The organism is Microvirga pakistanensis (genome assembly GCF_004458765.1).
Taxonomy (GTDB): domain Bacteria; phylum Pseudomonadota; class Alphaproteobacteria; order Rhizobiales; family Beijerinckiaceae; genus Microvirga; species Microvirga pakistanensis.
Map to the genome: position 1 here is coordinate 218,110 of NZ_SPJX01000184.1, position 225,101 is coordinate 443,210.

Here is a 225,101-nt window from a genome sequence, read left to right on the forward strand (position 1 = left end):
ATGGTGCAGCTCGACATCCAGGGCAAGAAGGAGCTGCGGGAGTTCGAGCAGCGGGTGAAGGACTGGTCCATGGTCCGCGAATGCTGGACCCTGTCGGGCGACATCGACTTCATCATGAAATGCGTGGCCCCGAACCTGGGCGCCTTCCAGGGCCTCGTCTCCGAGCTCACGTCCCTGCCCAATGTCCGCAACGTCCGGACCGCGTTGACCCTCGACCTGATCAAGGACGAGCCGCTGGTGCCGATCGAGGACGTGGCTGAAGTGATGGAATAAACCCCTCCGGGCCGATCAGAGCCGGCGCCGCAGCCAGCGCACATAGTGCTGGGCCAGGGCGACCGCCCGGCCCGGTTCGTCCGGCTCGGTGCTTCTCCGCGCCACATCGAGCACCGCATGCTGCGGGTGGCGGGCCAGGATCTCGCCCCTCCGGCCGATCGCCAGGGCCTCGCCGTCCATGCCGTCGTGCCCGCCGCCTCCGCCACGGCCACGCCAGCCCGAGCTGCTGTCCGCGAAGGCGGTCAGGAACACGTCCGTGATGACCAGGACGAAGCGCGGTCCGCGCGGATTCATCCGGTCCGCGAAGGATCGGTGCAGCTCGTCGAGGGCCGCCTGCCCGACGAGATCGGCGAATGGACCCCATCCCTTTGCCTTCAGCGGTCTGACATCGACGGAAAACGACGAGAACGCTTGGGGAAAGGCCTGGGCCTGGGCCGGAATAGGCGCCAGCAGGCCCGCACCGGCAAGGCCGGCGCAGGCGAGGCGCGTCAGAAAAGAGCGGCGGGATGAAGGGAGCATGGTCTGATCTCTCATCGCCTGCCCCCCTCGTCGTATCAGACGCTGAACCGGACGCCCACGACTTCGTAGGACTTGCCGCCCCCGGGGGTCGACACCTCCACCGTATCGCCGATGGTCTTGCCCATCAGGGCGCGGGCGATGGGGGAGGCGATCGAGACGCGGCCGGAACGGACGTCCGCCTCGGGCTCGCCCACGATCTGGTAGGTCTTTTCTTCCTCGGTGTCCTCGTCCACCAGCTTCACGGTCGCACCGAACTTGATCCGGTCACCCGAGAGCTTGGAAACGTCGATGACTTCCGCACGGGAAATCAGGCTTTCCAGCTCCAGGATGCGGCCCTCGTTGAGGGACTGGGCTTCCTTGGCGGCATGGTATTCGGCGTTTTCCGACAGGTCGCCGAGCGCGCGCGCTTCCGCGATCGCCTGGATGATCCGCGGGCGCTCGACCTGTTGCCGGTGCTTGAGTTCTTCCTCGAGCGCCGCAAAACCCTTGATCGTCAGAGGGACCTTGTCCATCGTTTATCTCGTCCAAAAAGAGGTACGAGGCCGCTGTTTCCAGCGCCCTCGCAAGTCAACGAAAACTCCACTGAAGCTTCGCAGTTCCATGGTGCAGGCCCGAAGGCCTCAGGCGAAATAGTCCTGAAGCGCGCGAACCTCGAGATCGCCGCCGAGATAGGCCTTGATGCCCTCGGCTGCAGCGACCGCTCCTGCAAGAGTGGTGTAGTAAGGTATCTTATGCAAGAGGGCAGCCTGCCGAAGTGAGCGAGAATCTGACAAAGCGCCCGCACCTTCGGTGGTATTGAATACCAGCTGGATGTCGCCGTTCTTCATGGCGTCGACCACGTGGGGGCGGCCTTCCAGCACCTTGTTGATCCGCTTGGCCTTGACGCCCTGCTCCACGAGGTACTTCTGGGTGCCGGCGGTCGCCAGGACCTGGAACCCGGCCTCCTCCAGCATGCGGACGGCCGGAAGGATGCGGGGCTTGTCCGAGTCGCGCACCGACACGAACAGGGTTCCGGTCTTGGGCAGCTGGCTGCCCGCGCCGAGCTGGCTCTTGGCGAAGGCCACGCCGAAGCCGCGGTCGAGGCCGATGACCTCGCCCGTGGAACGCATTTCCGGCCCGAGCAGCACGTCCACGCCCGGGAAGCGGGCGAAGGGGAACACGGCCTCCTTCACGCCGATATGCGGCAGCTCCTTCGGGGACAGGGCGAACGTGGCCAGGGTCTCGCCGGCCATCACCCGGGCGGCGATCTTGGCGATGGGTTCGCCGATGACCTTGGCCACGAAGGGCACCGTGCGCGAGGCGCGGGGGTTGACCTCCAGCACGTAGATCGTGCCGTCCTTGATGGCGTATTGCACGTTCATCAGGCCGCCCACGTCGAGGGCGAGGGCGAGAGCCTTCGTCTGGCGCTCCAGCTCCGCGATGGTCTCCGTCGACAGCGAGCGGGGCGGCAGCGAGCAGGCGGAGTCGCCCGAGTGGATGCCGGCCTCCTCGATATGCTCCATGATGCCGGCGATGAACACGTCCTTGCCGTCGCTGAGGCAGTCCACGTCCACCTCGATGGCATCCGAGAGATAGCGGTCGAAGAGCAGCGGGTTCTTGCCCAGAACCGTGTTGATCTGGCCCGTCTTGTCGTTGGGGTAGCGGGCCTTGATGTCGGACGGGATCAGGCTGGGCAGGGTGCCGAGCAGGTAATCCTCGAACTGGGTCTCGTCCCGGATGATCGCCATCGCGCGGCCGCCGAGCACATAGGACGGGCGCACCACGAAGGGCAGGCCGAGATCGGCGGCGATCAGGCGGGCCTGCTCGACCGAATAGGCGATGCCGTTCTTGGGCTGCTTGAGATGCAGCTTGTCGAGAAGCCGCTTGAACCGGTCACGGTCCTCGGCGAGGTCGATGGCGTCCGGCGAGGTGCCGAGGATGCGCACATCCGCCTCTTCGAGCGCGCGGGCGAGCTTGAGCGGGGTCTGGCCGCCGAACTGCACGATCACGCCGTGGAGCGTGCCCTTGGAGCGCTCGGTCTCGATGATCTCCAGCACATCCTCCTGCGTCAGCGGCTCGAAATAGAGCCGGTCGGAGGTGTCGTAGTCGGTCGAGACCGTCTCCGGGTTGCAGTTGATCATGATGGTCTCGAAGCCCGCATCCTTGAGCGCGAAGCAGGCATGGCAGCAGCAATAATCGAACTCGATGCCTTGGCCGATGCGGTTCGGACCGCCCCCGAGGATGATCACCTTCCTGGCGTCCGAGGGATTGGCCTCGTCGGCGGGCCGGCCCGCGAACGGGGACGTATAGCTCGAATACATGTACGCCGTGGGCGAAGCGAATTCCGCCGCGCAGGTGTCGATGCGCTTGAAGACCGGGCGCACGCCCAGCGCGCGGCGCGCCTCGCGCACCTCCGCTTCCGTGGTGCCTGTCAGCACCGCGAGGCGGGCGTCCGAGAAGCCCAGGGCCTTGATCTGACGGAAGGCACCCGGCGTCTTCGGCAGGCCATGGGCCTTCACCTTGGCTTCCATGTCGACGATGGCCTGGAGCTGCTCCAGGAACCAGCGGTCGATCTTGCAGGAATCGTAGACCTCGTCGTGGCTGATGCCGAGGCGAAGCGCCTGCGCGACCTTCAGGATGCGGTCGGGCGTGGGCGTTCCGATGGCGGCCTTGATGGCGTTCTTGTCGTCGCCCTTGCCGAGGCCCTCGATCTCGATCTCGTCGAGGCCGGTGAGGCCGGTTTCCAGCGAGCGCAGGGCCTTCTGCAGGGATTCCGGGAAGGAGCGGCCGATCGCCATCGCCTCGCCCACGGACTTCATGGCCGTGGTGAGGGTCGGTTCGGCGCCGGGGAACTTCTCGAAGGCGAAGCGCGGGATCTTCGTGACCACGTAGTCGATGGTGGGCTCGAAGGAGGCGGGCGTCGCGCCGCCGGTGATGTCGTTGGCGATCTCGTCCAGGGTGTAGCCCACCGCGAGCTTCGCCGCGACCTTGGCGATGGGGAAGCCCGTGGCCTTGGAGGCGAGCGCCGAGGAGCGCGACACGCGCGGGTTCATCTCGATCACGATCATGCGCCCGTTCTCGGGGTTGATCGCGAACTGCACGTTCGAGCCGCCGGTCTCGACACCGATCTCGCGCAGGACCGCCAGCGAGGCGTCGCGCATGATCTGGTATTCCTTGTCCGTGAGCGTCAGCGCCGGCGCCACCGTGATCGAATCGCCCGTGTGTACGCCCATCGGATCGAAATTCTCGATGGAGCAGATGATGATGCAGTTGTCCGCCTTGTCGCGGACGACCTCCATCTCGTACTCCTTCCAGCCGAGCACGCTCTCCTCGATCAGCACCTCGTTGGTGGGGGAGGCGTCGAGGCCCCGCTCGACGATGTCGAGGAACTCCTCGCGGTTGTAGGCGATGCCGCCGCCGGTGCCGCCCATGGTGAAAGAGGGGCGGATGATGGCAGGCAGGCCCACTTCGGCGAGCGCCAGCAGGGCCTCGCCCATGGCGTGCTCCTGATAGCGCTTGCGCCGGTCGTTCTCGCCCGCGTCCCATTTCAGCTTGTAGGCGGCGATCACGCGCTTCTTGTCGCCCGGATGCATGTCGAGGGCCTCGAGCCGCGCGAGTTCGGCCAGGTAGGCGTCCCGGTCGGCCTTCTTGAGGGCCGAGGCATTGGCGAGGCGGGATTTCGGAGTGTCGAGGCCGATCTTGGTCATGGCCTCGCGGAAGAGCTGGCGGTCCTCGGCCTTGTCGATGGCCTCCGCCGTCGCGCCGATCATCTCGACGTTGAACCGGTCGAGCACGCCCATCTTCTTCAGCGACAGGGCGCAGTTGAGCGCCGTCTGGCCGCCCATGGTGGGCAGGATCGCGTCCGGGCGCTCCTTCTCGATGATCCTGGCCACGATCTCGGGCGTGATCGGCTCCACGTAGGTGGCGTGCGCGAGATCGGGATCGGTCATGATCGTCGCGGGATTCGAGTTCACCAGGATGATGCGGTAGCCTTCCTCCTTGAGGGCCTTGACCGCCTGAGTGCCCGAATAATCGAACTCCACGGCCTGGCCGATGATGATCGGACCGGCGCCGATGATGAGAATGGAGGAGATGTCTGTCCGCTTCGGCATAGGTCCACCCAGGCGTGTCCAGCCGCGCGGCCGCTGAATGCGGCGCTTCAAGCGCAGCCGGGATGTGTCAGATTGAAGGTTGAGAGAGGCTCTTACACGGACCCACCGCAAATTCAAAGGCCTTAGCGCATCATGCGGAAAAGTGGCTCCGGTTTTCCGCCTCAACGATGCGCCCGCTGGACAGGGAGTATCGGATTGAATCCCTAAATTGGCCTCCACGTTAGGGTCCGATGCTCGATGATTTGGCGACAGGTCCCCCATGCGGCATGATCGCCGGTCAGGGAACGGCAGGATCTTGAGGGAGATCGGGATGGCTGAGGACGCGCGCTGGGCGGTGATCACCGGGGCATCGAGCGGAATCGGTGCGGAACTGGCGCGGATTTTCGCCGCCCGAGGCTATTCCCTGGTCATCACGGCCCGGCGTCACGAGCGCCTGGAGGCCTTGGCCGGTGACATTCAGGAGACACACCGCATCCCTGTGGAAGTCATGGCCCTCGACCTCGAAGACCGGGAGGCGCCTCAGGACCTCGTCGAGATGCTCAGGGACCGCGGCATCCACGCGCATACCCTCGTGAACAATGCGGGATTCGGCCTGCGAGGGACCTTCGCCACGCTGCCCTTCGAGCGGCAGGTCGCCATGATCGACCTGAATGTCACGGCGCTCACGGCCCTTTGCCGCCTCATGCTGCCGGGCATGCTGGAGCGCGGGCGGGGCGGCATCCTGAACGTGGCCTCCACGGCCGCCTTCCAGGCCGGGCCTCACATGGCGGTCTATTACGCCACCAAGGCCTATGTGCTCTCCCTGTCCGAGGCCCTGCACGAGGAGGCCAAGCCCCGCGGCGTGACGGTCACGGCCCTTTGCCCGGGGCCGACGGAGAGCGAATTCTCCGCGACGGCGGATCTCGAGAACAGCAAGCTGTTCAACCGGAGCGTCATGTCGGCGGCCGAGGTGGCCCGGATCGGGATCGATGGCTACGAGGCGGGCAGGGCCATCGTGATCACGGGCGCCTCCAACCGGCTGGGGGCACTGGGAGCCAAGTTCCTCCCCCGCGCGGTGATCCGCAAAATTGCCGGAAGTCTTCAGCGAGGCGAGGTGACGAAGCGCGCGGGAGAGGCTAACGAACAGGCGTGAACACGCTTTCCTCCTTCCGTCGCCTGACCCGTCAATTCGCAGCCTTCTTCGGAGCAGGGCTTGCGGCGGCCGTGGCGCATTATGGCCTGCTCATCCTTCTCGTCGAGGCCGGCGGGAGCCACCCGGTTCCGGCGACGCTCGCCGGCTACGTGGCGGGCGGGTCGGTGTCATATGCGCTCAACCGCAGGCATACCTACCGGAGCAGCCGTCCGCACCGGGAGGCGACCTGGCGCTTTGCGGCGGTCGCCTTCGTCGGGTTCCTGCTGACGTGGCTCCTGATGCATATCCTGGTGGAGAGGCTCGGCGGCCCCTATCTGCCGGCGCAGGTGATGACCACGGGCGTGGTCATGATGTGGAGCTTCCTCGCACACAAGGCTTGGACCTTCGCTTAAGACCCAGCAGGATCGGCGACACGACAGACGAAAGTCATGCGGGCCTGATTGTGGCCGAGATTGCGCGGGGCGCGCTCCGACGTGAAACCGGCATCTTCGAGGATGTCGAACACCTCGTCCTCGCTGTATTGCGCCAGGCCGATCTCCTCGCGGATCTCGCGGTACTCGGAGAATGCCGTGCGGACGAGGCCCGCGAGCGCGGATTTCAGGAAGCCCCCGTGCCAGGCGAAGGACAGAAGGGCCTTGGCATCCGCAATCGGGCTTACGTCCGGCGGGATTACGTCGGCAATGACGAGCCGGCCTTCGCTCTTCAGCTTCGCGCGCCAGAGCTTCAGCAGCCCGCGCAGCTCGTCGAGGGTGAGATATTGCAGGAGCGAATTCACCACGACGAGATCGAGGGATGCGTCCGGGAGTTGGGCCACCTGCTCGGGGGCCAGGATCGCGATACGCCCTTGCCCGCGGAACTTCGCCTGCAGCCGTTCCCGGACGAGGGGCGCGGCATCGCTCAGGTAGAGCTTCGCGCATTGGGCTGCCACCTGATCGGCAAAGAGGGCCTCGCCGCAGCCATAGTCGAGCACGATGGCATCGCGCGAGGGGATGTGGCCGACGATGTCGTTCGCCACGAGCCTGTAGTGCAGAATCTTATGCCGCTCGCCGGAATAGATCGGCGTGTCCTGGTTCCAGTAATCGCGCCAGTTCATGTGCGGGATCGTCCTTTCGCGGCCAGTTCAGGCTTCGCCGGTGACGGTATGGAATCGTGGAGCCTGCTGCGAAGCTCCGCGATCTGCTGGTTCAGCGCGCGCAATTCTCCGGGGGGCAAACCCAGCATGCAACCCACATGCTCCGGGATATCCTTCGCACGCTCTCTCAAGCTGCGACCTGACTCGGTCAGCATGATCCTGACCTGGCGTTCATCCTCCCTGTCACGCATGCGGCGGATATGACCCATGGTTTCCAGCCGCTTCAGCAGGGGCGTCAGCGTGCCGGAATCGAGAAAAAGCCTGTCTCCGATGTCCTTCACGGTCAGCCCGTCCTGCTCCCACAGCACGATGAGCACCACGTATTGGGGGTAGGTCAGATCCAGCGGCTCCAGGAGCTGCCGGTAGGCCCGGCCGAAAGCGTGGGACATCGAATAGAACGCAAAGCAAAGCTGGTTGCTGAGCGCCAGGGGCGAACTCTTCTCGGTCATCCTGTTCTCCTCACGGCTTGCTTACTCAAAAAATAGATTGCGCACAATTTAAATCCCGTGTAGTCATGGATATAGATTGCACACAATTAAATTGTGCGATCCTTATCTGGTGCATCCCGGCAAAAGGAACTTCCAATGACCCCTCTCTACACAGCTCATGCAGCAGCCCACGGCGGACGCGAAGGCGTCGCCAGCACCTCCGATGGAAAGCTTGAAGTCCGCCTCTCCACACCGAAGGAGCTCGGTGGCGCGGGCGGCGAGGGGACCAATCCGGAGCAGCTGTTCGCGGCAGGCTACTCGGCCTGCTTCCTCGGCGCGCTGAAGTTCGTGGCGGCACAGGGCAAGATCGCGCTCCCGGCGGATGCTTCGGTCGAGGCGTCGGTCGGCATCGGCAAGCGGGACGATGGCGCAGGCTTCGGCCTCGTGGTGGCGTTGAAAGCCAACCTGCCCGGACTCCCGGCGGAGCAGGCTGCCGATCTCGTTCGCCGCGCGGACGTGGTGTGCCCATACTCGCACGCCATTCGCGGCAACGTTCATGTCACCCTGTCGGCTTAGCAAAAAGACCGAAGCGCCGTAGGGGCGACTAGCCGTAGGAACCATGAGGTCCACCGGTCGCGAGGCCGGTGGACTTCTCTGTCGTTTCCAGAGCCGGACATGCGAGCCGGCTACGACCTATTGAGCCACAGCTTCGTCAGCGGGCCGTTCGCTCCGTCGACGGGATCGGCATCGGGGAGCGGGACTTGAGCGATCCGCTGCTGCGAGGACGCCAGCGCTCCGGGATCGTCGCGGACGGTGTCGTAGTTCCGTCCGTCCGGATAGGCCCCCACCACGGCGAAGTCGTCACTCGCGTTGATCAGGGCATGGGCCACGCCTGCCGGGATGATGACCACGTCAGCTTCGGAAACCGCAACGAGCTCCCCGTCCTCTCCGCCGAACCGCACCGATGCGGTGCCTGAGACGATGCCCAGCACCTCGTGGGTATCCGGATGGTAGTGGTGATAGTCGTGGATGGTGTCCAGCCAGGCATTCGTCCAGCCGTTCTTGGCGAAGGTGGACTTGAAAGCCTTCGCCGGATCGTCCTGCGACGGCGAAATGGCCCCGCGCCGGACGATCAGCGGCAAGGGCGAATTCGGCACGATGCCGTTGCTCTGGAAGACGTATGTCTCCGTGCCGAGCGGGGCATTGTAGCCTCTCGGATCACCATATCCTTTTGCCTGAGCCATGCGGATCTCCCTTCTCGATGCGAGGGGGAACGCATGGCCCGGGAGAAAGATCGACCTGAGCCTTGTGTGAGTTCACATCCCGAGCAGCATCGCCGCGACGGCGCGGTCGATGGAGAGATAAAAAATGACGAGGACAACGATCGCCGCAATGCCGAATTCGACCGCCTGGCTCCGCAGGACGCGGAACTTGGCGAAGACGTTCTGGCCGAAGATCGAGACCAGCCACGCCGTTGTCAGGACCACGGGGAAGATGAAGAGATACGACCACGTGCTTTCGACCTGGCTCACATTGGCGGGGTCGATCAGCGGACGGATGTTGCGCACCCAGGGAGCATAGGCGGCCGCGTAAAGCGAGGTCAGCCAGGACAGTGTGACGGCGATACCGAGGTGAAAGGTGAAAAGGTTATGCCACCGGCTGAATTCGCCGGAATCGTAATCAAAATCCATCGGAGAAACCCCCAGAACATATAGCCAAGAATCATTGATTTTTATGGTTAACAATTGGTTAGCGCGATTTGGCGGCGGCGTGCAAGACTAGCCTTTGTCGCGCCTGTGGGCACATGGGAAACGGCGTCTTGCCCGCTCGGAACAGGCTCCAAAAGCAGTGCGCCGCCACTCGGGTGAGTGACGGCGCATCCGGACGAATGGATCGGGGCAGGCGCTTTACCGGGGCGCCTTGCCCTCGTCCATCAGCTTCACGAAGCGATCGAAGAGATAGTGGCTGTCCTGCGGGCCGGGGGAGGCTTCGGGGTGGTACTGCACCGAGAAGGCCGGACGGTCCGTCAGGGCGATGCCGCAATTCGAGCCGTCGAACAGCGAGACATGGGTTTCCGTCGCGTTCGCCGGGAGCGTTGCCGGATCCACCGCGAAGCCGTGGTTCATGGACGTGATCTCGACCTTGCCGGTGGTCTTGTCCTTCACCGGATGATTGGCTCCGTGGTGACCCTGGTGCATCTTCTGGGTCTTGGCGCCCACGGCCAGGCTCAGCATCTGATGGCCGAGGCAGATGCCGAAGGTCGGGATCTTCTTCTCTAGCACCTTCTGGATCACCGGCACGGCATATTCACCGGTCGCCGCCGGGTCGCCGGGGCCGTTGGAGAGGAACACGCCGTCGGGATTCAGGGCCAGCACGTCCTCGGCGGTCGCGGTGGCGGGCACGACGGTCACCTTGCAGCCGGCGCGGGCGAGAAGGCGCAGGATGTTGCGCTTCACGCCGTAATCGATGGCGACCACGTGATGCCTCGGCTCGGCCTCTTGGTGGCCGTAGCCTTCCCCTCTCGTCCAGGTGGTCTCATCCCAGTCGAAACGCTGGGTGCTCGTGACCAGCGGCACCAGGTCCAGGCCGTTCATCGAGGGGAGGGCGGCAGCCTTGGCCTTGAGCGCTTCGAGATCGAACTTCCCCTGCGGGTCATGGGCAATGACCGCGTTCGGCATGCCCTTGTCGCGGATCAGGGCCGTGAGCGCGCGGGTGTCGATCCCGCTCAAGCCCACGATCTGGCGGGCCTTCAGCCAGGCGTCGAGATCGCGGGAGGCGCGCCAGTTGGAGGGCTCGGTGATGGAGGCCGCCAGCACCACGCCGCGCACGCCGGACGACGAGGCGGCGTTCACGCTCTCGATGTCCTCTTCGTTCGTGCCCACGTTGCCAATATGCGGGAAGGTGAAGGTGATGATCTGACCGGCGTAGGAAGGGTCCGTCAGGATTTCTTCGTAGCCCGTCATCGCCGTGTTGAAGCAGACCTCGCCGGTGGCCTCGCCCTCGGCACCGACGCCGAAGCCTTCCAGCACCGTACCGTCCTGGAGCACGAGAACGGCTGTTGCGCGCGGCTCTTCCCAGCCACCCGCCGTGTCTTTGTCTTGCAGCATCGTCATGATCTCTTGTAAGTCCGGGGCCAACAGGCCGTGCTTGAACAGGCCCGTACCGGGCCGCCGTGAACTGTCCTCGTGACTTAAGGGGCCGCTCGCGTCCCGTCAACGCTCGAGCCGCTTTAATTTAAAGGAGATCAGAATGCTGCGCGAACGATTTACCAGCGATATGAAGGAGGCCATGAAGGCCGGCGACAAGGGCCGTCTGGGCGCGATCCGGCTGATTCAGGCCGCCCTGAAGGACAAGGACATCGAGGCTCGCGGGAACGGCAAGGAGCCTCTGTCGGACGAGGAGATCCTGGCTCTGCTGCAGAAAATGGTGAAGCAGCGCCAGGAATCGATCGCCATGTACGAACAGGGCGGCCGCGCGGAGCTGGCTCAAGCCGAGAAGAACGAGGTCGAGGTGATCTCAGCCTATCTTCCCAAGCCCATGGACGAGGCCGAGACGAAGGCCGCCATCGAGGCCGCCATCGCCGAGACGGGCGCCGCCTCCATGAAGGACATGGGCAAGGTCGTGGGAGTCCTTCGCGCCAAGTATGTGGGCCGCATGGACTTCGCCAAGGCGAGCGGCCTCGTGAAGGACATGCTGCCGAAGGGATGATCGGGCCTGCTCCTCCTCCCGTCGTGGCCGGGCCCGTCCCGGCCATCCATGAGGCAGGGCAAGGCGTGGATCCCCGGGCCACGCCCGGGGATGACCGGGAGAGGCAGGCCTCAAGCGGCTTCGGCTCTCGCGAGAGCCTGAACCAGCGCCTGCGTGGTGACGACCTCGGCGAACTCGAATCCCAGTGTCGCGACATGTGTCGCGTGGACGGTCTCCGCCGGGATGGTGCCGCCCCGGCCGTCGGGCAGGTCGAAGCAGTCGCAGGCGTCCTCGACCAGGACCATGCGGTAGCCCAGATTGGCTCCCATGCGGATCGTGGTCGACACGCACATGTCGGTCGAGATCCCGAAGGCCACGATGGTGTCGATCCCGAGCCGCCGAAGGCGCAGATCGAGGTCGGTGCCGATGAAGGCCGAATTCACGCTCTTGGTGACGAGCGGCTCGTCGCCCCGGGGGCCGAAACCCTCCCGGAAGACATTGCCCGGCTGGCCGGAGGCGAGGGTCGAGCCCGGCTCGACCGAGTCGTGCCTGACATGGATGACGGGTTTGCTCGCCGCTCGCCAGGTATCGAGCAGCAGGAGCCCGTTGGCGTCGACGGCCGTGTTCCAGCGGCGCGGCCAGGAGGGGCTGTCGAAGGCCTTCTGCATGTCGATGGGCAGCAGGACTGCGTTCATGAGATCGTACGGCATGGGGAGCTCCTTGTGAAACGAGGCCGGAGTCTTCATGAAGGATCGGCCGGTTTCACTCGACAAGATGACGGCCTGACCGGCTAAATGCCGGCTGCAGAGACCTTTCGGCGGCGGATGGGGCCATGCTGGACGACAAAGACAGGATCCTCGTTGGGGCCTTGCGGAAGAATGCCCGGGAAAGCCTCGTGGGGCTTGCCCGCAGCGTCGGGTTGTCCCGCAGCGCCACCCAGGAGCGGATGCGCCGCCTCGAGCGTGAGGGCGTGATCAAAAGCTATACGGTGGAGCTGGGTCTGGAACACGATCCCGCCGTGAGGGCCATGATCGCCGTCACCTTCGAGCCGGGCTTTCGCTGCAAGCAGGTGGTGCCCGCCTTATCCGGCATTCCCGAGATCAAGGCCTGCCACTCGCTGACAGGCTCCATCGACCTGATGGTGATGGTCGCCTGCGATTCCAACGCGACCCTCAATTCCATCCGGGATGCCGTCGCGGCCGTGAAGGGAGTGGCCACCGCCACGACCCATATCGTGCTGGCCACCGAATGGTCGCGGGAGTGACGGGTTCCACCCCTCAGGTCTTTGACAGGAATCGGCGCGGATCGATGTCGAAGTGGAGGACATCCTCGCGCGTGCCCAGCTTCTCATAGAGCGCAATGGCAGGATCATCCCCGTGATCGGCCTGCACGAAGACGACCCAGGCGCCGCGATGCCGGGCGATTCCGCAGAGATGCTCGATCAGCCCTGTCGCGATCCGGCGCCTGCGCTGCTCCGCCTTCACGGCGAGATCGTAGATATAATATTCGCGCCGAGCCTTCTCGAACTTCTCGAGTTCGTAGGCGACAAGACCCGCGACCACGTCTCCGCCCGCGAGCGCGACAATGACGGCGATGTGTTCCTTTCCGAGGAGACTCTCCAGGTAGGCGTCCCCGGGCGGCTCCGCGCTGTAGCTGTCGGAATCCTCGAAAACCTCCGCAAACAAGGCATTGAGTTTCCGCATCAGGTCGAGGTCGGCTGGACCGAGACGTCGGATCTGTACGGGTGTTTCGGCCATTCGCGTCTTCCCGAGCATCAGGGGCAGGCTCGACATTGCGTGCGGCTGGACAAAAAGGAAAGGGCTCCGAAGAGCCCGTCGTTGGACGTATAGGCGTGCGGTTTGACCGGGCTGACATGGAGCCCGACCTCGATGGAGGAGAACTTTGTTGGCCCTCTTCGATGTCTGATCGGTGCGCTCCCGCATATGGAGCCACAGATGGAGTCACTTGGTCAGCATGTCGGCAGCATGGGTCCGGCTCCAGCGCTTCGGGGGAGCGTTCTTCATGAATTGTTGTCTCACTTCATTCCTATCCGGTGCCTAGCGGAAGCTCGGCCTGTGGATTATGGGCACAGTCGCCGGTTTCCTCCTCATTCCGGGGCGCCCTGGTTTATGGAACAGGTTTGGAGAATTACGCCTCGTGCGCTACCCGCCCCAAATCCTCGAAGAGATCCGCGCCCGGCTGCCGGTTTCGGCCGTGGTGGGCAAGCGCGTGCGCCTTAAAAAAGCGGGGCGGGAATGGAAGGGCCTGTCGCCGTTCAATGCGGAGAAGACGCCGTCCTTCTACGTGAACGACCAGAAGCAGTTCTATCACTGCTTCTCCTCCGGCAAGCACGGCGACATCTTCACCTTCCTGATGGAGACGGAGGGTCTTTCCTTCCCTGAGGCGGTCGAGCGGCTGGCCGGGGAGGCGGGAGTGCCCCTGCCCAAGCTCACGCACGAGGACCGCGCCGAGGAGGTGAAGCGCAAGACACTCTACGACGTCATGGACATGGCGGCGGAGTTCTTCGAGGCTTCTCTCCAGGGCCGCTTCGGCATGAAGGCGCGCGATTATCTCGCGGGACGGTCCCTGAGCCCCGAGACGCAGAAGTGCTTCCGGATCGGCTATGCGCCGCCGGAGCGGTTTGCCCTGCGCGACCATCTGGCGGCCAAGGGGATCTCCATCGACATGATGGCGGAGGCGGGTCTGCTGATCGTAGGGGAAGACGTCAAGGTGCCCTACGACCGGTTCCGCGACCGGGTGATGTTCCCGATCTGCGACGTGCGTGGGCGCGTGATCGCCTTCGGCGGACGTGCCATGAGCGCCGACGCGCCGGCGAAGTATCTGAACTCGCCGGATACGCCGCTCTTCAACAAGGGGCGGCTCCTCTACAACTACCACCTGGCCCGAAAGCCCGCCCACGACCGAGGGACCGTGATCGCGGTCGAAGGCTATGTGGACGTGATCTCATTGAGCGTGGCGGGCTTTCCCAATACGGTCGCGCCTCTCGGCACGGCGCTGACGGAGGATCAACTCGCCCTTCTGTGGCGGCTCTCGGAGGATCCGATCCTCTGTTTCGACGGCGACAAGGCGGGCCGGCGGGCGGCCTACCGTGCCCTCGACACCGCCCTGCCGAACCTCTCTTCCGGCAAGTCCCTGCGTTTTGCCCTTCTGCCCGAGGGGCAGGATCCTGACGATCTCGCCCGGTCGGGGGGGCGGACGGCCATCGAGAGGGTGCTGGCTGCGGCCAAGCCGCTGGTGGACATTCTCTGGGCGCGGGAGACCGAGGCGGCGCCGCTGGATACCCCGGAGCGGCGGGCGGCCCTGGAGCGCAGGCTTCGCGAATCACTTGCCCTGATTCGCGACGAAACCCTCAGGCGCTACTACCGAGAGGACGTCGAAAGCCGCCTCGCCGGACTGAATCCCGACTCCCGCGCAAACCGCTTCAACCGGCAAGGGGGAGGGGGAAGGCGGGACTTCCGGGGCCCTGCTCCGACCACGCCGAACGCTCCCAAAAGCGTGAGCCCCCTATTGGCGAAGAGCCGTATTTTCGTCGGCACCACACCCGGAGCGGCCCGCGAAGCAACGATCGTCTGTATCTTCCTGACGCACTCGGACCTTATTTCAAAACACGCAGAAACCCTTGTAGACCTTGAATTTGAAGGGCGGGACGCTCAAATGATGCGAAGTCTCCTGCTGGACAGCGCAGCCAGCGGCGAACCCGCCGACACCACGGTCATGCGGGCGCGCCTCGAGCGGGCCGGGCTGACCCAGGCGGCGGACAGGCTCAACGCCCTGGTTCGCCCCGGGGACCGCTGGATGCTCGATCCGCATGCGGATCCCTTGCGGCTTGAGGACGCATTGAGGCAAGCCATCACCTTGCATCGCCGGGCGCGCACGTTACATAGCGAACTTCGGGCCGCCGAGCGCGCGCTCGCCGAAGAGGACAACGAGACCAATCTCGCCTGGCTGCGGGAGGTCCAAAACCAGCTGTCCTCCGTCGAGGGTGCCGAGGCCGACTTGGACAAGAACGGGTCCGCTGGGGGAGCCGGCTTCTAAAAGGCGGGATATGGCTCAAGACGGGCGGGAGATGGTTAACGGTTAGTCAAGTGACTTGCTGTTGAATGGTCAGGAATTTCCGGGTGGCCGGGCCCAAGGGCCTTGCTGCCCATTCGCGTATCGTCAATCTCGCTGGGGAGGCTGACGGGGCGCCGGAGTAGAGCGAAGCATGGCAACGAAGGCAACCGAACGGGACGAAGGCGAGACGACAGCCCCGGAGCAAACGAGCGACGGGCCTCTGCTCGACCTGAGCGATGCCGCCGTTAAACGGATGATCAAACTCGCGAAGAAGCGCGGGTACGTCACCTATGATGAATTGAACGAGGTCTTGCCTCCGGAGGAGTTTTCTTCGGAGCAGATCGAGGACGTGCTCGGCCAGTTGTCCGAGATGGGCATCAACGTCGTCGAATCGGAAGAGACGGACGAGGGCGCCCAGGCCGAGGCCGAAGAGGAGGAAGCCGAGGGCGGCGATCTCGTCGAGGCGTCCCAGAGCCGCGCCGTCGCGGTTCGGGAGACCACGGCCAAGGAGCCGACCGACCGCACGGACGACCCGGTGCGCATGTATCTGCGCGAGATGGGCTCGGTCGAGCTTCTCTCCCGCGAGGGCGAAATCGCCATCGCCAAGCGCATCGAGGCCGGCCGCGAGGCGATGATCGCAGGCCTTTGCGAAAGCCCGCTGACCTTCCAGGCCATCATCATCTGGCGCGACGAGCTCGTCGAAGGCCGGGTGCTGCTGCGCGACATCATCGATCTCGAAGCCACCTATGCCGGACCCGACGGAAAGGGTGCGCCCAAGGTCGACGCCCTGGGCGATGAGGGCGAGGACGAGGCGCCCGAGGGCGACGAGGCCACCCCGCCGGAAGGCGAGATGGACGATGAGGACATGGAGAACAACGTGTCGCTCTCGGCCATGGAGGCCGAGCTGAAGCCGCGCGTTCTCGAAACCTTCGATTCCATCGCCGACAACTACAAGAAGCTGCGCCGCCTGCAGGTCGAGCATGTGGAACAGCGCATGCAGAACAAGCAGCTGACTCCGGCCCAGGAGCGCAAGTACCGCGAGCTGAAGTCGGATATCGTCGGCGCGGTCAAGTCGCTGTCGCTCAACAACAACCGCATCGAAGCGCTCGTGGAGCAGCTCTACGACATCAACAAGCGCCTCATTTCCCATGAGGGCCGTTTGATGCGCCTGGCCGAGAGCCACGGCGTCGCCCGCGAGGAATTCCTCAAGCACTACCAGGGCTGGGAACTCGACCCCAAATGGGTGCTGCGCGTCTCGAAGCTCGGCGGCAAGGGCTGGAAGGACTTCGTCGCCAACGCGAAGGACGGCATCCACGATTTGCGCGAGCAGATCCACAACCTGGCGAGCGAGACCGGCCTGGAGATCCAGGAATTCCGCCGCATCGTCATGATGGTGCAGAAGGGCGAGCGCGAGGCCCGTCAGGCCAAGAAGGAGATGATCGAGGCGAACCTGCGTCTCGTGATCTCCATCGCCAAGAAGTACACGAACCGCGGCCTTCAGTTCCTGGATCTGATCCAGGAGGGCAATATCGGCCTCATGAAGGCGGTCGACAAGTTCGAGTACCGTCGCGGCTACAAGTTCTCGACCTACGCGACCTGGTGGATCAGGCAGGCGATCACGCGCTCCATCGCGGATCAGGCCCGCACGATCCGCATCCCGGTGCACATGATCGAGACGATCAACAAGATCGTCCGCACCTCGCGCCAGATGCTGCACGAGATCGGCCGCGAGCCGACCCCGGAGGAGCTGGCCGAGAAGCTCGCCATGCCGCTGGAGAAGGTGCGCAAGGTCCTCAAGATCGCCAAGGAGCCGATCTCCCTCGAGACGCCGATCGGCGACGAGGAGGATTCGCATCTCGGCGACTTCATCGAGGACAAGAACGCGATCCTGCCCATCGATGCGGCGATCCAGTCGAATCTGCGCGAGACCACGACCCGCGTCCTCGCCTCGCTCACGCCCCGCGAGGAGCGCGTGCTGCGCATGCGCTTCGGCATCGGCATGAACACCGACCACACCCTCGAAGAGGTCGGCCAGCAGTTCTCGGTGACCCGCGAGCGTATCCGCCAGATCGAAGCGAAGGCGCTCCGCAAGCTCAAGCATCCCTCGCGGAGCCGCAAGCTCCGGAGCTTCCTCGACAACTAGGCGAATTCGAAAGGCGGGCCCTCGGGACCCGCCTTTTTCTTGGAAGCCGATGAAGTATCGAGGCTATTCTTGAACAGCCAGCTCTTCGAAGCGTGGTACGACGAAGCCGACGAAAGCGTTGCCTTGACGCCCGTCAGTGAAGTGCGCCGGCTACGAGCCGCTGGAGGCTGGCTGAAGGCGCCGGTCTTCTTGCATAGGATCGAAGCGGATACCCTCGAAGAAGCGGTCGAGACTCACCAGCAGAAGATGGACTGGGACACCTTCTGGGCTCACAAGGACGTGGTTCAGCTCTGCCGGAATTGCGGAATTCGTTACTTTCTCAAGCGTTCCAATCCTTGCCCCAACTGCGGCCATCACCCTGAAGCCAGCGCCCCATGATCATCAGCCTCACCATCATTCTCTTTTGCCAACTCGTCGGCGAGGTGATCGCACGCGGCCTCGGATGGCCCGTGCCGGGTCCCGTGCTCGGCATGCTGGCTCTGCTTACCATTTTGGGCTTGCGTGACCGGCTCAAAGAAAAGGTGCCGGGATTAGGCCGCACTCTCGACTCGACAGGCAAGGGGCTGCTTGCGCATCTCTCGCTCCTGTTCATTCCGGCGAGTGTCGGCGTCGTCCAGCGGCTCGACGTGCTGGCGGCCCATGGCGCCGGACTTGTCGCCGCCCTGGTCGTCTCCACATTCGTCACGCTCGTCGTGACGGTGGTGACCTTCGTGGCCGTGTCGCGCTTGAGCGGTTCGTCCATGGCGGCCGCAGACGAAGCCGGGGTGGGCGAGAAGCCGTGAGCGATCAGGCCTTTTCCCTCTGGGTCTATCTCTCGCAGACCCCGCTGCTCTGGCTCGTGGTGACGCTGGGCGCTTACGTGACCGCCGACCGGATCTCACAGGTCTTCGGTCGTCATCCCCTGTGCAATCCGGTCTTGATGTCCGTCGCCGCGGTGGCGCTCGTGCTCTGGACGACGGGCACGTCGTACCCGGTCTATTTCGAAGGCGCGAAGTTCGTGCACTTCCTGCTTGGCCCCGCCACCGTCGCGCTTGCCATTCCGCTCTACGAGAACCGCCGCGTCGTGCTGCGCGCCCTCGTGCCGATGGTGGCGGCGTTGATCGTGGGCTCCGTCACGGCGATCGTCTCGGCGGTGGCCGTCGCGCAGGTGTTCGACATGCCTCGGTCCATCCTCATTTCTCTCGCGCCGAAATCCGTGACCGCGCCGGTTGGAATGGCCATCACGGAAACCCTGGGCGGCGATCCGGCGCTGACGGCCATTCTGGTCATGCTCACCGGCGTCATCGGCTCTATCATGGTGACGCCGCTCATGAACGCGCTGCGCATGAAGGACTGGCGGGCCCGCGGCTTCGCCGTCGGTCTCGCCTCTCACGGCATCGGGACGGCGCGGGCGTTTCAGGTGCATTCCCTCGCAGGCACCTTCGCGGGCATCGCCATGGGGCTCAACGCGTTGGTGACGGCCCTGCTGCTGCCGCTCGTGCTAGCATGGCTGATCGGATGATCAGGGGGCCGGCGCGGTGCTGCCCGTGCTCGGGGGATCGTCCGATCTTGCCTCGAGAGCGGGAATGATGCCGTCCGCGACAAGGGCGTGGAGCTGACCGATGTAATTGTCTTCCCGCGAAGGCTCCGTCGGGTTCGAAGTCATCACGACGGTCATGCCGAGGCTCGGCGCCACGTAGACCATCTGTCCTCCGAAGCCCCAGGCGTAATAGACCATGTGGCCGCGCATCTCGCGCATGAACCAGCCATAGCCATAATGGTCGCCCGTGAACGGCGACGAGGTGCGGGGCTGCCAGGATTCCTTGATCCAGTTCTCCGGCAGCACCCGTCTGCCGTCAATCACGCCGCCTTGCCGGACCATCTCGCCGAACCGGAGCAGGGCACGCGGCGACAGCGCCATCTCGTTGCCGCCGAGAAAGATGCCCTGCGGGTCGCGGGTCCAGGGCGGCACCATCACGTCGAGGGGCTCGCCGAGCCATTCCCGCGCCAGCTCCAACGTGCTGCGCTTGGATGCTTTCGTAAGAGCGGCCGACAGCAGATGCGTGCTGCCCGTGGAGTAGAGCATGCGTCCGCCGGGCTCGTCCGCGAAAGGCCGCGTCAGGATGTAGCGAACCCAATTGTCGCTGCTGACCCAGGCACCGTAGTTGCGGCCGGAGGTCCGCTCCAGCCCGGCGCGCATGGAGAGAAGGTGGCCAATGGTGATCCGCTTGACGCGGGGGTCGGCATCCTGCGGCACGCTGGAGCCGAGAAGCTCCGCGACCGGCTGATCGACGCCCTTGAAGACGCCACGCTCGATGGCGGCGCCGACAAGCGCCGACAGGATGGTCTTGGACGCCGACTTGATATTGGTCGGACGCTCGAGGCTGGAGCCCTTCAGGGCCTGTTCCGTGACGATGTTCCCATGTTGGGAGACAATGAGGGAGCGAAGGTTCTCGAGTTCTCGCACCTTTGCGGTGAGAGCCTCGACACCGGGAGACGGAGCGGACGCCGCGGCCGGGCTCAAGGGCACGGCCACGGTCAGGACAATGAGGCTGGTGCGCAGAAGGTCGAGGAAGGGCATACGGCTCAGGCGTTGTTTCTTGTGGTTGGATAAACGCCTTCGTCCCATGGCGTTCCAGCGCCGCGATGCTCCACACCGAATCGTGAGGTCTGCTCTGCGGCAGGTCTCCGCCTTGAGCATCGAGGTCCTCGACCGAGGAGCGCCTCACCTGCGCCTCGGCTCAGGTGGGGCGATGATGCGTCTCGTCTTGATCAGAACAGGAAATCCGCAGCGCCGATCATGGCTTTCTGGACGTTCAGCAGCGTGATCGTTTGGCCGTTGGCCTTGATGAACACGTCATCCGCACGCCCGTCGCTGTCCGCATTGCCTTGCGTGATCGACAAGGCACTGAAGCTCAAGGAATGGCCGCGCAAATCGATGCGGTCGCTGCCGTCCTGGAAGGCGCTGATCCTGTCCGATCCCCATTGACCTGCGAAGCGGAAGACATCGGCGCCGGCGCCGCCGCTGAGGATGTCGTTGCCGGCGCCGCCGTCCAGCGTATCCTTGCCGTCCTCGCCGTAAAGCGTATCGTTCCCGGTCTCCCCGCGCAGCGTGTCGTTTCCGGCTCTGCCGTAGAGCTTGTCGGCTCCGGCGCCGCCCTTGATCAGGTCGATTCCGGACGAGCCATAGAGAGTGTTGGCGCTCGCCGTGCCGGTGATGAGCTTCACGAGGGTCGGGTCGATCAGGTCGAGTTTCACGTTGCTGGCGCCGATCGTCACCTGCTTCGTGACCGAGACGATGTTGGCCGCCGAATAGGTGACCTTGTAGGTGCCGGCCGCCAGAGCAAGGCTGTAGCCGCCCGCGCTTCCCGAGATCGTGGAATAGCGCGCCCCGGTGGAGCTCACGGCGGTGACCGTGATGCTCCCCAGCGCCTCGCCGACATCGTAGAAGCGGTCGCCGTCCTTGTCGTCCATGGTGACGCCCGTGAGAAACACCTTCGAGCCGGAGCGCGCGAAGTTCTCGGTGACGAAAGCGCCGTTCCAGCCCTTGTAGGCGCCCGTGTTGAAACCGATGCCGATCTCGCGGAACGTGCCGTTCAGGATGTTGGCCTTGTGGCCCGGGCTGTTCATGAGATTGCTGTGCAGAAGCTGCACCTCGTCCTGATAGCCGGTGGGACTGCGGGTGCTGGCCCAGGCGATGTTCTCGGCGGACGACCAGGAGCTGCTGAACACATAGCCGGCGCTTTTCATGCGCGCGGTCGGCGTCGAGCCGTTCACGCCCGTATGGGAGAACGTGTCGGTCGCAATCATCCAGTTCGTGTGGGAATCCGCTGACGTGTTGAGATTGCCGTTGAACGCCAGAGGTTGTGCGCCGACCTTCGCCCGCGCCGAATTCACCAGCTCAAGCATGAGCTGCTCATAGGCTGTCGCCTGTGCCATGAAGAACGCCCCTTATCGCTTTGTTCTTGGTGCCGGTCGATCCGCACCTTGCTTGTCCAAGGTTGAGTAGGGGCCAATTGGGAAAAACGTGTGGCGACGGGGAGGTAAAATGATACTTTGTATCGATCTCCTATTGTCGAGGTAACAACCCTGCCTTGCAGGATGCTCGGGGGTTATGGAGGAACAATCTGGTATATAGCCGGCATGGAAACGCCTCACAGGGCCGGGCGCCGCTTGGCCTAACCACAAGAATGACCATGGATAGCAAGTCGCCTGCCTTCGCCGCTGCTCCGGTTCGAACCTCCATCGAGCGGGTGACCATCCCGATTCTGGCTGCAATCAGCGTCTCGCACCTCCTCAACGACCTAATCCAGTCCCTGCTGCCGGCGATCTATCCGATCCTCAAGGCGGATTTCCATCTTGATTTCGGCCAGATCGGCCTGCTCACGCTCACCTTCCAGCTCACGGCCTCCCTCCTGCAGCCGCTGGTGGGCATCTATACGGACAAAAAGCCGCAGCCCTTCTCGCTGGTCGTCGGCATGGGCTTCACGCTCGTCGGCCTGCTCACCCTGTCGCGCGCAGGCTCCTATCCACTGCTGCTTCTCGGTGCGGCCCTGGTGGGGATGGGCTCCTCCGTGTTCCACCCCGAATCCTCCCGCGTGGCCCGCATGGCCTCCGGCGGGCAGCACGGATTGGCGCAATCGGTTTTCCAGGTCGGCGGCAATGCGGGGTCCGCCCTGGGGCCGTTGCTGGCGGCCTTCATCGTCGTGCCCTTCGGCCAGTCGAGCATCGCCTGGTTTTCGGCCGTGGCGCTCCTCGCCATGGTCATCCTATTCAACGTGGGACGCTGGTACCGGGCAAAACTCGTGGACCTGAAGGCCAAGCCGCGTGCGACGGCGACCGCATCGTCGTTGTCGCGCAAGCGCGTCGGCGCTTCGATCGCGATCCTGATGCTGCTCGTGTTCTCGAAGAACTTTTATACCGCCAGCATCTCCAGCTACTTCACCTTCTATCTCATTTCCAAGTTCCAGCTGTCGGTGCAGGAGGCGCAGGTCCACCTCTTCGTGTTCCTCGGCGCCGTGGCGGCGGGCACGGTGATCGGCGGACCCATCGGCGACAGGATCGGACGCCGCTACGTGATCTGGATCTCGATCCTCGGCGTGCTGCCGTTCACGCTGCTGCTGCCCTATGCCAACCTGCTCTGGACCACGGTTCTCAGCGTCGTCATCGGTCTCGTCCTGGCCTCCGCGTTCTCGGCCATTCTCGTCTATGCGACGGAGCTCGTGCCGGGTCGTGTGGGCATGATCGCGGGGCTGTTCTTCGGCCTCTCCTTCGGCATGGGGGGCTTGGGTGCCGCGGTACTGGGAGAACTCGCCGACCTGACCAGCATCGAGACGGTGTACAAGATCGTGTCGTTCCTGCCGGCGATCGGGCTTCTCACCTATTTCCTGCCCAAGATCGAGAAGGCCCGCGCTTAAGGCGCGGGGCTCTCGAGGGCAAGCTCCGCCTGTTCCGCTCTCCCTGACGGCGCCACGGCCTGGACGGCCATGCGCCGCTCGTGCTCGAGCAGCCACTTCTTGCGCCAGAGCTTCCCGCCGTAGCCGGTCAGAGATCCATCGGCGCCGATCACCCGGTGGCAGGGAACGATGACGGCGACCTGATTGGCCCCATTGGCGCGCGCCACGGCGCGGGGCGCATCGGGCCGTCCGATGAGGCGTGCGATCTCGCCATAGCTGCGGGTGCTTCCCAAGGGGATCTGGCGCAGGGCCTCCCATACGCCCGTCTCGAATGGACTGCCTCTCTGGACGACAGGCACATCGAACGATGCCGAACGGCCGGAGAAGTAGCGTTCCACCTGGCGAGACAGCTCATCCAGAAAAGGGCTGCGCCCGAAGCAAATGGGGCCGACACGCTTCCTGAGCCGTGCGATTTCGGCAGGGAGCGCCGCGCGCTCCGCAAATTCCAGCAGGTGCAGTCCGGTGCCGTCTGCGATGGCCACCATGGCGCCGATGGGAGTGTCCAGCCATTGCGCCGTCAGAATCGGCCGCTCCGACGCGCGGGCGGGAGCATCGCCGATAAGTCTGGTGATCGCATCCCGGAACCCGCTTCCGGACTCGTAGCCCGCATCCAACTGCGCATCCATGACCGATCCTCCCCGCAGCAGGCGGGTGACAGCGTATCCCAATCGCTGGGACCGCGCATATTGAGCGAAGGTGACGCCATATTCGCGTTGAAAGGCGCGGCGGGCGGTGGACGGATCGTAGCCGAGGGCCCTCACGTCTGCTGCGCTCCACTTCCGCTCCGGCTCCGCCCTGATCTTCTCGCGCAGGATTTCGAGGGCGCCGTTCGGCACGCGCTGGCGATCAAAAGGCCTGCAGCGCAGGCAGGGGCGGAAGCCTGCCTCTTGCGCCGCCTCGCAGCTTCCGAAGAAGACCGTGTTGCTGCGCTTCGGCTTGCGGGCCGGGCAGGTGAGGCGGCAGAAGATGCCGGTGGTCTTCACGCCCACATAGGCGAAACCTTCATAGGAGGGATCGCGGGCGATCAGGGCGGCAAAGAGAGTATCGTCGTCGGTGATCATGACTCTCTTGTACCTCGGATCGGGGAGCCGTGCCGCCGGAAACGAGGCGTCGATTTTCTTCGGCTAGCGGGCTGCAGCGGAGGCGACATCGACGCTCAGGCGCATCTCCGGGTGAATGCCGCAGATGATGTCGTAATGGCCCGGCTGGTCGAAGCCGAGGGTGACCGTGTCGCCGGGGTTCTGCCCGTCCGAGTTGAAGCTCATGTTCGCGCCGTCGACGCGCACATTATGCGTGCGCGTGTCGTCGTTGAGGATGCGCAGGGCCTCGCCCACCTTCAGCAGGATCGCCCCCGGCGAGAAGCGCCTGTCCTTCTGGCTCACGGTCGTGGTGGCGACGGCCTGCGCCGTCGCGCCCCAGGCGATGGTCTTCGGCGGAAGGCTCGTGGGACGCGGAGGGTCGTCGCTGGAGAGCGTGTTGAGAAAGGCGACGAGCTGCGCGCGCTCCGTCTCGCTGAGCTCGATCGCTCGCGGAAGATCGGCCGAGAGGGTAGGGCGCTTCACGATCCCTTTCGCATAATGATCCACCACGTCCTCGAAGGTGGCGAGCGAACCGTCATGCATGTAGGGCGCGCTCCACACGCGCTCGCGCAGGCTCGGCGTCTTGAATGCGTGATCCGCCGCCTTCACGCCCAGAACGGGGCCGCGCCCCTTGTCCTGGCTGCGGAGGCCGATATCGTGAAAGGCCTCGTCGGTGAAGCGCCAGCCCTGGTGGCAGGCAACGCAGCCTGCCTTGCCGACGAAGAGCGCGAGACCGGCGAACTCGTCCTTGTCGAGAGCCCTGTCGTCGCCCTTGACCCATCGGTCGAACCGGGTCTGCGGCGAGACCAGGGTCCGCTCGAATGCGGCGAGCGCCTTCATGAGGTTGTCGCGCGTGACGGCGGGATCCTCGGGGAAGGCCGCCGCAAAGGATTTCTGCATCAGCGGATCGGCTGCAATCGCCTTGGTGGCGCGCTCCAGATCGCCTCCCATCTCGCGCTTGTCCTCGATGGGAATCGCCGCCTGTGCCTCCAGGCTGTCGGCGCGGCCATCCCAGAACCAGGAAAGCCCCCAGGCCATGTTCCAGAGCGGCGGCGTGCGTCGCTCGAGGGGCGCCCCGTCGAGGCCGGGATGACGATCGACGCCATCCGAGAAGGATAGCTCCGCCTGATGGCAGGTGGAGCACGCAATCTCGCCGGAGCCGGACAGGCGCGTGTCGTCGAAAAGGGCCGCACCCAGCCTCACCTTCTCCGGGGTCGTTGGATTGGCCGCGGGTGCGGGCGTGTGGTCGGGACGCGCGAAAGCCTGTCGCCAGTGCTCGACGTCGATGGCGGCGGGCTTGTCCGCCGCTCCCCCGACCAGCGTGGCGACCATCAGGGCGGGCAGAGCCCGCCGCAGACGGGGCAAGCCTCTGCGCATCCTACGCGTTACCGAAAGTTGCCGAGCTGAAGCTCGAACTTCGCGACGGCGCTCAGGAAATCGCTCGCGTCCTTCACCGGCTGCTTGGGCGGCGTCACGGCGGGGAACACGGCCTTCAGGTCGTCGAGGCTCGCCTTGAGGGCCTTCGCGGCCTCCGCGTCCTTCGCATTGGCTTCCTGCATCACCGCGCCGACGAGGCGATCCGTCTCGAACACGAAGCCGCGGGCATCCTGATATTCCACCACGTTGGCGATGCGGTTCTTCTCGATGGCTTCGCCATATTCATCGGCGGCCTGCTGCAGCACTTCGAGCGCCGTTTCGAGGGTGAAGTAGAGCCCCTGCGTCTCCTTGGCGCGAACGGCCGTCTCGGCCGCGGCCAGCCGCTCGTCGAGGGCCGTGCGGGCGCGGGCATAGGCCTCCTTGTTCTTTGCCTTCACGGTCTGCGACAGGGACTTCAGGGCCGCCTGAAAGGGCGCGATGTTGAGGGCCTTCAGGTCGTCGCGCAGGCTCGCATAGATCTCCTCTTCCGGGTGCAGGAAGTGAGGCAGGGCGTCGGCCCATCGGCCAGCCTCGATCAGCTCGCTGCCGACCAGCAGATGGCCGCGGATCATCTCGATGCCGCGATAAAGGTGAAGGGAGGGGGCGAGCTTCGCGGCGCCTCCGCCTTCTCCTTCGCCGCCTTCACCCTCGCCACCGGCGGTCGCCGGCGCGGCGTGGCCTTGATGCGCCTGGGCAAAGTGCAGCAATGGCTGATTCGCCTGGGCCTGAACCGTGGCCTGCGGATAGGCCGGAAGGCTTGCGGCTTGCGAGGCGGCCGGAGCCGCAACAAGGGCCACGGTGCTCAAGCCCGCCCAAATCTTGCGCTTTTTCATCATTCCCCCTCCCGGCGGGTCGAGCTCAGCCGGCGGCTAGTTTAGAAAACTTAAAAACTACTAGGCTTTACAAGCACTTAGCTACATCCTATGAGGCCTGAAAGCAAGTCTGAAGGTCCTGTCACGATGTTGATCACCATTGCGGATATCCTGTCGTCCGGCGAGGCTGAAGAGATCCGTGCTGCGCTGGGCGCCATGCGGTTCGAGGACGGGCGCGCCACCGCGGGCTGGAGCGCGAAGCTCGTGAAGGACAACGAGCAGGCACGCGAAGGCGCCGCCCTCACGCTCCTGCGGGAGCGGGTGACGAGTGCCATTCGTTCGAACGACGTCTTCGATCTCGCCGTGCGGCCCAAGGCGCTGACGCCGCTCCTGTTCAGCCGCTACACGCAAGGCAAGCACTACGGCTCGCACGTGGACAATCCGCTGATGAACGGCGTGCGAACGGATGTGTCCTTCACGCTCTTCCTGGCGGATCCCGACACCTACGAGGGTGGGGAACTCGTCATCGAATCGGTCTCGGGAGAGGAGGAAATCAAGCTCCCGGCCGGACATCTGGTGGCCTACGATTCGACAAGCCTTCACCGGGTCGCGCCGGTCACGCGCGGCGAGCGTCTCGTGGCGGTGGGCTGGGCTCAGAGCTACGTGCGCGAAAGCGCCAAGCGGGAACTTCTGTTCGATCTCGAAACCGCACGGCGCAACCTCTTCGCTCAAGCCGGCAAGACGCCGGAGTTCGACCTGCTCGCCAAGACGGGCGCCAATCTGTTCCGGATGTGGGCCGAGGTTTGAGAAGCGCCGTTCGATCGAGCCCTCAGGCCGTCATCGCCCGTCTCGTGCCGGTGATCCCGGTTACGGGAAACGCATTGCTCACGTCATCGCGAGGGCCGGGGCCTACTGCCAGGAGTAGTTGAAGCTGATGCTGATGCGCTCGCTGTCGGCCTCGTTCAGCGGCACCTCGTGGCGAAGCCAGCTTTCCCACAGCAGCACCGTGCCGGGTGCAGGCTTCATATAGGCGAATTGCCGGTTCTCCGGCTTCGCCTTGGCCTTGCGCGGCGGGGCCGCCATCATGAAGCCGAGGCGCGGATCCTCGAGCTTGAGCGCGCTCGCGCCTTCCGGGATGGTGACGTAGTAGGTGCCGCTGATCACCGAGTGCGGGTGGATGTGGGACGTGTGGATGCCGCCCGGCGGCAGGATGTTGATCCACAGGCTGTCCATCACCAGCTTGCGGCCCTGAAGGTCGTACTCGAGTTCCTTGGCGAAGGCCACCACATGCTTGTCGATATCCTTCAGCAGATCCCCGAACACCGGCACCCGCCAGGGCAGATCGTTGAGCGAGGCGTAGGAGGTGTAGCCCGGATAGCCGTTCTTGGCGCACCAGCGCTGTCCTGCCTCGTCATCCTCCGCGATGGACAGGCAGGCTCCTTCAAGCTCGGCGTTGCGGCGCTCGGCCTTCGTGCCGGTCAGTTCGGCGCGGTAGATCTTGGTGACGAAAAGCGTATCGATGCTTGGCATGGTCCGGCTCTATGACGACGGGGCTCTGTCAAAATGATTGCCCTTTTGGGGCGCATAGCATCTTTTCTCAAGTCATTCCTCCCCATGCCTTGAACGAGCCGTGGGGGCAACACACCTTGGCCTTATGATGTCGCTCTCTCCTCTGGCGGGTCTTCCGGACGACATGTTGTCCCTGGCCCGCAGTCTCGATGCGGAAACGCTCCCGCGAGTCATTGCGTTGCGGGACTGGCTGGTGACCACGGCAGCCCGGATGGAGGATTCGAACGAGGTTCTGAACGGCTTTCTCAACCGTCTGATCGAGATCGGGCTTCCGATCGACCGGGCCGTATCGGCCATCGAGGCGCTTCATTCCGAATATGCCGGAATCGGGCGCTTCTGGACCCGGGAGCAGGGCACGATCGTCCGCTACCTTCCGCATGGCGACCGGCGCGAGGAGGTCTACCAGAAGAGTCCCTTCGCGCATGTGAACCGCACCGGCGAATGGCTTGCCCTCGATCTAGCGCAGACGCCCGACGATCTCTTCCCGGTCATCCCGGAACTGAAGCAGGCGGGATATCGCCATTATCTCACCATTCCGATCCGCTTCACCAACGGAGCCGAGAATGCCATCTCCTTCGCGACCCGGTCGCCGGAAGGGTTCGGTCGACGCGGGATGACGATCCTGCAGCTCGTCATCCCGTCCTTCGCCCTGGTCACGGAACTGCGCGCCACCAGCAACCGGCTGGACGAAGTGCTGCGCATCTATGTGGGTGACGATCCGCACAAGGCCATTCTTTCGGGCGCCATCCAGCGTGGGCAGGTGACGCGGATCCGCTCGGCGATCCTTTTCGCCGACATGCGCCAGTACACGCGCATTTCCTCAGCCTTGAGTCCAGAGAGCGCGGTCGAGCTGCTGAACAACTATTTCGACTGCCTGGTGCCTCCCATCGAGGATGAGGGCGGGGAGGTTCTGAAATATTTGGGCGACGGACTTCTCGCCATCATGCGCGATCGCGGCGACGACACCGGCGGCGCCGCGCAATCGGCCCTGACCGCAGCCACGAAAGCCCTGCGGCGCATCGAGGCGGCGAACAACGAAGGGCGGTTTCCGGTGCAGATCGATGTGGGCTTCGCCCTGCATCATGGCGATGCGGCCTACGGCAATGTCGGCTCGGGCCAGCGCCTGGATTTCACGGTGATCGGACGGGACGTGAACCTCGCAAGCCGGATCGCCGACCTCAACAAGCGCCTCGGCGAACCGTTACTGATGTCGAAGCCGTTCGTGGAGCACCTGTGGGGCAATCCCCATCCGCTCGGCGCCCATGCCGTCGAAGGCTTCGAGGAGGCGGTCGAGGTCTACAGGCCCTAAAGCATCCGACGTGAAAAGTGGACCTGCACTTTTGGAATCGACCCGATACTTCCTCTCTCGAACAGGAGCATCGTTCGGGCGGACCCGAAGGGCCGCGCAAGCGGCCCGTAGGGCCACGTTAGTGCAAACCGGATCCACATTTCACTGACGCGGCCCTCTGGGTCCGCACGGTGCCCTAGAGCCGATCCCGCTCATGCGGCGCGCCCAGGTCCATGACGGGGCCGAGGGGAACGATCCCGGTCGGATTGATGGTCTTGTGGCTCTCGAAATAATGGTTCTTGATGTGCTGGAAATTCACCGTCTCCGATATTCCGCCGGTCTGATACAGATCGCGCAGATAGCCCGAGAGATGCGGGTAATCCGCGATGCGTCTCAGGTTGCACTTGAAATGCCCGACATAGACGGGATCGAAACGCACGAGCGTCGTGAACAACCGGACATCCGCTTCGGTGAGAACATCGCCGCAGAGATAGCGCCGCGAGGCGAGGCGTGCATCAAGCCAATCCAGCGTTTCGAACAGCGGGCGTACGGCTTCTTCATAAGCCTGTTGCGTGGTGGCGAAACCCGCCTTGTAGACGCCGTTGTTGACCGTGTCGTAGATGCGCGTGTTCAGCGCATCGATCTCGCTCCGCAGAGCGTCCGGATAATAATCGCCGGGCTTCGCGCCGACGCCGTCGAAGGCCTCGTTGAACATGCGGATGATCTCGGCGGATTCGTTGCTCACGATGACGGCTTGCGTCTTGTCCCAGAGGACGGGCACCGTCACGCGGCCCGTGTAGGTGGGCTCCGCCGCCGTGTAGATCTGATGCAGGTATCGTGCGCCATGGAGCGGATCCGGGATCGTGCCGGGCCCGGGCTCGAAATTCCAGCCCTGATCGAGCATGCGCCAATGCACGATGGACAGGCTGATCATCTCCTCCAAGCCCTTGAGCCGTCGCACGATGAGGGTGCGGTGCGCCCAAGGGCAGGCCAGCGAGACATAGAGATGGTAGCGTCCGGGCTCAGCCTTGAACCCGCCCCTTCCCGTAGGACCCGGCGCCCCATCGGAGGTGATCCAGTTGCGGAAGGCCGCATTGTTGCGGACGAATCGCCCGCCCGTACTCTTCGTATCGTACCATTGGTCCTGCCAAGCCCCGTTCACCAGCAATCCCACCAGGTCGCTCCTTCACAATCCGCGTGGCCTCTCCGCCATGTGGCTCTGCCCGGCGCAGTTCCGGGGAGGGGCAGGCGGCCAGACTGTGCTGCCGGCCCCATTTCTTCGTCAAGAGCGGGAAGAGACCTGTCAAACAGGGGGGTGACGAACGGCTCTCCCTCGGTTAGATCATATCGGGCCTTCCCTGGAAGGGCCTGTAGCTCAATGGTTAGAGCCGGCCGCTCATAACGGTCTGGTTGCAGGTTCGAGTCCTGCCGGGCCCACCACCTAACAAAATCAGTGACTTAGGTTGGCATTTAGCGTCATTAGCGACACTGATTGGCGACAGTAGTTGAGCGGCCATATGGCGGAACGCTAAGGTCTGTACGCGGCATGAAGCTGGTAAATTGATTCTGTGATGCCAGATTGAGTTGGCCTTATGCTTCTTGTCGGAAGCTAGCTCTGGTGCAGCCGTTTCTTGGTACCGGCTTTGGAGGGATATGGCACAGGTCGCTCGATGCCGAGCAAGGTTAGACAAGGCGAATGGTCATTTCGTACTCGTAATGGACCTTTGGCGTTCATTAGTTGCCGAAGCTTGGGTGTTATTAAAACTTTTTTATAGAACTGTCGTGATCCCGACAGACGCGATGCGGCTTCGCCTCTAAACGAGCATCAAACAAGATGACCAACAGCCGACATCATGCCCTGCCAAAGTCTAGACGTGCTTTCTTACAATGTAGCCCAGTTCGATCCTACAGAGGCTTCAGAGCTTCAGCCGCTGGTTAAGTGCCTCCTGTCCCTTCTTAGCCAAATCGATGATGAGTATGAGCGGGACTGCGTGAAACTTATCCAAACCATGCCTGATACCGCTATGCGAGTTCGTGCATTGGCGGTCCTCAAGTCTCGGCACTTGGCAAGGCGTGGAAACTACGTCCGAGAGTTGATTGCCCTTCGCGAGCAATCGGTATGACAGCAATCGTCGTTCCAATGCCCAAGTCGGAGGCTTGTGCATTTTCCACAACCGAAATGGTTGTGCTGCATCGAGTTCAAGAAGGAGCACAAATCAATACGATTGCGGCGGAACTCGGCTTAGCTGAGTTGATCGTGAAGGAGTATATCAAGTCGATCTTGAGGAAGGTTCGTACCAATAGAATAGAGTTGAGCGTGGATTTTGAAGCAAATACGTCACCGCAATCGGCTGATCGCTTGTCGCCAACCTAGTTGGTGTTGAAGGTGGGAGTGTCGGTTCGGTTAACGTCTCTAAAGACACTGTCTCAGCGCAAACGATGCGTCATGGTGCAGCCCCGAGTACCCCCGATTTCGACCGTTCTACCGGCCTTCAGCCCGTCGAAATCCGGCTTCTCCCGAGGGGACCCGCCGGCGGAAGCTCCGATTGGTGAAAGCCGCCTCCGACATCATTGATGGTCCGGCCGTGAGAGCGCTGGCTCAGGTCTATTGTCTCTGGCTTATGGCCTAGCACTATGCCGGATTGCGAGCCCGGAACGCGAAGCATCCCGCGAACTCGGCGAGCCCGCCGCGATGTCGGCAAGGGCGGTCAGCGGTGGCTCTTGGGGCCATGTCCGTGGACCCCCGCGGCCTGGTAGCCCCGCAGTTCCCCGTACCGGCGGACCTGCTCAGGCGTAAGCACGCCGAGTGTGGAGAGATGATACCGCAGGTGGGCCAGGCGCAAGGCGCCCTGTGTCGCTCCGATGGCGGCGGTGGTTGACTGCAGGCTCGCCGGGGTGACGGACCTGGTGGCAAACTGCCGGTCAAGATCCGCTTCCTGCGCGATCAGGCGCTCGCCCAGCGGCACCGTCTCCGCTGTCATGGCCGCATACAGCTCCTGCATGCGGGCGCGCTGCTCCGCAGTCAGCCCGAGCCGGTCGCCGAGTTCCAGAACATGGATCGGTCCCGGGTAGCCGTTGAGCTCCGCCGGCAGGGCCAAGCCCATGCCGCTGCCGGCCCGGAGGTCGGCGATCTGCTGGTCGGACAAGGCCTTTACGGCACGCTGCTCCCAGCCGGAGTAGGGTGAGGCGGGGGCGTGCTGGGCCTGGGCCGGGCCGATGACGAGCATTGCAGCGGTTACAACCCAGAAGCGCGGCATGGATGACCTCCATCAGGTTTGCTTGAGGATGGCCAGTCTCTCCAGCGAATTCAACCTACTGGCTGGTGACGGCAACACTGGGCTGCCCTTCATCGACTAGCTGGATCCCGTGTATATTTTGTTTCAGTTACCATATCAGGCTTACCCCAGCGGACGTCGTGTGTGGACTTCGAAGCGGCGAGCGTCACCGCCAGCTTCGAGAGGACCGCGCCAGGATGGATGTACTCCGGTCCGGTCCTCATCCTGTGCTTGCCTGACGATGCGAGCGCCCGACTTGTACCCGATCAACCCAGGCCCGTAGTACGCGAGGCAGACTGATCCCAGGGCACAATCCCTTCCGGGAGGGTCTAACCCTCAAGGGTCGGCCGCTCGGCCCGCTTGTTGACCAGGCGAGGCATGTCGGACATCTGCTCGGTCAACCAGGGCTCGGCATCCTCAGGGTTTCGAAACAGAGGCGGACTCTTGTCCGCGCACGCACCGAAGCCGGCTTCGAGAAACCACAATCCGCCCTGGCCATCGTGCGCCTCCGGGGAGAGGCGGACGAGAACAGCCAGCAGGTCCGTACCCCAGAACACCAGAAGCCCCTCCCGTTCGGGCGTGCCTTCGGTCAGTTGGACCGGCTGATAGGTGAAGGCGGGCATCGCAGCGAGCCTCCCGCTCGGATCACGGCGAGGCTTCGCGTTATGGCCGCGATCAAGACCCTAGGATGGATAAATGTACGAAACCGTACAATGCGGCAGTCCGATACGGAGCAACTCCAGAGAGCAGGGGAGGCCGACCAACCCACATCCGGTCGGGACTTTGCGCACAATTCGTGTTTGTTTTCCTTCTATTGGAGAAGAATTGTTTGGCTATACTGAGAAACTGGAGGCGGCAACTTTCTATCTCAGAAAATAAAAAGGGGCGAAATTATATGAAATAGAAGGGAGAAAAGCCTAATTTAGACTGATTCCGGATTGTTGCTTTACATTCTTTCACAGTCTTATATCAGAAAAACCTGTCCTTTCCGTCGCTAATGGGCTAGAGTTTTTCTACCGCTTGCAGGCACTGACCGGGGCGCAAGCGGCTGAGAGTAGCATGTGCTCCCGCCCCAATAGCGGAGAGAGCCATGCACTCTCCTCAGCAAGTCTCCATCGAGAACCGCCTTCTCGCCGTGCTGTCCCCGGAAGACTTCGCGCGCCTCCAGCCACACCTTGAGTCTGTGTCACTGGACATGCGCCAGGTTCTGATCGAGCCCAACACAGCGATTGCGTACGTCTACTTTCCTGAAGCCGGCATGTCGTCGGTGACCAACAACAGCTCCGGCGGCAAGATCGAAGTCGGGGTGGTGGGACGGGAAGGCATGGTCGGCCTGCCGATTGTCCTCGGGATCGACCAGACTCCTTACGAGCACTTCATGCAGATCGCAGGCCATGGCTGGCGCATCGCCGCGGACGATCTGGAGCAGGCGATGGCCCAGAGCAGGTCTCTGCACCGGCAACTCCTGCGTTACGCTCAAGCCTCCCATGTTCAGGCCTCCGAGACGGCATTCTCCAACGCCAACAGTGACGTTGAGGCCCGCCTGGCCCGCTGGCTGCTGATGTGCCACGATCGGGTGGATGGGGATGACATCCAGGTGACCCACGAGTTCATCGCCATAATGCTGGGGGTGCGCCGACCGGGGGTGACGGTGGCGCTTCACATGCTCGAGGGCATGCACGTTATCAGAGCGAAGCGCGGGCTGATCACCGTGCTCGACCGAGCCAAGCTGGAAGAGCTGGCGGATGATGCCTATGGCCTGCCCGAGGCGGAATACACGCGCCTGATGGGGACGGAGCCGCGAGATGCCGCGCTACTTTCTTCATCTGCGGTACCCGGCAGCAGAGGATGGCTTCGCCCGCGACCATGAAGGCGATGAAGTTCCAGACCTGGGTTCACTCAGGCAGCATGTCGTGACCACCGCACGAGACCTGATGAAAGGTGCTCGCCTGAAGGCTATTCCGGACTGGCTGAAATGTTCGTTCGAGGTGACGAACGAGGCCGACACGGTCGTGCTGAGGCTGCCGTTCTCGGACGCCGTCAAATAACCGAAGAGGGCGCCTCGGGAGATCCGACGTGAACGCCAAATCGCGGTCAGCGGCTCCTCGGAACGCCGCGCTGTGTCCGGCCTTATCGCCTGAAGGCATTCCATGCTGCCCCTTCAAGAGGCGGAGTATCATCGGCCGCTGGTCTGTGCTTCATCCAAGCATCGGCCTCCTCCGGCGTCGCGAACAAAGGTGCGTCGCTGACATGGCATTGACCGAACCTTGCTTCCAGGTGCCAGCGTCCCTTGTGCTTAGGATCATGAGCCTGCCCGTCGAGGCGGACGATCACGGCCGTCAACTGGGCATCCGCAGAGATGAGCTTGCCCTCGCTGTCATGGTGGTCGATGAGCACGTTGACGGGCTGGTAGGTGATGTCGAGGGGCATGGTGCACTCCATGGCCATCATAGGCGGGAGCACACGTGACTCTCAGCCGCCAGCGCTTGGGAAACCATGCTGACGATGCAGGTCAACGCCGACGGGGTAATTTCGTTCAGGCAGATGACAGTCCTGGCTGAAGCAAGACCAAGGCCTCCGGAACCTTGAGCTGGCGGTCGGAATTGAAAACCAACCGATCACTGCGACGCTCGATGAGATGGCCAATCAGAATGACACAAACCAGGATGAGTTGCTGGAACAGCAGCGGGTCCTGGCGGAGTTCGGAGACTTTGCGCTCAAGACCGAAGCCATTGATGACATTCTCAACCGGGCCTGCGAGCTGGTGGGCCGTGCGCTCGATACCGACCTGTCCAAACTCATGGAGCTCCTGCCCGACGGCAGGACCTTCAAGGTTCGGGCGGGCCTTGGGTGGCGGCCAGGGATCGTCGGCGAGGTCACCGTCACGGCGGCCGCGAACTCGCCGGAGGGGCTGACCCTCAAGGAGGGGGCGGTCATCTCCGCCAATATTGAGGAGGAGGATCGCTTCGAGTACCATGATTTCATGAAGGAGCATGGGGTTAGGGCCTTCGTGAACGTGCTGGTGTTGAGCAGCAACGGGCGTCGACCCTTCGGTGTGCTTCAGGCGGACAGCCGCAAGCCCCGGAAATTCACGCAATCGGACATCGAGTTCCTGCGTAGCTACGCCAATCTGCTCGGCGCCGCCATCGAGAGGCTGCGGGTGGTGGACGAGCTTCGGGCCGCCGTGAGGGAGAAGGATCTCCTGATCGGCGAACTCAATCACCGGGTGAAGAACACCCTTGCGACGGTCCAGTCCATCGCCTCGCAAACGCTCCGGAACTCACCTTCGGTCGACCATGCGTCGGAGGCCATCGAGAGCCGGCTCATCGCGCTTTCGCAGGTCCACAACGTGCTGACCGACCGGAGCTGGGCGCATGTGGGTCTTCACGACATCGTTGCGCAGGCGGTGGAACCGTACCGCAGCCGGGGGGAGAACCGGATCCATGTCCAGGGACCTGGCCTCCAGGTGCCACCCCGCGTCGCCCTGGCTCTGGCGATGGCGCTCCAGGAACTGACGACGAACGCAGTCAAGTATGGAGCCCTGTCCAACGGTACCGGACAGATCAGGGTCCATTGGACCCTGAATGGCGCGAGTTCGCCGCCGCAATTGCGCTTGCTGTGGGAGGAGACAGAAGGGCCGCCTGTTCAGAAGCCCGCCCGACGCGGTTTCGGGACGCGGCTCATCGAGCGCAGCCTGGCTCAGGAACTGGGCGGAGAGGTACGGATCGAGTTCTTTCCGGGCGGGGTCGTGTGTTCAGTCGATGCTCCCCTGATGAGCTAAGGCGATGACCGCTGAGCCCATGCCAATTCGTGATCGAAGCCCGCCAGATGTCCTGATCGTCTTGGGACCTGTGACGCCAAAACGCGAGATAAAGTCTTGCTTAACCCCTACGAGGTAAGCTAAAGGTAGGCGGTACGGTATCCCGTTTCGTTATGCCGCAGCGAGCTGCTCAGAGACCTCAGGGGCAAGTGATGACAAATCTGGACGAAATGAAAAGCGTCATTGTCGCTACTGTCCGTGATGAAGAGCTGGCCTTGTCGGCCTGCTACGCAGCCGAAGCCTATGTGAGGCGCTGGCCGTTCGTTTTCATGGTGACCGGTTGGGATGTCTGGAACAAGGGCAAGTCAGCGCTCAAGCCTGAGGTCATGCACTGGCTCGAGGGCATTGAGTCGTCATATGACGTGTACCTGTTTCCGAGCGGTGGCGGCCTTGTTGCATTCGGGAACGAGAGCGCGGCCTTTCAGTTCGAACTGCGGTGGTCCGGGAAGAGGGGGCTGACCCGGGCCGAGGCATTGTCCGCTCTTCCCCAGGACTGGAATCCTCATCCCCTCAAGAGCACCTTCGAGCCGCAGCATCTGGACGCAGCCTAAACCAAGGGCGAACCGTCGGACACGCGATCCGGCAGAGGTGCACATGCGGCATGAGGGACGGGGCGAGGCGTTCGATGGCTAACGCCGGAGGCGTTTGATGTTGGCCCGAACCTTCCTCCGATAGCCCTTGACTACCCTGTGCGCCGTTCCGCCGCTGGCGATGATGGCGGCTGCCTCACCTAACGCAGCTACCTTCTCCGTGACCATCCGAAGGTTCTCCTCGGGCGATCCTTGGCCCAGTGCCATTTGAGACACGCGGGTCCAAATGACAGACTGGGCCTCAAGCCCGAGCATGGTTGCATCCATGCTCAACCGGAACCAGGAAAGAAACATTTTCGACTCCACCCGCGACGTATGGTTGCCAACTCGGAATTGACCTGATTGATCCCGCATGAATGAAAAAGCAGGATCTTCCTGCGCACTTTCCGTCAAGCAGGGAGAACAGGTTTCCGCTCAACCCGACCGGGAATCGGGCAGGCCCGGTCATATTCTGCCCATCGTGTAGAACTCTTCGTTAGGGCGCATGCTGGTGACATTGGCCAGGCGGTTCGACATGCCGAAGAAAGCCGCGATGGCGGCGATGTCCCAGACGTCCTCCTCGCTGAAGCCGTGGGTGCTCAAGCGGGCGAAGTCGGAATCATCGACCGCGTAGGCCTCGAAGGCCACCTTCATGGCGAAGTCGAGCATCGCTTTCTGCCTGTCCGTGATGTCGGCCTTACGGTAATTGACGGCAACCTGATCGGCGATCAGCGGGTTCTTCGCCCTGATGCGCAGGATCGCTCCATGAGCCACCACGCAATACTGGCATTGATTGGCGTTGCTGGTCGCCACCACAATCATCTCGCGTTCCGCCTTCGTGAGATTTCCCGGCTTGTCCATCAAGGCATCGTGATAGGCGAAGAAGGCGCGGAACTCGTCGGGGCGGCGGGCCAGAACAAGGAACACGTTCGGAACGAAGCCGGACTTCTCCTGGACTGCGAGGATACGCGTCCGGATGTCGTCCGGCAGATCGGCGACTTCTGGGGTCGGGAAGCGGCTGATCGGCGCTTGGCTCATGAGTCTTCCTTCCTGTCGGAGGGCTTGCGGGATGGAGCATCCCTGGCAACTCGTCGACCCTCAGCTTATTGACCTTGGCTCCAGCGGACAACGTGCTTAAATGTGGGGCAGGGGGAGAGAATTCATGAGCGCCCAGATTGCTTCCGATGAGCCCATCCTGGTCCGCGAGGAGCGGGAGGGAGTCGTCACCCTGACCTTGAACCGACCCGGTCAGTACAATGCGCTGTCGGAGGAGATGCTTCAGGCATTGCAGCAGAATCTGGACGGGCTCGCCGCGGACGAGAGTGTTCGCTGCGTCGTGATCGCGGCCGCCGGCAAAGCGTTCTGTGCGGGGCACGACCTCAAGCAGATGCGCTCCAATCCCCGTCAGGATTATTACGAGGATCTGTTCCAGCGCTGCGGGCGCGTCATGCAGAGCATCGTGAACCTGCCGGTTCCTGTGATCGCCAGGGTGCACGGCATGGCGACGGCGGCAGGATGCCAGCTTGTGGCCTCCTGCGATCTGGCCGTTGCCGCCGAGAGCGCGACATTCGCCGTCTCCGGCATCAATGTCGGTCTCTTCTGTTCGACCCCGGCGGTTGCGCTCTCCCGCAACGTCGCTCCCAAGCAGGCATTCGAGATGCTGGTGACGGGGCGTTTCATCTCGGCCACGGAGGCTCTCTCCTACGGCCTCGTCAACCGCGTGGCGCCGGATCCCGAGCTCGATGCGGCCGTTGCATCGCTCACGTCCGACATCTGCTCCAAGAGCCCCGTCGCGATCCGCACGGGCAAGGCCATGTTCGCCCGGCAGCGCAGCATGAGCCTGGAAGAGGCTTATGCCTATGCGGGACAGGTCATGGCCTGCAATATGATGGCCGAGGATGCGGCGGAGGGCATCGACGCCTTCATCGGCAAGCGCAAGCCCGTGTGGAAGGGACGCTAGTTCGCCCCCTCCGTCACGCGCTGCGCGCGTGGGCCCGCGCCATTTCGCGCAGCTGGAATTTCTGGATCTTGCCGGTGGACGTTTTCGGCAGCTCGGTGAAGATCACCGTGCGCGGACATTTGAACGAAGCGAGATGCTGTCGGCACCAGGCGATGAGGTCTTCGGCCGTCGCTGAATGATCCGCCCTCAGCTCCACGAAGGCGCACGGCGTTTCGCCCCATTTCTCGTCCGGCATCGCAACGACGGCGACCGCCTGGACCGCAGGATGCTTGTAGAGCGCGTCCTCGACTTCGATGGAGGAGATGTTCTCTCCCCCGGAGATGATGATGTCCTTCGAGCGGTCCTTCAGCTGCACGTAGCCGTCGGGGTACTTCACTCCGAGATCGCCGGAATGGAACCAGCCGCCCGCGAAGGCTTTCTCGGTCGAGTCGGGATTCTTCAGATAGCCTTTCATCACGACATTGCCCCGGAACATGACCTCGCCGAGCGTCTTTCCATCCGCGGGCACCGGCTGCATCGTGTCCGGGTCGAGCACGTCGAGGGCTTCGAGCACCGGATAGCGCACGCCCTGACGCGCTTTTTTCGCCGCGTATTCGGCAGGCGGCAGCTTGTCCCAGTCCGCGTGCCACTCGTTGACCACGGCGGGGCCGTAGACCTCCGTCAGACCGTAGAGATGCGTCACGTCGAAACCCGCATCCTTCATGGCGGCCAGCACGGCTTCCGGCGGAGGCGCCGCCGCCGTCATGAAGCGGACCGTCTGGGAGAATGCGCGCTTCTCAAGAATCGGCGCATTCAGGAGCATCGACATCACGATTGGCGCGCCGCAGAGATGGGTCACCCCGTAGTCGGCCAGGGCATCGTACATGGGCTTCGATCGAACGGCGCGCAGGCAGACATGCGTGCCGGCGACGATCGACAGCGACCATGGGAAACACCAGCCGTTGCAGTGGAACATGGGCAGCGTCCAAAGGTAAACGGGATGCTGGCCCATGGCGCCGGTGACGATGTTGCCCATCGCGAGCAGATACGCGCCACGGTGGTGATAGACCACGCCCTTCGGGTCCCCCGTGGTGCCGGATGTGTAGTTCAGGGTGATGGCGTCCCACTCGTCCCCAGGCAGGTTCCAGGCGAATGCGGGATCGCCCTCCGCCAGAAAATCTTCGTATTCGAGTGCGCCCAGGCGCTCGCCCGAACCCGTGAACTCGGGATCGTCGTAGTCGATGACGAGGGGCTTGGCGGAAGCGAGTTCGAGAGCGGCCTTCACGACGCCCGAGAACTCACGATCCGTGATGAGCACCTTCGCTTCGCTGTGATCGAGAGAGAAGGCGATGATCTTGGCGTCGAGGCGGGTGTTGAGCGTGTTGAGCACCGCGCCCGCCATGGGCACGCCGTAATGGCATTCGAGCATGGCGGGGGTGTTGGGCAGCACCACCGACACCGTGTCGCCGCGCCCGATCCCGCGACGGGCCAGAGCCGACGCCAGGCGCCGGGAGCGGGCATAGAAATCCCGATAGCTGCGCCGCAAGGAGCCATGGATGATGGCCGTGTGCTCAGGGTGAACGCTTGCGGCCCGCTCCAGGAATGTGAGGGGCGTGAGAGGCTGGTAGTTCGCCGGGTTCTTATCGAGATTCGTGTCGTAAACAGTCGAGGTCACGAGCGTTTTCCCAATGTCTGCCGATATGATGCCCAGGGGCCCGGCAGGATGTTCTTGTATAACCCCATCCTACCAAAGGGCCATGCACCCGTCGCGTGTGTTTACGGCAGGCATGCCTTAGCAATAAGGCGTGTTGATGAGGCGGCAGGGCTGCCTCGCGGGCGGCCCTGCGTCACGTCTTTACTGGCCCACCTTCACGAGCGGGCAATCGCTGTCCGAGAGCGGGCGGAAGGCCTCGTCGCCCGGGATCGTCCGGATCAGCTTCAGGTAATCCCAGGGCTCGCGGGATTCCTCGGGTTTCTTCACCTCGAGCACGTAGAGGTCGTGGACCATGCGGCCGTCCTCACGGATCTTGCCGTTCTTGGCGAAGAAGTCGTTCACCGGCAGTTCCTTCATCTTCCGCGCGACGGCCCGCGCCTCGTCCGTGCCTGCGGCCTCGATGGCCTTGAGGTAGTGGATGATCGACGAGTAGACCCCCGCCTGACCCATTGTCGGCATGGCCTTGTGGCGCTCGTAGAAGCGCTTCGACCAGGCGCGCGTCTCGTCGTTGAGGTCCCAATAGAAGGCCTGGGTCATCAGGAGACCCTTCGCCTGTTCCAACCCGATCGCATGAACGTCGGTGATGTGCATGTAGAGACCCGCGAGCTGCAGACCGGCCTCCGTGATCCCGAACTCATGCGCCTGCTTGATCGCATTCACCGTATCGGCGCCGGAATTGGCGACCCCGATGATCTTCGCCCCCGAGCTCTGGGCCTGGAGGAGGAAGGACGAGAAATCGTGGTTGCCTTGGGGGTGCCGGACGCCACCGGCGACCTTTCCGCCCGCCTTGATCACGGCATCGGCGGTGTCGCGCTCCAGGGCGTGTCCGAAGGCGTAATCCGCCGTCAGGAAGAACCAGGGGCCACGCTTTGCGAGAGGCTGTCCCGTCCCGACGGCCAGTCCATAGGTATCATACGTCCAGTGGATGCCCACGGGGGAGCAGAACTTGCCCGTGAAATCCGAGGATCCACCCGTCGAAGCGATGATCAGGCGGTTCTTTTGGCGGCCGATCTCCTGGATGGCCAGCATGACGGAGGAGGTGGGCAGATCGACGATGGTGTCCACCTTCTCCACATCGATCCAGCGATTGGCGACGGCGGAGCCGACGTCCGGCTTGTTCTGATGGTCGCCGGCCACCACTTCGATGGGTTTCCCGAGCACCTTGCCGCCGAAATCCTCAATGGCCATCCGGGCGGCGATGGTCGAACCGGGGCCTGCCATGTCCGCATAGATGCCGGACTGGTCGTTCATCACCCCGATCTTGACCACCCCATCGGAGATCGCATCAGGGGTTTGAGCCGCGGCAAGCGAGACTCCTACGGACATGGTGCTGACGATCGCTGCCAGCGCGATTGGGTGCCTGCAGGGCATTGTTCTCTCCCGTGATGAGGTTTGGTGACGGAGAGACAAAACGCCATGCCGCGTTCTTGTCAACGGAAAAGTTCCTTATAAAGAACAAATCGGACTGGAATTGCGACCTGGGCAATGGATCGACAAAGACGGACAGGCCTCGGTCTCGGGGCAAGTGCCTCGCGACGCCGGAGGGCGGGGCCATGTCGGTGCTTCTGTTCTCCGAAAAGAACGAGCCCCAGGGGGGGAGCCCTCTGGCCGACGGGCCTGCCTCCATCCTGAAACGAAAGAGGCCCCTGTGACGCGAGGCGCCCCTTATCATCTTGGCTCTTAGAGCGGCAGGCCTCGAAGCGCCGAAACCGCCGACATCACGCCGCGAAGCTCGGCGAGTCCCTTCAGGCGGCCGATGGCCGGGTAGCCCGGGTGCGTCGGCTTGCCCACGTCGTCGAGCAGTTCGTGGCCGTGATCGGGACGCATCGGAATGCGCCAGCGGTCGCTGCCGGCATCCTTGCGGCGCTTCTGCTCTTCGAGAAGCGCGGTGACCACCGCCACCATGTCCGTGTCGCCTCCGAGATGGTCCGCTTCCATGAAGGAGCCGTCCGGCTCCTTGGCGACATTGCGCAAGTGAGCAAACCAGATCCGGTCGGCAAAGCGTCTCGCAATCGCCGGCACATCGTTGGACGGGCCGGCTCCCAGGGAGCCGCTGCAGAGCGTGATGCCGTTGGCGGGCGAGTCGACGGCGCCGACGATGAAGGCAAGGTCCTCCGCGTTCGAGACGATGCGGGGCAAGCCCATTAGCGGACGCGGCGGGTCGTCCGGGTGGATGCACATGCGGATGCCCACCTCTTCCGCAACGGGGATGACCTCGCGCAGGAAGCGCGCCAGGTTTTCGCGCAGGGCCGCGGCATCGATCCCTCTGTAGCGGTCGAGCATCGCACGCAGGCCCGGAACGTCGTAGCGGTCATAGGCGCCGGGCAGGCCCGCCATGATGTTCGCGAGCAGCTTGCTGCGGGCGGCCTCGGAGGATCTTTCATACCATTCCTTGGCGCGCGCGAGGACCTCCGGCGACTGCTCCGCCTCGGCGCCGGGACGCTCCAGCATGAAGCAGTCGAACGCGGCGTATTCATGGGCGTTGAAGCGCAGCGCAGTTCCTCCCCCGGGAAGAGGGTGGGCGAGCTCGGTGCGCGTCCAGTCGACGACCGGCATGAAGTTGTAGCACACCGTCGTGATACCGCATTGTGCGAGGTTGCGCAGGGATTGGCGGTAATTGTCGAAGAGCGTGGTGAGATCGCCTTCGCCGATCTTGATGTTCTCATGGATCGGCAGGCTCTCGACCACGCTCCAGCGCAGGCCCAGCGACCGGTCGGCGGCGATTTCGGCCTTGCGCTTCTCGATCTCCTCCACACTCCACACGACGCCATAGGGAATGTGATGCAGGGCTGTCACGATTCCTGTCGCGCCAGTCTGCCGGATATGAGGAAGCTGAACGGCATCGTCGGGACCGAACCAGCGCCAAGTCTGTTCCATGAAAGCACCTTACGGGATTGGCCGATCTCCCGATCGGCTTTGAGGTTTGAACCTGATTCCTACATCACCGCGCCGATCTGCCAGGGCAGGAACTCGGCATCGCCATATCCGAGAAGCTCCGACTTCGACCGCTCCCCAGAGGCCACTCTCAGGATTGTTTCGAAGATCTCCCGACCCTTCTCGGCAATTGAAACGCCGTCGAGAATATCGCCGCAATTGACATCCATGTCGTCGATCATCCGCTGGTAGACGTCGCTGTTCGTCGCGAGCTTGATCGAGGGCGTGGGCTTGCAGCCATAGGCCGAGCCGCGCCCGGTGGTGAAGCGCAGAACGTTCGCGCCGCCGGCCACCTGTCCCGTCGCCGAGACCGGATCGTAGCCGGGCGTATCCATGAACACGAAGCCTCTCGCCGTGACCGGCTCGGCATAGCGGTACACGCCCTTGAGCGTCGTCGTGCCGCCCTTGGCCGCCGCCCCCAGAGACTTCTCGAGGATCGTCGTGAGGCCGCCAGCCTTGTTGCCGGGAGAGGGGTTGTTGTTCATCTCGCCCCTGTTGCGCGCCGTGTATTCTTCCCACCAGCCGATCAGATCCACGAGCTTTTCGCCGATCTCGCGCGTTGCGGCGCGGCGGGTGAGGAGATGCTCCGCGCCATAGATCTCAGGGGTTTCCGACAGGATTGCGGTGCCGCCATTCTTGACGAGAAGATCGACAGCCGCTCCCAAGGCGGGGTTCGCCGTGATGCCCGAATAGCCGTCCGAGCCGCCGCATTGCAAAGCGAGCATCAGTTCGGAGGCGGGCACCGTCTCGCGTTGGACACGATTGGCCAGCGGAAGCATGTCGCGGATCGCCGCGACGCCGGCTTCGACGGATTTGCGCGTGCCGCCGGTCTCCTGAATCGTCAGGGAACGGAACGTGTCGCTCTCCTCGATCGCGTAGAGCTCCTTCCAGCGCCCGATCTGAAAGACCTCGCAGCCCAGGCCGACCATGAGAACTCCGGCCATGTTGGGATTGGACGCATAGCCCCACTGAGTCCGCTTGAGGATGTCGGCCCCTTCACCCTTGTGATCCATGCCGCAGCCCGTGCCGTGCACCAGGGGAATGACGCCATCGATGTGAGGATAGTCGCTGAGTATGCCCGATTGCTCGATTTCACGTGCGATGAAGCGCGCAACGGAAGCCGAGCAGTTCACGCTCGTCAGGATCGCCAGGTAGTTCCGGGTTCCGACCTTGCCGTTCGCGCGTCGATAGCCCTGAAATGTCGCACGCGCCTCGACGGGGAGCACGGCCTCAGGCCTAGCGTCCTCGGCGAAGCGATAATCGCGCGCGAAGGCATGCATCTCCACGTTATGCTCGTGCAGCCATTCACCGGGCTCGATCGGCTTCGATGCGAAGCCGATGATCTGGCCGAACTTGAGGATTGGATCGCCTTGCGCGATCCCGGCAGTGGCCATCTTGTGGCCTTTAAGGACGCGGTTCTTGGCCGTAACCCCATGCAGGACCGATCCAGGCATGATGGGATCGACGGCTACGACAAGGTTGTCGCGTTCGTGAAGGTGCACAACTCGCGGTGCGAGGGTCGGCTTGTCCAGCATCGTCGATCCTTCCGGCGAGGCCCTATCCATCGAGAGCGAACGCTCAGGCGCTGAGAACGTCCGCAGACGTTTCCGTCTCGGACTCGAACAGGTGCGGGTGCTGCGCCGCGAGTTCCGGCAGTGTGCGCAGGATCTCGCTCAGATGCTGGTGCATCGCCTCCTGCGCGGCCGCCGGGTTCTTCTCCTTGATCGCGTTCACGATCAGCACGTGCTGTGCGAGGACCACATGCCGCGGCACGGCCTTCGTCATGTCGAGAAATCGCACGCGGTCCATCTGCGGCTTGATGTCTTCGATCATTCGCCACGCGGCGGGGCGACCAGCCGTCTCCGCGAGAAGCCGGTGAAACTCCTCGTCGAGCGCAAGGAACTCCTCCGTGGAGGCGGAGCGCTGCGCCCGGCGCTGCCGGGTGAGGCTGGCATTCAGCTCCGCAAGCATGACTGGCGTCGCCTTCAACGCGGCCTCGTGGACGACCGCGCATTCCACCGCGTCCCGGATGAAGCGTGCGTCCTCGACGCCCGCTCGCGAGATCTTGACCACCTGCGTGCCCCGCTGCGGCAGTACCCGAACGAGGCCCGCCTCGCTGAGCTTGATCAGCGCCTCCCTGACCGGCGAGCGGCTGACGCCGAACTTCTGGGCAAGGTCCTGCTCGGACAGCATTTCGCCCGGCGAGATCTGCATGGTCACGATGGCTTGGCGCAGGGCGCGCGTGACCTGCCGGGCCATCGGCTCGCGGCTGGCGTCGAGTTTCGCAAGGGCAGGTCTATTAGTCATAAGTGGCACACTACCATACTAGTAGGCCATTGCAAAGCCGCTGCAACCGCTCTAATCTCTGAACCGATCTCGGAGAGCGACCGGAAAAGGTCGGGACGAAACGCTATAGGGAGAATGCCATGCTGATCCACCCGGACCGGCTTTTCCCCGTCGAGCCCGCGGCGCGGGATGTTGCCCGAAGGCTCTACGAGGGAGTCCGCGATCTGCCGATCATCTCTCCCCATGGCCACACGGATCCGCGCTGGTATGCCGAGGATGAGCCGTTTCCGGATCCGGCGACGTTGTTCGTGATCCCCGATCACTACATTTTCCGGATGCTCTACAGCCAGGGTGTGCGCCTGGAGGAGCTGGGCATCCCAACCAAGGATGGCGCACCTGTCGAGCGCGATCCGCGCGCGATCTGGCGGCGTTTCGCCGCGCATTATCACCTGTTTCGCGGCACCCCCACGCGCGCGTGGCTCGATCATGCATTCGCAACGCTCTTCGGCTTTACGGAGCGGCTCTCTGCCGACAATGCCGACGCCTATTACGACCGGATCGATGCCGCTCTGCGCACGCCCGAGTTTCGTCCGCGTGCTTTGTTCGAGCGCTTCCGCATCGAGGCTATCGCCACGACGGAAAGCCCGCTCGATCCTTTGAAGCATCACGAGGTCATCCGCCGGTCGGGCTGGGGAGGGCGCGTGGTCACGGCCTACCGTCCCGATCCGGTCGTCGATCCGGACTTCGAAGGCTTCCGGCAGAACCTCGTCCACTTCGGCGAGATCACCGGCTGTGACACGTCCAGCTGGAGCGGCTACCTGGAGGCGCATCGCAGGCGACGTACGTTCTTCCGCGAGTACGGTGCAACGTCCACCGATCACGGGCACCCCACGGCGCGAACCGCCGATCTCTCGCGGGCGGACGCCGAGGCATTGTTCGGCCGTGTCTCGACAGGTGCGGCGAGCGCCGACGATGCCGAGCTGTTCCGAGCCCAGATGCTCACGGAGATGGCTGCCATGAGCGTCGAAGACGGCATGGTCATGCAGATCCATCCGGGCTCGTTCCGCAACCACAACAGCACGATCTTCAGCCGCTTCGGCCGTGACATGGGTGCCGACATTCCCACGCGAACGGATTACGTCCGCGCTCTGAAACCTCTCCTCGACCGGTTCGGCAACGAACGAAACCTCACGCTCATTCTCTTCACGCTGGACGAGACCAGCTATTCACGCGAACTGGCGCCGCTCGCGGGGCATTATCCGGCGCTGAAGCTCGGCCCTGCCTGGTGGTTCTTCGATGCGCCCGAGGGAATGCGTCGCTTTCGGGAGCTCACGACGGAAACCGCCGGGTTCTACAACACGGTCGGATTCAACGACGACACGCGGGCCTATCTCTCGATTCCCGCCCGCCACGATGTGGCACGCCGGGTCGACTGCGCTTTCCTGAGCCAACTCGTGACCACCCATCGCCTGGACGAGGACGAGGCGCATGAGCTGGCCTACGACCTCGCATATCGCCTCGCGAAAGAGGCCTACAAGCTGTGAGAACCGACTTGGCCGGCAAAGAGGCCAATCGCACAGAAAGGGAGGAAGACATGACGAACCTGATCAACAGACGAACCTTCGTGGGAGGGATGGCCGGCGCTGCCGGCGTGGCCGCTCTCGGCGGCCCCAGCTTCGCGCAGCTGGCGCTGCCGACGAGCCCGGTCGCGCTCAACGTCATCGACGTGGCCGGCAATCTGGCGCTGACCCAGAAGGCGATCGAAAATTACCGCAAGGCCAAGCCCAATCTCGTTTCGCGCATCACGTTCACGAAGGCTCCGGCGCCGGAACTCGCGGGCAAGCTCAAGGCGCAGCAGGATGCCGGTCGCGTCGACATCGACCTCGTGCTCACCGGCACGGATGCGCTCTCCGCGGGCATCGACCAGAAGCTCTGGGTGGATCTTGTTCCGCAGCACGCGGCTGCTCTGCCGAAGCTCGACGACATCTATCTTCCTGCCGCCGCCAAGATGCAGACCCTGGCCAAAGGGCAGGGCGTCGTCGTCACCTATTATCCGTCCGGCCCGCTGCTCGAGTACATGCCGGATCGGGTGAAGAAGGTACCCACGACCGCCGAGGACCTGCTGGCCTGGACCAAGGAAAATCCGAACCGGCTGATCTATGCCCGCCCGGCGAATTCCGGACCCGGTCGAACGTTCCTGATGGGCCTGCCTTATCTGCTCGGCGACAGCAACCCGCAGGATCCGGCCAAGGGCTGGGACAAGACTTGGGCCTATCTCAAGGAACTTGGGCAGAACATCGAGTACTATCCGTCTGGAACCGGCGCGGTCATGAAGGAGCTGGGCGAGGGCTCCCGCGACATGACGGTCTCGACGACCGGCTGGGACATCAACCCGCGCGTGCTCGGCGTCGTGCCGAAGGAAGCGAAGGTCGCCGCGCTCAAAGGCTTCCACTGGGTCGCAGACGCGCACTACATGTGCATCCCCAAAGGATTGGCGAACGAGAAGATCGCCGTTCTTCTCGACCTGATGAGCTTCCTGCTCACGAAGGAGCAGCAGGCCTACACCTATGACGAGGGCTATTTCTATCCCGGTCCCGCCGTGAAGGATGTCACCCTCGACATGGCTCCGCCGGAAAGCCAGGCGGCCATCAAAGAGTACGGCCGCCCCGAATACGAGAAGTGGATCGCCGAGAACCCGATCGAGCTGCCGCTCCAGCCGGAGCAGATGGTGGTTGCGTTCCGCATGTGGGACGAACAGGTCGGCGGAGCCAAGCGCAAGTAAATCTGAGGACCCGCGATGACCATAGCTCTCTCACAGTTCAACGAAGTTCGGCTCGACCGCGTCAGCCGGGAGTTCGGCGCCCTCAACGCCCTTCGCGACGTGTCCTTGACGATCCAGCGGCGCGAGTTCATCGCGCTGCTCGGACCTTCCGGCTGCGGCAAGTCCACCACGTTGAACTGCATCGCGGGTCTTCTGCCCGTCACGGGGGGCGCCATCTGGCTCGACAAGAGCCGGATCGACACGCTCAGGCCCGAAGAGCGCGGGTTCGGAATGGTCTTTCAGAACTATGCGCTCTTTCCGCACCTCAACGTGCGCCAGAACATCGGCTTCGGCCTCAAGATGCGCGGAACGCCGCGGGCTGAGATCGACAGGAAGGTGAACGAGGCGCTCAGCCTCGTGCGCCTGCAAGGGCAGGAAAACAAGCTGCCGGGACAATTGTCCGGCGGCCAGCAGCAGCGCGTGGCCATTGCCCGCGCCATCGTCATCGAGCCGCCGCTCGTCCTAATGGACGAGCCGCTGTCGAACCTCGACGCCAAGCTACGTCTCGAGATGCGCGCCGAGATCCGGCGCATCCACAACGAACTCGGCGCGACCACGATCTACGTCACGCACGACCAGGACGAGGCCTTGTCGCTCGCGGATCGCATCGTGGTGCTGCGCGACGGGGTCGTTCGTCAGGTCGGCACGCCGAAGGAGCTCTACGATTCTCCGGCCCACCTGGATGTCGCGGACTTCATGGGCTTCCGCAACAAGCTCAAGGGTACGGTTCTCGCGGTCGAGAACGGCAGGACGGTTCTCGATGTGGAGGGATCCAGGATCAGCGGCATCGCCCGTGAAAACCTGTCGGTGGGCTCGACCGCCTTTGCGGCGATCCGTCCGGACGATCTGATCCTCGGTGAGGCTGGCGGAAATGCCCTGAAGGTCAAGGTGGACACCATCGAGTATCGCGGTCGTGAATTCGTCGGAACGGCGCATTCGGATGGGGGGCTCGACTTCGTATTCCGTGCCCATCAGCCCGTGGATCTGGGCACGACCGTTCACCTGCAGGCTGACGACCAGCGCGTCCTCGTCTTCGCCGAACCGATCAAGGGGAGGAGATGATGGAGGCGCTCGCACCCACAACCCGCGTCGAGCACGGACCCAGCCTGCGCCAGCGGCTGGCCGCCAAAGGCTTCGATGCCGTCACGCTGTTGGCGGTTCCCGCGGCCATCTTCAGCCTGCTGCTCTTCGTCTATCCCTTCGCCTTCGGCTTCGTTCTCTCCTTCGAACCGAAGAATGGCGGCTGGCTCGCCAATTACCAGCGCTTCTTCTCCGATTCCTATCTCTACGACACCATCGCCAATACGCTCTGGCTGTCGGTCCCCGTCACGCTGCTGAACCTGCTGTTGGCCGTGCCAGTCTCGTTTCGCGTGCGACTCATGCGCCGCCAGCGCCTTCTGACGACTATCCTTGTTCTGCCGATCACCCTCGGCACCGTTCTGGTTGCGGAAGGACTCCTGAACTATCTCGGTCCTCAGGGGTGGTTCAACCGCACCCTCGTCACCTTCGGGATCCTCGATCAACCCATGCGGCTGGTGCACAATTACTGGGGCGTTTTCGCGTCTCTCGTGATCACGGGTTTTCCATTCACGTTCCTGCTGACCCTGTCCTATGTCACTGGCATCGACCCGGCCCTGGAGCAGGCGGCGGCGACTCTTGGAGCGAGCGCCTGGCAGCGCTTCCTTCATGTCTATCTGCCGCTCCTGATGCCGGGCTTTGCGATCACGTTCTGCCTGTCCTTCGTGCAGGCTTTCTCGGTCTTCCCCTCGGCGGTCCTTCTCGGCGAGCCTGCCGGCTCGACCCGCGTGATCTCCATCGCGGCCTATCAGGCGGCCTTCGAGGAATACGACTACTCCATGGCTTCGGCTGTTGCGATGATCATGGGGTTCGTCCAGCTCGCCATCGTCGTGCTGGTGCTCGCCTCGCGCGGGCTGTTCTACCGTGGCCCGGCTTCCGGCGCGAAAGGATAGGATGATGATCCGCGACACGACACTTGGCGCGAAGCTGTGGGCGGTGGCCGTCTGGAGCCTCGTGGGCTTCTTCGTCATCAATCTTCTGGCCATGATCGCGACGGTGGTGACGAGTTCCTTCGCCACCCGCTGGCTCGGCACATGGCTGCCGCTCGGCTGGACGACCCGGTGGTATACGTCCGCCTGGAACGAGTTCCAGCTCTGGGACGTGCTGATCGTCACCTTTCAGGTGGTCGGACTGGTGGTTCTGATCTCGGGGGCGCTCGGCGTCACGGCCGCCTATGCGCTCGCGCGCCGCGACTTCGCCGGCAAGCGCCTTCTGGTGCTGTTGTTCCTGCTGCCTCTCCTCATTCCGCCGATCACGTTCGGCATTCCTCTGGCGACCGTTCTCTACCAGACGGGACTGGCTGGCACGTTCTGGGGCGTTGTCGTGGCCAATCTGGTCCCGACGGTGCCCTTCGTCATCCTCGTGATGATCCCGTTCATCGAGCAGATCGATCCAAAGGTCGAAGCGGCGGCCCGGGTGTTCGGAGCGAACACCTTCAAGCTCTTCATCCATGTGCTCCTGCCGCTGCTGCTGCCAGGCATCCTGGCGGCGCTCCTGCTGGTTCTGGTGCGCACCATCGCCATGTTCGAGCTGACCTTCCTGGTCGCCGGGCCGACGAGCCAGACCCTCGTCGTGGCGCTCTACTATGCAGTCTTCGCCGCAGGTGTGCGCGCCGTGCAATCCATCGATGCCATGGCCGTGGTCTACATGGCCACCACGCTGGTATGGCTCGTCATCGCGCTGCGCTTCGTGAATCCCACGCAGATCGTCACCCGCGCGAAGCAGCAGCCCGCCCATTGAGGATGTCATGCCGAAGCGCCTGAACGAAGAGACCCTTGCCGACCTGCCGCCTGCCGTCGAGCGCCCTCGCTACGATCGCCGGGCCGTGACCGCAGGCATCGTGCATCTCGGCGTGGGCGCGTTTCACCGCGCGCACCAGGCCGTGTATGTCGATGAGATCCTGGCTGAGGATCCAGGTTGGGGAATCGTGGCTGCCAGCCTGCGCAGTCCGGATACCTACGATGCGCTGGCGCCTCAGGACGGTCTCTATACCCTCTCCGTCCGCTCCGGCGAGGGAGAGGCATTGCGGGTCATCGGTTCGGTCCAGCGCGTCATCGTCGCTCCCGATGCCGTAGAGGATCTTCTGCGCGTCATGGCGGACCGGAGAACACGGATCGTCTCGCTGACCGTGACCGAGAAGGGCTATTGCCACGATCCCGCGACAGGAACGCTGAACGAATCGCATCCGGACGTCCGGCACGATCTGCAGAACCCGCATCTGCCCCGGTCGGCTCCGGGCTTCATCCTCGAAGCCTTGCGCCGGAGGCGGATCGCACGCGTTGCCCCCTTCACGGTCCTCAGCTGCGACAACCTTCCCTCGAATGGACGAACGGTCAAACGTGTTCTGACGCGGTTTGCGGAATTGTGCGATCCCACTTTCGGGCGGTTCGTGGCGGATGAGGTGTCCTGCCCCTCAACCATGGTCGACCGAATCGTTCCCGCGACGAGCGACGAGGATCGCAGGCGCATCCGTGAGGCATTGGGTGTCACCGACGCATGGCCCGTGGTGACGGAACGCTTCACGCAATGGATCATCGAAGACCGGTTCCCGCAGGGCCGCCCGGCCTGGGAGAACGCTGGCGCGGAGTTCGTATCGGACGTTGAGCCTTACGAGCATATGAAGCTGCGGCTCCTCAACGGGAGCCACTCGACGCTGGCCTATCTCGGCTATCTCTCCGGCTACGAGACGGTTGCGGACACCATGGCCGATCCTGCGTTCGAGCGCCTGATTGGCGGGCTGATGAACGACGAGGTGACGCCGACGCTCCACATGCCTGCGGGCGCGGATCTCAACGCCTACAAGCGCGCCCTCATCGAACGATTCAAGAATCCCGCTCTCCGACACAGGACGTGGCAGATCGCCATGGATGGCTCGCAGAAGCTGCCGCAGCGCCTGCTCGGCACGGTCCGCGACCGCCTGCGGCAAAATGCGCCCATCAGCCGGCTCGCGCTCGGCGTTGCGGCGTGGATGCGCTACGTGACCGGCATCGACGAGAGGGGAGCGCCCATCGACGTGCGCGACCCGATGGCCGCGCGCCTGCGGGAGACGGCGGATCGGGCCGGAGGCTCCCCGGAGCGCTTGGCCACCGAGTTGCTCGCGCTGCGGGAGATCTTCGGTGACGACCTCCCCGGCGATTCGCGTTTCACCGGACCGGTCGGCATGGCCTTGGCGCGACTCTATGCGCAGGGCGCCAAGAGGACCGTCGCGGAATGGGCCTAAAGCATCGGGCGAGACATCGAACTCACGCCCGGTGCTTTAGGCTTTTGGTTTGCGAGCATCTTTTCACGCAAAGCCGGCTCCCACTTGTGCGTTTGATGCTCTGGCCCGTCAGATCTTGAGGCCCTCGACGTTGTAGATCGGGACAGGACGGCTCAAGCCTTTCAGCGGAAAGTCGCCGAGAGAGATCGTCGTGGCGAAATCCTCCACCTCGGCTGCGATGCGCTGAGTCACCAGAATCTGGTTATCGCGCGCTTCCGAGCAGAGACGGGCTGCGACATTCGTCACGGTGCCGATCGCCGCGTAATCGAAACGGCCTTCGAAACCGATCCGGCCAAGCGTCGCATAGCCCTGCGAGATCCCGATCCCGAACCCGATCGAATAGCCGCGCAGACCCCAGTCGTGCGCCAGCGCCTGGATCTTGTCGCGCATTGCGACGGCGAGCCGTACCGCGCGGGCAGCCGCATCAGGACAGGGGATGGGGTCGTTGAAGAAGATCATCATCCCGTCGCCCGTGAAGCGTTCAAGTGTTCCCTCCGCAGAATGGATCAGGGGGCCGAGCGTCGAATGATAGGCCTTCAGCAGAGCCATCACCTCCTCGGGTGCGGCAATCTCGGCGAAACTGGTGAAGCCGCGCAGGTCGCAGAAGAGCACGACGATTTCCCGGCGGTGATGCTCTAGAATTTCGGCATTGCGACCTTTCGAGGCAATCATGTCGGCGATCTGGGGAGCCAGGAAGCGCCTGAGGTCACGCAGCCGCTCGAGTTCCTGCACCTGCTGCTGCACGCGCGTCTGCAGGTCCTGGTTCAGAACGGCCAGTTCCGCTGCTTGCGCCTGGACCGTATCGTAGAGTGTTTTGATCCTCAGCAGGGAGCGCACCCGTGCCACGAGGGTTGTCGGTTCGAAGGGCTTCGTCAGATAATCGTCGCCTCCCGCATCGAGACCTGCGACCACATCCTTGATGCTGGATTTGGCTGTCAGCAGAATGATCGGGATGGCACGAAGAGCCTCATCGCTCTTGAGGCGCTTGGTGACTTCGATCCCGTCCATTCCAGGCATCATGATATCGAGCAGAACCAGATCGGGCCGGAGGCGGCCTGCCTGCTCCAGAGCCTCGGGTCCATTGGAGGCTGTCGCGACATCGTATCCTTGGGCCTCCAGACGGACCCGGACAATCTCGATATTCTCCTCGATATCGTCGACCACCAGAAGGAGAGGGCGCTCGCGCATAGCGATCATTCCAGAAGTTCGCGGATCTTCGCGAGAATCTGACGAGGGCTGAAGGGCTTGGCGATGTAGCCGTCGCAGCCGGCCGCCCAGGCCTTCTCCTCGTCTCCCGAAAGAGCATAGGACGTCACCGCGATGATGGGTGGCGGTTGGGTCGCAGTGTTGGCCTTGATGTGCCGGATCGCCTCATACCCGTCGAGAATGGGAAGCTGAATGTCCATCAGGATCAGATCGGGCTTGAACTCCGCGGCTGCCGTCACGGCCGCTCTACCGTCATGCGCTTCGCAGATCTCGAATCCCGAATGTGCCAGGAGGTCGCGCAGGATGCGCCGATTGTCCTCCGTATCCTCTACGATCAGGATCCGCTTGCTCATCAGGCAGCCTCCGTGACACGCGTGTCCAGTGGCAGGTCTATCGTGAAGGTCGAGCCTTGGCCCACATCCGAATGAACATGAATCGTGCCGCCGTGCATCTGAACGATGCGCTTCGAGATTGCGAGGCCGAGACCTGTGCCGGTGCCTCCGTTCACCGCGTTGGAGCCCTGTTGGAAAGCCTCGAAGATGAGCTTCTGGTCTTTGGGGGAGATGCCGATTCCGGTGTCCTTTATGGCGATCTTCAATCGTCCGTCCTCAACGCCGGCGATCACCTCGACCGAACCATGATCGGTGAACTTGATGGCATTGCCGACGAGATTGACGAGAACCTGGGTCAATCTGCGCTCATCGCCGCTGCCCAAGGGAAGGGCCTCGGGGATCGAAACTTTCAGGACGATGCCCTTCGCCTTGGCGAGGGGCTCCGCGGTCGTCACAACGGCGTGGACGAGATCCGAAACCGAATAGGGCTCGGCAGCAATCAGAAGCTCTCCCGCCTCGATCTTGGAAAGATCGAGGATGTCGTTGATAAGGGCGAGGAGATGCCGCCCGTTGATCTGCACGCGGGTGAGAACGCCGTGCGCCTTTTCAGGAAGGCTGCCATAAAGCCCGTCGATCAACAGTTCGGTATAGCCGAGCACCGCATTGAGCGGCGTGCGGAGCTCGTGACTCACATTCGCCAGGAAGCGTGACTTGGCCTGGCTTGCCTCCTCGGCCTGCTCCTTCGCCTGCCGCAGAACATCCTCGAACCGTTTCAGATCGGTGATGTCGAAATAGGTCAGCATGCGCCCGCCGTCCGGGAGGGCAATGATGCGATACTGAAGAACCTGACCGTTCTTCAGGCGCATCTCGGTCATGGTGGTGACGCCGCTCTTGATCTCCCCGATCCGCTTCGCCTTGTAGGCTTCCCAATCCTCGTCGGATACGTCGTAGCTGCCCAGTTTCCGGCTCTTCTCCATGTCGTCTTCCAGGGAGCGAGGTTTATCGTAGAACCCCTCGGGCATCTGCCAGATCTCGCGGTAAGCGCGGTTGGCAAGGCGGACGTGGAAATCAGGATCGAGGAACAGGATGCCATATTGAATGGTTTCGAGGACCGCGTTGAGGTCGCGCAGTACCGCTTCGGTTTCTTTCTTCGCCTGCTTGAGCTGCGTCTCTCGCTGCTTCAGCTCCGTGATGTCGTTGAAGGCGAAAAGGAGCGCCGGGGAGGATTCGTAATCGGCGAAGCTCGCGTTGACCAAGGCCCAGAATTTTCTCCCATCGTGGCGCTGCAGGAGGACTTCCACATCCTGCGCGCGGCCCTCCTGCGAGAGGATTCTCAAGATCCGCTCTCGATCAGCAGGGTTCGCGTAATAGTTCGGCGCGGCTGTTCCCCGCAACTCTTCCTGGGTGAGTCCGATCGCCTCCGCCGTGCGGGCGTTGGCATAGAGAATGCGGCCATCCGACATCCGTGTGACCACAAGGGGGAACGGGGCAAGCTCCAGAAGGCGCCGCTGCCGTTGCTCGGCGAGAGCGATCGCGTCGAGAGCTCGCTTTTGCTCGGTAATGTCCACATAGGTGAGCATGCGCCCGCCATCGGCCAGGGCCACGCAGTGGTATCGGAGCACGTGGTTGTTCGGGGACTGGATCTCGATCGGAGACTCGTCGCAATGCCGGATATCCTCCATGCTGCGTTCGATGAAGGCATCCTCGTATTCGGTCTCGATGCCCATGGCCCTGCTGTGATGGGCAATGACGTCACGGATGGGAGTGCCCTTTGCGAGTTGCGACTCCGGGACGACCCACATTTCCTTATAGGCACGGTTCGCGAGTCGGATCTTCAAGTCGGGGCTCAAGAAGAGGATGCCATAATCGATTGTGTCGAGAAGCGCATTGAGCTCACGGTGACGTGCAAGCTCGCGCTCGGCCCGTTCGCGTTCGGATAATTCGTGGGCCAGTTCCTCGTTCAGCTTGGCGAGGCTCGCGCTGCGCTCGCTGAGTGCGGTTTCGCGAGCGTCGATCTGCCGGGCCATCGTGGTGAAAGCCTCCGCCAGCTCGCCGATCTCGTCGTCCCGCTTCAGGTTGAGGTGGGTCTTGAACTGACCCTTGGCCACGGAACTGGTCGCACGCACCAGCAGCCGGAGAGGAACCGCGATCTGGCTTCGCAATGTGGAGCTCAGAATGGCGATCTCGAGTACCAGGGCAAGCGCGCCCATGAGGAGAATGAGCCGGGCCGTCTTCCAGGCACTTTGGGCGGCAAGATCCAGCGGGTAGACGGTGGCGAGAGTCCAGGCTGGACCACTGAGCTTCGTGACCGCGATCACCTGGTTGGTGCTGTCGCTGCGAACGATCGTCTGCTGCGGCGGACGATCGATGGTCAGGCGATGAATTTCCTCGAGCTGCGGATCGCCGGTGTCCGAAATGGGCAAGGAGCCGCTGCGTGCCTGAATGGCATCCATGAAGCGGGGATGCGCGATGATCCGCCCTTCCTCGGAGAAGAGGATGTTGTATGTGCCGTCCAAATCCGTGCTCACGGCGCGCCCGATCAGGTCGTGGACGAGAATGTCCTGACCGATCTGGATCGCGGGTCGGCCGTCCAGCAGAGCAGGGCGCGTCACCGACACAAGCCAGTCGTTGATGCCGTAATCGAAATAGAGTTCGGACCAACGCTCCTTGATGGAATTCCCTGTGGAAGGCGTGTTGGCAACGAGGACTCCATCCTTCTTGTCTGAAAGCAGGTGCAGCTTGCCCGAGATCTCCCAGTCACCCGCGCGCAGGGCCCAAGGCTGGTCGGGCCAGTACATGAGCACCGCACCTTCCGGGGTCATCACGTAGAGATTGGCGAATTGGCTCTTCCAGGCGGGACCGAATTGCGTGATTAGGTCGAAGGCCACAACGAGACGCCGCTTGAGGTCGCGTTCGAGCATCACATGCTTGCCGATGAACCCTGTGACGCCATAGGTTCTGAAGACGTTCTCCGTCAGCCGAGTCGTCCCGTCGGCACGCTGCTCGAAGAGCGCAGCGAAACGCTGCTCGGCCCCTTGCGGGTCCATCTGACTGATTTCACGGAGATAACTGTCCGAGAAGGTGCGGATATTGCTGCTGGCAAGGTCGAAAATGGCGCTTTCCCGCACCCGCCTTTGTTCGACATAGCGCTCCAGGCTTTCTGTCGCCTGCTGCTCGAAGCCTGTCTTCACGTGCCAGTAGCTCATGATGGTGGCGGCGGCGACGACGAGGCTGATGCGGATCGCAATCTTGCGAAGCGTCAGGAGAGTGAGCGAGCGTTTGGGGCTGGAGACCTTGCGGGTTTCAGTCGACCTGAGGCTTGTCATGGAACGGCCCTGGCGAGGGGAGGGAGATCCTTGATTCCAAGCCTTCTGGCGATCCGGTCGTTGAAGAACAATTCGCCGTCGCGATTGTACGAGAGAGGAATGTCGCTGGGCTGAACGCCTTCCAGGATGCGAAGCGTTGCCTGACCGACCCAGCGTCCCTGTTCCTGGGGGCTCTTCACCACGCCGATGAGGCTCACGGCCGTGAGCCATTCAAAATCAGTGCCGCTCGGAACTTCGCTCTTCTCCTCCGCGAGGCGGCTGGCGTCGGCTGGGTTCCAGTCAGGGACCGCGCCGACACCCAGGATCATGAGCATGTCGACTTCCTTCTGCGCTCGCAGGAAAGCCTCCCTCCAGGCTGCGTGTGATTTCACGAAATAGGTCTTGTCGTAGACGATCCCGAAAAGCCGTTCGTGATATGTCAGCTCCTTGCGTTTGACTTCCGTATCCTCGGCGAGGAAACCAAGCCTTGATCCGCGCGCATGCCGGCGCAGCAAGTTCAGGATCTGCGGGATGGGAGAGACCTCCACCATTCCGGTGGTGTTGCGGTAAGGCAGGCCATAGGTGGAGGCATCCCAGTTCAAACCGCAGAACACGACCGGGACCGCAGCATCACGCAGATGGGACATGACGAGGTATTGCGCCGCGGGGTCGTCGCTGACCGTGACCACATGCGGCCTGAACTCGTCGATCGTTCGAAGGGCCTCCCGGACGGATGCTTGAATTTCGCCCTCCGATGGCCGCCGCTTCGTGTCCATATGGAAGACGCGGAGGTCGATTGCCTTCCCGCTCAGGGTTTCCTTGAGAGCGGCGAAGATCCCGTCGTTCCATTGGTTGCCAGCATGATAGGAGTCGATATGGAGAACTCTTTTCAAGTCCTCCTGCGCATGAACATCTTCCGCCGGCTGAAATATGACCAGGACGAAGGCAGCAAGGCAGGTAAGTGCTACTTCCCGCATCCGAGATCGTGCCTGGTCGAAACGTCTTAACATGGCATAATCCGATCGTCTGAACGTTCGATTGCCTTTGGCGGAGGCTTTCCTTCTCACTGCGTGCCGCGGGCCTATGCCTTGCTTGTGAGTTTCGCTGGTCAGACCATACTATGCTCCAATCCAGCGGTTCCCAACTCTTTTGGGTTCTCCCACTCCTTAAGGGTTAGTTCTGTTATAACGTAGTGGCAATCTCCTCTTCATCGCGCCTGCGTGCAAACGTGTCGCTGGATCGTGTCGCAGAGGGATTGCAGGCCTCGCAGATCGCGATGATGTGCCGGTGATCCGTCCCGCAGCAGCCCCCCAGAATCCGCATTTGTGTCAACTCGTCGCGCAGGGCCCGGTAGCGGCGTCCAAGATCTTCCGGGTCTCCCGGGTCCAGTTCCGTGGCCGCATCAAGTTCGGCATGGCTCAAGCTGGAGGCGTTCGCTCGGATGCCTTTGATCCGCTCACGCCACGCGCCCGCACTCATGACCGTGCTCTCGAAATGTGTCGGATGGGCGCAGTTGATCATGTAATAGATCGGCCCTGATCCGGTCGTTGCATCCACTCTCCGAATGGCCTCCTCAAGCGTGTGGCCGGATGGCAGACGTCCGTCGGTCTCCAGGGTAAATGAAATCGCGACAGGCATCCCGTGGGCTTGCGCCGCGCGGACGATTCCGATGGCCTCCTCTGGATAGGTGAGCGTCATCGCGCTTACCATGTCCGCCGCCGTGTCGCGAAAGACCTCGATCTGAGGCGCATGATATTGCTCGGCTTCCCCGGCCGTCATGGTGGCGTCGGCTTTGTACCCGTCGCCGCGCGGCCCAAGAATGCCATTGATGATGATCGGCGTTCTCTCCGTCGCGTAGTCGTCCCGAAGCTCACAGGCGAACATGACCGACATGCGCTGAACTTCTGCGAGGTCCTGCAAGGAATAGCCGAGCCTAGCCCCCCAATCCGTGTTCGTGCGCCATGTGACGGTATCGAGAATGAAGCCGATGTTCCGCTTCTTGGCGGTTTCGAGATAAGGCTTGAAATAGCCTCTCAACGTCTTGCGCCCGCCTTCGCTCATCACGAGCGGGAAGGCAGCGAAGCAGGGAAGATCGATCCCATGATGAAAGACAAGGCTGGTTTCCAATCCGCCATCGGTCAGGAAGTCGCCGCCCGAGAGTTGCGGAAGGCTGGATCGATGCAGGGCCATGGTTCATCTCCCCTCTGTCCGAGGCCTGCATCTTGCGGGAGGAGGGTGCGTTCTTCTGTGAGATGGATCACACGGGAGGATGTGTGAGGGCGCTGGGATCATTGTCGGCGGGATGATACAGGCAGGATGGATGGAGCACGCGAATGCAGTTGCGGCTCAACTCGATCCATCCCAGCCGGCGCCAGCTCTGAAGCTGGCGGTTGACGCTCTCGCGCGTCGCTCCGACGAAGATGGCCAGTTCCTCCTGGCTCACATGCAGCTCATGGCCATAATCCTCGCTCAGCGCAACAAGGCGATGAGCGAGCCGGGCCTCCAGCGGCAACAAGGCCCTCTCCTCCATCTGCGCACTCATCCAGCGAATGCGCTCGCAGAGCAGCTCGATGATACGGATCGAGACCGAGGGACGCTGCTCGAGAAGGCCGAAGAAATCGCGCCGCAGAACCGTATAGAGCTCCGTCGGTTCGGCCGCGACCGCGTCGGCAGTGCGGGGACGGCCGTCAAGCAAGGCAACTTCGCCGAACACATCGCCCGGCCCAAGCAGATTCAGCGTCAGGCGCCTGCCCGAAGAACTGCTTGTCTCGATGCGGATCTGCCCACGCCGCACGGCATAGAGCGCGTCCCCCGGATCGCCTTTGAGAAAGAGCGTCTCGCCCGGATCGAGACGCCTGTGCACGCACAGGACCGCGATGGCTCTGATCGCTTCATCCCCGAGCCCCGCGAAGAAAGGGTTGGCCTTGAGCAGAAGCGCGAGGTTGTGCGGACCGGCCATGGCGACCCCTTTCGGCACTGGCGACGACGGCGACCACAATGTGACCTCGGTCACAGAAGGCGGAGCACAGAGGCCCTACCATCAAACCTGCCGATGATCAGCCGTCATAGGTTACCTTCATCGGCATCAGCGGGACCGCGGTCGGGTCCAATCTAGCATCAAACACGCTGGGAGGCATGCCATGATGCGGAATACCGCCTTCATCAGCGGCGTCGAGACCTCAGATGGCCGCTCGAATGCCCATGCCGCCATGGGGAACATCGTCCAGCTGGTCCGTTCCTTCAGAGCGCTCATGCAGAAAGCCATGGTGCGCGCGCGAAGCCGTCGGCAGCTGGCGCGACTTGATGGGCGGATGCTGCAGGACACCGGGCTTGAGCCATTCGATGTCTATTACGGCTGGCGAGGCTCTCCCCGCGCACGCCCGAGATTTCTCAGATTTCTTCCCAACGGTGAGTGAACATGAGCATCTACTCTCGCTATATCGGCCCAAAATTCGTCAGCTGTCTCTGTTCGATGGACGACATAACGGCAGAGCGCGAAAGGGTCATTCCTCTCGCAACAGGCGTGGTGCTTGAGATCGGCATGGGACCAGGGCTGAACCTGCCGTTTTATAATCCTCTCACCGTTACCAAGGTGATCGGGGTCGATCCGAACGATGCATTCCTGCATCTTGGCGAGACGCGGCATCGGAACAGCTGTGTTCCTCTGGAGGTCGTGCGGGCTCCCGCCGAGGCACTGCCCCTGGAGAATTACACCGTCGACACCGCGGTGATCACCTATACCTTGTGCTCGGTCGACGACCCTGACCGCGCGCTGAAGGAGGTGAGGCGTGTCCTCAAACCGGACGGCAAGGTTCTTTTCCTGGAGCATGGACTATCCCCCGAAGAGGACGTCGCGCGCTGGCAGCGCCGCCTGAATCCGATCTGGCGCTCGCTGGCGGTCGGCTGCAATCTCACGCGGCCCGTGACAGAGCTTCTTCAACGAGCCGGATTTTCCATCCAGGATATCGAGGAGTATTACCTCGGAGGAGCCCCGCGTGTGCTCGGCTTCCACTGCCGCGGAATCGCGCAGCTCTCTTGAAGGTGAGTGGAGGTGGAGCAAGCCGACATCCCGGCCAAGATGGGTAGCATGCCCTTCATCAAGGCACCGTTACCTGCTGCACCATCAATCATCGCATAGCAGGCCGCCGAAGCGGGCAGGGGACAATCAACCCACCAACATTTCTGGCCTCTCGTTGATGGGCAGGAGGTGACCGTGGCGCCCGATTGAAACGGAAGCAGGCCCCGCCACGCGGCCCTCCTTGAGAGCTGTGCCGGGCGAGGCCTGCTTCTTCTTCGACGTCGTACTCAGCCCCGATGACAACGAGGCGCACCGCGACTATTGTCATTTCGACATGGGCGCCTATCGGGCGTGCCGATGAGACGCATCTTGATCAGTTGAGGGCGTATGAAGGCGTGTCGCCCATCAGAGCAGCCCTGGCGGCCAGCAGCAGCGCCTCACCCAGCTCGCGTGCATGCTCGGCCGTCATGGCGACCGGCATCTGCCGGCGCACCCCCTGCTCGTACTCCTCCGGCGTGGTGGCCATCTCGATCACCATCATGGCGTCCCGCCCATCGAGCGTGCCAACGGAAAACGACGTGAGTGCGCAGATCAAGTCCATGTCGGGTTTCATTGTTTTGCCCCTACGGTACGAAACAGAATCTACCGCCTTCCGGCCCCTCTGTCTGCTCTCCGCCCAGAGAGTGGATTTTGTTGCATGGCCGAGAAATCAAATATACGCCCGAATAGGGTCAGCCGTGGGGCTGTGCACGCCAGATCCGCCATTGTCGACAACGGGCATGGGGCATCAGCGGAATGTCAAGGTCATGCCGGATGGCGTCCCATGCGAATCGACCTGTCAGGGAGCAAGGCCCCCTTTCAAGAGCGGCTTGAGCGACGTTGCCTTCATTCGGCTTGCAAGGTCGCCGATCTTTATTCGCTTTCACGGCGTATCAAAGTCCAGCTTAGCGCGTTGAGTGGAGGGCAGGGGGCCTCGATCGCGTCAACTGAGAAGAGGACGGAGGTCATAATGCTTCATCATTTCCGGTGGACTCTTGCAGTCATCTTTCTCGCTGGCGCTATTCTCGATCGAACGCCGGCCTTCGCCGAACCCCAGCTCGATGTCGCTCTCGTTCTCGCCGTAGACATATCCTCCTCCATGGAAGCGGAGGAGCAGGGTCTCCAGCGTGCGGGCTTTGCGGAAGCCTTTCGCTCCTCCCTGGTGCACGAGGCCATTCGGAATGGTGCAGCAGGCCGGATCGCCGTGACCTATGTCGAATGGTCTGGTGCCAAGGATCAAACCGTGCTCGTGCCCTGGACCGTGATCGACGGGTCGGCAAAAGCGAATGCCTTTGCCGACAGCCTCACCAGCAAACCGATCCGCCAAGCCGGCATGACATCGATTTCCGGTATGATCGACTTCAGCCGCAATCTCTTCATGCAGGTCGGTGGGATCTCCGCGCGTCGTGTGATCGATGTCTCGGGCGACGGACCGAACAACGACGGACGCAAGGTGGAGCTCGCGCGGGACGAGGCCGTCGCTGAGGGCATCGTCATCAACGGGTTGCCGATCATGTTCGGGCGGGCTCAGAACAGCCCGGAGATGGATGGGCTCGATGTCTATTACCGAGAGTGCGTGATCGGCGGCGCTGGCTCGTTCATGATCCCACTGCACGACCCCGAGCAGTTCGCAATGGCCATCCGGACCAAGATCATGCGTGAGATTGCTGGGAACACGGACGAGAAGCCGAAGGTCATTCCGGCGCAGTCACGCATGAACTGCGTGACCGGGGAGAAGAGAACGGACGATGGTCTCAGCGTTCAGAAGAACCCATGACGCCTTCAGCGCATGAGGCCCGCTGCTTTTAACGCCCGTGCGATCACGGCACCCAGTTCGGAGGGCGATGACGGCGCCTTCGTCCCGTGGTGGTTGCTATCGTTTCTCGCTTCGGAGTGAGCTTGGGAGTGAGAAGGACGATCTGCATCCAGCTTCGACGAAGCGCTTGATCGTCGGGGCGACACAACGCGTTCCGTGAGCCCCCAGAACTTCGCGATGTGATAGCTCGAAGAAATCCCGACCTCGAGCAGGAACGGACCCGGGACGCCATACTGGTCGTCGCCGTCCCCGGTGGCGAGCGGCGTGCCATGGGCCATGCCGCTGATGATGTATTCCTCGATTACATCCTCGCCAACATCGTTTGTCCAGACACGGCGCGGATAGCCGTCGACCATCTCACTCCGGCTGGGAGATGAGGCGATCCCGTGAACGTCCGTCCATTGCTTGATGATCTCGCCCGCATTCACGAGCTTCACGGTGGTGTCTGCGCTGCCATGCCAGACGGATACCTTGGGCCAGGGGCCTTGGTGCTGCGAGGCGTGGCGTACCAGGTCGCCCCATTCCCTCGCAGGTCGCGTATGCCCCTGGAACATGCATTCGAAGGCCTCCGAGACGCTGGTGGCGCATCGGTAGGGCAGACCCGCGATGATCGCTCCGCCTGCAAACACCTCCGGGTAGGTGGCCAGCATGGCGGCTGTCATGGCCCCGCCTGCCGACAACCCGGTGACGAAGACACGATCACGATCGATGCCGTGGTCACGGACGGCGCGCTCGACCATCTGCCGGATCGAGGCGACTTCCCCTCGTTCGCGCTCGATATGGCTGCTCTGGAACCAGTTGAAGCAGCGTTTGGGATTATTGGCCTCCTTCTGCTCGGGGAAGAGCACGACGAAACCATAGCGCTCGGCCAGGACCGACCATCCAGAGCCCAGATCGTATCCGGCCGCATTCTGGGTGCAGCCGTGGAGAACCACGACCAGAGCCGGAGAGGGGGGGAGTTCCGGCGGCACATAAGCAAACATGCGCAGATTGCCCGGATTGCTGCCGAACGTGCCGGTTTCGGTTAGGCGACTTGGAGACGCTTCCGACGGCTCGAGCGGTGCCGCGCTTGTGGCTGCGGCTTTCATCAATCCTTCCCAATGGCTCCGGTGGAGGGCCAATTGGCGGATCATGTTTCCCAGGCGCTGCATCGGGTTATCCTTCTGGTTCTAAGGAAGGGATAACGCCAGACCAGCGGCTCCGTTGCGATGCAAAAGTTTATATTGCAGCGCAGCATATTGGCCTCCCGCAGGAGAAGCCGATGAGACGCATCTTGATCAGTTGAGGGCGTATGAAGGCGTGTCGCCCATCAGAGCAGCCCTGGCGGCCAGCAGCAGCGCCTCACCCAGCTCGCGTGCATGCTCGGCCGTCATGGCGACCGGCATCTGCCGGCGCCCCCCCTGCTCGTACTCCTCCGGCGTGGTGGCCATCTCGATCACCATCATGGCGTCCCGCCCATCGAGCGTGCCAACGGAAAACGACGTGAGTGCGCAGATCAAGTCCATGTCGGGTTTCATTGTTTTGCCCCTACGGTACGAAACAGAATCTACCGCCTTCCGGCCCCTCTGTCTGCTCTCCGCCCAGAGAGTGGATTTTGTTACAGGGTTGGAAAGTAAGGGTAATCCGCCCTGGATATGGCGATTTGCAGCTTGAGCATTCTTGATGAGGATCAAGGCCGATCGCTTTGGGAGCTTCCAGGAGATGCCTGGGCTGCCATGGTGGAGGCGTCCCCCGTGAGGCGCGGGGTGAAGAGCAGCGTGGCCAAGGGACCGATGCGTCGCTCCTTGTCGAACTCGAAAATAGCAGCAGGCCGGAATGCTGGCGCATTCCGGCCTGTTTCGCATTGTCAGCGGCGCTTGTCGGTCGCGCGCTTCTTGTCTTTCGGGCGCTTGTGGTCTTTTGGGCCATTGTGCTCGCGAGGTTGTTTCTGCTCATGAGCGCGCTTGCCCTCTCGCGGAGATTTGCGCTCGGAAAAGTCACCTATGCCTTTCGGGCCTTTGGGCTTGGGACCGTCCCAGGACTTGCCATGCGGAGCATCGGCAGGCTCGATGCGAATGTCCTCATCATTGGCCTTGCGCACGGCGGCGGCGAATTTCGGCGCGTGAGATTTCGCGATCTGGAACTTCGATTCCCGGTCGAAGATCTTGATCGAGCCGATTTCCTTCTTGGTCACATGGCCGAGCCGGCAGATGATCGGCAGGAGCCAGCGCGGATCGGCGTTGTTGCGGCGCCCCACGCTCATGCGGAACCACACCATGTCCTCGGAGGAGCCGTAGGCACCATCCTCGGGGGCTCCGCGGCCTCGCTCCCGTCCACCACGGGCGCGCTCGTCCTGACGCTCGCGCTTGTCCTTGCGCTCGCGCGGACCGCGATCCGCACCGGGATCGAAGATCTCTTCGGGCGCCGGAAGGCGCGACCGGTGGAAGCGTGCGAGGGCATTGGCGATCTCCTCTGCCGATTTTTCGGCGAGAAGAACCTGCGCCATGGCGAGATCATCCTCGGTCGTCTCCTCCGAGAACATCGGATCCTGCATCAGGCGCTCACGGTCGAGCTTGCGGATGTCATCGGCCGAGGGCGGGCCGACCCAGGTCGCCTCGATGCCGGCCTGATCGATCAGGCGCTCGGCCTTGCGGCGGCGCGTATAGGGCACGAGCATCACGCACACGCCCTTGCGTCCGGCGCGGCCCGTGCGGCCGCTGCGATGCAGGAGCGTTTCATGGTCGTTGGGCAGGTCCACATGGATCACGAGGCCGAGATCCGGCAGGTCGATTCCACGCGCGGCGACGTCGGTGGCGACGCAGACGCGGGCGCGTCCGTCGCGCAGGGCCTGCAGCGCATGGCTGCGTTCGCTCTGGCTGAGCTCGCCCGAGAGGGCAACGGCCGCGAACCCGCGTTCGACGAGGCTCGCATGAAGATGCCTCACCGCCTCACGGGTGTGGCAGAACACCATCGCGCCCCGGCTCTCGTAAAAGCGCAGCACGTTCACGGTGGCGAGTTCGGTCTCGTTCGGCGCGCAGCGAACGGCGCGGTATTCAATGTCGCCGTGGGGCGCGTTTTCAACCAGGGTATCGATGCGATGCGCGTCGCGCTGATAGCGGCGGGCCAGGGCTACGATGTTCTTCGGCAGGGTTGCGGAGAACAGGAGCGTGCGGCGATCCTCGGGGGTGGCGTCGAGGATGAACTCCAGATCCTCGCGAAAGCCCAGGTCGAGCATCTCGTCGGCCTCATCGAGAACCACGACCTTCATTTTCGAGGTGTCGAGACGTCCGCGCTCCAGGTGGTCGCGCAGGCGGCCGGGCGTGCCGACCACGATATGGCAGCCGTCTTCGAGGGCGCGCTGCTCGCGGCGGACGTCCATGCCGCCGACGCAGGAGACGACCCGCGCACCCGCGGGGCCATAGAGCCAGATCAGCTCGCGGTTGACCTGGAGCGCCAGCTCGCGGGTCGGCGCGATGATGAGTGCCAGCGGCTCGCGAGGGGCGCCGAAGCGCTCCGCTTCGCCGAGAAGGGTCGAAGCCATGGCCAAGCCATAGGCAACCGTCTTGCCGGAGCCTGTCTGGGCGGAAACGAGAAGGTCACGGTCGAGGGCGTCCTGATCGAGGACGGCGGCCTGAACCGGGGTGGGTTCGAGATAGCCTCGGTCGGCAAGCGCACGCTCGAGGCTCGGATTGGTCTGGGGGAAGGGCATGGAAATAGGGGCTGAACCGGTTGGAGGGAGCTTTCCAAGCTCCGATAAGGATGATCAGCCGGAGGCGGCGCCGTCGTCTATCTCGTCGATCGACACCAGGAAAACGACATCGATGTTGATGTCGCCAGAGTCTTCGTCGTCTTCGACCTCGTCCTCATCCTCTTCGTCCAGAACTTCGTAGAACGCATCGATTTCGCCTTCGGATGCGGGTCTGGTTGTCAAGGCAGCTGAGCCGTCCCAAAGGAAGCGGCCCTCGCTCTTAAACGACTTCAGGTCATCTTTAAAGCTCTCGCTCAAAAAGAGTTCCTGGGCCTGCTCCTGGTTGGCATTGGTCACGGCAACCGCCTTGCCGGCAATCTCAAGGGTAACCATGATATATCCTTCGGCGCTCAAGCTAGCTCTGTTTGCTAACGCGCAGGAGACCATTTCGATCACTGCGGCCGGGCTGAGGCGTCACAAGGTGTAGCGCAGGGCCTCGCTGGCGGCCTGAAGCGACGGCAGGAAGCGCTCCTCCATCTCGGCGGCAGGCACGCGCGCGGCCTGGGCGCTGATGTTGAGGGCGATCGTCACCTGGCCGTCCTTCTGCACGAGCGGAACGGCAATGGAGCGAAGCCCGAGTTCCAGCTCCTCGTTGACGATTGCGTAGCCCTGCTGCCGGGTGGCTTCCAGCACGGCGCGGAGCCGCTCCTTATCTGTAATGGTCTTGGGCGTACGGGGCTCCAGGTTGACGCGCCTGAGGTAGGTCTCGACGGCTTCTGGCGAGTGAAACGCCAGGATCGCCCGGCCCAGGGAGGTGCAATAGGCCGGCAGGCGGCTTCCGACTCCTAACCCGATGGACATGATGCGCCGCGTGGCCGAGCGGGCGATATAGACGATGTCGTCGCCGTCGAGCACCGCCGCCGAGCTCGATTCGCCGGTCTCCTCCGATATTCGCTCCAGAAAGGGCTGCAGGCGCGTGGGAAGTGCCGTCGCGGAGAGATACGCATAGCCGAGCCTGAGAATACGTGGACTTAAGGAGAAGTAGCGGCCATCGAAATCCGCGTAATCGAGACGGGTGAGCGTGCGCAGATAGCGGCGTGCCGCCGCGCGGGTGATGCCTGTGATCTTGGCCACGTCGGACAGGGTCAGGCGAGGCCGGCTGGCATCGAATGCTTCGATCACCAGAAGACCCTTTTCGAGGCTCGCGACGAAATCGCGATCGTCGCTCCCCTGACTCCCGGTCTCATCAGACTGCATGCATCTCTCCAGAGATTGGCGGGTTCGACTCATGGCGTCTTGACACCGCGCCACGAAATCGTACTTCATGTTCGATATAGTAATCAATGTTCGCAAAGCGCACAAATTGATCGCCTAAGCCATAAACCGCGGTCCGTCGCAGAGATCGTGGGCTCACAGGGAGGAAACGAAGATGACACGAGGCAAGAGAATACTCGGTGCAGCGGTCGGCGCATTGCTGATCGGCTCCGCCGCCGCATACGCCGACACGGTCAAGGTCGGCATCATCGGTCCGTTCTCGGGTCCGTTCGCCCTGCAGGGCAAGAATTTCCAGGCCGGCGTGGAAGCCTATATGGCGCTGAACGGGAAATCCGTAAAAGGCCACGACATCGAGGTCATCTACCGCGATCTTCCTGCCGCCAACCCCGCGCAGTCGCGGGCGCTCGCGCAGGAACTCGTGGTGAAGGAGAAGGTGCAGTATCTCGGCGGCGTCTATTTCACCCCCGACGCCATGGCGATCACGCCCCTGCTCGCGCAGGCCAATACGCCCCTCGTCATCTTCAACGCGGCTACGTCGGCGATCATGAACACCTCGCCGCTCGTGGTTCGCACGTCGTTCACGACGGCGCAGACCACGAATCCGCTCGGGAAGATCGCGTCCGACGAGGGCGTGAAGAAGGCGATTACGGTCGTCAGCGACTACGGCCCGGGCGTCGATGCCGAGAATGCGTTCAAGAAGGCGTTCGAGGCCGCCGGCGGTCAGGTGGTCGAAGCCATCCGCATGCCGATGAACACCACGGATTTCAGCCCGATCATGCAGCGCGTGCGCGATTCCGGCGCGGCCGGCGTGTTCGCGTTCCTGCCCTCCGGCCCGCCCACTCTGGGCTTCGTGAAGGCTTTCAACGAGACGGGGCTCAAGAAAGCGGGCATCAAATTCTACGCACCCGGCGACCTGACCCAGGAATCCGACCTGCCGGCTCTCGGCGAGGCGGCGGAAGGCCTCAAGACCGGGTTCCACTACTCGGTCGCGCATGACAGCCCGGAGAACAAAAAGTTCGTGGAAGCTGCGACCAAGGCCATCGGCTCGGCGGACCAGCTCTCCTTCCCGGCGGTCGGCGCCTATGACGGCATGCACGTCATCTACAAGATGATCGAAGCCACCGACGGCAAGCAGGATGCAAAGAAGGCCGTGGATGCCGTGAAGGGCCTGTCCTGGACGAGTCCCCGCGGGCCGGTCCGCATTGAGCCCGAGACGCGCCACATCACGCAGAACATCTATCTGCGCGAGGTCGCCAAGGGCGCGGACGGAAAGTACATCAACAAGGAAATCCAGACCTTCCCGGATCAGAAGGATCCCGGTCTCGCCACCCAGTAAGACCATGCGAGCAGCGCGGACGCCGGCCTGTGGCCATGGCGTCCGCCACTCTCTTCATCCAGTTCCGAACGAGCAAGCGGAAGGGTTCCATGCAGACCATTCTCAGCATTGCCATCGACGCCCTGGCGTTCGGCATGGTGCTGTTCATCATCTGCATCGGCCTGTCTCTCACGATGGGCCTGATGCGGGTGGTGAATCTTGCGCACGGCGCTTTCGCGATGATCGCGGGCTATATCGCCTCCTACGCGGCGCGCGATCTCGGGCTCGGGTATGCGGCCGGGATCTTTCTTGCGATCATCGGCACGATCGTGATCTCGGTCCCGCTCGAGCGCTTCCTCTATAGGCGGATCTATGGAAGTCCCGAACTGACCCAGGTGCTGATGACCATTGGCCTCACCTTCTGCGTCATCGGCATCACCAACTATTTCTTCGGTCCGACCCTGAAGACCATTCCTCTTCCGCAGGCTCTGAGCCAGCCGGTCGATGTGGGCTTCCGTACCATCGCGGCGCACCGGTTGTTCGTGATCGCCTGCGGTGCCGTCGTGGCCGGCGGCCTGTGGTATCTGATCGAGCGGACGGATTTCGGCATCAAGCTGCGGGCCACCGTCGACAATGCCGCCATGAGCGATGCGCTCGGTGTGCGCACGCAGGTGGTCTATGCCATCAGCTTCGCGATCGCCATCGGGCTTGCCGCTCTCGGAGGCGTGGTCGGCGCTGAGTTTTTGCCCATCGAACCTTATTATGCCCTGCGCTACATGGTCACTTTCCTGGTGGTCGTCTCCGTCGGTGGCGCAGGCTCCATTCCGGGCGCGCTCATCGCATGTCTCGTGCTCGGGCTGGTGGATACGACAGGGCGATATCTGATGCCCGAATTCGGCAACTTCTTCTTCTACGCCGCCGTGATCCTGATCGTCTGTCTGTTCCCGCGCGGCTTCCTCGGAAGGGCTCAGTAACGTGCACATCATCGCTCATGAGGGGACGGTAGCAGCAAGACCGAAGGCGAGGAGTCGTTGGTGGCGTGACGCCGCCGGGATCGCTCTGATCGCGGCCTGCGGCGCGGCAGGCTTTTGGCTGTTCCCGGACAATCTCGCGCTGCTCACACGGATCGTCGCGGTGGCTCTGCTGGTCCTATCGATCGATCTCATCGTCGGCTATTGCGGCGTTGCGACTCTCGGGCAGGCGGCCCTTTTCGGAGCCGGCGCCTACGCGGCGGGCATCGCCTGCGTGAACGGCGTGACGGAGCCCATGACGCTGATCGCCATCGGGGCGGCGGCCGGCGCCGTGGCCGGTCTGCTCATGGGCGCCATCATGCTGCGGGCGCACGGCCTGGCCCAGCTCGTTCTCTCCATCGCTATCGTGCAGCTGTTCCACGAAGCCGCCAACAAGGCGTCCGCCTATACCGGCGGCAGCGATGGTTTGGCGGGCCTGATGGTAAGCCCGCTCTTCGGCCTCTTCGAGTTCGATCTCTGGGGGCGCACGGCCTATCTCATGGGGCTCGCGCTTCTCCTGCTCGTCTTCATCGCGCTCAAGTTCGTCGTGGCGTCTCCCTTCGGAATGCTGTGCCGTGGTATCAAGCAGGATCCGATCCGCATCCGCGCCATGGGCGCGTTCGTGTTTCCGGTTCTGCTGAAGATGTTCGTGATCTCGGGAGCCGTCGCGGGGATGGGCGGTGCCCTGGCGGCCATCTCGACCCAGGTTGTCGGCCTCGACAGCGTGAGCTTCGAACTCTCGGCGAACGCGCTCGTCATGCTGGTGCTCGGCGGCCTCGGCACGCTCTATGGCGCCCTGGTCGGTACCGTGATCTTCATGGGTTTCGAGCATGTGGTGTCCGCCTTCAACCCGTTCCACTGGATGACGATGGTGGGCGCATTGCTGATTGCGGTGGTGCTGGCGGCGCCCGGCGGCTTGAGCAGTCTGATGGAAAAGGTGTCCGCCTCGAAAGGGAGGAGTTCATGAGCGCGCTCTTCCAGGTCGAGAACCTGTCCAAGTCCTTCGGCGGTCTGGCCGTCAGCCGCGACATATCCCTGTCGATGCCGGCGGGCGAGCGGCTGGCGCTCATCGGACCCAACGGAGCCGGCAAGACGACCTTCGTCAACCTCGTGACGGGCCAGCTCAAGCCCAGCGCCGGGCGCGTCCTGTTGAACGGACAGGATATCACGCAGCTGGGCGCCGTCCGTCGGGTCCGCAAGGGCTTGGTGCGCACGTTTCAGGTGACGCGCCTTTTCTCAGACCTCACGCCTGAGGAACATGTCACCCTGGCCGTGCTGCAGCGGGAAGGGAAAGCCACGCGGATCCTGAGCAGATTTCACGGGAACTCCCATGTCGCGGACGAGGTGAACGGCATTCTCGCCACGCTCGGGCTGCATGAGGTCGCGCGCCGCAAAGTGGGGCAGATCGCCTATGGTCAGCAGCGCCTGTTGGAGATCGCCATTGCGCTTGCCCTCAAGCCGAAGGTGCTTCTGCTCGACGAGCCGGCCGCCGGCGTGCCTTCCGCCGATACGCCGCGGATCGAGCAGGCTCTGGAGCGCCTTCCGCCGAGCCTCGCCGTGCTCATGATCGAGCATGACATGGACCTCGTATTCCGCTTCGCCAAGCGTGTGGTCGTGCTTGCGGCGGGGGAGATCATCTTCGAAGGATTGCCGTCCGAAGTGGCTGCCGATCCGCGCGTGCGCGAAGCTTACCTGGGGAATTATGCCAATGCCCGCAGCATCGCTTGACGTCAAAAGCCTGAGTGCAGGCTACGGGCCCACAATCGTGCTGGAAGACGTGTCGTTCTCCGTGCGCGCCGGAGCGCGTCTGTCGATTCTCGGCCGTAACGGGATGGGCAAGACCACGCTGCTGTCGAGTCTCATGGGAATGAATCGGCGCTACGGCGGGGAAATCCTGGTCGACGGCAAGGATCTGGCGTCGCTGAAGAGCTCGGAACGCGCCCGTCAGGGCATCGGGCTCGTGCCGCAGACACGCGACATCTTCCGTTCGCTCACGGTGGAGGAGAACCTGATCGTCGGGATCAAGGGACGTCCGCGCAGCGTCATCCAAGAGGCCTATGACATGTTTCCCCGCCTGTACGAGCGTCGGAACAACCTCGGTTGGCAATTGTCGGGAGGCGAGCAGCAGATGCTCTCCACGGCCCGCACGATCCTGGGCCGGCCCTCCGTGCTTCTGCTCGACGAGCCGCTCGAAGGCCTGGCTCCCGTCATCTGCGAGGAGCTGATGGCAGCCTTCACGCGCCTGGCCTCAAGCGGCGAGATGACGATTCTGCTCGTGGAGCAGCGCCTGGAGAGCGCCCTCGATTTTGCCGAGTCGGTGCTGATCCTGGAAAGGGGCCGCATCGTCTGGCAGGGTGCGAGCGAAGCCCTGCGGGCCGATCACAACCTGATCGAGCATTATATCGGTGTCGGATCGCTGCATTGAGAGGTGGGCATGGCATTCATTCGCGCAAACGGCATCGTTCTTCACTATCGGATCACCGGAAAACCCGGTGCGCCCGTCCTTGTGTTCAACAACTCGCTCGGGAGCGATTTCCGCATCTGGCAGGAGGTCGCGCCTGCCTTTGCGGACCGATTTCGCATCGTGCTTTACGATAAGCGCGGACATGGTCTCTCGGACGCGCCGCCCGCGCCTTACACCCTGGACGAGCACACGGAGGATCTTCTCGCGCTGCTCGATCAGCTTGGGATCGGCAGCGCCGCTCTCCTTGGCCTGTCCGTCGGCGGCATGATCGCGCAATGTGCGGCCGTCCGGGCTCCCGAGCGCGTGACGGCGCTCGTTCTGTGCTGCACGGCAGCCAAGATCGGAACGCCTCAGCTCTGGGCGGAACGGATCGCCGCCGTCGAGAACGGCGGGATCGAGCCGATCGCGGAGAACGTTCTGCAGCGCTGGTTCACGCCGGATTTTCGTGAAACACGCAAGGATGAGCTGACAGGCTGGCGCAACATGCTGGTGCGTATTCCAGCCCACGGCTACGCCGGAACCTGCGCGGCCATTCGTGACGCGGACCTGACGTCCGACGCGGAACGCATCGAGGCGCCGACCTTCTGCGTGGCCGGCGATCAGGATGGCTCGACGCCGCCCGATGTCGTGCGCGGCACCTCAGACCTCATCCCGGGCGCGGAATTCGAGGTGATCGACGGATGCGGGCACATCCCCTGCGTCGAGAAGCCTGCGGTTCTCACTCATCTGATTCAGAAACATCTTCGGGAGGCCGGTCTTGTCTGACAGGCACGAGAGCGAACGCTACAAGGCCGGCATGACGGTCCGCCGACAGGTGCTCGGCGACGCGCATGTGGACCGCGCAACTGCGCAGATGGCGGATTTCGATGCCGACTTCCAGACTTTCATCACGGAAGGGGCTTGGGGTTCGGTATGGTCGCGCCCGCATTTCACCAAACGCGAGCGATCCATCGTCACCATCGCGCTGCTCGCGGCTTTGGGGCATGACGAGGAGGTCGCCATGCATGTGCGCGCCACGCGCAATACCGGAGCGACCAAAGAGGACATCCGCGAGGCTCTCATGCATGTGGCGGTCTATGCAGGCGTGCCTGCCGCCAATCATGCCTTCAAGATCGTGAAGAGAGCCTATGACGAAATGGAAAAGGCTTAAGAGCAAGAACAGCGGCTTCGTCAGGGAGGGCAGCCATGTCGGATCAGGGATCATTCTACCAGCGCGACAGGAACTGGCACCCGCCGGCCTTCGCGCCGCAATACAAGACCACCATCCTGCGCTCCCCGCAATATCCGCTCCTGTCGCTTGACAATACACTCTCGGAGATGACCGGGCCTGTGTTCGGACACGACAAGCTCGGGCCGCTCGACAACGATCTGATCCGCAATTTCGCCAAGACCGGCGACCCCATCGGCCAGCGCATCGTCGTCTATGGCCGCGTGCTCGACGAAAATGCCCGTCCCGTCCCCGGCGCTCTCCTCGAGTTCTGGCAGGCCAATGCGGGTGGCCGCTACCGGCACAAGAAGGAGACCTATCTCGCGGCCATCGATCCGAACTTCGGCGGCTGCGGGCGCACGATCACGGATGAGGAGGGACGATACTGGTTCCGCACCATCAAGCCCGGCGCCTATCCCTGGCCGAACGGCGTCAACGACTGGCGGCCTGCACACATCCATTTCTCGGTCTTCGGTCAGGCCTTCGCGCAGCGCCTCATCACCCAGATGTATTTCGAAGGCGATCCGATGATCTGGCAATGTCCCATCGTTTCGACCATTCCCGACAAGGTGGCCGTTGAGCAGTTGATCGCTGCGCTCGATCGGGACAACACGCTTCCGATGGATGCGCTCGCCTACAAATTCGACATCGTCCTGCGCGGCCGCCGCTCGACGATGTTCGAGAACCGCATGGAGGGTAACTGATGGTCCAGAAGCTCGAACGCTTGAAGGAATCTCCCTCCCAGACCGCAGGGCCCTACGTCCATATCGGAGCCACGCCGAATTGGGTCGAGATCACCGGAGTATGGAACGAAGACCTCGGCCTGATCCTGGTCGGACCCGAGACGAAGGGCGAGCGCATCATCGTGAAGGGGCGCATCTTCGACGGCAGCGGCACGCCTTTGAAGGATGCCCTCGTCGAGATCTGGCAGGCGGACGCGGAGGGACTCTACAACAGCCCTCAGGAGAAACGCGGCCAGGCCGATCCGCATTTCACCGGATGGGGACGCCAGCCCACGGACGGCGTGACGGGCGAGTTCAAGTTCGAGACGATCAAGCCTGGCCGTGTGCCCTACAAGGACGGTCGGCTCATGGCGCCGCACATCACGTTCTGGATCGTGGCGCGGGGCATCAATATCGGGCTGCACACGCGCATGTATTTCGGCGACGAAGCGGCTGCCAACGCGGAATGCCCCGTGCTGGCGCGCATCGAGCACAAGGTTCGTGTTGCGACCCTCGTCGCATCGCGCAGCGAGGAAAACGGCCTGCCCACCTACACCTTCGACATCCATCTGCAGGGTGAGAAGGAAACCGTGTTTTTCGATATCTGATTGGATCCAGCATGGCGAAGTTTCAGAGCCTTCAGGAGGCTGTCAGGGATAATCTCCGCGATGGCGACATTGTCGCCTTCGAGGGATTCACCCATCTTATTCCACATGCCGCAGCCCACGAGGCGATCCGCCAGGGGCGCAAGGATCTTACGCTGATCCGCATGACCCCCGACATCATCTATGATCAGATGATCGGCATGGGCCTCGTGAAGAAGGTTGTCTTTTCCTACGCGGGCAACCCCGGCGTCGGCCTGCTGCGCCGCATGCGCGACGCCATCGAGAACGGCTGGCCGCGGGCCATCGAGACGGTGGAGCACAGCCATGCCGCCATGGCGAACGCCTACGAGGCCGGAGCGTCCGGTCTGCCATGCGCGGTCTTTCGCGGCTATCGCGGCGCCGGCCTGAAGGACGTGAATCCCGAAATCCGCAGCGTCACATGTCCGTTCACGGGCGAGGAGCTGGCCGCCGTTCCGGCCCACCGGCCGGACGTCGCGTTCATCCATGCGCAAAAGGCCAGCAGCCGTGGCGACGTGCTCATCGAGGGCATCATCGGCGTGCAGAAGGAAGCGGTGCTCGCGTCCAAGCGCGCTGTCGTGACCGTCGAGGAGATCGTCAATGACTTCGACGATCTTCACCCGAACCTCTGCGTGCTGCCTCACTGGACGATCACGTCCATCGTCCATGTGCCCGGTGGCGCGCACCCGTCGTACACACACGGATATTACGAGCGCGACAACGCGGCCTATCTCGAATGGGACAAGGTCTCCGCGGATCGCGATCTGTTCATGCAATGGATGAAGACGAACGTTCTTGAAGCGGGCCCGGAGGCCTTCGCAGAACGTGTGAAAGGGCTGTGACCATGGCGACGATCACCGACTTCACCCCCAACGAAATGATGACGATTGCGGCCTCCCGCGCCCTGTCGAATGACGATGTGTGTTTCGTCGGCATCGGCGCGCCTTCGGCGGCCTGCAACGTGGCGCGGCTCACCCATGCGCCGGACATCACCCTGATCTATGAAAGCGGAACCATCGGCACGGCGCCCAACGTCCTGCCGCTCTCCATCGGGGACGGGGAGTTGTGCGAGACCGCGCTCACCACCGTTTCGGTGCCCGAGATGTTCCGCTACTGGCTGCAGGGCGGACGAATCTCCATCGGGTTTCTGGGCGCCGCCCAGCTCGACCGTTTCGGCAACATCAATACCACGGTGATCGGCGACTATCACAAGCCCAAGGTGCGCCTGCCGGGCGGCGGCGGCGCGCCGGAGATCGCCACCTCCTGCAAGGAGGTCTTCATCACCATGAAGCAGGCGACGCGCGGCATGGTGGAGACAATCGACTTCTACACCTCCTTCGGCCACGGGGACGGCGGCGACCACCGCCAGCGCCTCGGCATCACGACGAAGGGGCCGACGCTCCTGATCACCGATCTGGCGCTCTGGAAGCCGGATCCGGAAACCAAGGAATTCACCGTCATATCCATGCATCCGGGCGTCACCCGGGAGCAGGTGCAGGATACCTGCGGATGGAAGGTGCGCTTTTCCGAGCGTGTGGAAGAAACGCCGCCGCCGACCGAGCTCGAGCTCACCACGCTGCGTGAGCTCCAGGCACGCACCGAGCGCGCCCATGGCGGCAAGAAGGGGAGATGACCATGCGCGAGGCTTACATCTGCGCTTATGTGCGCACGCCGATCGGCCGCTACGGCGGGGCTCTGTCGGGCGTGCGCGCCGACGATCTCGCGGCCGTTCCGCTCAAGGCGCTCCTCGAACGGCATTCGCAGATCGACTTCGAGGCCGTCGATGACGTGATCTACGGCTGCGCCAACCAAGCCGGCGAGGACAACCGCAACGTCGCCCGCATGGCCCTGCTGCTGGCGGGGCTGCCCGGCTCCGTGCCCGGCACCACCATCAACCGCCTGTGCGGCTCGGGCATGGATGCGGTGATCACGGCAGCGCGCGCCATCAAGGCTGGCGAGGCCGAGCTGATGATCGCCGGCGGCGTCGAGTCCATGTCACGCGCGCCTTTCGTCATGCCCAAGGCGGAAACGGCGTTCTCGCGTACGGCCGAGATTCATGACACCACCATCGGCTGGCGCTTCGTCAACCCGCTGATGAAGGCCCAGTACGGCGTCGATTCCATGCCCGAGACGGGTGAGAACGTGGCCGAGGAATTCCGCGTCTCGCGTGCGGATCAGGACGCCTTCGCGCTGCGCTCGCAGCAGAAGGCGGCCGCCGCGCAGGCGAGCGGTCGCTTGGCGCGTGAGATCGTCCCGGTGACGATCCCCAGGCGCAAGGGCGAATCCGTGATCGTCGACCGCGACGAGCATCCGCGCGCCGACACCACCCTGGAGCAACTGGCCAAACTGCCAACTCCGTTCCGCCGGGACGGCACGGTTACGGCCGGCAATGCGTCGGGTGTCAACGATGGGGCTGCGGCGCTCATCATCGCCTCCGAAGAGGCGATGCGCCGCTATGGCCTCGAACCCCTGGCGCGCGTGCTTGGCGGGGCGGCCGCGGGCGTGCCGCCTCGGATCATGGGCATCGGCCCGGTGCCGGCCGCGCGCAAGCTGTGCGCTCGGCTCGGGCTCAAACCCTCGGACTTCGACGTGGTGGAGCTGAACGAAGCGTTCGCCAGCCAGGGGATTGCGGTGCTGCGCGAGCTCGGGATCGCGGAGGATGCCGGGCACGTGAACCCGAATGGCGGCGCGATCGCTCTCGGCCATCCGCTCGGCATGTCGGGAGCGCGGATCACGGGGACCGCTGCGCTGGAGCTGACGATTACGGGGGGGAAGCGTGCGCTCGCCACCATGTGTGTTGGCGTCGGCCAGGGCATCGCCGTCGCCCTCGAAGCCGTGTGACCATCGAGGAGCTTCGTCATGCAGGCGCATCCCCATCCCTTGCTGCAGTCTCTCGTCGGCGACGAGACGGTAGGGGCATTCTTTTCCAACGAGGCCGAACTCTCGGCCTCGTTGGAGACGGAGGCCGCGCTTGCCCGGGCGCAGGCGGAGGCCGGGATGATCGGGAAGGAGGCCGCGCAGACAATCGCCGAGATCTGCCGCAGCTTCCAGCCGGACTGGAGCAAGCTGGCGGACGGTCTCGCGCAGGATGGCGTGATCGTTCCCGCATTGGTCAAGCAATTGCGGGCGGCGGTCGGCGAGCCGCACGGAAAGGCCGTTCATCTCGGCGCAACGAGCCAGGACATCATCGACACGGCGCTTGTCCTTCGCCTGAAAAGCATCGTCGAGATCCTCGACCGCCGCGTGGATGACCTCATCTCTGCTCTCCGGGATCTACGGGTGCGGGATGGCGCGGTGCAGCTCATGGCTCACACGCGCATGCAGCAGGCCTTGCCGTTCACGGCCGCCGACAAGATCGACACCTGGCTGCGGCCGCTGGAGCGCCATGCCGAAAGCCTGGAGAACCTCGCCCCGCGTCTTCTGGTGGTGCAGCTGGGCGGGCCCGTCGGAACACGTGCAGAAATGAAAGGACATGGCGACGCGGTCGCCGAGGCCATGGCGGGGATCCTCGGTCTCGGCTACGGCCCGCCCTGGCATTCGCAGCGGGACCGGATCGGCGAATTCGCCGCCTTTCTCTCGCTCCTATCCGGCACGCTCGGGAAGATCGGACAGGATCTGGCCCTGATGGCGCAGAACGAGGTGGGAGAGGTCCGCCTCGCATCGGGCGGCGGATCGTCCGCCATGCCGCACAAGTCCAACCCGGTCCAGGCGGAGGTGCTGATCGCGCTCGCCCGCTACAATGCCGGGCTGCTCGGCACGCTCCATCAGGCTCTCGTGCATGAGAACGAGCGTTCGGGCGCCGCGTGGACGCTGGAATGGCTCGTGCTGCCCCAGATGGTGACGGCAACGGCGACTGGATTGAACAGGGCGCAGGCGCTCGTGCAGAGCATGACTTTCCTGCCGGCCTCGGCCGGCGATCGTTAGGCGTCCCCGACGATGACCGTCACGCTGCCGCTTCCACCGCAATCGGGGCAAGGCTTCTGGTTCACTCTGCCGGAGCCGCTGCAGGTGGGGCAGATGTTCTCAGCCGTCTGCTTGCTGCCTGGGGCGTCCTCGTCGCCCGGGTTCTTCCTGTCTCCATCGGCCATCGCATCGTCTCCTTCTGCAGGTGAACGTCGCTGACGGCCGGAGGTTCGTCGTACGGGGCGGGTCGGGCAGGGCGGCCGACACCAACAATCGGAGCGTCGCGCACGACGCTATATGTGAGGAAACGAGAATGCGCACCAAGGTTGCGATCATCGGCGCAGGCCCCGCAGGGCTCCTGCTCGGGCAGCTCCTGCACAGGCAAGGCGTCGAGACGATCATCATCGAAAGGCGCAGCCGGGACTATGTGCTCGGCCGCATCCGCGCAGGCGTTCTGGAGCAGGGAACCGTCGACCTGCTGGAACGAGCCGGCGTCAGCGAGAGGATGCACGCCGAAGGCTTGGTGCATGATGGCGTCGAGTTCTGCTTCGATGGGGACAGGCACCGCTTCAACTTCCGGGAGCTGATCGGCCGCACCGTGATGGTTTATGGCCAGACGGAGGTCACCCGCGATCTGATGCAGGCCCGCGACGCCTCGGGAGAGCTTTCCTTCTACGAGGCGGACGATGTCACGATCCATGATTTCGACACGGACAAGCCGAAGGTCCGTTTCGTACAGGATGGGGCCGCGCGGGAGATCGTGTGCGATTTCATCGCCGGGTGCGACGGCTTCCATGGCGTGTGCCGCGCCAGCGTGCCGGCCGGGTCGCTGACCACGTTCGAGCGCGTGTATCCGTTCGGCTGGCTCGGGATCCTGGTCGACCGCCCGCCGGTGGCGGATGAGCTGATCTATGCTCATCACGAGCGGGGCTTCGCCCTCTGCTCCATGCGCTCGCCCACCCGCAGTCGCTATTATGTTCAGGTTCCTTCCGGCGAGAAGGTCGAGGATTGGTCCGATGACCGCTTCTGGGACGAACTCCGCCGGCGCGTGGACGAGGAGACCGCCGACAGGCTGGTGACCGGCCCTTCCATCGAGAAATCGATCGCGCCACTGCGGAGCTTCGTGGCCGAGCCTCTGCGGTTCGGCCGCCTGTTTCTGGCAGGAGACGCCGCCCATATCGTGCCTCCCACGGGAGCCAAGGGGCTGAATCTGGCCGCCAGCGATGTGGGTGCCCTGGCCGAAGCCCTGACCGAATTCTATCACGAGCGGTCGCCCGCAGGCATCGATGGATACTCGGCGCGTGTGCTCGCCCGCGTCTGGAAGGCCGAGCGCTTTTCCTGGTGGATGACCTCCATTCTCCATGTCTTCCCGGGCACGGACGCGTTCGGACGAAGGATCCAGAGGGCGGAGTTCGATTACCTGGTAGGTTCGGAAGCCGCCTCGAAATCGCTGGCGGAGAACTATACCGGCCTTCCCATATAGGCTCACCAGGATGTGAACAGCGTGTAAGACCAGTATGGACAGGTGGCGACCAATATGAGACCAGTTAGGGGTGACCCTGACTGCTCCCGATCTCCGCCTCCGGTCCCTGTACGGGCGATCTTCGCCGGGCTCCCGCATCAACGAGGATGGGCTGGGACTGCTCGGCCATTCCGCCTGGATCATCGACGGGGCTACAGGCCTCTCGATTGAGCAGCTGACCAAGGGCGGCAGCGATGCGGCTTGGCTTGCCCGTGCAATCAACGAAATCCTGGAGGAGCAGGCAGCCACGGGAAGCTCAGGTGCGATGCTTCTCCACCAGTTGGAAGCGGACCTGCGCCTGGCCTTCGAGGCGGCGACCACCCATCTTCCTGGCCGTCATGCCCACCATGCTCCCTCCGCCTGTCTCGGCCTGATCCAGGTCCGGCAGGCAGGCGCCGGGCGCGTGAGGGCCGAGGGGACCTTCCTCGGGGATGTGGTCGCCCTGGTGCCCTCGGAGCGGGGCGTAGCCCGCTGGACCGATGAGCGGGCGAAGCCCTTCGAGAGGAAGACGCTTGCGGCACTCAATCCCGAGGCCCATGAGCCCGAGGCCCATGAGCCGGGCCGGCTGCCGGAGGCTGTCCGCCGTCAGATTCTGGAGAATCGCACCAAGCTCAACCAGCCGGACGGCTACTGGGTCGTGAGCCCGTCCCTGCCTTTCGCCGGGTGCGCGTTGAGGTTTGAGGCACAGGTGGAACTTGGTGCGCCGATCGTTCTCGCCACGGATGGTTTCATGCGCCTCGTTGACGTTTTTCGAGCCTATACGGATCATTCCCTCCATGCTGCCTTGGCCGCGGGCAGAGGGGACGTTCTCATGGACGAATTGCGGGCGCTGGAACGGGATGACCTCCTGTCCCGGGCGTATCCGCGTGTTAAGACGCACGACGACGCGACCGTGCTCGTCATCGCGGCCCAGACAGGCGGCTAGAGACTCCGAAGGGCAGATCGAACGGCTGTCCGCCGGAGGGAGGATCAAGGACTTCAACGATGAGGGAAGCGACAATGAAAATGACCCGACGCATTCTGATGGGCGCCGCCGCCGGCAGCTTCCTGCTTTCTGCCGGCGCCATGGCTCAGCAGACGGAACTGACATTCTGGAGCTGGCGTCAGGAGGACAAGGCCTTCTACCAGGACGCCATCAAGAAGTTCCAGGCGAAGGAGCCGAACATCGCGATCAAGTTCGAGACCTATGCGCCCGAGAACTATCAGACCATTCTCTCGACGGCCCTTGCCGCAGGCCGCGGTCCGGACGTGATCCAGGTTCGCGCCTACGGCAACCTGGAGACGATCGCAACGCCGGGCTATCTTCTGGCGCTCGACAAGCAGACCGTGCCGGAACTCGCCAACTTCCCGGATGCCGCTCTCGCGGCCGAGACGCTGCGCTCCGACGGCAAGGTCTATGCGGTGCCCTTCGCCATGCAGGCCCAGCTCGTCGTCTACAACAAGAAGATCTTCCAGAACGCGGGCGTGAATCCCCCGAAGACCTGGGATGAGCTGATGGCCCTGTGCCAGGCGCTCAAGGCCAAGAACATCACGCCGTTCGCCAACGGCACCGCCACCGCATGGCAGAACGAGACCATTGTCGGCGGCCTGTTGTCGTCCATGCTCGGCAAGCAGTTCGAGGAGGACATCGTCTCCGGGAAGGCGAACTTCACCGATCCGCGCTTCGTCAACGCGCTCGCCAAGCTGAAGGACGTCAGCCAGTACTTCTCGCCGAACTTCTCGGGCGTGGATTATCCGTCCTCGCAGCAGCTCTTCGTGGCCGGGCGCGCGGCCATGTTCGCCGGCGGGTCCTACGAGGTCGCCAATTTCAAGAACCAGAACCCGACGCTCGATCTCGGCGTGTTCCCGGCGCCTGTTCTGAAGGCGGGCGATCAGGCCCTCATCGCAACCTACTACGATGGCGGTTATGCGGTGAACGCCAAGAGCGAAAAGAAGGACGCGGCTCTCAAGTTCGTCCGCTATCTCGCAACCCCGGAATACGGCACGGCCTTTACCACTGCCTTGAAGAACCTGTCGCCGATCAAGGGCATCAAGATCGAGGACCCGATCACGCAGGAAGTGGCGAAGCTCGCGGAGAACGCCATGTCCTATCTGATGCTCGTGCGCTTCCGCTACCAGGAGCCGAGCGGATCGGTGCTGCTGCAGTCGAACGTGCAGAAGATGCTCGCAGGCCAGCAGACGCCCGAGCAAGCCGCCGCCGAGATCAACAAGGGTATCGCGACTTACTACAAGCCCTTCCAGAAGTAGGTCTCCGACACGAGGGCGGCGAGTGAGACACATCCGCCGCCCTTCCTGAAAGCTCGTCCCATGCCCGTCTCGTCCAAACAGGCCCGCACATGGAAGCATCGCAGTTGGGTGGCGTTTCTCGTCGTCCCACCGGTCGTGTTCATGTCGCTGTTCGTGGTCTATCCGATCCTCTCGGCCTTTGCTTACGCCTTTTATGAATGGCGCGGGCTGGCGCGCGGCGACTTCGTGGGCTTGGCTAACTTCAAGGAAGTGCTTTTCGGCGCCACCATGGCGCCGACCGTGTGGAACGCTTTCCTGCACAATGTCTATGCGCTCATCGCGCTCATGATCGTCCAGAATGGCGGGGGCTTCTTTCTCGCGTGGCTGCTCTACAAGGAGCCCTTCGGCTTCCGCTTTCACCGGATCGCGGTCTTCGTGCCGGTGGTTCTCTCGACGATCATCGTAGGCTTTCTCTGGAAGCTCTTCCTCAATCCGAATTTCGGGATCGTCAATCAGGCACTCTACTCCCTCGGTCTCGACTCATGGGCCAAGCCGTGGCTGGGAGATTCATCCACCGCCCTCGGCGCGCTCATTCTCGCCAATGCCTGGCACTTTGTGGGATTCCCCACGCTCGTTTATCTCGCCGGCATGCAGCGCATTCCCTCAGAGATCATCGAGGCCGCACGGCTTGACGGCACAACCGAATGGCAACTGCTCAAGAACATCGTATGGCCGCTGGTGGCGCCCAGCACGACCATTCTTTTCACCTTGCTCTTCATCGGCGCCTTCAACTGGTTCGAGATCCCGTATGTGATGGTGGGGCTCGACGGGTCGCCCTTCGGATCGACAGATGTGCTGGGTCTCGTTTTCTATCGGACGGCCTTCGGCAACCAAAGCGCCAGCATCCAGAATTTCGGGCTGGGTTCTGCGCTCGCGACCCTCATCTTCCTCTTCATCGTCGTCTTCGCGTCCATGCTCACCCTGTGGCTGCGCCGTCGGGAGATCCAGTTTTGACCGCCTTGGCCACGTCCTCCTCATCGCGGCAGCCGATCTCCTTCGCGTTCCTGGCGCAGGTGATCCTGATCGCGAACTCGTTCATCATGCTCTATCCGGTCGTTGTCATGGTGCTCTCCGCCTTCAAGACGACAGGGGAGATCTTCGAGCATCCCTTCGCGCTGCCGGATTTCACGCAAATTGGGAACTTCGCCAAGGTGCTCGGCGAAACGTCGATGCCAGCCTACTTCGTCAATTCGATCATCGTGACCGGGGCATCGATCCTCCTGATCGTCGTTCTGGGAACCATGGCGGGTTACGCGGTGGCCCGTTACGAATCGCGCACCAACACCTTCATCCTGCTGTTCTTTCTCGCGGGGTTGATGCTCCCGCTGAAGCTCGCCGTCATTCCGCTCTTCATCCTGCTGCGCGATCTGAACCTGCTCGACAGCCGCTGGAGCCTCATCGTCACCTATACGGCCATCGGCTTGCCGTCGGCCGTGTTCATCATGGCGGGCTTCCTGCGTTCGCTTCCGGCGGAACTGGAGGATGCCGCCCGCATCGACGGCGCATCGGAGCCGCGCATCATGTGGTCCGTCATGCTGCCGCTGGCGCGCCCACCGATGGCCATCGCGGCCATTCAAAACGCCGTGCCGATCTGGAACGACTTCTTCTTCCCGCTCGTCTTCATCCAGACCGACGCCTACAAGACCCTGCCGCAGGGCCTCACCACCTTCATGGGAGAGTACACCACCGATTGGGGCATGCTGTTCGCGGGCCTCACCATCGCGGCCGCACCCATCACGCTGCTCTATATCGCCCTGTCGCGCCAGTTCATCCAGGGCATGACCGCCGGCGCGGTGAAGTAGGAACCCTCCATGTTGCTCCCGAAGGGCGCCCTCGTCGTTTCCTGCCAAGCCCGCGAGGACAACCCGATGCACGGTCCCGTGCACATGTCCGCCATGGCGCTCGCGGCACAAGCCGGTGGCGCTGGCGGCATCCGGGCCAACGGCGCCGAAGACATCGCGGCGATCCGTGCCGTCACGAGGCTTCCGATCATCGGCATCTCGAAGGTTTGGAATGATCGCTTTCCGGTCTACATCACCCCGAGCTTCGAGGACGCGGCGCGGATCGCCGGGGCCGGCGCCGACATCATCGGTCTCGACGCCACGGCTCGCCCGCGGAACGGAGAGCAGGTGGAGCGACTGGTTGCCCGTATCCGCGATGATCTCGGCAAGGAGGTTTTCGCCGATATCGCGACGCTCGAGGAAGGCATGGCTGCCCACGCCTGTGGCGTGACTTACGTGGCCTCCACGCTCTCCGGCTATACGGACGAGACCATGGCGCGCAAAGGGGAAGGGCCCGATTTGGAGCTGCTGGAGGCCCTCGTTGCGACGCTTCCGGTGCCCGTGGTCGCCGAGGGCCGCTTCGATACGCCTGAACTCGTGGCGGAGGCCTTCAGGCGCGGCGCCCATGCGGTGGTGGTGGGGACCGCGATCACCAACCCGCGCGAAATCACCAAAAAGTTCGTTCGGGCGGCGCAGGGGTGGAAGCCTTAAGGGAGAGCAGAATGGCCAACGTATCGATCCGCGATGTCCGGAAGTCCTTCGGCTCCGTGGCGATTATCAAGGGCGTCGATGTCGATATCCAGGACGGGGAGTTTGTCATTCTCGTCGGTCCTTCGGGTTGTGGAAAGTCGACGCTGCTTCGCATGATCGCGGGGCTCGAGGACGTGACCAGCGGCGACATCCGCATCGGTCCGCGCGTCGTCAATGACGTCCCGCCCAAGGACCGCGACATCGCCATGGTGTTTCAGTCCTATGCGCTCTATCCGCATATGACGGTGGCGGAGAACATGGCGTTCTCGCTCAAGCTGAAGGGCGTGCCGCGGGCCGAACAGAAGAAGCGTGTGGGAGAGGCGGCGGCTATTCTCGACCTGGAGAAACTGCTCGAGCGCTATCCGCGTCAGCTTTCGGGCGGGCAGCGCCAGCGCGTCGCCATGGGGCGGGCGATCGTGCGCGACCCGCAGGTGTTCCTCTTCGACGAGCCGCTGTCCAATCTCGACGCCAAGCTGCGCGTGCAGATGCGCGTCGAGATCAAGGAACTGCACCAGCGCCTCAAGACCACGACGATCTACGTGACGCACGATCAGATCGAGGCCATGACCATGGCCGACAAGATCGTGGTCATGCACGACGGCATCGTGGAGCAGATCGGCGCGCCCCTCGAACTCTACGACCGGCCCAGGAACCTGTTCGTGGCTGGCTTCATCGGATCGCCGGCCATGAACTTCATCGAGGGACGTCTGGAGCAGGCTGGGTTGGCCCTTCCGGGCGGAGTGGTTCTGCCCCTGGAGGGGCATGTCCCGGCGGCGCCCGGATCAGAGCTTACCTATGGGATCCGGCCCGAGCATCTCCAGGTCGCACCCGCCGGTGCGCCGGGTTCCATCCCGGCGACCGTGACCGTGGTCGAGCCGACCGGATCGGACACCACGCTGATCGCGAAGGTGGAAGGCAGCCATCTGACGGTGGCGCTGCGCGAACGTTGCGCCCTGAAACCCGGCGAGGCCGTGGCCTTGAAACCCTTGGGGCAACAGGGCCATCTCTTCGACGACCAGGGCAGGCGTATCGCTGCGGCATGAGGGTCCACACGCAAACGTGAAGCCACCGACGGCGTTCTCGGGTGTAGCTCTATTGCATGGGTTTCAAAAGAGGTCTTGCCGTGTTGATCCGCCACCCCGCCGATATCCTTCCCTCCGAGATCACGCCTCGTGAGGTCTATCTCAGCCGTCGGCAATGGATGGCGGGGGCCGCGGGGCTTGCTCTGACGGCGGCCCTCCCGAAGGAGCTTGGAGCCGCGCCGCTGTCAGCCGCGAAGAGTTCTTTTTCCGTGGATGAGAAGCTCACGAGCCGTGAGGACGTGACGAGCTACAACAATTATTACGAGTTCGGGGTCGACAAGGCGGACCCGGCGAAGAACGCCGGCACGCTCAAGACCTCTCCCTGGACGGTGACCATCGACGGGCTGGTGGGAAAGCCTCAGCAGGTCGGCCTCGACGACCTGTTGAAGTCCTCGGCCCTGGAGGAGCGCGTCTACCGGATGCGCTGCGTCGAGGGCTGGTCGATGGTGATCCCGTGGATCGGGATCCCCCTGGCGGATCTCATCAAGCGGGTGGAGCCGCTCGGCAGCGCCAAGTATGTGGCCTTCGAGACGGCCAATCGCCCCGACGAGATGCCGGGGCTGCGCTCCGTCTTCCCTGTGCTCGACTGGCCCTACCGGGAAGGCCTGCGGCTCGACGAAGCCCTGCATCCGCTCACGATTCTGGCGGTCGGCCTGTACGGCGAGACCCTGCCGAACCAGAACGGGGCGCCGATCCGCCTTGTCGTGCCATGGAAATATGGCTTCAAGGGCATCAAGTCGATCACCCGCATCAGTTTCGTCGAGAAGCAGCCGGTGACCGCCTGGAATAAGCAGGCGCCGAACGAATATGGCTTCTATGCCAACGTGAACCCCAACGTGGACCACCCCCGGTGGAGTCAGGCCACCGAGCGCCGGATCGGGGAGGGCGGGCTTTTCGTGAAGAGGCGCCCCACGCTCATGTTCAACGGCTATGCGGAGCAGGTGGCGGGCCTTTACTCCGGCATGGACCTGCGGAAGCTCTACTGATGCCGGTCCGTGCGTCCGTTCAGGGCTCGAAGAAGGGTTTCTCTCTGCCCCAGGTGCCGAAGATCCTCGTCTACATCGTCGGTTTCATCCCCGCCGTGTGGATGTTCTATGCCGGCATCACCGACCAGCTCGGGGCCGATCCGATGCGCGCCCTGGAACAGGCGCTCGGCCTCTGGGCGTTCCGCTTTCTCATCGCGACGCTTGCGATCACGCCCTTGCGCCAGCTCTTCTCGGTCAATCTGCTGCGCTACCGCCGCGCGCTCGGACTGCTCGCGTTCTATTATGCGCTCCTGCATCTCGTGACCTACATGGTGCTCGATCAGGGGCTCGACTGGGCCGCCATCGGGGCCGACATCGTGAAACGGCCTTACATCACCATCGGCATGGCGACCTTCGTCATTCTCCTGCCGCTGGCGCTCACCTCCACCAATGCCGCGATCCGGCGCATGGGCGGTCAGGCCTGGGCGCGGCTGCACCGCCTCGTCTATGTGGCGGCCCTCGGTGCTGCCCTGCACTTCATCCTCGTGGTGAAATCCTGGCCGCCGGAACCCCTGATCTACGCGGCCATCGTGGCCGTGCTCCTCGGCTACCGCCTCGTCCGCTCCCTCGGGCGAAGGGCCGAGCCCAGGCGCCGGCCTGCTTGAAGCCTTGGCCGGGTCCGCTAGGATGCGCCCCTGTCCGGTCGGTTGAGGAGCATACCATGGGCACGGCCCGATCCAGGAAGGGTGCGTTCAAGGCGCTGATCTTCGGGCTTGCGCTGGCCTGCTCCGCCATGCCCGCGCAGGCCAAGGAGGTGGCGGTCTTCGCCGCTGTCAGCCTCAAGAACGCCCTCGACGGCGCGACGGCGGCCTGGAGGCGAAAGACAGGAAAGTCCGCCGTGATCTCCTATGCCGCCAGCAACGCCCTTGCCCGGCAGATCGAAGCCGGAGCGCCCGCCGATCTCTTCTTCTCCGCCGATCTCGACTGGATGGATTACGCCGCCTCGAAGAACCTGATCCGGCCGGGAACGCGTATCAATCTTCTCGGCAATCAGCTCGTGCTCATTGCCCCGAAAGGAGCGGCTGCGCAGGCCTCGCTTCAGCCCGGCATCGATCTCGCGTCCCTGCTCGAAGGTGGGCGTCTGGCGATGGGGCAGGTGGACGCCGTGCCGGCCGGAAAATACGGCAAGGCCGCTCTCGAAAAGCTCGGGGCATGGGACGGCGTCAAGGATAGAGTGGCTCAAACCGAAAACGTGCGTGCGGCACTGTTTCTCGTATCGCGTGGGGAGGCGCCCCTCGGCATCGTCTACAAGACCGATGCGGTATCCGACCCGAACGTCAGGATCGTGGCGACCTTTCCGGAAGGCACGCATCCGCCCATCGTCTATCCTGTCGCCATGACGCAGGATTCGACGAACCCCGATGCGGCGTCGCTCCTGGACTTCCTGCGTTCTGCCGATGCAAAGCGCTTCTTCGAGGAGCAGGGTTTCACATTGCTGAAGACAGCAGGTTCCGGCTCGTGACGGACTGGCTCTCTCCGGAGGAATGGACGGCTGTCCGCCTCAGCCTCAAGGTGGCGCTCGTCGCCATGGGCGCGAGCCTTTTGCCAGGCATCGCGATTGCCTACGCGTTGGAGCGTGGACGGTTCTGGGGGCGGCAGGCGCTCGATGTGATGGTTCATCTGCCGCTGGTCCTTCCTCCCGTCGTCGTGGGTTATGCCCTCCTTCTCGGTTTCGGGCGGCGCGGACCGATTGGCGCATATCTCGCCGAGCAGTTCGGTATCGTCCTGTCCTTTCGTTGGACCGGAGCGGCGCTCGCCTGCGCCATCATGGGCTTCCCCCTGCTCGTGCGCGCCATCCGCTTGTCTCTCGAGACGGTGGACCGCAAGCTCGAAGATGCAGCTGGCACATTGGGCGCCCATCCTGTCTGGGTGTTCTTTGCGGTGACGCTGCCGCTGATCCTGCCGGGAATCATCGCAGGAATGGTTCTGTCGTTCGCGAAAGCGATGGGTGAGTTCGGCGCCACCATTACCTTCGTGTCCAACATTCCCGGCGAAACGCAGACAATCCCTTCCGCGATCTACACCTTCACGCAGGTACCGGGTGGCGAAGGCGGCGCATTGCGCCTGACGCTCGTATCCGTGGCGATTTCCATCGCGGCGCTCTGGATGTCCGAATGGATGGCCCGGCGTGTCAGGCGGAGGTTTCTCGCCTGATGATCCTCGATGTCGATCTTCGCCACCAGCAGGGAGCCTTCACGCTCGAAGCCCGCTTCCAGTCGCAAGGGCGGCTGACCGCTCTCTTCGGCCCTTCCGGTTCGGGCAAGACAACGCTCGTCAACGCCATCGGCGGCCTCATTCGCCCGGCAGGGGGGCGCATCTGCGTGAGAGGACGCGTTCTCGTCGATACGCAGCAACGAGTTTTCGTGCCCAAGCACAGGCGGAGAATCGGCTATGTGTTCCAAGAGGCGCGCCTCTTCCCGCATCTGAACGTGGAGCAGAACCTGCAATTCGGCCGATGGTTCACGCCGAGGCGCGAGCGCGCCGCCGATTTTCGTGCCGTGACGGAGCTTCTCGGCCTCGGACACCTGCTGAAACGTTGGCCCTCGACGCTCTCGGGCGGTGAGAAGCAGCGCGTTGCGATCGGGCGTGCGCTTCTTTCGGATCCGCATCTGCTGCTGATGGATGAGCCGCTCGCCTCTCTCGACGAGGAACGGAAAGGGGAAATCTATCCTTACATCGAGCGATTGCGGGACGAGGGGAACGTGCCGATGGTTCTCGTCAGCCATTCCGTGCCGGAGATCGCCCGGCTTGCGACTTCGATCGTTGTTCTGAACAATGGGCGGATCGTGGCCTCTGGTCCTGCCTCCGATATCCTCCGGCACACGAGGTTCTTTCCTCAGGCCGGTCCCGTCGAAGCCGGCGCGCTCGTGGAAACCCATGTGCTCCGGCATGAGGAGGCTTTTGGCCTGACTGTCCTACAGGCTGCCGCGGGGCCTCTCACCGTCTCGCGCCTCGATCTGCCGGTCGGCTCGCCCGTGAGGGTGCGCTTGCGTGCCCGTGATGTCATTCTGTCTCTCACTCCTCTTGAGGGCGTCAGCGCTCTCAACGTGCTGCCCGGCATCGTTGCCGCTCTTGAAGAGGCGGGTGGTTCGAGCGTGGATGTGACGCTTGCCTGCGGTGAGGATGAGATCGTCGCGAGCGTGACACGGAAATCCGTGGAGAGGCTTGGCCTTAAGGTCGGGCAACCCGTTCATGCGATCATCAAGAGCATCGCATTCGACCGGGAGGCCCTTGGCACCGTGCAGGCGGGGAATATGTGAGTGTGAAACCTGGAGGTTGCGCCTGTTACCGAGGCGTGTAGCCTGCACGTCGCCCCTGTCCTTCGAGAGATGAGATCATGAACGAACAATTCCGCAACCCGTCCGACGCTGCCTCCCATGCCGAGCGTCTCGACCGCTTGGCCGAGGTGGCCGTGCGGGTGGGGTTAGGGCTCAAGCCGGGCCAGGAGCTTGTCATGACCGCCCCGCTTGATGCGGTGCCGCTGGTGCGCCGCATCACGGAACATGCCTACAAAGCCGGTGCGTCCCTGGTAACCACGCTGTTCTCGGACGAGGAGGCGACCCTGATGCGCTTCCGCCACGGCCGCGACGAAGGGTTCGATGCGGCCTCGGCCTGGCTCTACGAGGGCATGGCGGCCGCCTTCAAGAACGGCGCGGCGCGGCTGGCCGTCGTCGGCGAGAATCCATCGCTGCTCGCCAAGGAGGACCCGGAGAAGGTTTCCCGCGCCAATCGCGCCCGCTCCAAGGCCTATATGCCGGCGCTCAACATGATCGCGGGATTCGACGTCAACTGGACGATCGTGTCCGCCGCGACTCCCGCCTGGGCGAAGGCCGTGTTCCCCGGTGATCCTGAGGACGTGGCGGTCTCGAAACTGTGGCATGCGATTTTCTCCGCCTCGCGCGTCGATGCCCCCGATCCGATTGCAGCCTGGGAAAAGCACAATGCCAATCTTCAGGCCCGCACACGGATGCTGAACGAGAAGAACTACGCGGCGCTGCATTTCCAGGGCCCCGGCACGGATCTACGTGTCGGCCTCGCGGAGGCGCATGAGTGGAACGGCGGTTCGGCGAAAGCGAAGAACGGCGTCGTCTGCAACGCGAACATCCCGACAGAGGAGGTTTTCACCACGCCCCACAAGGATCGCGTGGATGGATACGTTACCAGCACCAAGCCCCTTTCCTATAACGGAACCCTGATCGAGGATATCCAGGTGACGTTCGAGGGTGGACGCATCGTGAATGCGAAGGCACGCACGGGTGAGGCCGTGCTGAACAAGGTGCTCGACACGGACGAGGGTTCTCGACGCCTCGGCGAGGTGGCGCTCGTGCCGTTCTCGTCGCCGATCTCCCAGAGCGGACTGCTCTTCTTCAACACGCTCTTCGACGAGAACGCCTCGAGCCACATCGCGCTGGGCCAGGCCTACAGCAAGTGCATTCGCGGCGGCGGCGGCATGAGCGAGGAGGAGCTCGCCTCGCATGGCGCCAACAAGAGCCTCATCCACATCGACTGGATGATCGGTTCCGACAAGGTGGATGTGGACGGCATCACTCAGGACGGAACGCCCGAGCCGCTGATGCGCGGCGGCGAGTGGGTCGCCTGACCGAGGAACAGGCTCCGTGACGGCCCGCAAGGGCCGTCGCCGTTTTCGTGAGTGCGGAATGCCGGATCACACGTCTTCCAAATCGTCTCAGCCGCTCCTGTCTGTCCGTGATCTTTCCATCGCATTCGGGAAAGGACCCGGAGCCTTCCGGGCGGTCAAGAACGTGAGCTTCGATGTTCAGCCAGGCAAGACGCTGGCAATCGTGGGGGAGTCGGGATCGGGCAAGTCCGTCACCTGTCTCGGCATCATGCGCCTCACCGATTATTCCGCAGGGCATATCGCCAGCGGTAACGTTCTGCTGCATCGCGACGAAGGAGAAGCCATCGATCTGGCGAAGGCATCCGAGGACCAGCTCCGGGCGATCCGCGGCAAGGACATCGCCATGATCTTCCAGGAGCCCATGACCTCCCTCAATCCGGTCTTCACCATCGGCAACCAGATCGAGGAGGCGCTCTTCCTGCACGAGGGGTTGACGGCCGGGCAGGCGCGCCTGCGGGCCAAGGAGCTGCTGCGGAAGGTGCGTCTGCCGGATGCGGACAGGCTCCTCGAACGTTACCCGCATCAGCTCTCGGGAGGCATGCGCCAGCGCGTGATGATCGCCATGGCGCTCGCGTGCAACCCCCGGCTTCTCATCGCGGACGAGCCCACCACGGCGCTCGACGTGACGATTCAGGCGCAGATCCTCACCATCATCCGGGATTTGCAGCAGGAGATGGGCACCGCCGTCGTCTTCATCACCCACGATATGGGCGTTGTGGCCGAAATGGCCGATGACGTGGTGGTGATGTGGAAGGGGGAGAAGGTCGAGCAGGCGCCCGTGCGCGAGATCTTCACCTCGCCTCGGTATCCCTATACCCGCGCGCTGCTCTCGGCGGTGCCGCGCCTCGGCAGCCTCAAGGGCCAGCCCTATCCCAAGCGCATGCCCGTCCTGGTCATGGACGGAAGCGCGCCGAGGCAGACCGGCGAGATGCACGAGCAGAAGACCGCCGACTATACCAAGCCTCTGCTCCAGGTGGAGAAGCTCACCACGCGCTTCGATGTCGGCCGGTCGCTGTTCGGGCGTGTGACCCATCGCGTGCATGCGGTGGAGGAGGTGAGCTTCGATCTCTATCCCGGGGAAACCCTGGCTCTCGTAGGCGAATCCGGCTCAGGCAAGTCCACCATCGGTCGCACGCTGCAGCAGCTCGTCGAGCCGACGGGCGGCACCGTCCGCTTCGACGGACGCGCCATGGCCTCCATGAGCCATGCCGAACGACGTCGCCTGCGCCGGGACATCCAGTACATCTTCCAGGATCCTTTCGCCTCGCTCGATCCGCGTCGCACGGTGGGATACAGCGTCGCCGAGCCTATCCTGGTGCACGGGCTCATCAAGGATCGCAGGGCCATCGAGCGGCGGGTGCAGGAGCTTCTGGAGCATGTCGGGCTCCAGCCGCAGCACGCGAAGCGCTATCCGCACGAGTTCTCCGGCGGGCAGCGTCAGCGGGTGTGCATCGCGCGGGCTCTGGCGAGCGATCCGCGGCTCATCATCGCCGATGAATCGGTCTCGGCCCTCGACGTGTCGATTCAGGCGCAGATCGTCAATCTGCTCATGGAGCTGCAGGAGACGCGGAGGCTCTCCTATCTCTTCATCACCCACGACATGGCCGTGGTGGAAAAGATCAGTCACCGCGTAGCGGTGATGTATCTCGGCCAGATCGTCGAGCTCGGGACCCGACAGGCGATCTTCGAGAACCCGCAGCATTCCTATACGCGCAAGCTCCTGTCTGCGGTGCCGGTCGCCGACCCTGATCGTGAGAGAACGATGGCGCGGATCGAGGGCGAGATCCCAAGCCCAGTGCGACCTGTCGGCCAGGAGCCGCTCATTCACCGGATGCGCGAGGTGGAGCCCGGCCATTGGGTCGCGCTCGAAGCCGACGCGCTTCGGGGCGCAGCCTAGAGCATCGTGCGGAAAAGTGGGTCCGGTTTTCCGCACGATGCTCTTATCTTAAAAGAAACGCATCGGATTGATCCCAAAAGTGCAAATCCACTTTTGGGTCCGATACTTTAAGCGGATGGTCCCATGACGGTTCTTCTCGACCAGCGCTTCGAACGCGCGCTCGACCGCCTCGTGCGCGAATGGGGCAATGGGGAATATCATGGCGCGGCCATCGAGGCCTGGCTCTTCGAGGACGAGGAAGCCCGCCGCAGCGCCGAAGGGCAACTGGCGGAAGCGGGCGTGAGGGCGCGCATCCGCAGCGCCTACAAGCCGTTGGTGCATGCCTTTCTCGAAGAGATCGACACGGTCGATCTGGCCCGCGTCGTCATTCGCTATCCGGTCCACGAGGGCGCCGATCCGATCCGGTTTCTCTCGGAGGGCTATCCTCTTCCGGCCCTGCTGAAGGACGTGGATGTCGCGTTCGAGGAAGGCGATGCCGGTCTGACCTACGGCGTCCGATGCGAATATCGCGACGGGCGCGTGGCGGATCATGCGGTCTTCGCGCCCAACCGCCTGCGGAAGAACCATATCGGCGGATCGGATCTCGCATGCACGGGCTGGATCAAAGCAACGAACCTGCCTGGCGGTGCGCCAGACTGGCACGAGTCGCATGATACGGAGATCGAGCAGGTCTTTCAGGCCGTCATGCATGCTCTCGCGGCTCATGACTGGCCGCAGCAGGAGCCCTATGCGCAGACGATCGCGATCGATGTGACGATTGCGGGCATCGAGCGGCCGCTGGGCTATGGCGACGAGGTGATGAGCACCCGGGAGGCTCTGCACGAGGATCTCTATTTCTCCGCTCTCGAATGGTTTCACCATCGGGCAGGGCGACCGCTCGACGACCGCACACTTATGCCAGGGCAGATCGTGCCGGAGATCCGGGCTGGCCACGGTGAGGCCCGCGTTCATGTGGCGTTGCGAACCTTTGCGCCACCGGAAAATCCTGCGCGAGCCCTCCAGGATCTGGAAAGGGCGGATGCCGCGCCGGGATTGTCCCAACTCGAGCGGGAACTGGCCGCCTTGCCGGGCGAAGGTTTCGAAGCGCTCTCGTGCGAAGGGCGGCCTGTGCGCGGCATCTACCGGCCCGGCACACGCGCCGCCGTGCTCGTCACGAGCGGGCAGCACGCCAACGAGACCTCCGGGCCGGTCGGCGCGTTCAGGGCGGTGCGCCGCCTGCTCGCCAATCCGGATGCCGCCATCGCGTTCATTCCGGTCGAGAACCCGGACGGCTATGCCCTCCACGGAAGGCTCTGCGACAGCAATCGTCGCCACATGCACCATGCGGCGCGCTACACCTCTCTCGGCAACGACCTGGAATACGGGCCCGGGGAGCCGGTCCATGAGATCGGCGCCAGGCGCAAGGCGCTGGAATTGTCCGGCGCGCAGCTGCACGTCAACCTGCATGGCTATCCGGCCCATGAATGGACACGCCCGTTCACCGGCTATCTGCCGCGCGGCTTTGAGCAATGGGCGCTCCCGAAGGGGTTCTTGCTGATCCTGCGCTATCACCCGTCGTGGTCGGATACGGCGCGGACCTTCATCGAGGCCGTCACGCGGGGGCTCTCGGCGGTGCCGGGCCTCGCCGATTTCACCCGCCGCCAGCTTGAGCTTTGCTCCGTGCATTCGGGCGCGACGGCCTGTGACATGATCAACGACGTGCCCTGCCTGCTGTCCGCGCAGGAGCGCCACCCGACACCGTTGACGCTGATCACCGAATTCCCCGACGAAACGATCTACGGCGAGGCTTACCGCTTCGCCCATACGGTGCAGATGGCAACCGTCATCGCGGCCGAGGAGGCGTTCGCGACGATCATGGAGAACACGGCCTGACATTCGCCGGAACAGGACATCCGAGCCGTCGTTAGAGGAGAAGCATTCTCCGCGCTCAAGGTGTGACGATGGCCCGTTTTTCCTGGAAGCAGAACGAGAACGAAGCCTCGATCAAGGAAGCGATCGACGTCGTGCGCGACCATGGCGAGCCTCTCCCTCCGATCGAGGACGAGGCCGCATTCGGCGCCCTGTTCGACCGCTTCGCCGATGCCCGGGTCGTGCTCCTGGGTGAAGCGACCCATGGCACCTCCGAATTCTACCGGGCCCGCGCGGCCATCACGAGGCGGCTCATCGAGCGCCACGGGTTCAACATCGTGGCCGTCGAGGCCGACTGGCCCGATGCGGCGCGCATCGATGCCTATGTGCGCCACCGCCACGTTCCCGATGGGGACGAGACTGCCTTCGAGCGCTTTCCAACATGGATGTGGCGCAACGAGGAGGTCTACGACTTCGTCAACTGGCTGCGCGCCTACAACAAGGAGCGGTCCGAGGACAATCGCGCCGAGTTTCGCGGACTCGACGTCTACAGCCTCAACGCGTCCATCCGCGCGGTGCTCGAGTATCTCGACAAGGTCGATCCCGACGCCGCCGGGGAGGCGAGGGGGCGCTACGGCTGCCTGAGTCCCTGGCAGGGAGACCCGGCGCGCTACGGCCGGGCCGTCGTGACGGGGCAGAAGAAGCCCTGCGACGAGAAGCTGCTGACCCAGTTGCAGGAGATCCTCGACAAGCGTGTCGAGTATCTCGGGGCCGATGGGGGCGAACAGTTCTTCGATGCGGTGCAAAACGCCAAGATCGTGCACGCGGCGGAGCATTATTACCGGATCATGTATGAGGGCGCGACGGAGTCCTGGAACCTGCGCGACCGGCATATGTTCGATACCCTCCAGAGCCTCATGGCGCGCCGCGAGAACGCCAAGGCGGTGGTCTGGGCGCACAATTCCCATATCGGCAATGCCGCCGCCACGGCGATGGGCTGGCAGGGCGAGTTCAACATCGGCGAGCTGTGCCGCAAGGCCTATCGGGAGGAAGCCGTTCTCATCGGCTTCGGCACCGATCGCGGCACCGTCGCGGCCGCCGACGACTGGGACGAGCCCATGCAGGTGAAGAGCGTGCGGCCGGCCCGGCCCGACAGCCACGAGCGGATTTTCCGCGATACCGGCCTCAAGCGGTTCCTGACCGACTGGCGGGAGAATTTCCAGGAGGACCTGAAGGAGGCCTTGTCCCGTCCACGCCTGGAGCGGGCCATCGGCGTGGTCTACCGGCCGGAAACGGAACTCTACAGCCATTACTTCGAGGCCATCATGGCCGAGCAGTTCGACGCCTTCGTCTGGTTCGAGGAGACCAAGGCCGTCAAGCCGCTGACCCATGCCCATGGCACGGGGATGCCGGAGACCTATCCATTCGGGTTGTGAGGGTATCACGCAAGCGTTGATGTCAAAGAGCGTTCGGGCAAGCGGGATTGGGCTGCGGGCCATGTGGCGCGCGGCCTGAACCGGAGAGGCGATCGAGGGAGGGCGCGAGGAGCGGACCGGCTCGATGCTGTGGGAAGGGAGAAGCCTGTCGGCTCCCCGCGCACGGTTCTTTTAGGCGGACTGTCGACGCGGGCTCCGGGAGATCATGCCTGTGGCGGCGGCGCCTTGGCTGCGGTGAGGCAGCAAGGCGGGCGGCTGTGCATGCCCGGGCGCCTGGATCGAGCCAGGGCCTCCCGCCAACCGGCGTGCGAGGCCGGCTGCGGGACCGTGCCCGGCCCCACAACCTGCGACGCCTCGCGAGCGCGCCTCCCGGTGGGCCGGGGTGCCGAACGATATAGCCGAGCTTGAGGCGGGTGTCAAGAACAAAGACGGAACATTCTCCTGCTCCGGCCTCCTGCGGCTCCGTGCCTGCAGCCGCTTGGCTTGATCCGCCGGTTCCCACCTCCCGCCCGTCATGGCCGCGACACGCCCGGCCATGACGGGAGGTGGTCACGATGGTGAGCACGAGAGCAACGGTGGAATGCCGAGGGTGACGGCGTCCCGTCGTCCCCGGCGAGTCGAAGGCGAGGGAAGGGGATCCACTCCCATGCACAGCGCTCCGGGAATGACAGAGGGGGTATAGGTGGCGACACTCGCCCGCCTTGCCCCGGCAGGCGGCCCCTGCTAACTGACGGCCAACCCCTTTCAACCGATCATCAGCAGGGCTTTTCCCGTGTCCCGTCAGTTCATTTACCACATGCGTGGCCTCTCCAAGACCTATTCGGGCGGCAAGAAGGTCTTGGACAACGTTCATCTGTCCTTCTATCCCGACGCCAAGATCGGTGTGCTCGGCGTCAACGGCGCCGGCAAGTCGACCCTGCTGCGCATCATGGCCGGCATCGACACCGACTGGAATGGCGAGGCCTGGGTGGCCGAGGGCGCCCGGGTCGGCTACCTGCCGCAGGAGCCTCAGCTCGACCCGTCCAAGAACGTCCGCGAGAACGTCATGGAGGGCGTGGCCGCCAAGAAGGCGCTGCTCGACCGCTACAACGAGATCGCCATGAACTACTCCGAGGAGACGGCGGACGAGATGACCCGCCTCCAGGACGAGATCGAGGCCAAGGGCCTGTGGGATCTCGATTCCCAGGTGGACCAGGCCATGGACGCGTTGCGCTGCCCGCCGGACGACTGGTCGGTGGACAAGCTCTCGGGCGGTGAGCGCCGCCGGGTGGCCCTCTGCAAGCTCCTCCTGGAGCAGCCGGAGCTGCTGCTTCTCGACGAGCCGACCAACCACCTCGACGCCGAGACCACCGCCTGGCTCGAAGGTCACCTGCGCAGCTACCCGGGTGCGATCCTGATCGTCACCCACGACCGTTACTTCCTGGACAACGTGACGGGCTGGATCCTCGAACTCGACCGCGGCCGCGGCATTCCCTACGAGGGCAACTACTCGTCCTGGCTCGAGCAGAAGCAGAAGCGCCTCGAGCAGGAGGGGCGCGAGGAAGAGGCTCGCCAGCGCACCATCGAGCGCGAGCGGGAATGGGTGTCGGCCTCGCCCAAGGCCCGTCAAGCCAAGTCGAAGGCCCGCATCCAGCGCTACGAGGACCTCGTGGCCAAGGCCAACGAGAAGGGCCCGACGACCGCTCAGATCATCATTCCGATCGCCGAGCGCCTGGGCAACAACGTCATCGAGTTCGACAACCTCAAGAAAGCGTTCGGCGACAAGCTCCTCATCGACGGCCTCTCGTTCAAGCTGCCGCCGGGCGGCATCGTCGGCGTGATCGGCCCGAACGGCGCCGGCAAGACCACCCTGTTCCGCATGATCACGGGCCAGGAGCAGCCGGACGAGGGCACCATCGCCATCGGCGAGAGCGTGAAGCTCGGCTATGTCGACCAGAGCCGCGACTCGCTCGACGCCAACAAGACGCTCTACGAGGAAATCTCCGGCGGCAACGAGGTGCTCTATCTCGGCAAGCGCGAGATCAACGCGCGCGCCTATTGCTCGGCCTTCAACTTCAAGGGTTCGGACCAGCAGAAGAAGGTGGGCGTGCTCTCGGGCGGCGAGCGCAACCGCGTGCATCTGGCCAAGATCCTGAAGTCGGGCTCCAACGTGCTGCTCCTCGACGAGCCGACCAACGACCTCGACGTCGATACCCTGCGGGCGCTCGAAGAGGCGCTCGAGGATTATGCCGGCTGCGCGGTGATCATCAGCCACGACCGCTGGTTCCTCGACCGCATCGCCACCCACATCCTCGCCTTCGAGGGCGACAGCCATGTGGAGTGGTTCGAGGGCAACTTCGCGGATTACGAGGAGGACAAGAAGCGCCGCCTCGGCACGGATTCCACGATCCCGCACCGGATCAAGTACAAGAAGTTCACGCGGTAAGATCTGCTTTGGCTGATCTCATCGGAGGGCGCGGGAACGGGCAGAAGCCCGCCCGCGCCCTTTTCGTGACCTAAATCTTCAAGATGCCCTTGGCCTGGTCGAGGAGCCTCTCCGACTCGTCGTGATTGCCTGCCTTATGGGCGGCCTCGCCCCGTTGGCGCAGATCCATCACCTTTTGCCGGTCGGAGGTTGAGAGCTGGGCCGTCTGCAGGGCTCTGTCGATGGCTGCCATGTCCTGAGGGCATCGTCTGGCGACAGCAGGCCCGGCAGCCGCGAAACTGAAGGCCAAAGCGAGAGCGATCATCCGGTTCATGGATTCCTCCATATGCCCCCGTTGCCATACTACTTCCAGGAGGGCCGGCGGGCGAAGAGAAACTTCGGAGAGGGAGCCACAGCGCAGAGGGGATCCAATTGCGCTCTCCCGGCTTACAATCCCCGAGACCTTCAACAAGAGTGTTGGGTTCGTTGCCTAAAGCGTGTAAGACCCTTGAGGCACGGGACATAAGAAGAGACGTTGACGTGCCAGCCGATCCGATTTCCGCCTTCCAGTCCGTTGCAACCCCCGAGGAAGCCGTCGAGCGGCTGATCGAGCTCCATGACAGCGCCGTGGACGCGCAGCGCCACGCCCTCGAGCACTTCTTCGCGACGGGCACGCCTCCCACACCGCTTGAGCGGTCCCGCTTCCGCTATCCGGAGTTGCGGGTCGATTACCGGGCGAGTTCCGTGCCGCCGGTCAAGCAGCGGGCCTATGCCAAGTTCCAGGGACCCGGCGTCTACGCGACCACGATCACGCAGCCGGCCTTCTTCAAGACCTATCTCCTGGAGCAGCTGAACTTCCTCGCGCGCGATTACGGCGCCACCCTCGAGGTGGGCATCAGCGACCAGGAAATCCCCTATCCCTACATCTTCGAGCGCGGGGACGAGCTCGGGCGCGGCGCGCATTCGGCGTCCGAACTGGCGCAGCATTTCCCGACGCCGCTGCTCGCGAAGGTCGGCGACGAGATCGCGGACGGCACCTGGCTCTTCCACGAGAACGAGCCGCGCCCGCTTTCGCTGTTCGACGCGGCACGGGTCGATTACTCCCTGCGGCGCCTCGTGCATTACACGGGCAGCGACTGGCGCTCGGTGCAGCCCTGGATCCTGCTCACCAACTATCACCGCTATGTGGATCAGTTCGTCCGCTGGGCCGTGAAGGAGCTGGCGAACGAGGAGGGGCCTTACAGCAGGCTCGTGATGCCGGGCGGCATCACGATCGAGCGCGGTCTAGACGAGGCGGCCGTCGAGGAGCTGATCGCCTCCTCGCCCTGGCACCGCTTCCAGATGCCCGCCTATCACCTGATGCGCAAGGACGGGCAGGGAGTGTCCCTGGTCAATATCGGGGTCGGCCCTTCGAACGCCAAGAACATTACGGATCATCTGGCCGTGCTCCGCCCGCATTGCTGGCTCATGGTCGGCCATTGCGGTGGGCTGCGTCAGTCGCAATCGATCGGCGATTACGTGCTGGCCCACGGCTATCTGCGGCGCGACCGCATCCTCGACGGCGCCGTGCCGCCGGAAATTCCGGTGCCGGCGCTCGCGGAGATCCAGGTGGCCCTGCAGGAGGCCGCGGTGCAGGTCACGGGCGAGCGCGGCGATGCGCTGAAGCGCCGGCTGCGCACGGGAACGGTCGTGACCTACGACGACCGCAACTGGGAGCTCCGCTGGAGCCAGGAGCGGCGCCAGATCAATCTCTCCCGCGCCATCGCGGTCGACATGGAGAGCGGCACCATCGCGGCGCAGGGCTATCGCCTGCGCGTGCCCTACGGCACGCTGCTCTGCGTCTCGGACAAGCCGCTGCATGGCGAGATCAAGCTGCCGGGGGCGGCCAACGCCTTCTACGAGCGTGCGGTGAGCGAGCATCTCATGATCGGCCTGTCGGCCGTCGACATCCTGCGGGGGCAGCGGGCTTCCGTGCATTCGCGAAAGCTGCGCAGCTTCGACGAGCCTCCGTTCCGCTAGGAGACCGGAGGGTCTTCTGCGTGGTCACCGGTCCTGTGCCGGTGCTCCTAAGGCTGCTTCGTCTCTCGTCATGCCCGGCCTTGAGCCGGGCATCCACGTCTTCAGAGCCGCAACCTGGAAAGGCGTGGATGGCCGTGACAGGCCGGCCATGACGGAGGTGGTCCATGACGGTGCCGTGTCATCCCCGGCTTTCCGCAGCACCGGGAGGGGATCTGCCCTTCAGGCAGCGAACCATGGCGTACTCCCACCGACGCTTCAGCGGGGATTAACGGAACGGCGGTCTCCGATGCCGAAGCCTTCCGCTTGCCCTCACTCCGGAAAACATATAAATATATGTTTATATGTAAGAGCGAGTCTGGCTCATGGCTGACAAAGAGGCTCCATCCCTGGACCTGACCCTGGACGTGCTGCGGGCCGCCGCCGAGGAAACGCGCCTGCGCATCCTGGCACTGTTGGCCGAGGGAGAGCTCTCGGTCTCCGACCTCACCGACATCCTCGGGCAGTCCCAGCCACGCATCTCCCGCCACTTGAAGCTGCTCGTGGAGGCCGGTCTCGTGGAGCGGCACCGGGAAGGGGCCTGGGCCTTCTTCCGGCTGACCGACCGGGGCACCGCCCTGCGGATCATCCGCCCGACCCTCGAGAGCCTCGACCGGTCCGATCCGCAATTGCTGGAGGACCGCACCCGCCTGGAGGCGGTCCGGGCGCAGCGCTCCCAGGCTGCCCAGGCGTACTTTTCCCGGCTCGCGCCCGAATGGGACCGCCTGCGCTCGCTCCACGCCCCCGAGGCCGTGGTCGAGTCGGCGGTGATCGAGGCCCTGGGACCGAAGCCGATCCGTGATCTCGTCGATCTCGGCACGGGCACGGGACGCATGCTGCAGCTCCTCGCGCCGCGCGCCGGCCGCACGGTCGGCCTCGATGCGAGCCATGCCATGCTCTCGGTGGCCCGCGCCAATCTCGAAAAGGCGGGCCTGCGCGGCATCGAGCTGCGGCAGGGCGACATCTACGCGCCGCCGTTCCCGCGCGACACGTTCGATCTCGTGGTCATCCATCAGGTGCTGCACTACCTGGACGATCCCGCCCGGGCGATCCGCGAAGCCGCTCGGCTCGTGGCGCCGGGCGGGCGCATTCTCGTCGTGGATTTCGCGCCGCACAAGCTCGAGTTCCTGCGCGAGGCACAGGCCCATCGCCGCCTCGGCTTCGCGCCTTCGCAGGTCGCGGGATGGCTCGACGAGGCGGGCCTCGATTGCACGTTGACGACAGAAGTCGCACCGCCTCGGAAGGGCGATGATCAATTGACCGTGTCCCTTTGGCTCGGACAGGACCGCCGTGTCGTGACGGATTGGCCCTTGGCCCAGCCCGATAAAGAGGTTGCCTGATGCCGTCCCTGACCCTTCGCCCCAGTAGGCAGGCCTCCTGTCCCATCAAGGTGTCCTTCGAGTTCTTCCCGCCGAAGACGCCGGAGATGGAGACGACGCTCTGGGCCTCCATTCAGCGGCTGGCGCCGCTTAATCCGCAGTTCGTCTCCGTGACCTACGGCGCCGGTGGTTCGACCCGCGAGCGCACCCATGCCACGGTGTCCCGCATCGTGACGGAAACGCCTCTCAAGCCCGCCGCGCACCTGACCTGCGTGGCAGCCACGAAGGATGAGGTCGACAATGTGGTCCGCTCCTACTGGGACGCGGGCGTGCGCCACATCGTGGCCCTGCGGGGCGATCCCGTCGCGGGCATCGGCACGGCCTACGAGCCGCACCCGGGCGGCTATCGGCAGACCTGCGATCTGGTGGCGGGGATCAAGGCGATCGGCGATTTCGAGGTGTCCGTCTCCGCCTATCCGGAGAAGCATCCCGAGGCCGCCTCGCTCGACTCCGACATCGACGTGCTGCAGGCGAAGGTCGATTGCGGCGCGGACCGCGCCATCACGCAGTTCTTCTTCGACAACGACCACTACTTCCGCTACCTCGACCGCGTGCGCGCGCGCGGCATCAGCATTCCCATCGTGCCCGGCATCGTGCCGGTGCAGAACTTCAAGCAGACGGCGAACTTCGCATCCAAGACCGGCGCGAGCGTTCCGGAATGGCTGGCGGCCCGCTTCGAGGGGCTCGACAACGACGTGGAGACGCGCAGGCTCGTGGCCGCCGCCGCCGTCGCCGCCGAGCAGGTGATCGACCTCGTCGATCGCGGCGTGAACGAATTCCACTTCTACACCATGAACCGCGCCGACCTGGTCTATGCGATCTGCCACCTGCTCGGATTGCGCGAACAGGGCGTGAAAGCGGCCGCTTGAAATTCCGGTGCCCGGCGACGAGCCGGGCATTTCCGTTTGCCATGCGGCGCATGGATGGCCGGGCCCGAGCCCGTCCGACTAAGATAGAGACTGTGATGACCGTGTTCGATCCTCGTCCCGCCAACGGCGCAGACATCCTCAAGGCGCTGCGTGAAGCAGCCTCCAGGCGCATTCTCGTGCTCGACGGCGCCATGGGCACCGAGCTTCAACGCTCGCGCTTCTCGGAAGAGGATTTTCGCGGTGATCGGTTCAAGGACTGGAACCAGGACCTCAAGGGCAACAACGATCTCCTGATCCTGACCCAGCCGGATGCGGTGCGCAGCGTCCACCTCGACTATTTCCGCGCCGGCGCCGACATCGTCGAGACCAACACGTTCTCCGGCACCTCCATCGCCCAGGCCGATTACGGCATGGAGGCGATCGTCTATGAATTGAACGTCGAGGGGGCGCGGCTTGCCCGCGAGGCCGCGCTGATCGCGCAAGAGGAGGATGGCCGCCGACGCTTCGTGGCCGGCGCCGTCGGTCCCACGAACCGCACCCTCTCGATCTCGCCCGACGTGAACAACCCGGGCTATCGCGCCGTGACCTTCGATCAGGTGCGCGAGGCTTACGCCGAGCAGGTGAGGGGCCTCGTCGACGGCGGTTCGGAAATCATCCTCATCGAGACGATCTTCGACACCCTCAACGCCAAAGCCGCCATCGTGGCCACCCATCAGGTGTTCGCGGAGAAAGGCGTGAAGCTTCCCGTCATGATCTCGGGAACGATCACGGACCTGTCGGGCCGCACCCTGTCCGGCCAGACGCCGACCGCGTTCTGGTATTCGATGCGCCACGCGGAGCCATTCTCCATCGGCCTCAACTGCGCGCTCGGCGCGCGCGAGATGCGGGCGCATATCCAGGAAATCGGCAAGGTGGCGGATACGCTCGTCTGCGCCTATCCCAATGCGGGCCTGCCGAACGAGTTCGGCCTCTATGACGAGAGCCCGGACGCCACTGCCCGCATGCTGGCCGAATTCGCCGACGCGGGTCTCGTGAACGTGGTCGGCGGGTGCTGCGGCACCACGCCGGCGCATATCCGCGCCATCGCCGAGGCGGTCGCCGGCAAGGCGCCGCGTCGCGTGCCGGGAATGCAGCCGCTCATGCGCCTGTCGGGTCTCGAGCCCTTTACGCTGACCTCCGACATTCCGTTCGTGAACGTCGGAGAGCGCACGAACGTGACGGGCTCCGCCAAGTTCCGCAAGCTCATCACCGGCGGCGATTATGCCGCCGCGCTCGACGTGGCGCGCGATCAGGTGGCGAACGGCGCGCAGATCATCGACGTCAACATGGACGAAGGCCTGCTCGATTCCGAGAAGGCGATGGTGGAGTTCCTCAACCTGGTCGCGGCGGAGCCCGATATCGCGCGCGTTCCGGTGATGGTGGATTCCTCGAAATTCCACGTGATCGAGGCCGGGCTCAAGTGCCTGCAGGGCAAGGCGATCGTGAACTCGATCTCGATGAAGGAGGGCGAGGAAGCCTTCATCGAGCAGGCGAAGATCTGCCGCTCCTACGGCGCCGCCGTCGTCGTCATGGCCTTCGACGAGAAGGGACAGGCCGACACCCTGGAGCGCAAGGTCGAAATCTGTACGCGCGCCTACAGGATCCTGACCGAGCAGGTCGGCTTCCCGCCGGAGGACATCATCTTCGATCCGAACGTCTTCGCGGTCGCGACCGGCATCGAGGAGCACAACGGATACGGCGTCGATTTCATCGAGGCCGCACGCACCATCCGCGAGACGCTCCCGCACGCCCATATCTCGGGCGGCGTATCGAATCTCTCGTTCTCGTTCCGTGGCAACGAGCCGGTGCGCGAGGCCATGCATTCCGTGTTCCTCTTCCATGCCATCAAGGCGGGCATGGACATGGGCATCGTGAACGCGGGCCAGCTCGCCGTGTACGACGAGATCGATCCGGAGCTGCGCGAGCTGTGCGAGGACGTGGTGCTCAACCGGCGGCCCGACGCGACGGAACGCCTGCTCGAAGCGGCGCCCCGCTTCAAGGGCGACGGTGCGGGCGCATCGAAGACCGCCGACCTCGAATGGCGCTCCTGGCCCGTCGAGAAGCGCATCGAGCATGCGCTCGTCAACGGCATCACCGAGTTCATCGAGCAGGATACGGAGGAGGCGCGCCAATCGGCCGAACGTCCGCTGCACGTGATCGAGGGGCCGCTCATGGCCGGCATGAACGTGGTCGGCGATCTCTTCGGCGCCGGCAAGATGTTCCTGCCGCAGGTGGTGAAATCGGCCCGCGTGATGAAGCAGGCGGTGGCCTATCTCATGCCCTTCATGGAGGCGGAGAAGAAGGCATCGGGAATCGACGAGCGTTCCGCCGCCGGCAAGGTGCTGATGGCCACCGTGAAGGGCGACGTGCACGACATCGGCAAGAACATCGTCGGCGTGGTTCTCGCCTGTAACAATTACGAGGTCATCGATCTCGGCGTCATGGTTCCGGCGCAGAAGATCCTGGAAACGGCGCGCAGGGAGAGGGTGGATGTGATCGGCCTCTCCGGCCTCATCACGCCATCCCTCGACGAGATGGTGAACGTGGCGAGCGAGATGGAGCGCGAAGGCTTCGAGATTCCGCTCCTGATCGGCGGCGCCACGACCAGCCGCGTGCATACGGCCGTGAAGATCCATCCGAACTACCGGAAAGGCCAAGCGGTCTACGTCACCGATGCGAGCCGGGCGGTCAGCGTCGTCTCCTCGCTGCTCTCGCCGGATGCGAAGGATGCGTATGTGGAGACGTTGCGCAGCGAATACCGCAGGGTGGCCGATGCCCATGCGCGATCCGAGGCCGACAAGCAGCGCCTGCCCATCGAGAAGGCTCGCGCCAACAGGCTGAAGATCGATTGGCAAGCCTACCAGGCGCCCAAGCCCACCTTCACCGGCGCCCGCGTGTTCCGCAGCTACGATGTGGGCGAGCTCGTTCCCTACATCGACTGGACGCCCTTCTTCCAGACCTGGGAGCTGAAGGGGCGCTACCCGGCGATCCTCGACGACGAGCAGCAGGGGCCGGCAGCCCGCCAGCTCTGGGAGGATGCGCAGGCGATGCTCAGGCGGCTCGTCGACGAGCGCTGGTTCAATCCGAAGGCGGTGATCGGCTTCTGGCCCGCCAACGCGGTGGGCGACGACATCCGTCTCTATACCGGCGAGAGCCGCAGCGAAGCGCTCGCCACGTTCCACGGCCTGCGCCAGCAGCTCTCGAAGCGCGACGGCAAGCCAAATCTGTGCATCTCGGACTTCGTTGCCCCCGCCGAGAGCGGCAGGCCGGATTGGATCGGCGCCTTCGTGGTCACCTCCGGGATCGAGGAGGTGCGCATCGCCGAGAAGTTCGAGCGCGCGAACGACGATTATCGCTCGATCCTGGTCAAGGCGCTCGCCGATCGTCTCGCGGAAGCCTTCGCCGAGCGCATGCACGAGCGGGTGCGCAAGGAGTTCTGGGCCTATGCGCCGGACGAGAACCTCACCAACGAGGATCTGATCCGCGAGGAGTATCGCGGCATCCGCCCGGCTCCCGGCTATCCGGCGCAGCCCGACCACACGGAGAAGGCGACGCTCTTCAGCCTGCTCGAAGCCGAGCGCCGCATCGGCGTGACCCTCACCGAATCCTACGCCATGTGGCCGGGCTCGTCCGTGTCCGGCCTCTATCTCGCGCATCCGGATGCCTATTACTTCGGCGTGGCGAAGGTCGAGCGCGATCAGGTGGAGGATTACGCAGTCCGCAAGGACATGAGCGTGCAGGAGGTGGAGCGCTGGCTCGGCCCGATCCTCAACTACGATCCGGCGAGCTACAGGCCCATGGCGGCGGAGTAGCGTGCCGGGGAATGCGCGCTCAAGCCCCTAATCGTCGTCCCCGCGAAGGCGGGGATCCATAGCCACGACGCTTAGAGCAACGAGCACAACGGTATCGGCTCGTTCCATTCTGCATCGTCAGTGGTTCTGGATTTCCACGCTTCGCGCGGCTCTCCGGGTCGGGCTCGCCTGCGGCGCCCCGGAATGACAGTGAGGGGGCAATTTACCCGCCCGCGGAAGGCCGCTTCGCGATCAGGTCGCGCAGCGTGGTGATGGTGGAGGCATCCGCCACGCCATCCACGCGCTCGGGCCGGAAATGGCGTTGGAACGCGGCGACCACCTTTTCCGTGTCCTCGTCGAACTCGCCGTTGATCCTCAGGCCGTAGCCGTACATGGCGAGCATGGCCTGAAGGGCCTCGATGGGCATGCCCCGGTCGCCGCGCGAAAAGAAGCGCCCGTCGCTCATCGTGGCGGGCGGCACCCAATGCCCGATGCCGGCCTCGTGAAGGCGCTTCCAGGGAAATGTCTCGCCCGGGTCGACCTTGCGGCCGGGGGCGACATCGGAATGGCCGAGCACGCGGGTGGCTGGGATGCGCCAGCGGGTCACGATGTCTTTCGCGAGGGCGATCACGCTCTCGATCTGCCGGTCGGGGTAGGGCGGCAGGCCGCCCGGATGGCCCGGATTGGCGATCTCGATCCCGATGGAGCTCGAGTTGATGTCGGTCTCGCCGTTCCAGGAGGAAATGCCCGCATGCCAGGCGCGCCGCGCTTCCGGCACGAGCTGCAGCACGCGCCCGTCGCCGAACACGAAATAATGCGCCGAGACCTGGGATACGGGATTGCAAAGCCATTGCAGGGCCTCGCCTTCGTTCGGCATGCCGGTGTAGTGCAGGATCAGCATGGTCGGGCGCTGTCCATCCTTCCGCTCCCCGTGATTGGGTGAAGGAAACACCTTCGCGGCAACGGGGCTTTCGGGGGAAAGGGGCGAGGTCATACGTTTACCTGAGGTTCCGCTCGGCGGCGACGCGTTCCCAAGCGGCGTTGATGGCCGCCAATCGTTCCGTCGCGATCCTGACCGCCTCCGGCGGCAGGCCGCGGGCGATCTCCCGGTCGGGATGGTTCTCTGCGACAAGCTTGCGATAGTGGCGCTTCAGCTCGTCATCGCTCATGGCCCGGTCCGCCTTGAGAATGAGATAGGGATCGTCGGCCCGCTTCACGTGGCGGGCGGCGATGCGCTCGAAATCGTTCTCCGAAAACGCGAAGATCGTCGCCACGTTCTTGAGGTAGACGTACTCCGCCTCATGCACCGCCTCGTCCGCTTTCGCGATGTGAAACAGGCCGTCGAGCACGTCTTCCAGGAGGGCGGGCTCCTCCTTGAATTCAGCGCCGATCTGCCGGGCATAGGCCTCGAACCCCTCGGACGTCTGCATGGCCAGTTCGAACAGGCGCTGGACGCGGGGGTGTTCGCTTTCCGGCACCTCGACGATCTGCTCGAAGGCTTTCACCTCCACGTCCACCACGACGCCATCGGCCTTCGCCATTTTCGCCGCAAGCGCCACGAGGCCCATGGTGAACAGCACGTCGCGCGGCGGCTTCCCGAAAGGCGCGCCGTCCCGATCGACGAGCACGTGTCCGGCAACGCCGCCCAGGAGAGCGCCAATCGGCCCTCCGAGCGCCAGGCCGAGGCCGGCGCCACCCAGTTTACCCCAAATCGACTGAATCATCGTGCTCTAGTGGTACGCTCAACGTCAGGCAAAAGAAAAGGGGCCGAGAAGATCTCGGCCCCTGAAATCCGGTTTTCGGGATCGTCTTAGCGGCAGTAGATGTTGCCGTACATGTCCTGGTACGTGCCGTAGGGGCAGGCCGGACCACGCGGAGCCGTCGCTGCGCCGACGACCGCGCCGCCGGCGGCACCGATGGCAGCACCGGCGAGAGCGCCGCTCGCGCGGCCCGTCGCGGCGCCGCCGATGGCAGCACCGGCAAGACCGCCAACAGCGGCGCCGCCAACAGCCCGCTCGCCGGGAGTGTTGCAGGCTGCCATCGAGAGGGTGAGAGCACCGGCGGCAATCGCGGTAATGATCTTCTTCATGGAGGCTTCCCTGTATCTAGCGGGCCATAGGCTGCCCAGCTCTACTTAGCTTGACCTTACGCAGACGCCAACTCCCGACACCGGGAAGAAGTTCCTTATGGCTCAAATGAGCTGTAGAAAATTTTTCGTTAAGGCGCTCAGGCTATTGCATCAGGTTTGTGCGCCTCGGTTTCGGGCCGGCGACCGTTGAGGCTGAGCATAGTTCAGACATGGCCCCGAACCGTCAGGTCACAACTTCGCCTTATTTGGTTTCCAGTCAGCGCTTCTCCGCGACCTGTGCCATTGGGAGTTTGAGCGTGACTTGGCAGTATTTCCTGAGAACATTGGCGGTCGCGTCCTTGGGGCTGGCTGGAGTGGCGCTTACGTCCGAGGTCCGGGCCGAAGGCAGCATCATTCCTCCGGACGAGGCGGCTGCCCTCGCGCGGGCTCAGGCGGAGGAGGTGCGGGCGGCAGCGGAGGCCATCGGGAGCCAGGAAGCCGCTGAAGCCGCTGAGGGTGAGGCTGGGAAGAGCACCGAGACAGCCAAGACGAACAAGACAATCAGGGGCGCCGAAGGCAAGATTCCGGCCGGCGAGAAGGCCGATCAGGACATCACCGAGGAGACGGCCTCCCTTCCGTTGGAACGGCCGGGCCGGCTCCGCTCGGCGCAGATCGATGCCCTCAAGGGTGCGGCGCTCAAGCCCCTGATCGTGCGCCATGCCTCGGAGAACGGCTTGCCCTACGAATTGGCGGACGCGGTGGTTCGCCTCGAGAGCCGCTACAATCCCGGAGCGCGCAACGGCCCCAACCTAGGCCTGACGCAGATCAATCTGCGCACGGCCCAGTCGCTCGGCTACGAGGGCGGCACTGCCGGATTGCTGGAGGCCGAGACCAATCTGCGCTATGGGCTCAAGTATCTCGCCCAAGCCTACAAGCTCGCGGGCGGCGACATCTGCGGCACGATCCTGCGTTACCAGTTCGGCCATCGCACGACGGCCATGACCCGGGCCTCACGGGCCTATTGCGCGAAGGTGAAGGTGATCACGGCCGCGGCCGAATGATCGTGCGGCCTTGACGCGGGCCTCCCTTTCGCCCCACATCCCAACCGTCAGCTGGCCGGGCGGCCGCTCCGAGTTCGCTCGGGGAGGAAAGTCCGGGCTCCATGGAAGCAAGGTGCCGGATAACGTCCGGCGGGGGTGACCCCAGGGATAGTGCCACAGAAAGCAGACCGCCCTGCAAAGATCTCCGGACCTTCAGGGTAAGGGTGAAAGGGTGCGGTAAGAGCGCACCGCGGACGCAGTAATGCGGACGGCACGGTAAACCCCACCAGGAGCAAAACCGAATAGGGACGACAGGCGCTCGCGCCAGGCCTGCTTCCAGGCTGGTCGTCCGGGTTGGTTGCTTGAGGCGGTCAGCAATGGCCGTCCCAGAGGAATGGCCGCCACGTCCAGGGCTTCGCCTTGGGCCATACAGAACCCGGCTTACAGGCCGGCTGACCCCTTATCCACAGGCTCGAAATTGCGACAAAGCGGAGCAAAGCCTTGCTCCGCTTACGATTCATTAACCCTAAACGAGTCTGATGGAGTTGGCCTGTCTCCAGGCTTGCACCCCATCCCCGTTCCGTTGACGCCCATAGTGTCCCATGTTATCCCAAACCATCCCGTCGACGGTGTCTTTCGAAGGGGACGTCAAGCACACCAGAGGTGCTGACATCCTGCTCCGAAAAGTAGCGTTAGCGCCGAGAGCGGGTGGCAGACCGCAGAGGTCTGCCGGGGGGCTGACAATCGGGAGCTTGCGAGCTGCGGCCAATGCACCGCTTCGTGTCCAATTTCACCAACAAGTTGGATTCGAAGGGTCGCGTCTCGATCCCCGCATCGTTCCGGGCCGTCTTGGCGAGGGATGGATTCGAGGGTCTTTACGTTCATCCCGCGCTCGATGCGCAGGCGTTGGACGCAGGCGGCAACATGCTTCTGAACGAGATCGATGCGTTTTTGTCGACGCTGTCGCCCTATTCGGACGAACGGGATCAGCTGTCGACCGCATTGTTCGGGACCAGCGAAATTCTCAAAGTCGATCCGGAGGGGCGTGTCATCCTGACGGAAACAGTAAAAGTGCATGCCGGGATCGGCGATACGGTGACGTTCGTCGGACTCGGTCACAAGTTCCAGATTTGGGAGCCCGAGCGTTTCCGTGCGCACTTGGAGGAGGCGCGCACGAAGGTCAGAGACCTGAAGAAGGTGCTGGGAGCCCGGATCACGGAGCCACGTATGGTACAGAACACCTCACCAGGAGTGCGGGAGCAATGATGGGACGCGGCGACGGCCCAGGAGCCGGAGCCGCTGGCGGACCGACCCGTCACGTTCCCGTGCTCCTGGCGGAGGTGTGCGACGCGCTCGATGCAAAGCGCGGCGGCGTCTTCATCGACGGTACGTTCGGCGCGGGCGGATACACGCGCGCCATTCTCGATGCTCATCCCCAGAACAAGGTCGTGGCCATCGACCGCGATCCCGATGCGATTGCGGGCGGCGCGCCGCTGGCTGCGAAATTCAAGAAGCGCCTGATGCTCGTGCCGGGTCGCTTCGGCACCCTCGACGAGATCGCGCGCGATCAGGGGTTCGAGGGCGTCGACGGCGTCGTTCTCGACATCGGCGTGTCGTCCATGCAGCTCGATCAGGCCGAGCGCGGATTCTCGTTCCGCAACGACGGGCCGCTCGACATGCGCATGGAGCAGGAAGGTCCGAGTGCCGCCGACATCGTGAACGAATCCTCCGAGGCGGAGCTCGCGGACATCTTCTATTATTACGGCGAGGAGCGCCGTGCCCGCGCCGTTGCGCGCGCCGTCATCGAGGCGCGGCGCAGGGAGCCGTTCCAGACGACGCGTCAGCTCGCCGATCTCGTGGCATCGCTGATCCGTCAGGAACCAGGCGGCATCCATCCGGCCACGCGGGTGTTCCAGGGATTGCGCATCGCCGTCAACGACGAACTGGGCGAGCTGGTGCGCGCCTTGCATGCGGCCGAGTGCATTCTCAAACCCGGCGGACGTCTCGTGGTCGTCACCTTCCATTCGCTCGAAGACCGCATCGTGAAGCAATTCTTCGCGGCCCGCACCGGACGGACGCCGAGCGGATCGCGTCACATGCCGACCCTCGCCGCGGCGGAACCGACCTTCCAGGCGGTCACGAAGGGCCCTGTCGGTCCCAGCGAGCAGGAGATGGCCCGCAACCCGCGTGCGCGCTCGGCGAAACTTCGCGCCGGCGCCCGCACCAGCGTGCCGCCCCAGGAAGTGTTGAGCGCCATCACCATGCTGGCCGAGCTGCCGCAGACGGCTGAGAAAAGAGGAGGGCGGCGATGATCAAGCTGCTCCACATCATCGCGATCACGGCCCTCGTCCTGTCGGCGGGCTACGCCTATTCGGTCAAGTACGACACGCTCTACTACGCCGAGCAGGTCGCGAAGCTGAAGTCGAAGGCGCAGCGCGAGCGCGAGGTCATCGCCGTCCTGCAGGCGGAGTGGCAATATCTCGATCGCCCGGATCGCCTGCAGGCCGCCGCCGATCAACACCTCGATCTTCAGCCTATGAAGATTCAGCAGCTGGCGCGCCTGTCCGATCTGCCGGATCGTCCTGACCGAGGCGATGAGATCGGCCGCAAGCTCGAAGCGCTCGGATTGCTCGGACCGACGGCGACGCCGAAGGACCCGAGCAGTGGAGCCCGAACCCCATCGACTCAAACCCCGAGACGGTAACTCCCGTGTTGCACGTGCCTCCACCCGAACCGCAGACGAAGAGCCCTCCGCCCACGAGGGGCGTTCTCTCCCATGCGCGCGAGCTGTTTCGCTTGCGCCTCGACAAGAGCACGTCGCGCGTGAGCCTGGCGGCTTTGTGCTTTGCCGGTCTCTTCACGGTCATCGGCGGACGGCTGGTGCAGCTCGCCGTCACGAGCGAGACCACGAGCGAGATGCGCCGCGCGGCGTCCTCCGAGATTTCCGCGGCCCGTCCCGACATCGTGGATCGCAACGGCGACGTTCTCGCCACCGACGTGAAGATGGTGTCCGTCTTCGCGGAGCCGCGCAACATCATCGACAAGGACGAGGCGGTGGAACTGCTCACCGCCGTCCTGCCCGATCTCGATGCCACGGAGCTCCGGGACAAGCTCAGCACCAAGAAAGGCTTCGTGTGGGTCAAGCGCGAGATCACGCCGCGCCAGCAGGCCGAAGTGCACCGGCTCGGCATTCCGGGCGTCGGCTTCCTGCCCGAGAACAAGCGCGTCTATCCCAACGCGGAGGCGGCGGCGCATGTGCTGGGCTTTGCCAATGTGGACAACGTGGGCATCGCCGGCATCGAGAAATACATCGACAGCATGGGCCTGCAGGATCTCAACGGCGCAGGGTTCAACATCTCGGCCGCCGATCTGAAGCCTGTGGAGCTCTCCATCGATCTGCGCGTGCAGCATGCCCTTCGCGACGAGCTGATGAAGGGCATGGCGAAGTTCAAGGCGAAGGCCACTGCCGGCGCGATCATGGACGTCAACACCGGCGAGATCCTCGCCCTCGTCTCGCTGCCCGACTACGACCCCAACAACCCGGTCGACGCCCTCGACAAGGATCGCATCAACCGCATCAATGTGGGCGTGTTCGAGATGGGGTCCACCTTCAAGGCGCTGACCGTCGCGATGGCGCTGGATTCCGGCAAGTACAACATCAACTCGACGCTCGATGCCCGCTCGGGCCTTCGCTACGGCAAGTTCACCATCGGCGACTATCACGCGACCCACCGCGTGCTCACGGTGCCGGAGGTGTTCATCCACTCGTCGAACATCGGCACGGCGCGCATGGCGCTCGGCATCGGCGTCGAGGGCCACAAGGCCTTCCTGCGTAAGATGGGACAGCTCACGCGCCTCGAGACGGAGCTGCCGGAAAACGCCCTGCCGATCATCCCGCCGCGCTGGGGCGAGCTCAACACCATGACCATCGCCTTCGGCCACGGCCTTGCCGTCGCGCCTCTCCAGGCGCTCATGGCGGTCGGCGCGCTCGTGAACGGCGGCGTGCTCATCAAGCCGACATTCCTCAAGCGCGACGAGGCCGAGGCCCGCAGGAACGCCCTGCAGGTGCTCAAGCCGGAAACCAGCGAGGCCATGCGCTACGTGATGCGCCTCAATGCCTCGAACCCCGCGGGATCCGCGGCGTCGGCCGCCATTGCGGGCTTCTATGTGGGCGGCAAGACCGGGACCGCGGAAAAGGTGATCAACGGCCGCTATTCCAAGAACAAGAACTTCACGACGTTCACGGCCGTCGTTCCCGCCGACAAGCCGAAATACGTGTTCCTGACCATCATGGACGAGCCGCAGGCGGTCGAGGGCACCTACGGGTTCTCGACGGCCGGCTGGAATGCGGGGCCCGTCACGGGCAACGTCATCGAGCGTGTCGCGCCGTTGCTCGGCATTCCGCCTCGCTTCGAGCCGCCCGCGCAGCCTTTCCCCCTCATGTCCCGTCTCAACGCATGGGGCGTCCGGTAATGACGAATGCAATTCACTTGATCGATCTGCTTCCGGAAGCCGAGGGGCTCCCGGAGGCATCCGTGCCGGTCACCGGCATCGCGTCCGACAGCCGCAAGGTTGCCCAGGGCAGCGTGTTCTTCGCCGTGCCGGGGACGAAGGTCGACGGCATGAGCTTCGTGCCGCAGGCGGCCGCCGCCGGTGCGGCCGCCATCGTCGGCGAGGCGGAGCGTCCTGCCGCATTGTCCGGCGGCGTTGCCTATGTCCGGGTGCGGGACGTGCGAAGGGCGCTCGCTCTCGCGGCGTCGCGCTTCTATCCGCGCCAGCCGGAGACGATCGTCGCGGTCACGGGCACGAGCGGCAAGAGCTCCGTGGCCGATTTCGCGCGCCAGCTCTTCGCCTTTCTCGGATACAAGTCCGCGAGCCTGGGCACGCTCGGGGTGATCACCTCCGACGGAGCGGCTTACGGTTCGCTGACGACGCCCGATCCGATCTCGCTGCATCAGACCCTCGACAAGCTCGCGAAAGACGGCGTCACGCGCCTCGCCATGGAGGCCTCCTCGCACGGCATCGACCAGCGCCGGCTCGACGGGGTTCGCCTGAGCGCTGCGGGCTTCACCAATCTCGGCCGTGACCATCTCGATTATCACAGCACCACCGAGGCCTACGCGGCCGCGAAGCTGCGCCTCTTCGATACGCTTCTGCCGGCCGATGCTCCCGCCATCATCAATGCCGATGGGCCTTATGCGGATGTATTTCAGCACGGGGTGCGCAATCGTGGTCTGACGATGCTCACGACCGGAGGCCTGGGCGAGACGCTGCGCCTCGTCGAAGCGCGGCCGGAAGGCTTCACGCAGGCTCTGACCGTCGAGGCGTTCGGAAGGACCTTCGAGACGGCCCTGCCGCTCCTCGGCGGGTTCCAGGTCGAGAACGCGCTCGTGGCGGCGGGTCTCGTCCTGTCCGTCGAAGGCGAAGGACGGGCCGCCGAGGTCTTCGAAGGGTTCAAGACGCTCAAGGGCGTTTCCGGTCGCCTGGAACAGGTAGGCGAGGTCGACGGCGCCATCTGCATCGTCGATTACGCGCACAAGCCCGATGCGCTGGCCCATGTGCTCGATGCGCTGCGTCCCTTCACCAGAGGCCGGCTCGTCTGCATCGTCGGCTGCGGTGGCGATCGTGATCGCGGCAAGCGCCCGCTCATGGGGCGCATCGCCGCCGACAAGGCGGATCTCGTCATCGTGACGGACGATAATCCTCGCTCGGAAGACCCTGCGGCGATCCGCGCCGAGGTGCTCAAGGGGGCTCCCGGCGCCCGCGAGATCGGCGACCGGGCCCTGGCCATCCGCACCGCCGTGAAGGAGCTTCAAGGGGGCGACATTCTGGTCGTGGCCGGCAAAGGTCATGAAACGGGCCAAATCATCGGCGACCGGACCCTGCCGTTCTCGGATCACGACGAGGTCCGGGCGGCTATTGCGGAGAGACAGGGATGAGTTCGCCCTTGTGGACCTTGGACGAGATCGTGGCCGCCACCGGCGCCCGCGTCGGCAGCGGCTTTCGGCAGGCGACCGGCGCTTCCATCGATACGCGCACGCTCGAGCCGGGCGATCTCTACTTCGCCATCAAGGGCGACGTTCATGACGGCCATGATTTCGTGCCGGCCGCCCTGGAGAAGGGCGCGTCGGGCGCCGTCGTCTCCGAGGAAAAGGCGCCCGCCTTCGCGTCGGACAAGCTGATCGTGGTGCCGGACGTGCTCGAGGCCATGCGTCGGCTCGGCCGCGCGGCCCGCCAGCGCACGAATGCCCGAATCGTCGCGATTACGGGTTCGGTGGGCAAGACCGGCACCAAGGAGGCCATGCGCCTGGCGCTCTCCCGCCAGGGGGCAACGCACGCGTCGGTCGCATCCTACAACAACCATTGGGGTGTGCCGCTCACGCTGTCGCGCATGCCGCGCGAAACGGAGTTCGGGATCTTCGAGATCGGCATGAACCATGCCCACGAGATCCTGCCGCTCACTGCGATGGTTCGCCCGCACGTGGCGGTGATCACCACCATCGAGCCGGTGCATATCGAATTTTTCCCCTCGCTGTGGGGCATTGCCGACGCGAAGGGCGAGATCTTCTCCGGGATCGAGCCCGGCGGTACGGCCGTCATCAACCGCGACAGCCCCTATTTCGAACGCATGAAGGCCCATGCCCTGGCGTCTCGCGCCGGCCGCGTGGTCTCCTTCGGCGAGCACGAGGCGGCCGATATCCGCGCCGAGCGGATCCTCGTGAAGCCCGACCAGTCCATCGTCGAGGCCCGCGTCTTCGGGCAGCTCGTCACCTACCGGATCGCCACCGCGGGCCGGCATATCGCGCTCAACTCCCTGAGCGTGCTCGCCGCATCCCATGCGCTCGGCGCGGACCTTGCGCAGGTGGCGCTCTCCTTCGCCGAACTGAAGCCTCCCGTCGGCCGCGGCGAGCGGACCATGCTGTCCGTCGGCGATGACGGGGCGCTCCTCATCGATGAAAGCTACAATGCGAATCCGGCCTCCATGCGGGCGGCGCTGGCCAATCTGGGCGCCGTGGAACTGGGCCGTCAGGCGCGGCGTCTTGCGGTTCTCGGCGACATGAAGGAACTGGGCGAGAAGGGCCCGAGCCTTCACGAGGAACTCGCGGAAGCGGTCGAGGCCAACAGGATCGACCTCGTGTTCGCGGCCGGGCCGCTGATGAAGAACCTGGTGGATCGCCTTCCCAAGGCGAAGGTGGCGCTGCACGCCGAGACCTCCGCGGATCTCGTCGACGCGGTCTGCGCCGCGATCCGCCCCGGCGACGCGGTGACCGTCAAGGGATCGCTCAGCATGAAGATGGCTCTGGTTGTCAAGGCTCTGAAAGAACGTTACGGCGCGAGCCCATCGGCACACGCGCTGAAAGGATGAACATTCCATGTTGACCTGGTTGGCTGAACTCAGCCCCTATTTCAGCCCCCTCAATATCTTCCGCTACATCACGTTCCGGACCGGGGGCGCGACGGCGACCGCCATGCTCTTCGTCTTCCTGTTCGGGCCTGCGATCATTTCGCTCCTGCGCCTGAAGCAGGGCAAGGGGCAGCCGATCCGCGAGGACGGGCCGCAATCGCACCTTTTGACGAAGCGCGGCACGCCGACCATGGGCGGCCTGATGATCATGGCGGGCGTGCTGGTCTCGACCCTTCTGTGGGCGAACCTCGAAAACCCGTATGTCTGGATCGTGCTTTTCGTCACGGTGGGCTTCGGCGCCATCGGGTTCTACGACGATTACCTGAAGGTCACCAAGCAGTCGCACAAGGGCTTCTCCGGCAAGTCGCGCCTCGCCATCGAGGCGATCATCGCGGCGGTGGCCTGCATCGCCATTTCCTACGTGGAAGCGCCCGGCCTCGCGAACAAGCTGGCGCTGCCGTTCTCGAAGGACCTGATCTTCAATCTCGGCTGGTTCTACATCATCTTCGCCGGGTTCGTGATCGTCGGCGCCGGCAACGCGGTGAACATCACGGACGGGCTCGACGGTCTTGCCATCGTGCCGGTGATGATCGCCGCGGGCACCTTCGGGTTCATCGCGTATCTCTCCGGCAACGCGGTCTTCGCCAACTACCTGCAGATCCATTTCGTGCCCGGCACCGGCGAGCTCGCCGTAATCTGCGGCGCGCTGATCGGCGCGGGCATCGGCTTTCTCTGGTTCAACGCGCCGCCCGCTCAGATCTTCATGGGCGATACCGGGTCGTTGGCTCTGGGCGGACTTCTCGGCACCATCGCGGTGGCCACCAAGCACGAGGTCGTCCTCGCCATTGTCGGCGGCCTCTTCGTGCTGGAGATCATGTCGGTGATCATCCAGGTCGCCTCGTTCAAGCTCACGGGCAAGCGCGTCTTCAAGATGGCGCCGATCCACCATCACTTCGAGCAGCTCGGATGGACCGAGCCGCAGGTCGTGATCCGCTTCTGGATCATCGCCGTGGTGCTCGCCCTGGTGGGCCTCTCGACCCTCAAGCTGCGGTAACAGTCATGACGCCCGTCACCACCTTCTCCGGCAAAACCCTCGCTCTCTTCGGCCTCGGCGGCTCGGGGCTCGCGACGGCGCTTGCCCTGAAGGAGGGCGGAGCCCACCTCATCGCCTGCGACGACAATCCGGCCAAGATGGCGGAGGCCGCCGCAAAAGGCATCGAGACGGGCGATCTGCGCCAGCTCGATTGGTCGAAGGTGTCCGCGCTCGTCCTCTCGCCCGGCGTGCCGCTCACCCATCCCGAGCCGCATTGGTCGGCGAAGCTCGCGAAAGCGGCAGGCGTCGCGATCATCGGCGACATCGAGCTCTTCTGCCGCGAGCGCGCGAAGATCGCCCCGAACGCACCCTTCATCGCCATCACCGGCACCAACGGAAAGTCCACCACGACGGCGCTCGTCGCGCATATCCTGCGCGAGGCGGGCCGCGACGTGCAGATGGGCGGCAATATCGGCACGGCGATCCTCTCGCTCGAACCGCCGTCCGACGACCGCATCCACGTGATCGAGTGCTCCTCGTTCCAGATCGATCTCGCGCCGTCGCTCGCGCCGACGATCGGCGTGCATCTCAATCTCTCGCCCGATCATATCGACCGGCATGGCACGATGGAGAACTATGCGGCGATCAAGGAGCGGCTGGTCGCGAAGGCGAGCCTCGCGATCATCGGCGTCGACGATCCGATGAGCCAGGCGATCGCCGAGGCCTGCGAGGCCAAGGGCGTGAACGTCGCCCGCATCTCGGTTGAGCCGCTCGGTGTGAAGGGGGTCTTCGCGGACGGCGAAACTCTGGTCGGCGTGGCAGGCGCCGATGCGGCTCCCATCGCCCATCTGTCGGGCATCGGTTCGCTGCGCGGTGCGCACAACGCGCAGAATGCAGCTGCGGCCGTCGCGGTCGCCCTGGCCCTGAATGTGTCCCCGGATCGGATCCGCTCCGGCCTCGGCACCTTCCCCGGCCTTCCTCACCGCATGGAAGAGGTCGGGCGCATCGGCTCCACGCTCTTCATCAACGATTCAAAGGCCACCAACGCCGATTCCACCGAGAAGGCGCTCAAGTCCTTCGACAACATCCTTTGGATTCTCGGCGGGAAGGCGAAGGAAGGCGGCATCGAACCGTTGCGGGACTACTTCCCCAAGATCCGCAAGGCCTACCTGATCGGCGCGGCGGCGGAGGAATTCTCGCAGACGCTCGGGGGCGACGTTCCTCATGCTCTCAGCGGGACGCTCGACAAAGCCGTTGAGGAAGCCGCGCGGGATGCGGCGGCGATGGAGGGCCCCGCGGTCGTTCTGCTCTCGCCCGCCTGTGCGTCCTACGATCAGTTTGCGAATTACGAAGTGCGCGGAAATCAATTCCGCGAATTGGTCCGGACCCTGCCGGGCCTCGAAGCCAGGGGGGCTTAGACATGGTATCGCGCGCGGAACGCTCGGCCTTCAGCGATTGGTGGTGGACCGTCGACCGGCTGCTGCTGGCGGCGCTCGCCTGCCTCATGCTGGCGGGCCTGGTCTTTCTCATGGCGGGCGGCCCGCCCGTGGCGGAGCGCCTGGGGCTCTCGACCTTCCACTTCGTGAACCGCCAGGTGCTGTTCCTGGTCCCGGCGCTTCTCATCATGCTGCCGGTCTCGTTCCTGTCCCTGCGCCACATCCGCCGCCTCGCCCTGCTGGTCTATGCGGGCGCGATGGTGCTGATCGGGCTCGCGTTCCAGTTCGGGCCCGAGATCAAGGGTGCGCATCGCTGGATCATGATCGGCCCGCTCGGCGTTCAGCCGTCCGAGTTCATGAAGCCCGCCTTCGTGGTTCTCGCCGCCTGGGCCTTCTCCGAAGGGGCGCGGCGCAAGGACATGCCGGGCGCCTTGCTCGCCCTGATGCTCCTGCCGGCGACGATCATCCCGCTCATCCTTCAGCCCGATTTCGGCCAGACCATGCTCGTGACCATCGTGTGGTGCGGCCTGTTCTTCGTGGCCGGCCTGCACTGGTTCTGGGTGATGGGCCTGGGCGGCGCGGGCCTCGTGGGCATCGTCGCGGCCTATGAATTCCTGCCGCACGTGCGCGCCCGCATCGAGCGCTTCCTCGACAAGGATTCGGGCGATACCTTCCAGGTGGACATGGCGATGGAATCGTTCTCGCGCGGCGGCTGGCTGGGGCGCGGCCCAGGCGAGGGAACCGTCAAGCGGATCCTGCCCGATGCGCATACGGATTTCATCTTCGCCGTGACGGCGGAGGAATTCGGCATCGTCGTGTGCCTCGCCCTGCTGGTGCTCTTCGCCTTCATCGTGCTGCGCGGTCTCATGCTGGCGCGCCGCAACGAGGACACCTTCTGCCGCCTCGCGGCGACGGGCCTCATCCTCATGTTCGGGCTCCAGGCGGCCATCAACATGATGGTGAACGTGCACCTCATGCCCGCCAAGGGCATGACGCTGCCCTTCATCTCCTACGGCGGTTCCTCGTTGATGTCGCTGGCGCTGGGCATGGGTTTCCTCATCGCGCTCACCCGCCGCCGTCCGCGCTCGGAGATGATGGGGCAGCTCAACCAGGATTGGCAGCGTTGATGGAAGCGCCCCTGATCCTCCTCACCGCCGGCGGCACCGGCGGCCATCTCTTCCCGGCGGAGGCGCTGGCCAACGTGCTGAAGGCCTCCGGCTGCCGCGTGGTGCTCGCCACCGACAAGCGCGCCAATGCCTATGCGGGCTCTTTCCCGGCGGACGAGATCATCGAGATTCCCTCCGCCACGCCGTCCGGCCGCTCGGTGCCCAAGATGGCGAAGGCGGCGCTGCTGCTCGCGCAGGGCACGTTCAGGGCCATGGCCGTGATCCGCCGGCTGAAGCCGGACGCGGTGGTCGGCTTCGGCGGTTACCCCACGGTGCCGCCCGTCCTGGCCGCGTCGCTCCTCAAGGTTCCAACGGCGATCCACGAGGCCAACGGCGTGATGGGCCGGGCCAACCGCCTGCTCGCGCGCCGCTCGTCGCTGATCGCGACGGGCTTTGCCGGCATCAAGGGCATCCCGGCGAACGTGCCGGGAAGGGTGATCCAGACCGGGAACCCGATCCGCCCGGCGGTGCTGGAGGCGGCCGGGCAGGCCTATGCCCCCCTCGAGCCGAACGGGCGGATGCGCCTTCTCGTGGTGGGCGGGAGCCAGGGCGCGCGGGTGATGAGCGACGTGGTGCCCCCGGCCATCGAGCTTCTGCCGCAGGATCTGCGCGAGCGCCTCGTGATCACCCAGCAGGCGAGGGGAGAGGACCTGGAACGGGTCCGCGCCCATTACGGGCGTCTCGGCGTGGCATTCGAGGCGGAACCCTTCTTCACGGATCTGCCCAGGCGCCTGGGCGAGGCTCATCTCGTCGTCGCCCGCTCCGGCGCCTCGACGGTCGCCGAGCTTGCGGCGATCGGCCGCCCGTCGATCCTCGTGCCCCTGCCGGGCTCCCTCGATCAGGACCAGGCCGCCAACGCCAAAACCCTTGGAGACCTTGGCGCTGCCATCGTTTGCCCACAAACGGAATTCACCCCTGAGCGCCTGGCGGCCGAGATCCGGTCCACTTTTCAAGAGCCTGAACGCTTGACCAAAGCCGCCGCCGCCGCACATAGCGCCAGCATCACGGATGCGGCCGAGCGGCTGGCTCACGCCGTCCTCGACCTGATTCATCTTAACAAGAACGGAAAGCCTTCATGAAACTGCCGCCGAAGCTAGGTCCCATTCACTTCATCGGTATCGGCGGCATCGGCATGTCGGGCATCGCCGAGGTCATGCACAATCTGGGCTACACGGTTCAGGGTTCGGACGCGGCCGACAACTACAACGTCAAGCGTCTCGCCGATAAGGGCATCAAGACCTTCATCGGCCACAAGGCCGAGAACGTGGAGGATGCCGAGATCGTCGTGGTCTCCACCGCGATCAAGCGCGACAACCCGGAACTGGTCGTCGCCCGCGAGAAGCGCCTGCCGGTCGTGCGCCGCGCCGAGATGCTCGCCGAGCTCATGCGCTTCAAGTCCTGCGTCGCGGTGGCGGGCACCCACGGCAAGACGACGACGACCTCGCTCGTCGCAACGCTTCTCGACGCCGGCGGCCTGGACCCGACCGTCATCAACGGCGGCATCATCAACGCCTACGGCACCAATGCACGCATGGGCGACGGCCAGTGGATGGTGGTGGAGGCGGACGAATCCGACGGCACCTTCCTCAAGCTCCCGGCCGACGTCGCCATCGTGACCAATATCGATGCCGAGCATCTCGATCACTTCGGCACCTATGACGCCATCAAGGACGCGTTCCGCTCCTTCATCGATTCGATCCCGTTCTACGGATTCGCGGTGATGTGCATCGATCACCCGACAGTGCAGGATCTGGTCGGCCGCATCGAGGATCGCCGCATCATCACCTACGGCGAGAACCCGCAGGCGGACGTGCGCCTCATGGACGTGGATTCGCGCGGCGGGCAGAACCGCTTCCGCGTCATGATCCGCGACCGCCGTCCCGGCTTCCGGCTCGAGCTCGAAGATCTCGTCCTGCCCATGCCGGGCGCCCACAATGCGCTCAATGCGACTGCGGCGATCGCCGTCGCGCATGAGCTCGGCGTCTCGCCCGATGCGATCCGCAAGGCGCTTGGCGGTTTCGGCGGCGTGAAGCGCCGCTTCACCCGCACGGGCGAGTGGAACGGCGTCACGGTGTTCGACGATTACGGCCACCATCCCATCGAGATCGCGGCCGTGCTGAAGGCCGCGCGCGCCTCGACGGACGGTCAGGTGATCGCCGTCGTGCAGCCCCACCGCTATTCGCGCCTGTCGTCGCTGTTCGATCAGTTCTGCACCTGCTTCAACGATGCGGATTCCGTCATCGTCGCTCCGGTCTATGCGGCGGGCGAGCAGCCGATCCCCGGCGCCGACCGCGATGCGCTCGTCTCGGGCCTGAAGGCGCGCGGCCACCGCAACGTGATGGCGCTCGAGAAGTCCGAGGAGCTCGCGGGCCTCATCAAGGGCGTGGCGAAGCCGGGCGATTACGTGATCTGCCTCGGCGCCGGCAATATCACGCAATGGGCCTATGCGCTGCCGGGTGAACTCGAGGCGCTGGGCGAGAAGGCGGCCTGATGTTCGCGGACATCACTCCCGGCCTGAAGGCCTCGATGCCGGAGCTGCGCGGCAAGCTGGAGGCCAACGCCCCCACGGCGCCGCTCTCCTGGTTCCGCACGGGCGGCCCGGCGCAGGTGCTGTTCACGCCCGCCGACACGGCCGATCTCGCCTATTTCCTGCAGCGCCTCGACCGGCAGGTGCCGGTGCTCGTGGTGGGCCTGGGCTCGAACCTGCTCATCCGCGACGGCGGCTGGGAGGGTGTCGTGATTCGCCTGGGCAAGGGATTTGCCGAGGTTGCCGTCGAACCGGGCCTGCGCATCCGCGCCGGCGCGGGCGCGCCCGACGTGAAGGTGGCGCGCGCGGCGGCGGAGGCGGGCATCGCGGGCCTCTCGTTCCTGCGCGGCATTCCCGGCACCATCGGCGGGGCGCTGCGCATGAACGGCGGCGCCTACGGCGGCGAGACGAAGGACGTGCTCGTCGAAGCCAGGGGCGTGACCCGCAATGGCGAGCTCGTCTCATTCACCAACGCGCAGATGGGCTTCACCTATCGCCATTCGAGCGTGCCGGACGACGTGATCTTCACCGAGGCCCTGTTCGAGGGCCGACCCGGCAATCCGGACGAGATCCTGGCCGAGATGAACGCCATCACGGAGGCGCGCTCCTCCACGCAGCCGGTCAATACCCGAACGGGAGGCTCGACCTTCAAGAACCCTCCGGGCCGGAAGGCCTGGGAACTGGTCGATGCCGCCGGATGCCGCGGCTTGAGGATCGGCGACGCCCAGGTCTCCGAAATGCACTGCAACTTCCTGATCAACCACGGCTCCGCCTCGGCGGCCGATATCGAGAATCTCGGCGAGGAAGTCCGCCGCCGGGTTCGCGAGATGGCGGGCGTGGAGCTCGAATGGGAGATCAAGCGGGTCGGTCTTGCACGGGAATAGCCCCGAATCACTTTGTTAACGACCGGCTGTTTCACTGAGGCCGGCTGCATGTCGAGGAGTCCATCATGGCCAAGCACGTTGCCGTTCTCTATGGCGGCTGGTCCGCGGAGCGCGAGGTCAGCCTGGCGTCGGGGCGGGCCTGCTGCAAGGCCCTCGAAGAGCAGGGGTACAAGGTCACCCCCATCGACGTGCAGCCCGACATCGCCACCGTGCTCCAGGCCGTGGGGCCCGATGTGGTGTTCAACGCCCTTCACGGGCGCGTCGGCGAGGACGGCACCATCCAGGGCCTCCTGGAGGTGCTGCGAATCCCCTACACCCATTCCGGCGTCCTGGCCTCGGCCCTGGCCATGCAGAAGGACAGGGCCAAGATCGTCATGGCGGCGGCGGGCGTGCCCGTTCCGAAAGGAAAGGTCGTTAACCGGTTAGAGGCGGCCAGAAGCCACGTGCTGCCGGCCCCCTATGTGGTCAAACCGGTGAGCGAGGGCTCCTCGGTGGGCGTCATCATCGTTCGCGAGGACCGCTCCCACCCGCCTCAGGAGCTGCTCAGGGAAGACTGGGCCTTCGGCGAGCAAGTCCTTGTGGAATCATATGTTGCGGGCCGTGAACTGACCTGCGCGGTCATGGGCGACAGGGCGCTCGGGGTCATCGACATCCGTCCGGCGACCGGGGTCTTCTACGACTACGACGCAAAGTATGTGAAGGGCGGGTCCATTCACGTCCTGCCGGCAGAAATTAAACCGAATATTTACCAAAAGGTCCAAGAGTTGGCGTTAACGGCGCATCAAGCGCTCGGCTGCAGGGGAATCAGCCGCGCCGACTTGCGGTACGACGACACGCCCGGAGGAACCGGGGACCTCGTCGTCCTGGAGGTCAACACGCAACCCGGCATGACCGAGACGAGCTTGGTGCCAGAAATCGCAGCCCATGCGGGCTACTCTTTTGGCGAGCTTGTGCAATGGATGGTGGAGGACGCTACCTGCAATCGATGACGGCCTATCCGGCCGCCGTTGTTGCGACGCGCGCTGCCTCCGACAGGCAGCCCCCCCGAATCACCCGATTCTTCGGCTCCTCGCGGAGCGTCCGGCGGCGTTCCCCGGGCATTCCGCTCGAGGCGCGCATTCCCCGTTATCTGGGCACCTGGCTCACCCTGGGCTTCTTCTCGGGCGTCGTGAGCCTCGGCCTCTGGCAGGGCGGGCATCTCGACACCTTCATCCGCGATCATGGTCAGCCGCACCATGCCCTGGCGCGCGCGCTCGGGCTCGGGCTTGAAAGCATCACGATTTCCGGAATCGCTCAGATGCGCGAGACCGAGGTGCTGATGGCCGCTGGTCTCGACACCAAGCTGTCGCTGCCGTTTCTCGACGTGAACGAACTTCGCGAGCGCCTCGAGCGCGTTCCGATGATCGGGAGCGCCACCGTCCGCAAGCTCTATCCCAACGAGCTCGTGATCACGCTCACCGAGCGCGAGCCTCATGCCATCTGGCAGAACAACGGCGAGCTCTTCGTCATCGCGGCGGACGGCACCGTGATCGACCTGATGCAGGACGAGCGGTACACCGCTCTTCCTTTCGTGGTGGGCGAGAGCGCCAATGTCCGCAGCAAGGAATATCTCGCGCTGCTCGATGCGGCCGGTCCGCTGAAAGGGCGCATCCGCGCCGGCACGCTCGTGGCGGGCCGCCGCTGGACCCTCAAGATGGACAACGGCATGGACGTGCGCCTGCCGGAGAAGAGGGCAGCGGATGCGCTGGCCCGTCTCGTGAAGCTCGAGAGCGAGCAGAAGATTTTGGAAAAGGACGTGCTCGCCATCGATCTGCGCATCGCCGATCGCGTGGTGGTGCGTCTCACGGAGGAGGCGGCTCTGGCCCGCGCCGAGTCGCTCAAGAAGAAACCGATGCGCGGCAAGGGGGTCGACACATGAGTCTCTCGGGTCACGGGCTAACGCCGCGTCTCAAGCCTTTGTCCGCGCGCAAGAGCGCCATTCTCTCGGTCCTCGACATCGGAACGAGCAAGGTGGTCTGCGTCGTGGCGGAGCTGAAGCCGTCCGATGAAGTCGAGTCGCTGCGCAGCCGCACCCATGTGGCACGCATCCTCGGCATCGGACATCAGCGCTCCGCAGGCTTGAAGAGCGGCGTCGTCGTTGATTTGGAAGCGGCGGAAACCTCGATCCGCCAGGCCGTTCACGCGGCCGAGCGGATGGCGAAGGTTGAAATCCAGTCGGTGATCGTGAACCTCACCGGCGGCCGGCTCGCGTCCGAGCATTTCGAGGCGCATGTCCCCGTGCGCGGCGCCGTCAACGACGGTGACGTTCACCGCGTGCTCGATGCGGCGTCCTCCTACGATCTGCGCCGGGGCAGGGCGGTCCTGCATGCGCTGCCGACGGGCTTTTCGCTCGACGCGCAGAAGCACATCGTCGATCCCGCCGGCATGATCGGCGAGCGGCTCGGCGTGGATCTGCACGTGGTCACCACGGAAACCGCGGCCGCGCGCAATCTCATGCTCGCGGTCGAGCGCTGCCACCTCGGCGTCGAGGCGGTGATCGCGTCTCCCTACGCGGCGGGCCTGTCGGCCCTTGTGGACGATGAAGCCGAGATGGGCTGCGCCGTCGTCGACATGGGCGCGGGCACCACGAGCGTGGGCATCTTCTCCAACGGCCATCTCGTCCACACGGACGCCATTGCCGTCGGCGGTCACCACGTGACCATGGATATCGCGCGCGGTCTCACGACCCGCGTCTCCGCCGCCGAGCGGCTCAAGACCCTCTACGGCTCCGCAATCACGTCGAGCGCGGATGACCGGGACATGATCGCGGTGCCCCAGGTCGATGAGGACGAACGTGACGTTCCGAATCATCTCCCGAAGTCGCACCTCGTTCGCATCATCAAGCCGCGGGTCGAGGAAATCCTCGAACTCGTGCGCGACCGCCTGAAGGGCGCGGGCTTCGCAGCCCAGGCCGGACGGCGCGTCGTGCTGACGGGCGGCGCAAGCCAACTCGTCGGGCTGCCGGAAACGGCACGCCGCATCCTGCAGGGCCAGGTTCGTGTCGGGCGCCCGCTCGGCATCAAGGGTCTGCCCGAGGCGGCGAAGGGCCCCGCCTTTTCGGCGGTGGTCGGCCTCCTGGTTTATCCCCAGGTGGCGCACATCGAGTATTTCGAGCCGCGTTCGAGCGGCTTGTTCCAGAGTACGGGAACCGACGGCTACTTCTCGCGGGTGAGCCGGTGGATTCGCGACAGTTTTTAAAGCGTAACGCGATGACGCGGCGGGTCATCGCGGGAGTTCGAAGTCAACAAGGGTAAGCGTCGGCCAAACGCTGTCAGTCTAAAAGGCCAAAGAGGCACAGGTCATGGCAATCAATCAGCAAGCTCCGGACATCCGGGAACTCAAGCCGCACATCACTGTCTTCGGTGTCGGCGGCGCCGGCGGCAACGCCGTGAACAACATGATCGAGTCCGGTCTGGAGGGCGTCGAGTTCGTGGTGTCGAACACCGACGCGCAGGCTCTGGCCTCCTCCAAGGCCCAGCGGGTGATCCAGATGGGCATCCAGGTCACCGAAGGCCTCGGCGCCGGTTCGCAGCCGGAAGTCGGCCGTGCCGCCGCCGAGGAGGTGATCGACGAGATCCGCGATCAGCTCGCCGGCTCCCACATGGTGTTCATCACCGCCGGCATGGGCGGCGGCACCGGCACGGGGGCGGCTCCGGTGGTGGCGCGCGCCGCCCGCGAGCTCGGCATCCTGACGGTCGGCGTCGTCACGAAGCCGTTCCAGTTCGAGGGCGTGCGCCGCATGCGTCTGGCTGAAGCCGGCATCGCCGAGCTGCAGCAGGCTGTCGACACCCTTATCGTCATCCCGAACCAGAACCTCTTCCGCGTGGCCACGGAGAAGACCACCTTCGCCGATGCCTTCGCGATGGCCGACCAGGTGCTCTATTCGGGCGTGGCCTGCATCACCGACCTGATGGTGAAGGAAGGTCTCATCAACCTCGACTTCGCCGACGTGCGCTCGGTCATGCGCGGCATGGGCAAGGCCATGATGGGCACGGGCGAGGCTTCCGGCGAGAAGCGCGCGATCCGCGCCGCCGAGGCCGCCATCGCCAATCCGCTGCTCGACGACGTGTCCATGAGGGGCGCCCGCGGCCTGCTGATCTCGATCACGGGCGGCAACGATCTCACCCTCTACGAGCTCGACGAGGCGGCCACCCGCATCCGCGAGGAAGTGGACCAGGATGCCAACATCATCCTGGGCGCGACCTTCGACGAGAGCCTGGAGGGCATCATCCGCGTCTCCGTGGTGGCGACCGGCATCGATCACGCCGTGATGGAGAACGCCGGCGATCTCTCCGCGACCGAGCAGCGGATCTCGGAGGTGGCGGAGCGCCTTCGGGCCGAGGCCCGGGCTCGCGCCACGCAAAGCCAGGCCACCCCCACCGTGCGCGCCACCGCCCAGGCCGAGCCCGTGAAGGCAGCTCAGATCCTGAGCGAGGCGCGCCCGGTCATGGCTCCGGCTTCCGCTGCGGCTCCCCAGGCCATCGAGCCGGTTCCGCAGCCGTTGGTCCGCGACGACGTGGTCCTGACCCCGGCTCAGCCCAAGCCTGCCATGGCCTATGAGGCTCCGGCGCCTCAAGCCCCCGTCTATGACGAGCCCGCGGCCGACACGAGCTTCATCCCGCCTCAGGCCGAGCGCGCCATGCGCCCGGCTCGGATGCCCCGGATCGACGAGCTGCCCATCCCGGCGCAGAACCAGATCCGCGCCAGCCGGGGCGAGATCGACCCGGTTCAGGAGCACAAGCCCTCCCTGATCCAGCGTCTGGCGACCATGGGCTTCGGCCGCCGCGAGGAGCCCCAGCACGCTCCTGCCGAGCCGGCCCCGCGCCAGGAGGCTCCGCGCCAGCAGATGTCGCCGGTGCATGCCGAGTACGCCCGCCGCCCGGCGCCCCAGGCGCAGCGTCCGGCTCCCGCGCCCGCGCAGCGGGGCATGGAGGACGATCAGCTGGAGATTCCCGCGTTCCTCCGCCGCCAGGCGAACTGAGGCGTTTCGAACCGTTACAAACTGAAACCCCGGCCGCCCGCGCGGCCGGGGTCTTTTTTCGGAAAGTCGTTAGTTAACAAGGGGTTAAGAATTGCTGCGTTTGTAACAGATCGTAAAAAAGCGTGATTTGGCCTAGCCTGATCAGGCGACTATGTTCCCTGTGTCGAAAGGGCGAGGTCCAGTTCGATCCCGCCGGTCAACAATTAAAGCGAACGCATCGCGCAGCGGATCTCACAAGCGGCGATCATGTTCCAGGTTCAAAGACAATGAAGCAGAGTCATCAAACCACGCTCCGCGCCGCCGTCACGCTCGTAGGGATCGGCGTCCATTCCGGGGACGAGGTGAAGATGATCCTCCATCCGGCGGAGGTGAATCATGGCATTGCTTTCCTGCGCACCGGTCTCCCGGGCGGCCTGGACCGTCTGATCGATGCCCGCCACCTGGCGGTGACCGCCACCGAGCTCTGCACCGTGATCGGCGATCGCGAGAGCGGGGCGGTGGCCACCATCGAGCACCTCATGGCGGCTCTCACGGGCCTCGGCATCGACAACGTGCTCGTCGAGATCGACGGTCCGGAAGTGCCGATCCTCGACGGCAGCTCCGCGCCCTTCATCGATGCCATCGACCAGGTCGGCATCGTGACTCAGGGCGCGACCCGCCGTTACCTCAAGGTTCTCAAGCCGGTCCGTGTGACGCAGGGACGGGCTTTCGCCGAACTGCTTCCGAACGAACGCGCCTTCCGCCTCGACGTGGAAATCGACTTTCCCACCCCGGTGATCGGCCGGCAGCGCAAGGCCGTCGACCTCAGCCCTTCCGTGTTCCGGCGCGAGATTTCCCGCGCCCGCACCTTCGGCTTCATGCGCGACGTGGAGAAGCTCTGGACCGCCGGTTTCGCTCTCGGCGCCTCGCTCGAGAACACGGTCGCCATCGGCGACGACGGCATCATGAATCCCGAGGGACTGCGCTACGGCGACGAGTTCGTGCGCCATAAGCTCCTCGACGCGGTCGGCGATCTCTCGCTGGCGGGCCTGCCGCTGCTGGGTACCTATCGCTCCTATTGCGGCGGCCACCGGCTGAACTTCTCCGTGCTGGAGGCCCTGTTCTCGAGCCGCTCGAACTACACCATCGTTGATGCGGTTCCGCGCCGCGAGACGGGCTATGTGGAAGTAAGCAGCGCGGCCAGGACGGCCTTCGCGACCGAAATCCACTGAGGCCTTTCTTCTTCGAAGACGCACCGAGCGCCCATTGGCCGCACGATTTCGGGCGGCTTTACTCCATCCATCTGGGTAAAGACCTCCGGATGGGGTTGGCTCCTGCCCCCCGCATAGGTTAAAGAACCTCGGTGCATCGTCAAAAATCACCGGGCACGGATTTTGGAGGACCGCGAAGCATGTCTTTCGCGAAGGTTTACTTGAGCCTGAGAGGCGCTGCCGGGCGCGCGCTGCTTGTTGGCGCCTGCGGCTTGGCGCTCGCGGGCTGCGATACGCTGTCGTCGATGAATCCCTTCGACAAGAGCGATGCGTACAAGCCGGAGATCGTCGCCGACGTGCCGGCCGAAGAGATCTACAACGACGGCCTCGCCCGCATCCAGAAGAAGGATTACGAGGGCGCCGCCAAGAAGTTCAACAGCCTCGACCGCCAGTACCCGTACTCCGAATGGTCGCGCAAGGGGCTGATCATGGAGGCCTACGCCAATTACGAGGGCGGCCTCTACGAGGAGGCGATCACCGCCTCCAAGCGCTACCTGCAGCAGCATCCGAACACCCCGGACGCGGCCTATGCCCAGTATCTGATGGCCTCGTCCTACTATGATCAGATCCCGGACATCACCCGCGACCAGGCGGCCTCCGAGCGCGCCATCGCGGCGTTGCAGGATCTGGTTCAGCGTTATCCGCGATCCGAATACGTGGCCGACGCGAAGAAGAAGATCCAGGTGGCCAGCGACCAGCTCGCCGGCAAGGAGATGGAGGTCGGCCGCTTCTACCTCCAGAAGCGCAACTATTCCGGCGCCATCAACCGGTTCCGCACCGTGGTTTCGCGCTACCAGACGACCCGCCACACGGAAGAGGCTCTCGAGCGTCTCACCGAGGCCTACATGGCCATGGGCATCGTCAGCGAGGCGCAGACCGCCGCGGCCGTTCTCGGTCACAACTTCCCTGACAGTCCTTGGTACAAGGACGCCTATGCCCTGCTGACCAAGGGCGGCGTGGAGCCGCGCGAGGATTCCCAGTCCTGGATCAGCAAGGCCTTCCGTGGCGTTCCCCAGGTTGGTCAGCGGGCGGGGTAAGCCTCACATTCCATGCTGATCCAGCTGGCGATACGCGACATCGTCCTCATCGACAGGCTCGAGCTCCATTTCCATGAGGGGCTCTCCGTCCTGACCGGTGAAACCGGCGCGGGCAAATCCATTCTGCTCGATGCCTTTGCTCTGGCTCTCGGCGGGCGCGGCGACGGAAGCCTCGTCCGCCACGGGGAGTCTCAGGGGCAGGTCACGGCCGTCTTCGATTGCCCCATGGACCATCCGGCCCGCCGCATCGCGCGCCAGGCGGAGATCGACGTCGACGGGGACCTGATCCTGCGCCGCGTCCAGGTGGCGGACGGGCGAACCCGGGCCTTCGTGAACGATCAGCCGGTGAGCGTCCAGGTGCTCAAGGCCATCGGCGGGACCCTGGTCGAGATTCATGGGCAGCACGACGACCGTGCGCTCGTCGATCCGGTCAGCCACCGGGCGATCCTCGACGCCTTCGGCGGGCTCTCCGACGAGCTGCAGGCCGTGGGCGAGGCCGCCCGCCGCGTGCGGGAGGCCCGCACCGCCCTGCAGGAACACCGCAGCCGGATCGAGAAAGCCCGCAAGGAGGCCGATTTCCTGCGCCATGCGGTGGAGGAGCTGACCATTCTCAACCCGAAGGCGGGCGAGGAGGAGACCCTGGCCGAGCGCCGGGTCGTCATGATGCAATCGGAGAAGGTGGCCCAGGATCTCAACGAGGCCTACGAAGCGGTTGCGGGCACCGCGTCGCCGGTTCCGGAGCTCTCGGCTGCCGTGCGCAAGCTCGAACGCCGGAGCGCTGGGGCACCCGCTCTCGTGGAGCCCAGCGTCAGAGCCCTCGATGCCGCGCTCGTGGCCATCGACGAAGCCCGCGCCGCCCTGGAGGAGGCGCTCCGCGCCACCGAATACGATCCGCGGGAGCTGGAGCAGACGGAGGAGCGTCTTTTCGCGCTCCGCGCCGCCGCCCGCAAATACGATGTCCCGGCCGACGACCTCGCGGCCCTGCGCCAGCGCTTCGAAGGGGATGTCGCCGCGATCGATGCCGGCGAAGAGCAGCTGGCTGCGCTGGAGAATGCCCTTAAGGAGGCCGATCACGCCTATGTGGCCGCCGCCGGGACGCTCTCCAAGGGCCGCAGGAAGGCCGCTCAGGCGCTCGATGCGGCCGTGCAGGCCGAGCTGCCGCCCCTGAAGCTGGAGCGCGCCCGCTTCATCACGGAGATCCAGACGGACGAGAGCAGCCGCGATCCGGCCGGCTTCGAGCGCGTGGAGTTCTGGGCGCAGACCAACCCGGGCACCCGCCCGGGTCCTCTCATGAAGGTGGCCTCCGGAGGCGAGCTCTCCCGCTTCATGCTGGCCCTCAAGGTCGTGCTGGCGGACAAGGGCTCGGCTCCGACCCTCGTCTTCGACGAAATCGACACGGGCGTCGGCGGCGCGGTGGCGGACGCCATCGGCCAGCGCCTCGCGCGCCTGGCGAAGCGCGTTCAGGTCATGGCTGTGACGCATGCCCCTCAGGTCGCCGCTCGCGCCGAGAGCCATTTCCTCATCGCCAAGGAGGGCATCAAGGGGGCCGAGGATCGCGTCGCGACCCGGGTCGTTCCCCTGGAGGCCACGCCCCGCCGGGAAGAGATCGCCCGCATGCTCGCCGGCGCGACGATCACCGAGGAAGCCCGCGCCGCGGCCGCCCGGTTGTTGGAAGCGGCCGCGCATTAGAGCATCGTGCGGACCCGGCCTTAGACGTCGAACGATGCACCTTACAGGAGCTTGCCGACCCCACCGCCGCCTCGGCCTCTCTCGTCCCTCCCGCCCTCATTTCCGAGCCTGTCCGGGCCATCCCGATTTCGAGAGGCGCGGAGCTTCAATGTAGCGGGATCACCGACCCAAGGCCGGTGATGACGTCGGAGGAGGGGCAGGATCTTCTGGAGCCTGCGTCGACCCTCCGCCCAAAAGACCCTGTGCGGGGAGCCGACGGGCTCTTGCAGCGTCATGGGCGAGGTTCGCTCCCGAATAGGGACGAATGACAGCAGCCGGTCGAGACCCCTGGAGAGTCCCGGCCAGAGCGCTATGGTTCAAGCAACCTCACACACGATTCGAACATGTCCCCAAAAAACGCTCCCTCCCTGAAGCCCGTCGATCAGCTGACCCTCACCGAAGCCCGTGCCGAGCACGACGATCTGGGACGCGAAATCGCGGAACACGACCGGCGCTATTACGAGGAGGACGCGCCCACCGTCTCCGATGCGGAATACGATGCCTTGCGCAAGCGCTACGAGGCGCTGGAGGGGATGTTCCCGGAACTCAAGACCACCGAGAGCCTGACCCAGAAGGTGGGCTCCAGAGCGTCCGAGAAATTCGCCAAGGTCCGGCATCGCGTCCCGATGCTCTCGCTCGCCAACGGCTTCGCCGACGAGGAGGTGGAGGAGTTCGTCGAGCGCATCCGCCGCTTCCTGCAATGGAAGGCCGATGCACCGCTGGTGTTCACGGCCGAACCGAAGATCGACGGTCTCTCGCTCAGCATCCGTTACGAAAAAGGACGGCTCGTCACGGCAGCCACGCGCGGCGACGGCGCGGAAGGCGAGGATGTGACCAACAACGCCCGCACGGTCGGCGACATTCCGCATGCGCTCAAAGGCTCGAATATTCCCGACGTGTTCGAGGTGCGCGGCGAGGTCTATCTGTCGCACAAGGATTTCGCGGCCATCAACGAGCGGCAGGAGGCGGCGGGCAAGCCGCTCTTCGCCAATCCGCGCAACGCGGCGGCCGGGAGCCTGCGCCAGCTCGATCCGAAGATCACCGCGTCGCGCCCGCTCTGCTTCTTCGCCTATGCCTGGGGCGAAGTGAGCGAGATGCCCGCCAGCACGCAATACGGCATGATGGAGGCGCTGCGGGGCTTCGGCTTCAAGGTGAACCCGCTCACGCGCCGCTGCTCCAGCGTCGCCGAGATGCTCGAGCATTACCATGCCATCGAGACGGATCGCGCCAATCTCGGTTACGACATCGACGGCGTGGTCTACAAAGTCGACGATCTCGGTCTGCAGCAGCGTCTCGGCTTCGTGTCACGGTCGCCGCGCTGGGCGCTCGCGCACAAGTTCCCGGCGCAGAAGGCCGTGACGGTGCTGGAGGGCATCGAGATCAATGTGGGCCGCACGGGCTCGCTCAATCCGATCGCGCGCCTGCGCCCCGTCACGGTGGGCGGCGTCGTGGTGTCGAACGCCACGCTGCACAACGAGGATTATATCAAGGGCATCGGCGGCAACGGCGAGAAGATCCGGGGCGGCGTCGACATCCGGATCGGCGATACGGTCATCATCAACCGCGCGGGCGACGTGATTCCGAAGGTGCTCGACGTGGTGTTGGAGAAGCGGCCCGCCGACGCGAGGCCTTACGAATTTCCCACCCAGTGCCCGGCCTGCGGCAGCCACGCGGTGCGCGAGGTCAATCCGCGCACCGGCAAGGAGGATGCGGTGCGCCGCTGTACGGGCGGACTCATCTGCCCGGCTCAGGCCCGCGAGCGCCTGAAGCACTTCGTGTCCCGCAATGCCTTCGACATCGAGGGCATGGGCGAGCAGCGCATCGACGAGTTCTACGAGGAGGGCCTCGTGCAGCGCCCGCAAGACATCTTCACGCTGGCGGAGCGCAATGCGCGCAGCCTCAAGCGGCTGGAGAACCGGGAAGGGTGGGGCGAGACCAGCGTGCGCAATCTCTTCGCGGCCATCGAGGCGCGGCGCTCGATCTCCCTCAACCGCCTGATCTTCGCCCTCGGCATCCCGCATGTGGGCGAAACCTCCGCGCGGCTGCTCGCGCGCCACTTCGGCACGTTCGAGGCCCTGCGCGAGGCCGCCAGGGCTGCCGCCGACCCGGACAGCGAAGCGCATGCGGAGCTGACCTCCATCGGGGGCATCGGGCCGGTGGTGGCGGAGGCCATCATCGAGTTCTTCAAGGAAGGGCACAACGAGGAGATGCTCGATGCCTTGCTGGCGCAGGTGACGGCCGAGCCGATGGAAGCGCCCGCCACGGTCAGCTCGCCGGTGGCCGGCAAGACCGTCGTCTTCACCGGCTCGCTGGAGCAGATGACCCGGGAGGAGGCGAAGGCCATGGCCGAGCGCCTCGGCGCCAAGGTGGCGGGCTCGGTCTCCAAGAAGACCGACCTCGTGGTGGCGGGTCCCGGGGCCGGGTCGAAGCTCGCCAAGGCGGCCGAGCTCGGGGTCCAGGTCATGGACGAGGACGGGTGGTTCGCCCTCGTGGGCCGGGGGTGAGACTTCTGTCCAAGACAGGAGCCCCCCGCCTGTGGCATGCTTCCTCCCATGACGGTGCTCACACCCGAGGTTTCGCTCGATCCTGACCTGACGGCGTCGGGCGATAGGACGCATTTCTGGCGGGTGCCGCGCTATCGCGGCCTCGATTGCCTGCGCGCGACCTTCCGCCGGTACTCCTATGCCCGTCACACCCACGAGACCTATGCGATTGCAGCCATCGTGGACGGGTGCGAGACCTTCTTCCACCGCGGGGAGCAGCACTATGCCGGCCCCGGGAGTGTCGCCATCGTCTGCCCGGACGAGGTTCACGACGGAGCCCCCTATGGCGGCGGCTTCGAGTACCGGACCTTCTATCCCTCAGCCGAGCTGATGCGGGACATCGCCGAGGACGTGGCGGGGCGCCCGCTCGCTCGCCCGCCCTGGTTCCCGCGCTCGGTGGTCGACGATCCCGAACTGGCGCTCGCCCATGCGGAGCTCCATGCCTGCCTGTCGGACGACGGGCATTGGGCCTCGGAGATGGAGCAGGACAGCCGCCTGATCGACTATCTAAGCCGCCTGATCGCCCGCTGGGCGGATCTCGATGGGCTTCCGGTCCTGCGCTACGGCACGCAAGGCATCGCACGGGCCCGGGACTACCTGGATGGGCATCTCGGCCAGGAGGTCGATCTCGCCGATCTCGCCCGTCTCGCAGGGTTGTCCCGAAGCCATTTCATCCGGGCCTTCGCCAAGGAAACCGGGTTCACGCCGCACGCCTATCTGGTGGACAGGCGCTTCAGGGCCGCGTCGCGGCTCCTCAGCCGGGGCGAGGCTCCCGGCGACGTGGCCGCCGCCTGCGGATTCTTCGACCAGAGCCACCTCAACCGGGTGTTCAAGGCGCGCATGGGGGTGACCCCCGGAGCCTACCGCGCAGCGTAGACCGCAATTTTATCCAAGACGCTTCCTCGTCACTGTCCCATAAGGGACGGGATGAGGACGCACATGGACCAGACCACCCCGTATTACCCCACCTACAGGCGCGAGATCCGTGCGGGCCTGCGCGATATCGCGCCCGTCGCGGTCGCCGCATTGCCCATCGGCCTTCTCTTCGGCGCGGTCGCCGCCGCCAAGGGGCTGTCGCCCCTGGAGGTCGCATTGATGTCCGCCTTCGTCTATGCGGGGGGCGCGCAATTCGCCGTCATCGAAGCCTGGGCCTATCCCGTGCCTCTTGCCGCGCTCACCTTCGCGACCCTGCTCATCAATGCGCGCCACGTGCTGATGGGGGCCTCGCTCGGGCCGAAGATGAAGGTCACCGGCATCCAGCGCTTCATCGCGTTCTTCTTCCTGACGGACGAGGCCTGGGCGCTGTCGGAGCGCCGCGCCCTGGAGCGCCCGGTCACCGGCGCCTATTGGCTGGCGATGGCTCTCGTCCTGTGGGGCAACTGGACCCTTTCGACCACATTCGGGGCCATGCTCGGTTCCTTCATGGGCGATCCGGCGCGCATCGGCGCCGACTTCGCCTTCACGGCGCTTTTCATCGGTCTCGTCGCGGGATTCGGGCGCAGCCGCGTGACCCTCGTCACCGTGGGCGTCAGCGCCGCCGTCGCCGCGCTCGTGCACCACTTCATCGGCGCGCCCTGGCATGTGGCGTCGGGCGCGCTCGCAGGTATCGCCGCAGCGTATCTCGCGGCTCCCAGGGAGGCGCGGCCATGAGCCTCGACACGACGACCCTTCTCGCCATCCTGGCCATGGCCCTGGTGACCTACCTGACGCGGATCGCGGGACTGTTCGTCGCCGACCGCCTCGTGCTCACGGGACGCGCCAAGGCGGCCTTCGACGCGATCCCGCCCGCCGTGCTGGTCTCCGTGATCGCGCCGACGGCGCTCACGACCGGTTGGGCGGAAGCGATCGCGGCCGCGATCACCGCTCTCGTCGCTTTCCGGTTGCCGCTGCTCGGGACGATCGCCGTCGGAGTGGTTTCGGTGGTGATCCTGCGCAACCTGATCTAGCCGATGGCCCGGGTGGCCTCGTCGAGCCAGCTCCTCGTCTCGGCATCCAGGTGCGGACCGATCTTCTCGCGCACCTTGGCGTGGTAATCGTTGAGCCATGCGATCTCGTCCGCACTCATGATCGCGGGCTCGACGAGCCGCAGATCGATGGGCGTGAAGGTCAGCGTCTCGAAGCCCAGCATCTCGCGGTCGCCGCCGGGGATCGTGCGGGGCTCCACGAGGATCAGGTTCTCGGTGCGGATGCCGTAGGCGCCGGGCTTGTAGAAGCCCGGCTCGTTGGACAGCATCATGCCGGCTTCGAGAGGCGTCGTGCCCGTCTTGGCGATGCGCTGCGGGCCCTCGTGGACCGAGAGATAGCTTCCGATGCCATGGCCGGTGCCATGGTCGAAATCGAGGCCCGCGTCCCAGAGGGGCTTGCGCGCGAAGGCATCGATCTGCGCACCCGTGGTGCCTTTCGGAAACACGGCGCGGGCGATGGCAATGTGGCCCTGCAGCACGCGAGTGAAGCGATCCTTCATCTCAGGGCTCGGCTCGCCCACGATGATCGTGCGCGTGATGTCCGTGGTGCCGTCCTCGTATTGCGCGCCGGAATCGATGAGGAAGATCTGGTCGGCTTCGATCCTGCGGTTGCTCGAAGCGGTCACGCGGTAATGGGGCAGGGCGGCATTGGGGCCCGCGCCCGAAATGCTCGGGAACGAGATGTTCTTCAGCGCCCCGGTCTCGACCCGGAAACGTTCCAGCCCCTCGACAGCATCGATCTCGGTGAGCCGCCCTGTGGGGGCTTCGCGGTCGAGCCAGGCGAGGAAGCGAGCCATCGCCACGCCGTCGCGCAGATGGGCGGCGTGCGAGCCCGCGATCTCGGCCTTGTTCTTCACCGCCTTCATGAGGGCAATCGGATCCGCGCCCACGTCCACCGCGCCGCCGGCCCCCTCGATGCGGCGGATCAGGGCCACGGCGCCCGTCGCCGAATCGACACGCACCTTGCCACCCTTCCGGCCGAGATCGTCGAGAGCGCCCTGGAACGCGCTGATGGGAGCGAACTCCGCGAGCTCGCCCACGGCCGCACCGGCCTCGTTGGTGATCTTCGCCGGGTCGAAGAACAGGGTCGCGCGGCCTTGCCGCGGCAGCACCGCGTAGCCGAGGGGCAGGGGCGTGTGGCCCACATCGCCGCCCCGCAGATTGAAGGCCCAGGCGAGATTGTGCGGGTCGGAAATCACCAGCGCATCGAGCTTGGCCTCGCCCATCTTTCCGCGGATGCGCTCCAGCTTCTCTTCGACCGTCTCGCCGGCATAGTCGAGGGGGTGAGGATACACCGGAGCCCGGGGAGGAGAGGGGCGGTCGATCCAGATCACATCGACGAGATTGATGTCGACGGGCGCCAGAGAGCCCCCGGCGCGCGCCGCCGCCTGCTCCAGACGCTTGAGATTGTCGCTCGTGTGAAGCCAGGGATCGTAGGCAAGGATGCCGCCTTCCGGCAGGTTCGCGGCAATCCAGTCCTCCGCCGACGTCGCGGCGAGCTGCACCGGAGTGATCACGGAGGTGTCCACCTGCTCGGCGGCCTGGACCGTATAGCGCCCGTCGACCACGAGAGCCGCCCTGTCCATCAGGATCACGGCCGTACCGGCCGAGCCTGTAAAGCCGGTGAGCCATGCCAGGCGCTCGGCGCTCTTCGGCACATATTCACCCTGGTGCTCGTCGGCGCGCGGCACGATGAAGCCGTCGAAGCCGCGACGGCCCAGCTCCGCGCGCAGCTTGGCGATATGAGCGGGGCCCTGGGAGGGAGAAGTCGTATCGTCGAAGAATTGGAACTGAGCCATCCGAACAGCACCGGAAACGGGAATGAGGAAGGCAGCACGCTATGCCGGAGACAGAAGGCCTGCAACCGCTATGCTGCGGAATGGCCTGCATATGCGGCAGGCATTCTGCCCGTCCGGAATGCGCCCTGTGCCTGGATGTTAACGTTTTGTGATTGTGCGCTGCAATGCGTGCATGGCTCGCATGCAGCCGAGCCGACTACTACTAAAGTCGGGTACGGCTTAAATATACCGTAACAAGAACAGAGGAACGCTGATCCGAAGGGTCTCAACACCAATCCGTTGGAGATGAGCCCATGACCACAGCCACTTTATCGCCCGTCTACGCAGATCGGAAACCGACCGCGTCCACGTTTTCGTTGATCGTCAAGAACGTTCTCAACGCTCTTGCCGAAAGCCGTGCCCGGAGCGCCGAGCGCGAGTTGCGCCGCTACGAAGCTCTCAGGGCAGACCTGAGCCGCAGGCAGGATCACTCTGCGGACTTCTTGATGCAGAGCAATGATCTGCCGCTCAAGATCTGAGACAAGAATTTTACTGGAAGAAGAGAGAAGCCATGTTGATCGTCGTTGCCCTGAAGACCATTCGCGAGATCGTCGCCGACAGCCTCAAGCTCCGCCGCGAGCTGCTCAAGCGCTACCCCGGCCTGATCGCCGAGTAAGCATCCAAACCGTCAATGGCGGGGTTGCGGACGCGCGCTGCCCCGCTTCAGCACGAGGGCTGCCCAGCCTTCGAGGTCGTACCGGCGCTGGAAATACCAGCCCTGATGCGCGTAAGCCGACAGCACGCCCGGAACATCGTGGGCGAGCAAACCTGACAGGATCAGCGTGCCGTCGCTGCTCGCCACCCGTGCGAGCGAGGGAGCCAGCATCCGCAGGGGCTTTGCCAGAATGTTAGCGAAGACCAGATCGAAATGGCCCGGCCGGTCGGCCTGCGCGTTGCGGGTGCCGGGACCGACATAGAGCCTCATCCACGGCCCGATGCCGTTGAGCCGCGCGTTTTCCTTCGCCACCCGCACCGCTTCCGGATCGATATCGCCCGCGACGACCGGACGCTTCAAAACCTTGGCCGCCGCGAAGGCCAGGATGCCGGTGCCGGTGCCGACATCGAGCACATGGCGCGGCGTGCGGATCTTCAGTTCATCCACGAAAGCCCTGAGGCAGCCCAGCGTTGTGCCGTGATGGCCGGTGCCGAAGGCGAGGCCCGCCTCGATTTCGATGGCGATGTCGTTGTCGCGGCGCTGAAACCGGTCATGGGCGCCGTGGACCAGGATGCGCCCGGCCCGCACGGGTTTGAGGCCCTCGAGGGACGCCTTCACCCAATCCTTCTGCTCCAAGGGCAGGAACACGCCCCTGTCCGCCTCGGCGCCGACGATGGGGCGCACCAGGTCGCGGATGGCGGCCTCGTTGGGCTCATGCGCGAAATAGGCCTCGAGGAGCCAAGGACCGTCCTCCTCCGTCTCGAAGGCGGCGACCGCCGTCTCGGCCGGATCGAAAATCTCTCCGATCAGATCCGTCATGGCGCGCGCGGAGCGCTCGTCCGTGGTGATGCGGAAGACATGAGTCGGGCGATTGGGGTGCAGACCTTCAAGCATGCGGCTGCTCTAGCACCCCCTGTGCTCTGTCTCAAGCGACCGTGAAGGATCGCCGAACCGGAACCGCCGCGAGTCCGATCCGTTTTGCAAGCCGAGGTTCCTGACAATCTTGTTTCACAGATGCTTGCAAGGCGGGTGCGCCCGCAGGAGATCCCCATGTCCGGACGACTTTTCGACAAGGCTGCCATCATCACCGGTGCCGGCACCGGTATCGGCGAAGCCATCGCCCTCAAGTTCGCCCGTGAGGGCGCGCGCCTTCTCCTCGTCGGCCTGCCCGACGATCCGGTGGAGGACGTGGCGCGCCTCATCAACGGGGCAGGGGGCTTCGCCGAGGTCTACCTCGGCGATATCGCGGAGGAGCATCATGCCCAGGCCGCCGTCGAGGCCTGCGTGAGCGCCTATGGCCGCATCGACGTGCTCGTCAACAATGCGGGCGTGTTCCTGGCGGTCGCCGAGACGCAGGATTACCCCATCGACAAGTTCGACGAGACCTTCCGCTCCAACGTGCGTTCTGTCTTTCTGATGACGAAGTTCGCCCTGCCTCACCTTCAGGAGACCCACGGCAACATCATTGCCACCGGTTCCGAAGCGGGCATGCTCGGTCATCCGAAGAACACGCCCTATGGCGGCACGAAGGCCTTCATCCATTCCTTCATTCGCGGCATCGCGGCCGAGCAGGTGCCGTACGGCGTGCGTGCGAACTGCGTCTGCCCGGGGCCCATCGACACGGCCTGGACCCACAAGTCCACGGGCCCGATGGATGCGGAACTGGCGACCATGATCACGCAGGCAACGCCGATGGGCCGCCGTGGCACTCCGGAGGAGGTGGCGAACGTGTTCTGCTTCCTCGCATCCGACGAGGCGAGCTTCGTCACCGGAGCGCTCTATACGGTCGATGGCGGCATCACGATCTCGAAAGGTCCCGTCGGGACGAAGGCGTCCTCGCACTTCAAGAAGCAGCCGAAGAGCACGTTGCCGACCCGCCATTCCCATGACGGATTGAAGAACAAGGATTACGAGACACTGACCTGATGCAGCATCCCTGCCGGAACTGGCGCCGGGTCAGACCGGCGTCAGATCCCGGGCGGCGTCGAGAACCTTGAGGCAGTCCTTCTCCTTCGCCATGTAGGCGCGCTGCGTATCCGTGATGTAATCGCGCACGATGGGCGCCGCGTCGCGCTTGCGGGCGAGCTGCATGTGGAAGACGAGCTGGCTGCCGGTGGTGAACATCGTCTCGGCGCTGATGAGATAGAATTCGAACATGCGGCAGAAGCGCTCGTCGTACATGGCCGCGATCCTCTCACGGTTCGCTTCGAAACGCCTGTGCCAGTGATTGAGGGTCTTCGCGTAGTGCAGGCGCAGGAACTCGAGATCGGTCACCCACAGGCTGTTTCGCTCGACGACCGGAAACACTTCCGACAGGGCCGGCGAATAGGCGCCGGGGAAGATGTATTTGCGCAGCCACGGGCTTGCCGTTCCGGGTGGGCTCATCTTGCCGATGGAATGCAGCACCATCAGGCCGTCGTCGTCGAGCAGCGCGTTGATCTTCGCGAAGAACTCACCGTAGTGATGCACGCCCACGTGCTCGAACATGCCGACCGAGACGATGCGGTCGAAGCGCCTGTCCATCTTGCGGTAGTCGAGAAGCTCGAAGCGCACGCGATGCGACAGGCCCGCGCGCCGTGCCTTCTCGTTCGAGAGCTCGTATTGCTCCTTCGACAGCGTGACGCCGGTCACGTCGACATCTTCCATCGCCGCGAGATAAAGAGCGAGATCGCCCCAGCCGCTGCCGATGTCGAGAATCTTGAGCCCCGGCTTCAGCTGCAGTTTGGACGCGATCAGCCGCAGCTTGTTCTGCTGAGCCTCTTCCAGAGTATCGCCATCGTTGATGAAATAGGCGCAGGAATATTGCATGCCCTTGTCGAGGAAGAGCTTGTAGAAATCGTTCCCGAGGTCGTAGTGATGCGCGACGTTCTGCTGCGCCTTGCCGACGGGATTGGCCTGCTGAAACCGTTTGACGGTGCGGGAGATGCCCTTCAGCACGCTTTGCAGCGGGTAGTTGGCCAGGGTCGACCGGTTCTGGGAGAAGAGGTTCAGGAAGTCCCGCAGGGTGGACCCGTCCTCGAAGCTCATGCGGCCGTCCATATAGGCCTCGCCCGCGTGCAGCTCCGGATTGAGGAAGAGCTTGCGATAGAGCGAGCGGTCCGTGATGCGCATGGTGACGTTCAGGCCCGGCTTCACGCCGCCGAAGACGTGCACGCCGCCTTCCGCGTCGATCACCTTCAGAGTCCCTGTGCGGACGAAGGATTTCAGCATGTGGGACAAGGGAAACATGAGTACCTCTCTCGATCAGACCCGCGCGATGCGAATGGTTCCACAGCTACCCGCCGGGTGCTAGAGGTGAAATGCAGATCAGAACTAGTCTAAAGTACGGGTTCTCATAGGTGAAATCGGGAACATCCGCGAATTGCTCTTGTTGGAAGGCTGACACTCCTAGGGGGCTAGGAGAGCCGTCACATCCAATTCACACAGGAGCACGCCTATGTTCTTCCGTCAGCGGCAGATGGCCTATCATGCCAAGCCTGAACGGCCCGATCCTCTCTTCGCCAAGATGCTGCAGGAGCCCCTCGGCGGCCAATGGGGCGAGATCAGCGTCATGATGACGTATCTCTTCCAGGGCTGGAACTGCCGCGGTCCGCAGAAATACAAGGACATGATCATGGACATCGGGACCGAGGAGATCGGTCACGTGGAGATGCTCGCCACCATGATCGCGCGCCTGCTCGAGACCTCCCCCGTCGAGCAGCAGGAGGACATGGCGAAGAACTCCATCGTGGGCGCCGTGATGGGCGGCGCGCGCGTGGAAGATGCCATTGTGGCCGGCATGAACCCGCAGCACATGATCGTGTCCGGCCTGGGCTCCCGGCCCTCCGACAGCATCGGCAATCCGTGGACCGCGACCTACATCATCGCAAGCGGAAACCTGCTCGCCGACTTCCGCTTCAACGTCACGGCGGAAAGCCAGGGCAGGCTTCAGGTTGCCCGTCTCTACAACATGACGAACGATACCGGCGTGCGCGACATGCTGGCGTATCTGCTCGCCCGCGACACCATGCACCAGAACCAGTGGCTCGCGGCCATCAAGGAACTGGAGGAGGATGGGCTCGAGACGACGCCGGTCCCCTCGAACTTCCCGCAGAACCTGGAGAAGAGCGAAGTCGCTTACCAGTTCCTCAATCACTCGGAGGGCGTGGAAAGCCAGGACGGCCGCTGGGCGAACGGTCCCTCGCCGGATGGAAAGGGCCAGTTCACCTATGTGGATCGCCCCCCGGCCTATACCGAGGATGAAGGGCAACTCAGCCAGGTCGATCCGCGGGTCTACGGCACCCCCGCCATGCCGGTTCCGCCGGCCGCTGCGGAATAGATATTCGCGTTCATCGCAATTCCTTGCTTTCGTCATGCCCGGGCTTGTCCCGGGCATCCATGTCTTCATGGCGCGACGCTTCCAGGACGTGGATGGCCGCACCAAACGCGGCCATGACGAGTGGCTTCGATCCAGAGGCTACGCCAGCGCTTCCACGAAGCTGTCGAGCACCATCTTGCGTCCCGCCTTGTCGAACTCGACCGTGAGCTTGTTGCCGTCGACCGCCTCGATGGTGCCGGGGCCGAATTTCGAGTGCAGCACGCGTCCGCCCACGGCGAAGCCTGAGCCGCCTGTCGACTTCGCCACCAGTTCACCTTCGATCATCATCGGCCCGCGCCTGTCGCCGGAGCGGCGGGCGGAATAGCCGCCGTCCTCGGTGCCGGCGCGATGCGCCTGCGCGCGCTGCCAGCCGGGCGTCTGATAGGACGATCCGCTGAAAGGCTGCATGCGGTCGAAGCGCGAGCCGCCGCCATATCCGCCATAGGAGAAGTTCGCGGGCGCTTCCACGATCTCCACGTTCGCCTCCGGCAGATCGTCGACGAAGCGGCTCGGCACGGTCGAGTTCCACAGGCCGTGGATGCGGCGGTTCGACGCGAAGTAGATCTTCGCGCGTCGCCGCGCGCGGGTGAGGCCCACATGGGCCAGGCGGCGCTCCTCCTCCAAGCCGGCGCGGCCGCTTTCATCGAGCGCGCGCTGGTTGGGAAACAGCCCTTCCTCCCAGCCCGGCAGGAACACCGTGTCGAATTCGAGCCCCTTGGCGGCATGGAGCGTCATCAGGCTCACGCGCTCGGCGGTGTCGCTCTCGTTGGCCTCCATCACGAGGGAGACGTGCTCCAGGAAGCTCTGGAGATCCGGGAACTCCTCCATGGAGCGCACCAGTTCCTTCAGGTTTTCGAGGCGTCCCGCGGCATCGGCGGATTTCTCCTTCTGCCACATGTCCGTATAGCCGGATTCCTCCAGCACGGTCTGGGCGACTTCCGACTGCGACTGGGTCTCGGAGAGCTTCGACCAGCGCGAGAAGGAGATGAGAAGGTCGCGCAAGGTCGCGCGCGGCTTCGGCTTCAGCTCGTCGGTCTCGACGAGGAACCGCGCCGCTTCCATCAGCGGCACCCGCGCGGCCCGCGCATGGTTGTGCAGCACCTGGATCGTCGCGTCGCCCAGGCCACGCTTGGGGACATTGACGATGCGCTCGAAGGCGAGATCGTCGGCGGGCTGGTTGACGACGCGCAGGTAAGCCAGCGCATCGCGGATTTCCGCGCGTTCATAGAAGCGCGGGCCGCCGATGACCCGGTAGGGCACGCCCAGCTGCACGAGCCGATCCTCGATCTCGCGCATCTGTGCCGAGATGCGCACGAGGATCGCAATTTCCGACAGCGGGTGCTTCCTGGCGTGCAGCGCTTCGATCTCCTCGCCGATGAGGCGCGCCTCGTCCTCGGAATCCCAGGCGCCGGTGATCGTGACCTTCTCGCCGAGCTCGTCCTCGGTGCGCAGGGTCTTGCCGAGGCGTCCCTGGTTCTTGGCGATCAGCACGGAGGCCGCGGAGAGGATGTGGCCGGTGGAGCGATAGTTGCGCTCGAGCCGGATCACGGTCGCGCCCGGAAAGTCGTGGTCGAAGCGCAGGATGTTGTCCACCTCCGCGCCGCGCCAACCATAGATCGACTGGTCGTCGTCGCCGACGCAGCACAGGTTCTTGTGCTTCTGGGCGAGCAGGCGCAGCCAGAGATACTGCGCGACGTTCGTATCCTGGTACTCGTCCACCAGCATGTAGCGGAAGCGGTTCTGGTACTGTTCGAGGATGTCGGGATGCTCGCGCCAAAGGCGCAGGCATTCGAGCAGCAGGTCGCCGAAATCCACCGCGTTGAGAACCTTCAGCCGGTCCTGATAGGCCCGGTAGAGCCGCGCGCCCTTGCCGTTCGCGAAGGCCCCCGCTTCGCCGGCGGCGACCTGGTCGGGACCGAGGCCGCGGTTCTTCCAGCTGTCGATCAGGCCCGCGAGCTGGCGCGCGGGCCAGCGCTTCTCGTCGATGCCCTCGGCCTCGATCACCTGCTTCATCAGGCGAAGCTGGTCGTCGGTGCCCAGGATGGTGAAGTCGGAGCGCAGGCCCACGAGCTCCGCGTGACGGCGCAGGACCTTGGTCCCGATGGAGTGGAAGGTGCCGAGCCATTGCATGCCTTCGGCCACCTCGCCGATGGCCCGGCCGATGCGCTCTCGCATCTCCCGGGCGGCCTTGTTGGTGAAGGTCACGGCCAGGATCTGCGACGGCCAAGCTCTGCCGGTGGCGATCAGATGCGCGATTCGGGTGGTGAGCACGCGGGTCTTGCCCGTGCCGGCGCCGGCGAGCACGAGGACGGGGCCCTCGGTGGCCTCCACGGCTGCGCGCTGCTCCGGGTTCAGGCCGTTCAGATAAGCCGATTGCGGTGCGACGGCAGCCCGGGCGCGGGCGCTCAGGGAGCCGGAGGACGGCTGGTGCGCCAGATCGTCCGAGAACGGGCCATCGTGGGGATCGGGGCTGTTATCAGGCTGATTCATCGGCGCGACCATGGATCAAAAGGCGAACGGCGTCGAGCCCGTAAATGCCTTTTGACCCGAAGCGGTTTGAGGCTGCCGGCGTTGCCGGGGAGGGATCCGGTCGCCATATGAGGATGAAAGGCTTTCGAAGGAATGGGTCCATGCGTTTCTTAGTCACGGCTGCAGCCTGCCTCGGCCTCGTTCTGCCCATGGCCGCCGAGGCGCAAACGTCGCGGTTGCCACGCAAAAGCGTCAACGAGCGGCAGGTGGAAGACATCAACCGGAACATCCGGCAGGAGCAGCGCCTGAAAAACCTGGAGGGTCAGATCCAGGTGGAGCAGAACCTGATGCGGCAGAACATCGACCGGCAGAGGCTGTTTTCGACGACGCCTTCGCCCTTCCGCAACTGCCCCGTCGGGGCAGCGGGCTGCTAGAGCCGGGTGCTTTGGAGCGCAGCGACGCGGCCATGGTTGTCGTCGCGCTTCCCCTATGAAGCATGCTTCCTGTCGGAAGCAGTCTCCACTGCCAGCCGAGCCTGCTTCCTGGAGCTGGGCAGTGACTCGGCTCGAGGTTCGGTGTTAGTGCCGCGTGCCGGAGGCGAGCAGGGCTTCGTGTTTCCCGAGCCGGGCCGGAATGCCGATGATGCGCCCCAGGGACTGAGGTTTCGCGAGCCGCGCATGGGCCGCCTTCATCACGGCGAGATTGGCCGCGATGTCGTCCGGAAAGGGACAGACCTTGCGTGTCGTCATGTCCACGTGGAGGAACAATGCCTCCAGGCTGGCGGCGACCCAGCCTTCCTCCGCATGGCGGATTTCCATGTAGCAATGGATGCGCTTTTCGTCGCAATCGACGAGTTGAAGGGTCACCCGAGCCGGATCGCGGGCCATCAGCTCGCGCCTGTAGAGAGCATGGGTCTCGGCGGCGAAGAAGGAGGCTTTGCGCTCCTCCATGTATTCGCGACCCAGGCCCACGAGGCCAAGGGCCTCGTCCGAGGCACGGTCGAACATCACGTGGTAAAAGGCCATGTTCAGGTGGCCGTTATAGTCGATCCAGTTTGGCTCGACCCGCATCGTGGACGACACGAAGGGGGCGAAGAAGAACACGGGAGTCTTCCTCTCCATGGTCAGTTCTCTCCCTCAGCGCCGATCGCGACCATCAGCCCTCCATCACGGGATAGGAATGTTAGCACGTATCCGCCGGCCGTGCATAGGCTTTTCGCCCCATCTGCCTCTCAGAGTATTGCGTTAGGGCAGGTTTTGGTAGGTATGGATAACGAGAACCGCAACCGGAAACTGCACAGCCATCATGAACGCTCCCCTCTCGCCCATGCGCCCCAAGCCATCGGAAGCCGCCATTTCCTCCCTTGCGGCAGAACTCTCCAGCCGTTTCGGTGACCGTGTGGCAACCTCCGCCGCCGTGCGGGAGCAGCATGGGCACACGCTCACCTGGGTGAAGAACCAGCCGCCGGACATCGTGGTCTATGCGCGCACGACCGAGGAGGTGTCCGAGATCGTGAAGCTCTGCGCGGCCAAGGGCGTTCCGATCATTCCGTTCGGCACGGGCACGTCCCTCGAAGGCCACGTCAATGCGCCCAACGGCGGCGTCTGCATCGATCTGAGCCTCATGACGGCGATCATCGCGGTCCACGAGGAGGATCTCGACTGCGTGGTCGAGGCGGGGGTGACCCGCAAGGCCCTCAACGAGTTCCTGCGGGACAAGGGGCTGTTCTTCCCCATCGATCCGGGCGCAGACGCGTCCATCGGCGGCATGGTGGCGACCCGCGCCTCCGGCACCAACGCGGTCCGCTACGGCACGATGAAGGATGTGGTGCTCGCGCTGACGGTGGTGCTGCCGAACGGCGAGATCGTCAAGACCGCGAGCCGCGCCAAGAAGAGCTCGGCAGGCTACGACCTCACCCGCCTGATGATCGGCTCGGAGGGCACCCTCGGCATCATCACCGAGATCACCCTCAAGCTTCATGGCATTCCGGAGGCCATCTCGGCCGGGATCTGCCCCTTCCCGACGGTGAAGGCCGCCTGCGACGCGGTGATCATGACCATCCAGTCCGGCATCCCGGTGGCGCGCATCGAGCTGCTCGACGAGGTCCAGGTGAGGGCGGTGAACCTACATTCTAAGCTCGCCCTGCCGGAGAGTCCCCTGCTTCTGCTGGAGTTCCACGGCACCCATGCCGGCGTGCAGGAGCAGGCCGAGCGCTTCGGGGACATCGCGGCTGAATTCACCGATCAGCCCTTCGAATGGGCCACGAAGCCCGAGGAGCGCTCGCGCCTCTGGCAGGCCCGGCACGATGCCTATTGGGCTGCGCGCGGCCTTCGTCCCGGCGCGCAATCGGTCGCGACGGACGTCTGCGTGCCGATCTCCCGCCTGGCGGAATGCGTCGACGAGACGAAGCGCGACATCCTGGCCAGCGGCATGATCGCTCCCATCGTGGGCCATGTGGGAGACGGCAACTTCCACGTTCAGCCCCTGGTGAACGCGGATGACCCTGCGGAAGTCGCCGCCTGCGAGGCTTTCGTGGACCGCCTGGTCAAGCGCGCGGTCGCCATGGAAGGAACCTGCACGGGCGAGCATGGCGTGGGCCAGAAAAAGATGAGATATCTGGAAATCGAGCACGGAGAGGCCGCGCTCGACCTCATGCGCGTCTTGAAACGGGCGCTGGACCCGCACAACATCATGAATCCGGGTAAGATCGTTGCGCTTTGACGGTGGAAGGAGCGCCCGGTGTGCTCCCGATCGCATGATCGATAGGCTAGAGAGCTAGAGTGAAACGGAGAAACCAACCCTCTTGCGCGATTTCCTGACGATCATCGCTGCCATCGTGATCCTGATCCTGGCGATTGCCGTCGCGGCCCCTCCTTTCATCGATTGGAAGGATTACCGCGAGACCATCGACGGGATGATCTCGCGCGCGTCCGGCACGGAAGCCCGGACGGAGGGGGAAATCTCGATCCGCCTCCTGCCCGAGCCAAGGATCATTCTCGATCGCCTGCGGCTTGGCGGCAAGACGCCGGATTCTCCTACCCTCACGGCAGACGATGTCCTGGCCGAAATCGCCCTGACGCCGCTCCTGCGGAGCGAGGTGCGGTTCACCGAGACCCGGGTCGGCCGGGCCGATATCCTGGTCCCGGTCTCCGGGAAGGGCGACTGGCGCCTGCCGCCCGACCTCGTCTCCGGCAGCGCGCGCGGCCGTGAATGGGCCATCGACAGCCTCAGTATCGGCCAGCTCCTGGTCACCACCCAGGCGGCCACGACGGGCCATACGAACCAGGCCTTTGCGGAAAACGTCCAGATCGAGGGGGAGAGGCTCATCGGCCCCTGGCGGGTCGAGGGCACCACGGCCGGCGTTCCCTTCCGGCTGGTCACGGGCGAACTCGCCGAGAACAAGACCGTCCAGGTCAAGCTCACGGGGGGCGGGGACGTCTATCCGCGCTTCGATATCGAGGCGCGTCTTGCCCTGGACAATCCGTCGCCGGGAACCACCATTCCGGACGTCGCCGGCAAGGCCAAGGTGCTGTTCGGGCCTCCGGCGCAGATTGCCGCCGCGGGCATTCCCATCCCGATCGCGGTGGAGACGGATTTCAAGACCGCCGACGGCGTGGTGGCGCTGGAGGGCGTCAACCTGGAAGCGGGCGAGGGCGGGGCGAGCCTGCGGATGACCGGCACGGGCAGCATCGGCATCACGGATCCCCGCATCGCCTTGAAGCTCGAGGGACGGCGGCTCGATGCCGACAGCTTCGTCCTGTCCTCCAACGGCCGGGACTTCGCCTCTCGTCTCAAGGAATGGTCTCTGCCTCCCGTCTCCGTTCCGATCGATCTCGATCTCAAGATCGACAGCATCGGCCTGGGGCAGGAGGACCTGACGAACGCCAGTCTCCGCCTGTCGGTCGAGCGTGGAAAAGCGCGCGTCGAACGCATCGAATTCCATGCGCCGGGCGAGACGCGCGTCGCGCTCGAAGGTCAGCTCGGCTTGACGACGCAGGGCGGCATCGAAGGTAAGGTGGCATTGGCCTCCAACGCCTCGGACCGGCTCGCACGCTATCTCAACCGGATCAAGATCCGCTCGCCGTTCCTCGACATGCTCGACGGGCGCCCGGTCGAGGCGTCGTCCGACGTGGTCTTCAGCAATCCCGTCCTGTCCCTCAACCGGATGCGTGTGAAGATCGGCGATGCCATCACGACGGGCAACCTGCGCTACACCACGCCCGAAGCCGACGAGCGCGGCAAGCTCGAGGCGCAGATCGCGATCCAGAACCTCAATCTCGATCAGCTGCCGCAGGTCTCCAGCGTCTTCGACGCGACCCGGAACGTCGATGTCGGGTTCATCCTCGAAGCGCGCGGCGTCAGCGCGGGAAAGAGCTCCGCGAACGGCCGCATCACGGCACGCGTTCTCTCCGACGGGCAGGCGTTGCTCGTCGAGAATCTCGACATCGTGGATCTCGCGGGTGCCAACGCCCGGGTGAGCGGGCGCATCGCGCCCGACGGCTCGGGCAGCATCAACGGCAAGGTGACGGCGCAACGCGCCGCGCCCCTCATCGACCTGATCGGGAGCGTATGGATCGGCGGCGTTTCCAAGCTGGTGCCGTATTTCCTGCGTGAGGGCGCCCTCGACGTGCAGGTCGGATCCGAGCGCGTGGCTCCGCCTGCGGGCTCGACGGAACTGCGCCTGCGCACGACCATGAAGGGCACCGCGGCAGGCGGCACCATCGAGGGCAGCGTCGACTCCGTCGATGGCCGCACCGAGAGCCTCAACCTTTCGCTCGCGACCGGGAACACGGGGCGTTGGGTGAACCGCACCAACATGGCGGGGCTTGCCCGTCCGTCCCGGATCGACCTGCGCGGCACCCGCGTCGGCTCCGGTCAGTTCAACGTCACCGTCGCAGGCGACGTCGCGGGCGCACAGATCAGCACCCTGAGGCCTTTCGCCTTGAGCGAGAGCGACGACGTCGTGGACAGCGGCGAGGCGGAATTCGTGACGGCGGACGTCACGCCGTTCATGCTGCTTCTGGGCGACGGTGCCGGAGTGAAGGCCCCTGTGCCGGTCAAAGCGCGCGTGACGCTGGGGCGCGTGCGCGACGCGAGCCATCTCGACGTCACGGGACAGGTCGCGGGCAATGCCGTGCAGGCGAGCCTCAATGTCCGCTCCCGCTCGGAGATCGACGGCGAGGTCTCCCTCGACAGGCTTTCCTTGCCCTGGCTGTCGGCGGCCCTCGCGTTGAACGTCCCGGGCGATCCGAACGCCACCGCCATCTGGTCCAACGCGAGGTTCGGGCAGAGCGGCCGTCTCGTGAGCGGCGGGCAGGTGACGTTCCGGATCGGCGCGCTCGATCTGGGGCGCGGCATCCAAGGCACCCGCGCGAGCTTCGTGCTCGAGGCGCAGCCGGACGGCATCTCCGTCCGCAATCTCGACGCCAGTATCGGCTCCGGCCGTCTGACGGGCTCCACGACGATCACGCGCCAAGGGGCCACGGCGACGGTGGTCGGCGAGGGCGCTCTCGATAGCGTGCCTCTCTGGGCTGTGGTTGGGCCGACACCCATCGAGGCGCTTCTCTCGGGCAATCTGAGGTTCGGCACGGCGGGCGAGAGCATGTCGCAGCTTATCGCCGCACTCGGTGGGGCGGGCGATTGGAGGATTACGAGGCTGCGCGTCCCCTCCGCCGATCCCGCCGTGTTCGACCGGGCTCTCAGGCAGGCGCTCGCCGAAAACGAGCCTCTCGTCGAAGGCAAGGCCGAAGCCATCATCAATGCGGAGCTGGGGCGTTCAGCTCTCCTCGCGCAAACGGTCACCACGTCGGCGGCGATCGTCGGCGGATCGCTGCGGCTTTCGCCCTTCGTGGTCGAGAGTGGACCCTCGACCTGGCAAGGCGCGGTGACGTTCGACCTCAAGACGCTCGAACTCGACGCGCGCGGGTCCCTCGTGGCCAGAACGTCGCCGGCGGGCTGGTCCGGTGCTCCTCCGTCCATCGGGCTGGGCTGGCGCGGCCTGCTCGCAAATCCGGTGCGTGACGTCGATGCAGGCCCGTTCCGCAACGGGCTCGCGGCCATCGTGCTCAAGCGCGAACTCGAAAAGATCGAGGCCTTCGAACGGGCCGCCGCCGAGCGCCAGCGCCAGATCCAGGCGCAGCAAGAGGCGGAGCGGCAGCGGGCGCGGGCGGCCGCCGAAGAGGCCGCACGCCAGGCCAGGGCGCAGGCCGAGGCCGAAAGGGCGCGCCTCGATGCGGAGCGGCTGCAATCCGAGCAGCAGCGGCAGCCGGAGGGCCGGACGCCAGCGACCCCGCAGACGTCGCTGCCGCCCCTGAATCCTCCGGTCGAGCTGGGTGCGCCCCCGTCCGTCTACGGCAACCCTGAGCGGTAAGGACAGTTCTTGGAGTGACGGCGCTCTGAAACCGTCCTCAGCGATTGCGCAGATCCATCAGCACGAACACCCGAATGGCGGAGGAGAGGTTCTGCTCCCCGCGTTCGGCGTCGATGCGCCCGATCAAGGCCTGGAGGGAGAGCTTTTCGCGTTCGGCGATCTCGCGCAGGACCTGCCAGAACGCTTCCTCGAGCGAGATGCTGGTCCGGTGACCGGCAATCGAGACGGAGCGCTTGAGGATGCCCGCACCCATTCAAGGCGTCTCTTCGTCGTCGCGTTTGTGGGAGTCGATCCGGCGCTGCGCCAGCTCCCGCTCGGCCTTGGTCAGGTTCTTCTCCGCCTTCGTGCGGCCGAAGGCGATGCGGTTCTGCTCGGCGCGGGCCTCTTTCTCGGCCCGCGCCTTGTGCTTGCGCGCCTGGCGCAGATTGATGATCTCGGCCATGCGCGGGAGCCTATCTCATTCGCCCGGCTGAAGCATCGTCTCGGGACGAACGACGGCCTCGAAATCCGCTTCGGAGACACCGGCCTTGAGGGCCTCTTCCTTCAGCGTCGTGCCGTTCTTGTGAGCGGCCTTCGCGATGGCGGCGGCCTTGTCGTAGCCGATGGTCGGAGCCAGCGCCGTCACGAGCATCAGGGAGCGCCCCATCAGCTCCGCGAGACGCTCCTTGTTCGGCTCGATGCCGACGACGCAGTTGTCGGTGAAGCTGATCGCTCCGTCCGCGAGAAGGCGGATCGACTGCAGAACGGCGTTCACGATCACCGGCTTGAACACGTTGAGCTCGAAATGGCCCTGGCTGCCGGCGAAGGTCACCGTGGTCTGGTTGCCCGCCACCTGGCAGCACAGCATCGTCATGGCCTCGGCCTGGGTGGGGTTCACCTTGCCGGGCATGATCGACGAGCCGGGCTCGTTCTCGGGCAGCGAGATCTCGCCGATGCCCGACCGCGGGCCGGAGCCCATCAGGCGGATGTCGTTGGCGATCTTGAACAGTCCGGCGGCGAGGCTCGCCAGCGCGCCGTGCGTGTAGACGAGCGCGTCGTTGGAGGCGAGCGCCTCGAACTTGTTGGTCGCCGAGGTGAAGGGCAGGGCTGTCAGCTCCACGACCTTAGCGGCGAAGCGGTCCGCGAATTCCGGATGGGCATTGAGGCCTGTGCCGACGGCGGTGCCGCCCTGGGCCAGCGCGTAGATGCCGGGCAGGGTCTGCTCGATGCGGGCGATGCCGAGGCGCACCTGCGCCGCGTAGCCGGAGAATTCCTGGCCGAGAGTGACCGGCGTCGCATCCTGCAGGTGCGTGCGACCGATCTTCACGAGGTCCTTGAAGGCCTCGGACTTCGCCTCGAGAGCCTTGAGCAGGTGCTTGAGGGCCGGGAGAAGGCGGTCGTTGATCTCGCGTGCCACGGCGATGTGCATGGCGGTGGGGAACGAGTCGTTCGACGACTGGCCCATATTCACATGGTCGTTGGGGTGAACGGGCTTCTTGCTGCCACGCTCGCCGCCGAGGCGCTCGATGGCGAGGTTCGAGAGCACCTCGTTCATGTTCATGTTTGACTGGGTGCCCGAGCCGGTCTGGTAGACCACCAGCGGGAACTCGCCGTCATGCTTGCCCTGCACCACGTCCGCGGCCGCCGAGGCGATCGCGTCGGCCAGACGGGGATCGAGCTTGCCGAGATCCTTGTTCACGAGCGCGGCGGCTTGCTTCACAATGGCCAGCGCGTGGACGAGGGGGAGCGGCATCCGGTCCGTGCCGATGCGGAAATTCTGGAGAGACCGCTGCGTCTGAGCGCCCCAGAGCTTGTCGGCGGGAACTTCGATGGGGCCGAAGGTATCTGTTTCGGTGCGGGTTGAGGGCGACATCCTGACCTCTTTCGATGGAGTTGCGTGTTCTTATCTCAAACTCAGGCTCTCGCAACAGCGAAGGCCGCATGAAAGTGGTGTAAATTCGGATGACCGACACCCTGAACGCCCCCCTGTTTCGACCGCCGGCCCCGAAGCCAAGGACGGAGCCGCTCGGGACCTTGGCCTTTTTGAGGGCCGTGCGTGAAAACCCCATCACCACCTGGATGGAGCAGCACTTCGAGGAGCTGGTCCTCACGGGCGATGGAGCCCTCGGTCGCCTGACCGTGGTGCACGACCCTGCCATTATCCGCCATGTCCTTCTCGACAATGCGGCCAATTACCGGAAAGACGACCTTCAGGTCCGGATCCTCGCTCCGGGCCTGGGGCGCGGTCTCGTCACCGTCGAAGGCGAGGAGTGGAGGCTTCAGCGGCGCACCATCGCGCCACTCTTTACGCCCCGCAATGTCGGGAGCTTCTTCCCGGCCATGACCGGCGCGTCGGAGCGCCTCATCAGGCGTTGGCGAAGACGCCCGGAAGGCCGCGTGGTCGATGCCTCGCTGGAGATGACCCGCGTCACCCTCGATGTGCTGGAACGGACGATCTTCACGCATGGGGTGAAGCGCGACCCGGATGCCCTCGGGCGGGCGATCACGCGCTACTTCAACAGCCTGGGGCGAGTCGATCCCCTCGACATCTTTGGGTTCCCGGACTGGATTCCGAGAATCGGCCGCTGGCGTGCCAGACCGGCCATCCGTTTCTTCGAGGAGACCGTCAACGAGCTCATCACAACCCGAAAGGCACTGCTTGCCCGCGGAGAGCCTGCTCCGCGGGATCTGCTGACCCTTCTCCTGGAGGCGTCGGATCCGGAAACCGGGAAGGGGCTGAGCGATACCGAGGTGCGGGCGAATATCGTGACCTTCATCGGGGCGGGGCACGAGACGACTGCCAATGCGCTGTCCTGGTCGCTCTATCTGCTGTCTCAGGATGAGCGGGTCCGCACCCGGATCGAGCAGGAGGCGGACGAGGTGTTGGGGCAGGGGCCATTCGAGCCTCACCATCTCGAGCGGCTCGTCTATACGCGCGCGGTCATCGATGAGGCGATCCGCCTCTACCCGCCCGCCCCCTATATGAGCCGGACCGCGATCCAGGATGATCAGGTCGGGAGCCTGCATATTCCGGCCGGCTCGATGGTGGCGATCGCGCCCTACGTCCTACATCGGCACCGGAGGCTGTGGGACCAGCCCGACGCCTTCAGGCCCGAGCGGTTCCTGCCGGAGGAGAAGGCCCGGATCGACCGCTTCGCCTACCTGCCGTTCGGGGCTGGTCCCCGGGTCTGCATCGGAGCGAGCTTCTCGCTGCAGGAGGCTGTCGTCGTGCTGGCCACCATCGTGCGGACGGTGCGGCTCGATCTGGTCGAGGGGCACGAGGTCATGCCCCAGCAAAGAATTACCCTGAGACCGAAGGGAGGCCTGCCGATGCGCCTGACGTATCGCTCGCCGTGAGGGACGGCAAACCGGCACTCCTCATGCACGGCGGCCATTCCGGTCCGGGGAGGGTATTCAGAGCGGGACCGCGAGCGGTCAGTTCTTCTTGCGGAAGGCGTCGAGGCTCACGACCTCGGCGCTGCCGGAGGAGCCCGCGTCGGCCGCATCCGGCTTGGGGTTCGACTTGGGGGCGGAGGGTGTCTCGCTCGGCCTCTGCTCGACCTTGGCCGGAGCTTTCTCGGGCGCCGGTTTCTTCTCCGCGGCCGGGACAGGCTTGCGCGGCTGCTTCAGCTCTACCGGCTCCGAGGGAGGGCGGATCGGCTGCGGGGCAGGGGGAGCCTCGGCGATTTCCTCCTCCTCGTCGTCCTGGCCGTCGAACTTGAGGCCGAATTGGACCGAGGGGTCGAAGAAGCCGGTCAGCGCATCGAACGGAATGAGCAGCCGCTCGGGAACGCCGGAGAAGGAGAGACCCACCTCGAAGGTGTGCTCGGTGACGTTCAGATCCCAGAACTGATGCTGGAGGACGATGGTCATCTCCTGAGGATACTTCTCGCGCAGGCGGTTCGAGAGGCGAACGCCGGGAAAGTCCGTCTGGAAGGAGATGTAGAAATGGTGCTCGCCCGGAAGGCCGTCCTTGCCGGCATCGATCAGCACTTTGCGCACGACGCCCTTCAGCGCGTCCTGCACCAGAAGATCGTAGCGGATCAGGTCTTTTCCGGCCATAGGCGATCCCTATTGAGAGATTGAAGTGGAGGCTTCTGTTGCCAGGTGCCTCCGAACCCCGCCTAACGGTGCTACCCGCTAGGGCTTTGAATCGGCTTTGGGGACTGCTTACGCAGCCACCGCGACCGGAGCATAGTTGTCGTTGGCAACTATTGAATCGGCCCGATATCGGCGGAACCATGCCGAGCGAAAGTCTATCCTTTACGCCCTCGTCGATCCTATTTCGCCCCCGCCGAAGCCCAAGTCGATCTTGAGCTTTGGTGGAGGCGCCGGGTACCGCCCCCGGGTCCGATGGGTTTATTCCGATAGCCGTTTATCGCCATAGCCGACCTTGCGGCCGGCAAACCCAATATAGGTGCCGCCGATCGAATTTGAAAGAGCGGGGATAACCCGAAAGGGGGGGAAAAGTGACTCGGCAACGGCGAGGGCGATGTCCTATCATTGAGACAGGAGCACCTCATGCAAGCCTATCACGATCTTCTCCGCCGCATCATGGACGAGGGCGTCCGCAAGGACGACCGCACCGGAACCGGGACGATTTCCGTCTTCGGCCATCAGATGCGCTTCGATCTGAGCCAGGGCTTTCCGCTCGTGACGACGAAGAAGCTGCACCTGCGCTCGATCATTCACGAGCTGCTCTGGTTCCTGAAGGGCGACACCAATATCCGCTACCTGCAGGAGAACGGCGTCACCATCTGGGACGAATGGGCCGACGAGAACGGCGATCTCGGGCCCGTCTACGGCAAGCAGTGGCGCTCCTGGGCGAAGCCCGACGGCGGCACGGTCGACCAGATCCGGTGGGTGCTCGACGAGATCCGCCGCAATCCCGATTCCCGCCGCCTGATCGTCTCCGCCTGGAACCCGGCGGATCTCGACCGGATGGCGCTCGCGCCCTGCCACTGCCTGTTCCAGTTCTACGTGGCGGAGGGACGGCTGTCGTGCCAGCTCTACCAGCGTTCGGCCGACGTGTTCCTGGGCGTGCCCTTCAACATCGCTTCCTACGCGCTGCTCACGCATATGATGGCGCAGGCCACCGGCCTGCAACCGGGGGATTTCGTGCATTCCTTCGGCGACGCGCATCTCTACCTGAACCATCTGGACCAGGCGCGCCTGCAGCTCTCGCGGGAGCCGCGCGCCCTGCCGAAGCTGCGCCTCAACCCGGCGGTCCGGTCGCTGTTCGAGTTCACGTTCGACGACATCGCCATCGAGGGTTACGATCCCCATCCCGCCATCAAGGCGCCGGTTGCGGTCTGATGCTCATGAACAGGCGCGAGGCGATCGAGAGCGCCGTCCGGGTTCTGGCTCCGCGGATCCCGAAGCATGAGTTCGAATCCGTGACCGATCACGCCCTCGGCAGCCGCGGCCTTCACACGGCCTCGCCGGAAACCGCCGCCTGGCTCTCCCTGACGGCCTTTATCCGGCACCGGCTCACCGATTACGACACTCTTCTCGATGACGGTTACGACGTGGAGAGCGCCCGCTTCTTCGTGCTCGACGACATGAATGCCATTCTCGAGGAATGGGGCTCGCCCCGCCGTGTCCAGGCCGAGGACGAGGCGGATTGAACAGGCGGTATTTTAGAGTTCCAGTGCAAGTTTCCGTATAAGCGATGACCCTGACGATCCGCAAAGCCGAGGAGCGCGATGCCGCGCTCGTCTTTTCCTTCATCCGCGACCTCGCGGAATACGAGCGCCTGGCGCACGAGGTCGACGCGACCGAAGCCGACGTGGCGCAGGCGCTCTTCGGACCGAATCCGCGCGTCTTCGCCGACATCGCCGAGTGGGATGGGAAGCCCGCGGGCTTCGCCCTGTGGTTCTACAATTTCTCCACCTTTCGGGGGCGCCACGGCATCTATCTCGAGGACCTGTTCGTGCGGCCGGAGTTTCGCTCCCGGGGCGTCGGCAAGGCGCTGCTGAAGCATCTCGCGCGCCGTTGCGTGGCGGAAGGCTTGGCGCGCCTCGAATGGTGGGTGCTCGACTGGAACGAGCCCGCCCTGAGGTTCTACCGCTCCATCGGGGCGGCGCCGATGGACGAGTGGACGGTGCAGCGCGTGACAGGGGAAGCCCTTGTTCAATTGGCGGAGGCCTGATGGCGATTTCCCTCATTCTTGTGGTGGCCGTAGCCGAGAACGGCGTGATCGGGCGGGATAACCAGCTTCTCTGGCGCCTCCGGACGGATCTGAAGCGCTTCCGCGAACTCACCATGGGCAAGCCCATGATCATGGGCCGCAAGACGTACCAATCCATCGGCAAGCCTTTGCCGGGGCGGGAAACGATCGTGCTGACGCGTGATTCCGGCTTCTCCGCGCCGGGCGTTCACGTCGTTCACGGGTGGGCCGAGGCGGTTGCCAGGGGCGAGGAACTGGCCAGGAGGATGGGAACCGACTCGGTTGCCGTCGTGGGAGGCGCCGAGATCTACAAGCTCGCCTTGCCGGAGGTGGGGAAGATTTACCTCACGGAGGTTGCGGCCGCTCCCGAGGGGGATGCGTTCTTCCCGCCAGTGGATCGTACACTCTTTCGTGAGGTGGCGCGGATTCCGCACCCCAAGGGACCGGACGACGAGCATCCGTTTACCTTTATTGACTTCGAAAGGCGCTCCTGACCGATCCCCAGGTTGACGAACGACTCTCGAATCCCCAATTCGCAGGCTTGACAGGCGGAAGAGACAACACCCAAAAACCGTCTCAAGTGTCCCATCGGCTGTCCGAGCCGGTTTATTCAGAGTGAGGAAAGGCGTCCTATGCCTTGGAGCAACCAAAGCGGCGGCGGCGGCCCCTGGGGGCAGCGTGGCGGATCCGGCGGCGGCAAGAGCCCCTGGGGTTCCGGCGGCCCGCAGGGCAACGGCAATCCACCGGACCTGGAGGATATCCTCCGCCGGAGCCAGGATCGCCTCAAGGATTTCATCCCGGGCGGCTCCATGGGCGGCAAGGGCCTGATCCTTCTCGTGCTCGGCGTCATCGCGATCTGGCTTCTGACCGGCTTCTACACGGTGCGGCCCAACGAGGTCGGCATCAACATGATCTTCGGCCGCTACAGCAGCACCAGCGGCGAGGGCCTGCGGTACAACTATCCCTATCCGATCGGCCGGGTGATCCGGCCCAACGTGACGGCGCAGCAGCGGGTCGAGGTGGGCTATCGCTCCACGGCGACCGGACAGGGCCGCCCTCGCGACGTGATCGAGGAAAGCCTGATGCTCACCGCCGACGAGAACATCGTCGACATCGATTTCGACGCGGTCTGGCAGATCAACCCCGCCCGCCCGCAGGATTACGTGTTCAACCTGCAGAACCCCGACGGCACCATCAAGTCCGTGGCCGAGAGCGCCATGCGCGAGGTGATCGGCCGCCGCAACATCCAGGCCATCCTCACTACCGAGCAGGCCAGCATCGCCCAGGAGGTCCGGCAGATCATGCAGGAGGCGCTCGATGCCTATGGCGCCGGCGTGCTCATCAACGTGGTTCAGCTTCAGGCCGCCCGTCCTCCGTCCGAAGTCCAGCAGGCCTTCTTCGACGTGAACGCCGCGCAGCAGGACGCCGTGCGCGTGCAGAACGAGGCGTCCGCCTATGCCAGCCGCGTCGTGCCCGAGGCGCGCGGCGAGGCGGCCCGCACGGTCCAGCAGGCCGAAGCCTATCGCGAGCAATCGGTGGCCGACGCCACCGGTCAGGCCGCACGCTTCCGTCAGGTCTATGAAGAGTACCGCAAGGCTCCCGACGTGAGCCGCGAGCGCATCTTCCTCGAAACCATGGAGCGGGTCTTCGGCAGCGTGGACAAGATCATCGTGGACCAGAACGGGCAGGGCGTCGTGCCGTTCCTGCCGCTCAACCAGCTTCCGCAAACCCAGAACAACCCGAACAATCAGGGGACCACGCGATGAATAACCCCGTCCTTCGCACCGGCCTTCTGATCCTTCTGGTTCTGGTCGCCATCGTCCTCTACAGCTCGATCTTCATCGTCCAGCAGACGCAATACGCGCTTGTGCTCCGCTTCGGCGCGGTGCAATCGGCGATCTCCGAGCCGGGCCTGAAGTTCAAGGTGCCGCTGATCGACGCCGTCACCTTCTTCGAGAAGCGCGTGCTCGATCTCGACCTGCCCGTGCAGACGCTCCTGTCCGCCGACCGGCAGAACCTGGAGGTTGACGCCTTCACCCGTTATCGCATCGTCGATCCGCTGCGCTTCTATCAGGCGGTCGGCACCATCGCTCTGGCCAATCAGCGACTGCAGAGCTTCACCAACTCGGCCATGCGCAACATCCTCGCCAGCGCCTCGCGCGACGCCATCGTGCGCACCGATCGTCCGCAGCTGATGGATCGCATCCAGGAGGATGTGAACCGGCAGGCCGGCAGCCTGGGTATCGAGATGATCGACGTGCGCCTGACCCGCGTCGATCTGCCCACCGCCAACAGCCAAGCGGTTTATCAGCGCATGCGCACGGAGCGCGAGCGCGAGGCGGCCGATCTGCGCGCGAACGGCAATCAACAGGCGCAGACGATCCGCGCCCGGGCCGAGCGCGAGGCCACGATCATCCGTGCGGAGGCGAACCAGCGGGCCGAGGAACTGCGCGGCCAGGGCGATGCGGATCGCAACCGGATCCTCGCCGAAGCCTTCGGCCAGGATCCCGAGTTCTTCGCCTTCTACCGCTCCATGCAGGCCTACGAGGCGAGCCTGAAGGGCACCGGCACCCGTCTGGTTCTGAGCCCGGACTCGGAGTTCTTCCGCTACTTCAGCGGGTCGGTCAGGCCCAATGGTGGCGCTCCTGCAACCCCGGCCCCCCAGCCGGCTCCCGCACAGTAAAAGCCTGATGTTGGACTTGATTGCAGCCCTCGGCCTCGCTCTTGCGGTCGAGGGCATTTTATTTGCAGCATTCCCCGAGGGGATGCGCCGCGCCATGTACGAGGCCGCGCACTCTCCGGCCGACCGGATGCGTCTCGTGGGCATCGTGTCGGCGTTCATCGGCCTGGGCATCATCTGGCTGGCGCGGTGGCTCGCTTGAGGCAACGGCCCAGCTTCCGCCGCATTCGCGGCTTGAATGACGCGCAGGAACCACAATCTATATGGAATTCTCCAAGAGAGGGTTTTCGATGACAAAAGCCACGAATGCGCTGGCGCTCTCCGCAACGGCGCCGTCTCGGCGCCCCCTGCGCCGCCGACTGGCCGCGTCCTTTTTCGCAGCCATGACGTTTGTCGCGGTCGCCGCGCCGCTTCCCGCCACAGCCCGCTCGGCCCCGGAATCCTTCGCCGATCTGGCCGAGGAGGTGACCGGCGCCGTGGTGAACATCTCGGCCTCGACCACCGTCGAGGCCCGGAACCGCACCCTGCCTCAACTCCCGCCCGGAACACCGTTCGAGGATCTCTTCGAGGAGTTCTTCAACCGCCGCGGCCAAGGCAACGGCGACGGCGCTCCCTCCCGGCCGCGCAGCTCGAACTCGCTGGGTTCAGGTTTCGTGATCGATGCGTCGGGCATCGTGGTCACCAACAATCACGTGATCGGCGATGCCAACGACATCAGCGTGATCTTCTCGGATGGCACGCGCCTCAAGGCCGAGATCGTGGGTAAGGATTCCAAGGTCGATCTCGCGGTCCTGCGCGTGAAGCCCGACAAGCCCCTCAAGGCCGTCAGGTTCGGCGATTCCGACGCCATCCGCCCCGGCGACTGGGTGATGGCCATCGGCAATCCCTTCGGTCTCGGAGGCTCGGTCACGGCCGGTATCGTGTCGGCTCGCGGCCGCAACATCGAATCCGGTCCCTACGACAACTACATTCAGACCGACGCCTCGATCAACAAGGGCAATTCCGGCGGTCCGCTGTTCAACATGAACGGCGAGGTCATCGGCATCAACACGGCGATTCTCTCGCCCACCGGCGGCTCGGTTGGCATCGGCTTTGCCGTTCCCGCCTCGACCGCCGCGCCGGTGATCGACCAGCTGCGTCAGTTCGGCGAGACCCGCCGCGGCTGGCTCGGCGTGCGCATCCAGAACGTGGACGACGCCACCGCCGAAGCCCTGAGCCTCGGCACCGCCCGCGGCGCGCTGATCGCCGGCATCGACGACAAGGGCCCGGCCAAGCCCGCCGGCATGGAGGTCGGCGACGTCATCGTCAAGTTCGACGGCAAGGACGTGAAGGATTCCCGCGACCTGCCCCGCATCGTCGCCGCCACGCCCGTGGGCAAGGAGGTCGACGTGACCATCGTCCGCAAGGGGCAGGAGATGACCAAGAAGGTCACCCTGGGCCGCCTCGAGGATGGTGAGAAACAGGCCGCCCTGCAGCAGCCTCCCGCGGAAGCGCCCACGGTAACGCGCCAGGCGCTCGGCCTCAGCATGTCCGGCATGACGGACGAGCTGCGCCGCCGCTTCAGCCTGAAGGACGACCTGAAGGGCGTGGTGATCACGCGGGTGGACCCCAACTCCTCCGCGTCCGACAAGCGCATCCAGGCCGGCGAGGTGATCGTCGAGGTCAACCAGGAGCCGGTGACGAACCCCGCGGACGTGGCCAAGAAGATCGATGATCTCAAGGCGCAGGGACGCAAGTCGGCGCTGCTCCTGGTGTCCAACGCACAGGGCGAGGTCCGCTTCGTGGCCCTGTCGATCGAGTAAACAATCGAATGGCCTAAGAGAAAGGCGGCTGCGGCCGCCTTTTTCATGGCTGCTATGTTCTTAATAAAGAACGTTTCGGTTGACATAAAGTCCCGTCTCGGGGCATCTGGCGTCACTGCATCCCATCGTGAGCCGCGATCACGGCTTGCGGAGCCAATGACGAATTCCGATGACCCAGAATGTTTTTCCCGTCCCGGCCAGCCTGCAAGGATCAGCGCATGTGAATGCGCAAGCCTATGAGCGGCTCTACCGTCAATCCATCGACGATCCGGAGGGGTTCTGGCGCGAGGAGGCGCAGATCCTGGACTGGGCGAAGCCTTTCACGCGGGTCAAGAACACCCGCTACTCGCCCGAGGATGTCACCATCGAATGGTTTGCCGACGGGCAGTTGAACGCTTCGTACAACTGCCTGGATCGTCACGCCCACGCTCGCGGCGGCGACGCGGCGATCCTGTGGGAGGGCGACAATCCCGGCGAGACCAAACGGATCACATGGAGCGAGCTGCACCGTGAAGTGTCCCGGCTCGCCAATGCGCTGAAAAAGCTCGGCGTGAAGAAGGGCGACTTCGTCAGCGTCTACCTGCCGGTCGTCCATCAGTCGATCGCCGCGATGCTCGCCTGCGCGCGCATCGGCGCCGTTCATTCGGTCGTGTTCAGCGGCTTCTCGTCGGAGGCTCTCGCGGGCCGCATCGAGGATTGCCGATCGCGGGTCCTGATCACCGCCGACGAGGGCATGCGCGGGGGCAAATACGTTCCGTTGAAGAAGAACGCCGATGCGGCGTTGGAGAACCTTCCTTTCGTCGAGCACGTGCTCGTGGTTCGCCGCACGGGGCGCGACGTCCCCATGAAACCCGGGCGCGACCTTTGGTACGACGAGGCATTGGCCGAGGCGTCCGACGTCTGCGAACCGCTCGCCGTCGGCGCGGAGGATCCGCTCTTCGTGCTCTACACCTCGGGATCAACGGGCAAGCCGAAGGGGATGCTGCACACCACGGGCGGCTATCTCGTCCATGCGGCCGCGAGCTTCAAGGCCATGTTCGACTACCACCCCGGCGACGTCCATTTCTGCACGGCGGATGTGGGCTGGGTGACGGCGCACACCTACCTGATCTACGGCCCGCTCGCGAACGGCGCGACGATCGTGCTGTTCGAGGGCGTGCCCACATGGCCCGACACCTCGCGCTGGTGGCAGATCGTCGAGCGTTACCGGGTCAACATCTTCTACACCGCGCCGACGGCGATCCGTTCGCTGATGCGCGAAGGGGAGGGGCCGGTGCGCAAGCACGATCTCTCGTCGCTGAAGATCATGGGTTCGGTCGGCGAGCCCATCAATCCCGAGGCATGGCTCTGGTACCGCGAGGTCGTGGGCGGCGGGCGCTGCCCCATCGTCGATACCTATTGGCAGACGGAGACGGGGGCCGTGCTCCTGTGCCCGCTGCCGGGTGCGACCGCCCTCAAGCCCGGCTCCGCGACCAAGCCGTTCTTTGGCGTCCGCCCTGCCTTGCTTGGCGCCGACGGCACGATCGTGGAGGGCGAGGGAAGTGGCAGCCTGTGCTTCGCGGATTCCTGGCCGGGACAGGCGCGCACGATCCTCGGCGACCGCGAGCGCTTCCTCAAGACCTATTTCAGCGCCTATCCGGGCTTCTACTTCACGGGTGACGGCGCGCGCCGCGATGCGGACGGCGACTACTGGATCACCGGCCGCCTGGACGACGTGATCAATGTGTCCGGCCATCGTCTCGGCACGGTGGAGGTCGAGGCCGCCCTGGCGTCGCATCCCTCCGTGGCGGAGGCGGCAGTGGTGGGCGTTCCCCACGACATCAAGGGACAGGGTATCTTCGCCTTCGTGACCCTGAAGGAAGGCGTTGCCGAAAGCCCGGATCTGCGACGCGAGCTCGTGCAAGTGGTGCGCGCCCGCATCGGTCCCATCGCCACGCCCGACCGCATCGAATGGGCCGCGCAACTGCCGAAGAACCGTTCGGGAAAGATCCTGCGGCGCATTCTGACGCGCATTGCAGCGGGCGACTTCGAGAACCATGGCGACACGACCACCGTGGCGGATCCCACCGTGGTTGCGGAGATCGTGAGACGGATGAAGGCGCAGGCGCCGGCAAGCTGAGCATCACGCGTTTGTCACAATGATCCTGTCCAATCGGAGCCCGTCGGATACCGGAGAGGCCGCGCGAACAGCACCCTCCGGGCTCCGTCATCCACCGCGTCCTTGCTTTCAGTATCCCGTAGCCAATCCGATGAAGCCGAGATGAGGCCACAGCCCCGGCCGTGACGGCCGAGCGCGCGAATGAGCGGCCCGTTTCCATGAAGGGGCGTCAGGAGCAGAGCAGCCATGAGCACGATCACGACCAGCGACGGCACGCAGATTTTCTACAAGGATTGGGGGGCGGGCCAGCCCATCGTCTTCTCGCACGGATGGCCGCTGAGCGCGGATGCCTGGGACGCGCAGATGCTCTTCTTCGGGGAGCGCGGCTACCGGGTCATCGCGCATGACCGGCGCGGGCACGGGCGCTCGACCCAGACCTGGGCCGGCAACGACATGGACACCTATGCGGACGATCTCGCGGCGCTGATCGACCATCTGAACCTGGAGAACGCCGTTCTGGTCGGGCACTCGACCGGCGGGGGCGAGGTCACCCGCTATCTCGGACGCCACGGGACGAGGCGTGTCGCCAAAGCCGTGCTGGTGGGCGCGATCCCGCCGCTGATGCTCAAGACCGATGCCAATCCGCAAGGCACGCCTATCGCGGTGTTCGACGACATTCGGACAAACACCGCTCTCAACCGGCCGCAATTCTTCTACGATCTCCCGACCCCGTTCTACGGCTTCAACCGGGAGGGAGCGGCCGTTCACGAGGGCCTGCGCCTGGCGTTCTGGCTGCAGGGCATGCAGGCGGGCATCAAATCCGCCTATGACTGCATCAGGCAGTTCTCGGAGACGGATCTCACGGACGATCTGAAGAGAATCGACATACCGACGCTGGTCGTGCACGGCGACGACGATCAGATCGTGCCGATCGCGGCATCGGCCATGCTCTCGTCGAAGATCCTCCCGAACGCGACGCTGAAGGTCTATCCGGGCGGATCGCACGGCCTGGCGCAGATTCAGGTCGAAGAGTTCAACAACGACCTTCTCGCCTTCATCCAAGGTTGATGCGGTGTGTTGCGGCGTCAAGCCGAGGCCGCAACGATTTCCTCCGCCCGGTAGCCCTGCGCGTAGAGCAGCGCCGTCAGATCGGCATGGTCGATCCGCGCATGGGCGGCCGCTGCGACCGCCGGCTTCGCCCGGAAAGCGACGCCGAGGCCCGCCTCTCCCAGCATGGCGAGATCGTTGGCGCCGTCGCCCACCGCCATGGTCTCGTGATGCGCGAGGTTGAAGCGGGAGCGCAGCTCGACGAGCGTCGCGAGTTTCGCCTCCCGGCCCAGGATCGGCTCCTCGACGAGACCGGCCAGCCTCCCGCCGTTGAGGATCAGGTGGTTCGAGCGGTGTTCGTCGAAGCCGATCTTCGCCCCGACAGGGCCGGTGAACAGGGTGAAGCCGCCGGATACGAGGCAGGTATAGCCGCCATTCGCCCGGATGGTCCGCACCAGCGCCGGCCCGCCGGGGGTCAGGGTGATCCGCTTCTCGATGATCTCGTCGACTACGCGGACCGGCAGGTTCTTCAAAAGAGCGACACGCTCGCGCAAGGCCGGCTCGAACGCGATCTCGCCGCGCATGGCGCGCTCGGTGATCTCCGAAACCTCCGCCTTCAGGCCCACGTAATCGGCCAGTTCGTCGATGCATTCCTGGCCGATCATGGTGGAGTCCATATCGGCCAGGAACAGGCGCTTGCGGCGGGTGGCGAGGGACTGCACCACGATGTCGACAGGCTCGCCCTCGAGCGCCGTGCGCAGGGAGGCCTCGACGGCCTTGGCCGCGGCGGGGGCGGCGACGATAAGGTCGGCCGCGATTCCCCTTGCCAGAACGGTGCGTTCCGTCTCATGTCCCAGCGCGCGCGCCGCGTCTGCCACGAGTTCGTCCGTCACCACGGGCTGGGACGGGTTGGCGATCAGAGTCGCGACGAGGAATTCTTGAGAAGACGCCATGGGAGACCGGGCCGTGAATGAGGGTGGGATCGGAGCGGTTCTCATTGCAGGACCGACCGCGTCAGGCAAGTCCGCCTTGGGCGTCAAACTGGCTCAAGAACTCGACGGGGTGGTGATCAATGCCGATTCGATGCAGGTCTATCGCGACCTGCGGGTGATCACGGCCCGTCCGACGCCCGAGGAGGAGACCGAGGCGCCCCACCGTCTCTACGGCCATGTGGATGCCGCCGTGAACTTCTCCGTCGGGCGCTACGTGGCCGATGCCGCCCGGGTTCTCCAGGAGATCCAGGGCCGCAAGCTGCCGATCCTGGTGGGAGGGACGGGGCTCTACTTCAAGGCTCTGACCGAGGGTCTGTCGGACATCCCGTCCGTTCCGGAGGAGGTTCGCGAGAGCATCCGGCAGGAAAGCGACGGCTTGGAGACGCCAGAGCTTCACCGCCTCCTGTCGGAGCGCGATCCTGAAACGGCGCGGACTCTGCGGCCGTCGGACCGGCTGCGGGTGCAGCGAGCCCTGGAGATCTTCGCGGCCACCGGCCGGCCGCTCGTGTCCTTCCACGGAGCCCGCCAGCCAGGTCCCCTGGGCGGCCTGCCCGTCATCAAGCTCTTTCTGGCCCCCGAGCGGGAGGACCTGCGCCGGCGCATCGACCGGCGCTTCCTCGACATGATGGAGCGGGGCGCCCTCGACGAGGTGAGGGCTTTGGGCGAGCGGAACCTCGATCCCATGCTGCCTGCCATGCGGGCCCACGGTGTTCCAGGCCTCCTGGCCCATCTGCGCGGCGAGATCTCCCTCGACGAGGCCATCGTCAGGGGCCAGGGAGACACCCGCCGCTACGCCAAGCGCCAGTTCACGTGGTTCCGCCACCAGCTGCCGGATTGGCAATGGGTGGAGCCGGAGAGGGGCTTCGAAGCGGTGATCGCCCGGCTCAATGCGCCAAGCTGCCCGTGAGCATCTGGTAGAAGGTGATGAAGATCTCGAACACGATCAGGAGCACGATGATCAGTTCGAGGCGCAGCGAGCGCTCCGTGTCGATGATGTCGGTCAGCGCCTGGGCCGTATCGCCCAGAACCTCCAGCTTGCGGTGGAGGGCGGCAGCGCGCTCCTTCAGCTCGTATTCGTCCTCCAGGCGCGCATAGAGGCGCTCGAGATCGGGCCTGTCCCACAAAACGTCGGGCTTTTCCTCGACGGCGACGCCGCCCGACATACGCTGGCGGACGAGGAGCGCCTGGCCGACCTGCTTCAGGATCTTGCGGCGGTCGCGCGGGCGGCGGCCTTTCAAGGCGAGGTGCTGGACGGAGGGCTCCACCAGCTCGAAGGCCGCCGAGGCCTCCCGCTCGTCGCGGGCGAGTGTCGCGCTCTTGGAGAGCGCGTCGGCGATGACGATGAGCCGCTCCGTGGAGAGCTTCTTGATGTAGATCGGGCCGCCCGGGGGAATCTGGTCATCCCGCTCGGGCGAGATCTCGATGATGGCCGTCTCCTCCTCGTGACGGGCGAACTCGCCCTGGATGCGCTGACGCAGCCCCCGGATGACCTCGTCCTCCTCCAGAGGCGTCAGGCCGACAAGAACGGCCACGCCGTAACGGAACAGCGCCACGAAGCCGTCCTGGCCGGCCCGGAAGGCGAGGGGGGTCGTGGACAGAACATCGCTGCGCTCTAGGCCAGCCACGTCCAGGCGGTCCCCCAGGAGCAGGGCGCGGGCGGTCAGCCTTTGATTTTGCATGGGAAGGCCGGTGGAGGAGATCGGATCGGTCATGGTCATACGACTAAAATAGGACGCCCGGAACAAAAGCTAAGCCGGTCGCGACAATGCAAGGCTGCTTGACCGAATGGAATCGATCGGTTAGCGTTTTCGCAACTTTTGAACCGAGAGCTGCATTGATGCGCAAGCTTATTCTCGTAGTACGAGCGCCATCGACGGAGCGGGATTGATCCCCGCAGGTCCGGCGATGGCGCACAGGCCCCTCAGGGGCCTTTTTTATTGCCTGAAACACTAGAACGACGCAGACAAGCACAAGAGACCCGACGGAGCCAAATACTATGAGCGAGACGATGACCGGGGCCGAAATGGTGATCCGAGCCCTCCAGGACCAGGGGGTCGAGCATGTCTTCGGTTATCCGGGCGGTGCGGTTCTTCCCATCTACGACGCGCTCTTCCACCAGGAGAAGGTGCGCCACATCCTCGTCCGTCACGAGCAGGGCGCCGTTCACGCCGCGGAAGGTTATGCCCGCGCTTCGGGCAAGCCGGGCGTGGTGCTGGTGACTTCGGGCCCCGGGGCGACCAATGCCATCACGGGCCTGGCCGACGCGATGATGGATTCGATCCCGCTCGTGTGCATCACCGGTCAGGTTCCGACCCATCTCATCGGCTCGGATGCGTTTCAGGAATGCGACACGGTCGGCATCACGCGCCACTGCACGAAGCACAACTACCTGGTCAAATCGATCGAGGACCTGCCGCGCGTTCTGCACGAGGCCTTCTACGTGGCGCAGAACGGACGGCCCGGTCCAGTCGTCGTGGACCTGCCGAAGGACGTCCAATTCAAGATCGGCGCCTATTTGCGCCCCTTGAGCAACCAGCACAAGACATACCGCCCGACCGTGAAGGGCGACATGAATCACATCCGCGCCGCCGTCGAGCTGATGGTGAATGCCAAGCGTCCCGTGTTCTATACGGGCGGCGGCGTCATCAATTCAGGCCCGCAGGCCGCGGCGCTGCTGCGCGAGCTCGTGCAGCTCACGGGGTTCCCCATCACCTCGACCCTGATGGGCCTCGGCGCCTATCCGGCCTCCGGCAAGCATTGGCTCGGCATGCTGGGCATGCACGGCACCTACGAGGCCAATCTCGCGATGCACGAATGCGACGTGATGATCAATATCGGAGCACGCTTCGACGACCGCATCACGGGCCGCCTCGACGCCTTCTCGCCCTTCTCCAAGCGCATCCACGTGGACATCGATCCGTCCTCCATCAACAAGACCGTGAAGGTGGACATTCCGATCGTGGGTGATTGCGCGCATGTGCTGGAGGACATGCTGCGCCTGTGGCGCCAGGGTGCGAAGCAGGCGGACAAGATCGCCCTGCAGGAATGGTGGGGCAAGATCGAAGGCTGGCGCTCGCGCAACTGCCTTGCGTACAAGAACTCCCAGGAAAGCATCAAGCCGCAATACGCGGTCCAGCGCCTTTACGAACTCACCAAGGATCGTTCGCCCTACATCACGACTGAGGTCGGCCAGCACCAGATGTGGGCGGCCCAGTACTTCAAGTTCGAGGATCCGAACCACTGGATGACGTCCGGCGGCCACGGCACCATGGGCTATGGCCTGCCGGCCGCCGTCGGCGCGCAGCTCGCACATCCCGGCTCCCTGGTCATCGACATCGCGGGCGAGGCCTCGATCCAGATGATGCTCCAGGAGATGTCGACGGCGCTGCAGTACAACCTGCCGATCAAGGTGTTCATCCTGAACAACGAGTACATGGGTATGGTGCGCCAATGGCAGGAGCTGCTGCATGGCGGGCGCTACTCGCAGAGCTATTCGGAATCGCTGCCCGACTTCGTGAAACTCGCTGAAGCCTATGGTGCCGTCGGCATCCGCTGCGACAATCCCGGCGATCTCGATGCCAAGATCATGGAGATGATCAATGTCAACCGGCCGGTGATCTTCGACTGCGTCGTCGACAAGACCGAGAACTGTTTCCCGATGATCCCGTCGGGCAAGGCCCACAACGAGATGCTGCTCAACGACTATCTCGGCGAGACCGGGGCCGATATCGGCTCCGTGATCGACGAGAAGGGCAAGATGCTGGTGTGATTGGAAAGAGTCTGACCATGCCGACCCTCGTCATCGCCAACAAATGCTACTCGTCCTGGTCGCTGCGCCCATGGCTGCTCATGAGGCAGCTGGGCGTCGCCTTCGACGAGGTTCTGATCCCTCTCGATCTGCCCGACACGAAAGAGAAGGTGCTCAAGCATTCGCCCGCCGGCAAGGTGCCGATCCTCATCGACGGCGACGTGACCGTCTGGGAGAGCATCGCGATCATGGAGTACGTGAGCGAAGCTCTTGGGGCGCCCGTGTGGCCGCAGGACCGCAGGGCCCGCGCCATGGCGCGCTCCGTCGCGGCGGAGATGCATGCGGGATTCTCTGCCCTGCGCAGCGCCTGCCCGATGAACCTGGGGCGGAAATTTGCCCGGAAGGATCGCGGCGAGTCGGTCGCGCGCGATGTGGCGCGCTTCTCCGAGATCGTTCACCAGGCGCGTGAGCGCTTCGGGGTGGACGGGCCGTTTCTTTTCGGCGCGTTCTCGGCGGCGGACGCCATGTATGCGCCGCTCGCAACGCGCCTCGACACCTATTCCTTCTCTCTCGACGCCGGCACGCGCGCTTACGTCGACGCGATCCTCTCGCTCCCTGCCTTCCAGGAATGGCGGAGAGCGGCGCTGGAGGAGAGCTGGATCGTCGCGGCCGACGAGGTCGACGAAGAGGCGATCGAGAATTTCCGCAAGGCAGCCTAAAGCCCCAATATCAACGCCGGACAACACCCATGCTCCAGATGAAAACCCACTACCCCGATGCGCACCGTATCGAGCCGGCCAAACGGCACACCCTTGCGGTGGTCGTCGACAACGAGCCGGGCGTTCTCGCCCGCATCGCCGGCCTCTTCTCGGGCCGCGGCTACAACATCGAGAGCCTGACCGTCACAGAGACGGAGCACGAGGCGCATATCTCGCGCATCACCATCGTCACCACGGGGACGGACAGCATCATCGAGCAGATCAAGAGCCAGCTCGAGCGCCTCGTGCCGGTGCACCGGGTGGTGGATCTCACGCTGACCGGCGAAGCGGTGGAGCGGGAGTTGTGCCTCGTGAAGGTCGTCGGCAAGGGCGATTACCGCGTCGAAGCGATGCGTCTCGCGTCCGCCTTCGGCGCCCGGACCCTCGATGCGACGCTCACCTCCTTCGTCTACGAACTGACCGGCACGACCGGCGAAGTCGAACGCTTCATCAAGCTGATGACGGCCGTCGGGCTCGTCGAAGTGTCCCGCACGGGCGTTGCGGCGATGTCGCGCGGGGCCGAGGGAATCATGTGAGGGGTCAGCCCCTGAAGCTGTCCTCCTGCAGGAACGCTTCTTCCTCCGGAGTGCTCTCTCGCCCGAGGATGGCGTTGCGGTGAGGGAAGCGGCCGAAGCGGGCGATGATGTCGTGATGGTGGCGCGCCCACTTGATGGAGTCTTCCTCGCCGAGGGCTTCGTTCAAGGCCACCGAGCGCTCCTGGTGCCGGAGGGATTCGGAGTGCATGAAGGGCAGGTAGAAGAAACGGCGGAGCTCCGGCTCCACCTTCCGGTCGAACCCTCTCTCGATGGCGCGGTCCGCGGCCATCAGGGCGACGGGATCGGTCTTGTAGGTCTCGCGCTGCCCCCGGAACATGTTTCTCGGGAACTGATCGAGAAGGAGGATGACGGCGAGCGAACCCTCCGGGGTGAGCTCCCATTCGTTGAGGTCGCCCCGGGCGGCAGCCTCGTAGGTGAGCATGAAGCGGTCCCGGCAGGCCTGATCGAAGGCTTCGTCTTTCGAGAACCACTTGTCGGGGCCGGCCTCACGCCAGAAGGCAAGGACTTCATCGGGGGTGGCAAGGCGTTGCATGCGGCTTGTCCTTCTGAAAAGGAGGGTTGCTGATGGCCAATCTAGAGCGTGCGGGAGACGTTTGAACTCTCCAGGCTCGGACCGTTTGTGGGAAAAGCGAGGAGGCCGGAAGGCGGCCTTCGCACTTTTCCGACAAACTTCGACTTGTCAGCGCAGTTTTGTTCGCTAAAAGCGGCGCTGGACAAGACAAATGTTGCGCAAGGGCCTCGGCCGGACCGCAATGCCAATGAAGACTGGGGTCGAACCCCTTAAGACAAGGACCAGAGCACCATGCGCGTGTATTACGATCGCGACGCCGATATCAATCTGATCAAGGGCAAGAAGGTCGCCATCGTCGGATATGGCAGCCAGGGGCATGCCCATACGCTGAACCTGCGCGATTCCGGCGTGAAGGACATCGTCGTGGCGCTGCGCAAGGGCTCTCCCTCCGCGGCCAAGGCCGAGGCCGCCGGAATCCGCGTGATGGAGGTGGCCGAGGCCGCCAAGTGGGCCGACGTGGTCATGATGCTGACCCCGGACGAGCTGCAGGCCGACATCTACCGCAACGAACTGCACGGCAACATGAAGCAGGGCGCGGCTCTCCTGTTCGCCCACGGCCTCAACGTGCACTTCAACCTCATCGAGCCTCGCAAGGACCTCGACGTGCTCATGGTCGCCCCGAAGGGCCCCGGCCATACGGTCCGCTCGGAGTATCAGCGCGGCGGCGGCGTGCCGACCCTGATCGCGATCCACCAGGATTCCACGGGCAACGCCCATGACATCGCCCTGTCCTATGCGTCCGCCAATGGCGGCGGCCGCGCCGGCATTATCGAAACCACGTTCAAGGAAGAGTGCGAGACCGATCTCTTCGGCGAGCAGGTCGTGCTCTGCGGCGGTCTCGTCGAGCTGATCAAGGCCGGCTTCGAAACCCTCGTCGAGGCGGGCTACGCCCCGGAGATGGCCTATTTCGAGTGCCTGCACGAAGTGAAGCTGATCGTCGACCTCATCTACGAGGGCGGCATCGCGAACATGAACTACTCGATCTCGAACACCGCCGAATACGGCGAGTACGTCACCGGCCCCCGCATCATCACCCCCGAGACCAAGGCCGAGATGAAGCGCGTTCTGGAGGATATCCAGTCGGGCAAGTTCACCCGCGACTGGATGCTCGAGAACAAGGTCAATCAGACCTCCTTCAAGGCCACCCGCGCCCGCAATGCCGCTCACCCGATCGAGGACGTGGGCGCCCGCCTGCGCGACATGATGCCGTGGATCAAGGAAAAGGCTCTGGTCGACAAGACCAAGAACTGATCTCTCACGAACGGGACCAAAGCAGGGGCGGAACCTTCCGCCCCTTTTCTATTTCGGGTCCCTCCGCGCATGTGGCTCAGCAGGAAAGCCGACGCGCGCAGGATGCAAAGGCTGAAGCCGACGTCCGATCCGGAACAGCCCGACACAGATCGTGGCTGCGGCGAGCAGGCCCCATGAGCCCGGAGGGACGTGGTTCGCATCCGGCATATCCGTGATCGGGACACCGGAGGTCAAGGTCTCGATCAGCCAGAGACCCGCAAGCGCACCTGCTGCGAGCTTCCACTCGTAGTGACGCCAATGCTCCGGGAGACCGGCCATGGCGGGATCGGCTGGGACGTGTTCTTCCAGGGAATCGTCCGTGTCGTGCCAAGCAAAGGAGCCCTTGGGAATTCGTCCCATGGCGAAGTCCTTCCGTCATGTTATAGCTTAGCATTAACACTGCGGAAGGGCTCTGCAAACTCCGAAAATGGAGGGGCCCTTGATCTGTCGGGATGAAGGGCCGCCTCGTTTACTGCTGGTTGCTTTTCGTGTTTTGAGCCTTGTTGTTGTCCTGCTTGCCGGGATCTGAGGGGTTCTTCATGGTGCCGCCCGAGCCGCGGATGTGGGTGCCGGGGTGCTTCTTGCTGTCGGCGGAGTTGTCGCCGTTCATCTTGCCTTTGCCCATAGGGAAACCTCCATTTGGTGCCGGAGGTTAATGAGCCCCCCGGAGCCTTGTTCCCGCGAAAGGCCCTACCAGAGCAGGTAATGCGCCAGCCCGGCCCCCGGCGCCAGGAGGGCGAAGGCCCAGACCGAGGCGGAAGCCATGTTGGCTGCCTGGAAGAGCACGCGCGGCATCAGGAAGATGCCGGCGATCAGGGGCAGGACCGCGCGGGTGGGGCCGAAGAAGCGACCCAGGAACATGGCCCAGGGGCCAAAGCGCTGGAAAAAATGCTCTCCTGTCTCGATCAGATCCGGCCTCCTGGAAAGGGGCCAGATCCGGTAGGCGCGCTTCTTCACCTTGTGACCGATCTCGTACGAGAGCCAGGCGCTCAGGAAGGCGCCTGCCGCCGCGCCCAGCCAGACCTGCCAGAACGTGACATCCGCCGCCGCCAGCGCGAAGCCCACGGTCACGAGAATGGTGACCATCGGCAGGATGAGCGAGATGAATGCAAAGGATTCGCCGAACGTCATGAGCCCGACGACCAGGGGGGCATAGGCCTGGTTGGCCCGAATGAACGCGATGACAGGGGCGGTGATGGTCTCCAGATCCACGCGCGGCGTCTCCTCATGGCTTTCCGCGGCAACGCACGGACCTCTTGCAACGGTCCGGCATTCCCGTGATGAAAAGGATCACATCACGTCATTTGAAGCCGGACGGGTAATACGCTAACCGAAAGAGAGAAGGGGGCCAAAGCCATGAATGTTCTCTCGATCCAATCACATGTTGCTTATGGTCATGTGGGCAATGCATCCGCGGTGTTCCCGATGCAGCGTCTCGGTGTCGAGGTATGGCCCATTCATACGGTGCAGTTCTCCAACCATACGGGCTACGGCTCCTGGAAGGGCCGGGTCTTCGACGGACCCGCCATCGAAGAACTCGTGGACGGCATCGGCGAGCGCGGCGTGCTCGGCCGCTGCGACGGCGTGCTCTCGGGTTATATGGGCTCGGCCGATATCGGCAACGCGATCCTGTCTGCCGTCGCGCGGGTGCGGGCGCTCAACCCCGAGGCCCTTTATTGCTGCGACCCGGTGATCGGCGACGTGGGCCGAGGCGTCTTCGTGCGCCCCGGCATTCCGGAATTCATGCGCGAGAAGGCGGTTCCCGCTGCCGACATCATCACCCCCAACCAGTTTGAGCTGGACTATCTCTCCGGCCTGACGACCCAAACGCTGAGTGACGTGAAGCGGGCCGTCGCGACGGTGCAGGAACTCGGGCCCAGGGCCGTGCTCGTGACGTCCGTCGTGATGCGGGAGACCCCCGTCGACGCCATCGATCTCGTGGCCGGAGAGGGCGGCCGCTTCTGGCGCGTGCGCACCCCCAGGCTCTCGTTGAGCGTCAACGGGGCAGGGGACGCGATCGCGGCGCTGTTCTTCGTTCACTACGCGCGCTCCCGCTCCGCCGCGACAGCCCTTGCCGAAGCCTCCGCGTCTGTTTACGGCTTGCTGAAGCGCACGGAGGAGGCGGGATCCCGCGAGATCCTCACCATTGCGGCGCAGGACGAGTTCGTCTCGCCCACCCACCGTTTCAACGCCGAAGAGGTCTGATCCGCATGGCTCGCCGTTTCGTCACCCTCGATGTCTTCACGTCGGAGCGCTTCACCGGTAATCCCCTGGCCGTCGTGCTGGATGCCGAAGGGCTCGACGACGGTCGCATGCGGACGATCGCGAAGGAGTTCAACCTCTCCGAGACGGTCTTCGTGTTTTCTCCTGCCGACCCGCATCAGCGCGCCGACATCCGCATCTTCACGCCGGCGCGGGAACTGCCCTTCGCCGGGCATCCGACCGTGGGAACGGCGGTGCTGCTGGCGCTGCTGGATCAGAACGGCCGGCCCGGCGCCGTGGCCTTCGGCCTGAAGGAGCAGGTCGGCATCGTTCCCTGCGCGGTGGACGTGAAGGACAATGTGAGTGGCCAAGCGCGCTTCCGCTTGCCGCGCCTGCCCTTCGCCTGGGGCGAGGGCAAGGACAGCACAGCCTGCGCCTGGGCGCTCGGCCTTGACCCGACGGATATCGGCTTCGGCCGTCATGTGCCGAGCCGCCATTCGGCGGGCGTGGCTTACGATCTCGTGCCCGTCGCGTCTCTCGATGCCCTGGCCCGCGCCTGGCCGAAGGCGGACGCGTTCGACAAGGCCTTCGCCGACAGCGACCATCCCTCGGCCTATGTCTATGCGCGGGTGCCGCAGGCCGACGGATTGCGCTTCCGCGCCAGGATGTTCGGTCCGGGCATGGGCATCGTCGAAGACCCCGCCACCGGCTCCGCGGCGGCGGCGTTCGCGGGCGCGCTCATGCAATGCGAGCCGCTGGGCGAGGGCGAGCACAACATCCTCATCGAGCAGGGCGTCGAGATGGGCCGCGCGAGCGAGATCGCCCTTCAGATGACGATCAAGAACGGCGAGCTGGTGGCCGCCGAGATCGGAGGCTCCGCCGTGATGGTGAGCCGCGGCGAGATCATCACGTGACGCCGGATGTTCAGATCAGGCGCGTCGCGCGCGTCGAGGCGCGATGCGCCCCCATGGAATGGGCCTGGGCGGAGCAGAACCGCAGCCTCGTGGAGGCGAACTGGAAGCGGCGCACGGCAGAGACGCCGAAGATGTTCAACGGGCGGGTCCTGCTGCTGAGCAGGCTGGAATTCGAACACGACCTGTGCCGCAACACGTATTTCGCGACGGATTACGCCAATCTCGTCGCCTGGATCGACAACGGCTATCCCGACGAGAGCGTCGCCAACGGCTTTGCCATGGGGGCCCTGCGCGGATCGGACGGGGCCTTCATCTGCGGCGTGATGAGCGCCCACACGGCCAATGCGGGCCGTATCTATTTCGCGGGCGGCACGCCCGACCTGTCCGATCTCAGGCCCGACGGCGCCGTCGATCTCGCAACGAGCCTGACCCGCGAGCTGACCGAGGAGACGGGGCTTCAGGATGCCGATTATCGCGTCGATGACGAGTGGATCATCATCCGCCGCTGGCCGACGGTTGCGCTCCTGCGGATGGTCACCCTGCCGATGACCGCAGAGGAGGGCGCGGCCTTGATCCGCGCCAACATCGCCAAGGAACCCGAGCCCGAATTGCAGGACGTGCGGATCGTTCGCAGCACGCACGACATCGACCGCGAGGCGATGCCCCTGTTCCAGCAATCCTTTTTCGAGTGGGTTTTCACTCAAACATAGCCGTGACGGGTCTTCGTGGCGCGGATCATCCGCTGGGCTTCCGCATCGCGCCCTGCCGCGCAGGCGGCCTCGGCCTCTCCGATCTCCCTGTCGACGCGGCTGTACACGGTCTGATTCACGTGCCCCATGGCGAGGTCGTTGCTCATCACGGCCCGGTAGCGGGCGATCTCTCCCTGGCAGCCGGAGCCTTCCGGCATGCGGAAGCCGGCAGGAGTCACGCTTGCGCTGGCGGGTGCTTGGGCGGGACCCGAGGCCGTCTGGTTGCAGGCGGCGAGCGGAAGCGCCATGAAGCCGGTGAGCCACAGGCGGCGGATCGCGTTGTTCATTGAGGTCACCTCAGGTTCGGGCAGGATGGCCTAAGTAATGGCCGAGCTTGCTGTGATCTAGGGCGTTCCGCGACCTGTCCAGAGGTGGAAAATACGGACATTTCTAATCCTTACGGCGAGCCTTGGCTTTTCGTTTGTTTCAACCGCTTGCCATTCCAATTCTCTGCCATTACAAACGGATCAGGTGTTCGCGGCAGTGCCGCGGTCTTTGGAGGAATGGGCAGCGATGGCAATCGGCTCCCACAGCGCAGAAATGAACGGCGTCGCCCCGGCGGCTGGCCGCGCGCTCCTCCTCAGCCTCCTTCTCCTTAGCTGCCCCTGAGGGTCGGCTGGGCGCTGGTGCCTGGGCTCTCAGGGGTTCTGGAAAGACCGAGAACAACCCCGAGCGCATGGCCTTGAGACCTTCGACAGCGCTCTCTCCGAGAAGGACCGACACGATGACCGCTTCCACCACGGGCTCCGCCAAGGACCGCGTATTGATCTTCGACACCACCCTGCGCGACGGCGAGCAATGCCCCGGCGCGACCATGACGCTCGAAGAGAAGCTCGAGGTCGCAGCCCTGCTCGACGCCATGGGCGTGGACATCATCGAAGCGGGCTTCCCGATTGCCTCCAACGGTGACTTCGAGGCGGTGTCCCTGATCGCCGAACAGGTGAAGACTGCAACCGTCGCCGGCCTTGCGCGTGCCATTCCGGCCGATATCGCCCGCGCCGGCGAAGCCGTGCGCCACGCCAAGAGGCCACGGATCCATACCTTCGTCTCCACCTCGCCGATCCACCTGCAGCATCAGATGCGCAAGTCAGAGGAGCAGGTGCTGGAGATCATCACCGCAACGGTGACCCAGGCGCGCAACCTCGTCGAGGACGTCGAGTGGTCGGCCATGGATGCCACGCGCACGCCCATCGACTATCTCTGCCGCTGCGTGGAGGCTGCGATCAGGGCAGGGGCCACCACCATCAACCTCCCGGATACGGTGGGTTATGCGACTCCGGACGAATACCGCTCCATGTTCCGCGCCGTGCGCGAGCGGGTATCGAATGCCGACAAGGCGATTTTCTCCGCCCATTGCCACAACGACCTGGGGCTGGCCGTCGCGAACTCGCTCGCAGCCCTGGAGGGCGGGGCGCGCCAGATCGAGTGCACCATCAACGGGATCGGCGAGCGTGCGGGCAATGCGGCGCTGGAGGAGATCGTGATGGCGATCAAGACCCGCGGCGACGTGCTGCCCTACGAGACCGGCATCGAGGCGACGATGCTGACGCGCGCCTCGAAGCTCGCTTCCGCCGCGACCTCGTTCCCGGTGCAATACAACAAGGCCATCGTCGGCCGGAACGCGTTCGCCCACGAGAGCGGCATTCACCAGGACGGCATGCTGAAGAATGCGCAGACCTACGAAATCATGACGCCCGAGAGCGTCGGCGTGACCAAGACGTCGCTGGTGATGGGCAAGCATTCGGGCCGCGCGGCCTTCCGCAACAAACTGGAAGAGCTGGGCTATGAACTGTCCGACAATCAGTTCCAGGATGCCTTCGAGCGCTTCAAGGATCTCGCGGACCGCAAGAAGCACGTCTATGACGAGGATATCGAAGCGCTGGTGGACCAGAACATCGCCACCGCCCACGACCGGATCAAGCTGGTCTCGCTCTCCATCGTGGCCGGCACGCGCGGCCCGCAGCGCGCCACAATGCGCCTGCAGGTCGATGGCAACACCATCATCGAGGAGCAGGAGGGCAACGGTCCGGTGGACGCCACCTTCAACGCCATCAAGGCGCTGGTGCCGCACGAGGCCGAGCTGGAGCTCTATCAGGTGCACGCGGTGACCGAGGGCACCGATGCGCAGGCCGAGGTGTCGGTCCGCCTCTCGGCCGACGGCCGCAGTGTGACGTCGCGCGCCGCCGATCCGGACACGCTCGTGGCTTCCGCGCAGGCCTATCTCGGTGCCCTTAACAAGCTCCTGAGCCGGGGCGCGAGCCTCCACGCCCAGCACGCGGCGGAGTAACTGGCCAGAGGTCAAAGATCTCTGTCGACCTGCATGCTGTCATGTTTTAAGGCAAGCCTTTCAGGCCGGCAGAGAAATCAGGGTGCGTAACGTGAAAGTCTGGAAATCTTTAGGGCTAAAGTTCCGCAAGCGTATCCCTAGTTTCGCTAAACGCTGGGTAAGGCTGGCAAGGCACGCGATGGCTGCGCCTGCTCAAGCATCACATAGGCTCCCTCCGGAATTGTTGACGGAATGCCGTGTCTGCGCATCTCGCTATGAACTGCTTAAACATCTGCCTCGCAAGGCGCGGGTGGCTGAGATCGGCGTGGAGCACGGCCGTTTTTCTCAACACATTCTGTCCGTTACCGATCCATCAGAGTTTCATCTGGTCGATCTCGACTTCGGTGCCTTGAGCCCGGAGCTTCGACGCGATCCTCGGGTTTCCATTCGCCAAGGATATTCGCATGAAGTGCTCAACTCCTTCGCCGATGACAGCTTTGACTGGATCTACATCGACGCAGATCATTCCTATGAAGGTGTGAAGAGAGACGCCAATGCCGCCGCTGCAAAGGTCCGGCCAGGCGGATTTCTGATCTTCAACGACTTTGCTCACGTGGACCCATTCCTAGGTCGGTACGGAGTTCACAGGGCCGTAGTAGAATTTGCCATCGCCCGGAAGTGGCCATTCGTGTGGCTGGCCTACGAACCGCATGGGCTCTATGACGTGGCCCTCCAGCGACCGGCAGGATCAATCGTTCATTAGGCCTCGAAGCCTGACATCTCAATCCAGGACTGGAACCGGGCTCGGCGGCTTGATGGTCGAGAGCACGAAGCTTGAGCGCACATCCGCGACGCCGGGCAGGGTGAGCAGGCGGTTCATGGTGAACTCGCCGAAGCTCTCGATATCCCGCGCCACCGCATGGACGATGATGTCCACCTCGCCGGCGAGCGCATGGCAAGCAATCACCTCTTCATAGCCTTTGAGCCGGTCGACGAGGCGCGTACGCCAGCCCGGTTCCGATTGCTCGAGCTTGATGAACACGAAGGCCTCCACTTCGAACCCGAGAGCCTTACGGTTCACGAGCGCCCGGTAGCCCTCGATGACCCCGTCCTCCTCCAGCGCTTTCAGGCGCCTCAGGCAGGGAGAGGCGGCAAGGCCGACCTTCTCGGCCAAGGTGGAATTGGGGATGCGGCCGTCTCCCTGGATGGCGCGCAGGATCCGGCGATCGGAGGGAGAGAGGTGGCGTTTCATCGAAATCTCGTGGATTGAGGCCATAGGGTCATTTTATGACCCCGTATAGGCTTTTCCAGGACCGATCCGGCGAATAATGACCTGTGACGGGTGTTATTCTGGCATCAGAACAAAGATGGAGGAAACGCCATGAATACCGCGACCGGCAGCGACGACCCACGCGACTACATGCGCGATCAGGGTTTCGAGAGCTACACCGAGACCGACCATTCCACCTGGAGGATTCTGGCCAAGCGCCAACGGGAAATCCTGAAGGGCCGCATCGCCGACCAGTTCCTGGAGGGCCTCGACCGCCTCGGAATCGGCGAAGAAGGGATCCCGGAGTTCCGGGTCATGAATCAGCATCTCAAGGCGGCCACGGGCTGGGAGGTCGTGGCGGTGCCGGGGCTCATCCCGGATCTTGCCTTCTTCCGCATGCTGGCGAACCGCCAGTTTCCGGCCGGCTTCTGGATCCGCAAGCCCGAGCAACTCGATTACATCGAGGAGCCGGACATCTTCCACGACGTGTTCGGCCATGTGCCGCTGATCATGCAGCCGGTCTATGCGGATTATCTCGAATCCTACGGCAAGGCTGGGCTGGCCGCCGCCGAGCATGGGGCTATGAAGTACCTGGCGCGGCTCTACTGGTACACGGTGGAGTTTGGGCTCGCGCAGACACCGCAGGGACTGCGGATCGTTGGCGCTGGCATCGCCTCGTCGCCCGGCGAGACGATCTTCTCGCTCGAGAGCCCATCGCCCAACCGGGTCGCGTTCGACCTTGGCCGTGTCATGCGCACCCTTTATCGGATCGACGATTACCAGGAGACCTATTTCGTGCTCGACGGGATCGAATCCTGGCCGAGCCTCGACCTCGACCTGTTGATTCCATTGTGGAAGGACTTGGCCGGACGGGAGGAGATCGAGCCCGGGCATGTCCAGCCCGAAGATCGCCTTCTGACACAGGGTGACGGCAGCTATCACCGGGCGAAATCGAAATCCGCAGCTTGACGAAAAAACCTCCCCGAATGGGCTAGACAGAGGCCGTACGGTTTGTTACACGCACGGCCTCTTCAGCGGAAACGCTCCGCTGAATTCGCTTCGGCGACGGGTGTGTAGCTCAGTTGGTAGAGCAGCTGACTCTTAATCAGCGGGTCCAAGGTTCGAATCCTTGCACACCCACCAATCTCTTCAAAGATTTAGCCTAATATGAGGGTTGTCGTTTCGACAATCCGTCATCGGCTCATTTCGACAAATCTCCCCTATTTGTTCGAGCTTCCGGCCTTTTGCGTGCGCCAGCGCGTCGCTGTTGAATGGTCTTCTTGGCGTATAAAACCGTCATGTCAGCGGCCTTGTGGCCACTCAGTGCGCGAAGCTGAGCATCGGTCAGTTCCGCATCTGCGCCCTCCGTGTTGCCGCCGTGGCGAAGGCCCATGAATTTCTCGTCAGGATCGAGCCCCGCCGCCTTCCGATAGTCGGCCACGATGTGTCGGAAATAGTCTTCTTTCCACGGCAGGTAGACCTTGCGCGGCCTGTCAGGGCGATCCCGCATGACAACGAGTGTCCCCCCGGCGCTCCATGCCGTCCAGCCGTTCCATAAGCTCCGGCGACAAGGCTGTGCCGTCCTCATCATACAGCGGCAGATCGACCAACTCGCCCGTCTTGTGGTGGCAGATCCAGGTCATATCACGCGCTTCCGCAGGGCGGTAATGCGCCCAGCTAAATCGGCTAAGGATGCCGATCTCACGTTGCAGCGAAATGCGATCATCGCGGCTGTGCCTATTGAGTGGTCGCCCGCCTCATCGCAGACCTTCACGAACCGCATCAGGCTTTCGTAGTTGACCGGCTTCGTTGATTTGGCCTTGTACTTCAGGCCCATCTTCGAGAACGGATTGTCCACTGGCATGATGGTCGGCATGGACCGCCTCGCGACAAACCAGGCACGACGGCAGACCACCATGGCGCCTATAGCCGTCCGTGTGCGCTCCCGGGTCTGTAGTCTGTGCCAAGAGCCTCACTGGCCATGGTGCACCCGGCCTTCTTGGCCCAGGTCGGCGCTGCCCAGTAGTAGCCGGTCCCGCCGGCGGCGAGGCGTCGAGCAACCATATACTTCGGCCATCCAGCAGGCTTGCGGCGTTTCATCAGATCAGGTCTTCCGCGTTCTCAACAATTTCTGATCCATCCTGCCGCAGCCCATGGCGGCGGGCGATGGTCTCTTCCAGCTTCAGGCGGTGCCATTTTGGCAGGCTGCCGCGCTCACTTCGGGCTGGCAGTACACACCCCGGCTTACCTTCTTCAGGAACGCCTCGACGCTCGGCTCGTCACAGAAGGCGGCGGCCGTCTCGGCTCTCATCTCCAGGGGCCATGCCCCAGCCGGGTATGAAACGGGTCGGCCCATCCCTCAGTGCTCCATGAGCGTAGCAGTAAGCGGATTAGTTTTGCGGCGTTCGAGCGCGATCCTGCCTTACAATGGGCTACGTCTCGCGGTGCTCGCTTGTACTCGGTCGCTCATGGTCCGCTTTTCACCGGGTCTGCTTGAAGAGGGAATTAACCATCGATTAACCATGTCCGGGCAAACTCACTTGCGCCGGCCAGTGCGGGCAGACTGGGCTGGTTCCATCGAGAGCATTGGACCTCAGGCCGCGGTGTGGTTGCGGCCTTTCTTTTTGTTCTGGCCCGGTAGGCGGCGTTGGAACGCATCGAAGCACTTTCAAGACTGAGACGACTGCGCCAGGTGCATGGCAGTTGGGCCATTGGTTGGGTGCCAAGCCGCAGTTCGAGCTACCATCTGAACGGAAGCACAGGATCTCCTCCCCCTGTGCTGTTCCCTCTGGAAGTTTCGATTTCCGACCTTGGGGCCGCTGATCCAGCGGCCCTTTTCTTTGCCGTCTTCCAGCAAGCGAGAGGTCGCCACTAACACTCCGGTAACTATGATCATTCACCATACTCGAGGTGCGGAGATTTGCGGCCGCCGGTTTCAGTATGAGTATTGCGATGACGTTAGTTCTGCTTCTGATTGTGGCGGTATCCTTCTCAGCCTCGATCCTACTTCCAGCATGGCAGATGCTGATCTCGCCGAGAGGGGAACGGCGGTCGCGCGCTCCCGCGAGCCTTGTGGCCCTTGAGCGCCGTGCACAGGGTTGCTGATCAAGCAGAGACGGATCGGTCAGGCGCAGGATCCTGATACGCGCATTCGTTTGGACCTCCGGACGAAAGTGCCATCCATCTTCCGCTTCCACGGAGAGTCCTCGCTGCCAGGGATCGGCGGGCCTTTGCGGTGCTGGATGCCCAAGTTGCGCATCTTCACGCGCTTGGTCGTGGCGATCCGGGCCAGGTCGCCGTCCCTGCCGTGGGTCTTCGCATCAGCGCAGGCCTTGTGCGCGGGGCCGCGGTTCTCGGCTTCGTTCGATCCGCCAAGACCGAGGGCGCGAAGGTGCTCATCGATCCACGGCTCGCCAGCCTCAATCTTCCGATCGCAGAGGACGCAGCGGCCCTGGAAGGCCTCGAACAGCTTCAGGCGCTGGGTAGGCGTCAGGGGCTTACGGGGAATGGTGCCGACGTCTTCGGTCATTGCACGCCCCTCTGTACTAGTCAAAGGACAGAAGGGGCAGATAGATGTCGGCCTGTGGCGGCGGCGGGATACGCGCCATGGTACCGGCTCGCCCTCGAACGTCATCTCCTCGCGAGGACCTACCGCAAAACCGGCGTCAGGATGCTTCTCCAGGGCATCGAGCCCGGCCCTAAGCGCACAGGGAGCAGGAGACCGTCTGCATCAAGGAAGACCAGATAGCGCCCCCAGCTCTGGGTAATCCCGGTGTTGCGGGCAACCGCCGGTGCGGCAGGACAATGCCGCACGACTGTGGTTCGTGGGTAGGACGCAGCCACCGGCCCGACAGACACTGGTGAGCCGTCGTCGACTAGGATGACCTCACGATCCGTGCATCTCTGGGCGGAGATCGTTCTCAGGGTCTGATGGAGCAACTCGGCCTGAGCGGGCGTGCCGAGATAACTGGGCAGGATGATGGAGACGAGCGGCTGGTCGCGTTCAAGGGACGGTGGGGGCACTGAGACAACTCCACCAAAACCTGCTTGAGGGGTGGAGATCAGATCGAGCGAGGAGGGCTTGACAGAACTGCCGATGTTCCTGCGATGCGCTTCGATCTGCGGATTGTCTCCTCCTGACACTCCACGGAACCTAGGTGGATGTCAGCTAAAGACAGGAATTCAAAAGCTTCCCCGAGGACCCCGGCGAGATGTGAATTCAGCGAAGCAGGAGCTCGTGGATGCCAGCCAGCGGCTGGTCAAGCGGCAGCTCACGCTTACCGGTGTGCATGACGGGCTTCCGATGAGCCTCGAGCTGCGTGCCAAGATCGCTGAGATGGCGATGGATAGGAAATACGAGGACCTTGTGAACGCCGCAGCAGACCGGCGTCAGGCCATGGGGCAACCAACAGGAGGCAACGATGAGGAAGAGGGAGACGGTGCCGATCGCGCCACAGCCGGAGAGCCCGCAAGTGCTGGCGACTTGCGGGACGTATGAGGGCCTCGTCAAGATCTTCAAGGCGCGGCGGATCTCGCTGGAGCCGTCCCAGCTCGCTCTTGAGGACCGAGCCGGCCTGGCAGGCGGCTATATTGGCAAGCTCGGAGGCGAGGCGAAGATCCACAACATGGTCGAGATCTCGCTTGACAACAATCTTCTGCGGGCACAAGTGCGATCGATGGTGAGGCAGGAGATCGGTCCCATCCGAGCTCAAGCGGGTGGCGGCGTTGGTGGCCTTGATACCGGCCAGTCAATACCAGAGGTGGGCAGTTCCTGAGGCTGCACCTCATAACTGCCCGTATCGACAATAGCGTAACAGAAATGCCGCTAAAGGACGCATCTATCACCGGAGGTTCCATATACCGGACGATGAGAGTATTCCTCGCTGCTCGAGTTCTATGCCGGCAGGAGTGCGCTCTAACGCCCGGTCGCTAACACTAACGAACTGTAGGTTAGGAAGGCTCAGCAGGGGAGACAAATCTGTAACCTTTGTTCCTCTTAGGAAAAGATATTTCAAGTTCTCCGCGGCCTGAAGCGGCGTGAGATCTGTCACCATTGTCTCGGAGAGAAAAAGAAATGACAACTGTTTGAGGCCCTGAAGCGGCGTAAGGTCGGTAACGCCTGTACGAACAAGGGACAAGTAACGGAGATCTGTCAGGTGTTGAAGTGGCGTAATATCGGTGACGCTAGCGTCACTGATTGTAAGTCGCAGTAGACCTGTGAGGCCCTTAAGTGGTGTGATATTGGTAACCATTGTGGAGTTGAGTGACAGACCTTTCAAGTTGGTGAGACTCTGAAGTGGCGTGAGGTCTGTGATGGCCGTCCCCTTGAGTGAAAGGCTTTCCAGGTTTGTGAGGCCCTGAAGCAGCCGGAGGTCATCGTTTGTAAACGCCGTATCGACGAGTGAAAGGTTTCGTAGACCTGTCATGCCTTGAAGAGGGATGAAGTCTGTGACTCTCGTTCTATCGAGTGAAAGGTTTGTCAGGCCTGTTAGCTTCCGAAGCGGCGTGAGGTCTGTGACCAACGTGTCGTTGAGTGAAATTAACTTCAGATCGGCGAGGTCCTGAAGTGGCGTGAGATTGGTGACTTTCGCCCCATCGAGGAGAAGGCCTTGCAGTCTTGTCAGTCCCTGAACGGGTGTTAGGTCAGTGACTGCCGTACCCTCTAGATTGATAACAATCCCAATCGCCTGCGCGTCAGTCGAGCTAAGCGTCGAAATAGCTGCCGATGCCTCCTTGAAAGTTGCATTGTTTATGTCGGCGGCGTGGACCTCTCGGTGTCCAGGGAAGTCGAAGGTCGTCAGCCCTTCTTGAGCGCTGATGAGAACGCCCAATCGTCCCAACGTCTGCCGCGCGGCTAACTCTGTAAGCTGCGGCGTAACATAAGCCCGTTGATAAACGATACCGCCGGCAAGCCCAGCGCCTAGGAGCAAGATCGCCGCTGCGGAAGCCAGTCGATTACGGCGCATCCGCCGCATGGGCTCCGTGGCTGTCACCCAAGTGCTGTCGAATAGTCGCGCGTAAATCCGGTTGCGGACAACAAGCCTCCCGTCTGTATTACGCTTAACCAGTCCGGACAGTTTAAGCTCAGTGTGGGTGAGGGTTGCCTGATCTTTCGCAAAGCCACCCGAAAGAATACGCTCATAGACCTGCAGCGGAGCCGCGCTACCGGTGAAGCGCTCCGCCACGAAACGCAGGATCTGCTCAATGTGCGGATCCTGGCCCAGGCGGTCGAGTTTTGAATAAACATGTTCGACAATATGATCGACGGCATTCGGCGATGTGGCCTTCTCATTGCTCAGGTCCTTGCACAATCGAGCTGTGAGATAGGGATGGCCGTTGGTCCAATAGAGAACACGCGCGAGGAGAATCTGAGCGATATCCGGATCCTGGTTGATCACACCTCTGAAGGGTGAGAGGTCGTCGCGTGTTTCGTCCAGATCGCCGAGCCAGAGCGTCTGACCTATGTTGTAAGGCGTTGTGCGCCGGTCCTTAATTAACTCGTTCGGCGTAGCGACGCCGACGAGACAGAAGACGAGGCGTTGATAGGCTGGAACGAGCGCCCGCTCATTGTACATCGAGCGCAGGCTTGTGAAGAGATCATCCGTCCAGGGGAACTTCAGTGTACTGTCGATCTCATCAAGAAAGATTGCGACATGTTGCACCGACCGCTCGAGCACGACATCGCGAAAAAAAACTGATGGATCGCTGACTTGTTGTCTCATCCGGGTGTGCGCGCCAGAAAGCCTCAATATCTAATTCCAATTTCATTTCGCGCGTAATCGCGCGGATAAGTCCTTTGAAGTAGACCTCGGCTGATGTTGCAATACCAAGCTTGGTCAGGTCGACAACAGCGAAAGACCAGCCTTCGTCAGCGAGCCTGAGTTCCGCCCGCAGCATCAGGGATGACTTCCCGACTTGGCGGGAGGAAAGAATGTTGACGTACTCACCAGATCTGAGGAGCGTATAAAGCTCCTCGTCTTCTGGACGTGAGATGTAGAGATCGCGGCTTGGGACTAGCGTTCCACCAACTTGGAGGCGCAAGCTCGTTGGCGCGACGCTCATAGCTGCGGGCCTGCCAGCATCCGCTTGAAGAAGCGTGCATAGAGGAGATTGGCCGGCACGATGCGGTCGTCTTCGCGGGTGACGAGACCGGCTCCCTTGAGACGGTAATAGGTATCGCTGCTCTCGCCGGGATCGCGGCCGCGGCGGATCACCTCGCGCATGGCCAGCTCCAGCCCGGCCGATCCGAGACGAACTAGCAGGGCCTTCAGATGATCGGAGAACGGTCCGTCATCGTCGGCGCTGGAGTCCAAGAACTTGCGGAACGTGAGGCCAGGTGTCGTGGCGAGACGGTAAAGGGCCACCCGGGTGAGATAGGGCTGCCCATGCACGAGCTCGTAAAGCTCGCGGGTTTGGGGCCCCCGACAGGGGCGCACCGTAGCGGCGGTTGAGGTCAGCAGTGTCATCGAGATCGAACGAGCCGATGCTGATGGTCTCTCCGACGTTGAAGGGCGACTGAAACTCGCGGTTTACGAGGAGATAGGGTTCAGTTGAGATGACGAGAGCGAGCCCCACCTTGCGCCAATCTGCCTGCCACCGCCGGTTATCCACTCCCGAAGCATGCCGAAGAAATCGTTCTGCCAGGTTCGACCAAGAAGGCGATCCGTTTCATCGAGGGCAAAAATCAAGGGTTCATCCAATTCCGTGAGGATGCGCATCTCGACAAGATCAGTAATGTCAGCGCCGGACTCGAGCGTGGGTATGCCCTCGCTCGAGAGACGAAGCCGCTGCAGGAGAAGCGTCGTGAAGCGCTTCAGGAAAACCGAGTACTCTGCGAGCTGCGATTCGGAGAAGCCTTGAAAGTCGACGAAGACGTGCTTGCGCGGTTTACCGTCTGGTTCAGTCAAATGGCGGACGAGGAGGCTCGACTTCCCCATTTGACGGGCCCCTTTGATGACGAGTGTCTCGCCCTCGGAGCCATGCAAGCGGTCTATGACGTCGTCAGGGGCTCGCCTCACATAGAAGGGGTCGTCGGCCCGCATCGTGCCGCTGGGACTAATGAAAGCGGTCGGGCGCGGGCGGGCCAAATCAGGCACCTCCGCAGCAGCGGGATGGTCATCGCAAGGAGGCCCTGGCTTAAGGCTACCATTGCCGATGGCTTTTAGGATCGTCGTCCTTACTCGTTCATTGTCGCTGGGTGCGCACCAGAGCTCGTATTGCAACGGATCAAGGTAAGCGCCCAACTCGTAATCGAGCGGGCCCTGGTACCGGATGCGAATGGGGAGAATGAGCGGTTTGCCGTCTTCGCTCTGGCGATGGTGCGCGAGCCGTACCTCAGCTTGTACCATCTCGCTTTGTGCTGCGTCCTCGGACAGCAGAACGATCAAGGCATCGCACCATTCGATCTGCTTCTTGATCTCTGCCGATCAGCGTGTTCCGACCGGTATTCCTGTGTCGATGAACACCTCATGCCCGGCATCGGTCAGAGCTTCACGCAAGTGCTGAGCCAGCGTCGCGTCGTCCCGAGCTTCAAGGGCATTCCGTTCTGGGTCGAGCAGGACGGAGAGGAGGGCAGGCGCAGGCTCCCAATCCACGAGTTTCCCATGCGTAACGATCCCTTCATCGAGGACCTCGGTGAAGCCGACCGGCAATACGATGTCACCGCCTACTTGGTCGGCGATCTCTCGTCGCCCGAGGCCTCCGGCCTCGTGGCTCAGCTCGCGAGCCGCGGACCCGGCCTGCTGGTGCTGCCGACCTACGGCCCCTCATGGCCTGCTGCGCCACCTTCAAGCGCGATTGGTCGAAGGACCGCCTGAACTTAATCGCCTTCAATATGCGCTTCGTCCGCGAAGGCGCGTCCTCGGCGCTCTCCTCGGTGCTGTCGCTGGCCAATCTCGCCTTTCTGGCCGTCGATGCTCTGTCCTCGGCGGTCTCCACCAGGGCCTCCGGCGCGATCAAGGTGCAGCGCCAGCCCGACCACGTGACGGCGGCGGCCGTGGACGAGTTCCGCAACGTCGTCTCTGGCATTGTCACGGGAGCGGCTGACGGCTCGGAGCGATATGCAGTAGGGTAGGGGATACGGCCCATCTCCTATGCCCGTCATCAGTTCCCGCGAGAGATCATCCGGCAGGCCGTCTGGCACTATCTCCGGTTCACGCTCAGCTATCGCGATGTCGAGGCGTTGCTGGCCGAACGTGGGCTGGAGGTGTCCTACGAGACAGTCCGGCGGTGGGTCCTCAAGGTCGGCCCTGCCTTCGCCCGCAACCTGCGTCGGCTGCGGCCTCGTTCGACAGACATCAGGCACTTGGATGAGCGGGTGGTCTCGATCCAGGGCAATCGGATGTACCTGGGGCGAGCCGTCGACAGCGAGGGCGAAATTCTCGAGGTCCTCGTGCAACCGAGGCGAGACAAGGCAGCCGCCCTGAAACTTATCCGCAAGCTGCTGAAGAAGCAGGGCTATGCTCCGATCGTGCTTGTGACCGACAAACCAGGATCCTATGGCGCCGCGCAGAGAGAGCTGGGTCTCTCAGCTCACCATGAGCGAGGCCTGCGCAAGAACAACCGGGCTGAGAGCTCACATCAAGTGGTGCGCCGACGAGAGTGGAAGATGCAAGGCTTCAAGTCGGCTGAATCAGCTCAACGCTTCCTGTCTCTCCATTGCGCCGCTTACAACGCCTTCTACCTCCAGCGCCATCTCATCTCCCGCCGCACTCTGCACCTCTTTCGAGCCGAGACCGCGAACCAATGGCAGATCGCGACCGCTGCCGCTTGAAAGGCCAATGTGCAAGCCTCCTGCTGCTCCGCTCCAGTTCCCGTGACAATGCCGAAGCGGGGGCGCTCGATCCACGTCTACTGGACAATGCAATCGCACCACCTCCATTCGTCGCTACGTTTTGATATTCCTCACATGAAATCTACTCACCCAGACATAGGAGAAGTGGCTCCCTGACCCTTGTCATTGCAGGGCGATATGTTCGACTGTCCAGTTCAACAACGGCCCTATGGGCTCCTCTAACTAGACACGATCGTGCTTGAAGGGCTGGCGAACACAGCTGCCGTCTATGAGCAACCGATCGTTTGCAGACGTCTCTCAAGCCATTGTGTTAACCAGCCGGGCAGGGAAGGCTTTCCTAGGGTCGGATCAAATGGCTTAGAATAGGGCTTCTGGAATCCTTCTACCGATCAACCCGCTGCTGGTGGTCTCTAATCAGCCTTCCATGAGGTGCCGGGGAGGGCACTTTGTGAGAGTGATCATGGGGGAATAGGTGCAACCTCATGGCAGAACGTAGAAAACGCTTATTTCAGTACGCGTGCAGCGCCATATTCTGAACCGCGCAGATAACTTATCCACTTTGGCATGAGCGTAGCTTTATACAGCTCCTGATGGATCTGGGGAAGATTGTTGCTCATCAGTGATTGAGGCCGGGGAGAGCAGGCCCCGGGCACAAGTGGGCATTCACACCATTATGGCAGCACCTCACTCCGCCTGATCATTTCGATCAGAGCAGGGGCTTTTTGCAGTCGCTGCTCCCGCCCGCATCCCCGTGTCGCAGTTGTGTCAGAGCTCGTGCTACAGAGAGGCCTCAAGACGGCTTTGTGTTTCAGATCGTTCCCCGCCGTCGCTTTGGACAATCGGACGCCATGACCCACACCAGAGCCGCAGCGGCTCAGCCTGCCGCCAAGCCTTCCTTCATTGCTCTGCTCATTGCCGCCTCAGCCGTGAGCCCGCTCGGCATCAACATGTACCTGCCCTCCATGCCGGCCATGGCACGGGCGTTTAGGGTCGACTTCGCCACCATTCAGCTGACCCTCTCGCTCTATCTCGCGGCGATGGCGATCGGACAGCTGATCATCGGTTCGCTCTCCGACCGCTTCGGCCGCCGGCCCATGCTCCTGATCGGGCTCTTCATCTTCGTGATCGGCTCATTCGTCTGCCTGACAGCGCAGAATATCGGGCTCCTGATCCTCGGGCGCGTCGTGCAGGCCATCGGCGGCTGCGCCGGGATCACGCTGAGCCGTGCCATTGTCCGCGACCTTTACGGGCGCAATCAGGTGGCCAGCATGATCGGCTATGTCACCATGGGCATGGCAGTCGCGCCCATGATCGCACCGACCATCGGCGGCGTCCTCGAAACACTCTATGGATGGCGTGCGTCCTTCATGTTCCTGATGCTGTTTGGCGGTCTGGTCCTGCTCGTCGCCTCCTGGCAGCTGCACGAGACCAACCACAACCGCAGTGCCGGAGGCTCCCCCCGGCATCTCATCCGCAGCTACCTGAGCCTTTTCGGCTCACGCCTGTTCTGGGGCTACACGCTGGCGGCCAGTTTCGTCTCGGCCGTGTTCTTCGCTTTTGTCGCAGGCGCGCCCTACGTGATGATCGAGCTGATGGGCCGCAGCCCGGCAGAATACGGCTTCTATTTCGCCATCGTGCCGAGTGGTTACATCCTGGGCAACTTCGCCTCCGGCCGGTTCGCCGGCAGGTTGGGACCGAACCGGATGATCTTGGCCGGCACGCTCGTGACCCTGGCCAGTGTCGCCGGCATGGCAGTCCCATTTGCCATGGGGAGCCTGCACCCGGCGGCTCTGTTCGCGCCGATGTTCTTCATTGGCCTGGGGAATGGACTGGTTCTGCCGAGCGGCATCGCCGGTGCGGTCAGCGTGAAGCCAGAGGTTGCGGGCGCGGCGGCCGGCCTGTCGGGCAGCATCCAGATCGGGTTCGGTGCGCTTGTTGCTCCGGTTGTGGGTGCGACCCTGGGCGCCACCGTTTGGCCGCTGATCACGATCATGGCAGTCTGTGCGCTGTTTGCACTTGCCTCGTTCGGACTGGTGGCGGATTGGCGCAGAGCAAGTCGGGCATCCAAGCTATGAGAGAGCTTGGCACAGCCTCCAAGACCCACAAGAAGAACGGGTGAAGCAACCACAGGGGACAGGCCGGAGAACGTTCGATGCAGCACTCACAGCTCATCAGTCGTCGCAGTATCCTCCGTTCTTTCGCGGCGACCAGTGCCGCGATCATGTGGCCCTTGACCGCAACCGCACAGACGGGTCCGGTTCTGACCAGGCCTGTCCCCTCGACCGGCGAGGCGCTGCCTCTGGTCGGGCTCGGCACCTGGATTACGTTCAATGTCGGGCGCGATATCGAAGCGCGGGACAGCTGTGCCGAGGTCATGCGGGCGTTCTTTGACGCCGGCGGGGGCCTGATCGATTCCTCTCCCATGTACGGCTCGTCGCAGGAGGTGATCGGCTATGGCCTGCAAAAGCTCGGTTATCCGGCCCGTCTGTTCTCGGCCGACAAGGTCTGGATCTCATCCGGTTCAGCCGGCCCAAGTCAGATCGAGCAGTCACGCCATCAGTGGAGGGTTCCTCGCTTTGACCTGCTCCAGGTCCACAATCTCCTGTCCTGGGAGGCGCACCTCAAGACCCTCGTTGCCATGAAGGCAGACGGGAAGCTGCGTTATATTGGGATTACCACCTCGGAGGGGCGTCGCCATCGCGAGTTTGAGCACGTGATGCGTCAGCATCCGCTCGACTTTATCCAGGTCACCTACAACATCCTCGATCGTGAGGTCGAAGACCGTATTCTGCCCTTGGCGGCTGAGCGCGGCATCGGGGTTATCATCAATCGCCCGTTCCGGCAGGGCTCCTTGCTTGACAGTCTCGAGCGCCATCCTCTCCCCGCCTGGGCACGGGAGATTGATGCGAGAAGCTGGGCGCAGTTCATCCTGAAGTTCATCCTGTCGCACCCGGCCGTGACCTGCGCCATTCCGGCGACGACTCGGGCGGATCACGTGCGTGAGAACATGGCGGCGGCCACTGGGCGCCTGCCGGATGCCGCCATGCGGGCCCGCATGATTGCCTACGTTGAGGGCCTCTGATGGCGGACTGGTTGTCCTACACGCCATCGGATTTCCTGCTGTTCTCAGCCCGCACCTATTACCGTCTGTTCGAGATTTACAACCGGGCAATCTGGCCCACACAGATCCTCGCTCTGCTGCTCGGCTTCCTTATCCTATGGTGGCTGTATCGCGCTGGTGCTTGGCAAGCTGCGGTGGTGATGATGATCCTTGCAGCCGGTTGGCTTTGGACGGCCTGGGCTTACCTTGTGGAGCATTACGACACGATCAACTGGGCGGCGCGTTACTTCGCCATCGCCTTTGTCATGGAGGCGCTGCTGCTGATCTGGGCAGGTGTCGTTCGGAGCCGCCTCTCGTTTCAGCCACGCAGGGACTGGATCGGCCGCACCGGAGCAGTGCTGGTTCTGTTCGCGCTCGTGGTGCAGCCGCTGATTGGCCCGCTTGTGGGTCGCGATTGGACGCAGGCCGAGATCTTTGGCATCACACCGGATCCCACCGTGCTTGCCACGCTCGGCGTTCTCCTGACCGTGGATAGGCGGTTCCCGTGGGCGCTCGCGATCATTCCACTCATCTGGTGTGCCCTCAGCGGAGCAACCCTTTGGACCATGGGCTCACCGGATGCCTGGGTTATGCCTGTGGCAACCCTTGGTGCCCTTGGATTGGCCCTTTATCGGATGTTGGCTGCGCGGGGGTAGGGTAGGGGATGGACCGGATGCCACTCCAGCCGATAAGGGGAGGGTAGCAAAGCGATTTGCATCGTGAGGCCATCGTCAGCTTAATGAACGGAGCATCTAACTTTTAATCAGAGGGTCCTGGGTTCGAGTCCCAGCGCGCTCACCATATCCCTCAATGAGTTACCGGCACATTGAGATTGTATCACGGAGTTCATCGAGTTTCCCGTGCGCACCCCGTGCACACCAGATGCATCCTTGCGCGTCCTCTCGCGGCGAAAACAGGGGTTTGAGATCTCCCTAGGGAGCGCCAAAGGCTTCAAGGACTTAGCTGAAAAGCTTGGCTGTACTGCACAGTTTTCTTCAAAGTATCTCAAAAACAAACAACGAATGGCTATTCAAGCGCAAGCGCTCAATAACGCTTCTACGGCAGGTTGCCATTCCATGCTTAGACAGGAAAATCACGCAACCCGTCCTCATCAAGCGGGCGGTGATTTCAATAAGGCCCTGCAAGGCGTTGGAGGGAATCGCGTGCGGCAAGATGAAAGCGTGGGGCTCTGCACGTAACTGATCAAACGCCCCGCCAACGACCCTGTGCGGGCTTATTCGAGCCCAACGATGTTTCCGTAACAGCGCCTTCCCATCAAGGCAGGTGATAAGCCGGTAGCCGCAAATGTCATCCGAAGGTACAGCATCGCTCGACCTTACCGATCTGGATTTTCTCGAATACTGTCATCATCGGAAAGTCTCGTGACGGTGTATTCTTGAGCTTCAAGCGGTGAAGATCAAGATGCTGACCCCTATACGTCCGTCGGATATGCTTCGCCCGTGGGTCGCCTTGTGGCTCCATGGATGGAGACGTGGGGCGCCCCCTCAAAGATACAGAAACCCGCGGACACTGTCTCTCGGGTTGAGTGGGTAATCGCTTTCTATGACCAGAGCCATGGCGGCGACCCCGGGCTCATTCAACCCGGGGATGAACAGCTGATTTAGCCGTCGCGATGCAATCTCGTTCTGGTGTGGCAGATGGACCGTCCCGTTCCCGGCAGGGGTCACGACTGTGTTTCCTAGCCCGCGCCAAGCCAAGAGGTCGCGTACGACGCGCGCACGGATCAGAAGGCTTGCGTCGCTCCATTCAGGCGGAACGAGGCATAGGCACCTCATTGCCATTCCGACAGAAAGGTCATGAGTCTGGGCGAAGCTGACGATCTTCTCGAACTCCCGTTGTTCGATCCACCATCCGCCCATGGCAACCGCCTGAGGCGAACGTCCACTTCCCCCAAAGCGAAAAATCCTCGTCGCTGCGTGAAGTTCATGCCGAACAGGGTTCAATATCCCTCCAGTCTGCGCATAGGCCAGCACACGACCGGCTGGATCCGTGATGGCATTTCGGCTGCTGAGGTTCGTCCCCATCGCGAGCAGTCGGCTTTTTGGGTCAGAAAACTCGGACGCGTTGAGGAAGGACATGAAGGCTCTCCTCCTGCATTCAAGCTGAGGATACGGGACGCTTCGAAAGTTTCCAAGTAGAATGGGAGTCGCCCGTGGAGCAGCGGACGTTTGGCGACTCCGTCGTCTACTGCGATCAAGACATTGTCGCCTTGAGCCTACCGGCCGATCACAACCGTATCGCCTTGACGCTGAAAGACCAGAAGGTCCGCCCCATCCTCGGCCTCTATCCAGTAAGTTGTTGCGTATTGGAACCAGAAGTCGAGTTCTTCACTGCTGCAGCCTGGGAGGTAGTCCCGGAGCACGCGTGGATCGTAGAATCTGAAAAGGACACGGCGTCCGTCCGGCAGGGCGACCTCCAAGCGCTTGCGGAGATGGCGCCACATCGTCCCGAAATCGGCCTGCGCCCGGAACATGATGCCCCACGACTGGCCTCGGCCTTCTGTAGCCCAGCGCTTCGTGAACGCGTCTTCTGGTTCGAGTAGCACGAGGTAGGGCGCGGCGCGCTCGATCTGCGGCTCGAGCGGCCCGGCGAAGAGGCAAGCACACGGTCGGCCTAGGGTTCGTAAATGTCCATGGAGGGAGGGATCGCGGGCGCCATCGACAATGGCGTAGAACGACGTGGATTGTGGCTTCGTCTGGCCTTGGCTCAGGAAGTGCTTGGCCGGATCGCTGGTCTCGTTCACCCGTTCTCTGCCTTCCTGGCGAGCGCCTGCTGGTAGCATTTCTCACAGAACGGCTTTCCATCCCGTGAGGCCCGCTCCAGCGCACCGAGCTGGGTTTCCGACGAGACGCCGAGCAGGTTGCCGGCCGTTTGATCGCCGGGTGCGGGCGCACCTCCGCCCGCTTGGTCTCCGATTAAAACGGTAGCGAGACCCGTAGTGATGATGCCACCGTGGGATGTGGTATCGCCGACACGAGCTGCATTCAGTCCGCCGATGAAGACGCTGGTCGAGCCCTTCACGATCAGGTCGGGTGGCCCGGCGCAAACACACATGTCGGTGATCCTTGCGGCCGGAAGACCGCCGATCAGGACGGTCGGCATGCAGGGCCCCGAGATCGGACCTCCGACATGCGGCACGACTCCGGTCACCATGGGACAGGTGTGCAGATCGGTCAAACGCGCGGCGGGCATGCCCATTCGTGGCACCTCCACTGATCGCTCACGATTATCGCCGCGTGGGGCCCGGTTATTCAAGAGATATCTAGACACCCCGAGCAGTGAGGATCTACGCTCACGGTTACGCCTCGAATTTCCGGAGGTGGGCCTGGATACTCGCGAGACATGAGCGGGCCGACGCGCATTGAGTCGGAGCAGATTGATCTGTTGGCGCGCCAGCTCCAACGGCGCCAGATCCTCGGCCATTTTCGGCGGCTCGGGATAGCAGTCGAACCCAGTGCGCTTCGCAACGTCTTCCATCTGCGCGATGCGGAGAACCGCTCTGCCCAGGTTGCCTTCCGCGACGACGGAGCTGTTCAGACTCGCTCGGCGGCTGGCCGGATCACCACCTACCGGTTCAACGCCGAGGGCGAACTGGTCGGCCGCACCGAGCCAGGCGGTCTCGTAGTGACGAGCGAGGTCGAGCCCGCAACCGGAGCGCGCAGGATCTCCCGTCAGGGATATGGCGAATTCCGCATATGCCAAGATCCTTTCGGCCTGCCGGAAGCCATTGAGTATCCGGACGGGACGTCCGTTCGCTTCGACCAGGACCGGCCGGGCGGCGAAGGGATCCACGACCAGGCTGATCAGGTGACGATCTGCGAGCGCGACGAGGATGGAGAGGTCACTGCCATCATCGACCGCAACGGCTGCCGGACGGACATGGTCGAGATCGTCGAGGAGGGACGACGGACCCTCCAGGTCACGCAGGCGGACGGGACCAGGAACGTCTTCGTGCTCGGATCCGAGGGCGGCCTGAAGGAGTGGTGGGTCAACGGTGCGTGCGTCGCGACCTATGCGATGGGAGAGGGCCCGCTTCCGGAGTCTGCAAACTTCGCCGACGGCCACTGGGTCAGGTTCGAGAAGAAGGATGGCCGGATCGTCACGGCTGAGAGCCCGAACAGCCGCGTCAGCCTCATCTATGACGCGGCAGGCCGCCTCGTGGAGGAGGACCAGAACGGGATCAAGGTCCGCTACCAGCGGGACAGGACGGGCCTACTGACCGCGATCGTTCTGCCCGACGGAGAGTGGCTCGGCTTTGCCTATGATGGCGACGGGCGCCTGGCAAAGGTGAGGGACTGGAGCGGGGCAGTGACGACGCTCGCGTGGGCCCCGACGGGCCAGATGTCCAACCTCTCGCACCCGAATGGCGTCTCGACGGCCATCCAGTCGAATCCGCTCGGCTTGGTAACCGAAGCCAGGACGACCTCGACCCGGACCGAGACGGCCGTCTGCGCGCTCGCGTACCAGTACGACGCGATGGATCGCGTGATCGCGATGACCGAGGATGGGGCGGCGCGCCATTTCCGCTACGATCCGGTGGGCCGGCTCACCGCCGTCGAGGCGCCGGACCCGGCGCTTGCAGAGGCCTGGACCCTCGACCCGATGGGAAACCGCCGGTTCGAGAATGGCGCGCCGGTCTCGGTCGATTGCATGAACCGGGTCACCGGCGGGGCGGCGGGCGCGGCGCGCTACGATGCGCTCGGGCGCACCATTGCGGTCGCGACGCCGCGGGGGCCGGCCCAGCTGAGCTACAACGGCCAGGGCCAGCTCGTCCGGGCCGAAATCGCCGGCCGCGTCGTGGCGGAGTACGCCTATGATGCGTTCGGCCGACGGATCTCGAAGAAGGTCAACGGCCGGGTCACGCGTTACCTTTGGGCCGGTCAGTCCCTCCTCTGCGAGTGGGCGGAAGGTGGGGAAGGACCTTGGACCCGACGCGACCACCTCGTCCTGCCGGACCTCTTCGTTCCCCTCGCAATGCGGGTGGACGGCCGAATCTACCGGCAGCACACGGACCACCGCGGCGCGCCTCTTGCGATGACGGACGAGTCGGGCGCGGTGGTCTGGCGCGCAAAGTCCAAGGCGTTCGGCGAGGCCGTTGTCCTGCACGCGACCGTCACAAATCCGTGGCGCCTCCCGGGCCAGTATCGCGACGACGAGACGGGCCTGCACTACAACCTCGCGCGTTACTACTACCCAAGCATGGGTCGCTACCTGACATTCGACCCAGCCTTTGACCCGAGCGGCGGCGGCAACTTCTACCTCTACGCTGCCGGCGACCCGATCAACGGCGCCGACCCCACAGGCGAGATCCTGCCGATCGTAGCCGCGATCCTCATCGGTGCGGCCATCGGTGCTGTGATGGGTGCGGCCTTCAAGGCCTGGGAGACGCGCGGACAGCCTTGGGACGCTAACCGGTGGAGCGAGATCGGCAAGGGAGCGCTGATCGGCGGCGCCATTGGCGCACTGAGCGGCGCCGTTGGGTTCGCTGTCGCAGCAGGCCTCGGGGCGGCCGGCATGACGGCGGCCGCTGGCATAGGCACAGCGATGGGTGTCGGTGCAATCGAGGGCGCCGTTACGAGTGTTGTCGAGACCTGCGCGGAAGCCGCTTACTACGACCGCGCGGTCAGCAATGAAGACCTCCTGAAGAATGCACTACTTGGGGCCGGGATGGGTGCTGTCACTGCTGGCGTTGGCGGCGTCTTCGCCGCGCGCGCAGCTCGCAAGGCGGCGCAGGAGGCTGCTGAGAAGGCTGCCAAAGAGGCGGCGGAGAAGATGGCGCAGGAGGCGGCCGAGAAAGCGGCCAAGAGGGCCCGGCTCAATAAGCACAAGGCCGATGTCGATGCCCAGAGGGCTACGTATGAGAAGAAACTGAGCGAACTCGAAGCGGCGGGCGCAAGTAGAAAGGCAAAAGCACACCCGAAAAGGAAAATCACAGAGGCTAAAGGAGAGCGTGCTGCCGCGGACCTAATAGAGAAAAATCACCCTGAGCTGGAGATGGTACAGGGTTTCAAACCTGGCACAGGCTTCGACCAAGTCTATGTAAAGAAAAACCCAGATGGCAGCGTTGCAGAGTACGTCATTGTTGAGGCGAAGGGCCCTGGCGCCACATTGAGCAAGAACGCTAAGAAGGGCGAGCAGATGTCGCAAGATTGGGTCCGCAGAACCGTGGACGAGATGAGGAACTCCAGTGACGCAGAGAAAAGAAAGCTCGGATCCGAGCTACGGGCGGCGCTTTTTACAGGATCGCCGCCCGTCCGGGGTAAGGTCATCCAAGCCGACGACCATGGGATTGGGCATGAATTGCCATGCCCAAACGGCGGTAAATATAACTGAAACGAACTGCTGCCACGTTGAACAAACCGGAGTCAGATATGGGTTTGCGCCTTAACAAAATCTCTGATGCGGTCATCAGAGAAAACCTTCTTCAAAGTATAGCATTGTTACAGAGTCTCCAAGAGACAGCGGCCCCTGAAGCTGGTCGACAACGCGAACGTCACCTTGTTTCAATTGCGGATCTGAACTTCGAGATTGGCACAATGACTTACCAGCAAGAGGGTTCTCCAGCCGAAGTCCGCGCTGCACTAGCCAAGGCGGGGCAGTACTTTTTAGAGGGCATACATGGGCGACAGCCACCAAATGCGACTGATTCACGGAATCCCTACGAGTTCGAGAAGGCAATAAGCCTAGTCGTCTGCTTCTGTGATACCTCCTTCCGGAAATCACTTGGATCATTTCGTGAGGATAAGTACAGATACCCACCGCATCTGGAGACTCAACTCTTTGGTGAGTACCTGGTTGAACTGATAAAATTTCTGAGCAGAGGCACTCTAGATGCAGAGGTCTTAGCATCTGTCATCAAACGCGCTAAGGCTGATTCGGCGTCCCGCGATGATCATGTCTTCACCCTCGCAAAGGCTCGCGGCTTGCAGGCACTCCAGGCCGGCAATGTCAGCGAGTGGGAGCGTGCGGTTGTGGAGCTCGTTGACGCGCACCGCGACGAGGCACTTAAGGGGGAGTACAAGCTTCTAGCGGACGGCTTTATCGCGCTGCCAGCCCTTATGCTTGCTCGCCTCGGAATGGAGAGAGGATATACCTGTAGGGTGAATTCACCGTACCTTCCATTTGGACTCTTGGTAGACATACCCGCATGAGTGAGACATTCTCCTACTACGTCATTGATGAGCGAAAGCTTTCAAGGAATGGCGATGGCCTAAGTGATCGGCAGCGCTTTGAGCGGTTGATTGCTGAGGTGAAGCGCTGGGGCGCGCTGTGGGCGCAGATTGAACTCGATGAACTCACATTCATGTATGCTCTCGAGGCGATTGATGCGCATGTTGGCGGAGAGAAATTCATTCCGGTCCTTACATTCAATAATTCACCTGGAAATGTGCTCGGGAATGATCCTGGCACTTCAAGCATCGGCTACTTCAACCCCGAGCAAGCAGCTGATTTAGATTTCGTGGTTTCTGACTTGTCTGGTGAAGAAATTGATGATCCCCGCGTCGACCAGGAGATCATCGAAAATGTTCTGCATGCGATACAGTTGTCGTCTAGAGAGGCGGCAAAGAGAGGGCATGCGCTGGCTGTCCTCCATGGGTAGAAAAGCCGTTTAGAGCACCGGACTGGAAATCCGACTCCCGGGGTTTTGGGCTGGTGCGATCTGTGATTCACTCTGTCGAACGGGAGGTGGATCATGGGTCACTGCTATTCTCTCGATCTTCCGGTGCGGGTGGCTGACTTCGTCGAGGCGGGCCATTCCTGCCGGGCGGCGGCCCGCCACTTTGGGGTCAGTGACAGCTGTGCCATCAAGCTGGTGCGGCGAACGCGGGACACCGGCTCGCCAGCGCCGGCCCGTCAGGGCCGTCCGCCAGGAGGCGGCAAGCTAGTGCCCTATGAGAGCTTCCTGATCCAGACCGTCGAGAGGCCTGCCATCACCATGCCCGAACTCGCCAAAAGGCTGCTGGACAAGCACGAGGTCGTCGCAGCCCCGGCGATGCTCTCGCGCTTCCTGTGCCGGTGCGGCTTCACGTTCGAATAAACAGCTGATGGCTTCGGAATGCGCACGCGCCGACGTGCGGGATGAGCGCCGGGTCTGGCACGCCCAGCGTCAGGCCCGCATGCGCGAGCAGCCGCACCGCTTGGTGTTTCTCGATGAGACCTACGTCAACACCAAGATGACCCGGCTGCGCGGGCGCTCGCGCAAAGGCCAGCGGTTGCGCATGAGCGCTCCCTTCGGGCATTGGACAACCAACACTTTCATTGCTGGGCTGCGCTGCCATGAGCTGAGCGCGCCGTGGATCATTGACGGCCCGATCACCCGGTTGGCGTTCGAGGCTTACATCGAGACACAACTCGCGCCGAGCCTGCACAAAGGCGACGTGGTGATCCTCGACAACTTAGCCGCCCACAAGAGCGAGAAGGCCGCGCAGTGTCTGAAGCAACGCGGCGCCTGGTTCCTGTTCCTGCCCCCGTACAGTCCAGACATGAACCCAATTGAGCAGGCCTTCGCCAAGATAAAGGCACACCTGCGCAAGGCCGAGGCCCGAACGTTCGACGCGCTCTGGCGCGCTCTCGGCGACATCTGCGATTTGTTTGAGCCACAGGAGTGCTGGAACTTCCTCAGGGCTGCCGGATATGCGCCCGTGTAAGCGTCCGATGCTTTAGAGCTTGTCCAAGCCTGTCCCGTCATGCTGCATTCTCTCCTCACGTAATGACTGGTAAAATTGAGCTAATGACGTCACGCAGAAGGATAAGAGTAGCGTGAGGGTTTGGCGAGCAGACGAGTCACAATAAGGGGTTGCTGGCGCTTAGTCTTGCATCTGCACACTCGCTAATCGCTGTAAGCATTGCGCTAAGCCCTGATTACCTCAAACCATGACCGACGGCCCGCGCGTACGACTTGATGCCGATCACGGGACAGCGGCCAAAATTAGTGTGGCGCTGTAAGCACAAGATAATAGGAAAACTCTAGGCGGCTCTCAGCATTCTCGCGCTGCACCCGCTCAACAGCCGACTGAAGCGCCCGCAGATATCCGTGCCCGCTCTCGGCAGCCGGACGCGTCCCAAGTGTCAACCGCTGGTCGCTCGCCAAGGCAACCACCAGATCCAGCCCATAGGGCGGACCGATCCTGGCCTTGAGCCCGCGGCCCTTGGCACCACCGACTGTTACCTTGAGGTTCGGAGCAAGTGGCTGGTCCGGTGACCCGCCGCCTGGAAGCAGATGATAGACCTGTCCATCCGACGTGAAGTAGTCCACGCGGATGTAGCTGGGGAACGTCGGCGTCACGAGCTGGAGTTCGAGCGGCATGCCGCCGGTGAAGCGGACGACGCCAGACTGGGCCGGCTGGCCGACCGCCCCCGGCCCGAAGCGCTGGTCCGTCGACTGAGCGAGCCACGGCTGCCCGAGGAAGCTCAGGACGTGGCAGTATGGTTCTCCCACCACGTAGAGGTCCCGATCCACGATTTTCCTCAACCCGGCGATCCCGGATACCTGTTCGATTAGGCGAGTCCGCTCAGCCGCCGAGCTGAGATGTCCTTTCAGCTGCACCGTCTCGCCGTCCTCGGTGACGTTAGCCTCGACGCGGCCGCACTCGAACGATTGGAGCGAGTCCTGCAACTGGCGCTGCGGGTCGGCAGTCTGCGCCGGGATGGGAAGAGGCGCGGGTACGAGCGCGACAACGTTGGGCTCGGCTACCGGTGTCGATGGTGCGATCCGAGCTGCTTCCGGCGGGTCGGCGGGCGGAACAGGGATCGGCTCGGACCCGTGCTGCGCCGGAGCGGACGACAGGGGAGCCCCAAGAGCCGTTATAGGGACCGTGTCCGGAACCACCTCGCTCGGCGACAGCGGCTGAGGCGGAGGTCCTTGACGGGGCTCAGCTACATTCGGGGCTCTGGGCGAAATCGAGTGGGGCGAGGGGCGCTCTTCCAAAAGATCCCGATCCGGCGGCGGAACGAGAAGCGGCTCGGATGGAACCGGAGTAGACAGAACGGGATCGGCAAGAGCCGTCACGCGGACTTCCTCGGGAGCAGCCTCGGTGGGCGAGAGCGGCTGAGGAGATCTTTGGCCGAGCTCCGCCGCGATCGGCGACGTAGGCAATATCGCCTGGAGCGATGTTCGGGCCTCTGGAAGGTCGTGATCCTTCGGGCCCCCCGTAACCGTCGGCGACGGTGGAACTGCGGCGGTCAGGTCCGGAAGTGCAGCGACCGCCCCATTACTCTCCGGCTTCGCCTCGGCCGCGGGGAGCAGGGGGGTGGCGGCGACAGCCTCGACCAGATTGGACGATGCGTGGACCTCGGGCAGCGCTTGAACCGGAGGAGAGCTCAGGGGCTCAGCCGCTGGCGGTGCGATGCTCGGGAGTGGGGTGGGCTCCGACGGGGCAAGAACCGCGCTCAGGTCGCTTCGGACCTTGGCCTCCGCTTCCCTGAGCGGGTGCTCGACGACCACGTCGAGGGAAATCGGCGGTGACGGGAGCGGCAGCGGGTCAGGTACCTTCGAGAGTTCGATCCATGCAACCAAGCCCATCGCATGCACCCCGAGCGCCATGACCCAGGCAGCGAGAGAGGTGCGGGGAACCTGCACACGCGGCAACTCGACGCACAGACCGGTGACCGTGATGTCGTCGGTGTTCTCCTCGTTCGTTGCAGCCGTGTCCTCGGAGGGGTCCACGAGCGGGCATCTCCGTTTTGTCTGAGCCACGGGACCGGCGGCAATTGCTGGCCACGGCAACGCGAAGCCAACCATCCTGACCCGCGGACTGTTAGTCACCTACTCCGCCGCGACGCCTTCCGCTGTGGGATCTGTCGGGGTCGCATCCGGAGCCTGACTCGCTGCCATCGTGTCGCCGGCCCACCGATATGCGAAATCTCCATTCTCGATTGTCAGGTGCACATCGGTCGATGGTTCGTTCCGGAGTGAGCGGGTGAGGAAGCCTCGCGACAGCGTGGGCAGTAGAGTGTTGGTGATGATGTTGTCGATCATCCGCCCGCCTGAGGAGGGATCGTTGCACAGGGAGACGATATGCTGCACGACCGCGTCGTCGTAGCTGAACGTCGTATCGTGGTTCTCACGAACCCGTTTGCCGATGCGATCGAGCTGCAGTCGCACGATCCCGCCGAGCATCTCGTCAGACAGCGGGAAATAGGGGATCGTCACGATGCGTCCAAGGAGCGCCGGCGGAAAAACCTTCAGGAGTTCCGGCTTGAGCGCCGCGGCTAATGCCTCGGCATCGTTCGCATAGACCGGATCCTGCGCCAGAGCCATGATCATATCCGTCCCGACATTGGACGTGAGGATGATCAGGGTGTTTCTGAAGTCGATCCGCCGCCCGGTTCCGTCCTCCATCTGACCCTTGTCGAAGACCTGGAAAAAGATCTCGTGGACGTCGGGATGCGCCTTCTCGACCTCGTCAAGGAGAATGACACTGTAGGGTTTTCGCCGCACGGCCTCGGTCAGCCGTCCGCCTTCGCCATAGCCGACATATCCGGGAGGCGCTCCCTTCAGGGTCGATACGGTGTGGGCCTCCTGGAATTCCGACATGTTGATCGTGATCATGTTCTGCTCGCCGCCGTAGAGCGCTTCAGCGAGCGCGAGCGCGGTTTCCGTCTTGCCGACCCCCGACGGGCCGCAGAGCATGAAAACCCCGATCGGCTTGTTGGGATTGTCGAGCCGCGCCCGGTTAGTCTCAATCCGTTTGGCGATCATCCGAAGGCCGTGCGACTGGCCCACGACGCGCCAGTTCAGGATCTCCGGCAGCGTCAGGACGGTTTCGACTTCATCCCGAACCATCCGGCCTACCGGAATGCCGGTCCAGTCCGAAACCACCGACGCGACAGCCTGCTCGTCGACATAGGCGTAGATCATCCGCGTCTCGGGATCGATGTCGCCGAGGGCGTCAAAGCGCTGGTGCAGTTCCTGGCGGAGTTTATCCGGGTCGGCGCTGCTCCCGTCGGAGCTCTCATCGGCCTGCCGCAGCTTCTCGCGCAGCTGACGAATTTCCTCGATGATCGCCTGTTCGGCCTGCCAGCTTTGTTCGAGCTCGGCGAGTTTGGTGCCGAGATCAGCGAGTTCGGTGTTGATCTCGGCGATGCGCGCTTCGCTGGTCCCACCGAGATCGCGCTCGGCGACGAGGCTCTCCCTTTCCTTCTCCCGGGCGGCGATGCTGCGCCGGGTGTCTTCGATCACGGCCGGGATCGCTGCTTGGCTGATCGCGACCCGCGCGCAGGCGGTGTCGAGCAGACTGACGGCCTTATCGGGCAGCTGCCTAGCCGGGATGTAGCGGTGTGATAGGTTGACGGCTGCGACGATCGCGTGATCGGCAATTCGGACTCCATGATGCTTTTCCATTGGCCCCAGGATGCCGCGCAGCATGTCACAGCACCGCGCGACGTCGGGCTCGTCGACCTGGACCGGCTGAAAGCGGCGTGTCAGCGCCGGGTCCTTCTCGAAATGCTGACGGTATTCGGCCCATGTGGTCGCCGCGATCGTGCGGAGGGTTCCCCGAGCGAGAGCCGGCTTCAGGAGGTTGGCCGCGTCGCCCGTGCCCGCCTGTCCGCCTGCCCCGATCAGCGTATGAGCCTCATCGATGAACAGGATCGTCGGGACAGGTGAGGATTGAACCTCATCGATAACGGAACGGAGGCGCTGCTCGAATTCGCCCTTCATCGAGGCGCCGGCCTGCATCAGGCCAAGATCTAGCGCGCATAGCCGGACGCCGCGAAGCGCCGGCGGCACGTCGCCCGCAGCGAGGCGCTGGGCGAATCCCTCGACGACGGCGGTCTTGCCAACGCCGGCCTCGCCCGTGAGGATCGGGTTGTTCTGCCGCCGCCGCATCAGCACGTCGATCACCAGCCGGATCTCTGCGTCGCGGCCCACGACGGGATCCATCTCGCCAGCCTTGGCTTTGGCCGTGAGGTCCTGCGAGAACCGGTCGAGAGCGGTGCTGCCCTTCGGACCTGCTGCTAGGGGCATGCTGCCCGGCCCGGAACTCTGGAGGCCCACGCTGTCGACCGGACGCAGGTTCTCCTCCTCGGAGTTCTTCCAGATCGTCCGATGCTCGGCGGTGAGCTGGTCCACGTTGATCTTGGCGAACTCCTTCGAGGCGCTCGTCAGAGCACGGCGGAGTTCCTGAGATTTGAGAGCACCGACCAGGAGATGACCTGTCCGGATCTGCGTCTCGCCGAAGAACAGGGTCGCATAGTACCAGCCGCGGTCGAGCAGGTCGACGATCGCATTCGAGATGCCGGGCATCTCCGTCTCGTTCGTTCGAAAGCCGTTGATCAGGGCTGCGAGTGCTGCGAGGACTTGGCCGCGGTCGAGATTGAAATGGTCCGCAGTGAGCGAGAGATCGCTTTGGTCGCGTTGCAGGATATGGAACAGCCAATGAGCCAGTTCCACGTTCCGATTTCCGGCACTCTTGGCATGATAGAACGCTTGGTTGAACGCCTCGTATCCGGCTCGGTTCAGCTTTCCGGTGACTGTTTCGATGTTGATGTCGGCCATTTCAAGCCCCCTGAGCTAACCCGTGCTTCGATGCGTGCGCCGGTGTCTTTGGCGCTCGGTAGGGTGGAAGCGGGCGTCGCACCGCATGCTCTCATCCGTCGCGGCCCAATCGGGTGCCAGCCAACTCGTGTAGCCGAGCTGCCCAAAGCGCCCGAGGCGGACAGGCTCGACCGCTCCGGCGGGTAGGGCCAGCTCGACATCCCAATCAAGTTGCTCGCCGAGATACAAGAATACGGCATCGGCGAGAAAATCGCATTGATTGCCGGACGGCAGGAAGCGGCAGTACGTCGTCAAGTCCCGTGTGAACAGGCGGACGCGGAACTTGTCCTGAAGACTCAGGACGCTGGCGCCCAGCATCATCGTCCCGCCGAGGTCGGTATGGCTTTGCCCCAGCCGCGTCCGATCAGCCCGCTCAAAGCAGAGCCATGATCCGACGAACTGATCGATCTCGACCTCTAGGCCGGTCAGGCCCGATAGAAAGCTCCTCAACCGCGAGGCTGACTTCGCCTGTGGGGCAAGCAGGCCGGCGAAGGCGAGCTTGTCCAGGTCGGGAACGGCGCCCAACTCATCGAACGGCGGGGAGCCGACGCCGATGAAGGAGCCGACATAGGCCGCAAACCGGTCGGCTTCCGGCCGCTCATGCTGTGCGATCGGCCGCGCATCCGCCCAAGCCCGAAAGAAGAGCTGGAGAAATCTGTGCTGGAGGATGTCCAGGAACCGCGGGAACGCGTCGTCGCGCCTGGGAGGCTGCAGCCAGCCGTAAACCTCTTCGGTGGTCGCCAGAGGGAGGGCCCCTTGAGGGCCGAGCAGCCCGAGGAACCGAACCACCACCCGGATTCGGTCCTGGGGGTCTCGATCGATGCTGCCGAGTGTCGAGGCCGGGAACGCGAGGTAAGGATCTGCTCCGAGGGCCACGAACTCGTCCTGTCGGGAGGCGCTCGCCCCGATCCGCGGCTTATCGGCAAAGCTTCGTTCGAGGCGCCGGAGGAGGGCAAAGAAGTCGTAACGCCACGGCTCGAACTCGGCCCTCTCTAGGTAAGTCACAGGGGCCTCCGTTCACCGGCCCGGGCAGGCCAGCGCATAATCTCGCCGCGTTCGGTCGAGCGGATGACCGTCTCGGTGAAATGGTTCATCGCAGCGTACTCGGCGAAGAAGCGATCGAGGACGGCACCAAGAAGAAAAGCCCCGCTTCCCTCGAAGTTTCGCTCATCGAGGGTAACCGTAATCCTGATACCGCGGGCTGCCCCGATGCCCGCGCGATGACGGACACGCCGGACCACCGCCTCACTGTCGATGCTGCGCACCCCGGAAACCTTCCGGTCGGAGCTGGCGGATGAATTGCTGAACAGGGACAGGATCTCGCGCAACGCCCGTCCATCTCGTCCGGCTCCGCGCTGGATGAGCCCGAGATGATTGAGACTCAGCATGTTGATCAGCCGCCAGGCGACGGCACCGGAATGCAGGACCTCCAATCGATTGCGGATCTGCTTGGTGACAGGTTCTCGCGGCGGCGTCGGACCCTCGACGCAGAGAATGTCGAGGGTTGTATTGTCGATCAGGCGAAAATCGGCCCCTCCCTCGCCGACGGGAAGATGCTCGGGAAGATGGCGGTTCGAGCAAAGGGCACGAATGCTGAGTTCCGCAACCTCGGGATCGGAGCCAAGCTGGGACGGCTCCAACAGACTGAGGAACACGTCGGTGCCAATATAGTCGGACGCTGAGCCGAACTGACGCTCCTGAGCCGTCCTCTGCCGCGACAGGCGACGAATGGTATAGAAGAGGCCCGAATCCGCTCTGCCGTCCCTTCGGGCCGAGTACAGCGGTTGTACCGGCACCTTCTCGCGGCCGCCGTGATAATGGGCGAAAACGGCAAGAATTCTGTGCGGCTCGAAATCAAGGGGTCGGCTGCGGTCGGGTACGATGTGATACTCGTGTTGGTTTGAGCGGACCGGAACGCGATCGGTCGACAGATCGAACAGGTTAACCGCAGGAGCGGCGTAGAGGCCGAACACCCCGGGCTGTACGGCGGCAAGCAGGCGCGGGTTGACCTCGTTGAACATGAAGAGGACATCGAAAGACCGTGTCCGTACCGTACCGAGCACCTTAGTCAAGTTCCGGATCCTGAAGCCGAGAAACTTGCGCGGCAGCAGGAAGTACTCGCGGATCAGATCGAAGCCCCGGAATAGACGCTGGTCATTCGGCAGCAGCGCCTCGTCGGGTGCGAAGCCGATTTGCTCCAAGCTTCCGGACGGCAACGGCGCCACGACGGATTTACCTTCAGGGTCGGCCCACCGGATGCAGAGGCCGGCACAACGGGCGAAGAGTTGCTCATAGAGGGCGATTGCGTCGGCCTCGGCGCCGAGGAGATGGACCGGCAGTTCCGACATGCGACAGCCCGCGACCCATGCCTCCGGAGGGGTATCTGCCTGGGTCGCCGGCGGTTCGTCCTCGGCTCGCCCAGCCACACGATGGGTGAGTCTGAGGCGCAAGCCGGCAACGACGTTGGGTCCGACTGAGGCGCCGAGGGCCTGAAGCGGGCCAGGCGTACCGTAATATTCGGCCTCCGTGATCTCGAAGGGCCAGAGCATTACGCCGGACGTGAGTCGGTAGCGACATGCCACCCGTCGCTCGCGTTCGCGGTAGGTGGCATCGATGTACGAGCCGCGTTGGATACGAACACCTTCCCGGAGGGCCGGATCGCCGTAGGGCGGAACGATTTTCGCAAGTAGCGCGGAGGGCGTCGGAGCGAGGTAGTGCGGAACGAGCTGATCGAGCAGGTTGTTGGTGAATTCGGGAAACTCATGCTTCAGCTTGAGCTGGACGCGGGCTGCGAGGAAAGCGGCTCCCTCGAGAAGCCCCAGCATCATGGGATCGAGGCGATCGTCGACGAGGCCGCCGAGGCGCTCAGCGATGCCAGGGTATTCGGCCGCGAACTCAGTGGCATGTCCCTTCAGGAGAGCTAGCTCGTTCTCGTAAAGCTCGATGAACTCCCGATTCATGGCGTCTCAGAGCCGCTTGATGACGACTTTGCCACTGTCGATCTCAACATCGGCCACGAACTCGACCGGGATATTGACTGGGTCGCAATGGAGGTCCGCTCGCACAACGAACCGCACCTTGAGCTGCTTCGGATCGACGGTTGCATCACGAGCCACCTCAATGGAGTTCGACACGAGCCGGGACTCATAGATCTGCAAAGCCTCACGAATCTCGCCGGAGATGTCGGCGACTGCGGACTCGTCGATCGAGCGATGGACCACGTCTGGAAGGCCGAAGTTCAGGACGGAGTGGCGAACATGGTCGAAGTTGGATAGGTCAAGGCTCGACTCAAGCGCGATCGTGTTCATCAGAGCCTCAAGGTCGATGGCGACCTCAGTCCGGAGCACGGATTCCGTGATCGTGCCGCGCCTAAGCGTGCGGCGAAGAGCAATGATCCGCTCGCCATCCTCATCCCGCTCGTCAATCTTCATTTTCGCGTCACGTTTGGCGTGAGCGGCCCGGAACGCATGCATGAGGGGAGGGCTGAGACGGTCATTGCGTGAAGTTCCGGCCACTCGTGTTCTCCTCTCCGCAACCGTACCGGGCGCGTGACGCAGTCAGAGGCGTCGCACGGCTCTGCAGTCAGTACTTGGCGTTGGCGGCGACGTCCCATCCGAAGTTGCCGGCAGGCTTGCCGCTACCGTCCGCCTGCTGCTCCTTATACTCGACCTTGACCTTCGCAAAGTTCAGGGCGACATTTTCCGTTAGACGCTCATCTTGTTGCGCTCCGCCCGTCGATACTGTGGAGATTAAGACATCCTCCATGGTGATTTTGAGATATTCGAGGGGCTGTTCACCAGCCTTGCGCACGAACAGCTCGGCTTTCTTTACATGCTTGCCCGACGCACAATGGAACATCAGGTCGCTTGATGACTTGTCGATGTACTTTGTGACGAGCAGATCCTGCACCGATACTTTCCCGGCGCCGCTGCCACCACCGACGTGGCCAGTGCCGCTCTGGGCCAATCCCCAGGCCCAGGCTATCACATCGATTTCCTCTTTGTGGGCCTTGTCGCGGGCTTCGCCCTTTACACCATCGATCTTCAAAAACATGTCGACGGCCATCAAGTCTCTCCTGTTGCTTGCAGTTAAGGACGGACATCCTCCTCGGCGCCGGAGACTTGCACGAGATGGATCACCTCGCCGAGCAGAATGGACCAATTTCCCACGGCGCGGGAATCACGCCGGAGAATATCTCAGGTATCGGCGGAGCGGATACGGGATACCAGGCTGATCCCGATGTCCATTCCCTCAAGCTGGAAGTGCGGCCGAAGGTGGAACCGCGCCGAGTAATAGCCAGGGTTCTCCTCGTCGGGAACGATCTCGATCTTTGCATCGGCCAATGGCTTCTTGGCCTTCATCTCCTCCGAGGAATTGGCCGGGCTCGGGTCGACATACTCATAAATCCAGTCCTGCAGCCAACGGGTCAGCTGCGGAGCTTCCTTCGTTGACCCAATCTTGTCGCGAACCATGCATTTTAGGTAATGCGCGAAGCGGGAGACAGCGAACATGTACGGCAGGCGGGCGGAGAGGTTGTCGGACGCTGTCGCTTCGACGCCGTTTGGCCCGAAGTATTGCTTCGGCTTGTAGACGGACTGGCAGCCAATGAAGGCAGCCTTGTCGGTGTTCTTTCGATGGGTGAGTGGGATAAGCCCTGCCTTGGCAAGCTCTGCTTCTCGGCGGTCGCTGATGGCGATCTCGGTCGGGCACTTGAGATCGATGCCGCCGTCATCGGTCGGGAAGGTATGGGTCGGGAGGTTCATAACCTCGCCGCCGGACTGCACGCCGCGGATACGGGTGCACCAGCCATAATCCTTAAAGGCCCGATTGACGTTGGCGGCCATCGCATAGGCCGCATTCATCCAGGTATATTTCTCGCCCTTGTGTCCATCGGTTTCTTCCTCGAACGCAAATTCCTCCACTGGCTCGTTCTTCGCTCCGTAGGGCTGCCGGGCCAGCACCCGCGGCAGGCACAGGCCAACGTACTTGGCATCCGGAGAGTCACGCAGTGACTTCCAAGGAGCGTAATCGGGAGTGTCGAAGATCTTGCCGATATCGCGGGGATTCGAGAGCTCAGTCCATGAATCCATTCTTAGGAGGATCGGATCGGCGCCGGCAAAAAATGGGGCGTGGGCCGCCCCTGCTATCTTGCTTAGGTCTCGCAAAAGTTGAACGTCCTTTGGCTCATGGCTGAAGTAGTAGTCGCCAATGAGGCACCCAAAGGGTTCGCCCCCGAGCTGCCCATACTCCGCTTCGTAGACTTTCTTGAACAGAGGGCTCTGATCCCATCGTGCTCCGGGATAGAGCTTCAAATTTTTCGAAAGCTCGGTCTTACCGATGTTCATGACGCGGATTTTAAGCATCGAGTCCGTTTCGGAATTGAAGACTAGGTAATGCAGGCCGCGCCAGGCGCCTTCGATGGATTGGAACTCCTTTGCATGAAGAATTTCGTTCATCTGCGCGGTAAGCTTCGCATCGATCCGGGCGATCATCTCCTCTATGGTATCAATAACATCGCCCTGGATCAGTGTCGTGTCGGCTAGTGCCTGGTTCACGAGTGTGGCAACGGCGTTCTCAACCTCGGTTGCCGCACGCTCGGTTCGCGGTTTGAAGCTCTGCTTGAGGAGTGTCGCAAAGGCATCGGGATCACGGGTCTCGACGATCGTGTCAGCTTGGTGCTGACCTGTTCCTGCCACTTCCGCCATGGAAATAACCCTGTCTTCGGTTCGCATCTATTCGGTGTCGGCCTGAGCGTGCGGCTCACCCAAGCGCTCTTGGAGAGCTGCCATGAGTTGAGGGTCTGCCAGGAGGGCTCTAATCTGATCGCTTGCGGCCGCCTTACCGTCCATGTAGCGCAAGAGATTCGAGAGCTGCTGGCGAGCCTCTAGCAGTCGGGCGAGCGCGGGAACCTGACGGGCAACCCCTGCCGGCGAGAAGTCGTCCATTTTCCGGAACTTCAATTCGACGGAGAGCTGTTCGCCATCTTCGTCGCCAAGCTTGTTGGCGACCCGGAATGCAACGCCCGGCTCGATCGCCTCCATCCGCTGGTCGAAATTGTCCATGTCAAATTCGAGGAACTTGCGCTCTCCGACGTCAGGTTTCTCGACACCTGGCCTATTGCCCGAAAGATCAGCCAGGACACCCATGACGAAGGGGAGTTCCACTTTCCTCTCGGCATCGTAAGGATCTTCGTAGGAGATGTGGACCCTCGGTGCCCGGTTTCGGCGAATGAATTTCTGGCCTGTATCGGTCATCTGTTCTGATCTCCGTCTCCCGTGTTCTGCAGCGGGAACTCTTTTAGTCTATTCAAAGACAGTTCTCGTGAGCAGACAACAGATCAAAATTGCCAACCACTAACCGGATATTGCCACTCCCAATCCTGGCAAGACATCCTTCAGCAAGGTCAGGAAATCTTTCTGAGTGAAGGCGCAGGCGCGGTCTGTCAGAAGAGGAACTGGGCTGGCCGGCTCGCTCAACCGGTAGAATGCTCCCACCTGCTGGAGCAGCACCGTCGCTTCCTGCCTGCTCTGAGCGGTGTACGTCGGAACGTCACCAGCTTGGGCGTTTATGGGGCGGGATAGCTTGCTGGTCGCCCCATCCTGGTCTGAACGAGGGGAACTGGCGGCCGTGTCGAGGGGCGGGTCCGCAGTCTCGCCTAGCGCCGCATCTTCGCTGGGCTGGCCGGCCACGCCGTTCCCGGCGAGGAGATGGATCGGCAGCTCGAACATTGGGTCAGCGCCGAACCGGAATGTTGCCCGCTCAAGGTGAGTAGGCAACAAGATCTCGAGAACCTCATTGAAGGAGCGGCCCATGAGGCGCTGCGCCTGCTGGATAAGGAGAAGTGCAGGGCTTGAGGGCTCATGGGTCGAGAAGTATGCTTCAGCGGCGGCCAACGCTATGGTTGCTTGCGCGGCCGATGTGATCGGGGCCGCTGGGAGAGCGCCAATGCTGGCTTTCGGTCCGCTCCCGTTAGGGAGGTGGGCCGGCGCTTCGGTCGGCTCCGGGATCGGCGCCGTCGGATCGAGGCGAGTGATCGCGTCGTCCAGAACCCGCAGCAGTTCGGCGACGACAGGCGCGAGCTTTGGAAAAGAGATTGCTTGGTCGTAGCCGACATTCGCCACCCACACGCTTTGGATACGGGCGAGCGCATCTTTGAGCAGAGCGACGTGATCGCGAGTGTGCCGCAGCACCGACAGGTCGGCTTCGCGGAATGCGGCCTCAACGGTAGAGAGGTCGGGGACCTCTTCCTCCTCCCGCGGGACCACCTTACCGCTAGCAGCCAGGATATTTCGATAGGTGATCGATCCGAAACGGCGGCTGGGCACGAGATGGACGTACTGGAGCGGCTGGACGACGGTGGGTGACTCGTCGAGCGTTTGGATCGTCACCATCCTCAGGGTGAAGTCACCATCGTCGGCGCGCGGGTGGACATCGTCCCACCATTGCTTGAGGAGGTGGGCAATCGCGTCCACACTTAGTGCGAAATTCGCGAGGTCACGGCTAAGGATGGTGAACTTCGCTAAGATTGTCAGGAGCCGGAGGTCGCGCGTTGATCGGAGGAGGTCACCAATGGCCTGAGCTTCGTCGTCGAGCTTGAACTTTGGACGAAACGGGACGAGCCGCCCTGTATCCTCCTCCGTAACAAAGTAGGTGCCCTGCGGGACGAGGCCATCGACTCGGGCGAGCAGGTTCAGGAAATGCGCATCTCCTTGCAAATCGAGATCCGGTCCACACGGCGATGTGTCTGCAACTGGCTGCGTCAGGGTTGCATAGTCGATCAGAGCCATGACAGAGGAGCCCAGCCGGAAACCAAGAAGCTGATGGGTTTCCATGACTTTAACATCATTGGACCCTGACGGTTTCGACCCGGCGATTGGAGGCGTCGTTTGGGTCAGGTGTGCGCGGTTGTGTCTTGCCGTACCCGCGTGGCTTGAGCCTGCCCGGCTCGATCCCTATTTCAGTGAGGTACCGGACAACTGAGGCAGCCCGCCGCTCGGACAGACTCAGATTGTAGCGGTCGCTCCCGCGTGCGTCCGTATGCCCTTCAACTCGGAACGACGTGGCCGCAAGTTGGGGGTCCTTGAGGGCCTTTGCAAACTCGTCCAGGTTTTCACGAGCGTCCCTGGTCAAGGTGTCGGAGTCGTAGTCGAAGGTGACGACGAGATCGAAGGCTGCAGTCGGCGGCGTCACACTGGCAGGCGGCCCTTGCCCGCCGCATTCGCCCTCATGGCCAATACAGAGTCCTCGCGACGGTCCGAGCTCCGCTTTGGGAGCAAAGTGCTGAATGATGTCACGGGCCTTATAAGCGGGGTCGGCGAGAGCGCCGGTGCCCAGGAATGATAAGCAAACGACAAGAATAGCGGGGAGAGGTTTCTTGCACATGGGCGCCCCATTCTCCAGTCCACTCGACTATGACGAATGGACCATGTATCGTCAAGTACATAGAGAGTTGGATCAAAGATAAAGGCCTGTCATGAGTTCTGGGCTCAGCCAAGCCAAACGGCTCGCGTCGTTCAACACACCTCTGGGCATCGATTTTTTCGTTCTCACGCGGTTCGAGGGAATGGAGGGTTTGAGCGAGTTGTTTGAGTACCGAATAGAGGCGCTGAGCGGCGCGAACGATGCCGATCTGAGTAAGATCCTCGGCGAGGTGTGCCGCGTCGAGTATCACCTACGGGGCGGCCGAACCCGAACGTTCTGCGGCGTCTTGGCCGAGGCTCAGTTTCTTGGCGCGCAGGGCGAGCACTGGGGCTATCGGTTTGTCCTAAGGCCGTGGTTGTGGCTTCTGTCGCAACGCTCGGATTGTAGGATCTTCCACGACAAGACTGCGCCGGAAATCATCAAGGAGATCTTCAAGAAGGAGGGAAAGAGCAACTTCGACGACAGGCTGACGGAGCAGTACCAGAGAATGGAATACTGCGTGCAGTATCGTGAGACAGATTTCGCTTTCGTCTGCCGCCTTATGGAGCAACATGGGATTTACTACTACTTCAGTCACTGCGGCAGCGACCACAAGCTTGTCCTCTCCGACTCTAAATCCTCGCACGATCTCGAGCGCGCTCCCGCAAACGCGTCGGGGGCAGGGAATTATCCGTTTCTTCCTCGCGGCCAGTCTGACCGGCGCGAGTCCGACCATTTCGTTGAATGGCAGGCGGAGCGGCGGCTGCGAACTGGGCGGGTCGAATTGAACGACTACGACTTCAAGCAGTCGACAGCGGATCTGCGCCGCTCAAAGGAAGAGGGCATCGCCGCAGCGCGGCAGTACGAACGATACGACTATCCCGGCAAGTACAGCGACAGGAAGGACGGCCAGCGCTTTGCCGAGATACGGGTTCAAGCTCAGCAAGCCCTTGATGAGAGACGGTATGCGGAAGGTGAGGCGCCGAGCCTTTATCCGGGTGCTCTGTTTACCCTGTCCGATCACCCAGTGCGCTCGGAAAACGCTCAGCATATGGTCGTCCGCGCCAGCCACCGCTTCGGTCAGGAGGCCTACCGATCCAGTGACGGTTCCCTCGGGAACGCAGAACCCTATCGCGGGCAATACGAGTTCCTTAAGAGTGAGCGCCGTTTCCGAGCGCTGCCGGTGACCCCGAAGCCGCTCGTCTACGGCCCGCAAACCGCCCGTGTTGTTGCAAAAAAACGTCAGCAAGGTGAGGAGCTCGACGTCGACGAATACGGCTGCATATATGTCCAATTTCACTGGGATCGGGAGAGTGAGACGACATCCCGGCGGGTCCGCGTCGCACAGGTATGGTCCGGCAAGGGTTGGGGCGGGCAGGTTATCCCGCGCATTGGTCAGGAGGTTGTGGTCGAGTTTCTCGAAGGGGATCCGGACCAGCCGCTCGTCGTCGGGACGGTCTACAACGACAAGCACAAGTTGCCCTACGATCTGCCGGTCAACAAGACCCAGTCAGGCCTGAAGTCGAACTCCACCAAGGGAGGCAACGGGTACAACGAGGTTAAGTTTGAGGATAAGAAAGGCGAGGAGCTCGTCAGCCTTCATGCCGAGAAGGATCTCAGTGCTGTCATCAAGAATGCCGAGACGCGCGAGATTGGGGAGAAATTCTCTCCGGTCAAGGGCGCTCCGGCGCGCAGCACCATTGTCAAGAATGGTGACGACGTCCTCAACATCGACAAGGGTAGCCTTCTAGTTGAGGCGACGACCAGCATCGTCCTGAAAGTCGGGCTCTCCACGATAACAGTGGAGCCGAACAGCGTGACAATCGACTCACCACAAGTGACAGTGAAGAGCGTCAGTACGGAGATAAAAGGTGACATGTCGGTTGTCGTAAAGGGCGGAATCATTACTCTGAACTGAGGTTGCATCATGTCGCCTCTCGCACCGTGTGGCACTCTCTAGACGCTCGCGTGACCGGCTGCCGAGAAGGGCATCGCCTATCCGATGAGGTACCTCTTGTTTTCGTTCGGGCCTGCGGCTGGCGCTATGTCCGAGGGAACGAATTACTCCCTCGTGATGGTCAGGCCGGACGTTCCGGTGCACCGAGCAAAAAGCGCACGGAAACACAGGGGCGGTCTCGAACGCCTTGGCAGCCGGCTGGGCGAGTGGCACAATAACGAGCGATGAACAGGCGATGCTGGTCTCCCGCGCCCGATCGGTCAAGTTAGGTGGATCGCGGTTCCGACAGACCATGCGAAGGTTAGCGTTGACATACGAGCGACACAGATTAGCATCTGCTTTGACGAACCGTGCAGCCCGCGGTCGGGCGCACATGGGCACACAGGGCATCGACCATCAAGCGCTGGTGGGAGGTGACCGATGATGGCCCTTCGCCTCTCGATCGATAACGAGACCAGTTTGCCTGACGGCGGCCCGCTGAGCATCACTGTTACAGGCAAACGGGGGATCGATATTGGACGCGACCGGCATCTGGACTGGACTCTTCCGGACCCAAGCCGAACGATCTCTGGGAAGCACTGCGAGATTAGGTTTCGCGACGATGGGTATTGGCTCCACGACATCTCCACAAACGGGACGTACCTGAACGGGAGTGACCGCCGTCTTCAGGGGCCTCACCGTTTGCGCAACGGGGACCGGTTTGCAATCGGTCACTACGTTATTCTAGTTACCCTAAACGAGGACGCGGAAACTAGCCAACCCGTGCGTGAGACACTGAAGCCTGTGTCGTTCGACCCCCCGGATTTCTGGGCTCCTTCCGACGACAGTGCCCCCCCGCTGCCGCGCCGCGACCTTGAGCCGGCACGGGAGACACGGCCGCTTCATTCGGACTTCTTCAGCCAGCCGCTCGTCCCGCCGCCGCTTGCCGATTGGTCCTCTGCTCCAGAACCCGCGCCGGAATTCGGAAAGGGTGACATGGCGTGGATGATGCCAAAGGATTCGGTGCCCCTTGAGCCGGATTCACCTGTCCCGCGTCCTCGGACGCATCAGGCGGACTGGACCCAACCTTTAACCCGAAAGCACCGGGAGGACCCGAGCCAATCGGAGGACTTCACAATAGTCCCAGCACCCCAAGCGGTGAAACCGGAGAATGCTGCTCCGGTAGAGCCGCCATCGGTCGCTCCTCGTCGGGAGCAAGCGGAGCCGCCTTTGTCCGGAGGGCCTGCAGCCGACGACATGGACTTTGTGCGCTCCTTTGCGAAAGGCGCGGAATTGCCAGTGGAAGTGATTGCCTGGCGTGATCCCAACGAATTTGCCGAGCTGTTGGGCTCCCTCATGCGCTTGATTGCCACTGACCTCAAGAAGCTGCTTGCTGCACGCGCAGAGACGAAGCGCATTGCGCGCAGCACAAATCAGACAATGGTTCAGGCCGTCCAGAACAATCCTCTGAAGTTCTCCCCAACACCTGAGGACGCCCTGCGGCTCATGTTTGGGCGTCCGACAAGTGGTTATTTCGATGCTAGACGGACCTTTGAGGAGAGTTTTAAGGACTTAAGCGTGCATCAGGTGAAAACGTATGCTGCCATGCAGGGAGCCTTGCGGCTCCTCATCGAGGATCTCGATCCTCAAGCAATTGAGGAGGCGCTGAGTTCCGACAGAGGCATCTGGAAAATGATGGGATCTCGAAAGGCGAGACTCTGGGACGCCTATGTGGTCAGCTGGCACGCGAAAACTGCACCATATGAGCACGGAATAGTCGATGCCTTTATGCATCACTTCGCTGAGTGCTATGATCGCAGCGGCACGCCTCGACAGGAGTAGGCTTTACCGAGCCGACTTGGTAGTAAGGGGTAAGAGGTATGCCTGACCTGAACTCCAGAAACTGGACCGGCCAAAGCGGGAATTTTCCCGCAATATGTCCCGGCTGGCAGAAGGAAATGGGTCATGAAGGTGTCCAACACTGCAGTTCCAGAAATCCTCCTTCTATGGCTCGCGCCGGCTGGTGCAGGCGCTTCTGAAGCGCCTTCGGGAGACCGCCGCGATCCGCGTCCGCTCCGGCTATCGACCCATTCACGTGCTGTTGCCGTGTGAAGGATGGGTTGTGAACCACAAGCGTGTCTACCGGCTGTATGTCGAAGAAGGTTTGCAGATCAGGAACAAACGGCCAAGGCGCAAAGTGCCTGCAAAGGTACGCCCGGACCGCGAGCCGCCCTCGGCCCCGCATGAGGTGTGGACAAGGGACTTCCTGTCCAATCAGCTCTTCGATGTCCGCATTGTCTGGATCATGACGATCGTGGATGCGTTTTCAAAGTTCTCGCCGGCGATCTAGGCCCGCTTCCACTACACCGGAGCTGACGTGGCCACGACGCTCAGCCGAGTGGCGGGAACCGTGGCGTTTTGCGAGCAATTTGGGTGGGCAATGGCCCCGAATACGCCTCGCGCGCTCTGGATCTCCGGGACTATGATAATGGGGTTATTCTGGACTTCTCAAGTCTCTGCAAGCCTATCAGCAACGGCTGCGTCGAGGCGTTCAATGGCAAGGTTCGAGCAAAATGCATCGATTAGGACTGGTTCTTGCCCCTGGCCGACGCCAGGCCAAAAAGGCGAGATGCTCAGACAAGAGTATAAATGGGAAAGACAGCTCAGTTCGCTCAGGCACAAGACCTCGCCGAGTTCATGAGATCCATTGAGCACCCAGACAGCCGATGGAGCCATGAGGCGGGAGTGCCTGTCCGGCCATGCTCCAGCGTTCGCGGCAAGTCGAACTGGCGTTCTCCCTTTACAACCCCCGTCAGACCGGCGGCACAGAGTTGACCGCTGAATGATCGGAAACAACGCCCCGGTTTGATCTTCGGCAAGAGGCCCGCTCAGCAAATTGGGCGGGCCAGGGCCACGACGCCCTTCGGTGCCGTTTTGACGCTCCGCATCTCTTGCGGACTGCCCCCTTAGGCACTGAAAACTGCCAAGTGTCACACAATACTTAAAGAATTCAAGACTCGGTCTTCCCATCAGACGTCCGGGGCTCTTTACGTTAAGGCCACCATCTGTTCAAATCGTGTAAGGGTGGGCCAACCTTGAATTGGCCGGCGAGCGTCATCAATGTCTTGGAACAGCAAGCTTGTCTGGTCCGAAGGGTTATTCCTGAGACCTCATCACTTACAGCAGAGCGACCGTTACTTCGAGCATCTCATCGAAGCCCGAACGAGACAGATAACACCTTATCCATGGGGTTTCTCCTCCTTGGAGATCGATCAGGACCTCGCCCAACAGAGTAAGTTGGGTCTACGCCGGGCAACCGGGATCATGCCTGACGGAACGCCCTTCGACCTGCCAGCACAAAGCCCCTTGCCTGCGCCGATCGACGTCCCGGAGACTGCCGGCGGACATCTGGCGTGGCTCCTGCTGCCTGTTGCGGCGCCGAACACCCGGGAGGTGGATGACGCAACCACAGAGACGGCGAGCCGCTACGTTGTTGCCATGGAGACGCTCATCGACTCAACCTCAGCTCTTCGGATCGAGGAGGAAATCGACATCGCCCACCCAAGATTGTCATTCGATCTTAGAAAAACGCCGAAGCCCGGCTATGTCGGGCTTGCTATGGCACGGGTCACCGAGGTGCGGGATCGCTCGATCATCTATGACGAGAGGTTCGCTCCCCCCGTCCTATCCTGCTCCGCGCATCCAGTCGTGAACGGCTGGATTGATCGCGTGATTGGTTGGATTGACAACAAGGTGGAGGAACTCGCGCGCTATGCCGCTGACCCTGCAGCCGGGGGAGGGCTGCAGAGCGTCGACTATCTCATGCTCCAACTCCTCAACCGGCATGCACCAGTTCTCAAACACTTCCGTCAGTCGCGGTATGTCCATCCAGAGCGCTTATTCGAGGAGTTTCTTAGGATCGCTGGGGAGCTTGCAACCTTTGCGACCCGGGAGC

213 protein-coding genes, 2 tRNA genes, 2 other RNA genes and 1 pseudogene (2 of these 218 only partly in view) are annotated in these 225,101 nt (G+C 63.8%); 135 read left to right on the forward strand and 83 right to left on the reverse strand.

All coding sequences use genetic code 11. The features are described 5' to 3' along the window. Positions 1-273, forward strand: partial view of an Lrp/AsnC family transcriptional regulator gene (locus E4K09_RS08795; protein WP_425293826.1) — the 3' portion only. Its footprint begins 225 nt before the window's first position; only the last 273 of its 498 coding nucleotides appear in the window; its start codon lies off the left edge, out of view; it ends in the stop codon at positions 271-273. A gap of 15 nt (positions 274-288) precedes the next feature. On the opposite strand, the gene E4K09_RS08800 is transcribed toward E4K09_RS08795, so the two are convergent. From E4K09_RS08800 to carB, 3 genes are all read right to left on the reverse strand, one after another. After that, positions 289-792: a twin-arginine translocation signal domain-containing protein gene (locus E4K09_RS08800; RefSeq protein ID WP_166802227.1), complete on the reverse strand. Its 504-nt coding sequence runs from the start codon at positions 790-792 to the stop codon at positions 289-291. 35 nt (positions 793-827) lie between these two features. After that, on the reverse strand, positions 828-1,304 hold the full coding sequence (gene greA / locus E4K09_RS08805; protein WP_134496369.1) for a transcription elongation factor GreA: 477 nt from the start codon (positions 1,302-1,304) through the stop codon (positions 828-830). A gap of 108 nt (positions 1,305-1,412) precedes the next feature. Then, the gene (carB, locus tag E4K09_RS08810; RefSeq protein ID WP_134496370.1) at positions 1,413-4,883 is read right to left on the reverse strand and encodes a carbamoyl-phosphate synthase large subunit; all 3,471 of its coding nucleotides are present in this window, start codon (positions 4,881-4,883) and stop codon (positions 1,413-1,415) included. Positions 4,884-5,193: 310 nt separating this feature from the next. On the opposite strand from carB, the gene E4K09_RS08815 reads away from it, so the two are divergent. Both E4K09_RS08815 and E4K09_RS08820 read left to right on the forward strand, forming a co-directional pair. Further along, the gene (locus E4K09_RS08815) at positions 5,194-6,015 is read left to right on the forward strand and encodes an SDR family NAD(P)-dependent oxidoreductase (RefSeq protein ID WP_193557268.1); all 822 of its coding nucleotides are present in this window, start codon (positions 5,194-5,196) and stop codon (positions 6,013-6,015) included. Continuing rightward, positions 6,012-6,407: a GtrA family protein gene (locus E4K09_RS08820; protein WP_193557269.1), complete on the forward strand. Its 396-nt coding sequence runs from the start codon at positions 6,012-6,014 to the stop codon at positions 6,405-6,407. Before E4K09_RS08815 ends, E4K09_RS08820 begins: the two co-directional genes overlap by 4 nt. On the opposite strand, the gene E4K09_RS08825 is transcribed toward E4K09_RS08820, so the two are convergent. Continuing rightward, positions 6,404-7,108, reverse strand: coding sequence for a class I SAM-dependent methyltransferase (locus E4K09_RS08825; RefSeq protein WP_134496372.1), 705 nt, complete (start codon positions 7,106-7,108; stop codon positions 6,404-6,406). The genes E4K09_RS08820 and E4K09_RS08825 overlap by 4 nt on opposite strands. Next, on the reverse strand, positions 7,105-7,596 hold the full coding sequence (locus tag E4K09_RS08830; RefSeq protein WP_134496373.1) for a MarR family winged helix-turn-helix transcriptional regulator: 492 nt from the start codon (positions 7,594-7,596) through the stop codon (positions 7,105-7,107). Before E4K09_RS08830 ends, E4K09_RS08825 begins: the two co-directional genes overlap by 4 nt. Positions 7,597-7,731: 135 nt before the next feature. On the opposite strand from E4K09_RS08830, the gene E4K09_RS08835 reads away from it, so the two are divergent. Next, positions 7,732-8,151, forward strand: coding sequence for an organic hydroperoxide resistance protein (locus E4K09_RS08835; RefSeq protein WP_134496374.1), 420 nt, complete (start codon positions 7,732-7,734; stop codon positions 8,149-8,151). Between the two features lie 110 nt (positions 8,152-8,261). Here E4K09_RS08835 and E4K09_RS08840 read toward each other — a convergent pair whose 3' ends face one another. The 3 genes from E4K09_RS08840 to carA all read right to left on the reverse strand — a co-directional run bounded on the left by E4K09_RS08840 (position 8,262) and on the right by carA (position 10,682). Continuing rightward, positions 8,262-8,819 carry a cupin domain-containing protein gene (locus E4K09_RS08840; RefSeq protein WP_134496375.1) on the reverse strand — a complete coding sequence of 186 codons (558 nt, stop codon included), beginning with the start codon at positions 8,817-8,819 and terminating at the stop codon, positions 8,262-8,264. Positions 8,820-8,891: 72 nt separating this feature from the next. Further along, positions 8,892-9,266: a hypothetical protein gene (locus tag E4K09_RS08845; RefSeq protein WP_134496376.1), complete on the reverse strand. Its 375-nt coding sequence runs from the start codon at positions 9,264-9,266 to the stop codon at positions 8,892-8,894. A gap of 216 nt (positions 9,267-9,482) precedes the next feature. Continuing rightward, positions 9,483-10,682 (reverse strand): glutamine-hydrolyzing carbamoyl-phosphate synthase small subunit, encoded by a 1,200-nt coding sequence (gene carA / locus E4K09_RS08850; RefSeq protein ID WP_134496377.1) that lies wholly within the window; start codon positions 10,680-10,682, stop codon positions 9,483-9,485. A 142-nt stretch (positions 10,683-10,824) separates the two neighbouring features. Here carA and E4K09_RS08855 point away from each other — a divergent pair, with 142 nt between their 5' ends. Beyond that, complete coding sequence (locus E4K09_RS08855) at positions 10,825-11,283, forward strand: GatB/YqeY domain-containing protein (RefSeq protein ID WP_134496378.1); 459 nt, start codon at positions 10,825-10,827, stop codon at positions 11,281-11,283. Between the two features lie 110 nt (positions 11,284-11,393). Here the strand turns inward: E4K09_RS08855 and E4K09_RS08860 are convergent, their stop codons facing one another. Next, the gene (locus E4K09_RS08860; protein WP_134496379.1) at positions 11,394-11,972 is read right to left on the reverse strand and encodes a cysteine hydrolase family protein; all 579 of its coding nucleotides are present in this window, start codon (positions 11,970-11,972) and stop codon (positions 11,394-11,396) included. Positions 11,973-12,094: 122 nt separating this feature from the next. Between E4K09_RS08860 and E4K09_RS08865 the strand changes: the two genes are divergently transcribed. Continuing rightward, positions 12,095-12,526, forward strand: a complete 432-nt coding sequence (locus E4K09_RS08865; protein WP_134496380.1) for an Lrp/AsnC family transcriptional regulator — start codon at positions 12,095-12,097, stop codon at positions 12,524-12,526. A gap of 13 nt (positions 12,527-12,539) precedes the next feature. On the opposite strand, the gene E4K09_RS08870 is transcribed toward E4K09_RS08865, so the two are convergent. After that, positions 12,540-13,019: an AAC(3)-I family aminoglycoside N-acetyltransferase gene (locus E4K09_RS08870; protein WP_134496381.1), complete on the reverse strand. Its 480-nt coding sequence runs from the start codon at positions 13,017-13,019 to the stop codon at positions 12,540-12,542. 400 nt (positions 13,020-13,419) lie between these two features. Here E4K09_RS08870 and dnaG point away from each other — a divergent pair, with 400 nt between their 5' ends. The 5 genes from dnaG (at position 13,420) to E4K09_RS08895 (ending at position 18,980) form a co-directional block, all read left to right on the forward strand. Beyond that, on the forward strand, positions 13,420-15,318 hold the full coding sequence (gene dnaG / locus E4K09_RS08875) for a DNA primase (RefSeq protein WP_134496382.1): 1,899 nt from the start codon (positions 13,420-13,422) through the stop codon (positions 15,316-15,318). A 169-nt stretch (positions 15,319-15,487) separates the two neighbouring features. Beyond that, positions 15,488-17,479 carry an RNA polymerase sigma factor RpoD gene (rpoD, locus tag E4K09_RS08880; RefSeq protein WP_134496383.1) on the forward strand — a complete coding sequence of 664 codons (1,992 nt, stop codon included), beginning with the start codon at positions 15,488-15,490 and terminating at the stop codon, positions 17,477-17,479. A gap of 69 nt (positions 17,480-17,548) precedes the next feature. Beyond that, positions 17,549-17,857 carry a hypothetical protein gene (locus tag E4K09_RS08885; protein ID WP_134496384.1) on the forward strand — a complete coding sequence of 103 codons (309 nt, stop codon included), beginning with the start codon at positions 17,549-17,551 and terminating at the stop codon, positions 17,855-17,857. Next, complete coding sequence (locus tag E4K09_RS08890; RefSeq protein WP_134496385.1) at positions 17,854-18,261, forward strand: CidA/LrgA family protein; 408 nt, start codon at positions 17,854-17,856, stop codon at positions 18,259-18,261. The genes E4K09_RS08885 and E4K09_RS08890 overlap by 4 nt, the downstream gene beginning before the upstream one ends. Next, a complete protein-coding gene (locus E4K09_RS08895) occupies positions 18,258-18,980 on the forward strand; it encodes an LrgB family protein (protein ID WP_134496386.1) in 723 nt (240 codons plus the stop codon). Before E4K09_RS08890 ends, E4K09_RS08895 begins: the two co-directional genes overlap by 4 nt. Here the strand turns inward: E4K09_RS08895 and E4K09_RS08900 are convergent, their stop codons facing one another. Together E4K09_RS08900 and E4K09_RS08905 are read right to left on the reverse strand one after the other, a co-directional pair. After that, entirely contained in the window at positions 18,981-20,039 is a 1,059-nt protein-coding gene (locus E4K09_RS08900) for a serine hydrolase domain-containing protein (protein ID WP_134496387.1), read from the reverse strand. Positions 20,040-20,230: 191 nt separating this feature from the next. Then, the gene (locus tag E4K09_RS08905) at positions 20,231-21,397 is read right to left on the reverse strand and encodes a CAP domain-containing protein (RefSeq protein WP_134496388.1); all 1,167 of its coding nucleotides are present in this window, start codon (positions 21,395-21,397) and stop codon (positions 20,231-20,233) included. Between the two features lie 257 nt (positions 21,398-21,654). Between E4K09_RS08905 and E4K09_RS08910 the strand changes: the two genes are divergently transcribed. Continuing rightward, positions 21,655-22,875 (forward strand): MFS transporter, encoded by a 1,221-nt coding sequence (locus tag E4K09_RS08910; RefSeq protein WP_204985706.1) that lies wholly within the window; start codon positions 21,655-21,657, stop codon positions 22,873-22,875. On the opposite strand, the gene E4K09_RS08915 is transcribed toward E4K09_RS08910, so the two are convergent. The 3 genes from E4K09_RS08915 to E4K09_RS08925 form a co-directional block, all read right to left on the reverse strand. Further along, positions 22,872-23,975: a bifunctional transcriptional activator/DNA repair enzyme AdaA gene (locus E4K09_RS08915; RefSeq protein WP_134496390.1), complete on the reverse strand. Its 1,104-nt coding sequence runs from the start codon at positions 23,973-23,975 to the stop codon at positions 22,872-22,874. The two genes, E4K09_RS08910 and E4K09_RS08915, sit on opposite strands and share 4 nt — an antisense overlap. A gap of 63 nt (positions 23,976-24,038) precedes the next feature. After that, positions 24,039-25,358, reverse strand: a complete 1,320-nt coding sequence (locus E4K09_RS08920) for a cytochrome c peroxidase (protein WP_244610423.1) — start codon at positions 25,356-25,358, stop codon at positions 24,039-24,041. A gap of 20 nt (positions 25,359-25,378) precedes the next feature. Further along, on the reverse strand, positions 25,379-26,242 hold the full coding sequence (locus E4K09_RS08925) for a hypothetical protein (protein WP_134496392.1): 864 nt from the start codon (positions 26,240-26,242) through the stop codon (positions 25,379-25,381). Between the two features lie 126 nt (positions 26,243-26,368). On the opposite strand from E4K09_RS08925, the gene E4K09_RS08930 reads away from it, so the two are divergent. Further along, on the forward strand, positions 26,369-27,028 hold the full coding sequence (locus E4K09_RS08930; protein WP_134496393.1) for a Fe2+-dependent dioxygenase: 660 nt from the start codon (positions 26,369-26,371) through the stop codon (positions 27,026-27,028). A gap of 102 nt (positions 27,029-27,130) precedes the next feature. Here E4K09_RS08930 and E4K09_RS08935 read toward each other — a convergent pair whose 3' ends face one another. Further along, entirely contained in the window at positions 27,131-27,751 is a 621-nt protein-coding gene (locus E4K09_RS08935) for a TIGR02466 family protein (protein ID WP_134496394.1), read from the reverse strand. Positions 27,752-27,878: 127 nt separating this feature from the next. Here E4K09_RS08935 and E4K09_RS08940 point away from each other — a divergent pair, with 127 nt between their 5' ends. Beyond that, positions 27,879-29,099, forward strand: a complete 1,221-nt coding sequence (locus tag E4K09_RS08940; protein ID WP_193557270.1) for an adenylate/guanylate cyclase domain-containing protein — start codon at positions 27,879-27,881, stop codon at positions 29,097-29,099. A gap of 175 nt (positions 29,100-29,274) precedes the next feature. Here the strand turns inward: E4K09_RS08940 and E4K09_RS08945 are convergent, their stop codons facing one another. Next, positions 29,275-30,252, reverse strand: a complete 978-nt coding sequence (locus E4K09_RS08945; protein ID WP_134496395.1) for a glutathione S-transferase family protein — start codon at positions 30,250-30,252, stop codon at positions 29,275-29,277. A gap of 190 nt (positions 30,253-30,442) precedes the next feature. Between E4K09_RS08945 and E4K09_RS08950 the strand changes: the two genes are divergently transcribed. Further along, positions 30,443-30,518 (forward strand) — tRNA-Ile (locus E4K09_RS08950). 679 nt (positions 30,519-31,197) lie between these two features. Then, positions 31,198-31,452 carry a LuxR C-terminal-related transcriptional regulator gene (locus E4K09_RS08955; protein WP_134496396.1) on the forward strand — a complete coding sequence of 85 codons (255 nt, stop codon included), beginning with the start codon at positions 31,198-31,200 and terminating at the stop codon, positions 31,450-31,452. Between the two features lie 334 nt (positions 31,453-31,786). Here E4K09_RS08955 and E4K09_RS08960 read toward each other — a convergent pair whose 3' ends face one another. Together E4K09_RS08960 and E4K09_RS08965 are read right to left on the reverse strand one after the other, a co-directional pair. Next, positions 31,787-32,335, reverse strand: a complete 549-nt coding sequence (locus E4K09_RS08960; RefSeq protein ID WP_166802228.1) for a Spy/CpxP family protein refolding chaperone — start codon at positions 32,333-32,335, stop codon at positions 31,787-31,789. A gap of 347 nt (positions 32,336-32,682) precedes the next feature. Then, positions 32,683-32,976 carry a hypothetical protein gene (locus E4K09_RS08965; RefSeq protein WP_134496397.1) on the reverse strand — a complete coding sequence of 98 codons (294 nt, stop codon included), beginning with the start codon at positions 32,974-32,976 and terminating at the stop codon, positions 32,683-32,685. Between the two features lie 467 nt (positions 32,977-33,443). Between E4K09_RS08965 and E4K09_RS08970 the strand changes: the two genes are divergently transcribed. Together E4K09_RS08970 and E4K09_RS31010 are read left to right on the forward strand one after the other, a co-directional pair. Further along, complete coding sequence (locus tag E4K09_RS08970; protein WP_134496398.1) at positions 33,444-34,223, forward strand: Crp/Fnr family transcriptional regulator; 780 nt, start codon at positions 33,444-33,446, stop codon at positions 34,221-34,223. Further along, on the forward strand, positions 34,159-34,401 hold the full coding sequence (locus tag E4K09_RS31010) for a DUF6894 family protein (protein ID WP_425293827.1): 243 nt from the start codon (positions 34,159-34,161) through the stop codon (positions 34,399-34,401). Before E4K09_RS08970 ends, E4K09_RS31010 begins: the two co-directional genes overlap by 65 nt. Positions 34,402-34,483: 82 nt before the next feature. Here the strand turns inward: E4K09_RS31010 and E4K09_RS08975 are convergent, their stop codons facing one another. Continuing rightward, a complete protein-coding gene (locus E4K09_RS08975) occupies positions 34,484-34,783 on the reverse strand; it encodes a hypothetical protein (protein ID WP_134496399.1) in 300 nt (99 codons plus the stop codon). Positions 34,784-34,991: 208 nt separating this feature from the next. On the opposite strand from E4K09_RS08975, the gene E4K09_RS08980 reads away from it, so the two are divergent. Further along, complete coding sequence (locus E4K09_RS08980; RefSeq protein ID WP_134496400.1) at positions 34,992-36,134, forward strand: sensor histidine kinase; 1,143 nt, start codon at positions 34,992-34,994, stop codon at positions 36,132-36,134. Positions 36,135-36,325: 191 nt separating this feature from the next. Further along, positions 36,326-36,724 (forward strand): hypothetical protein, encoded by a 399-nt coding sequence (locus tag E4K09_RS08985; RefSeq protein ID WP_134496401.1) that lies wholly within the window; start codon positions 36,326-36,328, stop codon positions 36,722-36,724. 483 nt (positions 36,725-37,207) lie between these two features. Here the strand turns inward: E4K09_RS08985 and E4K09_RS08995 are convergent, their stop codons facing one another. Continuing rightward, positions 37,208-37,780 carry a peroxidase-related enzyme gene (locus E4K09_RS08995; RefSeq protein ID WP_134496402.1) on the reverse strand — a complete coding sequence of 191 codons (573 nt, stop codon included), beginning with the start codon at positions 37,778-37,780 and terminating at the stop codon, positions 37,208-37,210. Between the two features lie 124 nt (positions 37,781-37,904). Here E4K09_RS08995 and E4K09_RS09000 point away from each other — a divergent pair, with 124 nt between their 5' ends. Continuing rightward, a complete protein-coding gene (locus tag E4K09_RS09000) occupies positions 37,905-38,702 on the forward strand; it encodes an enoyl-CoA hydratase (RefSeq protein WP_134496403.1) in 798 nt (265 codons plus the stop codon). Between the two features lie 13 nt (positions 38,703-38,715). On the opposite strand, the gene E4K09_RS09005 is transcribed toward E4K09_RS09000, so the two are convergent. From E4K09_RS09005 to E4K09_RS09025, 5 genes are all read right to left on the reverse strand, one after another. After that, on the reverse strand, positions 38,716-40,356 hold the full coding sequence (locus E4K09_RS09005; RefSeq protein WP_134496404.1) for an acyl-CoA synthetase: 1,641 nt from the start codon (positions 40,354-40,356) through the stop codon (positions 38,716-38,718). A 180-nt stretch (positions 40,357-40,536) separates the two neighbouring features. Next, positions 40,537-41,766 (reverse strand): ABC transporter substrate-binding protein, encoded by a 1,230-nt coding sequence (locus E4K09_RS09010; protein WP_134496405.1) that lies wholly within the window; start codon positions 41,764-41,766, stop codon positions 40,537-40,539. 309 nt (positions 41,767-42,075) lie between these two features. Then, positions 42,076-43,272 (reverse strand): mannonate dehydratase, encoded by a 1,197-nt coding sequence (gene uxuA / locus E4K09_RS09015; RefSeq protein WP_134496406.1) that lies wholly within the window; start codon positions 43,270-43,272, stop codon positions 42,076-42,078. A gap of 59 nt (positions 43,273-43,331) precedes the next feature. Beyond that, entirely contained in the window at positions 43,332-44,864 is a 1,533-nt protein-coding gene (locus E4K09_RS09020; RefSeq protein ID WP_134496407.1) for a UxaA family hydrolase, read from the reverse strand. A 43-nt stretch (positions 44,865-44,907) separates the two neighbouring features. Then, the gene (locus E4K09_RS09025) at positions 44,908-45,636 is read right to left on the reverse strand and encodes a GntR family transcriptional regulator (protein ID WP_134496408.1); all 729 of its coding nucleotides are present in this window, start codon (positions 45,634-45,636) and stop codon (positions 44,908-44,910) included. Between the two features lie 119 nt (positions 45,637-45,755). Between E4K09_RS09025 and uxaC the strand changes: the two genes are divergently transcribed. The 6 genes from uxaC to E4K09_RS09055 are packed head-to-tail and all read left to right on the forward strand — an operon-like array spanning position 45,756 to position 52,733. Further along, positions 45,756-47,159: a glucuronate isomerase gene (uxaC, locus tag E4K09_RS09030; protein ID WP_134496409.1), complete on the forward strand. Its 1,404-nt coding sequence runs from the start codon at positions 45,756-45,758 to the stop codon at positions 47,157-47,159. Between the two features lie 50 nt (positions 47,160-47,209). Beyond that, positions 47,210-48,397, forward strand: a complete 1,188-nt coding sequence (locus E4K09_RS09035) for an ABC transporter substrate-binding protein (protein ID WP_134496410.1) — start codon at positions 47,210-47,212, stop codon at positions 48,395-48,397. A gap of 15 nt (positions 48,398-48,412) precedes the next feature. Beyond that, entirely contained in the window at positions 48,413-49,498 is a 1,086-nt protein-coding gene (locus tag E4K09_RS09040) for an ABC transporter ATP-binding protein (protein ID WP_134496411.1), read from the forward strand. Further along, positions 49,498-50,406 carry an ABC transporter permease gene (locus E4K09_RS09045; protein WP_134496412.1) on the forward strand — a complete coding sequence of 303 codons (909 nt, stop codon included), beginning with the start codon at positions 49,498-49,500 and terminating at the stop codon, positions 50,404-50,406. Before E4K09_RS09040 ends, E4K09_RS09045 begins: the two co-directional genes overlap by 1 nt. A 4-nt stretch (positions 50,407-50,410) precedes the next feature. Next, the gene (locus tag E4K09_RS09050) at positions 50,411-51,253 is read left to right on the forward strand and encodes an ABC transporter permease (RefSeq protein WP_134496413.1); all 843 of its coding nucleotides are present in this window, start codon (positions 50,411-50,413) and stop codon (positions 51,251-51,253) included. A 7-nt stretch (positions 51,254-51,260) separates the two neighbouring features. Next, positions 51,261-52,733, forward strand: coding sequence for a mannitol dehydrogenase family protein (locus E4K09_RS09055; RefSeq protein ID WP_134496414.1), 1,473 nt, complete (start codon positions 51,261-51,263; stop codon positions 52,731-52,733). Between the two features lie 108 nt (positions 52,734-52,841). On the opposite strand, the gene E4K09_RS09060 is transcribed toward E4K09_RS09055, so the two are convergent. The 6 genes from E4K09_RS09060 to E4K09_RS09080 all read right to left on the reverse strand — a co-directional run bounded on the left by E4K09_RS09060 (position 52,842) and on the right by E4K09_RS09080 (position 60,574). Beyond that, positions 52,842-53,960: an adenylate/guanylate cyclase domain-containing protein gene (locus E4K09_RS09060; protein WP_134496415.1), complete on the reverse strand. Its 1,119-nt coding sequence runs from the start codon at positions 53,958-53,960 to the stop codon at positions 52,842-52,844. A gap of 5 nt (positions 53,961-53,965) precedes the next feature. Next, positions 53,966-54,331 carry a response regulator gene (locus E4K09_RS09065; RefSeq protein ID WP_134496416.1) on the reverse strand — a complete coding sequence of 122 codons (366 nt, stop codon included), beginning with the start codon at positions 54,329-54,331 and terminating at the stop codon, positions 53,966-53,968. After that, positions 54,331-57,636, reverse strand: a complete 3,306-nt coding sequence (locus E4K09_RS09070; protein ID WP_166802229.1) for a PAS-domain containing protein — start codon at positions 57,634-57,636, stop codon at positions 54,331-54,333. Before E4K09_RS09070 ends, E4K09_RS09065 begins: the two co-directional genes overlap by 1 nt. Next, positions 57,633-58,508: an ABC transporter substrate-binding protein gene (locus E4K09_RS28955; protein WP_166802230.1), complete on the reverse strand. Its 876-nt coding sequence runs from the start codon at positions 58,506-58,508 to the stop codon at positions 57,633-57,635. Before E4K09_RS28955 ends, E4K09_RS09070 begins: the two co-directional genes overlap by 4 nt. A gap of 289 nt (positions 58,509-58,797) precedes the next feature. After that, the gene (locus tag E4K09_RS09075) at positions 58,798-59,805 is read right to left on the reverse strand and encodes a homocysteine S-methyltransferase family protein (RefSeq protein ID WP_134496418.1); all 1,008 of its coding nucleotides are present in this window, start codon (positions 59,803-59,805) and stop codon (positions 58,798-58,800) included. Between the two features lie 67 nt (positions 59,806-59,872). Next, positions 59,873-60,574, reverse strand: coding sequence for a Crp/Fnr family transcriptional regulator (locus E4K09_RS09080; protein ID WP_134496419.1), 702 nt, complete (start codon positions 60,572-60,574; stop codon positions 59,873-59,875). 181 nt (positions 60,575-60,755) lie between these two features. Here E4K09_RS09080 and E4K09_RS09085 point away from each other — a divergent pair, with 181 nt between their 5' ends. From E4K09_RS09085 to E4K09_RS31015, 3 genes are all read left to right on the forward strand, one after another. Next, entirely contained in the window at positions 60,756-61,031 is a 276-nt protein-coding gene (locus E4K09_RS09085; protein WP_134496420.1) for a YjiS-like domain-containing protein, read from the forward strand. 2 nt (positions 61,032-61,033) lie between these two features. Then, positions 61,034-61,654 carry a class I SAM-dependent methyltransferase gene (locus tag E4K09_RS09090; protein ID WP_134496421.1) on the forward strand — a complete coding sequence of 207 codons (621 nt, stop codon included), beginning with the start codon at positions 61,034-61,036 and terminating at the stop codon, positions 61,652-61,654. A gap of 184 nt (positions 61,655-61,838) precedes the next feature. After that, positions 61,839-61,994 (forward strand): extensin family protein, encoded by a 156-nt coding sequence (locus E4K09_RS31015; protein ID WP_134496607.1) that lies wholly within the window; start codon positions 61,839-61,841, stop codon positions 61,992-61,994. A 12-nt stretch (positions 61,995-62,006) separates the two neighbouring features. Here the strand turns inward: E4K09_RS31015 and E4K09_RS09100 are convergent, their stop codons facing one another. Then, positions 62,007-62,234, reverse strand: coding sequence for a hypothetical protein (locus E4K09_RS09100; protein WP_134496422.1), 228 nt, complete (start codon positions 62,232-62,234; stop codon positions 62,007-62,009). A gap of 408 nt (positions 62,235-62,642) precedes the next feature. On the opposite strand from E4K09_RS09100, the gene E4K09_RS09105 reads away from it, so the two are divergent. Further along, positions 62,643-63,449 (forward strand): DUF1194 domain-containing protein, encoded by an 807-nt coding sequence (locus E4K09_RS09105; RefSeq protein ID WP_134496423.1) that lies wholly within the window; start codon positions 62,643-62,645, stop codon positions 63,447-63,449. Positions 63,450-63,454: 5 nt separating this feature from the next. Here the strand turns inward: E4K09_RS09105 and E4K09_RS09110 are convergent, their stop codons facing one another. From E4K09_RS09110 to E4K09_RS09130, 5 genes are all read right to left on the reverse strand, one after another. After that, positions 63,455-64,639: an extracellular catalytic domain type 1 short-chain-length polyhydroxyalkanoate depolymerase gene (locus E4K09_RS09110; protein ID WP_134496424.1), complete on the reverse strand. Its 1,185-nt coding sequence runs from the start codon at positions 64,637-64,639 to the stop codon at positions 63,455-63,457. A gap of 126 nt (positions 64,640-64,765) precedes the next feature. Continuing rightward, complete coding sequence (locus E4K09_RS09115) at positions 64,766-64,993, reverse strand: hypothetical protein (RefSeq protein ID WP_134496425.1); 228 nt, start codon at positions 64,991-64,993, stop codon at positions 64,766-64,768. Between the two features lie 341 nt (positions 64,994-65,334). Further along, entirely contained in the window at positions 65,335-67,176 is a 1,842-nt protein-coding gene (locus tag E4K09_RS09120) for a DEAD/DEAH box helicase (protein ID WP_134496426.1), read from the reverse strand. 54 nt (positions 67,177-67,230) lie between these two features. Beyond that, complete coding sequence (locus tag E4K09_RS09125; protein WP_134496427.1) at positions 67,231-67,548, reverse strand: hypothetical protein; 318 nt, start codon at positions 67,546-67,548, stop codon at positions 67,231-67,233. Between the two features lie 81 nt (positions 67,549-67,629). After that, positions 67,630-68,412: an IclR family transcriptional regulator domain-containing protein gene (locus E4K09_RS09130; RefSeq protein WP_134496428.1), complete on the reverse strand. Its 783-nt coding sequence runs from the start codon at positions 68,410-68,412 to the stop codon at positions 67,630-67,632. 172 nt (positions 68,413-68,584) lie between these two features. Here E4K09_RS09130 and E4K09_RS09135 point away from each other — a divergent pair, with 172 nt between their 5' ends. From E4K09_RS09135 to E4K09_RS09195, 13 genes are all read left to right on the forward strand, one after another. Then, complete coding sequence (locus E4K09_RS09135; protein ID WP_134496429.1) at positions 68,585-69,766, forward strand: ABC transporter substrate-binding protein; 1,182 nt, start codon at positions 68,585-68,587, stop codon at positions 69,764-69,766. Positions 69,767-69,855: 89 nt separating this feature from the next. Then, positions 69,856-70,719, forward strand: a complete 864-nt coding sequence (locus tag E4K09_RS09140; protein WP_134496430.1) for a branched-chain amino acid ABC transporter permease — start codon at positions 69,856-69,858, stop codon at positions 70,717-70,719. A gap of 1 nt (position 70,720) precedes the next feature. Then, positions 70,721-71,722 carry a branched-chain amino acid ABC transporter permease gene (locus E4K09_RS09145; protein ID WP_134496431.1) on the forward strand — a complete coding sequence of 334 codons (1,002 nt, stop codon included), beginning with the start codon at positions 70,721-70,723 and terminating at the stop codon, positions 71,720-71,722. Beyond that, complete coding sequence (locus tag E4K09_RS09150) at positions 71,719-72,483, forward strand: ABC transporter ATP-binding protein (protein ID WP_134496432.1); 765 nt, start codon at positions 71,719-71,721, stop codon at positions 72,481-72,483. The genes E4K09_RS09145 and E4K09_RS09150 overlap by 4 nt, the downstream gene beginning before the upstream one ends. Further along, on the forward strand, positions 72,464-73,180 hold the full coding sequence (locus E4K09_RS09155) for an ABC transporter ATP-binding protein (RefSeq protein WP_134496433.1): 717 nt from the start codon (positions 72,464-72,466) through the stop codon (positions 73,178-73,180). Before E4K09_RS09150 ends, E4K09_RS09155 begins: the two co-directional genes overlap by 20 nt. 9 nt (positions 73,181-73,189) lie before the next feature. Further along, positions 73,190-73,984, forward strand: a complete 795-nt coding sequence (pcaD, locus tag E4K09_RS09160) for a 3-oxoadipate enol-lactonase (RefSeq protein WP_134496434.1) — start codon at positions 73,190-73,192, stop codon at positions 73,982-73,984. A 31-nt stretch (positions 73,985-74,015) separates the two neighbouring features. Then, positions 74,016-74,369: a 4-carboxymuconolactone decarboxylase gene (gene pcaC / locus E4K09_RS09165; protein WP_425293833.1), complete on the forward strand. Its 354-nt coding sequence runs from the start codon at positions 74,016-74,018 to the stop codon at positions 74,367-74,369. 35 nt (positions 74,370-74,404) lie between these two features. Beyond that, entirely contained in the window at positions 74,405-75,130 is a 726-nt protein-coding gene (gene pcaH, locus E4K09_RS09170) for a protocatechuate 3,4-dioxygenase subunit beta (protein WP_134496436.1), read from the forward strand. Next, on the forward strand, positions 75,130-75,756 hold the full coding sequence (gene pcaG, locus E4K09_RS09175) for a protocatechuate 3,4-dioxygenase subunit alpha (protein WP_134496437.1): 627 nt from the start codon (positions 75,130-75,132) through the stop codon (positions 75,754-75,756). The genes pcaH and pcaG overlap by 1 nt, the downstream gene beginning before the upstream one ends. Positions 75,757-75,767: 11 nt before the next feature. Further along, positions 75,768-76,613 carry a CoA transferase subunit A gene (locus tag E4K09_RS09180; protein ID WP_134496438.1) on the forward strand — a complete coding sequence of 282 codons (846 nt, stop codon included), beginning with the start codon at positions 75,768-75,770 and terminating at the stop codon, positions 76,611-76,613. A gap of 2 nt (positions 76,614-76,615) precedes the next feature. After that, a complete protein-coding gene (locus tag E4K09_RS09185; RefSeq protein ID WP_134496439.1) occupies positions 76,616-77,404 on the forward strand; it encodes a CoA-transferase subunit beta in 789 nt (262 codons plus the stop codon). Between the two features lie 2 nt (positions 77,405-77,406). After that, positions 77,407-78,612, forward strand: a complete 1,206-nt coding sequence (pcaF, locus tag E4K09_RS09190) for a 3-oxoadipyl-CoA thiolase (protein ID WP_134496440.1) — start codon at positions 77,407-77,409, stop codon at positions 78,610-78,612. An 18-nt stretch (positions 78,613-78,630) separates the two neighbouring features. Further along, positions 78,631-79,695: a 3-carboxy-cis,cis-muconate cycloisomerase gene (locus E4K09_RS09195; protein WP_134496441.1), complete on the forward strand. Its 1,065-nt coding sequence runs from the start codon at positions 78,631-78,633 to the stop codon at positions 79,693-79,695. Here the strand turns inward: E4K09_RS09195 and E4K09_RS28960 are convergent. Then, positions 79,692-79,859 carry a hypothetical protein gene (locus E4K09_RS28960; protein WP_166802231.1) on the reverse strand — a complete coding sequence of 56 codons (168 nt, stop codon included), beginning with the start codon at positions 79,857-79,859 and terminating at the stop codon, positions 79,692-79,694. The genes E4K09_RS09195 and E4K09_RS28960 overlap by 4 nt on opposite strands. A gap of 128 nt (positions 79,860-79,987) precedes the next feature. Here E4K09_RS28960 and pobA point away from each other — a divergent pair, with 128 nt between their 5' ends. The 17 genes from pobA (at position 79,988) to ettA (ending at position 100,365) form a co-directional block, all read left to right on the forward strand. Next, positions 79,988-81,157 carry a 4-hydroxybenzoate 3-monooxygenase gene (gene pobA, locus E4K09_RS09200; RefSeq protein ID WP_134496442.1) on the forward strand — a complete coding sequence of 390 codons (1,170 nt, stop codon included), beginning with the start codon at positions 79,988-79,990 and terminating at the stop codon, positions 81,155-81,157. A 70-nt stretch (positions 81,158-81,227) separates the two neighbouring features. Then, positions 81,228-82,121, forward strand: coding sequence for a hypothetical protein (locus tag E4K09_RS09205; protein ID WP_134496443.1), 894 nt, complete (start codon positions 81,228-81,230; stop codon positions 82,119-82,121). A gap of 74 nt (positions 82,122-82,195) precedes the next feature. After that, positions 82,196-83,443 (forward strand): extracellular solute-binding protein, encoded by a 1,248-nt coding sequence (locus tag E4K09_RS09210; RefSeq protein ID WP_134496444.1) that lies wholly within the window; start codon positions 82,196-82,198, stop codon positions 83,441-83,443. A gap of 108 nt (positions 83,444-83,551) precedes the next feature. Further along, positions 83,552-84,436 carry a carbohydrate ABC transporter permease gene (locus E4K09_RS09215; RefSeq protein WP_244610424.1) on the forward strand — a complete coding sequence of 295 codons (885 nt, stop codon included), beginning with the start codon at positions 83,552-83,554 and terminating at the stop codon, positions 84,434-84,436. Next, positions 84,433-85,284, forward strand: a complete 852-nt coding sequence (locus E4K09_RS09220; protein WP_134496446.1) for a carbohydrate ABC transporter permease — start codon at positions 84,433-84,435, stop codon at positions 85,282-85,284. Before E4K09_RS09215 ends, E4K09_RS09220 begins: the two co-directional genes overlap by 4 nt. Before the next feature lie 9 nt (positions 85,285-85,293). Next, the gene (locus E4K09_RS09225) at positions 85,294-85,974 is read left to right on the forward strand and encodes an N-acetylmannosamine-6-phosphate 2-epimerase (RefSeq protein ID WP_134496447.1); all 681 of its coding nucleotides are present in this window, start codon (positions 85,294-85,296) and stop codon (positions 85,972-85,974) included. A gap of 11 nt (positions 85,975-85,985) precedes the next feature. After that, positions 85,986-87,056 carry an ABC transporter ATP-binding protein gene (locus E4K09_RS09230; RefSeq protein ID WP_134496448.1) on the forward strand — a complete coding sequence of 357 codons (1,071 nt, stop codon included), beginning with the start codon at positions 85,986-85,988 and terminating at the stop codon, positions 87,054-87,056. 56 nt (positions 87,057-87,112) lie between these two features. Then, positions 87,113-88,081, forward strand: coding sequence for a protein-methionine-sulfoxide reductase catalytic subunit MsrP (gene msrP, locus E4K09_RS09235; RefSeq protein ID WP_204985708.1), 969 nt, complete (start codon positions 87,113-87,115; stop codon positions 88,079-88,081). Then, positions 88,081-88,725: a protein-methionine-sulfoxide reductase heme-binding subunit MsrQ gene (gene msrQ, locus E4K09_RS09240; RefSeq protein WP_134496450.1), complete on the forward strand. Its 645-nt coding sequence runs from the start codon at positions 88,081-88,083 to the stop codon at positions 88,723-88,725. Before msrP ends, msrQ begins: the two co-directional genes overlap by 1 nt. A gap of 56 nt (positions 88,726-88,781) precedes the next feature. Next, positions 88,782-89,582, forward strand: coding sequence for a molybdate ABC transporter substrate-binding protein (modA, locus tag E4K09_RS09245; RefSeq protein ID WP_134496451.1), 801 nt, complete (start codon positions 88,782-88,784; stop codon positions 89,580-89,582). Next, positions 89,579-90,274: a molybdate ABC transporter permease subunit gene (gene modB, locus E4K09_RS09250; RefSeq protein ID WP_134496452.1), complete on the forward strand. Its 696-nt coding sequence runs from the start codon at positions 89,579-89,581 to the stop codon at positions 90,272-90,274. The genes modA and modB overlap by 4 nt, the downstream gene beginning before the upstream one ends. Continuing rightward, complete coding sequence (modC, locus tag E4K09_RS09255; protein ID WP_134496453.1) at positions 90,274-91,380, forward strand: molybdenum ABC transporter ATP-binding protein; 1,107 nt, start codon at positions 90,274-90,276, stop codon at positions 91,378-91,380. The genes modB and modC overlap by 1 nt, the downstream gene beginning before the upstream one ends. 77 nt (positions 91,381-91,457) lie before the next feature. Beyond that, positions 91,458-92,720 (forward strand): aminopeptidase, encoded by a 1,263-nt coding sequence (locus tag E4K09_RS09260; RefSeq protein ID WP_134496454.1) that lies wholly within the window; start codon positions 91,458-91,460, stop codon positions 92,718-92,720. Positions 92,721-92,778: 58 nt separating this feature from the next. After that, positions 92,779-94,656, forward strand: a complete 1,878-nt coding sequence (locus E4K09_RS09265; RefSeq protein ID WP_134496455.1) for an ABC transporter ATP-binding protein — start codon at positions 92,779-92,781, stop codon at positions 94,654-94,656. Between the two features lie 123 nt (positions 94,657-94,779). After that, complete coding sequence (locus E4K09_RS09270) at positions 94,780-96,528, forward strand: M14 family zinc carboxypeptidase (protein ID WP_134496456.1); 1,749 nt, start codon at positions 94,780-94,782, stop codon at positions 96,526-96,528. Positions 96,529-96,596: 68 nt separating this feature from the next. Beyond that, the gene (locus E4K09_RS09275; RefSeq protein ID WP_193557271.1) at positions 96,597-97,940 is read left to right on the forward strand and encodes an erythromycin esterase family protein; all 1,344 of its coding nucleotides are present in this window, start codon (positions 96,597-96,599) and stop codon (positions 97,938-97,940) included. 772 nt (positions 97,941-98,712) lie between these two features. Then, positions 98,713-100,365 (forward strand): energy-dependent translational throttle protein EttA, encoded by a 1,653-nt coding sequence (ettA, locus tag E4K09_RS09280; RefSeq protein ID WP_134496457.1) that lies wholly within the window; start codon positions 98,713-98,715, stop codon positions 100,363-100,365. Between the two features lie 70 nt (positions 100,366-100,435). Here the strand turns inward: ettA and E4K09_RS09285 are convergent, their stop codons facing one another. Beyond that, on the reverse strand, positions 100,436-100,678 hold the full coding sequence (locus tag E4K09_RS09285; RefSeq protein ID WP_134496458.1) for a hypothetical protein: 243 nt from the start codon (positions 100,676-100,678) through the stop codon (positions 100,436-100,438). A gap of 206 nt (positions 100,679-100,884) precedes the next feature. On the opposite strand from E4K09_RS09285, the gene E4K09_RS09290 reads away from it, so the two are divergent. The 4 genes from E4K09_RS09290 (at position 100,885) to metH (ending at position 108,498) form a co-directional block, all read left to right on the forward strand. Next, positions 100,885-102,363, forward strand: a complete 1,479-nt coding sequence (locus tag E4K09_RS09290; protein WP_134496459.1) for an AMP nucleosidase — start codon at positions 100,885-100,887, stop codon at positions 102,361-102,363. A gap of 362 nt (positions 102,364-102,725) precedes the next feature. Beyond that, complete coding sequence (locus E4K09_RS09295; RefSeq protein ID WP_134496460.1) at positions 102,726-103,739, forward strand: ArsR/SmtB family transcription factor; 1,014 nt, start codon at positions 102,726-102,728, stop codon at positions 103,737-103,739. Continuing rightward, positions 103,739-104,647 carry a methylenetetrahydrofolate reductase [NAD(P)H] gene (gene metF, locus E4K09_RS09300; protein WP_134496461.1) on the forward strand — a complete coding sequence of 303 codons (909 nt, stop codon included), beginning with the start codon at positions 103,739-103,741 and terminating at the stop codon, positions 104,645-104,647. The genes E4K09_RS09295 and metF overlap by 1 nt, the downstream gene beginning before the upstream one ends. A 95-nt stretch (positions 104,648-104,742) precedes the next feature. Beyond that, a complete protein-coding gene (gene metH / locus E4K09_RS09305; RefSeq protein ID WP_134496462.1) occupies positions 104,743-108,498 on the forward strand; it encodes a methionine synthase in 3,756 nt (1,251 codons plus the stop codon). 202 nt (positions 108,499-108,700) lie between these two features. On the opposite strand, the gene E4K09_RS09310 is transcribed toward metH, so the two are convergent. From E4K09_RS09310 to E4K09_RS09320, 3 genes are all read right to left on the reverse strand, one after another. Further along, the gene (locus tag E4K09_RS09310) at positions 108,701-109,471 is read right to left on the reverse strand and encodes an N-acetylmuramoyl-L-alanine amidase (protein WP_134496463.1); all 771 of its coding nucleotides are present in this window, start codon (positions 109,469-109,471) and stop codon (positions 108,701-108,703) included. Positions 109,472-109,475: 4 nt separating this feature from the next. Beyond that, complete coding sequence (locus E4K09_RS09315) at positions 109,476-110,201, reverse strand: J domain-containing protein (protein WP_134496464.1); 726 nt, start codon at positions 110,199-110,201, stop codon at positions 109,476-109,478. A gap of 86 nt (positions 110,202-110,287) precedes the next feature. After that, positions 110,288-110,566, reverse strand: coding sequence for a glycine zipper domain-containing protein (locus tag E4K09_RS09320; RefSeq protein WP_134496465.1), 279 nt, complete (start codon positions 110,564-110,566; stop codon positions 110,288-110,290). A 296-nt stretch (positions 110,567-110,862) separates the two neighbouring features. Here E4K09_RS09320 and E4K09_RS09325 point away from each other — a divergent pair, with 296 nt between their 5' ends. The 25 genes from E4K09_RS09325 (at position 110,863) to E4K09_RS09445 (ending at position 139,560) form a co-directional block, all read left to right on the forward strand. Further along, positions 110,863-111,606, forward strand: coding sequence for a lytic transglycosylase domain-containing protein (locus E4K09_RS09325; RefSeq protein ID WP_166802232.1), 744 nt, complete (start codon positions 110,863-110,865; stop codon positions 111,604-111,606). A 47-nt stretch (positions 111,607-111,653) separates the two neighbouring features. Then, positions 111,654-112,045: RNase P RNA component class A (rnpB, locus tag E4K09_RS09330), an RNA gene on the forward strand. Between the two features lie 308 nt (positions 112,046-112,353). Then, on the forward strand, positions 112,354-112,851 hold the full coding sequence (mraZ, locus tag E4K09_RS09335) for a division/cell wall cluster transcriptional repressor MraZ (protein ID WP_134496467.1): 498 nt from the start codon (positions 112,354-112,356) through the stop codon (positions 112,849-112,851). Continuing rightward, on the forward strand, positions 112,848-113,897 hold the full coding sequence (gene rsmH / locus E4K09_RS09340; protein WP_134496468.1) for a 16S rRNA (cytosine(1402)-N(4))-methyltransferase RsmH: 1,050 nt from the start codon (positions 112,848-112,850) through the stop codon (positions 113,895-113,897). Before mraZ ends, rsmH begins: the two co-directional genes overlap by 4 nt. Then, positions 113,894-114,289: a cell division protein FtsL gene (gene ftsL, locus E4K09_RS09345; RefSeq protein ID WP_134496469.1), complete on the forward strand. Its 396-nt coding sequence runs from the start codon at positions 113,894-113,896 to the stop codon at positions 114,287-114,289. Before rsmH ends, ftsL begins: the two co-directional genes overlap by 4 nt. Positions 114,290-114,303: 14 nt before the next feature. Beyond that, positions 114,304-116,058: a peptidoglycan D,D-transpeptidase FtsI family protein gene (locus tag E4K09_RS09350; protein WP_244610425.1), complete on the forward strand. Its 1,755-nt coding sequence runs from the start codon at positions 114,304-114,306 to the stop codon at positions 116,056-116,058. Beyond that, a complete protein-coding gene (locus tag E4K09_RS09355; protein ID WP_134496471.1) occupies positions 116,058-117,524 on the forward strand; it encodes a UDP-N-acetylmuramoyl-L-alanyl-D-glutamate--2,6-diaminopimelate ligase in 1,467 nt (488 codons plus the stop codon). Before E4K09_RS09350 ends, E4K09_RS09355 begins: the two co-directional genes overlap by 1 nt. Next, the gene (locus E4K09_RS09360) at positions 117,521-118,951 is read left to right on the forward strand and encodes a UDP-N-acetylmuramoylalanyl-D-glutamyl-2,6-diaminopimelate--D-alanyl-D-alanine ligase (RefSeq protein WP_134496472.1); all 1,431 of its coding nucleotides are present in this window, start codon (positions 117,521-117,523) and stop codon (positions 118,949-118,951) included. Before E4K09_RS09355 ends, E4K09_RS09360 begins: the two co-directional genes overlap by 4 nt. Positions 118,952-118,958: 7 nt before the next feature. Beyond that, positions 118,959-120,044 (forward strand): phospho-N-acetylmuramoyl-pentapeptide-transferase, encoded by a 1,086-nt coding sequence (gene mraY, locus E4K09_RS09365; protein ID WP_134496473.1) that lies wholly within the window; start codon positions 118,959-118,961, stop codon positions 120,042-120,044. A 5-nt stretch (positions 120,045-120,049) separates the two neighbouring features. After that, the gene (murD, locus tag E4K09_RS09370) at positions 120,050-121,441 is read left to right on the forward strand and encodes a UDP-N-acetylmuramoyl-L-alanine--D-glutamate ligase (RefSeq protein WP_134496474.1); all 1,392 of its coding nucleotides are present in this window, start codon (positions 120,050-120,052) and stop codon (positions 121,439-121,441) included. A 2-nt stretch (positions 121,442-121,443) separates the two neighbouring features. After that, positions 121,444-122,586 (forward strand): FtsW/RodA/SpoVE family cell cycle protein, encoded by a 1,143-nt coding sequence (locus E4K09_RS09375; protein WP_134496475.1) that lies wholly within the window; start codon positions 121,444-121,446, stop codon positions 122,584-122,586. Beyond that, entirely contained in the window at positions 122,586-123,704 is a 1,119-nt protein-coding gene (murG, locus tag E4K09_RS09380) for an undecaprenyldiphospho-muramoylpentapeptide beta-N-acetylglucosaminyltransferase (protein WP_134496476.1), read from the forward strand. The genes E4K09_RS09375 and murG overlap by 1 nt, the downstream gene beginning before the upstream one ends. Beyond that, positions 123,701-125,116, forward strand: coding sequence for a UDP-N-acetylmuramate--L-alanine ligase (murC, locus tag E4K09_RS09385; protein WP_134496477.1), 1,416 nt, complete (start codon positions 123,701-123,703; stop codon positions 125,114-125,116). The genes murG and murC overlap by 4 nt, the downstream gene beginning before the upstream one ends. Then, positions 125,116-126,036, forward strand: a complete 921-nt coding sequence (murB, locus tag E4K09_RS09390) for a UDP-N-acetylmuramate dehydrogenase (RefSeq protein WP_425293828.1) — start codon at positions 125,116-125,118, stop codon at positions 126,034-126,036. The genes murC and murB overlap by 1 nt, the downstream gene beginning before the upstream one ends. A gap of 65 nt (positions 126,037-126,101) precedes the next feature. Next, positions 126,102-127,025, forward strand: a complete 924-nt coding sequence (locus E4K09_RS09395) for a D-alanine--D-alanine ligase (protein WP_134496479.1) — start codon at positions 126,102-126,104, stop codon at positions 127,023-127,025. Then, on the forward strand, positions 126,992-127,954 hold the full coding sequence (locus E4K09_RS09400; protein WP_134496480.1) for a cell division protein FtsQ/DivIB: 963 nt from the start codon (positions 126,992-126,994) through the stop codon (positions 127,952-127,954). The genes E4K09_RS09395 and E4K09_RS09400 overlap by 34 nt, the downstream gene beginning before the upstream one ends. Further along, a complete protein-coding gene (gene ftsA / locus E4K09_RS09405) occupies positions 127,951-129,273 on the forward strand; it encodes a cell division protein FtsA (protein ID WP_134496481.1) in 1,323 nt (440 codons plus the stop codon). The genes E4K09_RS09400 and ftsA overlap by 4 nt, the downstream gene beginning before the upstream one ends. A 103-nt stretch (positions 129,274-129,376) precedes the next feature. Next, positions 129,377-131,056 (forward strand): cell division protein FtsZ, encoded by a 1,680-nt coding sequence (gene ftsZ / locus E4K09_RS09410; protein WP_134496482.1) that lies wholly within the window; start codon positions 129,377-129,379, stop codon positions 131,054-131,056. A gap of 266 nt (positions 131,057-131,322) precedes the next feature. Then, positions 131,323-132,267, forward strand: coding sequence for a UDP-3-O-acyl-N-acetylglucosamine deacetylase (gene lpxC / locus E4K09_RS09415; RefSeq protein ID WP_134496483.1), 945 nt, complete (start codon positions 131,323-131,325; stop codon positions 132,265-132,267). 179 nt (positions 132,268-132,446) lie between these two features. After that, positions 132,447-133,343 (forward strand): outer membrane protein assembly factor BamD, encoded by an 897-nt coding sequence (locus E4K09_RS09420; protein WP_134496484.1) that lies wholly within the window; start codon positions 132,447-132,449, stop codon positions 133,341-133,343. A 12-nt stretch (positions 133,344-133,355) separates the two neighbouring features. Continuing rightward, complete coding sequence (gene recN, locus E4K09_RS09425) at positions 133,356-135,032, forward strand: DNA repair protein RecN (protein WP_134496485.1); 1,677 nt, start codon at positions 133,356-133,358, stop codon at positions 135,030-135,032. 383 nt (positions 135,033-135,415) lie between these two features. Beyond that, positions 135,416-137,575 carry an NAD-dependent DNA ligase LigA gene (gene ligA, locus E4K09_RS09430; RefSeq protein WP_134496486.1) on the forward strand — a complete coding sequence of 720 codons (2,160 nt, stop codon included), beginning with the start codon at positions 135,416-135,418 and terminating at the stop codon, positions 137,573-137,575. A gap of 36 nt (positions 137,576-137,611) precedes the next feature. After that, complete coding sequence (locus E4K09_RS09435) at positions 137,612-138,490, forward strand: helix-turn-helix transcriptional regulator (protein ID WP_134496487.1); 879 nt, start codon at positions 137,612-137,614, stop codon at positions 138,488-138,490. Positions 138,491-138,553: 63 nt separating this feature from the next. Further along, positions 138,554-139,264 carry an AzlC family ABC transporter permease gene (locus tag E4K09_RS09440; protein WP_134496488.1) on the forward strand — a complete coding sequence of 237 codons (711 nt, stop codon included), beginning with the start codon at positions 138,554-138,556 and terminating at the stop codon, positions 139,262-139,264. Further along, positions 139,261-139,560 carry an AzlD family protein gene (locus E4K09_RS09445; protein ID WP_134496489.1) on the forward strand — a complete coding sequence of 100 codons (300 nt, stop codon included), beginning with the start codon at positions 139,261-139,263 and terminating at the stop codon, positions 139,558-139,560. The genes E4K09_RS09440 and E4K09_RS09445 overlap by 4 nt, the downstream gene beginning before the upstream one ends. Here E4K09_RS09445 and E4K09_RS09450 read toward each other — a convergent pair. Further along, positions 139,557-141,377 (reverse strand): aminopeptidase P family protein, encoded by a 1,821-nt coding sequence (locus E4K09_RS09450; protein WP_134496490.1) that lies wholly within the window; start codon positions 141,375-141,377, stop codon positions 139,557-139,559. The two genes, E4K09_RS09445 and E4K09_RS09450, sit on opposite strands and share 4 nt — an antisense overlap. Before the next feature lie 293 nt (positions 141,378-141,670). On the opposite strand from E4K09_RS09450, the gene E4K09_RS09455 reads away from it, so the two are divergent. After that, a complete protein-coding gene (locus tag E4K09_RS09455) occupies positions 141,671-141,895 on the forward strand; it encodes a hypothetical protein (RefSeq protein WP_134496491.1) in 225 nt (74 codons plus the stop codon). Positions 141,896-142,044: 149 nt separating this feature from the next. Here E4K09_RS09455 and E4K09_RS09460 read toward each other — a convergent pair whose 3' ends face one another. Continuing rightward, positions 142,045-142,965 (reverse strand): 50S ribosomal protein L11 methyltransferase, encoded by a 921-nt coding sequence (locus E4K09_RS09460; RefSeq protein ID WP_134496492.1) that lies wholly within the window; start codon positions 142,963-142,965, stop codon positions 142,045-142,047. A gap of 156 nt (positions 142,966-143,121) precedes the next feature. Between E4K09_RS09460 and E4K09_RS09465 the strand changes: the two genes are divergently transcribed. After that, positions 143,122-143,997, forward strand: coding sequence for an SDR family NAD(P)-dependent oxidoreductase (locus E4K09_RS09465; protein ID WP_134496493.1), 876 nt, complete (start codon positions 143,122-143,124; stop codon positions 143,995-143,997). A 30-nt stretch (positions 143,998-144,027) separates the two neighbouring features. Here E4K09_RS09465 and E4K09_RS09470 read toward each other — a convergent pair whose 3' ends face one another. Continuing rightward, entirely contained in the window at positions 144,028-145,299 is a 1,272-nt protein-coding gene (locus E4K09_RS09470) for an SAM-dependent methyltransferase (protein WP_134496494.1), read from the reverse strand. Between the two features lie 208 nt (positions 145,300-145,507). On the opposite strand from E4K09_RS09470, the gene E4K09_RS09475 reads away from it, so the two are divergent. Beyond that, a complete protein-coding gene (locus tag E4K09_RS09475) occupies positions 145,508-146,389 on the forward strand; it encodes a manganese catalase (RefSeq protein WP_134496495.1) in 882 nt (293 codons plus the stop codon). A 138-nt stretch (positions 146,390-146,527) separates the two neighbouring features. Here the strand turns inward: E4K09_RS09475 and E4K09_RS09480 are convergent, their stop codons facing one another. Further along, the gene (locus tag E4K09_RS09480; protein WP_134496496.1) at positions 146,528-148,918 is read right to left on the reverse strand and encodes an ATP-dependent helicase; all 2,391 of its coding nucleotides are present in this window, start codon (positions 148,916-148,918) and stop codon (positions 146,528-146,530) included. A gap of 140 nt (positions 148,919-149,058) precedes the next feature. Here E4K09_RS09480 and E4K09_RS09485 point away from each other — a divergent pair, with 140 nt between their 5' ends. Then, positions 149,059-149,331 (forward strand): NfeD family protein, encoded by a 273-nt coding sequence (locus tag E4K09_RS09485; RefSeq protein ID WP_134496497.1) that lies wholly within the window; start codon positions 149,059-149,061, stop codon positions 149,329-149,331. 144 nt (positions 149,332-149,475) lie between these two features. Here the strand turns inward: E4K09_RS09485 and E4K09_RS09490 are convergent, their stop codons facing one another. Continuing rightward, a complete protein-coding gene (locus E4K09_RS09490) occupies positions 149,476-150,018 on the reverse strand; it encodes a thioesterase family protein (RefSeq protein ID WP_134496498.1) in 543 nt (180 codons plus the stop codon). 184 nt (positions 150,019-150,202) lie between these two features. Here E4K09_RS09490 and E4K09_RS09495 point away from each other — a divergent pair, with 184 nt between their 5' ends. Together E4K09_RS09495 and E4K09_RS09500 are read left to right on the forward strand one after the other, a co-directional pair. Further along, positions 150,203-151,618 (forward strand): FAD-binding oxidoreductase, encoded by a 1,416-nt coding sequence (locus tag E4K09_RS09495; protein WP_134496499.1) that lies wholly within the window; start codon positions 150,203-150,205, stop codon positions 151,616-151,618. A gap of 82 nt (positions 151,619-151,700) precedes the next feature. After that, positions 151,701-155,267: an AsmA family protein gene (locus E4K09_RS09500; protein ID WP_134496500.1), complete on the forward strand. Its 3,567-nt coding sequence runs from the start codon at positions 151,701-151,703 to the stop codon at positions 155,265-155,267. Between the two features lie 37 nt (positions 155,268-155,304). Here E4K09_RS09500 and E4K09_RS09505 read toward each other — a convergent pair whose 3' ends face one another. Genes E4K09_RS09505 through fumC form a run of 3 tightly spaced genes read right to left on the reverse strand, consistent with a single transcriptional unit; the run spans position 155,305 to position 157,119 of the window. Beyond that, complete coding sequence (locus tag E4K09_RS09505; RefSeq protein ID WP_134496501.1) at positions 155,305-155,520, reverse strand: ribbon-helix-helix domain-containing protein; 216 nt, start codon at positions 155,518-155,520, stop codon at positions 155,305-155,307. Next, entirely contained in the window at positions 155,521-155,709 is a 189-nt protein-coding gene (locus E4K09_RS09510) for a DUF4169 family protein (protein WP_134496502.1), read from the reverse strand. A 15-nt stretch (positions 155,710-155,724) separates the two neighbouring features. Continuing rightward, positions 155,725-157,119 (reverse strand): class II fumarate hydratase, encoded by a 1,395-nt coding sequence (gene fumC / locus E4K09_RS09515; protein WP_134496503.1) that lies wholly within the window; start codon positions 157,117-157,119, stop codon positions 155,725-155,727. A gap of 89 nt (positions 157,120-157,208) precedes the next feature. On the opposite strand from fumC, the gene E4K09_RS09520 reads away from it, so the two are divergent. Further along, entirely contained in the window at positions 157,209-158,603 is a 1,395-nt protein-coding gene (locus E4K09_RS09520; RefSeq protein WP_134496504.1) for a cytochrome P450, read from the forward strand. Between the two features lie 78 nt (positions 158,604-158,681). On the opposite strand, the gene E4K09_RS09525 is transcribed toward E4K09_RS09520, so the two are convergent. Continuing rightward, positions 158,682-159,308: an SspB family protein gene (locus tag E4K09_RS09525; protein WP_134496505.1), complete on the reverse strand. Its 627-nt coding sequence runs from the start codon at positions 159,306-159,308 to the stop codon at positions 158,682-158,684. 24 nt (positions 159,309-159,332) lie between these two features. Then, positions 159,333-159,689, reverse strand: a transfer-messenger RNA (tmRNA) gene (ssrA, locus tag E4K09_RS09530). Between the two features lie 78 nt (positions 159,690-159,767). On the opposite strand from ssrA, the gene E4K09_RS09535 reads away from it, so the two are divergent. The 10 genes from E4K09_RS09535 to E4K09_RS09580 all read left to right on the forward strand — a co-directional run bounded on the left by E4K09_RS09535 (position 159,768) and on the right by E4K09_RS09580 (position 169,063). After that, positions 159,768-160,562 carry a thymidylate synthase gene (locus E4K09_RS09535; RefSeq protein WP_134496506.1) on the forward strand — a complete coding sequence of 265 codons (795 nt, stop codon included), beginning with the start codon at positions 159,768-159,770 and terminating at the stop codon, positions 160,560-160,562. Next, positions 160,562-160,873 carry a DUF2293 domain-containing protein gene (locus tag E4K09_RS09540; RefSeq protein WP_425293829.1) on the forward strand — a complete coding sequence of 104 codons (312 nt, stop codon included), beginning with the start codon at positions 160,562-160,564 and terminating at the stop codon, positions 160,871-160,873. The genes E4K09_RS09535 and E4K09_RS09540 overlap by 1 nt, the downstream gene beginning before the upstream one ends. Before the next feature lie 44 nt (positions 160,874-160,917). Beyond that, positions 160,918-161,397: a GNAT family N-acetyltransferase gene (locus tag E4K09_RS09545; protein WP_134496507.1), complete on the forward strand. Its 480-nt coding sequence runs from the start codon at positions 160,918-160,920 to the stop codon at positions 161,395-161,397. Then, positions 161,397-161,909: a dihydrofolate reductase gene (locus tag E4K09_RS09550; protein ID WP_134496508.1), complete on the forward strand. Its 513-nt coding sequence runs from the start codon at positions 161,397-161,399 to the stop codon at positions 161,907-161,909. The genes E4K09_RS09545 and E4K09_RS09550 overlap by 1 nt, the downstream gene beginning before the upstream one ends. Before the next feature lie 138 nt (positions 161,910-162,047). Then, positions 162,048-163,181, forward strand: coding sequence for an FtsH protease activity modulator HflK (gene hflK, locus E4K09_RS09555; RefSeq protein ID WP_134496509.1), 1,134 nt, complete (start codon positions 162,048-162,050; stop codon positions 163,179-163,181). Beyond that, entirely contained in the window at positions 163,178-164,098 is a 921-nt protein-coding gene (gene hflC, locus E4K09_RS09560; RefSeq protein ID WP_134496510.1) for a protease modulator HflC, read from the forward strand. The genes hflK and hflC overlap by 4 nt, the downstream gene beginning before the upstream one ends. Before the next feature lie 7 nt (positions 164,099-164,105). Next, on the forward strand, positions 164,106-164,297 hold the full coding sequence (locus tag E4K09_RS09565; protein WP_134496511.1) for a DUF2065 domain-containing protein: 192 nt from the start codon (positions 164,106-164,108) through the stop codon (positions 164,295-164,297). A gap of 109 nt (positions 164,298-164,406) precedes the next feature. Continuing rightward, complete coding sequence (locus E4K09_RS09570) at positions 164,407-165,897, forward strand: DegQ family serine endoprotease (protein WP_425293834.1); 1,491 nt, start codon at positions 164,407-164,409, stop codon at positions 165,895-165,897. 169 nt (positions 165,898-166,066) lie between these two features. After that, complete coding sequence (acs, locus tag E4K09_RS09575; protein WP_134496513.1) at positions 166,067-168,016, forward strand: acetate--CoA ligase; 1,950 nt, start codon at positions 166,067-166,069, stop codon at positions 168,014-168,016. Between the two features lie 225 nt (positions 168,017-168,241). Further along, positions 168,242-169,063: an alpha/beta fold hydrolase gene (locus tag E4K09_RS09580; RefSeq protein ID WP_134496514.1), complete on the forward strand. Its 822-nt coding sequence runs from the start codon at positions 168,242-168,244 to the stop codon at positions 169,061-169,063. Between the two features lie 17 nt (positions 169,064-169,080). Here E4K09_RS09580 and serB read toward each other — a convergent pair whose 3' ends face one another. After that, complete coding sequence (gene serB / locus E4K09_RS09585) at positions 169,081-169,995, reverse strand: phosphoserine phosphatase SerB (RefSeq protein WP_134496515.1); 915 nt, start codon at positions 169,993-169,995, stop codon at positions 169,081-169,083. On the opposite strand from serB, the gene miaA reads away from it, so the two are divergent. Continuing rightward, complete coding sequence (gene miaA / locus E4K09_RS09590) at positions 169,994-170,941, forward strand: tRNA (adenosine(37)-N6)-dimethylallyltransferase MiaA (protein WP_134496516.1); 948 nt, start codon at positions 169,994-169,996, stop codon at positions 170,939-170,941. The two genes, serB and miaA, sit on opposite strands and share 2 nt — an antisense overlap. Here the strand turns inward: miaA and E4K09_RS09595 are convergent. After that, positions 170,919-171,746 carry an RMD1 family protein gene (locus E4K09_RS09595; RefSeq protein ID WP_134496517.1) on the reverse strand — a complete coding sequence of 276 codons (828 nt, stop codon included), beginning with the start codon at positions 171,744-171,746 and terminating at the stop codon, positions 170,919-170,921. The two genes, miaA and E4K09_RS09595, sit on opposite strands and share 23 nt — an antisense overlap. Positions 171,747-172,030: 284 nt before the next feature. Between E4K09_RS09595 and E4K09_RS09600 the strand changes: the two genes are divergently transcribed. Genes E4K09_RS09600 through ilvN form a run of 3 tightly spaced genes read left to right on the forward strand, consistent with a single transcriptional unit; the run spans position 172,031 to position 175,076 of the window. Continuing rightward, positions 172,031-173,803: an acetolactate synthase 3 large subunit gene (locus E4K09_RS09600; RefSeq protein ID WP_134496518.1), complete on the forward strand. Its 1,773-nt coding sequence runs from the start codon at positions 172,031-172,033 to the stop codon at positions 173,801-173,803. Positions 173,804-173,820: 17 nt separating this feature from the next. Then, a complete protein-coding gene (locus E4K09_RS09605; protein WP_134496519.1) occupies positions 173,821-174,501 on the forward strand; it encodes a glutathione S-transferase family protein in 681 nt (226 codons plus the stop codon). 29 nt (positions 174,502-174,530) lie between these two features. Beyond that, positions 174,531-175,076: an acetolactate synthase small subunit gene (gene ilvN / locus E4K09_RS09610; RefSeq protein ID WP_134496520.1), complete on the forward strand. Its 546-nt coding sequence runs from the start codon at positions 174,531-174,533 to the stop codon at positions 175,074-175,076. Between the two features lie 4 nt (positions 175,077-175,080). Here the strand turns inward: ilvN and E4K09_RS09615 are convergent, their stop codons facing one another. After that, complete coding sequence (locus E4K09_RS09615; RefSeq protein ID WP_134496521.1) at positions 175,081-175,629, reverse strand: DUF924 family protein; 549 nt, start codon at positions 175,627-175,629, stop codon at positions 175,081-175,083. Positions 175,630-175,899: 270 nt separating this feature from the next. Between E4K09_RS09615 and ilvC the strand changes: the two genes are divergently transcribed. After that, positions 175,900-176,919, forward strand: coding sequence for a ketol-acid reductoisomerase (gene ilvC, locus E4K09_RS09620; RefSeq protein ID WP_134496522.1), 1,020 nt, complete (start codon positions 175,900-175,902; stop codon positions 176,917-176,919). A 48-nt stretch (positions 176,920-176,967) separates the two neighbouring features. Here the strand turns inward: ilvC and E4K09_RS09625 are convergent, their stop codons facing one another. The 3 genes from E4K09_RS09625 to E4K09_RS09630 all read right to left on the reverse strand — a co-directional run bounded on the left by E4K09_RS09625 (position 176,968) and on the right by E4K09_RS09630 (position 178,170). After that, positions 176,968-177,318, reverse strand: coding sequence for a hypothetical protein (locus E4K09_RS09625; protein ID WP_134496523.1), 351 nt, complete (start codon positions 177,316-177,318; stop codon positions 176,968-176,970). Positions 177,319-177,427: 109 nt separating this feature from the next. Beyond that, positions 177,428-177,583 carry a hypothetical protein gene (locus E4K09_RS28965; RefSeq protein WP_166802233.1) on the reverse strand — a complete coding sequence of 52 codons (156 nt, stop codon included), beginning with the start codon at positions 177,581-177,583 and terminating at the stop codon, positions 177,428-177,430. Between the two features lie 65 nt (positions 177,584-177,648). Next, on the reverse strand, positions 177,649-178,170 hold the full coding sequence (locus tag E4K09_RS09630; protein ID WP_134496524.1) for a DedA family protein: 522 nt from the start codon (positions 178,168-178,170) through the stop codon (positions 177,649-177,651). 144 nt (positions 178,171-178,314) lie between these two features. Between E4K09_RS09630 and pdxY the strand changes: the two genes are divergently transcribed. Genes pdxY through E4K09_RS09645 form a run of 3 tightly spaced genes read left to right on the forward strand, consistent with a single transcriptional unit; the run spans position 178,315 to position 180,784 of the window. Further along, positions 178,315-179,163, forward strand: a complete 849-nt coding sequence (gene pdxY / locus E4K09_RS09635) for a pyridoxal kinase PdxY (protein ID WP_134496525.1) — start codon at positions 178,315-178,317, stop codon at positions 179,161-179,163. Positions 179,164-179,168: 5 nt separating this feature from the next. Beyond that, complete coding sequence (locus E4K09_RS09640; RefSeq protein ID WP_134496526.1) at positions 179,169-180,074, forward strand: PhzF family phenazine biosynthesis protein; 906 nt, start codon at positions 179,169-179,171, stop codon at positions 180,072-180,074. Further along, positions 180,071-180,784 carry an NUDIX hydrolase gene (locus E4K09_RS09645; protein ID WP_134496527.1) on the forward strand — a complete coding sequence of 238 codons (714 nt, stop codon included), beginning with the start codon at positions 180,071-180,073 and terminating at the stop codon, positions 180,782-180,784. Before E4K09_RS09640 ends, E4K09_RS09645 begins: the two co-directional genes overlap by 4 nt. On the opposite strand, the gene E4K09_RS09650 is transcribed toward E4K09_RS09645, so the two are convergent. Further along, positions 180,775-181,110: a hypothetical protein gene (locus tag E4K09_RS09650; protein ID WP_134496528.1), complete on the reverse strand. Its 336-nt coding sequence runs from the start codon at positions 181,108-181,110 to the stop codon at positions 180,775-180,777. The genes E4K09_RS09645 and E4K09_RS09650 overlap by 10 nt on opposite strands. Positions 181,111-181,547: 437 nt before the next feature. Here E4K09_RS09650 and E4K09_RS09655 point away from each other — a divergent pair, with 437 nt between their 5' ends. Next, on the forward strand, positions 181,548-183,110 hold the full coding sequence (locus E4K09_RS09655) for a 2-isopropylmalate synthase (RefSeq protein ID WP_134496529.1): 1,563 nt from the start codon (positions 181,548-181,550) through the stop codon (positions 183,108-183,110). Between the two features lie 91 nt (positions 183,111-183,201). Beyond that, a complete protein-coding gene (locus E4K09_RS09660; RefSeq protein ID WP_134496530.1) occupies positions 183,202-183,852 on the forward strand; it encodes a class I SAM-dependent methyltransferase in 651 nt (216 codons plus the stop codon). A gap of 18 nt (positions 183,853-183,870) precedes the next feature. On the opposite strand, the gene E4K09_RS09665 is transcribed toward E4K09_RS09660, so the two are convergent. Then, complete coding sequence (locus E4K09_RS09665; RefSeq protein WP_166802234.1) at positions 183,871-184,341, reverse strand: Lrp/AsnC family transcriptional regulator; 471 nt, start codon at positions 184,339-184,341, stop codon at positions 183,871-183,873. 129 nt (positions 184,342-184,470) lie between these two features. Here E4K09_RS09665 and phhA point away from each other — a divergent pair, with 129 nt between their 5' ends. Beyond that, positions 184,471-185,328, forward strand: coding sequence for a phenylalanine 4-monooxygenase (gene phhA / locus E4K09_RS09670; RefSeq protein ID WP_134496532.1), 858 nt, complete (start codon positions 184,471-184,473; stop codon positions 185,326-185,328). 98 nt (positions 185,329-185,426) lie between these two features. Continuing rightward, positions 185,427-185,502: transfer RNA gene (locus E4K09_RS09675), tRNA-Lys, on the forward strand. A 58-nt stretch (positions 185,503-185,560) separates the two neighbouring features. Here E4K09_RS09675 and E4K09_RS09680 read toward each other — a convergent pair. The 5 genes from E4K09_RS09680 to E4K09_RS09695 all read right to left on the reverse strand — a co-directional run bounded on the left by E4K09_RS09680 (position 185,561) and on the right by E4K09_RS09695 (position 188,382). Next, a complete protein-coding gene (locus E4K09_RS09680; RefSeq protein WP_134496533.1) occupies positions 185,561-185,869 on the reverse strand; it encodes a site-specific integrase in 309 nt (102 codons plus the stop codon). 129 nt (positions 185,870-185,998) lie between these two features. Next, a complete protein-coding gene (locus E4K09_RS09685) occupies positions 185,999-186,235 on the reverse strand; it encodes a hypothetical protein (protein WP_134496534.1) in 237 nt (78 codons plus the stop codon). Between the two features lie 306 nt (positions 186,236-186,541). After that, positions 186,542-186,715, reverse strand: a complete 174-nt coding sequence (locus tag E4K09_RS28970; RefSeq protein ID WP_166802235.1) for a hypothetical protein — start codon at positions 186,713-186,715, stop codon at positions 186,542-186,544. A gap of 768 nt (positions 186,716-187,483) precedes the next feature. Beyond that, positions 187,484-187,888, reverse strand: coding sequence for an HNH endonuclease (locus tag E4K09_RS09690; RefSeq protein ID WP_134496535.1), 405 nt, complete (start codon positions 187,886-187,888; stop codon positions 187,484-187,486). 119 nt (positions 187,889-188,007) lie between these two features. Then, positions 188,008-188,382 carry a glycosyltransferase family 2 protein gene (locus E4K09_RS09695; RefSeq protein WP_166802236.1) on the reverse strand — a complete coding sequence of 125 codons (375 nt, stop codon included), beginning with the start codon at positions 188,380-188,382 and terminating at the stop codon, positions 188,008-188,010. A 398-nt stretch (positions 188,383-188,780) separates the two neighbouring features. Here E4K09_RS09695 and E4K09_RS09700 point away from each other — a divergent pair, with 398 nt between their 5' ends. After that, complete coding sequence (locus E4K09_RS09700; protein ID WP_134496537.1) at positions 188,781-189,134, forward strand: hypothetical protein; 354 nt, start codon at positions 188,781-188,783, stop codon at positions 189,132-189,134. Between the two features lie 66 nt (positions 189,135-189,200). Here E4K09_RS09700 and E4K09_RS09705 read toward each other — a convergent pair whose 3' ends face one another. The 4 genes and pseudogenes from E4K09_RS09705 to E4K09_RS09725 all read right to left on the reverse strand — a co-directional run. Beyond that, positions 189,201-191,021, reverse strand: coding sequence for a leucine-rich repeat domain-containing protein (locus E4K09_RS09705; protein ID WP_166802237.1), 1,821 nt, complete (start codon positions 191,019-191,021; stop codon positions 189,201-189,203). Beyond that, on the reverse strand, positions 190,996-191,421 hold the full coding sequence (locus E4K09_RS30640) for an AAA-like domain-containing protein (RefSeq protein ID WP_134496539.1): 426 nt from the start codon (positions 191,419-191,421) through the stop codon (positions 190,996-190,998). Before E4K09_RS30640 ends, E4K09_RS09705 begins: the two co-directional genes overlap by 26 nt. Then, complete coding sequence (locus E4K09_RS09715) at positions 191,418-191,825, reverse strand: AAA-like domain-containing protein (RefSeq protein WP_134496540.1); 408 nt, start codon at positions 191,823-191,825, stop codon at positions 191,418-191,420. Before E4K09_RS09715 ends, E4K09_RS30640 begins: the two co-directional genes overlap by 4 nt. 16 nt (positions 191,826-191,841) lie before the next feature. Further along, positions 191,842-192,776: pseudogene (locus E4K09_RS09725) on the reverse strand (AAA-like domain-containing protein); the annotation flags it as partial. Between the two features lie 51 nt (positions 192,777-192,827). Here E4K09_RS09725 and E4K09_RS09730 point away from each other — a divergent pair. From E4K09_RS09730 to E4K09_RS09765, 7 genes are all read left to right on the forward strand, one after another. Beyond that, positions 192,828-193,175: a DNA circularization N-terminal domain-containing protein gene (locus E4K09_RS09730; RefSeq protein WP_166802241.1), complete on the forward strand. Its 348-nt coding sequence runs from the start codon at positions 192,828-192,830 to the stop codon at positions 193,173-193,175. Positions 193,176-193,192: 17 nt separating this feature from the next. Continuing rightward, entirely contained in the window at positions 193,193-193,432 is a 240-nt protein-coding gene (locus tag E4K09_RS09735; RefSeq protein WP_134496543.1) for a hypothetical protein, read from the forward strand. Between the two features lie 3 nt (positions 193,433-193,435). Further along, entirely contained in the window at positions 193,436-194,131 is a 696-nt protein-coding gene (locus E4K09_RS09740; RefSeq protein ID WP_134496544.1) for an IS6 family transposase, read from the forward strand. Positions 194,132-195,000: 869 nt separating this feature from the next. Beyond that, positions 195,001-196,227 carry a multidrug effflux MFS transporter gene (locus tag E4K09_RS09745; RefSeq protein ID WP_134496545.1) on the forward strand — a complete coding sequence of 409 codons (1,227 nt, stop codon included), beginning with the start codon at positions 195,001-195,003 and terminating at the stop codon, positions 196,225-196,227. 77 nt (positions 196,228-196,304) lie between these two features. Beyond that, entirely contained in the window at positions 196,305-197,234 is a 930-nt protein-coding gene (locus E4K09_RS09750) for an aldo/keto reductase (RefSeq protein ID WP_134496546.1), read from the forward strand. Beyond that, positions 197,234-197,908 (forward strand): DUF6064 family protein, encoded by a 675-nt coding sequence (locus tag E4K09_RS09755; RefSeq protein WP_134496547.1) that lies wholly within the window; start codon positions 197,234-197,236, stop codon positions 197,906-197,908. Before E4K09_RS09750 ends, E4K09_RS09755 begins: the two co-directional genes overlap by 1 nt. Before the next feature lie 234 nt (positions 197,909-198,142). Next, positions 198,143-198,451 carry a hypothetical protein gene (locus E4K09_RS09765; RefSeq protein ID WP_134496548.1) on the forward strand — a complete coding sequence of 103 codons (309 nt, stop codon included), beginning with the start codon at positions 198,143-198,145 and terminating at the stop codon, positions 198,449-198,451. A 306-nt stretch (positions 198,452-198,757) separates the two neighbouring features. Here E4K09_RS09765 and E4K09_RS09770 read toward each other — a convergent pair whose 3' ends face one another. The 3 genes from E4K09_RS09770 to E4K09_RS09780 all read right to left on the reverse strand — a co-directional run bounded on the left by E4K09_RS09770 (position 198,758) and on the right by E4K09_RS09780 (position 200,471). After that, the gene (locus tag E4K09_RS09770; RefSeq protein ID WP_134496549.1) at positions 198,758-199,351 is read right to left on the reverse strand and encodes a hypothetical protein; all 594 of its coding nucleotides are present in this window, start codon (positions 199,349-199,351) and stop codon (positions 198,758-198,760) included. A gap of 137 nt (positions 199,352-199,488) precedes the next feature. Further along, positions 199,489-200,016, reverse strand: a complete 528-nt coding sequence (locus tag E4K09_RS09775) for a DUF4123 domain-containing protein (RefSeq protein WP_166802242.1) — start codon at positions 200,014-200,016, stop codon at positions 199,489-199,491. Next, the gene (locus E4K09_RS09780) at positions 200,013-200,471 is read right to left on the reverse strand and encodes a PAAR domain-containing protein (protein WP_134496551.1); all 459 of its coding nucleotides are present in this window, start codon (positions 200,469-200,471) and stop codon (positions 200,013-200,015) included. Before E4K09_RS09780 ends, E4K09_RS09775 begins: the two co-directional genes overlap by 4 nt. Before the next feature lie 144 nt (positions 200,472-200,615). On the opposite strand from E4K09_RS09780, the gene E4K09_RS09785 reads away from it, so the two are divergent. The 4 genes from E4K09_RS09785 to E4K09_RS09800 all read left to right on the forward strand — a co-directional run bounded on the left by E4K09_RS09785 (position 200,616) and on the right by E4K09_RS09800 (position 205,921). Continuing rightward, positions 200,616-203,606: an RHS repeat-associated core domain-containing protein gene (locus tag E4K09_RS09785; protein WP_134496552.1), complete on the forward strand. Its 2,991-nt coding sequence runs from the start codon at positions 200,616-200,618 to the stop codon at positions 203,604-203,606. Between the two features lie 38 nt (positions 203,607-203,644). After that, positions 203,645-204,424, forward strand: coding sequence for an Imm49 family immunity protein (locus E4K09_RS09790; protein WP_134496553.1), 780 nt, complete (start codon positions 203,645-203,647; stop codon positions 204,422-204,424). Beyond that, complete coding sequence (locus E4K09_RS09795; RefSeq protein ID WP_134496554.1) at positions 204,421-204,873, forward strand: hypothetical protein; 453 nt, start codon at positions 204,421-204,423, stop codon at positions 204,871-204,873. Before E4K09_RS09790 ends, E4K09_RS09795 begins: the two co-directional genes overlap by 4 nt. Positions 204,874-204,966: 93 nt before the next feature. Further along, positions 204,967-205,921 (forward strand): IS630 family transposase gene (locus E4K09_RS09800; RefSeq protein ID WP_244610426.1). Its coding sequence is split into 2 segments (ribosomal slippage): positions 204,967-205,308 and positions 205,310-205,921, totalling 954 coding nucleotides; the frame shifts between segments, so codons are not numbered across the junction. Between the two features lie 281 nt (positions 205,922-206,202). On the opposite strand, the gene E4K09_RS09805 is transcribed toward E4K09_RS09800, so the two are convergent. The 10 genes from E4K09_RS09805 to E4K09_RS09850 form a co-directional block, all read right to left on the reverse strand. Then, the gene (locus tag E4K09_RS09805; protein ID WP_166802243.1) at positions 206,203-207,939 is read right to left on the reverse strand and encodes a DUF4384 domain-containing protein; all 1,737 of its coding nucleotides are present in this window, start codon (positions 207,937-207,939) and stop codon (positions 206,203-206,205) included. 99 nt (positions 207,940-208,038) lie between these two features. Further along, positions 208,039-210,771 (reverse strand): type VI secretion system ATPase TssH, encoded by a 2,733-nt coding sequence (tssH, locus tag E4K09_RS09810; protein WP_134496556.1) that lies wholly within the window; start codon positions 210,769-210,771, stop codon positions 208,039-208,041. Between the two features lie 15 nt (positions 210,772-210,786). Next, positions 210,787-211,815 carry a type VI secretion system baseplate subunit TssG gene (gene tssG / locus E4K09_RS09815; protein WP_134496557.1) on the reverse strand — a complete coding sequence of 343 codons (1,029 nt, stop codon included), beginning with the start codon at positions 211,813-211,815 and terminating at the stop codon, positions 210,787-210,789. Continuing rightward, complete coding sequence (gene tssF / locus E4K09_RS09820; protein ID WP_134496558.1) at positions 211,812-213,770, reverse strand: type VI secretion system baseplate subunit TssF; 1,959 nt, start codon at positions 213,768-213,770, stop codon at positions 211,812-211,814. Before tssF ends, tssG begins: the two co-directional genes overlap by 4 nt. A gap of 6 nt (positions 213,771-213,776) precedes the next feature. After that, positions 213,777-214,241 (reverse strand): type VI secretion system baseplate subunit TssE, encoded by a 465-nt coding sequence (gene tssE, locus E4K09_RS09825; protein WP_342211343.1) that lies wholly within the window; start codon positions 214,239-214,241, stop codon positions 213,777-213,779. Positions 214,242-214,392: 151 nt separating this feature from the next. Continuing rightward, a complete protein-coding gene (locus tag E4K09_RS09830; protein ID WP_134496559.1) occupies positions 214,393-214,875 on the reverse strand; it encodes an Hcp family type VI secretion system effector in 483 nt (160 codons plus the stop codon). Between the two features lie 131 nt (positions 214,876-215,006). Beyond that, on the reverse strand, positions 215,007-216,515 hold the full coding sequence (gene tssC, locus E4K09_RS09835) for a type VI secretion system contractile sheath large subunit (protein WP_134496560.1): 1,509 nt from the start codon (positions 216,513-216,515) through the stop codon (positions 215,007-215,009). A 27-nt stretch (positions 216,516-216,542) separates the two neighbouring features. After that, on the reverse strand, positions 216,543-217,064 hold the full coding sequence (tssB, locus tag E4K09_RS09840) for a type VI secretion system contractile sheath small subunit (RefSeq protein ID WP_134496561.1): 522 nt from the start codon (positions 217,062-217,064) through the stop codon (positions 216,543-216,545). 99 nt (positions 217,065-217,163) lie between these two features. After that, the gene (locus E4K09_RS09845; protein WP_134496562.1) at positions 217,164-218,642 is read right to left on the reverse strand and encodes a type VI secretion system protein TssA; all 1,479 of its coding nucleotides are present in this window, start codon (positions 218,640-218,642) and stop codon (positions 217,164-217,166) included. Positions 218,643-218,652: 10 nt separating this feature from the next. After that, entirely contained in the window at positions 218,653-219,192 is a 540-nt protein-coding gene (locus E4K09_RS09850; RefSeq protein ID WP_134496563.1) for an OmpA family protein, read from the reverse strand. A gap of 91 nt (positions 219,193-219,283) precedes the next feature. Between E4K09_RS09850 and E4K09_RS09855 the strand changes: the two genes are divergently transcribed. From E4K09_RS09855 to tssK, 4 genes are all read left to right on the forward strand, one after another. Next, the gene (locus E4K09_RS09855) at positions 219,284-221,128 is read left to right on the forward strand and encodes a type VI secretion system Vgr family protein (RefSeq protein ID WP_134496564.1); all 1,845 of its coding nucleotides are present in this window, start codon (positions 219,284-219,286) and stop codon (positions 221,126-221,128) included. Positions 221,129-221,590: 462 nt separating this feature from the next. Next, positions 221,591-222,988 carry a type VI secretion system-associated FHA domain protein TagH gene (gene tagH, locus E4K09_RS09860; protein WP_244610433.1) on the forward strand — a complete coding sequence of 466 codons (1,398 nt, stop codon included), beginning with the start codon at positions 221,591-221,593 and terminating at the stop codon, positions 222,986-222,988. Between the two features lie 181 nt (positions 222,989-223,169). After that, positions 223,170-223,496 carry an IS3 family transposase gene (locus E4K09_RS09865; RefSeq protein ID WP_166802244.1) on the forward strand — a complete coding sequence of 109 codons (327 nt, stop codon included), beginning with the start codon at positions 223,170-223,172 and terminating at the stop codon, positions 223,494-223,496. Between the two features lie 770 nt (positions 223,497-224,266). Next, a protein-coding gene (tssK, locus tag E4K09_RS09870) for a type VI secretion system baseplate subunit TssK (RefSeq protein WP_134496567.1) crosses the window boundary here: on the forward strand, positions 224,267-225,101 show its 5' portion. The gene runs 500 nt beyond the window's last position; 835 of the gene's 1,335 nt are visible here — the first part of the coding sequence; it begins with the start codon at positions 224,267-224,269; its stop codon lies beyond the right edge, outside the window.

What these genes read in the sequence shown, in the direction of transcription:
- E4K09_RS08800 (WP_166802227.1), bottom strand. Translation starts at nt 792, where the DNA reads ATGCTCCCTTCATCCCGCCGCTCTTTTCTGACGCGCCTCGCCTGCGCC.
- greA (WP_134496369.1), bottom strand. Translation starts at nt 1,304, where the DNA reads ATGGACAAGGTCCCTCTGACGATCAAGGGTTTTGCGGCGCTCGAGGAA.
- carB (WP_134496370.1), bottom strand. Translation starts at nt 4,883, where the DNA reads ATGCCGAAGCGGACAGACATCTCCTCCATTCTCATCATCGGCGCCGGT.
- E4K09_RS08815 (WP_193557268.1), top strand. Translation starts at nt 5,194, where the DNA reads ATGGCTGAGGACGCGCGCTGGGCGGTGATCACCGGGGCATCGAGCGGA.
- E4K09_RS08825 (WP_134496372.1), bottom strand. Translation starts at nt 7,108, where the DNA reads ATGAACTGGCGCGATTACTGGAACCAGGACACGCCGATCTATTCCGGC.
- E4K09_RS08830 (WP_134496373.1), bottom strand. Translation starts at nt 7,596, where the DNA reads ATGACCGAGAAGAGTTCGCCCCTGGCGCTCAGCAACCAGCTTTGCTTT.
- E4K09_RS08835 (WP_134496374.1), top strand. Translation starts at nt 7,732, where the DNA reads ATGACCCCTCTCTACACAGCTCATGCAGCAGCCCACGGCGGACGCGAA.
- E4K09_RS08840 (WP_134496375.1), bottom strand. Translation starts at nt 8,819, where the DNA reads ATGGCTCAGGCAAAAGGATATGGTGATCCGAGAGGCTACAATGCCCCG.
- E4K09_RS08845 (WP_134496376.1), bottom strand. Translation starts at nt 9,266, where the DNA reads ATGGATTTTGATTACGATTCCGGCGAATTCAGCCGGTGGCATAACCTT.
- carA (WP_134496377.1), bottom strand. Translation starts at nt 10,682, where the DNA reads ATGCTGCAAGACAAAGACACGGCGGGTGGCTGGGAAGAGCCGCGCGCA.
- E4K09_RS08855 (WP_134496378.1), top strand. Translation starts at nt 10,825, where the DNA reads ATGCTGCGCGAACGATTTACCAGCGATATGAAGGAGGCCATGAAGGCC.
- E4K09_RS08860 (WP_134496379.1), bottom strand. Translation starts at nt 11,972, where the DNA reads ATGCCGTACGATCTCATGAACGCAGTCCTGCTGCCCATCGACATGCAG.
- E4K09_RS08865 (WP_134496380.1), top strand. Translation starts at nt 12,095, where the DNA reads ATGCTGGACGACAAAGACAGGATCCTCGTTGGGGCCTTGCGGAAGAAT.
- E4K09_RS08870 (WP_134496381.1), bottom strand. Translation starts at nt 13,019, where the DNA reads ATGGCCGAAACACCCGTACAGATCCGACGTCTCGGTCCAGCCGACCTC.
- rpoD (WP_134496383.1), top strand. Translation starts at nt 15,488, where the DNA reads ATGGCAACGAAGGCAACCGAACGGGACGAAGGCGAGACGACAGCCCCG.
- E4K09_RS08890 (WP_134496385.1), top strand. Translation starts at nt 17,854, where the DNA reads ATGATCATCAGCCTCACCATCATTCTCTTTTGCCAACTCGTCGGCGAG.
- E4K09_RS08900 (WP_134496387.1), bottom strand. Translation starts at nt 20,039, where the DNA reads ATGCCCTTCCTCGACCTTCTGCGCACCAGCCTCATTGTCCTGACCGTG.
- E4K09_RS08905 (WP_134496388.1), bottom strand. Translation starts at nt 21,397, where the DNA reads ATGGCACAGGCGACAGCCTATGAGCAGCTCATGCTTGAGCTGGTGAAT.
- E4K09_RS08910 (WP_204985706.1), top strand. Translation starts at nt 21,655, where the DNA reads ATGGATAGCAAGTCGCCTGCCTTCGCCGCTGCTCCGGTTCGAACCTCC.
- E4K09_RS08915 (WP_134496390.1), bottom strand. Translation starts at nt 23,975, where the DNA reads ATGATCACCGACGACGATACTCTCTTTGCCGCCCTGATCGCCCGCGAT.
- E4K09_RS08925 (WP_134496392.1), bottom strand. Translation starts at nt 26,242, where the DNA reads ATGAAAAAGCGCAAGATTTGGGCGGGCTTGAGCACCGTGGCCCTTGTT.
- E4K09_RS08930 (WP_134496393.1), top strand. Translation starts at nt 26,369, where the DNA reads ATGTTGATCACCATTGCGGATATCCTGTCGTCCGGCGAGGCTGAAGAG.
- E4K09_RS08935 (WP_134496394.1), bottom strand. Translation starts at nt 27,751, where the DNA reads ATGCCAAGCATCGATACGCTTTTCGTCACCAAGATCTACCGCGCCGAA.
- E4K09_RS08940 (WP_193557270.1), top strand. Translation starts at nt 27,879, where the DNA reads ATGTCGCTCTCTCCTCTGGCGGGTCTTCCGGACGACATGTTGTCCCTG.
- E4K09_RS08955 (WP_134496396.1), top strand. Translation starts at nt 31,198, where the DNA reads ATGACAGCAATCGTCGTTCCAATGCCCAAGTCGGAGGCTTGTGCATTT.
- E4K09_RS08960 (WP_166802228.1), bottom strand. Translation starts at nt 32,335, where the DNA reads ATGCCGCGCTTCTGGGTTGTAACCGCTGCAATGCTCGTCATCGGCCCG.
- E4K09_RS08965 (WP_134496397.1), bottom strand. Translation starts at nt 32,976, where the DNA reads ATGCCCGCCTTCACCTATCAGCCGGTCCAACTGACCGAAGGCACGCCC.
- E4K09_RS08970 (WP_134496398.1), top strand. Translation starts at nt 33,444, where the DNA reads ATGCACTCTCCTCAGCAAGTCTCCATCGAGAACCGCCTTCTCGCCGTG.
- E4K09_RS31010 (WP_425293827.1), top strand. Translation starts at nt 34,159, where the DNA reads ATGCCGCGCTACTTTCTTCATCTGCGGTACCCGGCAGCAGAGGATGGC.
- E4K09_RS08975 (WP_134496399.1), bottom strand. Translation starts at nt 34,783, where the DNA reads ATGCCCCTCGACATCACCTACCAGCCCGTCAACGTGCTCATCGACCAC.
- E4K09_RS08980 (WP_134496400.1), top strand. Translation starts at nt 34,992, where the DNA reads ATGGCCAATCAGAATGACACAAACCAGGATGAGTTGCTGGAACAGCAG.
- E4K09_RS08985 (WP_134496401.1), top strand. Translation starts at nt 36,326, where the DNA reads ATGACAAATCTGGACGAAATGAAAAGCGTCATTGTCGCTACTGTCCGT.
- E4K09_RS08995 (WP_134496402.1), bottom strand. Translation starts at nt 37,780, where the DNA reads ATGAGCCAAGCGCCGATCAGCCGCTTCCCGACCCCAGAAGTCGCCGAT.
- E4K09_RS09000 (WP_134496403.1), top strand. Translation starts at nt 37,905, where the DNA reads ATGAGCGCCCAGATTGCTTCCGATGAGCCCATCCTGGTCCGCGAGGAG.
- E4K09_RS09010 (WP_134496405.1), bottom strand. Translation starts at nt 41,766, where the DNA reads ATGCCCTGCAGGCACCCAATCGCGCTGGCAGCGATCGTCAGCACCATG.
- uxuA (WP_134496406.1), bottom strand. Translation starts at nt 43,272, where the DNA reads ATGGAACAGACTTGGCGCTGGTTCGGTCCCGACGATGCCGTTCAGCTT.
- E4K09_RS09020 (WP_134496407.1), bottom strand. Translation starts at nt 44,864, where the DNA reads ATGCTGGACAAGCCGACCCTCGCACCGCGAGTTGTGCACCTTCACGAA.
- E4K09_RS09025 (WP_134496408.1), bottom strand. Translation starts at nt 45,636, where the DNA reads ATGACTAATAGACCTGCCCTTGCGAAACTCGACGCCAGCCGCGAGCCG.
- uxaC (WP_134496409.1), top strand. Translation starts at nt 45,756, where the DNA reads ATGCTGATCCACCCGGACCGGCTTTTCCCCGTCGAGCCCGCGGCGCGG.
- E4K09_RS09035 (WP_134496410.1), top strand. Translation starts at nt 47,210, where the DNA reads ATGACGAACCTGATCAACAGACGAACCTTCGTGGGAGGGATGGCCGGC.
- E4K09_RS09040 (WP_134496411.1), top strand. Translation starts at nt 48,413, where the DNA reads ATGACCATAGCTCTCTCACAGTTCAACGAAGTTCGGCTCGACCGCGTC.
- E4K09_RS09045 (WP_134496412.1), top strand. Translation starts at nt 49,498, where the DNA reads ATGGAGGCGCTCGCACCCACAACCCGCGTCGAGCACGGACCCAGCCTG.
- E4K09_RS09050 (WP_134496413.1), top strand. Translation starts at nt 50,411, where the DNA reads ATGATCCGCGACACGACACTTGGCGCGAAGCTGTGGGCGGTGGCCGTC.
- E4K09_RS09055 (WP_134496414.1), top strand. Translation starts at nt 51,261, where the DNA reads ATGCCGAAGCGCCTGAACGAAGAGACCCTTGCCGACCTGCCGCCTGCC.
- E4K09_RS09060 (WP_134496415.1), bottom strand. Translation starts at nt 53,960, where the DNA reads ATGCGCGAGCGCCCTCTCCTTCTGGTGGTCGACGATATCGAGGAGAAT.
- E4K09_RS09065 (WP_134496416.1), bottom strand. Translation starts at nt 54,331, where the DNA reads ATGAGCAAGCGGATCCTGATCGTAGAGGATACGGAGGACAATCGGCGC.
- E4K09_RS09070 (WP_166802229.1), bottom strand. Translation starts at nt 57,636, where the DNA reads ATGACAAGCCTCAGGTCGACTGAAACCCGCAAGGTCTCCAGCCCCAAA.
- E4K09_RS09075 (WP_134496418.1), bottom strand. Translation starts at nt 59,805, where the DNA reads ATGGCCCTGCATCGATCCAGCCTTCCGCAACTCTCGGGCGGCGACTTC.
- E4K09_RS09080 (WP_134496419.1), bottom strand. Translation starts at nt 60,574, where the DNA reads ATGGCCGGTCCGCACAACCTCGCGCTTCTGCTCAAGGCCAACCCTTTC.
- E4K09_RS09085 (WP_134496420.1), top strand. Translation starts at nt 60,756, where the DNA reads ATGATGCGGAATACCGCCTTCATCAGCGGCGTCGAGACCTCAGATGGC.
- E4K09_RS09090 (WP_134496421.1), top strand. Translation starts at nt 61,034, where the DNA reads ATGAGCATCTACTCTCGCTATATCGGCCCAAAATTCGTCAGCTGTCTC.
- E4K09_RS09100 (WP_134496422.1), bottom strand. Translation starts at nt 62,234, where the DNA reads ATGGACTTGATCTGCGCACTCACGTCGTTTTCCGTTGGCACGCTCGAT.
- E4K09_RS09105 (WP_134496423.1), top strand. Translation starts at nt 62,643, where the DNA reads ATGCTTCATCATTTCCGGTGGACTCTTGCAGTCATCTTTCTCGCTGGC.
- E4K09_RS09110 (WP_134496424.1), bottom strand. Translation starts at nt 64,639, where the DNA reads ATGCAGCGCCTGGGAAACATGATCCGCCAATTGGCCCTCCACCGGAGC.
- E4K09_RS09115 (WP_134496425.1), bottom strand. Translation starts at nt 64,993, where the DNA reads ATGGACTTGATCTGCGCACTCACGTCGTTTTCCGTTGGCACGCTCGAT.
- E4K09_RS09120 (WP_134496426.1), bottom strand. Translation starts at nt 67,176, where the DNA reads ATGCCCTTCCCCCAGACCAATCCGAGCCTCGAGCGTGCGCTTGCCGAC.
- E4K09_RS09125 (WP_134496427.1), bottom strand. Translation starts at nt 67,548, where the DNA reads ATGGTTACCCTTGAGATTGCCGGCAAGGCGGTTGCCGTGACCAATGCC.
- E4K09_RS09130 (WP_134496428.1), bottom strand. Translation starts at nt 68,412, where the DNA reads ATGCAGTCTGATGAGACCGGGAGTCAGGGGAGCGACGATCGCGATTTC.
- E4K09_RS09135 (WP_134496429.1), top strand. Translation starts at nt 68,585, where the DNA reads ATGACACGAGGCAAGAGAATACTCGGTGCAGCGGTCGGCGCATTGCTG.
- E4K09_RS09140 (WP_134496430.1), top strand. Translation starts at nt 69,856, where the DNA reads ATGCAGACCATTCTCAGCATTGCCATCGACGCCCTGGCGTTCGGCATG.
- E4K09_RS09150 (WP_134496432.1), top strand. Translation starts at nt 71,719, where the DNA reads ATGAGCGCGCTCTTCCAGGTCGAGAACCTGTCCAAGTCCTTCGGCGGT.
- E4K09_RS09155 (WP_134496433.1), top strand. Translation starts at nt 72,464, where the DNA reads ATGCCCGCAGCATCGCTTGACGTCAAAAGCCTGAGTGCAGGCTACGGG.
- pcaD (WP_134496434.1), top strand. Translation starts at nt 73,190, where the DNA reads ATGGCATTCATTCGCGCAAACGGCATCGTTCTTCACTATCGGATCACC.
- pcaC (WP_425293833.1), top strand. Translation starts at nt 74,016, where the DNA reads ATGACGGTCCGCCGACAGGTGCTCGGCGACGCGCATGTGGACCGCGCA.
- pcaH (WP_134496436.1), top strand. Translation starts at nt 74,405, where the DNA reads ATGTCGGATCAGGGATCATTCTACCAGCGCGACAGGAACTGGCACCCG.
- pcaG (WP_134496437.1), top strand. Translation starts at nt 75,130, where the DNA reads ATGGTCCAGAAGCTCGAACGCTTGAAGGAATCTCCCTCCCAGACCGCA.
- E4K09_RS09180 (WP_134496438.1), top strand. Translation starts at nt 75,768, where the DNA reads ATGGCGAAGTTTCAGAGCCTTCAGGAGGCTGTCAGGGATAATCTCCGC.
- E4K09_RS09185 (WP_134496439.1), top strand. Translation starts at nt 76,616, where the DNA reads ATGGCGACGATCACCGACTTCACCCCCAACGAAATGATGACGATTGCG.
- pcaF (WP_134496440.1), top strand. Translation starts at nt 77,407, where the DNA reads ATGCGCGAGGCTTACATCTGCGCTTATGTGCGCACGCCGATCGGCCGC.
- E4K09_RS09195 (WP_134496441.1), top strand. Translation starts at nt 78,631, where the DNA reads ATGCAGGCGCATCCCCATCCCTTGCTGCAGTCTCTCGTCGGCGACGAG.
- E4K09_RS28960 (WP_166802231.1), bottom strand. Translation starts at nt 79,859, where the DNA reads ATGGCCGATGGAGACAGGAAGAACCCGGGCGACGAGGACGCCCCAGGC.
- pobA (WP_134496442.1), top strand. Translation starts at nt 79,988, where the DNA reads ATGCGCACCAAGGTTGCGATCATCGGCGCAGGCCCCGCAGGGCTCCTG.
- E4K09_RS09210 (WP_134496444.1), top strand. Translation starts at nt 82,196, where the DNA reads ATGAAAATGACCCGACGCATTCTGATGGGCGCCGCCGCCGGCAGCTTC.
- E4K09_RS09225 (WP_134496447.1), top strand. Translation starts at nt 85,294, where the DNA reads ATGTTGCTCCCGAAGGGCGCCCTCGTCGTTTCCTGCCAAGCCCGCGAG.
- E4K09_RS09230 (WP_134496448.1), top strand. Translation starts at nt 85,986, where the DNA reads ATGGCCAACGTATCGATCCGCGATGTCCGGAAGTCCTTCGGCTCCGTG.
- msrP (WP_204985708.1), top strand. Translation starts at nt 87,113, where the DNA reads ATGGGTTTCAAAAGAGGTCTTGCCGTGTTGATCCGCCACCCCGCCGAT.
- msrQ (WP_134496450.1), top strand. Translation starts at nt 88,081, where the DNA reads ATGCCGGTCCGTGCGTCCGTTCAGGGCTCGAAGAAGGGTTTCTCTCTG.
- modA (WP_134496451.1), top strand. Translation starts at nt 88,782, where the DNA reads ATGGGCACGGCCCGATCCAGGAAGGGTGCGTTCAAGGCGCTGATCTTC.
- modC (WP_134496453.1), top strand. Translation starts at nt 90,274, where the DNA reads ATGATCCTCGATGTCGATCTTCGCCACCAGCAGGGAGCCTTCACGCTC.
- E4K09_RS09260 (WP_134496454.1), top strand. Translation starts at nt 91,458, where the DNA reads ATGAACGAACAATTCCGCAACCCGTCCGACGCTGCCTCCCATGCCGAG.
- E4K09_RS09265 (WP_134496455.1), top strand. Translation starts at nt 92,779, where the DNA reads ATGCCGGATCACACGTCTTCCAAATCGTCTCAGCCGCTCCTGTCTGTC.
- E4K09_RS09270 (WP_134496456.1), top strand. Translation starts at nt 94,780, where the DNA reads ATGACGGTTCTTCTCGACCAGCGCTTCGAACGCGCGCTCGACCGCCTC.
- E4K09_RS09275 (WP_193557271.1), top strand. Translation starts at nt 96,597, where the DNA reads ATGGCCCGTTTTTCCTGGAAGCAGAACGAGAACGAAGCCTCGATCAAG.
- E4K09_RS09285 (WP_134496458.1), bottom strand. Translation starts at nt 100,678, where the DNA reads ATGAACCGGATGATCGCTCTCGCTTTGGCCTTCAGTTTCGCGGCTGCC.
- E4K09_RS09295 (WP_134496460.1), top strand. Translation starts at nt 102,726, where the DNA reads ATGGCTGACAAAGAGGCTCCATCCCTGGACCTGACCCTGGACGTGCTG.
- metF (WP_134496461.1), top strand. Translation starts at nt 103,739, where the DNA reads ATGCCGTCCCTGACCCTTCGCCCCAGTAGGCAGGCCTCCTGTCCCATC.
- metH (WP_134496462.1), top strand. Translation starts at nt 104,743, where the DNA reads ATGACCGTGTTCGATCCTCGTCCCGCCAACGGCGCAGACATCCTCAAG.
- E4K09_RS09310 (WP_134496463.1), bottom strand. Translation starts at nt 109,471, where the DNA reads ATGACCTCGCCCCTTTCCCCCGAAAGCCCCGTTGCCGCGAAGGTGTTT.
- E4K09_RS09315 (WP_134496464.1), bottom strand. Translation starts at nt 110,201, where the DNA reads ATGATTCAGTCGATTTGGGGTAAACTGGGTGGCGCCGGCCTCGGCCTG.
- E4K09_RS09320 (WP_134496465.1), bottom strand. Translation starts at nt 110,566, where the DNA reads ATGAAGAAGATCATTACCGCGATTGCCGCCGGTGCTCTCACCCTCTCG.
- mraZ (WP_134496467.1), top strand. Translation starts at nt 112,354, where the DNA reads ATGCACCGCTTCGTGTCCAATTTCACCAACAAGTTGGATTCGAAGGGT.
- rsmH (WP_134496468.1), top strand. Translation starts at nt 112,848, where the DNA reads ATGATGGGACGCGGCGACGGCCCAGGAGCCGGAGCCGCTGGCGGACCG.
- ftsL (WP_134496469.1), top strand. Translation starts at nt 113,894, where the DNA reads ATGATCAAGCTGCTCCACATCATCGCGATCACGGCCCTCGTCCTGTCG.
- E4K09_RS09355 (WP_134496471.1), top strand. Translation starts at nt 116,058, where the DNA reads ATGACGAATGCAATTCACTTGATCGATCTGCTTCCGGAAGCCGAGGGG.
- E4K09_RS09360 (WP_134496472.1), top strand. Translation starts at nt 117,521, where the DNA reads ATGAGTTCGCCCTTGTGGACCTTGGACGAGATCGTGGCCGCCACCGGC.
- mraY (WP_134496473.1), top strand. Translation starts at nt 118,959, where the DNA reads ATGTTGACCTGGTTGGCTGAACTCAGCCCCTATTTCAGCCCCCTCAAT.
- murD (WP_134496474.1), top strand. Translation starts at nt 120,050, where the DNA reads ATGACGCCCGTCACCACCTTCTCCGGCAAAACCCTCGCTCTCTTCGGC.
- E4K09_RS09375 (WP_134496475.1), top strand. Translation starts at nt 121,444, where the DNA reads ATGGTATCGCGCGCGGAACGCTCGGCCTTCAGCGATTGGTGGTGGACC.
- murG (WP_134496476.1), top strand. Translation starts at nt 122,586, where the DNA reads ATGGAAGCGCCCCTGATCCTCCTCACCGCCGGCGGCACCGGCGGCCAT.
- murC (WP_134496477.1), top strand. Translation starts at nt 123,701, where the DNA reads ATGAAACTGCCGCCGAAGCTAGGTCCCATTCACTTCATCGGTATCGGC.
- murB (WP_425293828.1), top strand. Translation starts at nt 125,116, where the DNA reads ATGTTCGCGGACATCACTCCCGGCCTGAAGGCCTCGATGCCGGAGCTG.
- E4K09_RS09395 (WP_134496479.1), top strand. Translation starts at nt 126,102, where the DNA reads ATGGCCAAGCACGTTGCCGTTCTCTATGGCGGCTGGTCCGCGGAGCGC.
- E4K09_RS09400 (WP_134496480.1), top strand. Translation starts at nt 126,992, where the DNA reads ATGGATGGTGGAGGACGCTACCTGCAATCGATGACGGCCTATCCGGCC.
- ftsA (WP_134496481.1), top strand. Translation starts at nt 127,951, where the DNA reads ATGAGTCTCTCGGGTCACGGGCTAACGCCGCGTCTCAAGCCTTTGTCC.
- ftsZ (WP_134496482.1), top strand. Translation starts at nt 129,377, where the DNA reads ATGGCAATCAATCAGCAAGCTCCGGACATCCGGGAACTCAAGCCGCAC.
- lpxC (WP_134496483.1), top strand. Translation starts at nt 131,323, where the DNA reads ATGAAGCAGAGTCATCAAACCACGCTCCGCGCCGCCGTCACGCTCGTA.
- E4K09_RS09420 (WP_134496484.1), top strand. Translation starts at nt 132,447, where the DNA reads ATGTCTTTCGCGAAGGTTTACTTGAGCCTGAGAGGCGCTGCCGGGCGC.
- recN (WP_134496485.1), top strand. Translation starts at nt 133,356, where the DNA reads ATGCTGATCCAGCTGGCGATACGCGACATCGTCCTCATCGACAGGCTC.
- ligA (WP_134496486.1), top strand. Translation starts at nt 135,416, where the DNA reads ATGTCCCCAAAAAACGCTCCCTCCCTGAAGCCCGTCGATCAGCTGACC.
- E4K09_RS09435 (WP_134496487.1), top strand. Translation starts at nt 137,612, where the DNA reads ATGCTTCCTCCCATGACGGTGCTCACACCCGAGGTTTCGCTCGATCCT.
- E4K09_RS09440 (WP_134496488.1), top strand. Translation starts at nt 138,554, where the DNA reads ATGGACCAGACCACCCCGTATTACCCCACCTACAGGCGCGAGATCCGT.
- E4K09_RS09445 (WP_134496489.1), top strand. Translation starts at nt 139,261, where the DNA reads ATGAGCCTCGACACGACGACCCTTCTCGCCATCCTGGCCATGGCCCTG.
- E4K09_RS09450 (WP_134496490.1), bottom strand. Translation starts at nt 141,377, where the DNA reads ATGGCTCAGTTCCAATTCTTCGACGATACGACTTCTCCCTCCCAGGGC.
- E4K09_RS09455 (WP_134496491.1), top strand. Translation starts at nt 141,671, where the DNA reads ATGACCACAGCCACTTTATCGCCCGTCTACGCAGATCGGAAACCGACC.
- E4K09_RS09460 (WP_134496492.1), bottom strand. Translation starts at nt 142,965, where the DNA reads ATGCTTGAAGGTCTGCACCCCAATCGCCCGACTCATGTCTTCCGCATC.
- E4K09_RS09465 (WP_134496493.1), top strand. Translation starts at nt 143,122, where the DNA reads ATGTCCGGACGACTTTTCGACAAGGCTGCCATCATCACCGGTGCCGGC.
- E4K09_RS09470 (WP_134496494.1), bottom strand. Translation starts at nt 145,299, where the DNA reads ATGTTTCCCTTGTCCCACATGCTGAAATCCTTCGTCCGCACAGGGACT.
- E4K09_RS09475 (WP_134496495.1), top strand. Translation starts at nt 145,508, where the DNA reads ATGTTCTTCCGTCAGCGGCAGATGGCCTATCATGCCAAGCCTGAACGG.
- E4K09_RS09480 (WP_134496496.1), bottom strand. Translation starts at nt 148,918, where the DNA reads ATGAATCAGCCTGATAACAGCCCCGATCCCCACGATGGCCCGTTCTCG.
- E4K09_RS09485 (WP_134496497.1), top strand. Translation starts at nt 149,059, where the DNA reads ATGCGTTTCTTAGTCACGGCTGCAGCCTGCCTCGGCCTCGTTCTGCCC.
- E4K09_RS09490 (WP_134496498.1), bottom strand. Translation starts at nt 150,018, where the DNA reads ATGGAGAGGAAGACTCCCGTGTTCTTCTTCGCCCCCTTCGTGTCGTCC.
- E4K09_RS09495 (WP_134496499.1), top strand. Translation starts at nt 150,203, where the DNA reads ATGAACGCTCCCCTCTCGCCCATGCGCCCCAAGCCATCGGAAGCCGCC.
- E4K09_RS09505 (WP_134496501.1), bottom strand. Translation starts at nt 155,520, where the DNA reads ATGGGTGCGGGCATCCTCAAGCGCTCCGTCTCGATTGCCGGTCACCGG.
- E4K09_RS09510 (WP_134496502.1), bottom strand. Translation starts at nt 155,709, where the DNA reads ATGGCCGAGATCATCAATCTGCGCCAGGCGCGCAAGCACAAGGCGCGG.
- fumC (WP_134496503.1), bottom strand. Translation starts at nt 157,119, where the DNA reads ATGTCGCCCTCAACCCGCACCGAAACAGATACCTTCGGCCCCATCGAA.
- E4K09_RS09520 (WP_134496504.1), top strand. Translation starts at nt 157,209, where the DNA reads ATGACCGACACCCTGAACGCCCCCCTGTTTCGACCGCCGGCCCCGAAG.
- E4K09_RS09525 (WP_134496505.1), bottom strand. Translation starts at nt 159,308, where the DNA reads ATGGCCGGAAAAGACCTGATCCGCTACGATCTTCTGGTGCAGGACGCG.
- E4K09_RS09535 (WP_134496506.1), top strand. Translation starts at nt 159,768, where the DNA reads ATGCAAGCCTATCACGATCTTCTCCGCCGCATCATGGACGAGGGCGTC.
- E4K09_RS09540 (WP_425293829.1), top strand. Translation starts at nt 160,562, where the DNA reads ATGCTCATGAACAGGCGCGAGGCGATCGAGAGCGCCGTCCGGGTTCTG.
- E4K09_RS09545 (WP_134496507.1), top strand. Translation starts at nt 160,918, where the DNA reads ATGACCCTGACGATCCGCAAAGCCGAGGAGCGCGATGCCGCGCTCGTC.
- E4K09_RS09550 (WP_134496508.1), top strand. Translation starts at nt 161,397, where the DNA reads ATGGCGATTTCCCTCATTCTTGTGGTGGCCGTAGCCGAGAACGGCGTG.
- hflK (WP_134496509.1), top strand. Translation starts at nt 162,048, where the DNA reads ATGCCTTGGAGCAACCAAAGCGGCGGCGGCGGCCCCTGGGGGCAGCGT.
- hflC (WP_134496510.1), top strand. Translation starts at nt 163,178, where the DNA reads ATGAATAACCCCGTCCTTCGCACCGGCCTTCTGATCCTTCTGGTTCTG.
- E4K09_RS09565 (WP_134496511.1), top strand. Translation starts at nt 164,106, where the DNA reads ATGTTGGACTTGATTGCAGCCCTCGGCCTCGCTCTTGCGGTCGAGGGC.
- acs (WP_134496513.1), top strand. Translation starts at nt 166,067, where the DNA reads ATGACCCAGAATGTTTTTCCCGTCCCGGCCAGCCTGCAAGGATCAGCG.
- E4K09_RS09580 (WP_134496514.1), top strand. Translation starts at nt 168,242, where the DNA reads ATGAGCACGATCACGACCAGCGACGGCACGCAGATTTTCTACAAGGAT.
- miaA (WP_134496516.1), top strand. Translation starts at nt 169,994, where the DNA reads ATGGGAGACCGGGCCGTGAATGAGGGTGGGATCGGAGCGGTTCTCATT.
- serB (WP_134496515.1), bottom strand. Translation starts at nt 169,995, where the DNA reads ATGGCGTCTTCTCAAGAATTCCTCGTCGCGACTCTGATCGCCAACCCG.
- E4K09_RS09595 (WP_134496517.1), bottom strand. Translation starts at nt 171,746, where the DNA reads ATGACCGATCCGATCTCCTCCACCGGCCTTCCCATGCAAAATCAAAGG.
- E4K09_RS09600 (WP_134496518.1), top strand. Translation starts at nt 172,031, where the DNA reads ATGAGCGAGACGATGACCGGGGCCGAAATGGTGATCCGAGCCCTCCAG.
- E4K09_RS09605 (WP_134496519.1), top strand. Translation starts at nt 173,821, where the DNA reads ATGCCGACCCTCGTCATCGCCAACAAATGCTACTCGTCCTGGTCGCTG.
- ilvN (WP_134496520.1), top strand. Translation starts at nt 174,531, where the DNA reads ATGCTCCAGATGAAAACCCACTACCCCGATGCGCACCGTATCGAGCCG.
- E4K09_RS09615 (WP_134496521.1), bottom strand. Translation starts at nt 175,629, where the DNA reads ATGCAACGCCTTGCCACCCCCGATGAAGTCCTTGCCTTCTGGCGTGAG.
- ilvC (WP_134496522.1), top strand. Translation starts at nt 175,900, where the DNA reads ATGCGCGTGTATTACGATCGCGACGCCGATATCAATCTGATCAAGGGC.
- E4K09_RS09625 (WP_134496523.1), bottom strand. Translation starts at nt 177,318, where the DNA reads ATGGGACGAATTCCCAAGGGCTCCTTTGCTTGGCACGACACGGACGAT.
- E4K09_RS28965 (WP_166802233.1), bottom strand. Translation starts at nt 177,583, where the DNA reads ATGGGCAAAGGCAAGATGAACGGCGACAACTCCGCCGACAGCAAGAAG.
- pdxY (WP_134496525.1), top strand. Translation starts at nt 178,315, where the DNA reads ATGAATGTTCTCTCGATCCAATCACATGTTGCTTATGGTCATGTGGGC.
- E4K09_RS09640 (WP_134496526.1), top strand. Translation starts at nt 179,169, where the DNA reads ATGGCTCGCCGTTTCGTCACCCTCGATGTCTTCACGTCGGAGCGCTTC.
- E4K09_RS09650 (WP_134496528.1), bottom strand. Translation starts at nt 181,110, where the DNA reads ATGAACAACGCGATCCGCCGCCTGTGGCTCACCGGCTTCATGGCGCTT.
- E4K09_RS09655 (WP_134496529.1), top strand. Translation starts at nt 181,548, where the DNA reads ATGACCGCTTCCACCACGGGCTCCGCCAAGGACCGCGTATTGATCTTC.
- E4K09_RS09665 (WP_166802234.1), bottom strand. Translation starts at nt 184,341, where the DNA reads ATGAAACGCCACCTCTCTCCCTCCGATCGCCGGATCCTGCGCGCCATC.
- phhA (WP_134496532.1), top strand. Translation starts at nt 184,471, where the DNA reads ATGAATACCGCGACCGGCAGCGACGACCCACGCGACTACATGCGCGAT.
- E4K09_RS09680 (WP_134496533.1), bottom strand. Translation starts at nt 185,869, where the DNA reads ATGCGGGATCGCCCTGACAGGCCGCGCAAGGTCTACCTGCCGTGGAAA.
- E4K09_RS09685 (WP_134496534.1), bottom strand. Translation starts at nt 186,235, where the DNA reads ATGCCGACCATCATGCCAGTGGACAATCCGTTCTCGAAGATGGGCCTG.
- E4K09_RS28970 (WP_166802235.1), bottom strand. Translation starts at nt 186,715, where the DNA reads ATGGGCCGACCCGTTTCATACCCGGCTGGGGCATGGCCCCTGGAGATG.
- E4K09_RS09690 (WP_134496535.1), bottom strand. Translation starts at nt 187,888, where the DNA reads ATGACCGAAGACGTCGGCACCATTCCCCGTAAGCCCCTGACGCCTACC.
- E4K09_RS09700 (WP_134496537.1), top strand. Translation starts at nt 188,781, where the DNA reads ATGAGGAAGAGGGAGACGGTGCCGATCGCGCCACAGCCGGAGAGCCCG.
- E4K09_RS30640 (WP_134496539.1), bottom strand. Translation starts at nt 191,421, where the DNA reads ATGAGCGTCGCGCCAACGAGCTTGCGCCTCCAAGTTGGTGGAACGCTA.
- E4K09_RS09715 (WP_134496540.1), bottom strand. Translation starts at nt 191,825, where the DNA reads ATGACACTGCTGACCTCAACCGCCGCTACGGTGCGCCCCTGTCGGGGG.
- E4K09_RS09730 (WP_166802241.1), top strand. Translation starts at nt 192,828, where the DNA reads ATGCCCGGCATCGGTCAGAGCTTCACGCAAGTGCTGAGCCAGCGTCGC.
- E4K09_RS09735 (WP_134496543.1), top strand. Translation starts at nt 193,193, where the DNA reads ATGCGCTTCGTCCGCGAAGGCGCGTCCTCGGCGCTCTCCTCGGTGCTG.
- E4K09_RS09745 (WP_134496545.1), top strand. Translation starts at nt 195,001, where the DNA reads ATGACCCACACCAGAGCCGCAGCGGCTCAGCCTGCCGCCAAGCCTTCC.
- E4K09_RS09750 (WP_134496546.1), top strand. Translation starts at nt 196,305, where the DNA reads ATGCAGCACTCACAGCTCATCAGTCGTCGCAGTATCCTCCGTTCTTTC.
- E4K09_RS09755 (WP_134496547.1), top strand. Translation starts at nt 197,234, where the DNA reads ATGGCGGACTGGTTGTCCTACACGCCATCGGATTTCCTGCTGTTCTCA.
- E4K09_RS09770 (WP_134496549.1), bottom strand. Translation starts at nt 199,351, where the DNA reads ATGTCCTTCCTCAACGCGTCCGAGTTTTCTGACCCAAAAAGCCGACTG.
- E4K09_RS09780 (WP_134496551.1), bottom strand. Translation starts at nt 200,471, where the DNA reads ATGGGCATGCCCGCCGCGCGTTTGACCGATCTGCACACCTGTCCCATG.
- E4K09_RS09785 (WP_134496552.1), top strand. Translation starts at nt 200,616, where the DNA reads ATGAGCGGGCCGACGCGCATTGAGTCGGAGCAGATTGATCTGTTGGCG.
- E4K09_RS09790 (WP_134496553.1), top strand. Translation starts at nt 203,645, where the DNA reads ATGGGTTTGCGCCTTAACAAAATCTCTGATGCGGTCATCAGAGAAAAC.
- E4K09_RS09795 (WP_134496554.1), top strand. Translation starts at nt 204,421, where the DNA reads ATGAGTGAGACATTCTCCTACTACGTCATTGATGAGCGAAAGCTTTCA.
- tssH (WP_134496556.1), bottom strand. Translation starts at nt 210,771, where the DNA reads ATGGCCGACATCAACATCGAAACAGTCACCGGAAAGCTGAACCGAGCC.
- tssF (WP_134496558.1), bottom strand. Translation starts at nt 213,770, where the DNA reads ATGAATCGGGAGTTCATCGAGCTTTACGAGAACGAGCTAGCTCTCCTG.
- tssE (WP_342211343.1), bottom strand. Translation starts at nt 214,241, where the DNA reads ATGAAGATTGACGAGCGGGATGAGGATGGCGAGCGGATCATTGCTCTT.
- E4K09_RS09830 (WP_134496559.1), bottom strand. Translation starts at nt 214,875, where the DNA reads ATGGCCGTCGACATGTTTTTGAAGATCGATGGTGTAAAGGGCGAAGCC.
- tssC (WP_134496560.1), bottom strand. Translation starts at nt 216,515, where the DNA reads ATGGCGGAAGTGGCAGGAACAGGTCAGCACCAAGCTGACACGATCGTC.
- tssB (WP_134496561.1), bottom strand. Translation starts at nt 217,064, where the DNA reads ATGACCGATACAGGCCAGAAATTCATTCGCCGAAACCGGGCACCGAGG.
- E4K09_RS09845 (WP_134496562.1), bottom strand. Translation starts at nt 218,642, where the DNA reads ATGGAAACCCATCAGCTTCTTGGTTTCCGGCTGGGCTCCTCTGTCATG.
- E4K09_RS09850 (WP_134496563.1), bottom strand. Translation starts at nt 219,192, where the DNA reads ATGTGCAAGAAACCTCTCCCCGCTATTCTTGTCGTTTGCTTATCATTC.
- E4K09_RS09855 (WP_134496564.1), top strand. Translation starts at nt 219,284, where the DNA reads ATGAGTTCTGGGCTCAGCCAAGCCAAACGGCTCGCGTCGTTCAACACA.
- tagH (WP_244610433.1), top strand. Translation starts at nt 221,591, where the DNA reads ATGGCCCTTCGCCTCTCGATCGATAACGAGACCAGTTTGCCTGACGGC.